Below are 217,917 nucleotides of genomic sequence, written 5' to 3' on the forward strand. Positions count from 1 at the left end.
GAATCGTCGATCACGAAGGGCCGCTTTTCGCCTGCGCCGATCGCCATGATCATGGCCTGTGGCGGGTTGATGACGGCTTCAAACTGCTTGATGCCGAACATGCCCATGTTGGACAGCGACGCCGTGCCGCCCTGATATTCGGACGGCTGGAGCTTGCCCGCCTTGGCGCGGTCGGCCAGATCCTTCATCGCGTTCGAAATGGCGGCAACGCCCTTCGCACCGGCGTCCGTGACGATCGGGGTGATGAGGCCGCCGGGGATGGACACCGCAACGCTGATGTCGGCGCGGGTGAATTGCAGCATCTGGTCGCCCGCAAACTGCACGTTACATTCCGGCACTTCCATCAGCGCGACGCCCAGCGCCTTGATGAGCAGATCGTTGACCGACAGCTTCACCTTGCGGCTGGCCAGACCCGCATTGAGTTCACCGCGCAGCTTGAGCAGCTTGTCGAGCTGAATATCCACCGTCAGGTAGATGTGCGGCACCTGCTGCTTGGATTCGGTCAGACGGCGCGCGATCGTCTTGCGCATACCGCTGAGCTTGACGACTTCGTGCGGGATGCCGAAATCCTGCGCAGCGGCGGCAACCGGCGCGGGCGCAGCGGCTGGGGCGGACGCAGCGACAGGTGCAGCAGCCTTGGCAACAGGCGCTGCCACGCCCTCCTTTGCGCCGTCCAGATCGCCCTTGACGATGCGACCATTGGGACCGGAGCCGGACAGGCTGGCCAGATCAATGCCCTTGGCCTCCGCCAGACGGCGGGCGAGCGGGCTGGCCTTGACGCGCGCATCGCTGGACGGGGTGGCGGGAACGGTGTCCGCCTTGGGCGCGGCGACCGGGGCTGCCTCTGCCTTGGCTGGAACCGGATCAGCCTTGGGTGCGGCTTCGGCCTTGGCGGTGCCACCAGATGCTGCGGCAGTCGCGACATCTTCGCCTTCTTCGGCGATGATGGCGATGACGGTGCCGACCTTCACGCCCTCGGACCCTTCCGACACCAATATCTTGGCGACGATGCCTTCATCGACGGCTTCGAATTCCATCGTCGCCTTGTCCGTCTCTATTTCCGCCAGCAGATCGCCGGACGATACCGTATCCCCTTCCTTCACCAGCCATTTGGCCAGAGTTCCCTCCTCCATAGTGGGGGACAAAGCGGGCATCTGGATCGTCTTGCTCATGCGTTCTGGGCCTCTTCTTTACTTGTGCGGCACGCGCCATTTGGTGTTCGTTTTCACCCATTCGCCGGATCGGTCAAGCGACGCCTTGCGGAAGGGGCGATTATGGCCCACATTTCACCGCACTGGTTCGTTGGACCGGAATTGACGGTCCGGCAAGGCCGTTGGCGCAACGCGGGGGCGATGGAAAGTGCGGACATATCTGGTTGTCGTGGACGAATCGGCGGAGGCGGAAACCGCGCTGCGCTTTGCCGCGCGCCGGGCGACTAAGACCGGCGGATCGGTCCGCATCCTCGCCCTTATCCCGCCCGCAGAGTTCGTCCAGTGGGGCGGCGTGCAGGCGACGATGGAGGATGAAGCGCTGCAACGCGCCGAGGCGCTGGTGACCAGCGCGGCAGGCACGCTGACCGATGAGTCCGGCATCCGTCCGAGCATTACCGTGCGGCAGGGCGACGCAGTGACGGTGGTGCGGCGCACGCTCGATGAAATGGACGATGTCGCCGCACTGGTGCTGGGCGCGGCGGCAAGCGGGCCGCCCGGTGCCTTGGTGTCGCACTTTGCGGGCGCGGACGCGGGCAAGATGCCCTGCCCCATCATGGTCATTCCCGGCGGGCTGGACGCAGAGGCGATTGATCGGTTGAGTTGAGAACCCAGCGTCATTGCGAGCGTAGCGAAGCAATCCATCGCGCCACCATGGATTGCTTCGCTACGCTCGCAATGACGAGATGCACTACCGCTTATGCTTACCCCTTTTGCCGCCGATATGACGGACATTGGCGGGGCGGCCGCGATGGGTGATGGAGCGGGAGTTGCCCGGACGGGTGCGGTCCTGCCTGCCCGGTCCACCGCGCGACGGGGGCGAGTCGGGCAGTTCGAAGCGTAGCACGCCGTTGATCGGGTCGGCTTCGGCCAGTCGCAGGTCGAGCCGCTGGCCGACGGTGTAGCGATCGCCGCTTTCCACGCCCTCCAAGGCCCGGCCCGCTTCGTCATGGAAGAAGCGTTCGCGGCCCAGCGTCGAGATATGGACGAGGCCATCGCCGCCCAACCCCTCCACCGTGGCGAAGAAGCCGAAATTCTGGACGCCGGTGATGCGCGCATGGACGATTTCGCCGACATGGGCAGCAAGATAGGCGGCGACATAGCGGTCCACCGTCTCACGCTCCGCTTCCATCGCGCGGCGCTCGAACTGGCTGATCATTTCGCCGACCTTGCCCATATTCTCATAATCAGCGACACTGAGCGAGGATTTGGCGGGGATGACATTTCCCTTGGGCGCGGGCAGTTCCAGCCCGTGCGCGCCGACGAGCGCGCGATGGACCAGAAGGTCGGCATAGCGGCGAATGGGCGAAGTGAAATGGCCGTAGGAGCCAAGCGCCAGGCCGAAATGGCCCATATTGACCGGGCTGTAATAAGCCTGCGTCTGGCTGCGCAGGATCTGCTCCATGATCTGGGGCTTTTCCTCCGCCTCCCCCACCCGCTTGATGAGGTGGTTGAAGGTCGCGGGGCGCACCACCTGACCCAGGGCGAAGTCGATGTCGAAGGTCGCCAGATATTCCTTGAGCGCGACCAGCTTGTCGCGGCTGGGCGGTTCATGGACGCGATACATGACCGGCGCTTTCTTCTGTTCCAGCGCCTTGGCAGCCGCGACGTTGGCGGCGATCATATAATCTTCGATCAGCATATGCGCGTCGAGCCGTTCGCGTATCGCGACGCTGACGATCTTGCCCCATTCGTCCAGCACCACGCGCCGTTCGGGCAGGTCGAGCGCCAGCGGCTCGCGCGCCAGCCGCGCCTTGTGCAGCAAGTCCCAACAGGCCCAGAGCGGCTTGAGCGCGGTTTCGAGCAGGGGATGATCGCGCGTGCCGTCGATCGCGGCCTGTGCGTCTTCATAAGCCAGCACGGCAGCGACGCGGATGATGGCGCGGGAAAAGCGCCATGATATGACCTTGCCCGCCGCGTTGAGGACGAGGTGGCAGGCCATAGCCGCACGATCCTGCCCCGCGCGCAGCGAACACATGTCGGACGACAATTGATGCGGCAGCATGGGGACGACGAGGTCGGGGAAATAGACGCTGTTGCCGCGCTTGCGCGCTTCGCGGTCCAGCGCGCTGCCGGGGCGGACATAATAGCTGACATCGGCGATGGCGACGATGGCGCGGAAGCCGCCGGGATTGGCTTCGTCCGCGTCGGGCGTAGCCCAGACCGCATCGTCATGGTCGCGCGCGTCGGACGGATCGATCGCCACGATGGGAAGGTGGCGCAGATCCTCGCGCTTTTCCTCATGCAGCGGCAGCGCGGACGCGGCGAGCGCTTCTTCCTCCACCGCTTCGGGGAAGACGTTGGGAATGCCATGTTTGTGGATGGCAATCAGGCTGAAACTGCGCGGGGCGAAGGGATCGCCCAAAATGTCGGTGACGCGCGCGGAAATGCGCGGCGGGCGGCCGGTGGGTTCGGCCAGCACCAGATCGCCCTTCTTGGCGTTGCCTGCGTCGCTGATCGGCGTATCCTTGCGGATGCGCTTGTCCACCGGGCGCAGCCACAGCTTGCCATCGGCCATTTCCTCGACCACGCCGAGCAGCATCTCGGTCGATTTTTCGAGCTTCTTCATCGGGTGCGCGACCCAGCCGTTGCCGGCCTCCTCCGTCCGGGCGAGGATGCGGTCGCCGACGGTGAGTGCGCCGCGTTTGCCGCGCTCCATGACGCGCAGGCGGGGCGCGGGCTGGCCTTCGGCTTCCCACCGTTCGGGGATGGCGATCAGGGTCGTGTCGTTGACATCGACGATGCGCAGCACAGTGACTTTGGGGACGCCGCCCAGCTTGTGGAAAGCACGGGCGGGGCCAAGGTCGATCATGCCTTCGTCGGCCATGTCCTTGAGCAAGGCTTTCAACGCGATCTTTTCCTGGCCCTTGAGGCCGAAAGCCTTGGCGATTTCGCGCTTGCCCGCTGGCTGGTCGGACGTGGTGATGAAGTCCATGATTTCGGTGCGGGTCGGGAAACCGGCGGGGCGCACGCGGTCGCGGGCGGGGCGCTTTGGCGTGGGCGCCTTTTTGTCGTTGGATGTCATGTCATGGCTATAGGGGGGCGGCGGGGCGCGCGCCAGTGGCATGGCGGGACGGCAGTTGCGGATCGTTCAAGGGGGCATGATGCTCCTGCTCCTCCTTGCCGCCGCCGCGCAACAGCCGGTTCCGATCGACCGGGCCACGGGCGAACATTATGTCTGGGGTGGGGTCAATGACGGCTGGCATCTTGTGAAGCGCGACGACATGTCGGTCATCGCCGAACGGATCGCGCCGGGGGCAAGCGAGGTGCGGCATGTTCATGCGCGGGCGCGGCAATTTTTCTATGTGCTGGCGGGCGAACTGACGATGGAGGTCGGCGGGACGACCCGTGTGCTGCACGCGGGTCAGGGGATCGAAATAGCGCCTGGCATCGCGCATCAGGCGCAGAATCGGAGTGCCGCGCCGGTAGACATCATCGTCAATTCGACACCCAAGAGCCATGGCGACCGGACAGAGGCGCCGCAGGCCGGAACGCCCTAACCCGCCAATTTGCGCGCGCGGTCGCGCCATGCTTCGGCCAGCAACGGCATGTCCGCCAGCGCGCGCACGGCGTGAGGATCGCGCTTGTGGCCACCGCCGATCAGCAGGCGGAAGATACGATCGATGTTCCAGTCGGGCAGCGGGCGATCGATCAGTTCCATGCGCGTACCCGCCGCCGCCTCCCCTTCGCGGATGACCCGGAAATAGATGCCGCAGCGGGCGGTCTTGACGATCGTCGCCATGACGTCGCGCGCGCCGAAGCGATGGTCGAGTTTCCAGCAGGGCTGGCGACCATGGCTGACCTCCACGATGGCGCTGCCCAGAGTGAAGCGGTCGCCCAGGCACAGGTCAGCCTCCGTCATGCCGCGCGAGGCGATATTTTCGCCGAATGCGCCGGGTGCGTCCAGTAACGGATGGCCCGACCTTGCCGCGCGCCACCAGTCATAATGATCTTGCGGGTAGAGGTGTATCGCCTTGTCCCAGCCGCCATGGTGGATCGGGTCAGCGACCTGATTGCCGACAAAGCCATCCCATGTGATTTGCACCGGGCCGTCCACCGGGCGTTTGGCGATGGCGCTATAATCGTCGCCGCGAAACGGAACGGGCGTGCCGACCAGCAGCGCGTCGATGGTCATGAAGGGCGTGTCCATGCCCGCCTTCATGCCATGGCGGCGCGGCGGAGGCGAGGGGTCGGTTGACGGTGGCTGGCTTTACCCGGCGTCGATTTCCGAACGCAGTTTCAGCACCTTTCCGCCATTGTCGGTTTCGATCAGAAAGGCCGGGTCATCGTGCGATCCGTTGCGGCGGATCAGCGCGCCTTCGATCGTGCGTTCGACAGGATGTTCGAATCGCTCCGTAATGCGTCCCCGGCCGACGCCCTGCCCCCAATTCCACCTGACCCGCGTTCCTGTACGGAATGTCTGAGCCATTGGGGCATCCTCTCCTATTTTGGGCGCAACTGCGCCAGCCGGTGCATCCTTGCCAACGAAAGGCATAAATCCCAACGGCTTGACTGGTTCCCTTGGGTTTTGGCAACTCTTGCGCTAAAGGGCGCGCATGGATGCTACCGGCCTTCGCGTTGCGCTGTTCAGCGGCAATTATAATTATGTGCGCGATGGGGCCAATCAGGCGCTCAACCGCTTCGTGGGCTATTTGCTGCGGCAGGGGGCAAGCGTGCGGGTCTATTCGCCGACCACCGACACGCCCGCCTTTGCCCCCGCAGGCGATCTGGTCAGCACGCCGTCGGTGCCGGTGCCAGGGCGCAAGGAATATCGCATACCCTATGCCATGTCGGCGCATGTTCGCCGCGATCTCAAGGCGTTCGCACCCAATCTGGTCCACCTGTCCAGCCCCGATCCGCTGGGCCATCGCGCGCTCAGCTGGGCGCGGGCGCATGGATTGCCGACGGTGGCATCGGTGCATACACGGTTCGAAACCTATCCCCGCTATTATGGTCTGGCCTTTCTGGAGCCAGTGATAGAGGGCATATTGCGGCGCTTCTATCGCCGCTGCGACGCCATTGTCGCGCCGTCCGAATCGATGGCGCAACTGCTGCGCGAACAGCGGATGAGCTATGATGTCGGTATCTGGACACGCGGCATCGACCGGGAGATTTTCAATCCGGGTCGTCGCGATCTGGACTGGCGGCGCTCGGTCGGCATCGCCGATGACATGCCGACGATTGGCTTCATCGGCCGGTTGGTGATGGAAAAGGGGCTGGACGTGTTTTCCGACACGATCGACCAGCTGACGAGCCGACAGGTGCCGCACAAGGTGCTGGTCGTGGGCGAAGGCCCGGCACGCGAATGGTTCCAGAACCGCTTGCCCGGCGCGGTCTTTACCGGGTTCCAGCAGGGGCAGGATCTGGGCCGGGCAGTCGCCAGCATGGACATGCTGTTCAACCCGTCCGTCACCGAGACGTTCGGCAATGTGACGCTGGAAGCGATGGCGTGCGCCCTGCCGACCGTGGCAGCGCGGGCAACGGGCAGCGAAAGCCTGTTGGTCGATCGCGTCACTGGCCGTCTGATCCGCCCCGGCGCGATCGGGTCTTTCGCTGATGCACTGGCCGATTATTGCACGGACGCCGACGCGCGCGGCCATGCTGGTGTCGCGGCACAGGCACGGGCCGAACGCAATGGGTGGGATCAGGTCAATCAGGCGCTGGTCGATACCTATCTGCGCATCATCCGCCAGCGCGAACAGGGCACGATGCCCCGTTCCAGCCCGGTTCCCTGAACGTCCTTTCATCCCTATATCGGGACCGATGGCTGATCTTTTCGCTCCCGATGATGCCGCTGGCGCCGATGCGCCAGCAGACAGCGCTCCGCTGGCCGACCGGCTGCGCCCGCGCACGCTGGCGCAGGTGGTGGGTCAGGAACATCTGACCGGACCGGAAGGCGCGATCGGGCGGATGGTGGCGGCGGGGCGGCTGTCGTCGATCATCCTGTGGGGACCGCCCGGCACCGGCAAGACAACCACCGCGCGGTTGCTGGCCGATGCGGTGGGGATGGAATTCATGGCGATTTCCGCCGTGTTTTCGGGCGTCGCCGACCTCAAGAAAGTCTTTGCCACAGCCAAGGATCATGCCCGGCGCGGTAACAAGACCTTGTTATTCGTGGATGAGATCCACCGCTTCAACCGGGCGCAGCAGGACAGTTTCCTGCCCTTTGTCGAAAATGGCACTGTCACTCTGGTCGGGGCGACGACCGAAAATCCCAGTTTCGAGTTGAACGCGGCTTTGCTGTCGCGGGCGCAGGTGTTGATCCTGCGACGGCTGGACGCGGCGGCGCTGGAGCAGTTGATCGACCGGGCGGAAGCGGAGACGGGACGCGCCCTGCCGCTCACTCCTGCGGCGCGCGAAGCGCTGGTGGCCAGTGCCGATGGCGACGGGCGTTTCCTGCTCAATCAGGTCGAGACGCTCTATTCGATTGCGATCCCGGTGCCGCTCGATCCGGCTGCGCTGTCCGCCCTGCTCCACCGCCGGGTCGCGGTGTATGACAAGGATCGGGAGGGGCATTATAACCTGATTTCCGCGCTGCATAAGTCGCTGCGCGGGTCCGATCCGCAGGCCGCGCTTTATTATATGGCGCGGATGCTGGTGGCGGGGGAACAGCCGCTTTATGTGCTGCGCCGGTTGGTGCGCTTTGCAGCGGAAGATATTGGCCTCGCCGATCCGCAGGCGCTGATCCAGTGTCTGGCCGCCAAAGATGCCTATGATTTTCTGGGTTCGCCCGAAGGCGAAGTCGCGATCGTGCAGGCCTGCCTATATTGCGCGACCGCGCCCAAATCCAACGCGGCCTATATGGCGATGAAAGCGTCGTTCAAATCGGCGCGCGACACCGGGTCGCTGATGCCGCCGCAAAACATCCTGAACGCGCCGACCAAGCTGATGAAGGATGTCGGTTACGGCAAAGGCTATCAATATGATCATGACGCGGTGGATGGCTTTTCCGGCGCGGATTACTGGCCGGAGGAGATGGAGGCGCAGACCTTCTATGCGCCGACCGACCGGGGATATGAGGCGCGGATTGCCGAGCGGATCGCCTATTGGAACCGGCTGCGCGCCGAACGTGGCGGGGCGTGAGGCCGTTCGACCAGTTTGCCGTCATCGACTGGTCGGGACAGGCCGTGGCGCGGCCCAAAGGGCTGGCGCTGGCATGGGCCGGGCGGGATGATGCGCCGCCGGTGATGGTCGCGCCGGAGGACGGGTGGAGCCGGGCGACGATAACGGAATGGATCGCCGATCAGGGACGCGCGAAACGCCGGATGCTGATTGGCATGGACCTGTCCCCTGCCCTGCCCTTTGTCGATGCGGGCGGCTATTTTCCCGGCTGGGCCGAATCGCCCGCCAATGCCAAAAAATTATGGGCGATGGTCGACGCGATGGCCGACGCGGATCTGCATCTGTCGGTCGGCACTATGCTGGGCCATGGCGAAGTGCGGCGGCATTTCCGGCAGATCGGCGATTGTGGCGATCGCTTTGCGGCAGGGCGCGGGCGGTTGCGGGTGTGCGAGTTGGGACAGGCGGCGATGGGCCTGTCGCCCTATAGCTGTTTCAATCTGGTCGGCGCGGCGCAGGTGGGCAAATCCAGCCTGACGGCGATGCGATCGCTCCATCGTCTGCGCGGAGTAGTGCCGGTGTGGCCGTTCGATCCGGTGCCAGATGACGGGCCGCTGATCGTGGAAATCTATACATCGCTGGCGGCGCGGGCAGCGGGGATGCCCAAGGGCCGGTCTAAGATGCGGGATGGCGCGGCGCTGGACATGGCGCTGGCGGCGTTGGGGGTTGCGCCGCACGCGCCCCTGCCCCGCTATAACGACCATGCCACCGATGCGATTTTGACATGCGCCTGGTTGCGAGGCGTTGCGCATGATGCCGCGTTGTGGAACCCGGTCGCGCTCGACGCCCATATTGGGCAAACTGAGGGCTGGACGTTCGGCGTCATCTGATAGTAAGGGCTTGGCCCAGCCGAAACGGCGCGCCGGATTAGCACAGTGGTAGTGCAGCGGTTTTGTAAACCGAAGGTCGCGGGTTCAAATCCTGCATCCGGCACCATTTTCAAACAACAGCGCCAGCGATCCCCAAGAGCGGGACAAACCCAAACGCAAAATGGGGACCAGCATTGCTGCCGGTCCCCACTTCCGTCGGGTCATGCGATCCGCTTCTCCGGTGGAGAGGCGATCATCGGCCCGGCGTTTGCTCCTGCACCAGCCACAAGGGCCGCCGCATCGGCGGAACCGGGGCGGGCCAAGGGCAGCCATCCCGGTGTTGATCCCTGCTTTCCGCAGCCCGACGTTCACTTTCGCGCGTACCCGGCAGCGGCCTTTGGGGACCGATCCGGCGGTTGACGCCATCCTTGCGAATGGCCCCTTCCATCGGATCAGCAGAACAGGTTCAAATCGTTGATTTCTCGCCGATTTTCCGAACCGGATTTCGCCGCTTCGTCTGTTCCGATGCCATCATGCTCTCACCGATTGCGAGTCGCGCAAAGCGGATTCTTGCACTTTGGCGACAGCGACATGGACATAGCTGTGGATAAGTGTGGATAAGTTTGTAACGGGCGTTACAGCCGACCGGCGCTGGCCAGTTGAACGCAGCGAATATTCCATCCGTCGCAAATTTTATTGCTTTAGAAACAATGGCTTAATTTGTTGCCTCAGGTTCATGCAACTTGAATCAAGATATAGGGGTTCTGCCATCAAATCATTGCAATCGGAGGAAAAATTCATGCGTAAAGCTCTTATGGCCCTGGCCGCCGTCTCGCTCGCCGTTCCGCTGTCCATGGCCGTGCCGACCGACGGTGCGCAGGCGCGCAAGGATTATCGTTACAAGGAATGGCGCGGTCGCGATGGCCGGACCTATTGCCGCAAGTCGAATGGCACGACCGGCATGATCGTGGGCGGCGTCGGCGGCGCGCTGGCGGGCCGGGCGATCGATACGCGCGGCGACCGGGCGACCGGCACGATCCTGGGTGCGGCCGGTGGCGCGTTGCTGGGCAAGGCGATCGACAGCAAGCGCACCTGCCGCTGAGGCATTTGAAGCAAAAAAGGGGCGGCATCCCGTCGGATGCCGCCCCTTTTTGCGTAACGGGTCTGACGATCAGTTCGTAGCAGCGCCGCGTGCTTCGTCAACATTGAACGACACTGGCTGGCCGCCCGATACGCCCGAAACCTTGCCGTTCTTGACCGACAGGTTGAACGCTACGGCGTCGGGGAAGCGACGGCCGGAAATGACCTTGCCAGTCTTGGAATCCTTGACTTCATACACATAGGTATAACCTTCGTGCGTGAAGCGCTGCTTGCCGGCTTCTTCAGCCTGGGCAGGGGCGGCGATGGCAATGATAGCGCTCAGGGCGCTGGCGGCAACAAACTTGGACAGCATTCGCATGGGTAAACTCCTTGTGAATGCCGATCAAACACCTCTGTATATTCTTGTTCTGTTGAGAGCGTCTCTATGTTGCAGTGCGGCATGGCGACAATCGCAAAAAGTGCGCGCACAGTTGCGCGGAACGCAACCGAAACGGATCATGCCACTCAAGCCTTTGATAGTGCAACGATATGATCGAACTCTGCGGCCGTCAGCGGCGCGACCGAAAGGCGCGATTGGCGCAGCATGAGCATGTTGGCCAGGGCCGAATCGGCTTTCATCACCTTGAGCGACACGGGTTTGGCCAGCTTTTCGCGCGGCGCGACATGCACCGCGATCCACTTGCCGCTGTCATCAGTGCTGTCTGGCGCGGCTTCCCCGACGATTTCTATGATGCCGACGGCTTCCACGCCGATGTTGCTGTGATAGAAGAAGGCCAGGTCGCCCAGGCGCATGGCGCGCATATGCCCCTGCGCCGCATGATTGCGCACGCCGTCCCACTCCGCTTTCCCCTTCGCGACCAGATCGTCATAGGAAAAGGCGTCCGGTTCCGATTTCATCAGCCAGTAGTTCATTTTGCCTCCTTGCATCACCGCCCCGCCGCGATCAAGGATGGGAACATCAGCGGGTGACCCCATATAGGATGGCGCGCCCCTTAGCTTGCTTGGAGAAGATCGACGTGTCGCAAACGGTTTTGGATCAGGTGCCTGTCCTGTCCATGGCAGAGTTGAGCAAGGCGGATTTTTCCCGCGCGTTCGGCCAATCCTTTCAGCGCTTCGGCTTTGCCATGGTGCGCGACCATGGCATGGATCAGGCGTTGTTGGACGAAGGATGGGCGCTGGCCCGCGCTTTCTTTGCCCTGCCGGAAGAAACGAAGCGCGCCTATGACGCCAAATTCAACGGCGGCCAGCGCGGCTATACTGCGTTCGGCACCGAAATAGCCAAAGGCGCGAGCGAGAATGACCTGAAGGAATTCTGGCATGTCGGGCGCGACCTGCCCGCAGGCGATCCGCTGGCCGAAACGATGCCGCCCAACATCTGGCCGGCCGAAATGCCGGAGTTCAAACCCGTGTTCGCCCGACTCTATGCCGAGTTCGACCGGGTCGGCGCGGAATTGCTGTCCGCCATCGCCCTCTATCTAGGGCTGGAGGAGCGCTGGTTCGACAAGCCGGTCGAAAATGGCAATTCGATCCTGCGGCTGCTGCATTATCCGCCGGTATCGCCGCAGGCGCCGGGCATCCGGGCGGGCGCGCATGAGGATATCAACCTCATCACCCTGTTGCTGGGGGCTGAAGAAGGCGGGCTGGAGTTGAAGGATCGCGATGGCAACTGGCTGCCCGTGGTGCCGCCGCCGGGTGCGCTGGCGATCAATGTCGGCGACATGCTCCAGCGGCTGAGCAACCATGTGCTGCCATCGACCAGCCACCGCGTGGTCAATCCGCCGCCGGAGCGGCGCGGTCATTCGCGCTATTCGATGCCGTTTTTCCTGCACCTGCGCCCCGATTTCATGATCGATGCGCTGCCCCAATGCGTGAGCGTAGATAATCCGCGTCGCAATCCGCCGATCAGCGCACATGATTATCTGACCGAGCGGCTGATCGAAATCGGGCTGATCAAGAAGTAAAATCACCTTCTCCCGCGCAGGCGGGAGTCCAGTTCCGGCGTATCGACTGGACTCCCGCCTGCGCGGGAGAACGTCGCCTTACCTTGTGCCGTTATTTGCGGACGCGCCCCAGGGTGATGCCGATTTCCTCGCCCCGTTCGGACAGGGCCAGCTTGACGATCTTCACTTCGACATGGCTGACATCGTCGCCCTGAAGGAAGATGGTGTCGATGACATGGTCGGCGACGGCTTCGATCAGCGTGAAATGCACCCCTTGCGGCAGCGCGGTCGATGCCGCGTGCTTGAGGTCCATATAATTTTTCGAGCGGGACAGCGGCGTCGCAGGATCATAATGGTCCGCGATTTTCAGTCGTGCGCGAATGGATATGCGCAGCGGCTGGGGGAGATGCGTCTCCTCCGAATAAATGCCGGTCAGCACGTCGACATGCAGGTCGTTGACCTCCAACGTCAGAAAATCGTCAAATCCAGTCTGCATAGTTCGCCATCTAAGGCCGGTTCCTGCTGTCAGGATGGGCCAGTTTAGTCTTTCATTTTGCAAAGCGCGCGCTAAAGCCCGCCGCTCCCGGCGCGGTCCATGCGCCATTGATGGCGGATCGGCAAGACGTGTCTATGATTGTGCCTCTCGAAAGCCAGCCTGCCGACGCGATCGAGCGGTTGCTGGATGCCGCTTTTGGACCTGCGCGGCATGGCCGCACCGCCTATCTGATCCGCGACGCCATGCCATGGCTGCCTGCCTTGTCCTTTGCCACGCTGGATGCAGACGGCGCGCTGATTGGCACGTTGCAAAGCTGGCCCGTGGCGCTGGTGCAAGCGGACGGGACGCAGATGCCGCTGACCATGGTCGGCCCGGTGGCGGTCGATCCTGCCCATCAGGGCGGCGGCCATGGCCGCGCGATGATGGACGCAGTGGTCGCTGCCGCCCGCGCGCAGGCCGATGTTCAGGGCAGCGCGCCGTTGATGATGATTGGTGATCCCGAATATTATGGCCGTTTCTGGGGCTTTTCCGCCGATGGCACGGGTGGATGGGATGCGCCGGGTCCGTTCGAAAAACACCGGCTGCTGGCACTGTCGGTCGATGGCCGCTCGGTTGATGGCACAGGAATGCTGGGTCCGCGAATCGCTGTTTCGGCCTGAACGCACGAAACCCCTTTGCCATCGGGGCGGGGCGATCCTATCTGCTATTCCATGCCCATGCCCCCCATCCCTCACCTGGCCGACCTGTCCCTTGCCGATATTGCGCGGTTGCTGGCTGAAAAGCGGTTGCCGCCGGTCGAGAAATGGAACCCGGACCATTGCGGCGACAGCGAGATGCGGATCGCGCGCGACGGCACATGGTTTCATCAGGGTTCGCCGATCGGGCGCGAAGCGATGGTGCGGCTGTTTTCCACCATATTGCGGCGCGAAGCCGATGGCAGCTATGTGCTGGTCACGCCGGTCGAAAAGCTGAGCATTGCCGTCGACGATGCGCCCTTCGTCGCGGTGGAACTCAAGAATGAGGGCGAAGGGCGCGACCGGGTGCTGGCGTTCCGGCTGAACACTGGCGATTTCGTCACCGCCGGGCCGGACAATGGGTTGATGATTCGCGAGACGGCGGACGGTCCGCATCCCTATCTGCACGTCCGGGGCGGGCTGGAGGCACTGGTAGCGCGCAGCGTCTATTATGAGTTGATGAACCTGGCGCTGGACGAAGCCGGCAATGCGCGCGTTGGCCTGTGGAGTGGCGGGGCGTTCTTCCCGCTGGACGGGGCGACATGACGCTGGTCGACCGGCTGCGCGCGGCATTGGCGGACGGCCATGCGCGGGCGGAGACTTTGGAGCCGTCCGAAACGCGCGACCCGCGCATCGACGGAGCCATCCCGCTTGCCCCGGCGGCGGTGCTGGTGGCAATTACCGACCGGCCCGAACCCGGCCTGATCCTGACCCGGCGGTCCGACCGATTGCGCAAACATGCCGGGCAGATCGCCTTTCCCGGCGGCCGGGTGGATGCCAGCGATGCGGACGAAATTGCCGGTGCGTTGCGGGAAGCGGAGGAGGAAATCGCCCTGCCCCCGCATGTCGCGCAAATCGTCGGCGTGACCGACCGCTATCATACCTTCACCGGGTTCGACATCGTGCCGGTGGTTGCCGTCATTCCGCCCGACCTGCCGCTGCGCGCGCAGGAAAGCGAAGTGGCCGACTGGTTCGAAGTGCCGTTGGCCTATGCGCTGGACCCCGCCAACCGGGTGCGGCAGGCAATGGAGTTTGAAGGTGCGACCCGGCACTTTTACGAAATCATGTGGCAGGACCGCCGTATCTGGGGGATTACCGCTGCCATTCTCACCAATCTTTCACGCAGGCTGGGCCATGACCGTCTTGTTGCCTGACGCCGACTGGCGGCATCGTCCCGGCCTCGACGCCCTGCTCGACGCGCTGGATGCGGCGGGCGGCAAGGCGCGTTTTGTCGGTGGCGCGGTGCGCGACGGATTGCTGGGCCTGCGCGTCAACGACCTGGACATTGCCACGACGATCGATCCGCATGAGGTGGTCGACCGGCTGAAAACGGCGGGGATAAAGGCGGTGCCGACCGGGATCGACCATGGCACGATCACTGCCGTCATTGGCGGATGGCCTGTGGAAATCACCACGTTGCGCCGCGATGTCAGCACCGACGGGCGGCGTGCGACCATTGCCTATACTGACGACTGGCGCGAGGATGCGGCGCGGCGCGACTTCACGATCAACGCGCTATATGCCGACCCGCTGACGCGCGAAGTGACCGATTATTTCGGTGGCGTGGCGGACCTGGAGGCGCGACGGTTGCGCTTCATTGGGGACGCGAGCGCGCGGATTGCCGAGGATCATCTGCGCATATTGCGCTATTTCCGGTTCCTGGCGCGCTATGGCGGGGATGTACTGGACGCGGATGCCTATGAAGCGTGCCGGGCGGCGGCCAACAGCCTGATGGCGTTGTCGCGGGAGCGGATTGCCGATGAATTGCTCAAGCTGATCGTCGTTGCCGCGCCGCTCCATGCGCTGCGACTGATGGTCGATGGCGGCATTTTGCGGGCAGTGCTGCCCGAAGTCGATGGCGCAGGTATCGCCCGGCTGGAGCAGCTGATCGCGCGGGAGGCGGCGGCGGGGGTGACGCCTGCGCCCGTGCGACGGCTGGCCTCGTTGCTGCCGCCGGACGCGGCCATCGCGGACGGGATCGCCGCGCGGTTGAAACTATCGAACAAGGCGCGCAAGCGATTGAGCATCGCGCTGGAGCCGGGCGGGCTGGACGAAAGCCCACGCGCGCTGGCTTACAGGATCGGGGTGGAGGGGGCGTTCGACCGGATGCTGTTGGAGCCACATGTGCCGCTGGAGGCGCTGGAGGCGATTCGCGGCTGGACCCCGCCTACCCTGCCGATCGGCGGCGGCGCGCTGATCCAGCGTGGGTTGCAGCCGGGACCGGACGTGGCGAAAGCGTTGCAGGCGGTGCAGCAGATGTGGGTGACGGAAGGCTTCCCCGACGCAGGCCGCGTCGCCGCCCTGGCGGATCAGATCGTTTCGAAATTCCAGCGCGCGCGCCAGTAATCGAACGCATCATTTTCGTTCATCGGCTTTGAGAAATGATAGCCCTGCCCCTGCCAGCAGCCCAGTTGCTGAAGCGCATGGGCCAGTTCCTGCGTCTCTATCCCTTCGGCCGTGACTTTCAGGTTGAGCGATTCGGCGAGCGACAGGATGGTGCGGACGATCACCTGCTTGTCGCGATCCTCCATCATGTTGGACACGAAGCTGCGGTCGATCTTCAATATGTCGATCGGCAGGCTGTGCAGGCTGGCCAGGTTGGAAAAGCCGGTGCCAAAATCGTCCATCGCGATCGACATCTTCAGATCTTTTAGAGCGAACAGCAATTTGCGCGCCTTGTCAGGATCGGCAATGATTGCGCTTTCGGTCAGTTCGGCGGTCATGCGGCTGCCCACGATGCCGGAATAGCGCAGCGCTTCCTCAAAGATCGAGGCGACGTCGTCGCGCGCCATCTGGATGGGCGACAGATTGACGTTCACGCTGACCGGCAGCGGTTGCCCGAATTTCATGTCCCAGCGCGACAGTGCCTGCGCCGCTTCATAAGCGGCCCAGCGCCCCAGCGGGGTAATGAGGCCGCTTTCCTCCGCGACCGCGATGAACTCGACCGGCGGCACCGAGCCAAGGTTCGGGTCGTCCCAGCGCGCCAATGCTTCAAACCCGGTAATTTCGCCGGTTTGCAGGTGGATCAGCGGTTGATAGGCCAGCGTCAGCCCACCCTGCGCCAGTGCGTCGCGCAGGCGGCTTTCGATCGAGAAGCGGCGCTGCGCTTCTTTCAACACGCCGTTGCGATAGATTTCCACTTTGCCGCTGCGCTTGGCGATCTTCACGGCGGCCTGCGCCTTGCGCACCACATCTTCCGGGTCATCATCCAGCGTCGTCGACAAGGCGCAACCGATCGCACAATCGACCCTGATCTGAAGGTCGGACAGGCGAATGGGCGAACTGAGCGCTTCCTTGATCCGCTGAACGATATGAAGGGCATCCGACAGGCCATTGTTAAGGCGTGCGAAAATGGCGAAGTCATTGCCGCCGATCCGGGCCAGCACATCGCCCTGACGCAGGCTGGATTTCAGCCGCTTGGCAACGGTGATCAACAATTCGTCGCCGGCCATCGGACCCAGCGATTCATTCACACGGCTGAACCGGCTAAGATCGATGGCGATGATGCCGAATTGGGCATTGTCGGGCCAAACCATATTGGCCAGCCGGTCTTCGATTTCTTCGCCAAAACCCGAACGGTTCGGCAGCGCGGTCAATCCGTCCGACAGCAGTTCCCGGCGCAGATTCTTTTCGATCGTCCGTTCGCTGGTGCGGTCGGCAGCGGTAAAGAGATAATGTTCGCCCTGCCCGTTTTCGGCGGTCAATCGTCCAAAAGCGCAGGAAAAATATTCCGGTCCCAATTTTCCGTCGCGGCGTAGTTCGAAATTGCGGTGGGGGCGATTCGACTGGACGAACGCCTCAAAATGCGTGCGCCAATCCATGCCGATGCCGGCATGGGCCGCACTGTTTTCCAGAAAATCCCGTTGCGCCTGACGAAAGCCATCATTGCCGCAAATCAGGACTGTTTCATTGTTATCATAGGAAAAAATCGCGGCTATATTCGCAAGCGCGTTCAGCCAGTCGCCATATTCATGCAATTTCGCAGGACGTGCGTCATCGCCCGCGATTTGCGGGGCGCGACTGGCCTTTTCGACCGACTGATTGCACGCCGGAACAGATTCCATACCCCCGCCATAAGGGGGAGCGGTAAATATTCAGGAAACGCTATTTGCCAAAAATCCACTCAGACCCGTCGTGACAAGCCTGTCAGTGGTGCCGTTCAGAAGCGATTGTCGCGCGGAAAGCCATTGGGTGGCATCCGTCCCGCCGCGCCGCGCGCGACGCGCCATGGCGTCATATCGCTTTCGGTGCGGGTGCGCCCACTGCCCCCGCCCATCGTCCAGCTAAGGCCATCGGCCAGCGTAAACGCGATGGCATCGGACATGCCGCCATCGCGATAGCGCTGCATCTGAACGCCCTGCCCGCGCGACATTTTGGGCATTTCGCTGAGCGCAAAGACCAGCAATTTGCGGTTTTCGCCAATCACGGCGATGCTGTCCGCCCCGGCCGGGACCGGGCGGATGATCGACAGCTTCGCTCCGGCGCGCACATTGACAACCTGCTTGCCCTTGCGCGTTTCGGCGATCAGGTCGCTGACGGCGGCCAGGAAACCGCGCCCGTCCGACGACGCCAGCAGCAAATCGGTGCCGATCCGCGCGGGCATCAACGACAGGATCGTCCCTTCATTATCCATGTCCAGCAACGACCGCACCGGATCGCCAAAGCCTCGCCCGCCCGGCAACTTGTCCGACCCCAGAGTGTAGATGCGCCCGGTGGCCGTCGCCAGCAGCAGCTTGTCGGTAGTATAGGCGTGGAAGGCGAATTGCGGGCCGTCGCCTTCCTTGAATTTCAGCGTGTCGGCAGCGGCAAGATCGCGATGGCCGCTCATGGCGCGGATCCAGCCGCGTTCGGACAGGATCACGGTAATCGGTTCGCGCTCGATCATCGCTTCCAGCGGGATTTCGCGCGCGATCGCAGCTTCCTCCACCAGCGTGCGGCGGCGGCCCATGTCGGTTTCGGGACCATAGCGTTTGCGCAACGCCGCGATGTCGCGCTTCAGGCGCTTGCGCTGAAGGCCGGGGTCGCCGACCAGCTTTTCCAGATCGGCCTTTTCCTTGACCAGATCGGCATGTTCGCCGCGCAGCTCCATTTCCTCCAGCTTGCGCAGGGAGCGCAGCCGCATGTTCAGGATCGCCTCGACCTGACGGTCGTTCAGGCCGAATTCCTCCATCATCACCGTTTTAGGCTCATCTTCGGTGCGGATGATTTCGATCACCCGGTCGAGGTTGAGATAGGCGATGATATAGCCGTCGAGCAGGTCCAGCCGTGACGCGATCTTTTCCAGCCGGTGCTGTGCGCGCCGGACCAGCACATCGATCTGATGCTTCAACCATTCGATGAGAACCGCTTTAAGCCCCATCACGCGCGGCGTGTGGCTGGCGTCCAGCACGTTGAGGTTCAGCGGAAAGCGATTTTCAAGGTCGGTCAGCCGGAACAGGCTGTCCATCAGCATCTGCGGATCGACCGTGCGGGCGCGCGGTTCGATGACGATGCGGATTTCGGTGTCGCTCTCATCGCGTACATCGGCCAGGATCGGCAGCTTGCGGTCGTTGATGATCCCGGCAATCTGTTCGATCAGCTTGGATTTCTGCACCTGATAGGGAATTTCGGTCACGATCGCGACCCAGGTGCCGCGCCCGCCCTCTTCCTTGTGCCAGCGCGCACGGGTGCGAAACGCGCCGCGCCCGGTCACATAGGCTTCGGCAATGATCGCCGGATTATCGACCAGCACGCCGCCGGTGGGAAAGTCCGGCCCGCCCACGACCTGCATCAGGGCGGCATGATCGGTATCGGGATCGTCGATCAGCAGGCTGGCGGCATCCAGCAATTCGGTGACATTGTGCGGCGGAATGCTGGTCGCCATGCCGACGGCGATGCCAGTCGCGCCATTGGCCAGCAGGTTGGGGAACAGGCCTGGAAAAACCTCCGGCTCCTCATCCTCGCCATTATAGGTCGGGCGATAATCGACCGTGCCTTCGTCCAGACCCTCCATCAGGTCGGCGGCGGCCTGTGTCAGACGCGCTTCGGTATAGCGCATGGCGGCTGCATTATCGCCGTCGATATTGCCGAAATTGCCCTGCCCATCGACCAGCGGGGTGCGGAGTGAAAATTCCTGCGCCAGCCGCACCATGGCGTCATAGACCGACTGGTCGCCATGGGGGTGATATTTGCCGATGACGTCGCCGACGACGCGGGCGCATTTCTTGTAACTGGTGGTGTTGCGCGCGGGATTGGCGACCAGCACATCGGGCGACGCGCCGCCCGGCTCCATCTTGAGCAGGCGCATCGCCCATAACAGGCGGCGATGCACGGGTTTCAATCCATCGCGCAGATCCGGCAGCGAGCGCGCGGTGATGGTGGACAGGGCATAGACCAGATAGCGTTGCGACAGCGCCGCGTCGAACGGATGGTCCTTGATATCGTCAAAGGGATCGCGAAAATCGGTCATCGCAGGCGGGATAGCAGGATGGATACGAAACGGAAACGGATTTGCTCAGAAGCCGATCAGAAGCATCTCCAATGCCGCAGCAATATTGTCCTGATGTTCCCGAACGGAGCCGACCGGCTTGCCCAGGAACCGGACGGGGACCGAAGCGATCTGGTGAGTGGCCATGACATAGGTTTGGCGATCAACTTGCAGCAATGGATGCAATCGCGCGATCGGCGCAGGCACTTCATCAGGGGCGACTAATGGCACGACGACGCGCCGCGACACATGATTGAGCACATCGGCCTGGCAATCAATGACCAGCACGTCACCCAGTCGATAGAGGTCGAACCGTGCCATTAAAAGGCCCGATATTGATCGAGCGGCGAACCATGTTCGCTATCATAGATATTCCATGCCGCTATCGCCTCTGCATTCTCTTCCTGCCACTGGCGACCGCGTTCCGCCGCTATTTCCTTGCGCAATCCTTCCTCGCAGGCGCGCGAAAGGTTTATGCCGAGTGCGCGGGCGTCCTCCACCAATGCGCTGTCCAGTGACAGGTTGGTCGCCTTGCGGGTTTTGAAGCCGGTACGATCATGGCGGGTCATGGGTGGCTCCTTTACCGGACATGCGCATCATCATACGCATGATCATGCGCACGGCAAGCGCTTTTCCCGTTCGGAAAGACACAGCAAGGGGTTGCACATTTCGCACGACGCGCCACTTTACCGCCGTGTTCGAACCCGCCCTTTCCCAATCCGCCCTGCCCTCCCCCCCGCTCGCGCTGCTGACCGGCGCGGCACTGTTCCTCGATTTCGACGGAACGCTGACGCCGATCGTCGATACGCCGGACGATGTCGATGTCGGGCCGGACCTGATCGCGATGCTCTTGGCGTTGCGGGCGAAGCTGGACGGGCGGCTGGCGATCGTCAGCGGCCGGTCGGTGGCGACGCTGCGCGATCTGGGCTTTGGCGATTTTCTGTTGGCAGGCACCCATGGGCTGGAGTTTGCGCGGCCCGGCGAGGCCGCGCAAGCACCGCCGCGCCTGCCCGCGATCGACGCAGTGGAGGCGGCCTTCCACGCCTTTATCGCCGACAAGCCGGGCCTGTTGGTCGAGCGCAAGACGATCAGCGTGGGCCTGCATTTCCGGCGCGCGCCGGAGTGGGGCGAGGCGGCGGGCGCGCTGGCCGCTACGCTGGCGGCGCAACATGGCCTGACGATCCAGCATGGCAAGATGCTGTATGAACTGCGCCCCGGCGGCGCGGACAAGGGCAGCGCGGTCACGGCGCTGATGAAGCAATCGCCCATGGCGGGCGGGGTGCCGGTGTTCATCGGCGACGATGTGACGGATGAGGAAGGCTTCGCGGTTGCGGCCGACCTTGGCGGGGCGGGCATATTGGTCGGGCCGCAACGATCGACGCTGGCGTCATTCTCTTTGGAACAGGTTGCCGCCGTCAGGCATTATCTGGCTGAGGGGGCTGCAAGTCCGCGCTGACGGAACGCTGCCCTCGTTGTTTCATCCAGACACGGGGGACAGACAGATCAGCGATCACCGCGATACTATTCCGGCCGGACATGAGCGTTCGCTCGACCTTTGGCCCATCGGCAATTGTCAGGCTTCGGCCCTGATCGACCGCGCAGGGCGGATGGTGTGGGGCTGCGTTCCGCGCGTCGATGGCGACCCGGTCTTTTCCGCCCTGCTGGACAACAAGCAGTGGGACGACCCACAGGCGCGCGGTTTCTGGGCCATCGAGCTGGAAAATGTCGTCGCGGTCGAACAATATTATCTGCGTAACACGCCGGTGCTGGTCACGCGGCAGAGCGATGCGCAGGGCAATGCGATCGAGACACTCGATTTCTGCCCGCGCCACCGGCACAAAGGGCGCATCTATCGCCCGGTCGCGTTCATCCGCATCGTCCGGCCGGTGTCGGGCAGCCCACGCATCCGCGTCCGTTTGCGTCCGACGACCAGCTGGAATGGCGATCATGTGCCGATCAGCTATGGCTCCAACCATATCCGTATGGTGCTGTCCTATATGGCGATGCGGGTGTCGACCAACGCGCCGATCGGCCTGATCGCACAGGAAAGCTGGTTCCGGCTGGAAAGTGACGTGCATTTCTTCATGGGACCGGACGAGGGTTTTTCCGACGCGCTGCGCCCGGCGATCGAACGGATGCTGGACGACACGGTGGAGGAGTGGCGGCTGTGGGTTCGTGGGCTGGCCATTCCCGCCGAGTGGCAGGAAGCAGTGATCCGTTCCGCCATTACGCTGAAACTATGCCAGCATGAGGAAACCGGCGCGATCGTCGCGGCGCTGACCACATCCATTCCCGAACATGCCGACAGCGGGCGGAACTGGGACTATCGTTATTGCTGGGTGCGGGACGCTTATTATACCGTCGAAGCGCTCAACCGGCTGGGCGCGCTCGATGTGCTGGAAAGCTATCTCGTCTATCTGCGCAACATCGTCGATGGCGCGAAGGGCGGGCATATTCAGCCGCTCTATGACGTGCGCGGCAATGCGACGCTGACCGAGTGGGAGGCCGATAGCCTGCCCGGCTATCGCGGCATGGGTCCGGTGCGGGTGGGTAATGCCGCCTATGAACAGATACAGCATGACGCCTATGGCCAGATCGTGCTGTCGTCGGTGCAGGGCTTTATCGACCAGCGGCTGTTGCGCATGGCGGGCCATGCCGATTTCGAGGCTTTGGAGGCTGTCGGCGAACGGGCCTGGGCAGTCTATGACCAGCCTGACGCTGGCCTGTGGGAATTGCGCACCCGCGCGCATGTTCACAGTTACAGCGCAGTGATGTGCTGGGCGGCGTGCGACCGGCTGGCTCATGCGGCCACCGCCCTCGCCCTGCCGCTGCGCGCGGCGCATTGGCAGAACCGCGCCGAAACGATGAAGGCGCGGATATTGGAGGCGGCATGGCGCGACGGCAGTCAGGCGATCTCCGCCAATTTCGAGGATGATTCGCGCGACGCTTCACTGCTCCAGTTGCTCGACCTGCGCTTTTTGACGGCGGACGATCCGATGTTCATCGGCACGCTCGCGGCGCTGGAAACCGACCTGCGGCGGGGCAACGACATGCTGCGGTATAGCGCGCCCGACGATTTCGGCGAGCCGGTGACCGCGTTCAACGTCTGCACCTTCTGGCTGATCGAGGCGCTGCATCGCACCGGGCGGACGGCCGAAGCGCGAGAATTGTTCGAGGAGATGCTGACTCGCCGCACCGCCGCCGGGCTGTTGTCGGAGGATATCGACCCTGCGACCGGGGAATTGTGGGGCAATTACCCCCAGACCTACTCATTGGTCGGCATCATCAATTGCGCCGTCCTGCTGAGCAAACCGTGGAGCGCGATGCGATGAGCCGCCTTATAGTCATTTCCAACCGGGTGTCCCGCCCCAACAAATCGGGCAATCAGGGCGGGCTGGCCGTGGCGCTGGCGCAGGCATTGCGCGAAAGCCGTGGCACCTGGATCGGCTGGTCGGGCGAAGTCACCGACAATTTTACCGGCCATATCGGCTTTTCGGAAGATGACGGCGTCAAGACGGCGACCATCGACCTGGAAGAACAGGATGTGGACGAATATTATAATGGCTACGCCAACAAGACGCTGTGGCCGCTGTTCCATTTCCGCATCGACCTGGCCGAATATGCGCGCGATTTCGAAGGTGGCTATAACCGCGTCAACCAGCGTTTTGCCGATACTGCCGCGCCGCTGATCGAGCCGGAGGATGTCATCTGGGTCCATGATTATCATATGATCCCGCTGGGCCAGATGCTGCGCGACCGGGGCCATCGCAACAAGATGGGCTTCTTCCTGCACATCCCCTGGCCACCCACGCGCCTGCTGGTGTCGCTGCCCCATCACAGCAAGCTGGTCAGCACGCTTTTCGCCTATGACGTGGTGGGTTTCCATACCGAGGAATGGCTCGAATCCTTCCGCCACTATGTCGAACGGGAAATGGGCGGCAGCGTGAACGGCGATTTCGTGACCGTGGGCGATCGCACGATTCAGGCCGTTGCCTGCCCGATCGGCATCAACGCCCGCGAATTTGCCGAGGCCGCCGAAAGCGAAGCGGCGCACGACATGCTCAACCTCGTCCGCGCATCCTTGCAGGACCGGGCAATGATCGTCGGCGTCGACCGGCTTGACTATAGCAAGGGGCTGGAAGAACGCTTCAACGGCTATGCCCGGTTCCTGAAGGACCATCCCGAACATCATCGCAAGGTGTTGCTGACCCAGATTGCGCCGCCATCGCGGGGCGAAGTGGAAAGCTATCAGCAGATCCGCGCGACGCTGGATGCGCTCGCGGGGCGGATCAACGGCGAATATAGCGATGTGGACTGGACCCCGATCCGCTACGTCAATCAGGGCTATCCGCGTGACAAGCTGGCGGGCATCTATCGCGGCGCGAAAATCGGCCTTGTGACGCCATTGCGCGACGGCATGAACCTGGTCGCGAAGGAATATGTCGCGGCCCAAGACCCGGACGATCCGGGCGTCCTTATATTGTCGCGCTTTGCCGGCGCGGCGATGCAGCTCAAGGACGCGCTGCTCATCAACCCCTACAGCCCGGAGGAAATGTCCGACGCGATCCTGCGCGCGCTGGCCATGCCGCTGGACGAACGCAAACGGCGCTGGCGCGCGATGATGGACAGTGTCGAGGGGCAGGATATCAGCTGGTGGCGGCAATGTTTCACCGGGCGCCTGATGGCGGTCGAGCGTGACACCGCGCGGGTTGAGCCGGAGCCTGCGGCAGGGTAAGCGACACGGCATGGACGATCAGCATGACGAACCGCACGGCATTGCCGCTGCCCTGCGCGCCCGGTCGGGCGTCGTCATCGCTTTGATTGGGTTGGTCGCGTGGATCGCTTTATTATGGGCGATGTTCGGCGACGTGCTGTGAAGCGCGGCTAATTGCACCCCTGCCGTTATTGCGTTATGGGCAGGGCGAAGCAGCCCCGGCACCCGCTGATCCTTTCCGATTCGCGTTTGCCGGGGCAAACTGTTTTCAGAAGATAAGTCAGGAACGCGCATGGCCCGTCGCCGCCAGATTTACGAAGGCAAGGCAAAGATCCTTTATGAAGGCCCGGAACCGGGCACGATCATCCAATATTTCAAGGATGACGCCACGGCTTTCAACGCGCAGAAGAAAGGCACGATTTCCGGCAAGGGCGTGCTGAACAACCGGATTTCCGAGCATATCTTCACCCTGCTCGGCCAGATCGGCATCCCCACCCACTTCATCCGCCGCCTCAATATGCGCGAACAGCTGGTCCGCCAGGTGGAAATCGTGCCGATCGAAGTCGTCGTGCGCAACGTCGCCGCCGGATCGCTCAGCAAGAAGCTGGGCATCGAGGAAGGCACGCAGCTGCCCCGCACGCTGATCGAATATTGCTACAAGGATGACGCGCTGGGCGACCCGCTGATTTCCGAAGAGCATATCGCCTGCTTTGGCTGGGCGACGCAGGAAGAAATGCACGACATCGCCGACATGGCGATCCGCGTGAACGATTTCATGTGCGGGCTTTTTGCGGGCATCGGCATCCGCCTGATCGACTTCAAGCTGGAGTTCGGGCGGCTTTATGACGGCGATTACAGCCGCATCATCCTGGCCGACGAAATCAGCCCCGATGGTTGCCGCCTGTGGGACATGGTGACCAACGAAAAGCTGGACAAGGACAGGTTCCGCCGCGACCTAGGCGGCGAAGTCGAAGCCTATCAGGAAGTGGCACGCCGCCTTGGCCTGCTGCCCGAAGGGCTGGACACCACGGTCCTTGACCTCGACACCCATCGCAAGAAGCGCGAGAAGGAAGAAGGCTGATCCTTTCGGCCTGAACGCAAAAAGCCCGGCGCAAGCATCCGCTTCCGCCGGGCTTTTCGTATCCGATCTGATTTCAGGCGATCAGCGCGTCGGCGACCAGCTTGATGCCCAACAATACCATCAGGCCATAGATCAGCGTGTAGAATCGCGCCGGATCGACCCGGCGCACCAGCGCGACGCCCGCCAGCGTCGAAACGATTGCCACAGGCACCAGCATCGTCGTCGCCATCAGGTTGGCGCGGGTAAATTGCCCCAGCGCGGCATAGGCAGGCAGCTTCATCCAGTTCATCGCGGCAAAGGCGAATGCCGTCGTCCCCACCAGCATGTCGCGCGGCAAACGCTTGGGCAGCACCCACATCTGGAACGGCGGGGAACCGGCATGGGCGATATGGCTGGTAAAGCCGCTGGCGATGCCGAACAGAATGCCGACCCAGCCGGGCGAATCCGATGGCAGCACCGCGCCTTTGCGCCGCTCGATCCATAGCCGGTGCAGGCCGAACAGAATGGAGATGCCGCCCAATACGCCCAGCACCGCCGTTTCCGACACTTGCGCTGCAAACAGATAGCCCGCGCCGATGCCGACCGCCGCGCCGGGCAATATGACCTTCAATATGCCCCCGTCCCAACTGTGGCGATATACCCAGACGCTCACCGCATCCTGAAGGATCAGTATGGGCAGCAGGATCGCGGCGCCGCGCACGGGATCGACGCCCAGCGCCATAATCGGCATCGCCAGCGCTCCTACGCCTGCAAAGCCGCCCTTGGCCAGGCCAGCGACGAATACAGCGACGATCGCGCAGGCATAATAGAGTGTGTCAGGGTTCATCGCCCGCGTTTAGGAAATATGCAGGCAGAAAGAAACGAGGATCAATTATTGGCGCGATAGCCGATCAGCAGGCCGAAGCAAAAGGTCGCCAGCAGCGCGAGCTGGACCCGGCCATGCGGGTCTTCATAGCCCATAATCTGCTGTCCCCATGCGAACAGCCCGACAAACATCGCCAACGCCAACCCGGACACGCCATTCATCCTCGATTACGATGCGGCACAATGAGGCGATAGTCGCTAACAAAGGCATAATGGCTTGCCTCCCCGCCGCACCGGGACTAGGGGGACGGCAAAGTCGATCCGCCCGCGCCACAAGGCTCGGTCCTGTCGTTGTCAAGGAGTTCGCCCCCTCATGAAAGCCCGCATTTTCGTCACTCTCAAGGGCGGTGTCCTCGATCCTCAGGGGCGGGCAATCCACCATGCGCTGGAAGGTCTGGGCTTTGACGGCGTCAATGACGTGCGCGCGGGCAAGCTGATCGAACTGGACCTGGCCGACGGCACCAGCGACGATGATATCGACGCGATGTGCCGCAAGCTGCTGGCCAATACCGTGATCGAAAACTACCGCATCGAAAAGGTCGCCTGAGCCATGAAAAGCGCGGTCATCGTCTTTCCGGGCAGCAATTGCGACCGCGACCTGGCGGTGGCGTTCGAAGCGGCGACTGGCGCAAAGCCGGTCATGGTGTGGCATCGCGATACGGAGTTGCCCGACGACATCGACCTGATCGGCGTACCGGGCGGCTTTTCCTATGGCGACTATCTGCGTTCCGGCGCGATGGCCGCGCGTTCGCCAGTGATGGCGTCCGTGGCGCAGGCGGCTGACCGTGGCGCATTCGTGCTGGGCATCTGCAACGGGTTTCAGGTGTTGACGGAAAGCGGCCTGCTGCCGGGCGCGCTGCTGCGCAATGCCGGCGGGCATTTCGTGTGTCGCGACGTCGCGCTGACGGTGGACAATGCGCAGAGCGCCTTCACCAGTCGCTATGCAGCGGGGGAAGCGATTTCCTATCCGGTCGCCCATCATGACGGCAATTATTTCGCCGACGATGCGACGCTCGACCGGCTGGAAGGCGAAGGCCGGGTCGCGCTGCGCTATGCCGAAAATGTCAACGGATCGGCCCGCAACATTGCGGGCATATTGAACGACAAGGGCAATGTGCTGGGCATGATGCCGCACCCCGAACGGGTCATAGAAGCCGCCCATGGCGCGACCGATGGCAAGCGCCTGTTCGACGGGCTGGTCGAAGGGTTGATGGCGCAGGCGTAACGCCTTCGTCCGACCTGGGATGTAAAAGGGAGCGCCTCCGCTGGGATGGCGCTCCCTTTTTTTGTCCCTACCCCTCACCCGCCCCGGTGGTAATCATAGTCGAACGCCCTGCCCTGCTGCTTGGTCAGGATAGCGCCGACGATCGCTGCGCCGGATCGGCGCAGCCGATCGACAGCGGTGCGCAACCCGCCATGATGGTTACGGCCCCATTCGACCACAAGCAGGCTGGCCTGCGCCTTGGCCGCCAGCAACGGCGTGTCGTCCAGCCCCAGGATCGGCGGCGCGTCGATCAGCAGCGTGTCATAATCGTCGCGCACCGACGCCAGTAACATGTCCAGCGCGCGCGTGGACAGCAGTTCGGCGGGATTGGGCGGCACCGCGCCACAGGGCAGCAGCGCTACGCCCGCAACGCCGCTGTCCATGATGACGTCGCGCACCTGCGCCTGCCCGGTCAGCACTTCGCTGATGCCATGCGTGGGCGTCAGGCGGAACAGACGGTGCTGCGCGGGTCGGCGCATGTCGGCGTCGATCACCAGCACGCGCTTGCCCAATCGCGCCAGCGCCAGCGCCAGCGCATGGACGGTGAGCGACTTGCCCTCCCCTTCCTGCGCGCTGGTGACGAGCAGGGAGCGAGGCAAGCCATCGACCGATGCGAGCAACAGAGACGAGGCTATCGGCGCGAAGATGTCGGGCGGTTGCACATTGTCGCCCGTCACCGGCACTGCGCCGATCAGCGGCAGGCCCACCCGTTCGGCCAGCGTATCAGCGGAGGTAACGGCATCATCGAATATATGGCGCGCCGCCACCAGCAGGATGCCCAGCGCCATGCCACCCAGCGCCGCGACCAGCAGGATCAGCCCGATGCGCGGGGAAAAGGGCCGGTCCGGCACTGCCGCGCGATCGAGTGGCTGGATGCGCCCGGCCTGAAACCCCGCCTGCGACGCCATGTCGCGATACCGCTGGAGCAGGCTGTCGTGCAGCATCCGGTACGTGTCGGCCTGCCGCGCCAATATGCCGCGCTGCACGTCATGGCCCTGCGCCGCCTGCGCCTGTCGTTCCAGCGCCGTGATTTCCGCCGCAATCTGTCGTTCGCCATGGACGGCGACATCATATTCTTCTTTCAGCGACGCGCGGATGCCATTGGCCATCGATTCCGCCTGATCGTCCAGCACCGCCAGCCGGGCGCGGGCCTCCCGCATTTCGGGGTGGCCATCCTTGCGAAACTGCCGTTCCTGCACCACCATCGCGCGGGCATTGGCGCGCTGTGTCATCAATGCCTGCATCGCGCCATTGCCCAGCACTTCGGGCAGCGTTTCCGCGCTGGCGCGGCGCGCGCTTTCCCAGCGTTTTTGCGCGGCGATGCGATCGGTCAGCGCCTGCGTGCGATAACCGTTAAGCTGTGCCAGCCGGGCCGGGACGCTGCCGTCGAGTGCCGGGGCAGCCCCGTCATGCGATGCGGTTTGGGTGGCATAGACCGCCAGATCGCGCTCCGCCCGCGCCAGATCGCGCCGTGCGCCGTCCAGTTCGCCCAGCAGGAAACGACGCGCCTGCACCCCGGATTCAAAGCCACGTTTCAGGTCGGTGCGAATCAGGCTGTCGGCATAGCTGTTGGCGACTCGCGCAGACAGGACGGGATCGGCACTGACGAAGCTGATGCGCAACACGCGCGACTTGCCGGGCAGTTCGACTTCCAGATTGTCGCGCAGCAACCGCGCGACCATATCCTGCTCCACCTGCCGCTGGCTTTGGCTGCCCTTGCCGCCGACCGGGCGGTCATGCCCCATGCCCTGAAAGAAAGTTGGCGTGCCGACCAGCGCCAGGTCGCGCGCGACTTCGTCTGCAAGGGCGCGGGTGCGCAACACTTCCAGTTCGGTCTGCATCAGCGTTTCGGTGCTTTCAGGCGTCGGGCGCCCGGTCGATCCGGCACCGGCTGCGCCCGCTGGCACATCCTGCACCTCGACCGATGCCGTCGCCCGGTAATCGGGCGTCGACATCAGGATGAAGATCAGCCCGGCAAGCAGGCACAGCGCCATGGTGACGAACAGGATGACGCGATGGCGGCGCAGGACCGCCCAGCTATGGCGCGCCGCCGCAACGAAGCGGCCAGCGCGCGGCACCTGCGTTTCGACGGGCAAAAGCATGTCCACGGACCCCATCACCGATTGCCGTCCAGCGCGACGAAGCCAGCGGCCAGCGCAGGCCCGGCCAATATCGCGCCGCCCAATATAGCCTTTGCGCGCGACAGGCCGACGATGATGCTGTCACCCGGCAGGATTTCAGGATCTGGCGCCCTGCCCCGGCGAATGGCGGACAGGTCGAACATTGCGGCCTGCCTTTGTCCTTCGACCTGCCGCACGACCAGGATCTGGCTCAGGCTGGCGATCCGGCTTGGTCCCTTGGCCATCGCCACCGCCTGGCTGAGCGTCATGCGGCCATCGACCGGGAACAGGCCCGGTTCGCGCACTTCGCCGTCCACGGTGATGCGGCGACCCACGGCCTTTTTGACGAAGATCGTGACCTGGGGCGACACCAATATGCGCTCGCCCAGTCGCCCGGCAATGGCGTCTGCCGCTTCATTGGCGGACATTCCAGCGACCGGCACGTCACCGATCAACGGCATACGCACCGTGCCAGCGGCGCTGACCTGCGCATCCTCCAGCGACAGGCCCGGCTCATGATAGATGGAAATGCGCAGCACATCGTCGGGGCCGATGCGATAATCCGCGCCGATCGCGGGCGCTGGCGGAATGAGCATATAGGCCGCCTGCCCGCGCGGCGCTTCGTCCACGCTGGCGCAGCCTGCCAGCATCGCCACTGTTGCAACCAGAGCGTAACGCCATCGTGCGCCGCACGTCATGCGCCAATATCCCCCATGATCGCCCAAACCGCGTGCGACGAAACGCCGCCCGCTTTGGCGGTTAACCGGGGGGCAGCGCCATGGCAACCATTTGCGCGGCAAAGCGCGGCGAAGCGTGGGCCAAAGGCCCGCGCATTACACCGCCAGTCGGCCGGGCGCTGTCTCAATGGCGCGGCGCGGCTGGTCGGGCCAGATGCCGCGCGTATCATAGACAGCCTTGTCGGCGCGTTCGTCGACGGGGACAGATTTGAACATGTCATGATCGACAAGAATGATGAACACGCCACATTGTTCCAGAGCCGTATCGAGATCGACCAGTTCCGCGCCGGTGCCGGCAAACTCCATCGGCACCGCATGGGCATAGGGTTCGACCAGCTTGATACGGCGACCATAGCGACGCGCGAGGCGCGCGGCGACCTTGACTGCCGGGCTTTCGCGGAAATCGTCGATATTCGCCTTGAACGCGAGGCCCAGGCAGGCGACGTCCTCACCAGCGAAAGCGTCGATCATGTCGGACGCCTTGGCCACAACATAGTCGGTCTTGCCGTCATTCACTTCGCGCGCGGTGCGGATGATGCGGGCATTTTCCGGGTCGCCATGGACGATGAACCACGGATCGACCGCGATACAATGGCCGCCGACGCCGGGACCGGGCGACAGGATGTTGACGCGCGGATGGCGGTTGGCCAGCCGGATCACTTCCCACACGTCGATGTCCATATTTTCCGCGATCACCGACAATTCATTGGCAAATGCGATGTTGACGTCGCGGAAGCTGTTTTCGACCAGCTTGACCATTTCCGCCGCGCGGGCGGTGGTGGTGATGCACGCGCCGCGCACGAATTGACGGTAGAATCCCAGCGCCTTGCGGGCGCAACGGGGGGTGATGCCACCAATGCAGCGATCATTGTCGATCAGCTCGACCAATATGCGACCGGGCAAAACCCGCTCAGGACAATAGGCGATGGCGATGTCGCCTGCCACGCCCTTGGCGGGCATTTTGAGGTCGGGGCGCATCCCGCCGATCACGTCGCGCATCGCTTCGGTCGTGCCGACCGGCGAGGTGGATTCAAGGATAACGGTGTCGCCCGCCTTCAATACCGGCGCGATGGTGCGGGCGGCTTTCAGGACATAGCTGATGTCAGGCGCGCGATCTTCCGATACCGGGGTCGGCACCGCAATGATGAACACGTCGCTATCCTCGACGGTCAGGCTGGCGCGCAAATTGCCGCGTGCGACAACGCCCTGCACCAGTCCGTCGAGATCGACTTCCTCGATATGGACCCGGCCCGAATTGACGGTTTCCACCACATGGGCGGACACATCGACCCCCACCACCTGCGCGCCGCCACGGGCGATCAACGCAGCGGTAGGCAGGCCGATATAGCCCAGGCCAATGACGGAAACCTTCTGCTTGGCATCGACGGGCATGGGTCGGGCAATCCTTCAAACGGTAAAGTCGACCGTTTTCTGCCCGGAAATGCTGAAGATTTCGGTAACGCTCCCCCACGCGACGGACAGATATCGTCCGAAGCGGGGGCGGAAGCTGCGCTTTTTAGCGGTAGCGCGGCGCGGGCTGGCGCGCCATGTGCAGGGGGGAACGCACGATGGCTTCGGTGATGATCTTCTTGCTCAGCAATTCGCGGATGCGATCGGCCCCGATGGGGTTGAGCAGGACGACACGGGTGCCGCCCGACGTCAGCGGCTCGATCGTCGAAATGGCGATGTCATGCTTGGCGCATAAGGCCTGCACGTCCTTGACTTCGGCGTTGACGTTGATGGCCCGGCTCATGCGCGCGACACCGAGATGGACAGTGATGAAAGGGTGATAAAGGACATAAAACGCGCCTTGCCTGGCAAGCGGGAGCGCGATCTGTCTCTCGGTCACGGCGAATGCTTGCGGGCAGGGTTCGCGGCGATGCCGTCCCCTAACAGGTCCGCCCCATGGCGTCGCCGCTTTTATTCCGCCCCCGTTGCGATGACCCGCGCGATCCGCTGCGCCGCCTTGCCATCGCCAAAGGGATTATGCGCGCGCGCCATGGCGTCATAGGCCGCATCGTCGTCGAGCAATGCCAGCACTTGCGCCACGATCCTGTCGCGATCCGCGCCGACCAGCCTGGCGGTCCCGGCCTCCACCCCTTCGGGTCGCTCGGTCGTTTCGCGCATCACCAGCACGGGTTTGCCCAGTGAAGGCGCTTCTTCCTGCACCCCGCCACTGTCGGTCAGAACCAGATGGCACATGTCGAGCAGGCGGACGAAATGGGGATAGTCGAGCGGTTCGATCATCGCGACATTGGGCAGGTCGCCCAGCACGGCATCCATAACCGGACGGACATTGGGGTTGGGGTGGACGGGGAAAATCACCGCCACGTCGGGCCGCGCCGCGATGTCCGCAATGGAACGGGCGATCGCTTCCATCCCCCCGCCGAAATTTTCGCGCCGGTGGCTGGTGACGGCAATGATCCGCTTGCCCGCGAAACGCATGGCCAGATCGTCGAGGCCGCTGGCCAGCGACGGATCGGCCAGCACCCGGTCGCGCGTCGCCAGCAGCGCGTCGATCACGGTATTGCCCGTGACATATATGCCCGCCGCGTCCCGGCTTTCACGCAGCAGCGCGTCGGCGGCGGCCTGCGTGGGCGCGAAATTCATGTCGGCGATGCAGGCAACGACGCGGCGGTTCACTTCCTCCGGCCAGGGGTGGTGAATGTCGCCGCTGCGTAGCCCCGCTTCGACATGGGCGACCGGGATCTTGCGATAATAGGCCGCCAGGCTGGCCACCATGGTCGTCAGCGTGTCGCCATGCACCACCACCCGGTCGGGCCGTTCCATGTCGAACGCCTTGCCCAGTTCCAAGATCAGCTTGGCAGTCAGCCCGTCCAGCGTCTGGTTCGGCACCATCACGTCCAGGTCGATGTCGGGCGTGATTCCGGCAATGTCCAGCACCTGATCCAGCAGCCCGCGATGCTGCGCCGTCACGATGACGCGCGTGTCCACGCCCGGCATCGCGCGCAGGGCGTGGATGACCGGAAACATCTTGATCGCTTCGGGCCGCGTACCGAACACGATGGCGATCTTCTGGTGCGCGATTTTCATTCGGGTCTTTCGATTATGCCGTTGCGCCGAACGCACTGGCAGAAAATCGTAACCATCGCCTGAACAAGCGCGCCGATTTGCAATGAAGTGTGGGCAGGGTTAGGAACCAATGCCATGCGCCGCGCCATGACAGAGCAGAACCGGGAAGCCCGATGAACTGGCCATGGCTCGATCAGGCGGACAACGCCCTGCCCCGCTGGTGGCACTGGCTGATCGCGCTGGTGACGCTGATCATCCTGCGGACATTCGTGCCGATATTCGCCGCCTTTATCTAAAGGCTTAGGCCTTGATCTTCCAGCCGCGTTTCAGGAGCATGTAGCAAGCGGTCCCCAGCAGGATGTTGAGCGCCAGCAGCACGCTGCTGCCCACCAGCACATTGATGTCCGCCGCCGCGACGAAGCCATAGCGGAAACCGGAAATCATGTAGAAGAAGGGATTGGCATGGCTGATCCCCTGAAAGAAAGGGGGCAGCCGGTCGATGGAATAAAAAGTGCCGGACAGCAGCGCCAGCGGCCCGATGACGAAATTCGTAACGGCTGCGTTATGATCGAACTTGTCCGACCAGATGGAGGTCAACACCCCCAGAAACGCAATGAAGCTGGTGCCGATCACGCCGAACCACAGCACTGCCCACAGATGCGCGGGCGTGACATGGACGCCCGGCCACAGTGCCATTGCCCCCCACAGCGCCCCGCCCACGAACAGCGCGCGCGTGACCGATGAAGCAATCAGCGCGCCCAGTAATTCGCCGACTGAAATCGGCGGCATCAGATAATCGACCAGCGTTCCCTGCAACTTGCCGACCATCAGCGGGAAGCTGGCATTGGCGAAGCAGGCGTTGATCATGCCCATGATGATAAGGCCGGGCGCAACGAAATCGGCGAATGGCACCGCCTGTCCACGCAACATCACCACGCGCCCGCTGCCCCCCAGCGCGACGATGAAGATGACCAGAAACAGCAAAGTGGTGATTGCCGGTCCCCACACGGTCTGTAACTGCACCTTCATGAAACGGCGCACTTCCTTGGTATAGAGCGCCCAGGTGCCTGCCCAGTTGATGTTGCGAATCTGTGGCACGCCCGGTTCGGCGAAGGGTGCGGGCGTCGAAGGCGCGGCGGTAATTTTGGGCTGGTCGTTCATGACTGGATCGACTATCGGCTGGGACGTTGTGCTGCAAGCGCGCAGTTCATTCCTGTGTCGTGACATTTGAACCTGCGCGCCCGCTTCTTATATAGGAAGCCATGCCTGTTTTTTGAGGAGTGTTTCATTGTCCTGGACCGACGAGCGTATCGACCAGCTCAAAGGGATGTGGGAGCGCGGCCTGACCGCCAGCCAGATCGCCGAAGAACTGGGCGGGGTCAGCCGCAATGCGGTGATCGGCAAGGCGCATCGCCTGGGCCTGCAATCCCGCCCTTCGCCAGTGAAGGCGAACGATAGCAGCAAAAAGCCCGCCGTCGCCGCGCCCGTGCGCAAGCCTGCGCCCGCCGCCGCTGCGCCGGAAGCAGAAGCGCCCCGCGCCGCCGCACCCGTGGTCGAAGCTCCCGCCGCGCCCGTGCGCGCGCCAGCACCTGCCGCTCCGGTGGCGGCTGCCCCTGCCGCAGCACCTGTCGGTGCCAGCGACGAACAGCCCGTGCGCCCACCCCAGCCGCGCATCGTGTCGGTCGGTCCGGGCGGCTTCCTGCGTCAGGGTCCGGGCGATCAGCAGGCGCCGATCCCGCCCGCCCCGCCCCGCCGCCTGGTCCCGGCCAAGCCTAGCGCGGACATTGCGGGCAAGACGTCGCTGCTCGACCTGACCGAACGGATCTGCAAATGGCCGATGGGCCATCCGGGCGAGCCGGACTTCCATTTCTGCGGTGAAACGGTGAACCCCGGCTTCCCCTATTGCGTCGAACATTGCGGTCGCGCCTATCAGGCGCAATTGCCGCGCGGCACCCGCCGCCCGCCCCCGCCGCTGCCCTTCGGCGGTCCGCGCGTGCGCTGATCGCGTTCGACCTGTTACGAAAAAAGGCCCGGTTCCTGCGCAGGAACCGGGCCTTTTTCATGTCTGGCGCAGCCGATGTCCGATCAGGCACTACCACCTGACCGGACATCATTCTGGATCAGAAGCGGAAGCTGGTCGTGACCATCACGCTCTGCGTGTCGAACTTGTCGCCACGGTTGATGCTCGCGCCGCCCGACGGGGTGATGCGGAACGGGTTGGTCGCAGGGGCGCTGCCCGCGCCGACATCGACGCGATAGTCGCCGACATTATAGCGGGTCCACAAATAGCGCGCACCGATGGAGAAATTGTCGGAAACCTTGGCTTCCACACCGCCGCCCATGGTGTAACCCCAGGCGTCTTCCTTATTGTCGAACTGCGTGAAGCTGTTTGCCGCATTGTTGGTGGCAAAGCTGTTCTCGACCTTCGCATAGGCCAGACCGCCGGTGATGTAGGGCATGATGCCGCCCGGCGTCGTGTAACCCAGACGGGCGCGCAGGTTACCGTTCCAGTCGATCCGGCGCGTCATTTCATAAAAGGCTGGCGTGGTCGAATATTCGCTCACGCTGTCGCTGATATATGCCTTACCCGCTTCGGCGACGACACCAGCAACGATGCTGCCGAACTGCATGTCGTAACCGACATGACCCATCCAGCCGATCGCGTCCTTGTCATCGTTACAGCCAGCAGCCGGAGTCGCGCCGCGTGCCGAACCGCCGCAGGTGCCGGGCGAAAAGGCATTTGCGCCGGTCGTCGTGCGGATCGTGTCATTATAGGTGCCATCGGCGTTGGTGTCGAAACGCAGATGTTCGCCCTGATCGCTTTTCTGCCAGTTATAGCCGAACGAGCCACCGACATAGGGGCCGGTCCAGTCGGTCGTGCCGCTGTCTTGCGCGAAGGCGGGGGTTGCCAGCGCGAACGCCAGAGCGGCGCCAATCGGCGCGATACGGTTGAATTGCATTGAATAAATCTCCTGGCCTGATCGGGTATCTAAACCCAACTGCGCTTCGCAAACGGCCCGGCGGACGCTTTTGTTTCACTGGCCGATGTAACATTTCATGTCTGTTGCATTTGCACCACAGTGCTTGCGCCCGCCGCCCGCCCGCCTATAGCTTGTCGCCATGCCTGATGACCTGTTTGCTGCCCAGCCCACATCCTCCCCCGGCTATGACGCCTCGGCCATCGAAGTGCTGGAGGGGCTGGAGCCGGTCCGGCGTCGGCCGGGCATGTATATCGGTGGCACGGACGAGCGTGCGCTGCACCATCTGGCGTCCGAAGTGCTGGACAACAGCATGGACGAGGCCGTGGCGGGTCATGCCACGCGCATCGAAATCACGCTGGAACCGGGCAATCGCCTGACCATCACGGATAATGGGCGCGGCATCCCGGTCGATCCGCACCCCAAATTCCCCGGCAAATCGGCGCTGGAAGTCATCATGACCACGCTCCATTCGGGCGGCAAATTCACGGGCAAGGCCTATGCCACGTCGGGCGGCCTGCATGGCGTGGGCATCAGCGTGGTCAACGCCCTGTCGATCACCACCATTGTAGAGGTTGCCCGTAACAAGGAATTGTTCCGGCAGAGCTTCTCGCAGGGCTTGCCGGTCACGCCGCTGGAAAAGGTCGGCGCGGCCCCCAACCGGCGCGGCACGTCCGTCACCTTCATTCCCGACACCGAAATCTTCGGCGAACAGAAGTTCAAGCCCGCGCGCCTCCACCGTCTTGCCCGGTCGAAGGCCTATTTGTTCGCGGGGGTGGAAATCCGCTGGAAATGCGCGGCGGAACTCATCAGCGACGATACGCCGGTCGAGGCCGTGTTCCAGTTTCCCGGCGGGCTGGCCGATCATCTCAAGGAACAGGTGAGCGACCGCGAATGTGCCACCAGCGTGTTCTTTTCCGGCAATCAGGATTTTCCGGCGGAAGCAGGGCGCGTCGAATGGGCCGTCGCCTGGCCGCTCTGGTCGGATGGCAGCTATAGCTGGTATTGCAACACCATCCCCACCCCCGACGGTGGCACCCATGAAGCGGGGATGCGCGCGGCGCTGGTGAAGGGCATCCGTGCCTTTGCCGATCTGATCGGGCAGAAGAAGGCGAAGGACATCACTGCCGACGACATCATGACGTCATCGGAAATCATGCTATCCGTGTTCATCCGCGAACCCCAGTTTCAAAGCCAGACCAAGGATCGGCTGACCAGCCCCGACGCTGCAAGGCTCGTGGAAAACGCCGTGCGCGACCATTTCGACCATTATCTGACCGACCATATGGACCGGGGCAAGGCGCTGCTCGCCTATGTTCTGGACCGGATGGACGAACGGCTCAAGCGCAAGCAGGAGAAGGAGGTCAAGCGCAAGACCGCAACCAACAGCCGCAAGCTGCGCCTGCCCGGCAAGCTGACGGATTGTTCCAACGACGACCCGGAAGGCGCTGAAATCTTTTTGGTCGAAGGCGATTCTGCCGGCGGTTCTGCCAAACAGGCGCGCGACCGCAAGACGCAGGCGATTCTGCCCCTGCGCGGCAAGATATTGAACGTCGCGTCCGCCAACAATGCCAAGATCCTGGCCAATCAGGAAATCGCCGACATGATCCTGGCGCTGGGTTGTGGCACGCGCAAGGACTGTAACCCCGACCATCTGCGCTACGAACGCATCGTCATCATGACCGATGCGGACGTGGACGGCGCGCATATCGCCACGCTGCTGATGACCTTCTTCTTTCAGGAAATGCCCGAACTGGTGCGGCGCGGGCATCTCTATCTGGCGCAGCCGCCGCTTTACCGCATCGTGGCAGGCGGCAAGAGCCTCTATGCCAAGGATGACGCCCATCGCGAGGCGCTGCTGAAAAAAGAATTCAAGGGCAAGAAGGTGGAGATCAGCCGCTTCAAGGGGCTGGGCGAAATGAACCCGATGCAATTGCGCGAAACCACCATGGACCCCAAGACCCGCAGCATGATCCGCATCACCCTGCCCGCCGATGTCGAGGAACGCGCCGGGGTGCGCGATCTGGTCGACCGGCTGATGGGGACAAACCCGGCCCACCGCTTCGCCTTCATTCAGGAAAATGCAGCGGCGGTGGACGAAGCAGCCATCGACGCATGAGGGTTCTGGCATCAGTGCTGGCCCTGTTGTGGCTGGTGCTGCTGCCCGCGCGCGCACTGGAAACACCGGCCTATGTAGCGCGTGCGGCGCAATTGCCCGCCCTGCTGCGCGAATCCGGCGGGGAGAATGCCTTTTTCTCCACCCTGTTCCTTGACGCCGTGCCGCCGGAACGGTGGCGTGCCATCGCCGCCGATCTGCGCGCCCGCCATGGCAAAGTGTTGGCGCTGGGCGCTGTGCGGCAGGAAAGCGCGACCACCGGGCAAGTCGAAATCCGTTATGAGAAGGCGACGGTCGGTTTCACCCTGGTCGTCGCGCCGCAACCGCCCAACCGGGTCGTGGGCCTGCACGTCGTGGGCGTAAGCCTGACCAGCGACAGCATGGACCGGATCGTGGCGGACATATCTGCCCTGCCCGGCAGCGCCAGCTTCGCCATCGCCCGCCTGACCGATGCCGGGCCGGTGTGGAGCCAGCAGCACCGCGCCGATGCACCGATGGCGACCGGATCGTCCTTCAAACTCTACATCCTGGCCGAACTGGCCCGTGCCGTCGCGGCAGGCGAGCGGCGCTGGAGCGATGCCGTCCCGCTTGGCCCCAAAAGCTTTTCGGGACGCTTGATGCACTGGCCCGACCGCGCACCCATGACCCTGCACAGCCTGGCCACCGCGATGATCGCCGAAAGCGACAATAGCGCCGCCGATACGCTGCTCCGCGCGCTGGGGCGGGAGAAGGTCGATATGATGGTCACGCGCGCCGGCCATGCGCAGCCCGACCAGACCTTGCCCCTGCTGACCACCGCAGAAGCCTTCGCCCTCAAAATGCCCGCGCAGTCGGACCTCGCCCGCCGCTATGCCGCCGCCACGCCCGACCAGAGACGCGCGCTATTGCGCGACCATGCCGCCACGCTGACCGCCGCCGCCGTCGATATTGGCAGCGTCGCCGAACGGCCAAGCGCGATCGACAGCATCGAATGGTTCGCCGCCCCGCGCGATCTGATCGTGCTGATGGACGTTCTGCGGCGGCAGGGTGGCGGCGCGCTGCCGATCATGGCGATCAACCCCGGCATCGCGCCTGCCGACGCGAAACGCTGGCGCTATCTGGGGTATAAGGGCGGGTCGGAACCGGGTGTCATCGCGATGACGTTTCTGGCGCAGGCGCACGACGGGCGCTGGTTCGCAATATCGGGCAGTTGGAACAACCCGGCCGCCCGCGTCGATGAACCCCGCTTCGTCGCGCTGATGACTCGCGCGCTCAACCTGATCGCGGCGGACTAACGCTCGCCGTCCTCGTCCCGATAGACTGGCAGGCCCAGCCCGCGCCGGATCGCCACCGCACGCAAGGCAAAGCCCAGCAGCGCGGCGATAACCCCTGCCACCGGCACGTCCAGCCCGACCCAGCGCAGCGCCACGAACAGGCCGGATGAAAAGGCCGCCGCCGTCACATATAATTCGGGCCGCAACAGGATGGACGGTTCCCCCGCCAGCAGATCCCGCATGATCCCGCCGACGCAGCCCGTCACGACCCCCATCATTGCCGCGACGAAGGGCGGCACGCCGAAGCTCATTGCCTTGGCCGCGCCAAACACGGCGAACGCCGCCAGCCCGATCGCATCCAGCCAGTCGAGCGCCCGCACGCTCCAGAAAGTGCGCGGCGTGAACCACACGACCACCGCGGCCACCATGCAGGCGATGGCCGGAACCGGATCGACCACCCAGAATACCGGCGCACCGATCAACAGGTCGCGCAAAGTTCCGCCGCCAACGCCTGTCACCAGCGCGAAGAAAGCGAAGGTCACCAGCGTCTGCCGCAACCGCGCCGCCGCCAGCGCACCGGACGCGGCAAAGACGAAAGTGCCGACGATGCTCAATGTTTCAAGCACGGGACCGATGGAATTGGCGAGCAGGGGCGTGGGTGGGAGCATGGCGTGGTCTAGCCCCTTTCCTGGCATGATTGAAGCAGGGTGTGTTCCCGCGCAGGCGGGAACCCAGTTCGAACGGCGGGCCTGGGTTCCCGCCTACGCGGGAACATGCTCCTCAATCAGACCATTCTAAACGGCGGCGCGCTCCCTATTTCCGCCCCTTTTCCCCCGCCAGCCGGCTCATCAATATCGCGGCGCGCTTGGCCTGGCGTTTCATCGTCGACAGGTCGGCCCTTTCCGCCGGGCTATGGTCGCCACTGGACGCCAGCCCCAGCCCGACCAGCCCGTCCGTGTCCGCCGCGACGAAAGCGATGTCGCCTGCCCCGCGCTTCAACGGATCGAGTTCGGGCATCGCCGCCAGTCCCAGATCGGCGTTGATCCCGTTCAATTTGGCCAGCAATGCGCGGTTGCCCGTCGTGGGTGCCATCGACGGATAGCCCATGTCGAACGCGATGCTGGCACCGGTGCCGGGCAGATGATCCGCGTCCACAATGGCCTGCATCTTCGCGCGCACCCTTTTGGTCTGATCCTCGCTGAGCGTGCGGAAATCGCCCTTCGCCACGGCGATCGGCGGGATGATGTTGGTCTTGCCGGTAACGGCGATGCGCACGCCATCCTTGTCCACGTCCGCACTTTGCCCGCCGCCGATCAGCCCGACGTTGAAGGTCAGGTTCGGTTCCGGCAATGCCTTGCGAAACGCCACGATGATCCGCGCCAGTTCATAGACCGCGCCATCGCCCGCACTGGCGGAAAAGATGCCGGAGCTATGCCCCGACTTGCCCGTCGCAGTCAGCGTCCAGCTGTTGGAGGATCGGCGCGCGATCGACCCCATATCCTTGCCATTGTCCTGCGCCAGCCCTTCGAAATCCAGTGCCACGTCGGCCCGCTTGCCCGCCGCGATCAGGTCCGCCCGCGCAATGGTGATCGGATCGCCCGAATCCTCCTCATCCCCGGTCAGCACGACTTCGATATTGGCGTTTTTCAGCGTGCCTGCCGCCTGCATCGCCTTCAATGCGAGCAGCATCGTCACGACCCCGCCCTTGTCGTCGGCAACGCCGGGACCAGCGGCCCAATCACCCCCAGAAGCGCCGCCTTTACGCTCGAACTTCTGGAACGGCGAATCCGGTTCGAACACCGTATCCAGATGCCCGATCAGCAGCATTTTCGTGCCACCCGCCTTGCCCCTATGCACCGCGATCAGATGCCCCGCCCGCTTGGCCGCATCCATTGGCTTCCACGTCACGGTAAAGCCCAGCGCCTCATATTCCGGGCGCAGCATGTCGGCGACGGCCCTCACCCCCGCCAGGTTCATGGACCCGCTATTCTGGTTCACCACTTTTTCGAGCAGGCCGATGGCGGGTTCATAACCCGCCTCGACCGTTGCGGCGATTTTCTGCTCTGCCGGGCTGAGGGCGGCATGTGCCAAAGGCGCGCTGCCCATCAGCAGCGCGCCCATCACCGATGCCCGGATCACTTGGCCAGTTCCGCCTCGATCGCCGCGACCAAGGCCGCATCGTCAGGGGCCGTGGTCGGCGCGAAACGGGCGGCAACGCTGCCATCCTTGGCGATCACGAATTTCTCGAAATTCCACAGCACTTCCGGCACCGGGTTGGGGGTCATGCCATAGCCTTTCAGCTTCTCGCGAAATGCATCGCCTTCACCCTGCGCGTCCGGCTGCGCGCTGGTCAGCGCCGCATAGAGCGGGTGCTTGTCCGGGCCAGTGACGACGATCTTTTCGAACATCGGAAATTCCACGCCGAAATTGGTGGTGCAGAACGTCGCGATCTCATCATTGTCGCCCGGTTCCTGCGCGCCGAAATCATTGGCGGGAAAGCCTGCTACCACCAGCCCCTTGTCCTTATATTCGGCATAGAGCTTTTCCAGCCCTTCATATTGCGGGGTCAGGCCGCATTTGGACGCCACATTGACGGCCAGCACGACCTTGCCCGCATAATCGGCCAGGCTGGCATCGGCGCCCTTGATGGTCTTGAGCGGAATCTGCTGAATGTCGGTCATATGATCGTCTCCTTTGAATATATTTGCGTCGAACCTGCCATTATATCGCCGCGCCGAACAGATGCCCCGCACCTGCCGTCACTGCCATCGCCAGCGCGCCCCAGAACAGGGTGCGCAAAATCGAGCGCAGCACCCTGGCCCCGCCCAGCCGCGCCCCGACATAACCCAGCAGGACAAGGCACAGCAGCGACAGTCCGACGATCGCGACAATCGCGCTACCAGCAGGCACGATCGCCGCGACCAGCACCGGCGGCGCGGCCCCCACGGCAAAGCTGGCGGCCGACGCCAGCGCCGCCTGCACCGGCCGCGCCGTCGCCGACTCGGAAATACCCAGTTCGTCGCGCGCGTGCGCGCCCAGCGCATCGGCGGCCATCAATTGCTGCGCCACTTGCCCCGCCAGATCACTCGTCAGTCCGCGTTCGACATAGATGTCGCGCAATTCGGCCCATTCCTCATGCGGTTGCGCCGCCAGTGCATGGCGTTCCTTGGCCAGGTCGGCGCGTTCGGTGTCCGACTGCGCACTGACGGAGACATATTCGCCCGCCGCCATCGACATGGCCCCCGCCACCAGCGCGGCAATGCCCGTCAGCAATATCGTGTGGCTTTGCGCGCCCGACGCAGCAATGCCGGTCATCAGGCTGGCAGTGGACACGATGCCGTCATTGGCCCCCAGCACCGTGGCGCGCAGCCACCCGACGCGGTTGACATAATGGACCGCATGGTGCGGCTGGTCGATTGCGGTATCCGTCTGCACGTCCATCGATCAGCCCCTTCATCCGGCCCCTATCCCGGCATCCATGCACGCCGAGCCTGTCGAAAGAAAGGCGGGCAACGCTACCCCGCCAATCCTTCCGCCTTTTCCGCGAGTTCCAGCCAGCGCATTTCCGCCGCTTCTTTCTCCGCCCGCGCCTTTTCGATCGCGCCGGTCAGCGCATCGAACCGCTTGCGATCGCGCGTATAAAGCGCCGGGTCGGCCAGCAACTCCTCATCGCGGGCAATCGCCCCCTCCAGTTCCTCGACTCGCTTGGGCAGCAGTTCCAGGTCGCGCTGGTCCTTGTAGGTCAGCTTGGCCGACACGGGTTTCGGCGGTGGCGGCGCGGCGACCGCTTTTCTTTCGGCCTTCGCCGCCTTGCGCGGGTCGCGCTTGGCGATCCAGTCGGCATAGCCACCCACGATCACGTCCACCACGCCCGTCCCGTCCAGCCCCAGCGTGACCGTCACCGTCCGGTCCAGAAAATCGCGATCATGGCTGACGATCAGCACCGTACCGTCATAATCGGCGATCACTTCCTGCAACAGGTCGAGCGTTTCCAGGTCAAGGTCGTTGGTCGGTTCGTCCAGCACCAGCAGGTTCGATTCGCGGGCAAATTCCCGCGCGAACAGCAGGCGCGACCGCTCGCCGCCCGACAATGTCATGACCTTTGCCTCGGCCAGCGACGGGTCGAACAGAAAGTCCTTGAGATAACCGTGGATATGCTTGCGCACCCCGCGCACGTCGATCCAGTCGCCCCCTTCGCACAACACGTCGCGCACCGTCTTGTCGCCCTGCATCAGGCTGCGCTGCTGGTCGATGAAGATCATGTCGAGCGTCTGGGCCAGCGTCACCCTGCCGCTGTCAGGCGCCAGTTCGCCAGTCATCAGCTTGAGCAGCGTGGATTTGCCAGCGCCATTGCCACCCACGATGCCGATCCGGTCGCCGCGCTGCACCCGCAACGTGAAATCATCGATGATCGTCCGGTCCCCGAACATCTTGGTGACATGCTCGGCCTTAATGACGCTCTTGGTCTTGCTGTCGTCGCTGGCCACCGCGATCTTCGCTATGCCCTGCGGCCCGTTCATCGCCGCGCGCGTTTCACGCATTTCCCATAGCTTGGCCAGCCGCCCCTGGTTGCGCTTGCGCCGCGCGGTAACGCCGCGTTCCAGCCAGTGCGCCTCGATCTTCAGCTTCGCGTCCAGCTTGTCGGCGGCCCGTGCCTCTTCGGCATAGACTGCTTCCATCCACTGTTCGAACCCGCCAAAGCCAATTTCGCTGCGCCGCATGATGCCCCGGTCCAGCCATAAGGTCTGCCGCGTCAGCCGGGTCAGGAACGCCCGGTCATGGCTGATCACCACGAACGCGCCATTATAGCGCGCCAGCCAGTTTTCCAGCCAGTCGATCGCGGCAATATCCAGATGGTTCGTCGGTTCGTCCAGCAACAGCAGGTCCGGCTCGCTCGCCAGCGCGCGGGCGATCGCGGCGCGCCGACGCTCGCCCCCGCTCGCGGTTTTCGCCTCGCGCGACAGGTCGATGCCCAACTGGTCGGCAATGGCTTCGACCTCATGAACCGGCGGCGCAAACTCGCCCGCCATCGCGAAATCATGCAGCGTGGCATAGGCGGTCACGTCGGGATCCTGCTCCAGCATGATGACCCGCGCGCCCGGCTGCACCGACCGCGTGCCTTTGTCAGGCTCGATGATCCCGGCGACCAGTTTCAGCAGCGTCGTCTTGCCCGCGCCGTTACGCCCGATCAGCGCCAGCCGGTCGCGCTGGCCGACATGAATTTCGATCCCCTCGAACAACCAGTGGGAGCCTTGCGAGAGGCCGAGATTTTCATAGGAGAGAAGAGGTGCTGCCATGGGCGTGCAGCTAGAGCATTTTTGAGGCAGGTGGAACCACCTGCCGGCTCGGAAAATGCGGAAATCAAAAATGGCGTTCGTGCGCGGCGGGGCAAGAGCGAGGGAACCGGAAAGCTGTCGGAAGGCTTTCAACGCATGTCAGCGTCCATTCATCGCAGCCGTCACAAAAGCACTGCATCCCAATTGGAGAGTTTCCCGCCATGAAATCCGCCTTCGCCCTGATGGCCCTCGCCACCGCATCGCTGCCCGTCGCGGCCCTTGCCCAGACCAGCGTGACCATCGCCGAAACCGCGCCGGTCGTGACGCTCAACGTCACGCAAAGCGTCGAAGGGGCGCCCGACATCGCGACCGTCGGCACCGGCGTCCAGAGCCGGGCCATGACCGCGCAGCAGGCCACGCGCGACAATGCCGCCAAGACCGAAAAGCTGGTCGCCGCACTGGCCAAGGCGGGCATTGCGAAGAAGGACATCCAGACCAGCGGCATCAATCTGTCGGCGCAATATGACTATAATCAGCGCGAGGGCGAACCGGCAGGGCCGCGCTTCACTGGCTATGAAGCGTCCAACCAGTTGACCGTCAAAGTCCGCGACGTGCGCAAGACCGGCGCGCTGCTCGACGCGATGGTGGCGGCCGGCGCAACCAGCATCAACGGTCCCAGCTTCGCCATAGACGATCCTGCTCCGCTGATCGCGCAGGCGCGCGGCGCAGCGTTGAAGGACGCAAAGGCGCAGGCGGATTTCTACGCCCAGGCATCGGGCTTCCGCTCCGCCCGCCTCCTGACCATCAGCGAAAGCAGCAGCGGCGGCAACCGCCCCATGCCGATGATGGAAAGCGCACGGTTCAAGGCAGATGCTGCGCCGACAACGCCGGTCGAACCCGGCCTGGTCAGCGCATCGGTATCGCTGACCGTCCAATATGCGCTGGAACGGTGATAGCTTAAGGGTCAAGCCGCCAGCGCAGGATCGCACGATCCGCGCTGGCACCCTTGACCAGCCGCGCGTCCACGCCCCGTTCGGCAAAGATCTTGAGCGCAGGAAAATCACCTTCGCGCCGCACCGCCATGTCCACTGCCATGCCCGTGCGTTGCGAAGCCCATAGCGCCAGTTCCAGTGCCTCCTTGCTGGTGGCGCGCCCTTCCTTGTCCAGATCAAGCGGCGGCAGGGCCAGCACAGGCGGTTCGACTTCGATGATCCAGCCCGGCGCCATGGCCGCTGCCCGAACCTCCAGCGCCTGATAGGCAGCCAGGCCCGCATCGGGCAGCGGCTTGGCCCGAACGACCGCCCGTTTGTGGACGGTATCGACCGTTACCGCATCAGGATTCACTCCGGCAATCAGGGCTAGGCGATCGGTCATGCGATCGACCAGCCCCTGCACTTCCCTGCGCGCGCTCTGCACCGCCAATAGCTGCGCGCTTTCCGCACCAACGCCCTCTCCAACCCGGATTTGTTCGATGTCCAGCGCGACCGGACGGCCCAGCATGGCGCTCAAGGCCCGGCTCGCTCTGGCATCCGCGCCTTTTTGATACACGCTGGTCAACACGCTTGCGGTGACGGCAATTGGCTCTGCCTCGAAATCCAGGTCGATCTGGCTGATCCGCGCGCCGCCGGCAAATTCCCGCTTGATGACATCGCGCGCATCGCGTGCGGCCCTGGCTTCCCACGCAATCTGTCCCAACGACAGACCCAGCGGCACCGCCAGGCCCAGGAAGATGGCAGCGATGAACGCCGTCTGCATCCAGCTTTGGCTGGGCGACAATTCCCGTCCGAAGCCATAAAGCCGCGCCATGATGCCGACCGCCAGCGCGATCGTCACGAAGTTGGTGAAGAATAGCAGAAACGCCCCGCCCGCGACCGTCGCGTTCAACGTCGCCAGACCAAAGCCGACCGTCGCAAGCGGGGGCATAAGCGCCGTGGCGATCGCCACCCCCACGATAGTCCCTTCCTTGCCCCGGATCATGGCATAGGCACCGGCCAGCGCCGAAAATAGCGCAACCATCAGGTCGAACAGATTGGGCCGGGTCCGCGCGGCAATTTCACTGGTGACTGTCTGCAACGGCGACATCAGCACGATCAGTGCGGTAAACAACACGGCCAGAACCGCGCCGCCTGCCAAAGCGGTCAGCGTCCGCCGGATTTCCCGCGAATCTGTGGTCGCCAACGCAAAGCCCAGCCCCACGATCGGTCCCATCAACGGCGAAATCAGCATCGCGCCGATCACCACGGCGGGCGACGACAGCAACAGGCCCAGCACCGCAATACCCGCAGACATCAGGATCATGAAGGCATAGCGCGGACTCCAGCCATCATCCTCCCGCACCCGGTCCACGACGCTCTGATGGTCGATTTCCCGAATGACATGGCCCCGCCACCAACGCGGCACGACTTTCCATGCGGAGGGATCGGCTATTGTTCTGGAATCTTCTGTCGTCATAGTCCAACGGCATAGGGGATGGCGGAACGGCTTTCCATCTTCAAACGCGCCCCATCATTCACCACCTGTTCAATGCCTTCCGCCTATGCCATGCCCATGACAATGAAATCGAACATGCTGTCCCGATTACTGACCATCCCGCTCGGCGCTGCCGTCGCACTGACCATGGCCATGCCCGCCGACGCGGCGGGTCGTCGCGACGAACAGGACGCCGCGCGCCGCGCCATGCTGGACGGGCAGGTCATGCCCTTTGCCATGATCAAGCGTCGCGTGGACGCACAGATGGGCGGCGCGACCTATGTCGGCAGCGAATTTGACCCTTCCTCCAACCGCTATCGCCTGAAATATGTGAAGGATGGCAAGGTGGTATGGGTTGATGCGGATGGCCGGACCGGCGATATCATCGGCTGGGCGCGCTGACCGCGCCTGCACTATAAGAAGAACGGAACCGCCATGCGCCTGCTGATCGTCGAGGATGAACCAAGTCTGGGCCAGCAGCTCAGGAACACGCTGGAGGGCGCGGGCTATGCCATCGACCTTGCTACCGATGGTGAGGACGGGCATTTCCTTGGCTCTACCGAAAGCTATGACGCGGTCGTGCTAGACCTGGGCCTGCCCACCATCGACGGGCTGACCGTGCTGGACCGCTGGCGCAAGGAAGGCCGCACCTTCCCCGTGCTGGTGCTGACTGCGCGCGACAGTTGGTCGGACAAGGTCGCCGGGCTGGACGCAGGCGCGGACGATTATCTCGCCAAACCGTTCCAGAGCGAGGAACTGATCGCCCGCCTGCGCGCGCTCATCCGCCGCGCGTCTGGCAATGCGTCGAGCGAACTGACGGCGGGCGACGTGCGGCTCGACACCCGTTCGGGCAAGGTCACGCTGGCAGGCGACCCAGTCAAACTTACGGCGCAGGAATATAAGCTGCTGTCCTACCTGCTCCACCACAAGGGCAAGGTGGTCAGCCGCACCGAATTGATCGAACATATTTACGATCAGGATTTCGACCGCGATTCCAACACGATCGAAGTGTTCGTCACCCGCATCCGCAAGAAATTGGGTGCCGACGTCATCACCACCATTCGCGGCCTTGGCTACAGCCTGGACGAGCCGGGGCGCTGATAGCGCCATCTATTCCGTTCGCCCTGAGCGAAGTCGAAGGGGCTACTCCGAACGCAGTGAGGAACCTTCGCTTCGCTCAGGAGAAGGCTTCGACAGGCTCAGCCCGAACGGATATGGGAACAGTCTGACCACTCATGACCGATCCCGCCAGCCCTCCCCCCGTCCGCTCCACCGGATCCATCAGCCGCCGGATGATCGGCATCGCCGCGCTGTGGATCAGCGTGCTGCTGGTCGGCGGGGGCGTAGCGCTGGACCGGGTGCTGGCCGACGCGATCACGCGCAATTTCGACGATGGCATGAATTATGTCCTGACCGCGATGATTGCCGCGTCAGAAATCGGCCCGGACGGCGAAGTCTTGTTCAACCGCGAACTGGCTGACCAGCGCTTCCTGGAACCCAATAGCGGCCTCTATTACCAGATCAGCGCGAAGGGGCGGGAGGACTGGCGTTCCCGCTCGTTATGGGACCGCGCGCTCAAAATGCCGGACGAACATCATGACCGGCACCTGCACGTCTATGACAGCAAGCAGTTTCCAGGCGAAGACCTGCGCATCATGGAACGCACCGTCGTCCTCCCCGGCTCCAACACCCGCTGGCTGTTCATGGTGGGGCAGGCGCGCGAGGGGTTGAACGCGCAGGTGCGGACATTGCGCTCCACCTTGTTCAAGAGTTTCGCGCTGCTCGCGCTGGGCCTGTTCGTGCTGGCCACGTTGCAAACCATCTATGGCCTGCGTCCCTTGCGCAAGGTGCGGCTGGAAATCATCCGTATGCGGGGCGGCGAAAAGAGCCGCGTCACCGAACCCATGCCCGCCGAAGTGCTGCCCATGGTCGAGGAATTGAACGCCCTGCTCGCCCATAATGAACGGCAGGCGGAGGAAGCGCGCACCCATGCGGGCAACCTGGCCCATGCGCTGAAAACCCCGCTGACCGTCATCATGAACGCCGCCACTGCGCAGGCGCCCGACCTTGGCGAAAGCGTGATCCGCGAAGCGACCACGATGCGGCGGCAGGTCGACCATCACCTCGCCCGCGCCCGTGCCGTGGGCCGTCGCGGCGCGGCGCAAAGCCGGGCGGAAGTCTGGGCCAGCCTGACCGCCGTCGAACGCGCGGTCCAGCGCCTCTACCCCCACACTCGCGTCGACATGGATGGCGAAAAATCCGCGTCCGTCCGGGTGGAGCGGCAGGATCTGGACGAAATGCTGGGCAACCTCATCGAAAACGCAGCCAAATATGGCGGTGGCAGCGTGTTCGCCACCGTCATGGCCGCCGCCAACGATATGGTGGAGATATTGGTCGAGGATGACGGCAGAGGCATACCGGAAGCCGACCGCGTCCGCATCTTCGATCGCGGCGTGCGGCTGGATTCAGGCAAACCCGGCACCGGATTGGGGCTGGCCATCGTGCGCGATGTCGCGGAAATCTATGGCGGATCGGTCGCACTGGAAGAAAGCGAGGATCTGGGCGGGCTGCTGGTGCGGCTCAGATTGCCGGCGGCCTAATGCGACGGCACCTTTATTTCATCGCGGGCTGGGCATCGCTGGGCCTTGGTGCGATCGGCGCGTTCCTGCCGCTGCTGCCCACCGTTCCCTTCATGATCCTGGCCGCCTTCTGTTTCGCCCGCTCCAGCCCGAAGCTGGAAGCCCGCCTGCTCGACCACAGGCATTTCGGCCCGCATATCCGCCGCTGGCGGGAACGCGGCGCAATCAGCCGCAAGGGCAAGAAAGCCGCCCTCGCCGCCTTCGCCTTCAGCGTAGCGTTGGCCCTCATCTTCTCCCCCTTCCCCTGGTTCCTCATCCCCATCACCGCCGCCCTGATCGGCGGCACATGGATCTGGACCCGGCCGGAGGGGTGATGGGGCAGCAGGCGGCCGAAATATGGCGTTCAACGTAGAGGATACTCAGCCCGAACCACAGGCTCATCAATATCGTCACCCCAGCGTAGGCTGGGGTCTCAGGCGATTGCGGGATGTTTTTTCCAAATAGGATTATGCTTTGCTTCAGGTCTGACTGTTGCGCGCCTCCGCCTGAGATACCAGCCTTCGCTGGCATGACGGATGAGCGGTGCGTGCGCTTGAGCCGAAGTAGGTGCAGTTGCCGACGTCTCGCAACTCTCCTAAACCACCTGCGCTCTACGGTCCGCGCCTACCCCTCCCCGTCCTGTCCTACACCCGCCCCTTCATGGCAAAAGCAGCCTTGCTCCTTCCCATCGTCAGCCCTCCCTTTCCCGATCGCGCCCATGCGGCCCGGTCGGCGCGGAAACTTACACGCACTTGTCATGCGCGACATGGACGAACTTAGCGAAGTTCCACGTCACGCCATAAGGCAAAGGGCGCGCCATCCGATCGGAAAACGCGCCACAAGGCACTGTATTATAAAGGAAAACGCAGGCCTGACCCCGCGCCGAACATCCCGGCGCAGGCAATAGCGGAACCCGTCAGTTCATCGCCAAAATCATGTTCCGCACCTGCGGATAGACCTGCTTTTCCCATTTGCTGCCGGAAAACACGCCATAATGGCCCACACCCGGTTGCAAATGGTGACGTTTCATGTGCGGGCGAAGGCCCGTGCAAAGGCCATGCGCCGCTGATGTCTGGCCCACGGCGCAGACATCGTCCTTCTCGCCTTCCACCGTCAGCAGCGCGGTGTTGCGGATCGCGCCCGGATCAACCCGGCGGTCACGGTGCATCAACTCGCCCTTGGACATCAAGGTGCGCTGGAACACCATGTCCACGGTTTCCAGGTAAAATTCCTTGGTCATGTCCAGAACCGCGAAATATTCCTCGTAGAATGTCTTGATCTTGTCGGCTTCCACCGTCTTGCCATCGGCCAGCAACTGATAAAGTTCGCGATGCTGCGATCCGTGCCGCTCCATGTTCATCGCCATGAAGGCGGACAGTTGGAGGAAGCCGGGATAGACTTCGCGCCCCCGCCCGGCATAGCGGAACGGGACGGTGGAAATCAGGTTCTTTTCGAACCATTCGATCGGCTTTTCATTGGCCAGTTCATTGACCACGGTGGGCGCGGCATTGGGGTCGATCGGCCCGCCCATCAACGTCATCGAACGCGGCGTGGCCTTGTCCTTGTCCTGCGACATCAACGCCACGGCGGCCAGCGCCGGCACGCATGGCTGGCACACCGACACCATATGCGCGCCTTCGCCCATTTCCTGAAAGAAGCGAATCACATAATCGACATATTCGTCAAAGCCAAAACGCCCAGCGGAAAGCGGCACGTCGCGCGCATTCTTCCAGTCGGTAATATAGACGTCATGGTCGCGCAGCAAAGTGACGACCGTGCTGCGCAACAAAGTGGAAAAATGACCCGACATCGGCGCTACGACCAATACGCGCGGCTGTGCCGCTTCCACGTCATCCTTGGCAAAATGCAGCAGGTCGCCAAATGGCAGGTCCAGAACGACCTCGTCACGCACGGCAACTTCCGCGTTACCGCTCACCACACTGTCGATATTATAGGCGGGGCGCTTGTGCGTTACCCTGGCACCCTGAAACACGTCCATCAGGGCGAACATGCGGCGCGGCATCGCCCAATCGGCCATCGGACCCATTTTGTCGCGCATCCCCAGCGCCACTTGCGCGCCAAAACGCGCAGGGGCCAGCATGTCGTTCCAGGCCTGGTAACCGCTATACAGCATCCGCATGTTCCCAAACGTACCTTTGTTGAACCCATCGACCGAATCGGTCTTACACTGAAACGCTATACATGCTTTTTATGTTGCGCTGCATCATGATAAATGTGAGTTAAGATCGAACCGGGAGGATTGCCATGGCCGTCGCGGAACTGACCCTTTCCAGCAAGAATTATTCGTCCTGGTCGCTACGGGGCTGGCTGCTCTGTCGCATTGCCGGGCTGGATGTCGTCGAAAAACTCATTGCGCTCGACGACCCGGAAAACCGGGCCGAACTGTTGCTGCTTTCGCCATCCGTGCTGGTCCCGCGCCTGACGCATGAGGGCGCGAGCGTATGGGACACGCTGGCCATTGCCGAATATCTCCATGAACTTTATCCCGACGCCGGCATGTATCCGGCCGATCGCATCGCCCGCGCCCATTGCCGGTCGGTGTCGGGGGAAATTCATTCCGGCTTCGCCAATCTGCGTTCCGCCCTGCCCATGAACCTGAAAGTGCGTCACGCCCGCTTCCCGATCTTTTCGGGGGCCAAGCCGGACATCGAGCGGATCGAGGCGATCTGGGCGGAATGCCTGACCAGCTATGGCGGCCCATGGCTGTTCGGGGACAAGCCCACCGTCGCCGACGCCATGTTCGCGCCGGTTGCCGAACGCTTCCTGACCTATGCCGTGCCGGTGTCCGTCGCTTCGGCGGCTTATTGCCAGACGATCAACGGCTGGCCGCTGATGCGCGAATGGATCGACGAAGCGCGGGTCGAACCGGACGAAGTTCTGGAACTCGATATCGAGTTTTAAGCGGGTAGTTTAGGCTGGCCTTTCCTCCAATGACAGGTGGGGGTATGGCTTTGCCCATGACCATACGCACGCTTGCTCTGGCCCTTGGCCTGAATGCCCTGACCGCCGCCCTGCCCCTTCACGCCCAGACGGCCATCGATCCGCAGCAACTGGCGCAATCGGTAACGGTACTGGCGTCTGACCTGTTCGAAGGACGCGCGCCCGGCACCGTCGGCGAAGAACGGACGATCGGATATCTGGTGGGGCGGTTTCAGGCGCTGGGGCTGGAGCCGGGCGGGCCGGATGGCCAGTGGGTGCAAAGCGTGCCGCTGCTCCACACCCGCCTTGGCAAGGCGGAAAAGCTGGCCGTGACACAGGGCGGCACCACGACGCCGTGGACAGTGGGTAGCCAGGTCTATCTGTCCACGCTTCAGCCTGCCGATCATGTCGCGGTAAACAACGCGCCGCTGGTGTTCGTCGGCCATGGCGTGTCCGCCCCCGAACGCGGCTGGGACGATTATAAGGGCGCGGACCTGAAGGGCAAGGTCGCCGTCTTTCTGATCAACGACCCGGATTTCGAAGCGGTCAAGGGGGACGACGCTTTGGGTGCATTTGGCGGCCGCACCATGACCTATTATGGCCGCTGGACCTATAAGTTCGAGGAAGCGGCCCGGCGCGGCGCAATCGGCGCGCTGATCGTCCATGACACGCCGGGCGCTGGCTATGGCTGGAACGTCGTGGTCAGCCCCGGCGGCGAAAATTACGATCTGGTCCGCGCACCCGACAAAGTCACCAGCTTTCAGGTGCAGGGCTGGATCGAAGGGGATGCCGCCAAAGCGCTGTTCGCCAGCGCAAAGCTAGATCTTGCGGCACTCCGCAAGCAAGCGCGCAGCAAGAATTTCCGCCCGATCGACCTGAAAGGCGCAACCTTCTCCGCTGCCTTCCCGGTCGCAGGCGAAGTCGTGAAAAGCGCCAACGTCCTTGCGCGCATTCCAGGTGCCAAACGGCCGGATGAAACCGTGATATATGGCGCGCACTGGGACGCCTATGGCAAGGGCGCACCAGATGCACAGGGGCGCCTCTATCGCGCCGGGGCCAATGACGACGCGCTGGGCATAGCGGGCCTGTTCGAAATCGCCCGCGCCTTCAAAGCTGCGCCAGCGCCCGACCGCTCCGTCATTTTTGCGGCGTGGACTGCCGAGGAACGCGGCTTGCTGGGGTCCGAACATTATGCCGTCAACCCGGTCTGGCCGCTCGACAGGACAGTCGCCAACCTGGCCATCGACATCCTCCAGACGGCGGGCAAAGCGAAGGACGTGATCCTGGTCGGCAAGGGTCAGGGGACGCTGGAGGATGATCTGGCGAAGGCCGCCGCCGGGCAAGGGCGCGTCGTGACACCCGAAAGCCTGCCCGAACGCGGACTATTCTACCGTGCCGATCATTTTTCCATGGCCAAACGGGGCGTCCCCGTCCTGCTGCTGATGGGCATAGCAGGCGCATCGGACTTGGTCGAAGGTGGCCGGGCAGCGGGTCAGGCATGGGTCGATGCCTATACCGGCCAATGCTATCATCAGGCGTGCGACGCGATCGGCCCAGACTGGAAGCTGGACGGCGCGGCTCAGGATATCGACCTGATGCTGACCATAGGCCGCAACTTGGCCACATCGAACCGCTGGCCGCAATGGAAAGCGGGATCGGAGTTCAAGGCGATCCGCGACCAGAGCGAGGCCGTGCGAAAATAAGCGCTATGGCTGGTCGGGCGCCTTGGCATCATCGGCAAAGAAATGCTGGATCACGTCCCGCGCCAGCCGGGCCGGGCGCAGCGTGGAAGCATCGATGCAGCACCAGCTGGACTTGACCTCCGCCAGCACATCTTCGCCGCGACGGATGATCGTTTCGTAAAAGGCGCGCGCGCCCTGAACCTTTTCCAGCAGGACGGTCGCAATGACGTCATCGTCGAGGAAAGTGGGCTTGCGGTAAGTGATTTCATGTTTGAGCGCGACCCACAGATGCTGCGCGACCGCTTCGGACGGGGCGAGCGCACGCCAATGGTCCAGCACGGCGGCCTGCACCCATTTAAGATAGCTGGCATTATTGACATGACCCATGAAGTCTATGTCGGCGGCCTCTATCCCGACAGGGTAGAAATGGGGAATCGCGTTACTCACACCGATGTCAATATCACCGCTGCATCGCGTTCGATAGGGGAAAGTCGGGGGCGGAATGCCCGCCCCCGCTCTTACAAGGTTTAGAAGCGATAGCCGACGCTGGCCACGACCTGATGGCGGTCGGTGTCGATGTCGAATTCGCTGCTGGTCGCGCCGTTCATATAGTCGATATGGGCGCTGTCATATTTGGAGTAGCGATATTCGACCTTGGCGAAGGTGTTGGCGTTGATCGCCCGTTCCACGCCGCCACCGATGCGCCAGCCGTCCAGCTTGAACGAGGTGTCGGTCGACTGGTTGGTGTCGGCCGCCAGCACATTGAGCTTGGCATTGGTGTAGCCGCCCTTGACGTAAACCAGCGTATTGGGGTTGGCGAGGATGCCCGCGCGCGCGCCGACATAGAGGTCACGACCCTGGCTGACACGGCCAAAGCCGAACTGGTCGGTCGGGTCGAAACGGTCGCTCTTAGCGGTGGAGTCGGTATATTCGCCCTCCACGCCGACGACCGCGCTGCCCAGATTGACGTCATAACCCGCGCCGACGCCGTAGAGCAGGCCGTCGATCGACTGGTCGTCATTGCCATTATTATTATCCACGTCGCTGCCTGCGCCGACATGGTCATAACCCAAAATGGCTTCGACGCGCGGGCCAGTGAAGGTCGGCGCAATGTCCTGCGCCAAGACGGGCGTGGCGACCGATGCGCCGGCGAGAAGGCTTGCGACCATAAACTTGTTCATATGTAACTCCATTGTCATGCACCCCCGCAGGAGTGAGACGAGGGAAGTCCCGGCGCGCCGGTTTGTTTCATGAACGGGAGATAAACACCTGATTATGTTGCATTAAGGTCACGCTATCGGGTCGGCTCATCGCGATTTCGTGGTATCGCGGCGATGAGTTGAGAAGGGCGGATCAACATTCCACGACATTGACGGCAAGGCCGCCGAGCGATGTTTCCTTATACCGGCTGGCCATGTCCTCGCCCGTCTGGCGCATGGTTTCGATGACTGCGTCGAGGCTGACGATATGGCGGCCATCACCCTGAAGCGCGAGATAGGCGGCATTGATCGCCTTGACCGCCCCCATCGTGTTGCGTTCGATGCAAGGAATCTGGACCAGCCCGCCGATCGGATCGCAGGTCAGGCCCAGATTATGTTCCATGCCGATTTCGGCGGCATTTTCGATCTGGCCATTGGTGCCGCCCAATACGGCGGCAAGGCCAGCCGCCGCCATGGAGCAGGCGACGCCAACTTCGCCCTGACACCCCATTTCGGCGGCAGAGATGGATGCGCGCTTCTTGTAGAGGAAGCCGATGGCAGCGGCAGTCAGCAGGAAGCGGCGTTCGCCATCGCGGTCCGCGCCGGGAACGAAGCGGCGATAATAATGCAGCACGGCGGGAATGACGCCCGCCGCGCCATTGGTGGGTGCCGTAACGACGCGGCCACCAGCGGCATTTTCCTCATTCACGGCCAGCGCGAACAGGCTGACCCATTCGAAAATCTGGGCCGGGCCAAGCGCGTCGCGTTGCAGGCGCAGCCGCTGGTGAATGGCCATGGCGCGGCGGCGGACTTTCAAGCCACCGGGCAGCATTCCCTCCTGCGCCATGCCCCGGTCGATGGAGGCGGACATCGCGTCGATCACGCTGTCGAGGAAGGCGTCGGTTTCGCCCTGTGTGCGCCAGGCGCCTTCGTTGCGCAGGACCAGCGTGGCGATGGACAAGCCAGTGCTTTCGCCCCGCTCAAGCATTTCCGCGCCGGAGGAGAAGGGATAGGGCTGGACCACATTATGGCCGAGCGGGGTGTCGGACGCCGGGGTTCCGGGCAGGACTGCGCCGCCGCCGATGGAATAATAGTCGCAGGTGAACGGGTCAGCCTGCCCCGCGAACCATGCGGAAAAGCGCATGGCGTTGCTGTGCGCTTCAAGAAATTCGCCCTTGTGGAACAGGAGGTCGCGGGCTTCCTCGAACGGCACCCACTGGTCATGGGCGCTGCCCGCGCGGATGCGCCCATCGTTGCGAATGGCGCGCAATATGGCAGGGATGGTGTCAGGATCGACGCTTTCGGGGCGCTCCCCCGACAGGCCGAGCAGGATCGCGCTATCCGTTGCATGGCCATGGCCGGTCAGCGCAAGCGAGCCGTACAGGTCGCACTGCACGCGGACCGGATGGGCGGGCAGCGAGTCCATGAACAGCAGCGCGGCGCGCATCGGGCCGACGGTGTGCGAGCTGGACGGGCCGATCCCAATGGTGAACAGGTCCATCACGCTGATCGCGGCGGCAGCATCCAGACGGGATTTGGTCATGGCTCAATAATCTTTCGACACGCGCACATTGGCGCTTTCGCGGCCCAGCGTGGAGATGGCGGCGAGCAGCGAAAGCCAGCGAGTGACCTGATATTCGATGCGGGTGGCGCTATATCCCTGCCCGTCGGTGATCAGTTCGACATAGGTTTTGCGGGTGAGATATTTGCCCGCCGCGATCGACGTCCCCTGCCCCTGTGTCGGGTCCGCCGCGATGATGCGCAGCCGGTCCAGCCCCGCCGCCTTGCGCACCGCATTGATCGGGTCGAGGCCGCCATTGCCCTGAAGCGAGCCGACTGCGGAGGCAAGTTGCAACGCTTCGGGCGCGGACAGGTTGGTGATGGAAGTGCCGAACAGGATGCGCGAGAGCAGTTCGTCCTGAGGCAAGGCTGGCACGCTGTTGAAGGTGATGTCGGGTTTGAGGCCCGTGCCGCCGACATGGATGGTCGCGGTCAGGTCATTGACGTCGGCCACCGCATCAATGTCCAGCGTGGGATTGACCGGGGTCTTGCCGTCGAACTGGATACGGCCTTCGCGCAATTCAAAGCGACGACCGGCAAATTCATAGCCGCCCCGCACCAGCTCCGCCCGGCCCGCAATCGCCGGGTTGGTGACGGTGCCGCCCAGGTCCAGGTCCGCGCGCCATTCGCTGTCGAGGCCAAGGCCAGTGACGGTCAGGCGATTGCGCGCGCGCGCCTTGATCGCCAGCGCCCATGGCACGTTGCTGCGCGGTTTTTCGATTTCGTCGCCGCGCCGGTTGATTTCGATCACGCGCAGTTCGGGAATGGCCGCCACGGCAGCGGCGCGGCCCAGTGTGAAGCGGCTTTTGTTCAGCACCAGATCGCCGCCAATCGTGCCGCCCACACCATCGGAGCGCAGGGTGATCGGTCCGGTGACGGTGGCGGCAATATCGTCACGCTCCAGCAGCGCGGCATTGTCCGCCTGAAGCGACAGGTCCATGCCGACGCCCGCAATACCGTTGAAGGTAAAGCGCCCGGTGCCGCCGACCGTGCCACCATTTTGCGCGGTGGCGGCGAAGCTGGAAATGACCAATTGCGCGCCGGAGAAGCGGCCCCGCGCCTTGACCTTGCCCAACCGCATCCCCGTGACGGGGCTGTTGATCGTGGCGTTTTCCGTCGCCAGCACGCCGGTGATGGCAGGATCGCCCAGCGTGCCGCGCATGTCGGCGGAGACGCCCACTACGCCGCCAATGTCGACAATTTCCACCCCGGTCAGCCGCCACAGCGTGTCCGCCGCGCCATTATAGCGTAACTGCGCGAAAAGCGGCGCGGCGTTGAGGCGCTGGACGAGACTGCCCTGCGCGCCGATCGGGCTGAGCAGCGCCTGCGCGCGGCCAATGGTCTTGCCTTCGGACACGAACAGCATCCGCGCGGCCAGCCGATCCGCACTGAGCGCTGCGTTAACGCCGACATCGACAGGCCGGCTACTGAGCGACAGGCCGGAGCGCGACAGGCCACGGATGCGAATGTCCGCCTTGCCCGTGGGCAGGCCGCCACGCGGCGCAGCAAAGCTGAGCGATCCGGTAGCAGCACCGCCAAGGCCCAGATTGTCATAGCCGATGTCGAGCAGCGAAAGCGGCATTTTCTGCATCCGCGCCTCGATATGGGTGGAGGCAATGCCCTGTTCGCCCGACAATTGCAGCGATCCGCCGGCATAGCTGATCGTCACCGGGGACAGGCGCCAGCCATCGTCGGTGCGCGTGAACAAAGCAGCGTGGGTCAGGCGGATGGGCCGTTTGTCGATCGTGCCGCTGGCCGACAGGCGGATGGCGTCGCCATCGACATGCGCTTCGCCCTGAATGTCGAACAGGCGGCCACGTTGCCCCGACAGGCTGCCGCGTATCTTGCCCATGCCATCGACCAGATCGGCATTGGCGGCAAAGCGCCCCAGCAACAGGCCGCCCACGCGCAACCCGCGCGCCTGCGCCGTGGCCGTGACGGTGGTGCCGTCGGGGTCCAGCAATATCGTCGCGTCGAGCGACCCGCGCCGCACGGCGATAACGGTCGGGCCGTCGAAGCTGGCGTCGTTGGCCGTGAGTTTGAGCTGCACCTGCTGGATGGCGTTGACGGGTTTGAAGGCGACATAGCCGGTGACCGGGCCGTTGACGACCAGTTGCCCGTCCAGCCCGCCGGTGACCGGGCGAATGTCGCCGGTCGCCGTCACGCCCGACACGTCCAGCCGGGCGACGCGCACGATCGCCTGCCCACCCTGCGGCAACAGGATGACGCCGCGCCCGGTGAAGGGACCAAGGGTCGAGCCACCAACTGCGGTGTAGCTGTAGCCATTGGCGTCCGGCACCAGCTTTGCGCGCACATCGCGCAGGCCCAGCGCGTTGAGCGGACGGGCGAGCAGCAGGTCGATGGCGGGGCGTTCTATCATACCATCGAGCGTCAGGCGCAGCGGGCCATATTGGCGATGCTGGCCGCTGCCTTCCAGGTGGAGCGATCCGTCACGATGGCGCACGCCGCTGCCCGATACCGTCAGCAGGGGCGATTCCAGCCGCAGGCCAGTGAGTGCCACTTCGCCCCCCGGCAGCAGCGCGAGGCCGGTGCGCAGCGTGGGCAGGCCACCGCCCAGCGAGCGCAGGAAATCATTGTCCAGCCGCCGCACGCGCGCGAAAGCATTGCCGCTCAGGCCAAAGCTGCCATTGGGACCGGGGACCGCGCGCAGGCGGGACGTTAGATCGACAATGCCAAGGCCACGGATGGCCAGGCCGTTGATCTGGCCATCCAGCCCGAAATCATAGCGGCCAGTCGCCAGGTCGGCGAGCATGACCAGCTTGCCGCGCAGCTTGTCGGAACGCAGCTGCATCGGGTTGCTGACGATCTGCTGCCCGTTAAGTTGCAGCACGCCGTCGAGCGCGAAATTGCGCACGATGCCCGCGACCAGATCCCCCTGCCCGTCGAGGCGGCTGGCGCGCAGGCGCAGGGGGATGAGGACCGGGCCATTGGCTGCACGCCGCCCCTTGCCGTCGATGCGCACGTCGCTGATCCGTGTCTTGTCGAAAGCCAGTTCGCGCGCGGTGAGCAGATATTCATAGCCCAGCGTTGCAAAGGGACCATCAAGCCGGATTTTCGCCACGACGTCGCGGCCGCGCATGGTTTTCAGCAAGGCTTCGGGCCGGGCCAGCTTGACGTTCACCAGCATATTGTCGAGCGCATTGTTGCGCAGGTCGATCGCGCCGTCAGCGTCAATGTCTATCGCTGTGGAGCGCAGCCAGAGGCGGCCGTCAATCAACCGGTCGACCATGGTGCCGCTGGCGCGGACGGACAGGCGGGGTGCGGCCATGCGGCGCAGCAGACCGTTGCCCGCAATCGCGCCACCCTCGACCGAACCGCGCGCCGAATAGGCACCGCTGCGCGCGGCCAGCACGAAATCGGCGACAGGCTTACTGTCCAGTGTGGCGGACAGGCGCCCGTCCCAGCGACGCCAGCCGCCACGCCCGCCGATGCGCAGATTGGCGTCCTGCTTCAGACCCGCCATCGCCGCCAGCACGCCGCCCTTTGGCGCATTGACGGTCACGTCCAGGCGGAAGCGGTCATCGTCCGGTCGACTGTCGAGCGCGATGGCCAGTGCATCCTGCCCGTCAATGACGCGCGCGGTCAGATCAATGATCGCGCGACCGCCGCGAATGTCTGCGTCGCCCGACAGCGTTGCGGTCTGCGCGCGCCCGGCGACGCCCGGCGCGATGGACAGGCGACCGACCGAAAACTGCATCAGCCGGATGTCGAAGCCGGGCAGGATCGGTCCCTGCGCCTTGCTGGGGTTGAGTTTGGGCAGTTTGTGCAACGTGGCGCGCGGAATGACCAGCCGGTCGATGTCCAGCCGCTTATAGGCCCAGGCAAAGGGCCACCAGTCCAGTTCCACGCGCGGCGCGTCCAGGAACAGCCCATTGGGATCGGACAGGGTCAGATTGTGCAGCACCGCCTTGCGATAGATGCTGCCGTCGATCCGCTCGACGCCAATGGTCAGGCCCGATGGCGGATGAATGGTGGCAATGCGCGAGACGAGGAAGCGATGGCCCGGCGCGGTATCGAGCCATACCAGCGCACCCACGACGACCAGCAGTACGCCCGTCAGCAGGCCCAGCAGCCAGCGTTGCCAGCGGCCATCCCATGCGCGGCGGGGTTTGGGGGCGGATGCTTCGTCCGCCATCAGAAGGCTTGCCCCAGCGAGACATAGACCGCGACTTTGGGATCGCCCGATTGCGGATTGATGGGCGTGCCGACGTCGATGCGGATCGGGCCGAAATTGCTGTAATAGCGCAGGCCAAGGCCAGTGCCGATGCGCAGGTCGCGAAAGCGCGGCAGGAAGCTGGTGGAGATATTGCCCGCATCCACGAACGGCACGACGCCGAAATTGCCGAAGCGCACCCGCGCCTCCAGCGAAAACTCCGCCAGGCTCTTGCCGCCGACCGGATCGTCATCCTCGCCGAAACGCGGGCCGATCGCCTGATAGCCATAGCCGCGTACCGATGCGCCGCCACCGGCGTAAAAGCGGCGCGACGGGGCGATCTGTTCGACGGTCGATCCCAATATGGTGCCAAAACGCGCACGGGCGGCAACGACGATCCGTTCACTGACTGGCTGGTAGATGCTGCCGTCCAGCTGAACGCGGGTGTAACCGAACGTCTTGTCCTGAAACGAGATTTCCGGGCTGATCCGGCCGCCCAGACGAAACCCCTTCGACGGGTTGAGCAGGTCGTCGCTGCCATCATAAGTCAGGCTGAGCGGGATGGCCGCGATCAAGAATGTGCGCCGCGCACCGCCGGAAAAGGCATCCGCTTCATCCGATGCGATCAGTTCCGCGCCGACGCGCCACACCCAATCCTTCTGGAACAGGATGTTGGTCTGCCGCTCCAACCCGCCCGACAAAGTGATGGTGCGCGCGTCATAAGCGTCGCGCCTGATGTTGCTGACCGACAGCAGGCCAGTCAGCACATTGTCGCGGCGATGGAAATTGTTGCGGCGGTAGGTGAAGGAAGCTGTCTGTTCCTGCGTTCCAACCACGCCGCGCACGGTCACGGCCCCTTCGGGCGGGAAAAGATTACGATGCTGCCAGCTGATTTCGGCGCGATAGCCTTCGCCCGTGCCATAGCCCAGTTCGCCCGCGACCGTGCGCAGCGGCGCCGGGCGCAGGTCGACGGCGAGGTCGACATGCTGGCCATCGCCCGCATCCTTTGGCGTCAGGCTGACCGAGGAAACAAGGCCGGTGGCGACGATGGCACGGCGCAGATCTTCTACGTCGGACGCCTTGTAGGGGTCATTCGGGTCGAAACGGGCAATGTCCTGCACATGGGCGGCATCGAATAACTGGTCGTCGCCCATCATGATTGCGCCGAAAGTGCGAAACCCGCCGGGTGTCACGATTATGTCGAGGTCGCCCTTGCGCTCCTCATGGTCGATGCGGACTTCGGCTTCGTCCACTTGCGCGAAGGGAAAGCCGCTTTCCGACAGAGCGGTAGCCAGCGAATCGCGGCCCGCCAGGATGATGTCGGCATCCACCGGGTCGCCGGGCTTTGGCGGGAAGGCATCGCGCAGCGTCGTTTCGCGATCGCCGGTTTCGGCCAGGCCAGTGACATCGACCGTATCGAGCAGATATTGGGTTCCCGGCGTCACGTCGAAGGTGACGGCCAATCGGTCGCTGCCCGCTGCGGGCGCACCGACTGCGCCCCTTATGCGCGCGGCATAATAGCCCTTCGCGCGCAGCAGCCGGTCGATGAGGTCGCTGTCCTCCTTGATCCGGCGATTGATCTGCGCAAGGTTGGCAGGCTTCCCCTGCCCCTGCCGCAGGACCGACAATTCATCGAAGCGCAGCGTGAATTGCGCGTCGGCAATATTGTCTATGCCGCCCAGCGTCACGGTATAGCGGCGTTCTTCCCCGGTATCGGCGAAAACAGGGGTGTCATCCACAGGGTCGCTGGACGTCGGCGTGTCGAAAGCCGGCGCGGTCGCAGCCGATTGCACATCGGCCGGATCATCGGGCAGCGGAGCGACGCTGTCAGGTTGCGCCATGTCGGGCCAATCCAGCCCTATGTCCGGCATAGCGTCGAGCGGCTGGTCAACGTCCGGCGCAGCGATATCGGGCAGGGATGGCGGGGCAGCATCCTGCGCCCGCGCCAGGCAGGGCGCAGCCAACAGCAACGGAGCCAGAAGAAGCCGTGCGGGATGCGGGCGGCCAGAAGCGCGGCAACGGTTCCGCAAACCATGGGTCATGCCGCTGGTCTAGCCCAAGTGCGGACGCAAAGGCCAGCCCCGAAACGCACGATCACGCGCCAATGCAATGATCAGAAGGCGGACTGCAAACGATCAAACAATGCACGCGCCGGATTGGCATCCGCCATGGTTGCCGGACGCATCATGATATCCATGCGATCCTGAAGTCGGCCGACACGATGATAGAGTTCCTGGCTGGCCTCTATCAACGAACGCGCCGCGAAGGGGAAATCGGCGGCCACGGCACCATCGGTTTCCGCCGCGCGGCCCAGCCGATATTTTTCGTCCATCAGGTCCATGTCGCCAATTTCACCGCGCTGCCAAGCGCGCTGGCTGAGCAGCCAGGCAATGACGTGCATCAGGCGGGTCGTGACCTTGAGCGATTCGCAGGCGAAGGCCACGCGACGCAGCGGGTCGGCAATACCATCGTCCAGCGCGCTACCGCCGTCGAAATAGGACCGTGCCTCGTCAGCCATCACCATGGCTTCGAGATAAAGACCATCGACAAGCCGCCGGTGAAGGCCGCGATCAAGAAAGGCTGCGCTCTGCATCCCCGATGCGTTGCACATTATCGTCATATTGTCAGGCCTAATGCAGCGGGCTGGCCAGCCAATGTCCCATTCAGGGCCGGTTAGCGCGCGGTTAACCATGAAAAGCCCTGACCGCTCGTATCAGGCGCAGATATTGCGCGATCAGGCGATGATGTCGGGGACCAGTGCATCTTCCAGCAGGACGATTTCATCGCGCAACCGCAATTTGCGCTTTTTGAAGCGGGCAATCTGCATCTGATCGCCACCGCCTGTATCGGCCAGCGCCGCGATGGCGCTGTCGAGATCGCGATGTTCGACCCGCAACGCTTCCAGCCGACGCATGATGTCTTCCCGGCTCATTGCGTCTCCGATTTACGACCCAGACTTCTCATTTCGCCTGAATAGCCCGGCCGTCCGATGCGGGCCATCGCAAAATTTCCTGCAACCCGGCGCAAAGCGCGAATCAGCGCGAGACAAGGCGAATATTTTTTGATCTACTTCGTCATCCATTACCCCTCATCTGGAGAATGTCATGGAAAACAGCCATATTTCAGCTCTTTCAGCCAAACATGCCGGCCTTGATGCGCGAATCAAGGCGGAGTCGAGTCGGCCCATGCCCGACGTCATTCTGGTGGCCTCGCTCAAGAAGCAGAAATTGCGGCTGAAAGAGGAGATGTCGGCGCAGCATTGATTGCTGGGTCGCTTCGACCTGGGAGGCGTTCAGGGTCCGGCGGCGACAGACCGCCGACCCGGCGCTTGCCGTCAAGAACGCCAAGATATTTTGCCCGGACAATCGGAAATCCGCCCGGCGGCAGGCCGCGCTGCGACCCGTAGGTCAGCGGGGTATAAGGAATAACGACGCCGAAACGTCCGCTGTCAGCGGCGCGACTGGCTCATGTTGGCCGGGCGCAGATAGTCGGGCAATTGCTGGGCTACGCCATTGGATACCGGCTTGCGGGCCAGTTGCGGGTCGATGGCTTCGTCGAACGCCAGGCCGACCTTGTCGCCCCGCGCCCATGCGACCGTGGCAGAAACCTTGCCGATGCCCCGCAGGTCAAATTCGACCTGCGTTCCGGCAGGAACGGCGCGCTCGCAATCCGCCATCAGGCCTGTTGCCGACAAGTTGCGAATACGCGCCTTGCCAAGCGGGACGCCTTCGGGCGTGCTGAAACTGGTCAGCAGGAACAAGCTGTCGCGCGGCGCAGAGCGTGCCGGGCCGCGATCGGCACTATCCTGTTCTTCGTTCATGTTCAGACCCGTGCCTAAAGTGCCAGTTTGATGCGGGCAGAATAGACGATGGGGAATGGAAGAAAGGTTAATCGTCGCGGGAGATTTTTTCCTGCCGCTCGTGCTTTTCCTGCGCTTCGACCGTCATGGTCGCGATCGGCCGGGCTTCCAGACGACCCAGCGAAATCGGTTCGCCGGTCACTTCGCAATAGCCATATTCGCCATCGTCGATGCGGCGCAGGGCGGATTCGATCTTGGAGATCAGCTTGCGCTGGCGGTCGCGGGTGCGCAATTCGATGGACCAGTCGGTTTCGCTGGACGCCCGGTCGTTGAGGTCAGGTTCGCGCAGCGGTTCATTCTGAAGCACGGCAAGCGTGCCTTCCGCTTCGCTCAATATCTGCTTCTTCCATCCCCACAGCCGCTGGCGGAAATATTCCAGCTGAAGCGGGTTCATGAATTCTTCGTCGGACGAAGGCCGGTAATCGGCAGGAAGCGTTACAGTCGACTTGGGCGGCTTATCACCGTCTTTATCGGAATTCAGGACCGATGCCATCTGGCTCTCCGACTCGCTTGCCCCCGCAGCATAAAGCTCCGGGCGCCCATGACTTTTTACTGAGGGCGCCTCATAGCCATGGGCGCAAGGCGACACAAGCGGGCAATCTTCCGCCTGCCGCATTCCATGCCTGTTCCTTTGCGAATCCCCCGGCGACCCCGACAGGGTGCGATGATGACCGCAAACAGAGAAGCGACGCGCCAGTCCTTTACCGGAAGCCCCATAGTCGTTCCATAGTGGGACGTTAACCATCCCCTTGAGAAGACGGCAGGATTTCCCTCGACTTGGCACCTACATTCAGGGTTAACGGCATTGCAGTTAACGCTTTCTTTTGCGTTCTTAGGCACAGGAAGTTCTCACCAGTCCGGCATTGGATAACGCCAGTGCCGGGTTCCGGGGGAAACAGAAAAAGAGTGGATCCTATGTCGGTACGGATGGCATTGGCTAAGTTATGCGCCTGCACTTGCGGCGGGGCGATCATTGGCGGGGGCGCCGTGCATGTTGCAGAAAGCGCCCGGCCTGCGGTTGTTCACAGCAACAAGAGCATGAAGGCCGCGCCCAAGAAGCGCTATGCCGTGCGGACAGTGAAGCGCAAGGTGGTGCGCACGGTCACGGCCTGCGCGCCGCAGACGGTGACGGTGACCAGCCAGCAGGGTCCAATCCCCCTGCCCGCGCCGATGCCGATGCCGATGGCGGAAATGCCGATGATGTCGGGTGGCGGCGGTTCTGTGCCAGTCGTCCTGGGCGGCGGCGGCGGATTTGGCGGCGGCGGCGGTTTCATGGGCGGCTTCTTTGGCGGCGGCGGTGGTGGCAGCGGTGGCGGATCGGTCGTGATCTCCTCCACCAGCAGCTCGACCGGCGGCATCAGCAGTTCGACCAGTTCCACCACCGGCGGCGTTTCGACGTCCACCGGCGGGGTTTCCACCTCGACCGGCGGCGTATCTACATCGACCGGCGGGGTATCGACGTCGACGGGTGGCGTGTCCACGTCGAGCGGCAATGTGTCGACATCGAGTGGTAATGTTTCCACGTCCAGCGGCGTGAGCAGTTCTTCTTCGTCCAGTTCGTCCTCATCCTCTTCCTCCTCGTCCAGTTCCTCGTCGAGCAGTTCGGGCGGGTCGAGTGGCGGAAAGCCGGGCAAGCCCGGTCATGGTTCGTCCGGTGGCGGATCGAACGGCGGGAGTGGCGGTTCCGGCGGCAGTTCGGGTTCGAGCGGCAGCAGCGGCGCATCGACGGGCAGCACGTCTTCGTCCACCAGCAGCAGTTCGTCGTCGAGCGGCAGTTCGGGCGGATCGGGCGGCAGCACCGGCGGCACGGACGTTCCTGCCCCGCCGATGGTGTTGCTGTTCGGCGCAGCGGCAGTCGCGCTGATCGCCCGTCGGCGCTTTGCCGAACGCAAAGCGCAAAAAGCGGCCTGATAGTCCGGTCCTTAAAAAAGGGCGGCCCCGCAACGCGGTGCCGCCCTTTTTGCGTCTGCTGACCCTCAGTTTTCGGCGATGATCTTTTCGATGTCCGCCACCGGGTGGTTGACCAGATCCTTGGCGATTTCACCGACCAGTCGGCTTTGCACTTCCTTGTGATAATGTTTGCGCATTTCGCCCAGCGCGGTAGGCGGGGCGACAATGATCAGCTTTTCATAATCCTGCGAAAAGGCGCGGCGTTTGAGGATGTCGGTCGCTTCGACCGCGAAGCGCGCTTCCTCCAGATCGTGGAAGCTGGTCTGTTCCATGGAGCTGCGGTGGCTGCCGACCGAATTGAAAGCGCGGCCCGGCGCATCGGACGCCTGATCGCGGTCGGCGGGATTATCCTGCGTCCGCACATCTTCGGCCTCCAGATTGGGATAGGTCGCGTCGCCCTTGTTGCGGAAGAACAGCATCTTTCGCCCGTCGGCCACCAATATCATCGCGTCATGGTCGATCTGCATCGCCGTCTCCTTTTTTCAGATTGTTGATGGGTGACCAACGGATGGCAGTGGCCAAGGGTTGCACGGCCGGTCGCGCGGCGGCATAGGACTGGCCCATGCATGACATCCGTTTCATCCGCGAAAATCCCGCCGCTTTCGATGCAGGGCTTGCCCGCCGTGGGCTGGCCCCGCTGTCCGCCGAGATATTGGCGCTCGATGCCCAGAGCCGGACGATCAAGACCCGGTTGCAGGAGGGGCAGGCCCGCCGCAACGAAGCGAGCAAGCTGATCGGCCAGGCCATGGCCGCTGGCGATCGGGACAAGGCAGAGGCGCTGAAGGCCGAGGTTGCGGCGTTGAAGGAAGATGCGCCTGCACTGGAAGCGCAGGACCGCGAGATTGGCGAGGCGCTGACGGGCAAGCTGGCGGCGATCCCCAACCTGCCCGCCGACGATGTGCCGCAGGGCGCGGATGAAGCCGACAATGTTGAGATGAGCCGTTGGGGCGTGCCGCGCAGCTTCGATTTCGCACCGCAGGACCATGCCGATTTCGGCCCGGCGCTGGGGCTGGATTTCGAGGGCGGGGCGAAACTGTCGGGCGCGCGCTTCACCGCGCTGCGCGGCCAGATGGCGCGGCTGCACCGGGCGCTGGCGCAATATATGCTGGATATACAGAGCGGCGCGAACGGTTATGAAGAGGTCAACCCGCCGCTGCTGGTGCGGGATGAGGCTTTGTTCGGCACCGGGCAGTTGCCCAAATTTGCCGACGATCTGTTCCGCACGACCGATGGCCGCTGGCTGATCCCGACCGCCGAAGTATCGCTGACCAATCTGGTTGCCGACCAGATCGTGCCGCTGGCCAGCCTGCCGGTGCGGCTGACGGCGCTGACCCCCTGCTTCCGGTCCGAAGCTGGGTCAGCCGGGCGCGATACGCGCGGCTTCATTCGCCAGCATCAGTTCGAGAAAGTCGAGCTGGTCGCGATCTGCGCGCCCGACGAGTCCGAGGCTGAACATGCGCGGATGTGCGCGGCGGCGGAGGGCATTTTGCAGGCGCTGAACCTGCCCTATCGCAAGATGCTGCTTTGCACCGGCGACATGGGTTTTGGCGCGCGCAAGACTTGGGATCTGGAAGTGTGGCTGCCCAGCCAGGACACCTATCGGGAGATCAGCTCCGTTTCCAACTGCGGCGATTTTCAGGCGCGGCGGATGAACGCCCGTTACAAGCCGGAGGGGGAGAAGCAGACGCGCTTCCTGCATACGCTGAACGGGTCGGGACTGGCGGTGGGGCGGACGCTGGTGGCGGTGCTGGAAAATTACCAGCAGGCCGATGGCAGCGTGATCGTGCCGGATGTGCTGATCCCCTATATGGGCGGCGTCACGAAGCTGGCATTGCCCGGTTGAAAGCGGTGCCAGCCATGGCGTTTGGCGTGTGAAATAGACAGCGAGATGGACAGTGTTGCGCATAGCGGCAATATTCATTAGCACGCTAATTAAATCTGAAATATATCCCTATAAATCAATATCTTAATCTTCAAACTTGCTGAAAAATAGTCCGTAGAAGTGAGGCTGAATGGCGTCATCAGGCGCGCAGGGGCAGTTTGATTTTTCCTTGTCCGTTTCACGCTGGAGCGGGATGACCTGAGATTGATGCACCCCGTCATTGCGAGCGCAGCGAAGCAATCTGGCGGCACCACGATGGATTGCTTCGCTGCGCTCGCAATGACGAGTGAAATTAACGTCATCACGCTCTAGTGACTGGAAAGCGCCGCCCGATAGGATAGACAAAGCGTGATGCGTTGCCCTTCCCCCAATCTGTTCCTGCCGCTGGCCTGTCTGACGCTGGGTGCGTGCATTCCCAACGAAGCCAGCCGGGCGACCGACACGCCGCCGCCGCGCCTGGACGCAGATGCGTCGGCCGTCGAACTGGTCGAGCCGGAGCCGGTATGGACCGCGCAGCAGGTGGTCGCCAATGCGCAGAACGTTGCGACATCCATCTATGTCGTCCAGCCGGGCGACACGTTGCGCGGCATCGGCAACCGCAGCGGCGCGGGGTCCGAAGCGGTCGCGCGTGCCAACGGGCTGACCCCGCCCTTTGCCATTCGCGCCGGGCAGAAGCTGACCATTCCGGGCGGGCGATATCATCTGGTCGCGGAAGGCGAGACGGGGATTGCCATTGCGGCGGCCTATGGCGTCGCGTGGAGCCGGATCGTGGCGGTCAATGCGCTGACCCAGCCCTATGTGCTGCGGCGGGGCCAGCGGCTGTTGCTGCCCGGCGATGCGCCGGTCGCGCCGCCCTCGATCGAGCAGCGCGCCGCCGCATTCCGTATCGACATTGACGATGTGCTGACCGGGGGACAGCCTGCCGCCGCCGACAATGCGCCGGTGGCGGTTGCTTCCGCCCAGCCGCGCCCCCTGCCCTCCAACGTGCCGATCGCGCAGCAGCCAGCCAGTTTTGCGGGCAGCTTCGCCTGGCCGGTCAGGGGAACGGTGCTGTCGCGCTTTGGCCCCGGTGCCAGTGGTGCGAAGAATAATGGCATCGACATCGGCGTGGCGGCCGGCACGCCGATCCGCGCGAGTGCGGACGGGATTGTCGCTTATGCAGGCGACAAGGTGGCGGTGTTCGGCGGGCTGGTGCTGGTCAATCATGGCAGCAACTGGGTCAGCGCCTATGGCCATGCCGCGCGCGTCGATGTGGTGCGCGGGCAGAAGGTGACGAAGGGCCAGGTCATCGGCCTGACCGGCGACACGGGCTATGCCAGCCAGCCCAAGCTGCATTTCGAATTGCGGCGCGACCGGGTGCCAGTGAACCCGATGCTGCATTTGCCCACCGCGCCATGAGAATCGACCGGCAGAACCACGCGACATCGACCGCCGGGTTCCTGCGGCGGCGATCGTCCATGCCAATGTGGGTGGATTTAAGCTGGCGCGTGGCGCTGGTGTTCGGGCTGATCGCGCTGGTGCTGCTGCTCCACTGGGTCGGGCGCGACGGGTTGAAGGATAATCTGGACAACCAGATCAGCTTCGTCGACGTGCTGTATTTCACGACCGTCACGGTGACGACCGTGGGCTATGGCGACATCGTGCCGGTGACGCCCGAAGCGCGCCTGTTCGAATCGCTGTTCGTCACGCCGATCCGGCTGTTCGTGTGGCTCATCTTTTTAGGCACAGCCTATTCGCTTTTCCTCCGCAACATCCTCTACAGGTGGCGCATGGCCCGTATTCAAGCCGATCTGCACAATCATATCGTCGTCACAGGCTTTGGCACCAGCGGGCAGGAAGCGGTGCATGAATTGCTGGCGCGTGGCACGGACCCGCGCGAAATCGTGGTGATCGACCCCAGCGAAGCCGCGCTGGAACTGGCCGAGGCGCAGGGGTGCAATATATTGTGCGGGGATTCGACCCGCGACCGGACGTTGAGCGACGTGGCGATCCACCGGGCGCGCAGCATGATCGTGTCGGCGGGGCGGGACGATACGTCGATCCTGATCACGCTGACCGCGCGGCATCTGGCCCCGCGCATGCCGATCAGCATCGTGGTGCGTAACGAGGATAATGAACTGCCCGCGCGGCAGGCGGGCGCAACGACCGTCATCAACCCGGTCAGCTTTGCCGGGCTGCTGCTCGCAGGCAGCACCAGCGGCAAGCATATCGCCGATTATATGGCAGACCTTGCCGCGTCGGGCGGGCGCGTGAAGCTGAACGAACGCTTCGTCAAGGCCGAAGAAATTGGCGGGCCTTTGTCGGCGATCGCCACGGGGCTGGGCGTGCGGATCTATCGCGAGGATCGGCCGATCGGCTTTTGGGAGGAAGGCGCGCGGCAGCTTCAGACCGGCGACCTGATCATCGAGATTGTCGAGGGTGCGGGCGTGGGCGAACGGCGTCAGCCGGGCTGAACCGGCGATGGTGATGGCCGCGCGTGACATTCCACGCGAAAATCCCTATGTGCGCGACCATCATGGCAACCAAATTTCCTGACGCGCCGAAAATCGGCATGGTTTCGCTCGGCTGTCCCAAGGCGCTGGTCGATAGCGAACGCATCCTGACCAAGCTGCGGTCCGACGGCTATCAGATGTCGCCCGACTATGCCGGGGCGGACGTAGTGCTGGTCAACACCTGCGGTTTTCTGGATTCGGCGAAGGAAGAATCGCTCGAAGCGATTGGCGAGGCGATTGCGGAGAATGGCCGGGTCATCGTGACCGGCTGTATGGGCAATGAGGCGGAGATGATCCGCGCCCGCTTCCCGCAGGTGCTGGCCGTGACCGGCGCGCATCAATATGAGCAGGTGGTCAATGCGGTGCATGAAGCATCGCCGCCGGTGCCGAACGCCTTTGTCGATCTGGTCCCCGAAGGCGGGCTGAAGCTGACGCCGCGCCATTACAGCTATCTCAAGATTTCCGAAGGCTGCAACCATCGCTGCTCCTTCTGCATCATCCCCTCGATCCGGGGCGACCTGGTATCGCGGCGGATCGACGCGGTGCTGCGCGAGGCGGAAAAGCTGGTGTCGGCGGGAACCAGGGAATTGCTGGTCATCAGCCAGGATACGTCGGCCTATGGCGTCGACACGCGCCACGAACCGCGCCTGTGGAAGGGCCGCGACGTGCGCGCGCATATGACCGACATGGCGCGCGAATTGGGGCAGTTGCGGACCGCCGATGGCGTCGCGCCATGGGTGCGGTTGCACTATGTCTATCCCTATCCCCATGTCGATCAGGTCATTCCATTGATGGCGGACGGGCTGTTGACGCCCTATCTGGACATTCCGTTCCAGCACGCCGCGCCCAGCGTGTTGAAGGCAATGAAGCGCCCCGCCAATGAAGCCAAGGTGCTGGACCGCATTCATAAGTGGCGCAGCATCTGCCCCGACATCACGATCCGTTCGACCTTCGTGGTCGGCTTCCCCGGCGAGACGGAGGCGGATTTCCAATATTTGCTCGACTGGCTGGACGAAGCGCAACTCGACCGCGTCGGTGCATTCCGGTTCGAGCCGGTCGAAGGCGCAGCGGCGAACCTGCTGCCCGGCGCGGTGCCGGAAGAGGTCAAGGAAGAACGCTACCAGCGGATCATGGAAAAGACCGCCGCGATCAGCGCCGCCAAATTGCAGGCCAAGGTCGGCCGGGTGCTGCCCGTCATCATCGACGAAGTGGGCGAACCGGACGAGGAAGATGGCAGCATCGGCGCGACCGCCCGGTCGCAGGCCGACGCGCCGGAAATCGACGGCAATGTGTTCCTGCGCGATGTCGGCGAAGGGCGGAAGGCTGGCGATATTTTCGACGTGGTGATCGAGGATGCCGACGATCATGATCTTTATGGCGTGCCGGCAAGCCAGTGATTCAACTGTCATCCCGGCGAAAGCCGGGATCTCCCTTCTTCCGTCTCGAGCGGATCAAGAAAGTGAGATCCCAGCCTTCGCTGGGATGACTGATGTTATTTTACTGCCACGAACGCATCCTGATATTCGGTCTTGATCGCGTTTCGCATCGCCGCATCCACGGGCAGCGGCACTTCATATGTCCCTTCGGCATAGGGTCCGGCGCTGTAGGGGCCGACGATGACGGTCACGCCGTCGATGCGCTTGCCGTCCCTTGATGTGAGCGTCAGCACCTGCTCCATCGGGTCGATGCACTGGGTGAACTCGTCGTCGCCGCGCACGACCGGCGCGCTGCGTTTTTCAGCGCGCTGCCGGTCCAGCATAGCACAGAAGCGGTCGCGGATCGCGGCGTTGAAGGCGGCTGGCGACGTCATCACCGCTTTCATGCTGGTTTCGCGCGATCGCCGCTTGTCCCACAGCACAACGTCATAGCCGGTCATACCATGCGCGCCGCCAGTGAACACATAGGTTTGCGACTGGAGCGCCAGGAAGCGGGGCGTGTCCGCCGACACATTCCATTGCGTTTCCAGACTGTGCGCGTGGAAGGGAAAGCCCGACCGTTTTGCAGCCTTGCTATCCTCCTGCGCCATTTTCAGCGCATCGGCCTTGCCCGCTGTCATGGCCTTGTCGAATTTTTCGGCCAGAAAGGGAATGGCAGCGGCCTGCGCCGGATAGGCGTAGGAAAATTCCAGAAAATCCGTCTTTTCCGCGATCTTGAAAGGCTTGGCCGGGGGTGTCGCGGGCGGGGTTCCCACCATCTTTTCGACAAAGCGGGTGGCGGCGGCATTGTGGCTCTGGTTGCCGATGTCGTCCGGAGTGCCACCCTTGCAGGCGGCGAGCGCCAAAGCCGTCACCAGTGCCGTCGCCAGCGCGGCAGCCCCCCGGCGCTGCATCAATGCGCCTGCGCTGCGCGGCATCGTTCGCCAATCGCCTTGCGCGCATAATCGCTTTCCAGCAGGCGGCCGGCATTGGACCAGCCTTCGCCGACCAGCGCCTGCTGCACGGCATGTAACGTATCGAACTTGCCGCTGTCGGCCAGCGCATAGGCACGGGCGCGCGCGGCCTGAAGGCTGCGGTCATCGAGATGAATCATCGTCTCTCTCCTTGCTTGTGGTTATGACGCCAACCTACGCCTGCGCCAGGGCGCAAGCAATTGCGTAACGGGCCGGACGTGTCGCACGCGCGATGAAAATATGCCCTTTCCTTCGCCTGCGCCTATCCCCTACACGATCCATATGACCGATTTTTCCGCGCTGCTGAAAGCCGACAATACACAACCCGCCCATGCGATCCATCTGCTGGAGGCGGCAGAATTCGATGGCTGGATGGCGGCGCAGCCGGAGCGCGTGCGGGCCATTGCGAGCGCGCAGAAATTTCGGGGAAAAGTGCTGGAACAGGCGATCCTGCCGGGGGAAGCCGCTGGCGACTGGTCGGTGGTCGCGGGCGTGGCGGACAAGGCAATGCTGGGTCCATGGTGCCTGGCGCGGCTGGCCGAAACATTGCCGGAGGGTGCCTATCGCCTGACGCAGGGCGGGCCGGGCGCGGCGGCGCTGGGGTGGATGCTGGCGCAGCATCGGTTCGACCGCTATCGCAAGGATGACGCGCCCACTGGCCCGCGCGTTTTGTTGAGCGGAGAAGTCGCCCGGATCGACCCGGCCGTGCAACTGGCGCAGGCGGTCGCGCTGGTCCGCGATCTGGTCAACACGCCTGCCGCCGACCTTGGCCCGGCCGAACTGGAAGGCGCGGCGCAGCATGTGGCCGACGCGCATGGCGCGACGTTGACAGTGACGCGCGGCGATGCGCTGGAGCAGGGCTATCCGATGATCCATGCGGTCGGCAAGGCGGCGGACAAGAGTTTCGCCCCGCGCCTCATTGAACTGACATGGGGCGATCCCACAACGCCGCGCATCGCCATCGTGGGCAAGGGGATTTGCTTCGACAGCGGCGGGCTGGACATCAAGCCTTCGTCGGGGATGCGCCTGATGAAGAAGGATATGGGCGGCGCGGCCCATGCGCTGGCACTGGCGCAATTGATCATGGGCGCGCGCTTGCCGGTGCGGCTGCACCTGCTGATCCCGGCGGCGGAAAATGCGATTGCGGGCAATGCCTTTCGCCCCGGCGACATTTTGCGATCGCGCAAAGGTCTGAGCGTGGAGATCGGCAATACCGACGCCGAAGGGCGGCTGGTGCTAGGCGACGCGCTGACCCGCGCGGGGGAGGAGAAGCCGGAACTGATCGTCGACTTTGCCACGCTGACCGGCGCGGCGCGGGTGGCGGTGGGACCGGACCTGCCCGCCCTGTTCGCCAATGACGATGCGCTGGCGGCGCAGGTCGCAGCGGCGGGCGCGCAGGTGGACGATCCGACCTGGCGATTGCCGCTGTGGGATGGCTATGCCGATATGCTGAAATCCGACATTGCCGACATCAACAATGCTGGCGAAGGCGGTTTTGCGGGTGCGATCACGGCGGCATTGTTCCTCAAGCGGTTCGTGCCGGACGATACGCCCTGGCTGCACCTGGACACTTTTGCCTGGCGTCCCGCGTCGAAACCGGGTCGGCCCAAAGGTGGCGAGGCACTGGGGCTGCGCGCGGTCTTTGCCCTGTTGCAACAACGTTATGGGCGAAACTGACGCGCCGGAAGATTGTCAGTGGCCGTTACGCAACCGGATTGGCCATGATGCGTTAAGCCCCCATGAACGCAATTGCCGCCCCCGAAAAAGCCCCCCAGATCGCACATTCGGGCATGGGACAACTCAGCCACTGGATGCGAACGCTGGTCGATTATGTGCGGTCGGGAAAACCGGACCTGACCAATCGCCAGATGGCCCTGATGATGACCGTCTATATCGGTTCGGGACCGCACACGGTGCGCGGACTCGCCGAAGCGCTGCATGTGTCGAAACCCGTCATTACCCGCGCCCTGAACAAGCTGTCGGCGCTCGGCTATCTGCGCCGGGAGCGCGATGCGACCGATCGACGGAATATTTTCATCACCCGGACCCCAAAAGGGGCGGAATTCCTTGACGCCTTTCATCATTTCATCGCAGGAACCGCGCGCGATGACAGGCACGAACACACAAGCGCGGAAAGCCCCGCCTGAAAGAACCCGGTTCAAGCTGGACGGTAGATCCGTCGCGCTTGATCGCCGCGTCCACGCGGCGCGTGGCGACCTGGCCGATCTGGCTTTGGCCGGAACATTGTTTTCCGCCCATTATGCGCGCGCCGTCCCGCTGACCTGCGTTGCGCCCGGCACGCCGATCCTGTCGGCGGCATCGCCCACGGCCGAAGCGGTGAGCGAATTGCTGCGCGGCGAAACCTTCCATGCGCTGGACGTGATGACCGACTGGGCATGGGGCTTTTGCGGGCATGACGGCTATGTCGGCTATATCCGCCGCGATGCGCTGGACCTGCTGGAAACTGCCAATCACCGCATTACGGCCAAGGCTGCGCCGCTGTTCAGCGCGCCCGACATCAAGGCACCGATCGCCGATTACAGGCCGGGCGGCGCGCTGTTTTCCGGCGATGTGGTGGACGGGTTCGTCGCCTGCGCCGAAGGCTATATCCACGTTCGCCATATATCCGCCATCGATGCGCCAGCCGCCGATTGGGTCGCGGTTGCCGAACGCTATCTGGGCCAGCCCTATGTGTGGGGCGGGCGCGGCCATCGCGGGATCGACTGTTCAGGGCTGGTGCAGGTGGCGCTGGGCCAGTGCGGCATCGCCGTGCCGCGCGACACCGACCTGCAATGCGAAGGCATCGGCAACCCGATAGCGGGCGACGCCATATTGCGGCGGGGCGACATCATTTTCTTCCCCGGCCATGTCGGCATCATGACCGATGGCAAGACATTGTTGCACGCCAACGCGCACTGGATGGCCGTGGTGGCAGAACCGCTGGCCGACGTCGTCGCGCGGCTGGCGGGCGACCATGCGCAACCCATCATCGCGCGGCGGAGGATCGGCGCATGACCACAAAGATTTTCATCGACGGCGGGCATGGCACCACCGGCATCGAAATAGCCGACCGGCTGGCCGGGCGTCCCGAACTTTCGCTCATCATTGTGCCGGAAGCGCAACGGCGCGATGCGGGCGCACGGCGCGACGCGCTGAACGCCGCCGACATCGTGATCCTGTGCCTGCCCGACGATGCCGCGCGTGAGGCCGTGGCGCTGATCGACAATGGCAAGACCCGCGTGATCGACGCATCGACCGCGCATCGCGTGGCGGATGGGTGGACCTATGGCTTTCCCGAACTGGAGCCGGGCCATCGCGAAAAGCTGGCGAACAGCCGCTTCGTCGCCAATCCGGGCTGCTGGCCGACGGGGTTTCTGGCGCTGGTGCGGCCGCTGACGCTGGCGGGACTGGTGCCTGCCGACTGGCCCGTCACGGTTTCGGGCGCGTCCGGCTATTCGGGCGGTGGCAAGGCGATGATCGCCGAATATGAAGGCACCGATGGCGCGCCGACCGCGTTTCGCGCCTATGGGCTGGGGCTGGGCCACAAGCATGTGCCGGAAATGACGCGCTATGCCGGGCTGTCCCATCCGCCGCTGTTTGCGCCCGCCGTCGCCAATGCCTATCGCGGTATGCTGGTCGAAGTGCCGCTGCAATTGCGTGCCATGCCCGGTGCGCCGACGCTGACCGATGTTCACGCGGCGCTGGCTGCCGCCTATGCCGGTTCGCCCATCGTCAGTGTCGCGGCGCTGGAGGACAGCGGCGCGACGGGCAATGTGGAGATAGAGCATGTCGGCGCGACCGACCGGCTCCAGCTGTTCGTGTTCGGCAGCGCGACAAGCGGTCAGGCGCGGCTGGTCGCAACGCTCGACAATCTGGGCAAGGGCGCGGCGGGTGCCGCCGTCCAGAACCTCAACATATTGGCGGGCCTGCCCGAAACCGCCGGGCTGCGGCTCTGATCCTGCCTCAGTGAATGGTGCCGAGCGGCTGGTCATAGGCCAGCAGGACGATCAGTCGCTCGATCTGCCGCCAATGGCAGAAATGGATATGGTTGCCCAGGTCCAGGCTGCGGTCGGCGCGGGCCGCCGCTTCATAGCCTGCATTGTCGCCGAACAGGGCCATCAGTTCCCTGGCATCCTCATAGCTCTTTCGATTCGAAAGATATGGCACCTGCATTGCGACCCCCGATTATTGACCCGGCGACACGGCCAGGTCCGCTATCTCTTTCAATCCCCGTGCCATTTCAGGGTTTTGAGGGTAGAGGCGGGTTAGCAAAGTGAACGGTCCGTTAGCTAAGTCCCATCACGGGACGATCATCCCGCAATGGCACGCATTGTCCCGCGCCGCCGTCCCGAAACGACCCGTCGCCAAAGCCGCTGGCCTTGCGCCGCGCGTCATGGCAAGGATCGCGCCATGACGAACGACAGGAAAAACCCGACCGGCGCGGGCGCCATCATCGCTTTCCTCATCATCGGCGGTGCAATCGTCGGTGGACTGATGGGGCAACCCAGCATCGGCCTGCTGACAGGCGTTGGCCTGGGCGTGCTGATCGCTGTGCTGCTGTGGTGGCGGGAACGCGACAAATAAGCGTCGCTGCGCGCGGCCATGCGCCTTGCCCGCCGCGCTCACCCGACTTAGATGTGAGCGCATGAACAAGCATTTGATCGCCCTCCCCCTCGTCGTGCTGGTCCTGGCCGGCGGCACCTTCCTTTATTTTGCGCAGGGGGATACGGCCCGGTTGCCGCCCAGCGCGGATGTCGGGCGTGAGCCGGTATTTACTGGTCCCCGCAACGAGATGATCCCCACCGTCAACATTGCCGAAGTCAAGCCATGGGCCGCCGGCGAAAAGCCGGTCGCGGCCAACGGGCTGACCGTCGCGCGCTTTGCCGAGGGGCTGGACCATCCCCGGTCGCTGCTGCGCCTGCCCAATGGCGACGTGCTGGTCGCCGAAACCAACAGTCCGACCCGACCCACCAGCGGTATCGTCAACCGGGTGATGAATTATCTGATGAACAAGGCGGGTGCGGGCGACCCGTCGCCCAACCGCATTTCCCTGCTGCGGGACGCCGATGGCGACGGGCGGGCGGAAACAAAGACGGCGTTCCTGACCGGGCTGAATTCGCCCTATGGCATGGCGATGATCGGGGACACGCTCTATGTCGCCAATACCGACGCGCTGATGGCCTTCCCCTACAAGCCGGGCGATAGCAGGATCAGTGCGGCGGGGCGCAAGATATTGAACCTGCCTGCGCAGGCACCCAATATGCACTGGACGCGCAGCCTGACCGCCAGCCCCGAAGGGCTGCTCTATGTCGGCGTGGGATCCAACAGCAATATCGGCGAAAACGGGCTGGAAAGCGAAGCCAATCGCGCGTCCGTGCTGGAAGTGAACCCCAAGACCGGCGAATATCGCATCTGGGCTTCGGGTATGCGCAATCCCGTCGGCCTTGCCTTCGAACCCAAGAGCGGTGCGTTGTGGGGCGTGGTGAATGAGCGCGATATGCTGGGCAGCGATCTGGTGCCGGACTATCTGGCGCGGGTCGAATTTGGCGGCTTTTATGGCTGGCCATGGAATTATTGGGGTGGGTATGAGGACCGTAGGGTCCAGCCGCAGCGCCCCGAACTGCGCGAATATACCAAGCGGCCAGACTATGCGCTGGGCAATCATGTCGCGCCGCTGGGCGTGACATTTGCTGACAAGGTGACGCTGGGTGCGCCCTATATCGACGGCGCGTTCGTCGGCCTGCATGGCAGCTGGAACCGCAAGCCTGCCGCCGGCTACAAGGTCGTGTTCGTCGGTTTTGCCGATGGCGAGGCGGGCAAGGCCAAGCCGGTCGACGTGCTGACCGGATTTCTGAATGCCGATGGCGCAGCGCGCGGTCGCCCGGTCGATGTGACGGGTGACGCGAAAGGCGCGCTGCTGGTCAGCGACGATGTGGGCGGCGTGGTGTGGCGCGTGACGAAGGCGAAATAAGCGCCCCTACACCGTCATCCCGTTGCGTCCGGCCAGCTCGACCACATATTGCCATGCCACCCGGCCTGACCGGCTGCCCCGCTGCGTCGACCACTGGATCGCGTCGAGCGGGTCGAATGTCAGGCCCAGCTTCGCCGCATAGCCACCGACGATGGCGACATAGGCGTCCTGGTCCAGCGCATGGAAGCCAAGGCTGAGGCCGAAACGGTCGGACAGCGCCATCCGGTCATCCACCACATCACGCGGGTTGATGGGGTCGTCCTGTTCGGACAAATGACGCGGCACGATATGGCGGCGGTTGGACGTGACATAGAGGCGGACATTGGCCGGCCGTGCCGCCGTGCCGCCTTGCAGCAGCGAACGCAGCGACCGGGCGTCCCCCACCCCTTCGTCAAAGCCCAGATCGTCGAGGAACAGGATGAAGGGCCGCGCCGTCCCGCGCAGCAGCGAAAAAAGCGTAGGGAGGCTGGCCAGTTCGTCGATCGCGCATTGCAACAGTGCAATGTCCTGCCCGTCACGCTGCAACTGGCCCACGACCGAAGCGACGACGGCGGATTTGCCGGTGCCGCGCGCCCCCCACAGCAGAGCATCATGCGCAGCATGGCCAGTCGCATGGCGGCGGCTGTTTTCCAGCAGCGCGCCTTTCTGTGCGTCGATGCCAGTGAGCAATTCATAGTCCACCGGATCGAATGCTTCGACCGCGCGGATCGCCTGCCCGTCCCAGACATAGGCGGGCGCGGTGGCAAGATCGGCGGACAAGGCAGGCGGCGGCGCGAGCCGTTCCAGCGCCTGCGCGATACGGGTAAGGAGAGCGTCGGTCATGGCGCGGGCTTATAGCGCACATCGCGCGTTCGCAAGCATGGGCGCAAGCATGAGCGACAAGCAGGGGCAGAGAGTCACGCTGCTGTCGCAATGGCCTTTTACTTGGGGCCGCATAAGCCTATAGCGCGAAGGCCGTGACGATCGCAAATCCAGCCTATTCCACCCGATCCTGCCGCTATGGCACCGAAGCGCTGCGCGAAGCCGCACTGCTGATCCGCGCGGGCGAACCTGTCGCCGTTCCCACCGAAACCGTCTATGGCCTGGCCGCCGATGCGACTGACAGCCATGCCGTGGCCACCATCTACACCGCCAAGGGGCGGCCCAGCTTCAATCCGCTGATCGTCCATGTCGCGGACCGGGATATGGCCGGGCGGTTTGCCGATTTTTCGCCCGTGGCTGAGATGTTGGCCGCGCGATTCTGGCCCGGCCCGCTGACGCTGGTGCTGCCGGTGCGCGCCGATAGCGGCCTGTCGCCGCTGGTGATGGCCGGGTTACCCACGGTAGCGCTGCGGGTGCCGGCCCACCCCGCGATGCGCGCGTTGATCCGTGAAAGCGGCCGTCCGCTCGCTGCGCCCTCCGCCAATCGCAGCGGGGCGATCAGCCCGACCCGCGCCGAACATGTGCTGGCCAGCCTGAATGGCCGGGTGCGACTGATACTGGATGAAGGGCCGACCAGCGAGGGGCTGGAATCGACCATCGCCGCGCCGGAGGATGATTGCGTGCGCCTGCTACGCCCCGGCCCGGTGACTGCCGCGATGCTGGAGGAAGCGACTGCCCTGCCCGTCCTCATCGGCGCGGGCGACAGGATCGAGGCACCGGGCCAGATGGAAAGCCATTATGCGCCGTCAAAGCCAGTGCGGCTCAATGCGTTGCGGGCGGAAAAGGACGAGTATCTGATCGGCTTTGGCCTGATGCCCTGCCACATCAACCTAAGCCCCGACGCCGATGTGCGCGAGGCAGCGGCCAGCCTGTTCGCGGCGCTGCACATTGCCGACGCCAGCGCGGAAAGTCGCATCGCCGTCGCGCCCATCCCCCATGAAGGGATAGGCGCGGCGATCAATGACCGGCTGCGCCGCGCGGCGGCCTGACGCCGGTCAGTCGCAATTGTCGTACCCCGCCTCACGGCATTGGCGGCGGCGTTCCTTGTCCGCTTTCTTGCGATCGGCCCCTTCGCGCGCTTCCTGCTTGCGCATCTTACGGCCATAGTTGCGATCGGATTCGTCCTGGCTGGTCGTCGCCCAGTCCGCCGCCTGCGCGCCCGCGCGCACCGGCATGGTGGCAATGTCCAGCGCCGTCTTGGCAATGCAGCCGGGCAAAGCCAGCATCAGCACCGGCGCGGCCAGCATCATGATATACTTCATATTCAGTCCCCCGACTTGGTTCGTCGCTGCCATGCCATGGCGTACATGACTCGTCGATGAAGGACGACGGAAAAGACGACGAACCGTGGGGGTGGCGTCAGTTTTCGATGCGCGCGGCAAAGCCCTTGCGCAGCTTCGCCAGCTTGGGCGGAATCACGGCCATGCAATAGGGGTTGCTGGCCCCGACCCGGTCCCAATATTTCTGGTGATAATCCTCCGCCGGATACCAGATGTCGTCCGCTTCGATAGTCGTGACGATCGGGTCGGCATAGTCCGCCTGCGCCCGCACGATCGCGGCTTTGGCTTCGGTTTCCTGCTTGGCCGAATGGGGAAAGATAGCGGACCGATATTGGGTGCCGACATCATTGCCCTGACGATTGAGCGTGGTGGGATTATGCGTGGCGAAAAATATGTCGAGCAGGTCGGCATAGGAAATCACCGCCGGGTCGAAGGCGATACGGATCGCTTCGGCATGGCCGGTGCGGCCCGAACAGACCTGTTCATAGGTCGGATCGGCCACCGCACCGCCAATATAGCCGCTCGTCACGGCCTCCACGCCCTTCAAATTCTGGTACACCGCTTCGGTACACCAGAAACATCCGCCAGCCAGCGTTGCGACTTCCTGTGCCATCATCTGTCCTTATGCCTGATCGGCACCCCAGATAGGGACGATCAGGCCGCCGTTCCAGCCTCGCTTGCGACAAGGGCCGCCTTTGCGCGCTCCTCCGCCACCAATTCCTTGCGCGACAGCTTGCCGACGAGCGTCTTGGGCAGGTTCAGCCGCACCTCCACCGCCGATACCCGTTCATGCTTGCCCAGTTGCGGATTGGCCCATGCTTTCAGCGCCTCGCCATCCTCGTCAAAGCCTTCGTTCAGGGTCACGAACGCCTTGGGCTGTTCGCCACGATAATGGTCGGGGATGCCGATCACCAGCGCTTCCTTGACGGCGGGATGGTGGTAGAGGACGGCTTCGACCTGGCTGGGGAAGACCTTGTACCCGCCAACGGAGATCATGTCCTTGAGGCGGTCGACGATGCGGACATAGCCATCCTCGTCGATTTCGCCGACGTCGCCGGTGCGGATATAGTCGCCGATGAACACTTCGGCGTCGGCATCGGGCCGGTTCCAGTAACCCTTCATGATTTGCGGCCCGGCAAACAGCAATTCGCCCGGTTCGCCCGGCGGCGGGGGCTTGGTCGGGTCTTCGCGATCGACCAGTTTCACGCGCGTTCCCGGCACCGGCTGCCCCACCGTGCCTGTCTTGTTCAACCCTTCATAGGGATTGACGCAGACGATCGGGCTGGTTTCAGTGAGGCCATAGCCCTCGATCAGCTTGGCCCCCGTCGCTGCCTCGAACCGCTGGCGCAGTTCCAGCGCGAGGGGCGCACCGCCCGATATGCAGGCGCGCAGCGAAGAAAAGTCGATGTTGCGGATGGCCGGATGGTCCAGCAACGCCTGGAACATCGTCGGCACGCCGGGCAGCGAGGTCGCCTTGACTCGCTGCACCGCCGCCAGCACCTGCGCCGCGTCGAAACGCGGCAGCATCACCATCTCGCCGCCGTTCAGCACCGTGCGGTTCAGTGTGCAGGTATTGGCGAACACATGGAAGAAAGGCAGCACCGCGATGATGCGGTCCTCCTCGTTCGCATGAGGGTCGATCGCCTGCGCCTGCCGCGCATTGGCGGTCAGATTCTGGTGAGTGAGCATCGCGCCCTTGGGCGTGCCGGTGGTCCCGCCGGTATATTGCAGCAGGGCGATGTCCTGTTCCGGGTTGATCGTCGCGACTGCGCAGTCGCCCGCATTGGCGACCAGCCGGTCGTAACGCAGCACGCGCGGATCATGCGGCAGGGGAACGGACTCGCTCGCCTTGAACCAGCGGAACAGGAGCGATTTCACGGCGGGCAGCATTTCGGCCACTGACCCAACGACCAGCTTTTCCAGACTGCTATGGTCCAGCACCTGCAAGGCAGTGGGCAACAATGCCTTGGCCGACAGCGTGAACAGGATCTTGGTCCCGCTATCCTCGACCTGATGTTCCAGTTCGGCGGCGGTATAAAGGGGGGAGAAATTGACGACGATGGCACCAGCCATCAGCGCGCCATAATAGGCCGCGACATAATGCGGCGTGTTGGGCAGATAGAGGCCGACCCGGTCGCCCTTCTTCACCCCCATCCCCTGCAATCCGCAGGCGACCCGCCGGATTTGCCCGAACATTTCGCCATAGCTGAACCGACGGCCCATGAAATCTATCATGGGAGCGTCGGGATGCGCCATGGCGCTGTTGGTAACCATCTCCCCCATCGACAGAGGGGGGAATGTGCGGTCCCACACCGTAGGGTGCTGGTACTGCTCTCTCCAGATTTTTTCTATCTTCTCCATGGCCAAAGTCTATGGCGATCGGCTGCTTTACGCAAGCGTCAAGCACAGCAAAAAGGGCCGCGCCATTTGCCCGGCGCGGCCCTTGAAAATGCTGCATTGCGGCGAGCGATATATGTCGCCGCATGACGCTACGGCATCACACCGCGCCCTTGTTGTTGCTGAACGGATCGAGGATGGTGGCAACGCCGGAAATCAGTTCCGCTTCGCTCTTGAGCGCCGCTTCGGCACGACGAACATTGTCGTCACGCTCACGCCGCAACTCTTCGATCAGCGCCGCACGGTCGCCATCCAGACGCGAATCGGTTGGTGCTTCGATGCCCAGCTTCTTCGCAGTCTTGGCGACCAGCGCGTCCAGTTCGCGCTGCGAACACAGGCCCAGCGTCACCGGATCCTTGGGCGTGATGTTGGAAATATTCCAGTGGGTGCGGTCGCGGATCGCCGCGATGGTTGTGCGGGTGGTGCCGATCAGCTTGCCGATCGCGCCGTCCGACACTTCGGCATGGTTGCGCAGGATCCACGCGATGCCATCGGGCTTGTCCTGCCGCTTGCTGACCGGGGTGTAGCGCGGCCCTTTGGTGCGGCGGACCGGCTCTGGGCCTTTCAGCATCTTCAACCGATAGTCGGGATTATTCTCACCCTTGTGGATTTCTTCCATGGTGATTTCATGCGCGCGCACAGGATCGCGGCCGGTATATTTGGTGCTGGCAGTATCATCGGCAATCGCCTGCACTTCAAGGATATGCAGCCCGCAAAATTCCGCGATCTGGTCAAAGCTCAGCGCGGTTTGATCGACCAGCCAGCTGGCAGTCGCATGGGGCATGAGAGGCTGGGACACGGGAACTTCTCCGGCACTAAAAACGATAAGGGCCGCCCAAGCAGGGCGGCCGCGACCGGATATGGATAGTCCATCAAAGCCCGTGGGGCAAGGAAAAGCGTTCAGGCCGCGCGCGGCATCAATGTGGGCGATATGGCGTGCAGCCCGGTCAGGAACTCGTGCGCGCTGCGTTCCCAGCTGAACTCCCGGCCATAGGCGGCGCAATCGGCCCGGTTGCACATCAACGCCTGCGTGATCGCTTCGCCCAGATCATCGGCCAGCGCGCCGGTCTGTGGCGTGAGGATGTCCACCGGCCCGGTGACGGGATAGGCCGCGACCGGCGTGCCGCACGCCAATGCTTCGATCATCACCAGCCCGAACGTATCGGTGCGACTGGGAAACACGAACACGTCCGCCCCGGCATAGGCTCCCGCCAGATCGGTCCCGAACAACGGTCCCATGAAATGCGCCTGGGGGTAGCGCCGCGCCAGCGCCGCGCGGGCCGGTCCGTCGCCCACGACCACCTTGGTGCCGGGATGATCGGTCGCCAGAAAGGCTTCCAGATTTTTCTCCACCGCGACCCGCCCGACATAGAGCATGATCGGCCGGGGCAGGTCGGCAAACAGCGCAGGCACAGGCGCATCGGGCGAAAAAGCAGTCAGGTCCACCCCCCTGCCCCATGGCCGGACATTGTCCAGCCCATGCGCCCGCAACTGCGCCCGCACCGACCGGGTGGACACCAATACCGCGCGCGCCGCGCCATGGAACCAGCGAATATAATGCCACACCCATGCCGATGGCAGGCCAGTGCGCTGCGACACATAGTCGGGAAAATGCGTGTGATAGGCCGTCGTGAACGGCACCCCGCCCCGCAGGCACCATCGCCGCGCGGCCAGGCATAACGGCCCTTCGGTCGCCAGATGCACTGCGTCGGGCCGAAACTGCGCAATCGCCTGCCCCACGACGCCCGGACGCACCAGCGCCAGCCGGATTTCGGGATAGGTTGGACAGGGAATGGAGCCATAGAGGTCAGGTGAAATCACCCGCACCACATGCCCCATCGCCTCCAGTTCCACCCGGATCGTCTGCAACGTGCGCACCACGCCATTGACCTGCGGCGTCCAGGCATCGGTGACGATCATAATGCGCATCGGGCTACTCCGTCATCTCGCCCCCAACTTGAGTGTTTCCGCGCAGGCGGGAACCCGGTTCGGACGTTGAGGCTGGACTCCCGCCTTCGCGGGAGCGCAACTGCTTATAATCTCAAGCGGCCATCAACGCCTGCGCGTTCGGCGCGTCCCGCCTGGCGATCTCGTCGGCCCAATGCAGCACTTCCATCCGCCCGTCGTCATGCTCGACCAGCGCGGTGCAGCCTTCCACCCAATCGCCGTCATTATAATATTCGATGCCCTCGATCTCGCGCATCTCGGCATTGTGGATATGGCCGCACACCACGCCATCGACGCCGCGCGATCCCGCCTCATGCGCCACCACTTCCTCGAAGCGGGAGATGAAGGATACCGCGTTCTTGACCTTATGCTTGGCCATCTTGCTGAGCGACCAGTAGGGCAGCCCCATCCGCCGCCGCACCGCGTTGACGACCACGTTCAGCCGCATCAGCGTCGTGTAGGCCGCGTCGCCCACGAACGCCAGCCAGCGATGCGCCAGCATGATCGTGTCGAACTCGTCGCCATGCAGCACCAGCAGCTTACGCCCGTCAGCGGTCGTATGCATCGCCTTGCGCCGGATTTCGACGCCGCCAAAGCTCATGCCGGTGAACTGGCGGAACATTTCGTCATGATTGCCGGGAATATAGACGACCCGCGTGCCGCGCTTGGCCCGCTTCATCAACCGCCACACCACATCATTATGGCTGGCCGGCCAGTAGAAGCGCCGCTTCAACCGCCATCCGTCGATGATGTCGCCCACCAGATAGATGGTGTCGCTGTCCACATTGTCCAGAAAATCGATCAGCATCGCCGCATTGCAACCGCGCGTGCCAAGATGGATGTCCGAAATCCAGATGGTGCGATAGCGCCGCCGTTGCCCCTCCCGTTCAGGGATATGGAAACGATCCTCGTCGCCCTGTTCCATCTCACCCAAAAAGGGCAGGCGCGTGATGGCGTTCATATTGCGATCCCCACAGACAGATGTCCTTCGGGAACGAATCCTTAGCGCCGCAATGTTACAAAATGGCAGAGAATATGACGGAAATGCTACGGTTTCGGGGGTTTGGAAAAACTCCTGGCCTGAAAAACGAGCAGCACCAGCCTCAAACCACCAGCACAATCTTCCCGAAATGCGCACCCGCATCCATCCGCGCATGAGCCTTCGCCGCGTCCGCCAGCGCAAACCGCTGGTCCATCGCGGGCCGCAGCTTGCCCTCGTCCACGAACGACCACACCGTCCGCATCAATTCGTCCGCGACCAGACTCTTGAACCCGACCGACCGGCCGCGCAGCGTCGACCCAGTGATCGTCAGCCGCTTTTGCATGATCGCGGGAATGAACAGGCCCGTCTTCGCCCCGCCCAGCACGGCGATCGACACATGCCGCCCGTCCTCGCCCAGACACTCCAGATTGCGCGGCAGATAATCGCCGCCCACCATGTCCAACACCGCCTGGCAACCCGCGCCGCCAGTGATGCGCTTTACCTCGGCGACATAATCCTGCGTATTGTAATTGATCGCCTCGTCCGCGCCCCACGCCTTGGCCTGCGCGCATTTCTCGTCTGATCCGCAAGTGACGATGATCTTCACGTCGAACAGGTTGCACAGCCGGATCGCCATCGTGCCGATCCCGCTCGTTCCGCCATGGACCAGCACCGTGTCGCCACCCACAGCATAGGCGCGCTCGAACAGGTTGGTCCACACGGTGAACAATGTTTCCGGCAACGCCGCCGCTTCGACCAGGTCATAGCCCTGCGGCACCGGCAGGCACTGGCCCGCAGGCGCCACCGCATATTCCGCATAGCCCCCGCCCGGCAGCAGCGCGCACACCTGCTGCCCGATCAGCATGTCGGCCCCGCGCCCGGCGGCCACGATGGTCCCCGACACCTCCAGTCCCGGAATGTCCGAAGCGCCCGGTGGTGGCGGATATTTCCCCTGCCGTTGCAGCACGTCGGGCCGGTTGACGCCAGCGGCGGCGACCTTGATCAGCACCTCGTCCGCGCCCGGCGCCGGCACCGCGCGCCGCTCCGGCACCAGCGCGTCGGGACCGCCCGGCACGGGGATGGCAATTGCCATCATCTCGCCCGGCACGCAGTTGCCATCGGCCATCGTTGCTTCCCCCAAAAACGCCCATGCTGCACCGCACCGAAAATCGACGGGCGGATCGTGCGCCCTTATTGACAGAGTGGCCCGCAGGGTCAACATTACCGTTTATGGACAAGGATGACGATCTCCCCCGCCGGGCTGACGATCCACTGGCCCGGCTGCTCAGGCAGGATCTGGACCCCTTGTCCGTGACCGAACTGGAAGCGCGCATCTCTGCCCTGAAAGCGGAAATCGCGCGGACAGAAGCGAAAATGCAATACGCCGTTAACCATAAGGCAACAGCCGAGGCGTTATTCAAGCGATGAACCCGCGCCTTGCCCCACGCACCCTGCAAATGGGTTTTACCGGGCATGGTCAGTCTGGCAATTCCGCAGGGCGAGACGCATGTCTTGATCCGGCGTCGAGCAATGCCGACATAAGGTTCGATACCGCCCTCTCATCGGGCCAGGAGTAGAACAGACATGCCATCTTTCGCACCCGCTCTGGAAACCACGCTACACAATGCGCTGACCCATGCGTCGGAACGCAAACATGAATATGCCACGCTGGAGCATCTGCTGCTCGCGTTGATCGATGACGAACATGCGTCCAAAGTCATGCAGGCGTGCGGCGTGGAAATTGGCGAGCTGGGCGATGCCGTCACCCAATATCTCGACACCGAACTCGACAGCCTGAAAGTGGAAGGGTCCAGCGATCCGTCCCCCACCAGCGGTTTTCAGCGCGTGGTCCAGCGCGCCATCCTGCATGTGCAATCCTCCGGCAAGGATGAAGTGACCGGGGCCAACGTCCTCGTCGCGCTCTTTTCCGAACGCGAAAGCTACGCCGTCTATTTCCTGCAACAACAGGATATGAGCCGTCTCGATGCCGTCAGCTTCATCAGCCACGGTGTCGGCAAGGGTACGCCCGCACCCGAACGTCAGGAGACAAAGGGCGCCGTCGAGGAGGAGAAGAAGGTGCAGGACGGCAAGGCCAAGAAGGACAGCGCCCTCGATCAGTTCACCGTCAACCTCAATGAAAAGGCGGAACGGGGCAAGGTCGATCCGTTGATCGGGCGCGGGCCGGAAGTCGACCGCACGATCCAGATCCTGTGCCGCCGGTCGAAGAACAACCCGCTTTATGTCGGCGATCCGGGCGTGGGCAAGACCGCCATTGCGGAGGGTCTGGCGCGCAAGATCATCGAAGGCGAAGTGCCTGACGTGCTGAAAGAAGCCGTCATCTACTCGCTCGACATGGGCGCGCTGCTGGCCGGCACCCGCTATCGCGGCGATTTCGAGGAACGATTGAAGGCTGTCGTCACCGAACTGGAAAAGCTTCCCCATGCGGTGCTGTTCATCGACGAAATCCACACCGTCATTGGCGCTGGCGCGACATCGGGCGGCGCGATGGATGCGTCCAACCTGCTGAAACCCGCGCTGTCGGGCGGCACTATCCGCTGCATCGGCTCGACCACCTACAAGGAATTTCGCAATCATTTCGAAAAGGACCGCGCCCTGCTGCGCCGGTTCCAGAAGATCGACGTGAACGAACCCACGATCGAGGATACGATCAAGATCCTCACCGGCCTGCGCACCGCGTTCGAGGATCATCATCACGTCAAATATACGCCCGACGCGATCAAGGCGGCGGTGGAACTCTCCGCCCGCTACATCAGCGACCGCAAACTGCCGGACAAGGCGATCGACGTGATCGACGAAGTCGGCGCAATGCAGATGCTGGTCGTCCCGTCCAAGCGCAAGAAGGTGATCACGCCCAAGGAGATTGAACTGGTCATCGCGACCATGGCCCGCATCCCGCCCAAGACGGTATCGTCCGACGACAAGAGCGTGCTGGAATCGCTGACCACGGACTTGAAGCGCGTGGTGTTCGGTCAGGACAAGGCGATCGAGGTACTGTCCAGCGCGATCAAGCTGTCGCGTGCGGGCCTGCGTGATCCCGACAAGCCGATCGGCAATTATCTCTTCTCCGGTCCCACCGGCGTCGGTAAGACGGAAGTCGCGCGTCAGCTCGCAACCCTGCTCGGCATCCCGCTCCAGCGCTTTGATATGTCGGAATATATGGAACGACACTCGGTCAGCCGCCTGATCGGTGCGCCTCCGGGTTATGTCGGCTATGATCAGGGCGGCCTGCTGACCGATGCCGTCGACCAGCAACCACACAGCGTGCTGCTGCTCGACGAAATCGAAAAGGCGCACCCGGACCTGTTCAACATCCTGTTGCAGGTGATGGATAATGGCCGCCTGACCGACCATCACGGCAAGACCGTCGATTTCCGCAACACCATCCTCATCATGACCACCAATGCCGGTGCGTCGGACATGGCGAAGGAAAGCATCGGCTTTGGCGAACTGACTCGCGAGGATGTGCAGGAAGACGCGGTGAAGAAACTCTTCACCCCCGAATTCCGCAACCGCCTCGATGCGATCGTCCCGTTCGGCTATCTGCCGCCCGAAGTCGTCGCCCGCGTCATCGACAAATTCGTGCTGCAACTCGAACTGCAACTGGCCGACCGCGACGTCCACATCACCCTGGACGAAGAAGCCAAGACATGGCTCACCAAAAAGGGCTATGACAAACTCTACGGCGCGCGCCCGATGGGCCGCCTGATGCAGGAAAAGATCAAGCAGCCGCTGGCCGAGGAACTTCTGTTCGGCAAGCTAGTCCATGGCGGCGAAGTCCATGTCCACATGAAGGACGAAGCCCTCGCCTTCGAAATCACCCCCGCAGCCCCCAAAAAGGGCAAGAAGGGCGGCAAAGCCAAGGCATCGGCAGGCACGAAATAAGCCGCGCAGACACGCAAACGAAAAGGGCGGCCCGCAAAGGCCGCCCTTTTTTGTTGCGCGCCTGCCAGCACACCAACTCCGTTATTTCCGCAGGCGGATTTGCAGGCTTTAAAGGGTGGGCAGGCGACGGTCGGCAACTGCGCCTAATTTTGCAAAAATGGGAAACCCCTCTTAGCCGTCATGCCAGCGAAGGCTGGCATCTCAGGCGGAGGCGCGCGACTGTCAGACCTGAAGTGCTATTGGGCAAATTTCATCCCGCTATCGCCTGAGACCCCAGCCTTCGCTGGGGTGACGATATTAGTGAACGTCTGGTTCGGATAGAGTGGCATATACGCTGAATTGGACATATTAGTCGTCATCAGTCATCCCACCCTTGCAGGGTAGGTGGCTGGCCGCAGGCCGGACGTAGGGGTGTCACTCTCTCGATAGCTGGACACACCTCTACCACTTCCTGCCCTCCTCTCCTTTAAGGGGAGGATTACAAGTGCAGGATAGCAACCAAGACAACGCCGAGTTTCACGCATCACGCCCTGCAAATCCCTCTGGCCCCGCCCCCATATTTCCGCCACCCTCTCCCAAACCGCCTGCCAAGGAGAGCCATCATGCCCGAAACCCTCACCCTCTACACCAACCCCATGTCGCGCGGGCAGATCGCCCGCTGGATGCTGGAGGAAGTCGGCGCGCCTTACGACACCGTCATCCTCGATTATGCCGCCGACATGAAGGCGCCCGACTATCTCGCCATCAACCCGATGGGCAAAGTCCCCGCGATCGTCCACAACGGCACCATCATCACCGAATGCGCCGCCATCTGCGCCTATCTCGCCGACGCTTTCCCGGCCGCAAACCTCGCCCCGCCCTTGGCTGCACGCGGCCCCTATTATCGCTGGCTATTCTTCGCGGCCGGGCCGGTCGAAGCCGCCATCACCAACGCATCGCTCGGCTTCACTCTGCCCGAAGGGCGCGAGCGGATGGCGGGCTATGGCACGCTGGACGATACGCTCAACGCGCTCGAACAGGCCGTGTCCGGTGACACATGGATTTGCGGCGATCAATTCACCGCGGCCGACGTCTATGTCGGCGCACAGATCGACTGGGGTCTGGCGTTCGGCACCATGCCCGCCCGCCCCGCCTTTACCAGCTATGCCGACCGCCTGCGCGCCCGCCCCGCCTATCTGCGGCAAAAGGAAATCGACAACGCCCTGATCGCCGCCGCCCAAACCCCGGCCTGATCCCCCGGCCTGATCCCCCGGCCTGACCCAACGAAAAGGCCCGGTGAATCGCTCCACCGGGCCTTTCATATTCTTGCGTTCCACAACCGGTCAGTCGCGATTGCCGCCCATGAAGCGCAGCAGGAACAGGAACATATTGATGAAGTCGAGATAGAGGTTCAACGCCCCCATCACTACCGACTTGCTCATCATGTCCGTGCCAGCGACATGCGCATAGATGCTCTTGATCTTCTGCGTATCATACGCCGTCAAGCCCGCGAACAGCAGCACACCAACGCCGCTGATCACCAGGTCCATCACGCTGGACTTGAGGAAGATGTTGATCAGGCTGGCCACCAGCAAACCGATCACGCCCATGATCAGGAAGGTGCCGAAACCCGACAGATCCTTCTTCGTGGTATAGCCAAACAGGCTCAACCCCACGAACGCGGCAGATGTCGCAAAGAAAGTCTGCGCGATCGATGTGCCGGTATAGACCAGGAAGATCGACGACAGCGACAGCCCCATCACCGCCGCATAGGCCCAGAACAGCCCCTGCGCGGCCGCCGTCGACAGCCGGTTGATGCCGAAACTCAGCACCATCACGAACACCAAAGGCGCGAACATGATGACATATTTCAGGATGCCGGGGCCGCCCAGCACCTGCGCGGCCATGCCACTCGACGCGAACAGCAGCGCGACGATACCCGTCAGCAGCACGCCACTCGCCATATAATTATAGACCGACAGCATATAGCGGCGCAGCCCGGCGTCGAACGCCTCGCCGCGCGCAGCGGTCGTGGCACCGCCAAAGCCCGCAATGTCGGAACGGGGGTCGGACCAGTTGGCCATCAGAAACGTCTCCTTCACCGGACATGATCGCCGGTAGCGCCAATATCGGCCTATCCGCGTTCAAATTCAAGCACTGGCTTCACATCATAGCGCATCTATAATCGCGGCCATGCACCGCCTGTTCGTCGCCATCCGTCCTCCCGCCATCCAGCGCGCCTGGCTCCGCACGCATATGACCGGCGTCACCGCCGCGCGCTGGCAGGATGACGATCAATTGCACATCACACTGCGCTTCATCGGCGAAGTCGATGGTCCGTGTGCGCAGGATATTGCCGACATGCTGCGCAATATTCGCTTCCCACCGCTGGAGCTGACGTTTCAGGGGGTCGGCCAGTTCGACCGGAAAGGCATAGTGGACACGCTATGGGCGGGCGTAACCCCGCGCGAACCGCTGACGCATCTGCATCGCAAGGTCGATCGCGCCTGCGTCACCCTTGGCCTGCCGCCGGAACGGCGCGCTTATGTTCCTCACATCACGCTGGCCCGCTTCGGTCGCCACGGCGGCCTGGTCGAACCCTTTCTCGCCCGGCACACCAGCCTGAACGGCGCGCCATTCCGCATCGACAGCCTCGGTCTGTTCGAAAGCGTGATCGGCCATGCAGGCGCGGCCTATCACCTGATCGAACGCTACACCGCCAACGCCTGATCCGCCGGGGGAGGGCGACCACCATAGTCGCCCTCCCCCGCATCGCCATTTATTTGGTGGCCAGCACCCCGCAGGCTACCCGTCCACCCGCGTTCCCGGCCGGATCGGTGCGATTATCATCGGCTTGCGCATGAATGACGACCGCAGCACCATCGGCGTCCAGCAAGGGCGTCGCCCCTTCGCTGATCATGCCCGCGGCGATATGATATTCGATTTCGCCCGACCCATCCGGTCCCGCCAGCATATTGGGCATATCCCCCATATGCTGGCCCGCCGGATTATCCTTGCCATGCTTGCGCGCGGTCGGGTTCCAATGACCGCCTGCGCTGGTGAAATCAGGTCCGGTGCAGACGCCCGTCATGTGGATATGGACTGCGTGCGTGCCGGGCGTCAGGCCCATCGCCTTGACCACGACATGCAGGCCGTCGCCGCTCTGCGTAACCACGGCTTCCCCGCGTGCAGCGTCATCGCCTGCCATCAATTTGGCCTTTGCGGTCGGGGCCGCGACGGCGCCGGTTCCGCTGCTGGTCGCGCAGCCCGTCAACAACATGGCAAGCGGCACGGCGGCAAAAAGGGGATAGAATTTCATGGAATGGCTCCCGCAGGATGATGATCTTGCGCGAACGCGCAGAAGCCCCTTTTGTTGCCGATCAGGAATGATTTGTCACGCCCCGGCAACGGGCAAACGCACAGAAAAAGACCGCCCGGCACGCGAGCGCCTACAGCCCGAAATTCAGCAGATGCCAGCGCCTTAGTGCGCCCGGCAAACCATATCCGACGACCGCAAATGCTCGCTCCATCGCCAGGACAGACGCAAAACCTTGCCTCAACGGAAAAAGGGGCCGGTCTTTCGACCAGCCCCTCTTCCATTCGCTTGTCCCAAAGGAAAGGCGAGTGACTTACATGCCCGAACCCGGACCGTAGGTGATTTCCACGCGACGGTTCTGCAGTTCGCGAACGCCGTCGGCGGTTTCGACGCGGGGGTTCGTTTCACCGAACGCCTGGGTCGTCATCACGCCGTCAGGGATACCCTTCGACGCCATATAGGCCTTCACGCCATCGGCGCGACGCTGCGACAGACCGACGTTGTACGAAGCCGAACCCGACTTGTCCGCATAACCTGCCAGCATGACCTGGGCGCTACCGCAGTTGCTGTAGGCCGAAACCGCGTTGTCCAGAATGGTGGCAGCGTCAGGCGTAACGTCCGACTTGTCCCATTCGAAGAACACGATGTACGGGCCAGGCGAACACTCTGCAACCGGCGGCGGAGGCGGCGGGGGCGGAGGCGGCGGAGGCGGCGGGGGTGGCGGCGGGGGCGGCGGAGGAGCCGCTGGTTCGCCGAAGTTGTACGTCAGGCCCAGCAGAACGCTGTGCGTGCGCAGCTTGGTTTCGGCAGTCGAACCGGCAACGCCATAAGGGCTGGTATAGGCCGGGATCAGCTTGATATCGTCCTGGTTAAAGAAGCGATATTTCAGCGACACATCGACATTGCTGGTCACGGGGTAACGCACGCCGGCCAGAGCCTGCCAAGCGAAGCCCGTGTCGCTGTCGTTCAGAATGTTCGAAGCAACCTTGGCGCGCGAGACGCCAACGCCGCCGCCAACGAAGCCCTGAAGGCCATCATCGGGACCGAAGTCAAGCAAGCCGTTCAACATGAACGACAGAGCCGAAGACGCACCACCGAGGCCGCCGCGGGTCGCGCCGGTCTTGGCAAGGTCGATTTCCGCGCGCTTGTATGCGGCTTCAGCTTCCAGACGGAAACCGCCGAAATCATAGCCGATATTCGCGTCGAAATCATAACCCTTATGGTAATCGAGCGTCGGAACGGCGGCACCGCCCGACGGACGAGCCGAGAAGGCAATGTTCTGGTCTTCGACCAGCAGCACGCCGGCGTCGACGCCAACATACCAGCTATCATCACGCGCAAAGGCCGGAGTGGCCAGGGCCGTGGTCGCAAGCGCAGCCGCGAGGGCAAGCTTCCGCATCTGAATTCCCCTTTCAAAAGTGTCACGAAGGACTGCTGAAACCCTGTATTCGCAAGAAGGTTTCATAGCAAGTCCACAATTAGTGAAACCGTTGCAAAAATAACGCAGTAGTCGAGTCAGCAACCACTACGAGGCTACAGGTGCAGCCATGCGTCGCACTAGCGCAGCCTCGTATTAAGAAAAAGGAAATTCAGCACTTCAAACCTCTATTAATCCGTGGCTGTGCAACGCGGCCACAATTGCGGCAATTGCCGTGCGCGATTCCGCATCGATGGTCGCCCCGCCTGCTGGCAAAGGCACCGCTCCCTGTCGCTCACGCACAACTCTTTTCCCGTCCACGAACAGCCCCTCTGCGCGCACCGCCTCGTCCTGCCACGCGCTGCCATCATGGCGCAGCGCATGGCCCCGGTCCGCCACCGCGATCGAAAGCCCGGCACGCGGCGCTATGAATCGCCACCCGCCTTCGGTCCAGCAGGCCAGCGCACCGGCCTGTCCCGCCCATGCCCCGCTCGCCCCGGTCGCCACGATCCAGCACTGACCGATCGCGGGCGACGCAGGCGGCATCGCCGCATCGGCGCTTTCAACCCGCCCGTGCAGCAGGGCGTCGATCCGCACCAGCGCCTCATTATGGAAATATTCTTTCTGCGCCTGCCCCGCGACCAGCAGCGGCAGGGTCCATCGCGGCGTTTGTTCCATCGTCATATCCCGTCTCTCCTTTTGACGCGGTGCGTCACATCCCCACGGCAATCACGCCGGCCCGGCCGACCGCAAAAGCCCCCACCTGCCGCACCTCGACAGCCAGCATCCGCCCGGCCACGCCATCGGCGGCGATCATCCCCGCGTCATAGGTCCAGCCAGGCGTCACGGCCTCTGCGCTGCGCACCACGACATCGCCGTCCAGCACCCGCAACACATAGCGCTCGCTTTCCTCGGCCAGCGGCACATCGCCGCCATTGCTCCATCGCCATCCGCTGCGGCTGCGGCGGGTCCAGCCGATCGCCCATCCCCCACTGCCATCACCCCGCGCGCTCAGATGCACCGGCGACGGCGGCACCAGCGCCTCACCGCGCACCGTCATCGCCACCTCGACCGGCTCGACATCGCCCAGCCCGATTGCGGCCAACCGCACGCTCGCGCCCACTTCCGCCACGCCGCCCATCGCCGCCACCGGCTCGACCAGCCGCGCTTCCTCGATCAGCAGGAACGGCGCGCCTGCCTCATGCCCGGCCATCGCCCATTCCGTCCCATACAGCCCCCGGCGCAACTGGGTCAGCCGATAGCTGGCGTCCCCCGTACGCACCGCCGCCCCGAACTGGATCAATTCGCCCCCCACCAGGGACAGGTTCCGCCCCTGACCCAGCGCCGCCTCATCCGCCCCGCTCAACGCCATGTCCGCCGCCAGCACCGTAACCAGCAACGCATTGCGCCCGTCGATCAGGGTCGCGCTGCCCGGCAATAGAGGCGCATCCACAACCCCCATCACCGCGCGCGGCGCACTCCGCCCGATCGGCGTCGCGTCGCCGCCCTCGCCCATGATGAACAGCGTCGCGCTGCGCCATCCTTCGCCCCCACTTGCTGCCGCCACGATCATCGGCGCGCTCGCCACGCCGTCCTTCAATCGCGGCAGGTCCGCCAGCATCAGGTGCGTGACGCCATGGGGCGCATCCACCTGCCGCACGATCACGCCGGACGACGCCCCACCCGGCATCGTCCCGCCCGCGCCTGGCACCCGGCGCAGCGACAGCCGCACCGCCATCGCTTCCCATTCCCGCTCCTCGATCCGCCACAGCCCCGGCGCATCATCGACCCGCACCACAGCGCCCGGCTCCAGCATCAGCGCGCTCCAGCCACAGCGCAGCGTCATCGTAGCCCGCCCGGTCCACGCCGCCGCCAGCCGATCGCGCGCCAATCCCCGCGCCGCATCCGCCCCAATCACGGCGGGCATCTCCAGCTCCTGTTCGGCCCGGCCCGGTCCCGGTCGGCTCACTCGCTGCACCCCTGCCTGATAATCGCGCGCCGCATCATAATGACGCACCGACAACGCCACCGGCACGCCATCGGCTGCCCCGCCCGACCGCTCGACCGGATCGACCACCCGCCCGTTCACCCGCGCCGCCAGCATCCCGACGCCAACCTCGCCCCCGGCGACACCCATGGCGCTCAGCCTCAACCCGTCCGCTCCATCGCTCAGCGCCAGCCCCTGCGCATCGACCAGTGGCCCAATTCCCTCACGCACATCCGCCCCGCTCGCGGCATAGCCATCGACCACGCCCAGATCCGCGCCGCCGATCCGCCCGCCGCTCAGGTCCGCTACAATGTCCGCTATGCCCACCGCCCCGTCATCGGCCACCACCTCGAACGTCAGCGACGGGATCCGGTTGCCATAATCGGCCAGCGCCAGATCCTCGAACACCACATAGGCCAAGCCCCGGTGCGCGGGCGTCTGCGCCTCTCCCTGCGCCGCCGCGATCAGCGGATCGACCGCCTGTCCCTCGCCACCGGAATAAACGCGAAACCCGCTCAGCTCGGTCTTGAAGTCCCCCGCCACCCCGCGCAGCAAATTGCCGTCCGCCCATATCCGCCCGATCGACCCAATCGCCCGCGCCGACAAAGCCACCGCGAAACTGGCCGAATAGCTGAAACTGGTCACGCTCCCGCGCCCCTTGCCCCCGCTGCTTTTCACGCTCGTCTCGCGCAGGTCGGTGGCCCAGATCACTGTTCCGGCCACCCGCATCGTCCCGAAAATCCTGGGCAATTGCGTGCCATAACTTGACGTCTGCACCTGCAATTCGGTCAGCCTCGGTCCCGTCCGCCCCTTGGGCCGGAACAGCACCTCCCGGTCGACCATATTGCCGATCGGCCCGCCAATCGCCGTCCCCACCGCCGTCAGCACCACCGTCGCCATGATAGTCTCCTCATATCTGCTGCCGCACCGGCCCTCACCCCCACCCGACCACCCACAGAGTGTATCCTGAATGGGAGGTCGGGTGGGGGTGAGGGCCGGTGCGGATGCGCCAGAGGCGCATTTCAAAACGCCCCCTTATAACCGCCAGCACCCAATCACCGGCCAGGGCGATGGTCCCGGCATGGCGACCACCCGCCGCAATCCGGCATGGGCATGGACGAACCCGCCCGGTACATGGATCATCAGATGCAACTGCATCGGCCCCGCCCGCACCAGAGCGACATCGCCCGGCTGCATGTCATCCACCTGCCGCAACCCCGCCGCCGCCAGCCAATGCGCTGCCCGCCCCGCATCCCCCATCCGCAAACCATAAGTGTCGGGCGCATCCCTCCGCCCCAGCGCCAGCATCGCCAGCCCCACACAATCCACGCCCAGCCTTGCGCACCGGCCATGCAGGCGGAACGGCACGCCGACCAAAGCCCGCGCCCGCTCCACCACCCCATCAACGCCACTCATGCCCCCGGATATCGCGTCAGCAGGTCCATCCCCGGCAGATAAGGCTCCCCCCGAAAATTCACCACATTGCCGAACCGCCCGGCGCAGGTCGCCACCTGCCGGTCGCACCCCTCCGTCAGCATCGCCAGCGTCCCCGCCCCAACCGCAAAGGCAGGCGGATCGGCCAGCGTCACGCTTGCCGCATCATTATCCACCACCGCCTGCATCAATCCCGCATTGGCCCCGCCCATCCAGCGCAACGTCCCGAACGCATAAGCCCCCGGCTCCAGCCCCGCGACGCCCACCGCCGCATCCTCCACCACGCCGACCGTCACCACCCGCCGCCGCCCCGCCATGTCCACCCGGCACGCCCGATCGCCCAGCGCCGCGCGGCAATCGGGCGACATTGCAGGCGCAACCGCCGCCCCCAGCACCGCCGCCGCGCCGATCAACTCCGCACTGAACGCCTGCCCCTTGCGCGCCACTGCCCCCATCTCGCCCCGTGCCAGCAGCAGCCACAGCGCGCCCGGTTCCTCCCATTGCGTCAGCCGCACCTCCAGCGCCGCTCCGTCCCAGCGCCCCGCCATCAGGTCCGCCTCGCTGATAGCCTCGCTGCTCAGCGCCCCCGCCAGGTCGCTATCCTCGCCATCCAGCCCCATCCCGCTGCGAATCGCAGACGGCACCATCCCCGCCGCAGCGCGATAACGCAGCCCGCCGATGGTCAGGTCGCGATCATGGCTCGTCAGGCCAATCGTCACTCCGTCCCGCCGCGCGATCCGCCAGCAAAAGGCCAGCGTGTTGACCGGCTCGCCCAGCCTCTCGACAACACTCATTCGCGTATCTCCACCAGCGGCACCGACGGCGCTTCCCCCGCCGCAAAAGTCGCCCGGTTGATGTCCAGCCGATCCTCGGCAAAGCGCACCGGCACGTCGAAACGGAACCCGGCAGTCAACACCACACCCACGCCCGGCGCGTCGTCAAAAGCAATCACGCCCAGCCCTTCATGGCTCCATCCCCCGGTCATCTCGACGCCATCGGCCGCGACCCGGATGCTGACGGCCACGGGCCGCGTGATGATCCGCCCCTGCGCCTCCTCACCCGCACCATAATGGCGCATCAACGCAAAGCGGGATCGCACCCCGTCCCCCACGCCCAGCCGCTGGTCCAGCGGACCCGGCGCATCGCCCGGCGCGCAACTGCGATCGTCATAGGGATCGGTAAAACGAAATCCCCGCGCCGCCCCCCGCCGCGCCCGGAAAAAGTCGATCAGCACCGCAATGTCCGCGTCCGACCGCACCCCCGGCCCGGCATCGAAAGACAGCCGCGCATCCGCCCAGTCGCTGCTGCGCTGCTCATGCCCAGACGGGCTTTCCACGATCTGCGTCGAAAAGGCCGGCGACAGGCTCGCCTCCCGCCCCACGCCCAAAGGAAAGATAACATCATCAAAGGCTTGCATCGCATCCTCTCCATCCATCCTGAACGCGACAAAGCCATCGCGGCACACTTGCGGCAACGCCCATACGAATGTCGCTGCCGTCCCCCGCGCGACCGAAGCCCGCGCCGCCGCTGCGATCTCGCACCATTGCGCCGACTGCTCCGGCAACAGCACGAACCCCGCCAGATAATGCTGCTCGTACACCGGATAGCCCAGCCGCGCCGTCGCCATCTCCACGCCCCGCGCGGTCAGCCCCGGTCGCCCCTCCGTCACCCAGTCATAATCTTCCAGTTGCAGCACATCGAACGCAGGCGCGGCCCAGCCCACCGGCATGTTCGCCCGCTTCGCGTCGGGCGCGCGCGGGTCCAGGATCGTGGGCAGATAGGCCAGCAAATGCGTCACTGCTTCGGGAGCCACCGCCTTGACCGCCGCACAAAGCCCCGCCGTGGACGCCGCCAGCATCGCCCCCGCCTGATCCAGCAGCGCACATTGCCCCGCGTCCAGCACGCCCCACACCGAAGGCACCGACACCGGACTTCCGCCAAAGGCCGCCCGCGCCGCATCGTCATACAGGCATATCCGCCCGTCGCCCGGCATCACCCACCACCATGGCTCACCGACCTGAAACAATATCGGCAAATCCGCCGCCAACCCAATGGAAACAAACGCCCCTGCCACCGCGTGCAGATATGCCATCGCCCCGCCATGCGCAGGCGACAGCAAAGTCGATGGCGGCACCCATCCGGTCAGCGCCGGGTCGCCATTTTCCGCCCGCTGCTTCCAGTCGTTCCAGCAATGCGCATCGAACAATTCATAGGATAGCGACCAGATCACCCCCAGCCCCATCGCCCCGGCCCGCCGCGCGAAATCGCCATGCCACGCCGCGCAAGGGACATTCAGCACCCCGCCCGCCAGGCTGACGAACAGCCCATCGCCGACCCGCTCCAGCCGGAAATAATGGCTCATCCCCACATAATGGTTGATCGCCCCGCGATAACCCAGCGCATGGATCGCGCCGACCACCCGCTCCGGCGTCTGGTTGAAACAATCGTCATAGCCCGTCGCCATCGACAGCCCATGTTCGGGCAACACGACATCGCCCACCGCCAGCACGGACCCCGCCCCGTCGCACCGCATGGCGCTCAGTTCCGCCCAGCCCTCCTGCGCTTCTGCAAAGGGCGTATCTCCCTCATCATAGCCAGGCGGCACCAGCGAAATGAACATCCGGTCAATGTCGCCCGCCCACACCGGATCGGCATCCTCCGGCAGATCATAGCCGCCCACCATAGCGGAAAAATCGAGCGTGATTTCCGCATCTTCCGGCACACCGCTCGCATAGTTCCACAACCGTACATACCAGGCGCGCGGCTCACCCTCCGCATCGCGCCCCTCGATCGTCAGCGTCGGCCCATGCGTCTCGTCCAGCCTCCGCACGCCCCCGCTGCGCCACCGGAACCGCAACACACAATCGCGAAAATCGCGCGCCGTCTCATAAGCCAACAGAGGGTGGCTCCATTTATCCTCCGCTTCCCAGATCAGCCCAGCCAGATCGCCAGACCCGTAAAACACCGCATCCATCCGCACAGCGTCGGGCGCGGTCGTGACGACGCTCGCCATCATCGGGCGCGGGAAATTCACGGTCCAGTGCGTCGGCGCAAAGCGCTTCATCCACCGCGCCTCCTGCCCCTGCCGCGCATCCGCCAGCCAATAATCGATGCCTCTCATCCGTTCAGCGCTCCCTGGACCGCCCGCGCCACCTGCCGCGCGCTGCGCGCCAGCAATCGCGGCTCGCTATCCTGTCCACGCCCGTTCACCGCGATGCTCACCCGCACGTCCCGCGCGCCGCCGCTGCCCCCGATGCCACCATTGGCCATCACCTGTCCGCTGCTGGTCGGGACGAACATTTCCGGTCCCCGCTCACCCACCATATAGGCGCGCCCCGGCGCCACCGGCCCGCCCGTCGCCCGCCCCGGCAGGCCCAGCGCAGACGTCAGCACCGACGCGCCCAGGCTCACCAGCCCGCCACTCCCGCCCGCACCCCCGATCGCCGACCGCAAAGCGCCCGCCGCAATCTCGTCTAGCGCGGACAGTGCAATCCGCCGCAAATCCTCGAACCCGAACTTGCCGGTCCGCACCGCGCGCAACAGCCCCTGCTCGATGCGCTGCCCGGCCCGCTCAGCCCCCGCCGCCAGCGGCCCCTCTATCCCCGCCCGCATCGTCTCCACCTCGCGCGCCAACCCCTGCGTATCGGCCCGCACCCGCACCACCAGCGTCTCGACTTCCTCGTCCATCCCACCCTCCGAGCTATAAAAGCCCCTCCCCTTCAGGGGAGGGGTTGGGGTGGGGGCTATCCCCACGCACGACGTCCGGCATCACCCCCATCAACCGCGCCAACTCACCCCCATCGACGCCCACGTCCGGCGCTTCCTCCCCCCGCGCCGCCCGCAGCACCGCCGCCAGCTCCACCGGCGTCGCGCGCCAGAACTCGTCGGGCCGCCACCCCAGCAGCCACCCGGCCATCCCCGCCAGCCGCGCCGCCACGTCCGCGAACCGCGTCATTTTCCCGCCAATATCTGGTGCAATATCGCGCGCAGCACCGGCGTCAGCTTCGCCAGCCCCAGCGCCAGCATCGCCTCGCCCAGCGCCTCGCGCGTCAACGCCTCCCGATCGACCAGGCAATGCCAGAACAGCGCCGCCAGATCGCCCAGCGACAGCTTTCCGTCCGCTGCCCGCTCGACCAGATCGAACAGCGGCCCGACCTCCTGCTCGGCCGCCACCAGCGCCGCGAAGCTCGGCCGCAGCGTCATGACGTCACCGCCAATCTCGATTCCCGTTTCCCCGCGCACCGGGTTAGCGACGCTGCTCATTCGCTCACCACCGCGCCGGAACTTTCCAGGCTCAGCGCATAATTGCGCTCGCCATTATAGTCCCCGGCATAGTCCAGTCGCGTCACCAGAAAGCGCCCGCGCATCCGCTCGCCGCTCTCGAAACTCAGCTCATAATCCTCGATCGTCCCGGCCAGCGCATGGTTGCGTATCCGCACCTCCGCCGCCGATCCGGTGAACAGCCCGGCCGCCGACACGCTGACCGACCGCACCCCCGCCCCCGACAGCAATTCGCGCCATCCGCCCGAATCCTTGGACGTGATGTTCACCGCCTCGCCATTCACGGACAATTGCGTGGTGCGCATCCCCGCGACCGTCGCATATGTTGCGGGCATGTTGCCATTTCCCACTTTCAACAGAAACGCACTTCCTTTTTCGACGCCCATGGCGCATCCTTTCATCAGCTAAAGCGTGCAAAACGCAGGTTAAGGAGAGTCCCGATGTTACTGACCGTTTCCCTCGCGATGATGCTGGCCGCATCGCCCGCCGCCGATCCTGTCGGCGCGGGGCGCAAGGCTTATTCCCAATGCCTCGCCAGCCAGATCCAGCCGTCGCTCGAAAAGAAGCTGACGCTGGGCGATTTCCAGTCATCCATGAAAAAAGCGTGCGCCGACAAGGAAGTCCCCTTCCACGCCGCCATCGTCGCCGCCGACAAGGCCGACGGCATGTCCGAAAAAGCCGCGCAGGCCGACGCCGACGATCAGATCAGCGAATATGTCGACAAGATCACCAGCGAATATGAGGATTACAACAAACCCGGTTGACCCACGGCCCTGCTCTCCCCCCTTTGGGGGGAGATACGAAGACTTGGCAGCGTGCTGCCTAGTCGCAGTTGAGAGGGGGCAGCGACCCATCGCAGTCGCTACCCCTCCCAAACCCCGCGCAACCGATAATCCGCCACAGCCTGCCACCCGCTGCCCGGCTGACGGCTCACCCGCGCCACCCGTGAGCGCACCAGCCGCGCGGTGACGATCCGCCACCCCGCGCGCACCGGCACGGCGCCCAGCACCGCGTCGACCCGCGCCATCATCTCGGCCAGCCGCTCCGGCGTCTCGCCGCTATCGATCAGCGCAATGTTCAGCCGCACTTCGCGCGCCGTCACATCCTTCCCGCCCCAGTCCGCGCCGATACATTCGCCGACCACCACATGGGGCGCACTCGCCCGCGCCGGCTCCCCGTCGAACAGCGCATTCACTTGCGCCATCAAAGCCGCATCGTCCCGCAAGGCGGCCAGCACCGCCGCGCGCATGATCACTTCCGCGCTCATCGCCGTCCCCTCCCTGCCTCGCGCAGCGCCAGATCACGCCACCACCGCGCCATGATCCCCCGGCCGGACGCTCGCACCGCATCCCCCTCGACCACGGCCTCGACGCCAAGCTCGGCGAACGCCGCCACCACCGCCGCCCGCCTGCGCGCCACCCGCCGCGCCAGCATCGCCTCCAGCGCCGCCCTCATGCCAGCCGCATCCGCCGCCAGGGCCGCCACAATGCACTCACCACAGCAGGCGGCGCGGCACTCTCATCGCCCCGCGCGACGAAATGCTCGGCGGCCAGCCGCACGATCCCCTGCCGCAACGCTGCGGGCAGCCCATCCATGTCCGCAGCCATCCCCGCCTGATATCGCACCGCCAGCACCCCCCGCTCATCCGCACGGGCCGACCGCACCCACCCGTCGCCATTGGCATCGATGTCGATCGCATACGCCCCGACAGGCAGCGCCACTGCGCTCCCGTCGGCCTCCACGGCCTCGACCGCTTCGATTCCCACGACAGGCCGCGCCGACAGCCTCTGCCACGCCCCACCTAACGCAACCGTCTCGCGCGCGTCCCGCACGATCAGCCATTGCCCGACAAAGCGCTCGCACAGCGCCGCCGCGCTGCGCAGCAACCCGGTCAGCACGCCATCCTCATCGGCCCGGTCGATCCGCAGATAGGCCTTCAACTCCTCCAGCGACGCGGCCATCGCCCCGCTTTGCGTCTCCGTCAGCATCGCTTACTCCTCCGCGCCCGCCGCCCAACAAAAGGGGGGACGCCCAGCGGACGCCCCCCTTCCCTCAATCCATCCACCGCGTCTTAGGAGGCAGCAAACTTCATCAGCTTAATGGCTTCGCTATTGGCTACCGCACCGCCAATCCGCTTGACCGCATAGAAATGCACGAACGGCTTGTTGCTGAACGGATCGCGCAGGATGCTGGTGTCGCTGCGCTCGGCAATGACATAGCCCGCCTGGAAATTGCCGAAGGCAATCGACAGGCTGCCCGCCGCGATGTCCGGCATATCCTCCGCCTCGACCACGGGATACCCCAGCAGCGTGGCGGGCTGCCCCGCCGCCAGCCCCGCCTGCCACAGAAACGCCCCGTCGCTGGTTTTCATCTTGCGGATGACCGACAGCGTGGCACTGTTCATCACGAACACTGCCCCCTGCCGGTATGGCGAACGCAGGCTCTGCACCAGGTCGATCAGCCGGTCCTGCGGGCTGGCCGCAAAGGCGCCCGCCGCCCCCGACGCCACATATTGCAGCGATCCGAACGCGCGCACGGCATCCGCCTCCGCCGTGGTCGTATAGGTCAGAAAGCCCTTGGGCTTGTTCACGCCATTGCCGGTGACGAAGGCCGCGCCCTCCGCCACGGCAAATTCCCGCGCAATCTCACTCGCCAGCCATCCTTCGACATCGAACTGCGCATCGTCCAGCATCGCCTGGCTCGCCGCCGGATTGGCATAAAGCTCACCCGAAGGCGGCGCGATCTCGTTAAAGCTCGGCGTCCCCGTCTCGCCCCGCGCGCCCACTTCGCTGGCCCAGCCCGACACGACACCGCCCGCACTCACCAGCTTGCGATAGCCCGCCGTCCCGGTCCGCACGACATTGGCGACACCACGGATCGGCGAAATCCCCTTCAGCGTTGCGCCGATCAACTGGTCGATCTCACGCGGCACCGCATAACCGCCCGTGCCACCGCTCGCCCCGGAAAAGCTCTTGAGTTCGACGCCGACCTCATGCCCCTGCCGCAAATAGCGATCGACGAAATTGGCCCGCGCCGGATCAACCGCCCCGCCCTTCACCCCGTCCAGCACCGGCCGCCGCTGCGCCAGCAACGCCCCTTTCAGCGCCGCCATCTCGCTCTCCATCGCCCCGATCCTCTCCCCCTGCACCACCGCATCCAAACGCGCATCCAGCGTGTCGATCACCCCGTCCGTCATATGCTTCTCCTGCGTGTAAAACGAAAAAAGGCGGCCCCGGATGGGACCGCCTGAATAAGCCCTCGCCCCGATGGGGAGAGGGATACGAAGCCTTGCCAGCCTGCTGGCTAGGCGAAGTTGGGAGAGGGGGCCGCGCCCTTGCCCCCAAAACCAACCTCGCGCTAAACTGTGTGAATGACCCTCACCCTGACGCGCGACGGCGCACAGCATCTCCTCGCCGCGCTCGACACCGCCTCCCTAGCGGTCATAGAGGCCACACTCTCCAAGCTGCCCACCGACCGCCCCGGCCAGCGCCTCGCCAACCTGGCCGGACTAGCCCCGCTGCTCGCTCAGGACGGCGCAGTCGGTCGCCACGCCACCGCTCATCTCGGCCATGCCGCGCGCGCCGTCCGCGCCATCCTGTTCGACAAGAGCGCCACCACCAACTGGTCGCTCGGCTGGCATCAGGACCGCACCATCGCCGTGCGCCAGCGGATCGACACGCCCGGCTTTGGCCCCTGGACGACAAAATCCGGCATCCAGCATGTCGCTCCGCCGCAATCGCTGCTCGATGCCATGCTGACCCTGCGCCTGCATCTCGACCCGGTCGATGCCGCCAATGCCCCGCTGCTGATCGCCCCCGGCTCTCACCGTCATGGCCGCATCGCCGAAGCCGACGTCGCCGCCCATGTCGCGCAATACGGCACCCATGCCTGCCTCGCCGATCGCGGCGACATCTGGCTCTACGCTACTCCGATCCTCCATGCCTCCGACGCAGCGACACAGCCAAGCCACCGCCGCGTCCTGCAACTCGACTACAGCGCCGACACCCTGCCGGGCGAACTGGAATGGCTGGGGGTCTAGCCCTCCACCGCCACCACCCGCGCCAGATCCTGCATAGGATGCGTCACCAGACTGACCTCCACCAGATCCAGCGCCAGCAACTCGCGCGGCCCCGCACCCCGCGCCTCCCGCACGCGATAGCCGAACGATAACCCGTCCAGCGATCCGCCACGCAAAGCCGCCGCCGCTTCCCGCCCCGCCGCCGTCCGCGCCGACACGCGCCCGATCACGCGCAGCCCCCGCGCATCCTCCCGCGCCGTTTCCACCACGCCAATGACGCTGCCCACCCCATGCTGCCACAGCAACGGCACCCCGCCCGCAGCCACGGCACCAAAAGCCCCCGCCCGCACCACATCGCCGCCCCGGTCCACCCGGTCGAACACCGCCGCATAACCGGCAAAGCGCACGTCGCTCCGTATATCTGGGCCGCTCACGCGCGCACCAACCCGACCAGCCCGGTCTTGACCGCAATACCCAGCAGGATGAGCGCCAGCCCGATCCGCACGACCCACCCGACCACAGCGCCCCGCGCCGCCTTCTTCGCGTCGCGCCAGGCGCGCAGCAATTCGCGCAACTCGCGCACATCCTCCTGCGCACGCCGATCGCTCAGCCCCAGCCGCTCCAGCGCCCGCCCCGCACCCAGTTCGCTCGCTTCCTCGATCAACGCCCGGATCATCACCATGTCCGCCGCGATCGCCCCCTGCCCCGGCACTCCCTGCGCCTGCGCCACCAACCGCGCCAGCATCTCACCATCCTGTGTCATAATATCCTCCAATCCCCTCGCCAGACAGGTTCACGCGAAAGCACGGCGCCTCCCGGCAATCCCTCGCCCCGGAGGGGAGAGGGCAGCGAGACTTGGTGACGCAGTCGCCTAGTCGCAGCGGGAGAGGGGGTTAGCCGCACCCTGTGTCACCAATCCAAAATGCTGCTAACCTTGCCCAATGCGCCGACTACTGCTCCTGATCGCCCTGATCATCGCCACCCTCGCCCTATGGCTCTGGCAATCCAATTTCATCGCTACCGACACCTGCCTCGACAGCGGCGGTCGCTGGAACACCGTCACCAGCGCCTGTCAGCCAAGCTAACGCACGCCAAGCAACGCCTTCTTCTCCTCACTCGTCAGAAAATCAGCCGCCGCCACCCGCTCCCACAAAGCCGCCCTCTCGTCCGACAGCGCAGGCACCGCGTCCAGGTCCGGCTCGATCCGCAGCCCCGGCCACCACCCGTCCAGCCCCTGCGCCAGCCCCGCGCCGATCTTGCCTACCAGCGGCAAGATCGTCTGCCGCCACAGCGCCTTGTTCGCTTCCCGATAATTGGCATAACTATTGTCGCCGGGCAGGCCCATCAGCATCGGCGGCACCCCGAACGCCAGCGCAATCTCCCGCGCCGCCGCGCTTTTCAGCCCAACAAAATCCATCTCGGCAGGTGTCAGGCTCATCGCCTTCCAGTCCAGCCCACCTTCCAGCAGCATCGGCCGCCCGGCATTGGCCGCACCTGCAAAGGCGACCTCCATCTCCCGCCGTATCCGCTCGAACTGTTCGGGCGACAGCACCGACCCGTCGCCCGGATCATAGATCATCGCCCCGCTCGGCCGCGCCGCATTGTCCAGCAAGGCCTTGTTCCACACACTCGCCGCATTGTGGATCGCCACCGCGCCGGCCGCCGCACCCACGCACCCCAAGCCATAATGATCGTCCAGCGGATGCAGCGCCTTGATATGCAGCACGCTCGTCCGCCCGCTCGCATCCTCCGGCGACAGCCGCGTCACGCTGTCCCCCACGCGATAGAGATAGGCCATCGGCCACCCCCGCGCGTCGGCCTCCACGCTGACCCGTTCGGGCCGCAGCGCGAACAATTCGGCAGGCGTCCCGTCCGCCCCAGCAATCACCTGGACATAGCCATTGCCGTGCAACAGCAAATGGCTCGCCAGCGTCTCCACCAGCCCCTGCCCCGCCGAAGCCCGCGCGATCAGCGCCGTCACTCGCGCCCCATCCTCCACACCTACGACCTTCAACGCCGCAGACCCCGCGCCTTCGGACACCAGCCGCATCGCCCGCTGCGCCACCGGATTGCCGACCACGCCCGCGCGCACCTGCGCCTCATAACTGCTCGGCCACTCCCCCAGCGCCACCGCGCCGCTACCCCATGCCCGCGCCAAAACCGGCCGCGCATCCCCCTGCGCCGCCTTCGTCCCAAACCATTTCATGCACAGTCTCCCAAACGCAAAAAACCCTCTCCCATAAGGGGAGAGGGCCAGAACATTTTCGAAGCAGGGGAGAATCCCCTGCTGACTCGGAAAATGTGACAATCAAAAAAGTGGAGGTTGGTGGCGTCAGCCGCCTACCGAAACTGGGAGAGGGGGGTTAACCCCTCACATCAGGGATTACGCCGCAACACCCGGTCGCAGGTCGAATTCGTCCCCTCGCTCTTGCCGATCAGCCGCCCGGCCAGCGCACCCGCGCCAGCACCCAGCAGCGTCTCGCCAACGCCACCACCCGCGACCAGCCCGACGCCCGCGCCACCGGCCGCACCAATGATCGTCCCCTTGTCGCGCCCCTTCTTGCCCTGCAACAGGCAGTAGCGCACATCGTCCCGATCACGCGGCGCCGCCCGCGACACCCGCGCCCGATCCTTGCTGTTGAGCGAAGCCGCCAGCACCGGCGACGCCACCAAAGTCACGCCTGCCAAGGCCGCCAGAATTTTTGCCGTCTTCATCGCACTTACTCCGCAATCCTATATGATGCTGCCGAAACGTTTGGCGGCACGCAGGGTTCCACTCACACCCCGCGCACTCGCGCCTCCCCTCGCCGCCCCAGCATCAACTCGCTCAGCGCCCACACCAGCGCATCGGCCCGGTCGGGCGATCGCCCCGGCCCCACATAAGCGCCCCCGGTCAGCAAGCCGCACATCTCATCCTCCAACGCTGGGAAAGCCCCGCGATGCGCCACCCGGCCCACTTCATACAGCGCCGCCACCGGCTCCGCCCGCGCCACCTTGCCCCGGCTCGCATGGACCAGCCGCACCGGCAGCGCTTCTTCCGCCGCGCGCAGCACGCTTTGCACCATCTCCCCGCCATTATTGGCTTCGGCCACCACTCGGTCCGCCCCATGCACCATCGCGGCCGCCGCCACTGCCCGCGCCCAGCCTTCGGGCGATTGCCCCGCGACGCTGGCGTCGGCAATCACATAAGCGCGCCCGTCGCTGCCCATGCCTGCCACCACGATCCCGCACGCATCGCCATGCGCGGACGCAGGCGGATCGACCGCCACGACCACCCGGCCCAGCAATGCACCCGGCCCGTCTCGCCCCGGCACATGCGCCACCCGGCACCGCTCGATCAGGTCGCGGCTCCACAAAGCGCCCTCCACTTCCTCGATCAGTTCCCCGTCCAGTTCCTGCCGCCCCAACCTTGTCCCGCCATAGCTTTCCATCATCGCCGCGACGAAACCGCCCGCCAGATTATCGGCATTGTCCGCCGTCCGCCCCCGCGTCACCACCACGTCGCTGCCATTGCGCGCCACCAGCCCCCGCACCAAAGCCACCGGGCGCGGCGTCGTCGTCGCCATCACGCGCGGCTCCCGTCCCAGCCGCACTGCCATCATCAGATTGTCCCAAGCCGCCTGCCCGAACGGCCATTTGGCGATTTCATCGGCCCAGCCATGGCTGAATTGCGGCCCGCGCAGCGATTCCGGTTCCGCCGCCCCGAACAGCATCGCCATCGCGCCATTGGGCCACATCAACCGCCGCAGCGCGGGCGCAAAGACCGGGCGGCACCAATCCGGCGTCACGGCCATCACCCCCGAAGCCCCCTCCACCATCACGCTGCGCGCCTCGCCCAGCGTCGCGCCGACGATGGCGATCCGCGCGGTGCAATCGCGCTCGGCAATGTCCCGCACCCATTCGGCCCCCGCGCGCGTCTTGCCAAAGCCACGCCCGGCCATCATCAACCAGATGCGCCAGTCGCCCGGCGGCGGCAATTGCGCCTCCCGCCCGACAAATTCCCAACTGCGCGCCAATGTCTCCGCCGCATGGGCGTCCAGCCAGGACAGCATCCGCCTGCGCTCCCGCGCGTCCCAATTGGCCAGCCAAATCTCGCCGTTGACCTTCATCGCCCTCCCCCTGTGTGTATGATACGCCTCACGGCGCATGACCGCACCGGCCCGCTCCCCCACCCGGCCACCCAACGGCAGTATATTGTGGGAGGCCGGGTGGGGGAGCGGGCCGGTGCGGAACCCGAAATGCGCTCTTCCGCGCATTTCGCACAAAGACTGACGCGCTTCCCCTATCTGCGCGGCGCCATGCCGCCAAACGTCACCAGGCTTTCCGCGCCATCCTGCGCCACTGCCGCCACGCCAATGAAATGATCGTCTACGACCACATCCTTCAGCACCGTCTCGGTCGCGCCCGTCACGACCGCGCTGTCCGCCCAATCCTGCGCATCGGCCCGCCGCCAATAGACGCGGTAAGCCCGCGCCCCCGGCACCGCGTCCCAAATCACCCGCGTATCCATCGACAATGCCCCGTCGAGCGACACGGTCGCAGGCGCAGCAGGCGCATCCGCCAGCACCCGCAACGTCGCCACATTCAACGCCGTAACCTTGGCCAGATAGGCAAAGTCCATGCCCTTGACCGTGTCGCCATAATCGCGCCCGGCCTCGACCCGCAAATCCTGATGCTGCCGGTCATAATTCTCGATCCCCACCGAAAAGCGCACGGCCGGATAGCCCGCTTCCAGCAGCGGCGTATGGTCCCCGCCCCGCCCGAAACGGTCGGGCCGCCGCACCGCAAACACGTCCAGCCCAATCTGCGGATTGGCTTCCGCAATCCCGTCGATCGCCTTGGCCAGCGCGCGCGAAGGCCCGTCATCCTCCGCACCGATGCCCCGCCGCGTCAGCCCGGCCTTCACATCCTCGGCCGACCTTATCCCTTCGGAAAACACCCGCACCCGGTCCGCGACGATGCGGCCATTCTGCCCGGTGGTATTGCCGACGATGTCGTTGTTCAACATCGCGCGCACCTGCCACCCGCGCGCCTTAGCCGTGCTGGCCAGCAACTTGCCGCCCAGCAATCCCTGCTCCTCGCCCGACAGCAGCGCATAGACGATCGTGCCATCGAACTTCTGCCCGGCCAGCACCCGCGCCGCCTCGATCACCAGCGCGCTGCCAGAGCCATTGTCATTCGCGCCGGGCGCATCGCTGGTCGCGTCCATGACGTCGCTCACCCGGCTGTCGATATGCGCCGCGACGATCACCACCTGATTGGCATCACCCGTCCCACGCTGGATCGCCAGCACATCGACCACATCTGCGCCATTTGGCACCCGCGCCCCGGTAAAGCGCTCCGACACGCTCTCGACCTTCAGGCACCCGCCGCACGTCCTGGAAATCGCCGCAAATTCCTTCGCCGCCCACCCCCGCGCCGCGCCAATCCCCCGCTTAGGATCGCTCGCCGACGACAGCGTATGCCGCGTCCCGAAACTCACCAGTTTTTCAACCGTAGCCTTCAACCGCCCCGGATCAGGCACCCGCTCCTGCGCGATCGCGGGTACAGAAAGGGCGGATGCAGCGGCCAGCAGAGCGAGTGTTTTCATGCGAAACAGGTCTATCGCCTGTTGCACAGGTGTAAAGCGGCAAGACACCTTCTAGCCCTCTCCCGCCTTCGCGGGAGAGGGTTGGGTGAGGGTCTTCTTCTTCAACAGCGCATCACAGATCATTTGTGCGACCCCGTCCAAATTGGCCGCCACATCATGGTTCCAGAACCGCACGACCTGAAAACCCTGCGCTTCCAACCACGCTGTGCGTTGGCGATCGGATTCTTCGCTATGCTGGCCGCCATCCAGTTCGATCACCAGCGCCACTTCTACACATAGAAAATCCACTATATATTGACCAAGCGTGGCCTGTCGGCGAAACTTGAAACCTTCGAGCTGACGATTGCGCAGGATCGCCCATAATGCACGCCCGACATCGGTCATGTCGCGTCGAAGGCGAATGGCATGAGGGCTGACTTGGCGACGAACCGGAAACATCAACTACCATTCTATCGCAAGAAAGACCCTCACCCAACCCTCTCCCGCGAAGGCGGGAGAGGGCTATAAGTGACGGGTCCAACGGCCAATATCTGTCGAATTACACCCAACGCACTATGTGCGTCAGGACGAGCCGACTCTCCAACCATTCCAGTCCAGCACCATAACCTCGACAATCCTTTGACGACTGGCATGTCATGCTGCCCGGCCTGTCGCTTTCCAAGCCCACCGGAAACAGCATCATTTTCCAGCTCGATAACGTCCAAAAACGAAAAGAGCCCCTGCAATAAACGGTGTTCCATACGCTATCGAGAACAGTAAAACCCAGTGGAGAAAGTCGGCATCTGTGCCAGAGACAACCGCTGGCCATACCGGCATTGATCCAGACCATAGCGCGCCAAGCATCATGCCCGGCAGAATGACTATCGCCCAAAATAGACCAAGTATCTTCGCAGCCATCGTCATGGACGCCAGTCTCACGCCTGCCTTGAAGAATTGCAAGCCGCCCCCCTTCAAGTCCCCGTCTCCGCCCGCCGCTTGCGTATCTCGTCCAGCACCCGTTTCATCCGCGCCAGCGCATCCTCGCTCCCCGGCCCTTCCCGGTCGGGCATCGTCGCGCGGTATCGCGCCACTTGCTCGCGGTGCCTGGTCAGCAGTTGCAGCGCCAGCTTCAGGTCGCGCCCGCGCTTGATCTTGCGGCTTTTCACTGCGCCTTCACCGTCTAGCACGATTTCCTCGCTCTCGCTGCCGAACAGCACTTCGCGCATCAGCATCGCCTCGATCTCGGCATAGCCGATGTCGCGCACCCGTTCCCACTCGGCGGCAAAGCGCCTGTCGGTCTGGCGGCGCTTATAGGCGCTGGCCCGGCACACCCCGGCCACGCGCGCCGCTTCGGTCGCGTTACAGGTTTCGGCCAGCGTCTGGAGGAAAATCTGCTCCTTCGCGCGGTTCCACCCGTCCTTGCGCGGCTTGCGCTTCTGCGCGCGGGCGCCCTGTGCCGACGCCTGACGCTTCACCACCAATGCTGCCGCCTCACCCCCGACCATCGCCCGCCCCCGCGCTGCGTCACCGCAGGCCAACGCAAAAAGGGCCAGCCCCTGTTTCAGGACCGGCCCTCGCCGCGTCGCCCCGCCTGGCGACTCACATTTTTCCACTATGCCTTTCTCTGCCAGATCATCGTGACGCTGTCAAGCATAATGTTCCATATGGGTTAATTACTTCGCCATCATCCCCGCAACGATCGGCGCTTCCAGCGCCATCGCGTCCGCCACGCTGGGCCGTGCCTTCACTTGCTCCAGCCAGGCCGATACCCTGGGCCAGCGCCCCGCATCCAGCCCGTCCGAACAATAAGCCACATTGATGATCGGGCAGGCCACGCCCAGATCGGCCAGCGTGAACCGATCCTCGACCAGCCAGCCGGAATCGGGCATAACCCCTTCCATATAATCATATATCTTTGGCATTTCGGTCGCTTCCGCCGCATCCGCCGCCGCCAGGTCGCTTTCCTGCTTCAACGCCTTGGCCACCACCCGGTTGAAAAAGATCTTCTGTCCCGCCGCCTGGACGATCGTGTCGCCAAATTCCTCATACCACACCGTCCGCGCCCGCGCCTTCGCCTGCGCCGGGATCAGGTTCGGCTCCGGATGCAGGGCATCCATATAGGTGATGATCGCGGTCGAATCGCACAGCAGGAAATCACCATCCTCCAGCGCGGGTATCTTGCCGAACGGCGACCCTTTGAAATAGCCTTCCGCCCCGCGCCCAAACCCGGCTGCCTGCACCTCGACCGTGATGCCCTTCTCGGCGGCAAAGGCCAAAACCTTGCGCACAAACGGCGATGGCCGCGCTCCATGAATGATCATGCGTCCTGCTCCCTCATCATATCAAGAGCCGCACCATGCCAATCCAGTTTTGAAATGCAACTAGAAAATCATCTGCACGCCATTGTCCATCTCGCTGTCGCAATGCCCTTGTCAGCCAGCCACCCGCGTGCGCGTATAGTCGATCCGTATCCGCACCCAGCTACCGACCTGCGGCTTGCCGTTGACGCGCGGCGGCATCACCAGAAACTGCCACGCCGCCAGCCGCACCGCGCGGGCATAGCCCGACCCCAGCGGCGATTCGCCCAGCGTCTGGCAATTATCGACATGATAATGGTCGACCGTCTTGCACGCGACCAGACCCCATCCTTCCGCCGGACCATTATTGGGCAGGAAGGGCGACAGTTCGGCATTGGTCGGCCGCCTGTACCATTCCGCCTCGAACAACTGCACCCCGCCCGGTCCCTCGCCCGGCCCGGCCACCGCCGCGCTGTCCCCTTGCCCGGAAGCGCCCACGCCCTGCGCCGCCTTGGGCAGCTTGCCGATGTCCGCCGACGCCATCTGCTCACGGTTCATGGTGATGAAGGGGAAGGGCGATGGCGGCAATTCGGCGGGCTTTTCCACTGGCACCGGCGGGCGCACCACCGGATCGGCGGTCTTTTGCGGCGCGGCCTTGTCCTTCTCGCGCCGCTCGGCCTTCTCCGCCCTGGCCTGCTCCTTTTCCGCCTTCGGCCCTGCCTCCACGTCGAAGGTCACGGGCATCCGGTCATCGACCTTGGGCGGATCGACCTTGGGCGACAGGGTGAACAGCGCCAGCAACAGGATAGCGTTCAGCACCAGCGCGAACGCCATGCCGCCCGCGCGCTGCCGCAATCTGGCCCAGGGAATATTGGAAAATGTCAAATGCGCCGACCGAACAGGACTTTATGGGATGGGTCATGCCCAGACGCCACCGCCGCGTCAACGCCGTCGCGGCGGAATCAACACACATCTTCCTCCTGGACCACGGGCCTGCTCTCCCGCGTCGCTCGCATCCGGCTATTCTTGTCATCGGCATCGCTGGTCAGCACGACATGATCCTCATGCACTTCCAACAGCACGCCGGCAAAGGGAAAGCCCTCCAAACTGCCAGTCACGCGATAGCTGACCTCGTCCCCGACCTTGAAAGTCGCAGGATCAGTGTTGAAGGTGAAGGGGCAGCTGCCCTCGCCCATATTCTGCATCTTCATCTCTCCTTTTGCCCGTGACCCTACCGCGCCCCGCCACCCGATCAACCCCCTGTCGCCGCGATGGCATCCTCGCTACAGGCTTTGGCCATGCTCATCCGTCTCGCCACCCCGGCCGATCTTCCCGCGCTCCACCCGGTCATCGAACGCGCCTATCGCGGCGACAGCGCGCGGGCGGGCTGGACCTTCGAATCGGACCTGCTCACTGGCCCGCGCACCGACATCGCGACCCTGTCCACCATCCTCGCCAGCCCCACCGACCGGCTGCTGGTCGCGCTGGATGCTGACGCCGCGCCCCTGGGCTGCGTCCAGATCACGGATCGGGGCGACGCCCTCGCCTATCTCGGCCTGCTCTGCATCGACCCGTTGCGCCAGTCGTCGGGCCTTGGCCGCCGCCTGATCGCCGCTGCCGAAGATCATGCCGCCCGCCTCTTTGCCGCGCAAATCATGGAAATGACCGTCATCGACAGCCGCGCCGAACTCATCGCCTGGTATGCGCGGCGCGGCTACGCCCTGACCCCCGAAAAACGCCCCTTCCCCATCCCGCTCGACCCGCCATTGCAAATGGTCGTGCTGGCAAAAAGGCTGGCGAGCGGTAGCGATCTCGGCTAGGTCGCGGCCCATGCTCAACAGGCTCTATCAATGGACGCTGGCCAAGGCCGCCCATGCCCACGCCGAACGCTGGCTGTTCGTCATCAGCTTCATGGAATCGAGCTTTTTCCCGATCCCGCCGCACCCCCTGCTCGGCCTCATGTGCCTGGCCCGGCCGGAACGTGCGCTGCGCTTCGGCTTCATCTGCACGCTGGCGTCGGTGCTGGGCGGGATGCTGGGCTATGGCATCGGCCACTTCCTCTACGAAACGGTCGGGCAGCAAATCCTGACCGCGCTGGGCCTTGCCGCCAAATTCCCGGTCGCGGCCTGCTACCTCCGCGATTACGGCGCGGAAATCATCCTGATCAAGGGCGCGACGCCGATCCCGTTCAAACTGATCACGATCACGGCGGGCTTCATCGGCCTGCCGCTGTTCACTTTCCTGTGGGCGTCAGTCCTGTCCCGCGCGTTCCAGTTCATGCTCGTCGGCTTCCTCTTCTGGAAATTCGGCCGGCCCATCAAAGCCTTCATCGAAAAATATCTCGCCTGGCTTTCCGCCCTGTTCCTCGTCCTCATCGTCGGGGGCTTCATTGCCGCATCCATGCTGACCGGCGGCGGGCAAAAGGACGATAAATGCAGCCACGCCACCATGGCGACCATAGGCTGATACCGGCCATGTATGCTGCCGCGCAGCAGGCTTTCGCCCGCCATCCCAAATGGGCGGCGCTGCTCGCCGGGGCGCTCTCGGCGACGGGCTTTGCCCCGCTCAACCTGTGGCCAGTCACGCTCGCCTGCCTTGCTGCGCTGATTCTGCTCATCGAACGCGCCCCCGACCGCCGCGCCGCCTTCCTGCGCGGCTGGCTGTTCGGCGTCGGCCACTTCACCCTGTCGCTCAACTGGATCGCCCACGCCTTCACCTTTCAGGACGCGATGCCCCACTGGCTGGGCTTCCCCGCCGTCGCGCTCCTCTCACTCTACCTCGCGCTTTTCCCGGCACTGGCGACGCTGGGGACATGGTGGCTATCCCATAACCATATGTTCCCGCGCAGGCGGGAACACGCAGTTCTTCCCTTCATCCCCCTCTTCGCCGCCCTCTGGCTCGCCAGCGAATATCTGCGCGCGTGCGCTTTCACCGGCTTTGCCTGGAACCCGATCGGCATCATCCTGCTGCCCACCGGCGCAGCGATCGGCGCGACCCTGATCGGCACCTATGGCCTTGGCGCGCTCACCATCCTCGCGGCCGGGGCGCTCCGCCTCGCTCTCGCCCGCGACTATCGCCCCGCCGCCGCCATCGCCGCGCCGCTCTGCGCCCTTGCCCTCTGGGGCATCCTGTCCCCCGCGCCCGCCACCCCGCCCGGCGCACCGCGCGTCCGCGTGGTCCAGCCCAATATCGGTCAGGACCAGAAATATTCGGTCGCCGCCGAAGTCGCCAATTTCCGCAAACTCGCCGCCCTTTCCGGCCAACCGCGCGCTGCCCCCCGCCTCATCTTCTGGCCCGAAGCGGCGATCCCCGCCTATCTCGACATGGAACCGGGCTGGCGCGCCCGCCTCGCCAGCCTGCTCGGCCCCGGCGACCTGCTGCTCACCGGCGCGGACAAGGTCTATTTCAAACCCGTCGAACAGGACGGCTTCGTCACCCAGAAACTGACCGGCGCCAACAACAGCGTCTGGATCGTCACGCCCGACGCCACGCTGCTTGACCGCTACGACAAATCGCACCTCGTCCCCTTTGGCGAATATCTGCCGATGCGGTCCGTCCTCACCCCGCTCGGCCTCTCCCGCCTGGTGCCGGGCGACGCTGATTTCTGGCCCGGCTCCGGCCCGCAAAGCCTGACCCTGCCCGCCACCACCGGCCGCCCGTCGCTCAAAATGGGCGTGCAGATCTGCTATGAAATCATCTTTTCCGGGCAAGTGGTAGACCGCGCCAACCGCCCCGCTTTCCTGTTCAACCCGTCCAACGACGCCTGGTTCGGCAGCTGGGGTCCGGTCCAGCATCTGGCGCAAGCCCGCCTGCGCGCGCTGGAGGAAGGGCTGCCCGTCATCCGCTCCACCCCTACCGGCATTTCCGCCGTCATCGACGCGCGCGGCCATGTGTTGCGCAGCCTGCCGCACAATCGCGCCGGTTTTCTCGACAGCGGCCTGCCTCCGCCCTTGCCGCCCACTCTGTTTGCCCGCGTCGGCAATGTCGCACCACTGGCCCTGATGCTCTTGCTGTTCGGGCTGGCCATTGCCTTGCGGCGCGGCAAAAGCTAATAGCGACATAAACAATTCTTTATATCGAACTTGCCCAAAGCGTCTTACGGGAGTCCCATGCGTAGCCATTATCTCTTCACCTCGGAATCCGTATCCGAAGGCCATCCCGACAAGGTCGCGGACCAGATTTCCGACGCCATCGTCGACCTGTTCCTGTCGAAAGACCCAGAAGCCCGTATCGCCTGCGAAACCCTGACCACGACCCAGTTGGTCGTGCTGGCGGGCGAAATCCGCTGCAAGGGCGTCTATGAAAATGGCGCATGGGCGCCGGGCGCACAGGAAGAAATCGAAGCGACCGTGCGCGAAACCGTGCGCCGCATCGGTTATGAGCAGGACGGCTTCCACTGGCAGACCTTCCGCTTCGAAAACAACCTCCACGGCCAGTCCGCCCACATCGCGCAGGGCGTCGATGAAAGCGGCAACAAGGATGAAGGCGCAGGCGATCAGGGGATCATGTTCGGCTATGCGTCGGACGAAACCCCCGACCTCATGCCCGCCACGCTCTATTACAGCCACAAGATCCTCGAACGCCTCGCCCATGACCGTCACAACAAGGTCGTGGACTTCCTCGAACCCGACGCCAAGAGCCAGGTCACGCTGGAATATGTCGATGAAAAGCCGGTCCGCGCCACCGCGCTGGTCGTCTCGACCCAGCACGCTGCGGGCATGGACAATGACGACAGCCGCGCCAAACTGCGCAGCTATGTCAAGGGCGTGATGGCCGACATCCTGCCCGAAGGCTGGCTGCCCGACGACGCACAGATTTACGTCAACCCCACCGGCCTGTTCGAAATCGGCGGGCCGGATGGCGATGCGGGCCTGACCGGGCGCAAGATCATCGTGGATACCTATGGCGGCGCATCGCCCCATGGCGGCGGCGCGTTCAGCGGCAAGGATCCGACCAAGGTGGACCGTTCGGCCGCCTATATCACCCGCTACATGGCCAAGAATATCGTCGCCGCCGGGCTTGCGCGCCGCTGCACGATCCAGCTCAGCTACGCCATCGGCGTCGCCGAACCGCTCTCGCTCTATGTCGACCTGCACGGCACCGGCACGGTCGAAGCCTCCGCGATCGAAGCCGTCCTGCCAACGCTCGTCCGCCTGACGCCCAAGGGTATCCGCACCCATCTGGGCCTCAACAAGCCGATCTATCAGAAAACCGCCGCCTACGGCCATTTCGGCCGCCAGCCCGACGGCGACTTCTTCCCCTGGGAAAAGACCGACCTGGTCGACGCGCTCAAGGCTGCGCTGTAAAAGCCGCCACGACACACACACCATCAAGCGCCGGGACCAAGGTTCCGGCGCTTTTTTCATATGTATCGGAAATGCGCGATCGGGAAGTTGGTGGGCCCGGCAGGACTTGAACCCGCAACCAATCCGTTATGAGCGGACTGCTCTAACCAGTTGAGCTACAGGCCCCACCTTGTCGACGCACGCCCGATTAGGCAGCATCACGCCGCTTGGCAAGCCTCGATCCGCATCGGCACGGCACACAATAGCTGGTCCAGGCTCGCCGCCCTCACGCCCCGCCGCGCCAGATGCGCCAGCACCGCGTCCCACCAGCCATAAAATGCCGTCCTGTCCGCCTCGTCCCGCACATAGGGCGTATGTCCCGGCTCCAGCGTGGGCGAATGAAAACTGAAATTCAGCACCCTGACTCCTTCGGCCATCAGCGCGTCGATCGCTGCGATCGCTTCGCTTGCCGATATGCCTTCGGGCGTCAGCGGCACCCGGCTCAACATCCGCGCCCGCGACAATGCCCCTGCCAGCGGTCCCATCGTCTGCGCCGCGCGATACAATCTTTCGCCGCCCCCGCGCAGCAATCCGACAAAGGCCGTCGACAGCGGCAATTCCATCAGCGTCCGCCCCGGCCCCGCCCAATAGGGGTCTTGCGGCAACCCGCAAAAATCCGGGCCATGCTGATGACTGTAATCGAACCGGCTGCGCACCGAACTGTCCAGCCGGAAACCGGCCTCCTCCAGCAACTGCGCACTATTGGGGCCAACCCCGTAACGCCCCGCACGATAGGCAATGGGCCGCGCCCCGAACCGTTCCTCGATCCGGCGGCACAGCGCTTCCAGCTTGGCCCGCTCGACCGCTTCGGGCAGGAAACCGACATAGCTGTTGGCTGCGCTCACATCCTCGACATGGGGCGGATTGACCCATGGATGCAGGTGCGCGCCAATGTCCGCCGTGCCGTCCGCCACCCACTGGCCCATCATATCGGCGGCGGCATCGCAATCCACCACCGGATAGTCCGTGACATAGACCGGCTTCACCCCGGCGGCCGCAAAATATGCCTGCCCCCGCGCCATCCCGGCCAGCGCGGTCACGCCATGCCCGGTCCGGCTGAACGGCGCATCCCAGTCAAACTCTTCTTCGGTATCGACAAACAGCATGAAGCGCGTGCCGAATGCCGGGTCGATGGCAATCATGTCCTGCGGCAATGGCGCCGTCAGCAGGTTGCCGTCATGGTCAGGGGGACAATTCATGATCCCTCGCCTAGCGCATAATGGTTGCGATAGGGTTTCCCCTCAACCGATGTCAGCCGCATCTTCCATCGCCGCCACGGCGGGTATCGACAGCAATAGCCGCTCGGCCTCCACGTCCAGACTACCGCCACATGCCCCCGCCAGACTGCGGATCAGCCGCAGCGAAAAGCCCAGCCCCAGCAATGGCCCGTCCGCCCAGTCGCCATCGGACGTATAGCCCGGATCGAGCAATTGCGCTTCTTCCATCCCGTCCAGACTGCTCGGCCGGTCGATCGCCAGGACCACGCGCCCCTCGCCACCATCGGGGTGGAACCAGCAGCTCCCGGTCACGGCCTCGCCCACCGGCGCGATCGAAATCACCGTGCGCAACAGATGCTGGACCATCCGCTCGCCCTGCACCGGGTCGATGCACAGCGGCGGCAGTTCCGATTCCATCGCAATATCGACCGGGCATCCCCCCGCCGAATCGCAGAAACGCGCCGCCACCTGCGCGATCATCAGCGCCGGGTCGATCCGTTGCGCCACGCCGCCCTGCTCCCCGCGTGATACCCGCGCCGCCAGGTCCAGATCATCGAACGCCACCAGCAAATGGCGCGCATCGACGGCGATCTTGCCCGCCATGTCGCGATAGACATCGCCTGCCGCACCGAATAATTCCTGCTCGATAATCTCGGCAAAGCCCAATATCGCATTTAGCGGCGTGCGCAGTTCATGCACCAGCTGGCGCAGGGAATCGGTCGGCAAACCGTGGATCGCCATGGGCGACGCGGCAGCGGGCCGGGCCGCGACTTCATGCAGATAGGGGCGGCGCGCCTGCCCGCGATACCCCTGAAACCGCCCCGATCGCGGATCGAAGAAAGGCGTAGCCGACAGCCGCCACTCCCCCGCCATTGCCCCCCCGACGATGGCGAAGCGCCCATTCTGAAACCCGCTGCGCCGGGCAAAAGCACCCGCGACATGGCCGTCCGGCCCGCTCTCGCCGTTCAGCGCAACATCGCCCAGCGACAGCCCGATCAGCGCCGCGCGCGGTCCCTGATCCACCCACATCATCATGCCGACCGCATCGGTTTCAAACGCAAAGGCGCCCGGCACCGCCTGCGCCGCATCCTCGGTCGCCACGCTCGATACCGGTGGCGATACCGGCGGCTGCCGCGTGCTGGTAAAGCGGGCGATCCGGTCCACCAGATTGCGGATCTGGTCCTCGTCGCGCCGGGGCGGGTGCAGCGCCGTCACCGTGGCGACCGGCGCTTCGACCGCCGCCGCCGGGGCCGGGGCCGCAGGTGCCGCCGCCGGGGCCACCATATCCTGCGTCAACCACATGTCGGCTTCGCCGACCATATCCTCGCGCACCGTCGTCAGCACCAGATCGGACGATCCGAACGCTTCCAGCGCCAGCCGCGTCTGCGGCCCGACATCGCGCCGTCCGCGCAGCACGCCGCGCGCCGTGGGGTTCAACGCGGGCAACATCCCGGCCCACACCGCATCGGGCAACTGCGCCCGCGCGATCGCCGCCGCTGCAATCGACGGCCGATCACCTGCGAAAAATTCGACCAGGCTGGCCGACCGCAATCGCTGCCCCAGTTCCACCACTGTCGCGATTCGCTGCGTTTCCGACAGCTTGGGCCGCAATTGCGCCATCCGTTCCAGCAATTGCCCCCGCTCATCGGCGGCCAGGCCCGGCCGATCCGCCCGGTCCTGCTGCGCCAGCAGGTCGACGCACTGACGCCACAACGTCACCGCGCCCAGACCGGCCCGGTCATCAGCCGCCAGCACTGTCTGCATCAGATCGTTGAAACGCACCGCAAATCCTTATATGCCGCCCGCGACAGGCCGATCATCCACCACGCATCGCGGCACTCTTGCCTCTACCGATAAGCGTTCGCATCCGAAAGGAAAAGGGGCGGGACACGCGAACGAAAGCGATCGTCGCATAGTGGGACAATTGCATTGCCCTGAAACATTATTATGATGGCGCGGGTAAACAGGACAGGAAATAATCGTAATAATGGCCGGCCCGAATATCGACGACATCGACCTGCAAATCCTGGGCGAATTGCAGCAGGATGGCAGAATGACCAATGTGGAACTGGCGCGTAAAGTCGGCCTGACCGCCCCCCCTTGCCTGCGCCGCGTCCGCGCGCTGGAGGAAGCAGGGGCAATCACCTCCTACCATGCCGTGGTGGATCCGGGGATGCTGGGTTACACCATCACCGTGTTCGCGATGGTCAGCCTGAAAAGCCAGGCGGAAGCAGACCTCAAGGCGTTTCAGGATCATGTCGCCACGCTTCCCGAAGTGCGCGAATGTCATATGCTGAACGGCGAAATCGACTTCATTCTCAAGGTGGTGGCAAAGGATCTGCAAAGTTTCCAGCAGTTCCTGACCTCCAAACTCACCCCCGCCCCCAACGTCGTCAGCGTCAAGACATCGCTGACGATCCGCACGTCCAAAAACCTGCCGGGCGTCCCGCTGCCGGTGTGATGCGCCGGGGAAGATTTACTAAGATTCTCCCCTGTGGGGGGAGGTCTATCGAATATGGGTTTGCACTCTTACCTCATACGTCATGCTGAACTTGTTTCAGCATCCATTTCTCGTTTCAAGCAATTGCTTTTTCTCGAAAAATGGATGCTGAAACAAGTTCAGGGTGACAAATGAAGGGGGCGCTATTCCATATGCGATAGCCCTGCCTCACAGGAGCCCCCCCTCAAGCCGCCTTGCGGCTCTGCTGATCCACCCATACCGACCAAAATCCCGCAACGCTGGCCCAAGCACCGTCCGCCTGCGCCAGTGCGGCCTGCGCGCCGGTCAGGTCGCCCGACCGCGCCAGTGCCACGCCCAGCCGGGCGTTGACCCGGCCTGCATCCACGCCACCCTTGGTCAGCGCGATCCGATATTGCTCGACCGCCTGAGGATATTGCGCCAGCGCGGCATAGCCATCGCCCGCCGCCAGCGCTTCCTTGCCGGTCGCCGCTGCCGCCGCTTTCTTGGCCATAGCGGGCATCCCGGCGATTTCCTTCGTCGCCTTGGGCGTCACGGCCTTCAACAGGGCGCTCGTGGTCGGCTGGGTCGCGGTCAGCTTGCCCGCTTTGCGTCCGGCTTCGATGATTGCCTTGCTCTCGGCATAATAGCCCGACTTGTCGGCCAGTTGCGCATAGGCCTGATAGTCGCGCTCGCTGGCCATTGCGCCATTGGCGGCCTGCAATCGGTACAGGTCCAGTTGCAACTGCGTGTCCACGGACGCTGCGGCCAGATAGTTGGTCAACGCCGAACGCCATTCCTCACGCCCGCCCGCCTGCGCCAGCCGCTCGCGATACAACTGCCCGACTTCGGGCCAGTCGCCCGCCTGATAGGCCATGGCAATCGCCCGGTCGATCCACGCGATCGGCACCGGCTGCCCCGACGCGCGCTGCTGGGCCAGCGCCTCGCGCACGAAAACCCGTGCGTCCTTGGGCTTGTTCCGGCGCAACGCAATGTCCGCGCGCAGCAACAGTGCATCGACACCGCCATAACCCAGTGTCTTGGCGTAATCGAGCTGCGCTGTCGCATCGTCATAATTGCCCACGACATAGGACAGATAGCCCGCGACATAGCGCAAACGCGGCGCGTCACTCTTTGGCACGGCGCTCGTCTTGAACAGGTCGGTCAGCGCAACCCGCTGCGCCTGCGCATCGCGCCGCTTGGTCGCCAGTTCCAGCCGCAGACCGGCCACGGCATAAGTCTCGAAATCATTGGTCGGCGACAATGTGCCGATCCGCGCCCCGGCCGTCGCCAGATCACCCGCTCGCAACGCGGCCTGCGCCTGCGTCACGCTGGCGCGGAACGTGTCGGACATGGCGATGACTGGCCCGGCCGGCACCTTCTTCTTGGCCATGGCAGGGGATGAAGCCAGCAACACGCCGACGATGGCAAGAGGCAGCCCAGTGGAAATAATCGCACGAAAACGCATGGCTGCCTGTGGCCTCCCCAAAATAAAATATTATGCAATGCGCGCCGTCGCCGCGTGGGCGGCGGCGCGCTTTACGGTCAGGCGCCCTTGGTGGCCAGATAGGCGATCCACAGGTCGGCTATCTGCTTGCGCGCGCCGCCCTGAACCGACTGGAACGCAGCCTTGGCCGCCGGCAGGTCGCCGCCCAGCGTCTTGGCAATGCCCATGCGGGTGCTGACTTCGTCGGCATCGACGCCGCCCTTCTGCTTGGCCAGGTCGAACATCGACGCCGCCTTGGCATAATCGCCATAGCCAAGATAAGCGTCGGCGGTCGCCGCTGCGATCTTGCCGTTGGCTGCCTTCTTCGCATCGGCTTCCGCCGCACCCAGCGTCGACTTGTCGCCCGAGATCTTGGCCACGGCCGCCTGATAGGTTTCACTACCCTGCGACGCGCTCACTGCACCCTTGGCCCGGCCCGCGTCGATCGCCGACTTGACCTCGCCATAAATGCCCAGCTTCGATGCGGTTTCGGCATATTCCACGAAATCGCCTGCAACCACCAGACCGCCCGATGCCGCCATCAGGCGCAGCACGTCCAGATTTTCGCGGTTGGAGATATTGGGGTTGGCCTGCTGGAACAGGCGAATAAGCGTGCGCAGATTTTCACCGCTCGGCTGCGCGGCATAGGCCGCCTTCGCCCATTCGGTCACTTCGGGCAGCTTGGCCGTCGCGGCGCGGCTGACGCCGATCTGATACCATTGGGCGGGCGGCTGCTGACCCGCCGCCTTCATCGCGTCGGCAGCCGCTTTCAGCGCGGCCAGACCCTGCTGGTTGAGCGAACGCTGCGGCTCGACCGATGGGTTGGCGGTCCCCGCCTTACCGAAATAGGCCTGCGCAATCGTCGGATTGACGGCTTCGGGCTTGTAGCCAGCCGCCAGCGCCGCCTGGCCACGCTTGATCGCCAGATCGTAATTCTTCGCGCCCATCGCCTGATCGGCGGCGATCGCATTGAACTGGCCGGCCTGCTCCGGCGGGGTCAGGCCGCTGTCCAGCATCTGGGTCAGCGCCTCGCTCTGAAGCGCGGCATCCTTCGCACCGATCGACGTGTTCAGCTTGATCGCGCCGATCTGATATTTGTCGTCATTGCTCACGGCCTTGGTGTCCGCATCGGCCAGCGCAGCCTTGGCACCGGCGAAATCCTGCGCTTCGGCGGCTTTCTGCGCGACCTGCAACGACTTGATGACTTCAGGCGAAACATTCAGCTTCGGCCCGGCCTTCTTCTCTTCCTTCTTCGCGGCAAAGGCTGGCGCACTGATCGCGCCGCCGGTCATCGCCAAAGCCAGCGCGAGCGCCACCGGGGTTACAAAACGCATGTTTCTCGTCTCCTCTACGCACCTGACGGGGGACATCAGGCGACCTTTGGGCTGTTATGCGCCGATTAGGGGTCGGCGCGTGAATGGGCATTGAACAAGCCTATATCGGCGGATCTTGCAACTGTCATGCGCGCGCTTCGTTCCCTTGCGACAAACACGGCGCGCCTCCCCCCTTTGTATCCCGCGCATAGGCGCGGGAGCGCGCGCGAGGGGTGACAGATTTGTTTCGCTGGGCTAGGGATCGGGCAACACTTCCATATCCGTTATAAAAGAGAATCGCCTTGACCGACGAGACTGTCCTCGCCGACCCTTCGGACATCAGCCCCATCTCCATCGTGGAGGAGATGAAGGCCAGCTATCTCGACTATGCCATGTCGGTCATCGTGTCCCGCGCCCTGCCCGACGTGCGCGACGGGTTGAAGCCGGTCCATCGCCGTATTCTGTTCTCGGCCCAGGAATCGGGCTTCGTCTACAACCGCCCCTATCGCAAATCCGCCCGTCTGGTCGGTGAAGTCATGGGTAAATATCACCCCCATGGCGACAGCTCGATCTACGACGCCTTGGCCCGCATGACGCAGGACTGGTCGATGCGCGTGCCGCTGATCGACGGTCAGGGCAATTTCGGTTCCATGGATCCCGATCCGCCAGCCGCGATGCGCTATACCGAAGCGCGCCTGGCCAAGGTCGCCAACGCCCTGCTGGAGGATCTCGACAAGGACACCGTCGATTTCACGCCCAACTATGACGCTTCGGAAAGCGAGCCGCAGGTTCTGCCCGCCCGCTTCCCCAACCTGCTCGTCAATGGTGCGGGCGGCATCGCGGTCGGCATGGCGACCAACATTCCGCCGCACAATCTGGGCGAAGTGCTGCGCGCCTGCCTTGCCTATATCGACAATCCCGGCATCACGACCGACGAACTGATCGCCATCGTCCCCGGTCCCGATTTCCCCACCGCGCCACTGATCCTGGGTCAGTCGGGCGCGCGCAACGCCTATCACACCGGGCGCGGCTCCATCATGATGCGCTCGCGCTATGTGATCGAAACCGGGCGCGGCGACCGTGAATCCATCGTCCTGACCGCAATCCCCTATCAGGTTGGCAAGAACGGCCTCGTTGAAAAGATCGCCGAAGCCGCCAAGGAAAAGCGGATCGAGGGGATCAGCGACATCCGCGACGAATCCAGCCGCGAAGGCGTGCGGATCGTCATGGATTTGAAGCGCGACGCCACCCCCGAAGTCGTCCTCAACCAATTGTGGCGCAACACCCCCGCGCAATGCAGCTTCCCCGCCAACATGCTGGCCATTCGCGGCGGCCGCCCCGAATTGCTGGGCCTGCGCGACATCATCTCGGCCTTCATCACCTTCCGTGAAGAAGTCATCACCCGCCGCACCAAGTTTGAACTGAACAAGGCGCGCGACCGGGCGCATATCTTGCTCGGCCTCGTCGTCGCGGTCAGCAATCTGGACGAAATGGTCCGCATCATTCGCGGCTCCTCCAGCCCCGCCGAAGCCCGCGAAAAGCTGCTGACGCGCGAATGGCCGATTGGGGAGATCGCCCAATATATCAAGCTGGTCGAAGCCATCGACACCGAAATTTCGGGCGACTTCTACAAGCTGTCGGACGTGCAGGTCCGCGCCATCCTCGACCTGCGCCTGCATCGCCTGACCGCGCTGGGCCGCGACGAAATCGGCAAGGAATTGTCCGAACTTGCCGCCGCCATCGCCGAATATCTCGCCATCCTGGGCGACCGGGTGAAACTCTACGCCGTCATGCGCGGCGAACTCGAAGCGATCGAGCGCGAATTTGCCACCCCGCGCCTGTCCGAAATCACCGCCGCTGCCGACGGGATAGAGGATGAGGATCTGATCGAGCGTGAGGAGATGGTCGTCACCGTCACCGTGCAGGGCTATATCAAGCGCACCCCGCTCGAAAGCTTCCGGGCGCAGGCGCGCGGGGGCAAGGGCCGCTCCGGCATGGCGACCAAGGATGAGGATGCGATCACCGAACTGTTCGTGACCTCCACCCACACCCCGGTCCTCTTCTTCTCGACCGCCGGCAAAGTCTATCGCATGAAAGTGTGGCGCCTGCCCGAAGGCGGCCCGGCCACGCGCGGTCGCCCGATGGTCAACCTGCTGCCGCTGGCGGCGGGCGAAACCATTCAGACCGTCCTCCCTCTGCCGGAGGATGAGGATAGCTGGAAGGATCTGCACGTCATGTTCGCCACCGCGAACGGCACCGTGCGCCGCAACAGCATGGACGCCTTCGCCAATGTGCCATCCAACGGCAAACTCGCCATGCGCTTCGACGAAGGCTCCGACGATCGCCTGATCGGCGTCGCCCTTCTGTCCGAAGACGACGACGTCTTGCTCGCCACGCGCCAGGGCAAGGCGATCCGCTTCGCCGCGACCGACGTGCGCGAATTTCAGAGCCGCACCTCGACCGGCGTGCGCGGCATGACGCTCAAGGCCGACGACGAAGTCATTTCGCTCTCCATCCTCCACCGTTCCGGCGCGGATCAGGAACAGCGCGAGGATTATCTGCGCTTCGCCCCGTGGAAGCCGGAAAAGGAAGGCGAAATGACCGATCAGGCCATGTTCGCCCATATGAAGGAACACGAACAGTTCATCCTGACGGTCTGCGCCAATGGCTATGGCAAGCTGTCGTCGGCCTATGACTATCGCCGCACCGGGCGCGGCGGTCAGGGCATCACCAACATCGACAATATCAACCGCAACGGTCCCGTCGTCGCCAGCTTCGCCGCGACTCAGGGCGACCAGTTGATGCTCGTCACCGATCAGGCCAAACTCATCCGCATGGGCCTTGAAAGCCTGCGCGTCATTGGCCGCAATTCGGCGGGCGTCCGCCTGTTCGACGTGGCGAAGGACGAACATGTCGTCAGCGCCGCCAAGATCGAGGAAAGCGATGACGCCGTTCCGGTCGAAGCCACGCCGGAAGCATGACTGACCTCTTCGCCTATAAAATCCTGACGGCGGAGCAATATGACCAGTTCAAGACCGAGGGCGTTTTCAAAGGCGCCCCGGTCGATCTGGCCGACGGCTATATCCACATGTCCACCCGCGATCAGGCCGCCGAAACCGTGGCCAAACATTTCGCCGGACAAGACCGCCTCGTCATGCTGATGATAGACCTCGCCGCCGTGCGCGACGCAATCCGGTGGGAAGAGTCACGCGGCGGCGCCCTCTTCCCCCACCTCTACGCCGACCTGCCGATCGCCGCCGTCGCAGGCAAAGTGATCCTGCGCATCGGCGACAACGGCGCGCACTCGTTCCCAGCGGGGTTCTAAAGACGCGGCAAGCAAGCCAACCCCAACCCAACTCCACCGCACCCCGGCGAAGGCCGGGGTCCAGTCCGGTGCGTGAGGCCCAAGTTGAACAGTGCCAGCGGAACACGCAGAGAACGTGAGCTAGTAAGTATCTGATATTGCTGGGCGTGGATTTGGTGGCAAAACCGGGTGTGCTAACAACATTTTGCCTGTGACTGGCGGCTTGGTTTATTTTTACGGGAGCAGGCAGTAACAACCTGCCTATGTATGTCGTCGAACGAGTCGCGCGCGGGCACCGCTATCTGTACCTGGTCGAGAGCGTGCGCGAGGGCAAAGCCGTCCGCCAGCGCACGATCAAGGCTCTGGGCCGTAAGGATGTGCTGGCCGCCAGTGGCGAACTCGACAGGCTGGCCGCCTCGATCGCACGTCACGCGGGACGCAGTGTCATTCTGTCTGACATTGATGCAGGCCGGATCGCAGCCCGCCGGATAGGCGGTCCGCTGCTGTTCGGGCGCCTGTGGCAGCGGCTTGGCATCGATGCTGTAATGGAAGAGGTGCTGGAAGGCCGCCAGTTCGGCTTTGCCGTGGAGCGCGCCGTGTTTGTCGCCACACTGCACCGCCTGTTTGTCTCCGGCTCGGACCGAGCCTGCCTGGACTGGATGGAGAGCTACGCCATCGACGGCAGCGAGGATCTTGCCCTTCATCACTTCTATCGCGCCATGGCCTGGCTCGGCGAGGAGATCGAGGAGAAGACAGAAGGCGCATTGGCACCTCGCTGTGTGAAGGACGTGATCGAGGAGAAGCTGTTCGATCGCCGGCGGGACCTGTTCACTGATCTCAGCCTGGTGTTCATGGATACGACGTCGCTCTCGTTCTACGGTGCAGGCGGCGACACGCTGGGTCGGCGTGGTCATTCCAAGGACCACCGGCCCGAGCTTGCCCAGATGATCCTGGCCGTGGTGATCGACGCCGAGGGGCGTCCGATCTGCACCGAGATGGTCCCGGGCAACACGGCCGACGTGAAGGTGCTCATGCCCATCGTCACGCGCCTGCGTACCCGCTTTGGGATAACCCGCTCGTGCGTCGTGGCCGACCGCGGCATGATCAGTGCCGGTACGATCGCCGCCCTTGAAGAGCTGGGGATGGAATACATCCTGGGTGCGCGAGAGCGCACCAGCAACGTCATCCGCGATGTCGTGCTTGCCGACACTGCTCCGATGGTGCCCCTGGTCCTCGAGCGACAGGCAGGAGACACCCAGCTGTGGGTCAAGGAAGTGCGCGTTGGCAAAGGCGCAGATGCCCAGCGCTACGTCGTCACGCTCAACGAAGCTGAGGCAAGGAAGGACAAGGCCGACCGGCAAGCGATCATCGATGGCCTCCAAACCCAGCTGAAGAAGGGCGACAAGGCCCTGGTCGGTAACTCAGCCTATCGCCGCTATCTCAAGGCCAGCGGCAAGACCTTCGAGATCGACATGGGAAAGCTTGCCGACGAGGCGCGCTACGACGGCATCAGCGTGCTGCGCACCAATGCCCGGATCACCCCGCTGCAGGCCGTCATCCGCTACCGTGACCTGCTTCAGGTCGAGGCCCTGTTCCGGGTTGCCAAGGCGAGCTTCGATACCCGTCCCATCTTCCATCAGTCCGATGCCGCTATCCGCGGCCATGTGTTTGTCTCGTTCCTGGCCCTGACGCTGGCCAAGGAACTGACCCGCTTGTGTCAGGAAAAGGGCTTGCAGCCCGAATGGCAGCCGCTCCTCAACGATCTCGATCGCCTTCAGGAAGCCACCATCGAAAAGGACGGCAAGGTCATTACCACCCGCACCCACGTTTCGGGCCAGGTGGGGAATGTCTTCAAGGCAACCGGCATCGCGCTGCCGGCCAATATCAGCGAACTGCCGCCGCGAACCTGAGCCTCTGCAAGCTCAACCAAACCCAAAAATGTAGTGGTAACACTCGCGCCGGTGCGTGCATGTCATTGAACAAAAATGCCTTTTCCAAAAGCACTGTTCAAGTTGGGTGAGGATGGGGGCGGGCTTGGCGAGTGTCGGCTTTGCGCCACTTCGAGACGTTCAGCGCGCCATCCATTATTCTCAGGAGCTGACACTCGCCGGGTCTGGTTATCATTATCCCTAGGGATCAGTATGGCCCTTGAGGATCAATCACCCCTTCGACCGTCAATTCACGCTGGTCGCAAACGATATGAAAGCCCGTTTTGAACTTCTTCATAATGGCAGATTGCGCTCGCCGCACATATGTATCGTGTCGCGGAAAACGACGACAGACAACTAGAAAGCCTACTTTGCTTTCAAGGAGCGGTATGATCGCTTCGTGCTTCACTGTCTCAAGGAGTTGATTACAGGCGTGTTCGACGCCCTTGCCCTTCAGTTCGACGATGACAGAGGCCACACCCTTCTTCGAAACGATGTAGTCCGATCTCAGGCCATCAGTGATAAGGCATCCATCAACCTCGTGGACATCAAAGGTCTGGTTGTCTGGATTGAGGAAAACAGCTTTGCGTCCCAGCTGCTCGACCTTCACTTTCGAATGCGTGACGGTATTAGTGCAAGAATGTTTAGACATTGCTGATTTCGTTCTCGATCATCAGAAGCTTTGTGAAATCCTTGGAGAGATCCTCCGAGATTGAATCGAGGTAGCAGCCATCTATCAACCCTTCGTCGTCTATAAGCGAAGTCAGCTGCCCATCTGAGATAGAAAGCGCAGTAAGCTGCGAAACATTCAGCCAGCAGTTTCTAGGAATTACTTCATTCACTTCCGAATTACGCTTCTTTCGTCGCGCAATCTGACCAGCTTTCAGGAAAAGATTGAGTTTGGACATAATATAGGGGCTGTGAGTAGTAATGATGAGACTGCGCCTACTTCGCTCGGAAACGATCGATCCAATTAGAAACTCCATAAGCAAACTTTGTGCGGAGGGGAACAAGTGCGCTTCTGGTTCTTCGATGTATACTAGCTCATGCCTCAATCTGCGTGATGTGCGGTCGCCAGCCATTGCATCTAGCTCGATAAAATAGTCCATCAAGGACCACATTGGCAGAAGTTCTTGCTGGCCGCTTGAAAGCGCAGTGAAAGGTATTTTACGCCCGTCGGGCGTCTCGACAAACTCGGTGTCGTTCTCAAATTTGATTTCCCCGCCGAAGAGCTTGTCCATGAAGGACGTCCGCCGAGCGGCCGCCTCCTCGCCGAGCCGCGAGGTTCTCAACGTGGAACGGTGAGCATTGCGATCTCGTAGATTCGCGAACAACCTAGCAAACTTGACTGTTACCGGATCGAGGCTTCCCGCCTGCTCAAAACCAGCTACTAGACGGCCAATGCTAGTGAAGAAAGCCCTGCCAGCAGGGATAAATGTTTGCTGGGTCAGATAGTCAGGCCCAAGGGCGCCCGTCAGGCGGCGGCTGATAATCTCTCTGGTGCGCCACTGGCGATCAATTGCTGCTGATACTTGCAGGTTGAGGTCAGCATCGTCCGGCTTCGATTGCTCGTAAGATTCCAGCATGTCCTCGTAGAAACCAGTGAACCAGTCCGAGAATTTTATCGTGACTTCATCGCTTACCTGCATAGCTTTCTTCTTGCGAAGAATCCGAACGCTGAAGAGGTTTGCGCTGTAGGTAATATTGAATCGACCCGGTCCCCAAGCTTGGGGAGGGAACCACAAAACGAACTGCTTCGACAGCTGGCGCTTGACCTCTTCCAGGCTCTGCCCACGCTCCGCATACTGCATACAGTTTGATAAGATATCAGTGAAAAAGTAAAAGAGTTTTGTGGTGACGCTCTTTCCACTGCCCTGAGGCCCAATGATGATATTCACGCGCGAGAGCGTGAAGGTGGCTTCTTTCAAACAGGAGAAATCAGAAACGTTTAATGTCGGCACGATTGGCCCTCCTGATGCGCTCTCTATAATCAAAATTGGGGAGTGTCACCAGAGCGCTGTGTGGTCTGAAAAGCTTACGCCGCTGCGACGGCAGCTATCTTTGTTTGTGCGTCCGTGACCGGACATTCCGCAATCGACCAGAAGGCGACACTACCCCTTCCCTACTAGCCTCCCATCTGATCCACCTATCCAATGGATCACCACATCCCTCCCGCGCGCCCACGCCAACGCCCGACCGCAACCGCGCGCCATATCTATCACTTTACCGTAACCCAGCCGTTACTTTTGCGTAGCTTCACCGGCGCTTTACCGTTGCATTTCGCCCAAATCGCCCCACGACAGTGTGAACTTCGGGCAGCCGCCGCGCTACCCCACCCGCACCATCCGCTCGACCTTCCCACGCCGCACCCAATAATCCCATCCGCCCCAGCATATCCGCCGCGACACCACCGCCGCGACCTGCACCACCAGATGCGCCCATGTCACCGCAAAGGGCGCAACCACATCCCACGCCAGCGACCGCCAGGCCGCCCGTCGCTGCCCGTCCTCCAGCACCGCCGCAACGATCCGCGCCCGCACCAGCGCCCGGCCCCATGCCATGCCATAGCCGACCGCGACCGCGCTCCATCCTCCCCAGCCGATCGCCCACAGCCACCCCGCCGCTTGGCAACCCACCACGCCGGTTGCGACGGCCCACATGCCAATGCTGTTGGTCGCGATATGCCGATATTGCCGCACGCCAAACCCCAGCAGATCGCCCACCCCGCCGCCAATGGGCGTCGCCACCAGCAGATCGCGCACCGGCCGCAAGCGCATCCCGGCGCGCCATCCCGCCTGCCCCATCGCCATATCGTCGGACAATCGCCCCGCCAGCACCGCGTCCAAATCCAGCCGGTCGGCCACCTCCCGCGTCATCGCCATCGCCCCGCCCCATGGCATGGTCGCACTGGCTGATCGCGGCAAAGTCGCCAGCTGCATTTCCACTGCCCCGACCAGCGCCGCCATGCCGCCATTTTCCGGCAGCAGCAGGCGATAGCCGGTCACGATGTCCGCCTTCCCCCGCACCAGCGGAAACAGCAACCGCCCCGCCATCCGCACCGGCGGCACTATGTCCACGTCGCTGAATATCAAAAAGCGATCCTCCGCCCGCAACGCCCGCAACGCCGCGCGCAATTTATGGACCTTCTGCCCCTCATCCTCCGCCACACCGGCATGGACGACCTGCACCCACTCGCCCTCCGCCGCCGCCAGAGCCTCCGCCGCCGGGCAGGCTCCCGATGTCGAAATCAGCAAGCGGAACCGCGCTGTCTGCGCCTTCAACCCCGCGATCAGTGCCGCGCCGCCATCCCAATCGTCCCGCACCGACACCAGCATGACGACGCCATCGGGCGCATCCTCCTGGGCGTCGGCGGGCAAATGCCGCCAATATAGCAGCACGCCGATCAGCGTCAGCGCCTGAAGCCCTATCCATAGCCACAGCATCGTGCCGCCCCTTTACCGTCTCACCGCCTGCTGTATGACTGCAACCCCATGCTCTCCAACCCCTTTCTCTTTTTCCTGATGCGGCACCTGCCGGTTTCGGTCGCGTCATGGATCGGCGGATGGCTCTCCGCCCATGTCGCCCGGCGGCAGATGCGGTTGCGGGACGCGCGCGCCCGCGCCAATCTGGCCCTGCTGCGCCCCGACCTGACGGACGATGCGCGCGAAAAGCTGCTGACCCGGCGCTGGACCAATATGGGGCGGACGCTGGCGGAACTGGCCAATGTCGACCGGCTGGTCACCCCGGCACATGTCGTGGTGGACGATGCGGCGGACTATCAGGCGGTGCTGGACGATGACCGCCCGCTGATCGGCCTGTCGCTCCATATCGGCAATTGGGATTTGCTGGGCGCCCATGGCAAGGCCGCGACTGATCGCCCCGGCCTCGGCGTCTACGCTCCCCCCGCCGACGACAGGACCGCCGCGCAACTGCAAAAGGCGCGGGAAAGCTACATGGGCCAGGTCGTCACTGGCGAAGGCGGCGCACGCATCCTGATGAAGCATCTGGCCAGCAACCCGCGTGCCTCCCTCTTCATCCTGCTGGATGAGCGCCGCGACCGGCAGGTGTGGTTCCCCCGCTTCGGCCGCGACCTGCCGCCATCGGGCAATCTGTCGATTGCGCTGCGGCTGGGGCGACGGGTCAACGCCCGTTTCCTGCCCTTCTACGTTGCCCGAACCGACGGCCCGCATTTCTGCCTGCACTGGCACCCCCCGCTCGACCCGCTGACCATGAGCGACGATGCGATCTTCATGGCGGTCGATAGCTATCTTGGTGCCGCCAGCATCGCCCATGCCGACCAGTGGCTGGCGCTGCATGACATGGACCTGACCGCAGCTACCCCTGCGGACATGTGACTTGCCCGCCCATCGCCGCTAAAGCCGCCTCATGTCCCGACTCGCAATCAAGATTTGTGGCCTGTCCACGCTCGAAACCGTTGGTGCCGCCGTGCGCGCGGGCGCGTCTCATGTGGGCTTCGTCCATTTCCCCAAAAGCCCCCGCCATATCGCCGCCGACCAGATGCGCGCCCTGTCCGCCGCCATCCCCGCCAGCATCGAGAAGGTCGGCGTGGTGGTCGATCCTGACGATGAACTGCTGGCCGATCTGCTGGCCAGCGGCGCGCTGACCGCGCTGCAACTCCATGGCAAGGAAAGCCCGCAACGCGCCGCCGCCATCCGCCAGCGTTTCGGCCTGCCGGTGTGGAAAGCCATTGCGGTCAAAACCCGCGCCGACATAGACGGAGCCAGCGCCTATACTGGCGCTGTCGACCGGCTGCTGTTCGACGCCAAGACGCCCGAAGGCGCGGCGCTGCCCGGCGGCATGGGCCTGCGTTTCGACTGGACGCTGCTGAACGGACTGGCAATCGGCGTGCCATGGGGGCTGTCGGGCGGACTGTCCGCCGACAATGCGGCGGAGGCTGTCCGCATCACCGGCGCACCGCTGATCGACATTTCATCGGGCGTCGAAAGCGCGCCGGGCATCAAGAGTGTGGACAAGATCATGGCCTTCTGCAAAGCGGTTGGCCCATGTTGACGTTGAACGCCCCTGCCGTGCGCATCGAAGGACGATGGCGCTGATCGCTTCCCCCTGACGCCAAGCGAACGCCCTTCATTGTCCCGGAAAGATTGTCATGACCGATACCATAGCCTTGCCCAACAGCCTGCGTAGCCAGCCCGACGCCAATGGCCATTTCGGCGCGTTCGGCGGACGTTATGTCGCCGAAACGCTGATGCCGCTGATCCTGGACCTGGAAAAAGTCTATAAGGCCGCCAAGGCCGATCCGGCGTTCGAGGAGGAATATGACTATCTCCTCAAACAATATGTCGGGCGGCCCAACCCGCTTTATTATGCCGGTCGCCTGACGCAAGCGCTGCGCGCGACCGCGCCCGCAGGCAAGGGCGCGAAAATCTACCTCAAGCGTGAGGAACTCAACCACACCGGCGCGCACAAGATCAACAACTGCATCGGCCAGGCGCTGCTCGCCCGCCGGATGGGCAAGAAGAAGGTGATCGCCGAAACCGGCGCGGGCCAGCATGGCGTGGCGACCGCCACCGTCGCTGCGCTGTTCGGCATGGAATGCAAGATCTTCATGGGCGCCAAGGATGTCGAGCGGCAAAAGCCCAACGTGTTCCGCATGAAGCTGCTGGGCGCGGAAGTCATCCCCGTCACCTCCGGCTCTGCAACGCTCAAGGATTCCATGAACGACGCGCTGCGCCACTGGGTGTCGAACGTGCATGACACATTCTACATCATCGGCACGGCGGCGGGTCCGCATCCTTACCCGGAACTGGTCCGCGACTTTCAGTCGATCATCGGCAAGGAAACCCGCGCGCAGATATTGGAGGCAGAAGGACGCCTGCCCGACATGCTGATCGCCCCGGTTGGCGGCGGTTCCAATGCCATCGGCATGTTCCACCCTTTCCTCGACGACCTCGACGTCGCGATGATCGGCGTGGAAGCGGCGGGCGAAGGACTGGACAAGAAGCACGCCGCATCGCTGGCGGGTGGCGCTTCGGGCATATTGCACGGCAATCGCACCTACCTGCTTCAGGATGAGGACGGCCAGATCACCGAAGCGCACAGCATTTCGGCGGGCCTCGACTATCCCGGCATCGGCCCTGAACATAGCTGGTTGCACGATATCGGCCGGGTGCAATATATGCCGATCAAGGACGACGAGGCACTGGCCAGTTTCCAGATGCTCAGCAAGCTGGAAGGCATCATTCCGGCGCTGGAGTCTGCCCACGCCATTGCTGCCGCCGAACAGATCGCGCCGACCATGGATGCGGACAAGATCATCGTCATCAATCTGTCCGGCCGGGGGGACAAGGATATCTTCACCGTCGCCGACGCATTGGGAGTGGAAATGTGACTGACCGCCTCTCCACCCGCTTTGCCAGTTGCAAGGCACAGGGCCGCGCCGCGCTCATCACCTTCGTGACGGCCGGTGATCCCGATGTTGCCGCAACCCCCGCCATCCTCGACGCCCTGGTCGCGGGCGGCGCGGACATCATCGAACTGGGGATGCCCTTTACCGATCCGATGGCCGATGGCCCGGCGATCGAACTGGCGAACCTGCGCAGCCTGGGGTCCGGCACGAAAACGAAGCATATCTTCGAAATCGCGGCCGCTTTCCGCGCGCGCCACCCCGAAACGCCGCTGATCCTGATGGGCTATGCCAACCCGATGCTGGTGCGCGGGTCAGACTGGTTCGCCGACCAGTGCAAGGCGGCGGGCGTCGATGGCGTCATCTGTGTCGATGTGCCGCCGGAGGAAGATAACGAGATCGGCCCGGCGTTGCGCGGCGCGGGCGTTCACCTCGTCCGCCTGGCCACGCCGACCACCGACGCGGCGCGCCTGCCCACCGTATTGGAAGGGGCCAGCGGCTTCGTCTATTATGTCTCGGTCGCCGGGATCACGGGCAAGCAGCAGGCAGCACAAGCCAATATCGAACTGGCGGTAGCAAAGCTGAAAGCCGCAACCGACCTGCCCGTCGCAGTCGGCTTTGGCGTGCGCACGCCCGAACAGGCAGCGGCGATTGGCCGCATTGCCGATGGGGTCGTCGTCGGCTCTGCCATCGTGGATATCGTGGGCAGCCATGGCGATGCCGCCGCGCCCTTCGTCGAACAATTCATCGCCACATTGCGCGATGCCCTTAAAGTCAAAACCCAAGAGACTGCCGCATGAGCTGGATAAACCGCGTCCGCAAGGCCATTCCCTTCATTGCCAAGAAGGAAGGCAGCGCAGAAACCCTGTGGCATAAATGTCCGTCCTGTTCGGAAATGATATTCATCAAGGAATGGGAAGAAAATCTGTCCGTCTGCCCGCGTTGCGACCATCATGGCCGCATCGGACCATCGGAGCGGTTCGCGCATATATTGGACGCCGGCTTCATCCTGCTGCCGACGCCGCACGTGCAGGAAGACCCGCTCAAATTCCGTGACAGCAAGCGCTATGTCGACCGGATCAAGGCCGCGCGGACCGCGACCGGCGACCATGACGCGCTGATCAACGCACGCGGCGCGATCGACGATGTGCCGCTGGTCATGGGTGTGCAGAATTTCGCCTTCATGGGCGGTTCCATGGGTATGGGCGTTGGTGCGGCCTTCATTCAGGGGATCAATGACGCGATCGCGCATAAATGCCCTTATGTGATCTTCACGGCTGCTGGCGGCGCGCGGATGCAGGAGGGTATCCTCTCGCTGATGCAGATGCCCCGTTCGACCGTGGCGATCCGCAAGCTGCACGCCGCTGGCCTGCCCTATATCGTCGTGCTGACCGATCCGACCACCGGCGGCGTGACGGCCAGCTATGCGATGCTGGGCGACATCCAGATTTCCGAACCCAATGCGTTGATCGGCTTTGCCGGGCAGCGGGTGATCGAAAGCACGATCCGCGAAAAACTGCCCGAAGGGTTCCAGCGCGCCGAATATCTGCTGGACCATGGCATGATCGACATGGTCGTCCACCGCAGCGCATTGCGCGATACGCTGGCGCGCGTGATCGGTTATCTCAGTCCGCGCGTGGCGGCCTGAGACACTCGTTCCGGGGGGAGCGCAGCATGGCTGACAATGCCGTTTCGGACGACCCGCAGGTGCAGGCGCAACTGGACCGGCTTTGGTCGCTGTCGCCGGGCGCGGACATATTGGGGCTGGACCGCATCGCCCGGCTTATGGAGCGGCTGGGCGATCCGCATCGGGCCATGCCGCCGATATTCCATGTCGCGGGAACCAACGGCAAGGGATCGACCTGTGCCTTCCTGCGCGCAGCGATGGAGGCGGACGGGAAAAGCGTCCATGTCTTCACCTCCCCTCACCTCGTCCGCTTCAACGAGCGTATCCGGGTGTCGGGGCAGCTGATTTCCGACGCGATGCTGGCCCGTTATCTTGAATGGGTGCTGGACATTGCCGAGGGGATCGGTGCCAGCTTCTTTGAAGTGACGACCGCTGCGGCGTTCCTCGCCTTTGCCGAACATCCTGCCGACGCCTGCATCATCGAAGTGGGTCTGGGCGGGCGGCTGGACGCGACCAACATCATCGCCGATCCGGTGGTATGCGGGATTGCGCAACTGGGCATCGACCATCAGGCCTTTCTGGGTGACACGCTGGCAGGCATCGCAGCGGAAAAGGCCGGGATCGCCAAGCCGGGCGCGGCGCTGGTTACCCAGCGCTACCCCGACGCCCTGTTCCCGGTGATGATGGACGCCGTTGCCAGAGCGCAGACGAGCTGGATCGGTCAGGGCGATGGCTGGGACGCGGCGGCCTATCGCGACCGGCTCCATTATCGCGACGAGCAGGGGCGGATCGACACGCCGCTGCCAAGGCTGGCGGGCGCGCATCAGGTGCAGAACGCCGCGCTGGCCTTTGCCATGCTGCGCCACCAGAGCGCAGTGTCGGTGTCCGAAGCCGCGCTCAAGGCCGCGCCGCTTTGGGCGCACTGGCCAGCGCGGCTCCAGCGGCTGGACAAGGGGCCGCTGCTGGCTCCCCTGCCCGACGCCGCGACCGTGTGGCTGGATGGCGGGCATAATGCAGGCGCGGGCGAGGCGATCAGCGCTTTCTTCACGCCAGAGCGGCTGGAAGGGCAGCAACTCGCGCTGGTCATCGGCATGTTGAGCAACAAGGACATGGACAGTTACCTCGCGCCTTTTGCCGGGCGTGTTGGCCACATCCACGCGCTGCCGGTGCCGGGGCATGAGCATCATGCGCCGGAGCGATTCGCAGGGGTCGCGGCGCAATGGGGCATTGGCTTTACGGCATATGAGGAACCGACAGCGGCGATCCGGGCCATTGCGGCGCAGGGCGATCCGGCACCCAAAATCCTGATTGCCGGGTCGTTATATCTGGCGGGCGAAGTTTTGCGGCTGAACGATCAACTGCCCGATTGATTATGCTTGCGATTGACTCGCAATAGCGTACCTTGGGGTGACTCGAACACCGCAGAAGGCGCTTCCTTATGGCTTATGGAGAGACATCCCCCATCGACCTGCCCCGGCCGATCCCCGGTGGTTATGGCAATCGCCTGTTCCTGTTCGTCCTGCGGCGGATGGCCAGCGCGGGCGTGAATGATGCCCATGCCGCCAATGCGATGCTGGGCGCGTTCGGGCGCAGCTATCGCCGTCCGCTGGTACTGATGCGGGCGATGATGCTGGAACTGGCGCGGGCATCGAGCCGCAAGATATTGGTCGCTCCTTGTTGCTGCGCCCGGATGACGGCGGACGAGGCGTTGATGATGGAAGCTACCGGGGAAGCGCTGCGCGACCCCGATAGCGCCTATGAACAGGTTAGTGCGCTGCTGGGCAATGATCATGCGCTGGGTGCGCTGACCTGTTTGCAGGCGGTGGCGCAGGCCCATGCCGATCTGGGGCGTCCGCTGGAACTCTATGCAGCGGGCTGATCCCCCGGATCGGTCGCGGCGGTGCCGACGCTGGCGTCGATCAACCCCGCGCGCATCATCAGCCAGAACAGCGCGATGCCTGGCACGGCCAGAACGGTGGTGAACAGGTAGAAATCGACATAGCCGAAACGTTCGATCAGGCTGCCCGCCGTCGTGCCGGTCAGGAACCGGCCGACTATGCTGGCGGCGGCGGAAATCAGCGCATATTGGGCAGCGGTGAAGCGCAGGTCGCACAGGGCGGAGAAATAGGCGACGACGGTGACGCCGCCGATGCCGCTGGCGATATTTTCAAAGCCGATCGCGCCAGCCATGCCCCAATTGCTTTTGCCGACGGCGGCCAGCGCGGCGAAGCTGAAATTGGACACGCCCATCAGGATGAGGCTCAAAAGCACCGAGCGCTTCATGCCGATGCGGGCGTAGAGGATGCCGCCGATGAATATGCCGATCAGATAGGCCCAAAAGCCAATGCCGATGTCGTAAATGGCAATTTCGTCATTGGTATAGCCCATATCGTCGAACAACAGGCGAAAGGTGAGGTTCGCCAGCGTGTCGCCAATCTTGTGCAGCAGGATGAACAGCAGCACCAGAAATGCGCCGCGCCGCCGGAAAAATTCGACCAGTGGCCCGGCGATCGATTGCCACACTTCGCCCATGCCGCGCCGCGCCAGCGGATCACGATGCCGTTCCGGTTCCCCCAGCAGCAGGCCGGTCAGCATGGCGGGCAAGGCGAACGCCGCGCAGGCGAGATAAGCACCCTGCCAACCGATCCGTGCCGCCAGTATCAGCGCGAGCGCGCCCGCAGCGACCGATCCGATGCGCCAGCCATATTGCGACATGCCCGATCCCACGCCCAATTGTTCGGGCTTGAGCATTTCGATGCGATAGGCGTCGATCACGATGTCGAAGGTCGCGCCCGCCGCGCCCACAAGAATCGCGGCATAGGCGGTCTGGATCAGGCTGCTCGTCGGATCGACGAAGGCGAGATTGGCGACCGCCGCCATTACCAGCACCCCTGCGACGATCAGCCAGGAAACGCGCTGCCCCAGTCGCCCGATCAGCGGCAAGCGCACGCCATCGACCACCCAGGCCCATAGCCATTTGAGGTTGTAGACGAGGAAAGCCAGGGTGAAGGCAGTCACCGCTTTCTTGTCGATGCCGTCCTGCGCCAACCGCGTGGTCAGCGTCGCGCCGATCATGGCATAGGGGAAACCGGAAGAAACACCGAGGAAGAAGGCCGCCAATGGTCCTTTTTGCGCATAGGGCTTCATGGCATCGAGCCAGCTATTCGTGCCTTTGATGGCGTCGGTCATATTGGCGCGCGTCCCCGGTAGCGTTTGTTGCAAGCCACCATATGGACTGACGCGATGTAGGCAAGCGCGGCGTGGTTCAGTTTGCGTCGAAGAGGCTGAGACCCGTCGGCAAACGGGGACGGCGGGCGTCGCGCAATACGGCATCGACGACGCCGATCGCCGCGATCAGATCGCGCGGAGCGTAGGGTTTGGCCAGACAGCCGACCGCCAGTTCGCGCGCGTCGATGGGGCAATGGCCCGTGACAAATAATACCGGCAGTCCTTTCGACCGGGCGTGGCGGGCAACGTCGATGCCGCTTTTGTCGCCGCGCAGGGAAACGTCGGCAATGACCAGGTCGACGCCGCCGCCGTCGATGACCGCGACGGCATGGTCATGATCGTCCACCGTAGCGGCGATCCGATAGCCAGCCTGTTCCAGCGCATGTTCGTTATCGAAGGCGACCAGAGGCTCATCCTCCACCACCAAAATGGTGCGAATTGCCTTGCGGCGCGCCTTTCCGGCGGTTTCCCCCTTCACCAGCCCGAAAAACATTTGCCAAGTCCGCCCTGTTTCCGCCATGCAGCCGGTTAAACGCCTGTCCCCGTGTCGGGTTGCCGGATCGCGAGAATCCGCACCATCGACCAAGCGCCCGGACGGCAATATTCAACCTGTTGCTGGCTTTGCATCCATATAGGAAGTGCCAGTGGCCGACAAAAGGAACTTTCCCCTTGGCACCGCCAAAAAAATCTGGACCGCCCCGCAGGGCTGGACCCGGCGGTCCCAAACGGCCCGGTGGTCCCACGCGCCCCGGTTCCGGCAGGGGTAATGAGGGCCAGGATCGCGACCGCAGCGCCCGCCCGCCCGAGGGGCGTGGCGGGTCGTCGCGCTTTGCCCCCGCAGATGGCATGAGCGGCGAACGGCGCAGCGGCGGCGGGCGTTCGGATCAGGGGCGGTCTGGTCAGGGGCAGTCTGGTCAGGGACGTTCGGATCAAGGTAGGGGCGATCAGGGGCGTTTTGGCCGCAACGCGCCCGCCGAACAGCGTGGGGCGCAGGACCGGACGGATCGTATTGGCGCAGGGCGGACCCGGCCCACGTCCGACCGCAGCCCCTATGCCAAGCCGGATGCGCCGCGCGGCGAACGTAGCAGGAGCGATGCCCCCCGGACGGAGCGCGTCCGCAGCGACGCACCGCGCACCGACCGCCCACGGCCCGATCCCACGCCTGTCGGATCGGCGCGACCGCCGGTGCCGCGCGCCATGTCCGAAAAAACGCAAGCCGCCAAGGCTGCACCGGCCCGGCCGGGCGGTGGCAAGTCGGGGATCGGCCAATTCGCGTCGCACGGTTCGGCCGCAGACAAGCCATGGTCGCGCAAGCCCCCGCGCCGGGGCAGCGGGGCGACGGCACCCACCGCCAATCCGCATCCGGCCCGTGCCGCTGCGACCGAGAGCGGCAGCAACGAGCCGCAGCGCATCGCCAAATTGCTGGCGCGGGCGGGCGTGGCGTCGCGCCGGGAAGTCGAACGGCTGATCGAGGAAGGCCGGGTGACGTTGGACGGCGTGGCGGTCGAAACGCCAGCGACGCTGCTGGCTTCGCTGCATGGCATAGCGGTCGATGGCGTGGCGATCATGGCACCGCCGCCGACCCAGCTGTTCATCTTTCACAAGCCGACCGGCTGCCTGACGACCGAGCGCGATCCGGCGGGGCGACCGACCATCTATGACCGGCTGCCCGCCGACCTGCCGCGTGTGATGCCGATCGGGCGGCTCGACATGGGGACCGAAGGGCTGCTGCTGCTGACCACCGATGGCGCGTTCAAGCGGCAGATGGAATTGCCGTCGACCGGCGTGCCGCGCACATACCGCGCCCGCGCCTTTGGCGAAGTGAGCCAGGCGCAGCTGGAGGATCTGTTCGACGGGATCGAGATAGAGGGCATCCGTTATGGCCCGATCGAGGCCAATCTGGAGCGGCGGACGGGTGCCAACCAGTGGATTGAAATGACGCTGACCGAAGGCAAGAACCGCGAAGTGCGGCGCGTTCTGGAACATCTGGGGTTGCAGGTGAACCGGCTGATCCGCACCAGTTATGGCCCGTTCGTGCTGGACGACCTGCCGATGGGCGCCGTGGTCGAGGTGCGCGAGCAGGATCTGGCGATATTCCGCAAGACGTTGAAAGAGGCGAAATGAGAATCATATCGGGCCAGTGGCGCGGCCGCCCGCTGACTGCGCCCAAGGGAGACGCGACTCGCCCTACCGGCGACCGGACGCGCGAGACGCTGTTTTCGATGCTGGTCAGCCGGATCGGATCGTTCGAGGGGCTGGCCGTGGGAGATTTCTTCGCCGGGTCGGGCGCGCTGGGGTTCGAGGCGCTGTCGCGCGGGGCGGCGACATGCCTGTTCGTGGAACAGGACAAGCCTGCGCTGGACGCGATCCGCGCCAATGGCGACCGGCTGGGCATCAAGGCTGATATTCGCGCGTCGAGTGTGCTGTCGCTGGGTTCTGCGCCCAAACCGCTGGACCTGATTTTCATGGACCCGCCCTATGGCACCGGCGCGGGGCAAGTCGCGCTGGACAAGCTGTCCCGGCTGGGGTGGACCAGCGGCGCGACCTGGATCAGCATAGAGACGGACCGGCGCGAAGATGTGCTGGTCAAGGGCTTTGCCGTGGACGCGGTGCGGGACGTGGGCAAGGCGCGGATCACGCTGCTGCGGGCCGAGGATCAGGCCGTAAAGTAGACGACGAAGTAGACATATACAGCGATATGCGCAAATTTAGTTAGCCTGCTAACTAAATTTGCGCATATATTTCAATAGCTTATTGAACCGTTTATCTACTCAGCGCTTACGCATTTTGCGCGCTTCACCCGGATTGACGCAACTGTCCTGCACAGTGCGCGAGCAGACGGGATAGTCTTTCGCTTCGGCAGGCGGCGGGGTCATGTTGCCGCCGACCGTGACTGGATTGGCCGACGAGCCGACCGGGGCCGCCGGGTCTTGCGGCACACCTGCGGGTGCGGGGGCCATGCCGGGGTCGGCAGGGACTGCGCCGGTGGGCTGGGCCGCATTAGGGTCTGCGGCCGTGGCAGCGGGGTCTACGGGTGGCGGAGGCGCGGCGGGATCGGCGGGCGGGGCCATGTCGCCAGCGGGCGGCGCCATTTGCCCGGCCGGGGGTGCCATTTCCCCTGCCGGGGGAGCCGTTTCCCCTGCCGGGGGCTGGGCCGCCGTCGTGGGCATATTCTGCGCGAGGGCGACGCCGGTAAAACTCAGCATCGCGGCGCTGGCCAGCATAAGGGATTTCATCGGGATGATCCTTTCCTTTGGTTCTTCTTGGCCCCGTTTCTGGCGCGTGGGCTGAAGGGAGAACCGGCGTCATGACGCACCCGTTCCGGCCATGCGCGATGAAGCGTGGCGGATGCGCCGTGAGGGGAAGGACGGGGTGTGCCAGCGATGGGGGGACGCCGCTCCGTCAGGGCTGCGCCCTGCCGCCTCCCCTGCCAAGGCAGAGCTATCGCATGTGACCTTTCGTTATCACTACAACGTCATCCTGAATTTATTTAGCTGCGCTGGCCTGCGGCTCAGGATCCATCGTACCCCAAAAGCCGCCGTTCGTGACGAGGAATGGATGCTGAAACAAGTTCAGGGTGACGACGAAAGAAGGGTGGACTCATATGCGGTAGCCCTGCCTTGCAGAGGACGGATTTTACGATGCTGTTATTCGCCGGGGAAGCGATCGAATTTGGGGAGGTCGTTCGCGGTGGCGGCCCATGGCGGGGCGTCTGCCATCTGGATATGGGCCTGTGGCGGGAAGGCGGCCTGATCGTCCAGAGTTGCGGTCTGAATGTCGATGCAGCCGGGGAAGATGGCCGGGTTGGTGTAGAACAGCCCGGTGCCGCAATTGCCGCAAAAATGGCGCGTGGCCTTTTCCGACGACTGATAGGCGACCGGCGTGCCGTGGATCGTCACTTCATCCTGCTGGAACAAGGCCCAGCCGACCATGGGTGCGCCCGAACTGGCGCGGCAGTCGGTGCAATGGCAGATCGCGCTATGGGCCGGATCGCCGCTGACTTCGTAGCGGATTGCCCCGCACTGGCATTTGCCGGTCGCAATTGTGTCGGCGGCCATGTTTCTTCCTCCCTTGCATGATTCGCCTTTTGTTCTCATAGAAGGCGCTTCGCCGCAAGGGTCATGCCTTGCCCCTGCCCCTGCCCTTCCCTAGTTGTCCCCCATGACCTTTCCTGCACCCTCCCCCAATGATCCGCCCTATATGAAGGGGCTGAACACGCCCCAGCGCGAAGCCGTGCTGACGACCGAGGGACCAGTGCTGGTGCTGGCGGGGGCCGGCACGGGCAAGACGGCGGCGTTGACGGCGCGGCTGGCGCATCTGGTCGGGACCGGGCGCGCCTATCCATCGCAGATTTTGTGCGTCACCTTCACCAACAAGGCCGCGCGGGAAATGCGCGAGCGGGTGGGCAAGATGATCGGCCCGGCGGTCGAGGGGATGCCGTGGCTCGGCACATTCCATGCGATCGCGGCCAAGATGTTGCGCCGTCATGCCGAACTGGTCGGGTTGCAATCCAATTTCACGATATTGGATACCGACGACCAGTTGCGGTTGATGAAGCAGTTGATCCAGGCGGAGGGGATCGACGACAAGCGCTGGCCCGCCAAGCAATTGGGCGGGCTGATCGACCAGTGGAAGAGTAAGGGATGGACCCCCGACGATGTGAGCGCGGGGGAAAGCGAGGGCTATGCCAATGGCAAGGGGCAGAAGCTCTATGCCGCCTATCAGGCCCGGTTACGCACAGTAAATGCGTGCGATTTCGGGGACTTGTTGCTGCATGTTCTGACGATATTGAAGAAACATCGCGATGTGCTGGAAAGCTATCAGGAGCGGTTCCGCTATATCATGGTGGACGAATATCAGGACACCAACAGCAGCCAGTATCTGTGGCTGCGGCTGTTGGCGCAGACGCGCAAAAATCTGTGCTGCGTGGGCGATGACGACCAGTCCATCTATTCATGGCGCGGCGCAGAAGTCGCCAATATCCTGCGGTTCGAAAAGGATTTTCCGGGCGCGACCATCGTGCGGCTGGAGCAGAATTACCGGTCGACCCCGCATATATTGGGCGCGGCGTCGGGGGTGATCGCCGAAAATGGCAATCGGTTGGGCAAGACATTGTGGACCGACATCGACGTGGGCGAGAAAGTGCGCGTCATCGGGGTGTGGGACGGGCCGGAGGAAGCGCGGCGGGTCGGCGAGGAAATCGAGCGGATCGAGCGGGATGGCGGATCGCTGGACCAGATCGCGATCCTCGTGCGGGCGCAGCATCAGACCCGCGAGTTCGAGGATCGCTTCATCCAGATTGGCCTGGCCTACCGCATCGTGGGAGGCTTTCGTTTTTATGAGCGGGCGGAAATCCGCGATGCGCTGGCCTATCTGCGGCTGGTGAACCAGCCTGCCGACGATCTGGCGTTCGAGCGGATCGTCAACATGCCCAAGCGGGGATTGGGCGACAAGGCGGTGGAGAAGCTGCACCGGCTGGCGCGGGCGGAGGGGATCCCACTGGCGCTGGCGGCGGCGCGGATCATCGACACCGACGAATTAACGCCGCAGGCGCGGCGGGCGCTGGGCAGCTTCGTGGGCGATGTGGCGCGCTGGCGCGACCGGGCGGCCACCCTGCCCCATGCCGAACTGGCGCGGCAGATATTGGACGAGAGCGGCTATACCGCGATGTTGCAGGCCGAGCGTTCGACGGAGAGCGCGGGGCGGCTGGAGAATCTGTCCGAACTGGCGCGGGCGATGGAAGAATATGAGACGCTGGGCGCGTTTCTGGAGCATGTGTCGCTCGTCATGGACAATGAGGCGCAGGCAGAGACAGTCAAAGTCACGATCATGACCATCCATGCCGCCAAAGGGCTGGAATATGACACGACGTTCCTGGTCGGGTGGGAGGAAGGGATTTTCCCGTCGCAGCGGGCGCTGGACGAAGGCGGCCTCAACAGCCTGGAGGAGGAACGGCGGCTGGCCTATGTCGCGATCACGCGGGCGAGAAAGCGCTGCACGATTTTGCACGCGGCCAACCGGCGCATCTATGGCCAGTGGACGAGCAGCATCCCGTCGCGCTTCGTCGGCGAATTGCCGCCCGAACATGTCGAGGAAGAAAGCAGCATGACTGGCGGCGCGTCGCTGTGGCGGGCCAACTGGTCGGAGCGGGACGACCCCTTCGCCCATGTCGGGCGCGGCACAGGGCGCGGGCCGGGATGGCAGCGGGCGCAGGCCGAGGGGCAGTATAGCCGCGAGCCGGTGCGGATCGTGGAAGCGCGCGCTTCGGCCGTGTCGATCGGCAATAAGGGGCGCAGCGACATGAATGTGGGGCTGCGCGTGTTCCACCAGAAATTCGGTTACGGCACGGTCGCCGAGATTGAGGGCAACAAGCTGGAAATCGAATTCGAGACGGCTGGGCGCAAGCGGGTGATGGATAGTTTCGTGTCAGTCGCCTGACGGGAGCGAGACGGCCATGTTGGCGGACAATATATCGGCGATCGAGCGGGCATAGCCCTGCATGGCGAGAATAGCCGCCGTGTTGCGCAACAGCCGAGGTTTCGGGTCGATGGCGCATAAGGTGCCATAAAAGCTGCCGTCCGCCAGCAGGATGGGGAAGGAGGCATAGCTTTGGAAGCCATAGAAGATCGGGACATGATGCGTGCGCCAGTCAGTGTCGGCAGCGACATGATCGATCACGATGGCTTCGCCGCTACGGCGAATATCGTCGCAGATCGTTTTCTGGATTTCCAGTTCTTCGCCGGGATCGAGGCCAAATTCGATGCGGTCGACAATCTGGCAGGCGATCCAGCGATCTTCGGTAACGCGCGCGACGGCGGCGAAGCCCATGCCGGTGAACTGGCACACATCGTTCAGGATCGCGCTGATCCTGTCGTCCTTGCCCTGCGCAGCCACGGCCGCTGCAAAATCATCCCGCATAAACGCATCTCCGGCTGACATTCAGGTCACGAAGCGGATCGTGGCGGGATGCCAGAGCGTAGCTGTAAGTGATGCGCCATTTTGCGCAAGCGTTGGTGGAGCCTAGCGGGATCGAACCGCTGACCTCCTGCATGCCATGCAGGCGCTCTCCCAGCTGAGCTAAGGCCCCATCCGTGCGGCATGGCCGCATAGTCGTGGATCAATGCCATGTCCGGTAAAAAACCGTCGGCAGAAAAGATGGTGGAGCCTAGCGGGATCGAACCGCTGACCTCCTGCATGCCATGCAGGCGCTCTCCCAGCTGAGCTAAGGCCCCGTCACCATCATGAAGCGCCGCTTGGGTCCGGCGCCTCGGAGGTCGCTGCCATTAAGTCGCAGCAACCTCCTTTGCAACAATAAAATTGTCTTGGGCAATTTTCGATCCGATCGTATCGGCCCAGTTGCTCAAGTCTTTTGATTTTACGCGTTTTCCAAGTCAGCGGGTGTTTCCACCCGCTTCGAAAACGCTCTAGTTGTCGTCGCTGTCGTCGTCGCCGGGCGCTTCCACGCCCAGATCGTCGTCACCGCCCAGATCGACGTCATTGTCCGGCGAATCATCGTCCTCGTCCACGTCGAGATCGAGGTCGAGATCGTTGTCGACAGCCTCGACTTCGCCATCGGCGGTTTCGATGACCTTCTTGGGCGCTTCCTCATAAGGAAGCGGCTGCTTCGACTTCAGGACCGGCTCAGGTTCCCAGGCAGCGTTGCAATTGATGCAGACTACCGGATCATCCTTGCCAAGGTCGTAGAAGCGCGTGGCGCATTTCGGGCAGGTCCGCTTCGTACCCCATTCAGCCTTCACCATGTCCGGCCTGTTCCTTCTTCGATGCTCAAATAGAATTTGACGCGGCACAACTGACGTTGCCCGCGAAACGTGGCGCGCCTTGCCATAGCGCAAGCGCGCTGTCAAAAGCCGGGCGCATTTTTTCCCGCCAGACCAGACTGGACGCATAGTGACCGCTTCTGCCCAACTGCCCCGCCCGATGACCTTTTCCGCCGCATCGCCCCTGTCGGGCCATGTCACCGTGCCGGGGGACAAGAGCATTTCGCACCGATCGCTGATGCTGTCGGCGCTGGCGGTGGGGGAAAGCCGGGTCGAGGGGCTGCTGGAGGGCGAGGATGTGCTGGCGACCGCTGCGGCGATGCGCGCCATGGGGGCGGACATCGTGCGCGATGACGAGGGCGTGTGGCACATATATGGCGTGGGCGTGGGCGGGCTGTTGCAGCCTGAGACGGCACTGGACATGGGCAATAGCGGCACGTCGACCCGGTTGCTGATGGGGCTGCTGGCCAGCCATGACCTGACGGCGACTTTTGTTGGCGACGCATCGCTCAGCAAGCGGCCGATGGCGCGGGTGACCGAACCGCTGGCGCGGATGGGGGCAAGCTTCACGAGCAGTCCGGGCGACCGCCTGCCGCTGACGATGAAGGGCGCCTGCCCTGCCGTACCGCTGGACTATCGCCTGCCGGTCGCGTCGGCGCAGGTGAAGTCGGCGATATTGCTGGCGGGGCTGAACACGCCGGGCATTACCCGCGTGGTCGAGCCGGTGCCGACCCGCGACCATAGCGAACGGATGCTGCGCGGGTTCGGCGCGGACCTGAATGTCGAGGTCGAGGCCGACGGGGCGCGGATCATCACGCTGGTGGGTGAGGCGGAATTGAAGCCGCAGAATATCGTCGTGCCGGGTGACCCCTCCTCCGCTGCGTTCCCGATGGTTGCCGCGTTGCTGGTGCCGGGATCGCAAGTGACGATCGCCAATGTCGGGCTGAATGCGACGCGCGCGGGGCTGATCGACCTGCTGCGCGAGATGGGCGGCGACATTGCTGTCATCAATGCGCGGGAAGTCGGTGGTGAGCCGGTGGGCGACCTGGTGGTGACGGCGTCGGCGCTGCACGGCGTGGAGCCGGACCCGGCGCGCGCACCGGCCATGATCGACGAATATCCCGTCGCCTTCATTGCCGCCGCCCTTGCGCAGGGGCGCAGCGTGTTTCGCGGGCTGGAGGAATTGCGGGTCAAGGAATCAGACCGGATCGCCACCATGGCGGCGGGGCTGCGCGCCATCGGCGTGATGGTCGAGGAGTTGGAGGATGGCATCATCATCGAGGGGAGCGGTGGCGCGCCGCTGGCCGGTGGCGGGCCAATCGCCACCAGGCTGGACCATCGCATCGCCATGAGCTTTGCCGTGGCGGGACTGGTATCGCGGGACGGGGTGACGATCGACGACATGGCACCGGTGGCGACCAGCTTTCCGACCTTCGTGCCGCTGCTCCAGACACTGGGAGCGATCGCATGACTTTTGATCTGGCCAATATCGTCGGGTTGGCGGGCAGCGCGATGATGGTCGTGGCCTATGCCTACAGCAATATAGCCAAGACGATGAATTTCGTCCTGTTCAACCTGCTCAATCTGGTGGGATCGCTGTTGCTGATCTGGTCGCTGACCGTGCATTTCAACCTGGCGTCGATGGCGCTGGAAATCGTGTGGACGCTGATCGCGCTGCTGGGGCTGGCCAAGGCCATTCGGAGCAAATCGGCATGATTATCGCCGTCGATGGTCCCGCTGCGTCGGGCAAAGGCACGATCGCCAAGGCGCTGGGGCGGCATTATGCCCTGCCCGTGCTGGACACTGGGTTGCTGTATCGCGCGGTCGGGCTGGCGGTGCTGAAAAGCGGTGGCGACCCGGATGTCGCGGCGGACGCGCTGGCAGCGTGCGGGTTCGACGACATGACGCTGGCCGACCCGGCGCTGCGCAGCGAAGCGGTGGGCAGTCTGGCGTCGCGCGTGTCGGTGCATCAGGGGGTGCGCGACGCGCTGGTCCAGCGGCAGCGCGATTTTGCGACGCAGCCGGGCGGCGCGATATTGGACGGGCGGGACATCGGCACCGTCATTGCGCCCGATGCCGACGCCAAGATATTCGTGACGGCCAGCGTCCATGTGCGCGCCGAGCGGCGGTACAAGGATGCGATAAGCCATGGCGGCCATGCCGATATGGACAGCCTGATCGCGGACATTCAGGCACGCGACACACGCGACATGAGCCGGGACCATGCACCGCTCAAGCAGGCCGACGGTGCGGACTTGCTAGATACCAGCGATTTGACTATAGACGCGGCCGTCCGGCAGGCTGTTGCGCTTGTGGACGCACAGCTTGAAGGTCGCGCCAGCCGCTGACCCGTCAAGGCGCGCGGTTATGCCACGCGCCCTTTTCGCTTTTCAACGCCGCGCGTTCCCAAGCCTTCTAACCTGCGGGATATGTTCAGGATATTCGGTCCTGAACATGGTTTGGCCAAAGACCATCGGATCCAACCGGTTGGCCAGCAATGACGAGTGAAGGACTAACCATGGCCTCTACGGCATTCCCCACGCGCGACGATTTCGCCGCGCTTCTCAATGATTCCCTCGGTGGCGAGGACGGCGGCTTTGAAGGTCGCGTCGTCAAGGGCACCGTTACCGCCATCGAAAACGACCTGGCCGTCATCGACGTAGGTCTGAAGTCCGAAGGCCGCGTGCCGCTGCGCGAATTCGCGATGCCGGGCCAGAAGGCCGACATCAAGGTCGGCGACGAAGTCGAAGTCTATGTCGACCGCGTCGAAAACGCCCATGGCGAAGCCATGCTGTCGCGTGACCGCGCCCGCCGCGAAGCCGCCTGGGACAAGCTGGAAGCCGAGTTCACCGAGAGCGCGCGCGTCGAAGGCGTCATCTTCGGTCGCGTCAAGGGCGGCTTCACCGTCGACCTGGACGGTGCCGTTGCGTTCCTGCCCGGCAGCCAGGTCGACATTCGCCCCGTGCGCGATGTCACCCCGCTGATGGATATTCCGCAGCCTTTCCAGATCCTCAAGATGGATCGTCGTCGCGGCAACATCGTCGTGTCGCGTCGCGCCATCCTCGAAGAAACCCGCGCCGAACAGCGCAGCGGCCTCATCCAGACGCTGGCCGAAGGTCAGATCATCGAGGGCGTCGTCAAGAACATCACCGATTATGGTGCGTTCGTTGACCTGGGCGGCATCGATGGCCTGCTGCACGTCACTGACCTGAGCTACAAGCGCATCAACCACCCCAATGAGATGATCAACATCGGCGATACCGTCCGTGTCCAGATCATCCGCATCAACCGCGACACCCAGCGCATCTCGCTCGGCATGAAGCAGTTGGAAAGCGATCCGTGGGAAGGCGCGAGCGCCAAGTATCCGATCGGTGCCAAGCTGTCGGGCCGCGTCACGAACATCACCGAATATGGTGCGTTCGTCGAGCTGGAGCCGGGCATCGAAGGTCTGGTCCACGTCAGCGAAATGTCCTGGACCAAGAAGAACGTCCACCCCGGCAAGATCGTTTCGACCAGCCAGGAAGTCGAAGTTCTGGTTCTGGAAGTCGATCCCGAAAAGCGCCGCATCTCGCTGGGCCTCAAGCAGGCACAGTCGAACCCGTGGGACAGCTTTGCCGAGCGTCACCCGATCGGTTCGACCGTCGAGGGCGAAGTCAAGAATGCGACCGAGTTCGGCCTGTTCATCGGCCTGGACGGCGACGTCGACGGCATGGTCCACATGTCCGACATCGCATGGGGCATTTCGGGCGAAGACGCGCTGGCGCTGCACCGCAAGGGCGAGGCCGTTTCGGCTGTCGTTCTCGACATCGACGTCGAGAAGGAGCGCATCAGCCTTGGCATGAAGCAGCTTGAGCGTGGCGGTCCGGCTGCGGGCGGCACCACTGCTGCTGCTGCTGGCCTGAACAAGAACGCGATCGTCACCGTGACCGTGCTTGAAGTTCGCGACGGCGGCCTGGAAGTCCAGGCTGGCGAAGATGGCGCCACTGGCTTCATCAAGCGCAGCGACCTGGGCCGTGACCGTGACGAACAGCGTTCGGAACGCTTCCAGACCGGCCAGAAGTTCGACGCCATGATCACCGGCTTCGACCGTGCCAAGAAGCCGACCTTCTCGATCAAGGCGATGCAGATCGCCGAAGAGAAGCAGGCTGTGGCGCAATATGGTTCGTCCGACAGCGGCGCGTCGCTGGGTGACATTCTGGGCGAAGCGCTCAAGGCCAAGACCGAAGGCTAAAAGCTTTCGTCTTTCGACTTGTCGTTTAGAAAAACCCGCCGGACCTTATGGTTCGGCGGGTTTTTTCTTGTCAGTGTCTGGAAACGAAACGATCTTTTTGTTGCCTGATTGTCAACGCCTCGCAGAACCTCTATGCAATGAAGGGGCACAGCATAGGGGGCTGGAGAACCAATGATCCGTTCGGAACTGATCCAGAAACTGGCTGACGAGAATCCGGGGCTTAACCTTGCGGAGGTAGAAAAGATCGTCGATCTTTTCTTCCGCGAGATTGTGGACCGGCTGGCGTCGGGGGGCCGGGTCGAATTGCGCGGCTTTGGCGCATTCACCACGCGGGCGCGCGACGCCCGGACCGGGCGCAACCCGCGCACGGGGGAGCAGGTGCCGGTATCGGCCAAGCGCGTCCCCTATTTCAAGCCGGGCAAGGAAATGCGCGAGCGGTTGAACGTCAAGGGCGACGACTGATCCTGCCACAGCGGGCTTGACCTGACCCGCGCCAGCGGTCAGGGGAGCGTGACCGGAACGGTTCGCGCGGACGTGGCGAAATCGGTAGACGCAGCGGACTTAAAATCCGCCTTCCCCTGGAAATGCGGGTTCAAGTCCCGCCGTCCGCACCATTCTGTAAACGTTGGATTTTCCGGCGCGCTTCGGCGTTGCCGGGTTTCGTCGTTCCGACTTTTTCCGACATGTCATTCCGACAAATCGCGATCCGATCTGGCGGCGTCGGTCATGGTCGATCCTTCTCTTTCCTCGCCCGCTCGACAATGTGCCGCTGCCGGGCAGTGCCCGCGCTGCGCGCCTTTTCCTGATTCGCCTTGTTGTAGGTCGCCGTTTGCTGAAGCGTCCGGTGGCCCGATATCGGCCGAATGTCATATATCCCGGCATCGCCCATCTCGGTTGCCCCTCCGTGGCGGAAGCCTGTCATGGTGAAATCCTTGGGCAGTCCAGCCGCCTCGCGAATCGACCGCAGCCGACGGCCGACCTCGCGCTCGGTGAACCGCTTGCCGGTGCGCTCGTTGATGACGATGTGCCCCTGCCCGCGCTTCATGCGGGCCAACTCCGCCTCCAGTTCAGGATAGAGCAGCGCACCGCGCGCGCGGACGTCGTCATCCTCGCTGTCAGGATCCGGCGCACCGCGCAGGGGGATGATCTGGGTGTCGCCCGTCTTGCCTTGGCGCATGGCGAACTGGACGCCCGGCTGGTAATCCTCCCAGAAGAAGCCCCGTTCCTCGTCGCCCGGCTCAAGGATGTAGCCGAACACGTCCGACACGCGGCGCAACAGCTCGAAGGAGATCGCTGCGGCGGTCGCCAAAGACTGATGCCCCATCTCCCGCGCCTTTGCCCGGAACAGGTCATATTCAGCGCGAGTGTTGGCCCGGTTTCCCTTCTTCGCGGTCATCTTGATGCCCATGCGCGCGAACGGGTTGGGATCTTTCACCTTCTTCGCGCGAATCGCCTCATTCCACACGCGCCGGCACACCTGCATGCAGTATGCGCCCTGCCGGTCACCCTTCTGTTTGATGAGCAGCCGATAGAGCGCGTCCGCGTGACTGGCGTTGACCTCGACGGCGCGGCGCTGGCCAAAGGTCGTTGTCTTGAGTTGGACCGCCTCCACGATCGCCATCATCTCGCGATAGTCCTGGCGGGTGCGGTGACTGGCCTCCTTGTAGCGGACGTGGCCACGATACCAGGCGAACAGCGCCTTGACGCTACCCTCGGCAGCCTTGCCCTCCACACCCAGCCGCCAGTCGTCCAGCGCGGCATTGAGAAGTTCGGCCTTGCCGATAGCGTGCGACAGGTCGCTGCCCAGCGCTTCAGAATCGACCATGCAGACGCGACCGAACTTCTCGGCTGGCGGCTTCGCCCAGCTGGGGCGTTCCCAGAAATATGCAGTCTCGCCCTTCGACGTCCGCTTGGCGCGCAGGTAGCGCGGCAGTCTGATCTTAGCCACCCAGTCCCTCGAATTCGCTATCAATGTCGGTGGAGGTGCCGCCGAACAGATTGGCCGTCACCTTGTCCAGATGCTCGCGCAGATAGACCAGTTCACCATTGCGCCCGATTCGCCGGCCGGTCAGCGAGCCGGATGTCTCGAGGTGCGTGAACAGCTTGGGCGCCAGCCCGGTATATTGCAGGGCGGCGTCTCGGTTGAACGTGAGCGGCGGCGTGTTGAACGTCACCTGGCGCGCAGCGGCTCCCATTATTTACCCTCCTCGATCGCCGATCGCACGGCGAGGCCGGTCGCGTTGTTCCAATACATTCCCGGCAGCGGTCCGCCCGGCCCTTGGCGATGCCCCAGCTTGCGGCGCTCCAGCGCCTTGGCGACCGCGTAATCGGCACCGCTGCGCAGTTCGATACCCACGCCCCGCGCGCCCGTGACATCGTCCGGTTCGCTGTCCATGAGCATACGGCGCTGCGGCGCCGTGAGGTTGGGCCAGGTCACGCCGTACTCCTTTCGATCAAGAGGGAATGACGGATGCGCAGCCCCAGCCGCGTCAGTCGGCAATAGCCGCGATTGCGGTTCTGGAATGAATACCCCTCCCCGCCCACCATGATCCCGCGCCGGGCGAGCGCCGCGCAGGTGTCAAGGCCCACGCCGCGCGTTTCCACGACATAGGTAAAGTCCTGCCCGTCATCGTCGGCTGGCCGGTGGGGCTGGAGGCGGCAGAGCAGGCGCTTCTGCGGGTCCGACAGTCCGGCGACGACGACGGCAATGGCCGCCTGCCCTTCGGCGAGCATGGCGCGCAGCTGCTCGACATGACGCTCTGCGGCCCCGGCGCGGCGATCGGCCTCGTCACGTTCGGCGCGCAGGGTTTCGAGGGTGTCGGTCATGCCGCCTGCCTTTCCACGCGCTGGAGGTAGTGGCGGATGACGTTGACGGGCATGGAATTGCCCAGCGCCTTGTAGCGCGGGCCGTCTGCCATGCAGTCGGTCACAAGCCGATCACCATCTTGCCAGACCGACCGCCCCTCGATCGCCGCCAGTTCAGCCTCATCGGCGTCGACGGTGCGCGTCCGGTAGGGAACGGCAGTGAAGTGGTCGGGAAAGCCCTGAAGCCGCTCGCACTCGACCGGCATGAGGCGGCGAACGCCGGTGCTGGCGACATAGCTACGGCTGGACCCGCCGGACGCGGCCCGGATGTTGGCGGTGTCGTGCGGCCCCTCAAGCTGCGCGCCACCTTCGCGGCCTCGCATATCAAACGCAACGGCGTGCGGCTGGCCCGATGTCAGGCTGAATGATGCATCCTCGCTGATGCCCATGCCAGCGTCGCGCAGGCGCATACGGCCCTCCGCATCTGGTGACATGCTTTTGGCCTCACCGGTACGGCCGACGGCGTCGGCATGAACCGCATAGGCGATCGCCTGCGCCTGCGGACTGGATGATCCGAGCGACCCGAAAACTTCCTCGCTCGAACAACAATCTTCCCGGCTGTTAAATGCCAATGGAACCGCAACCAGATTCTGGCATTCGTCGCCGCACGGCCCGCCGGACCCCTTGGCCCATTTGGACGACACGGTTGCGCTTACCAGCATCGTGGCCGCAGTCTCCGCCCCCATTCCCGGCTGGCGCGCGCCGCCCGTCTGGTTGCCGCCTGCGGGCAATGTGGCGGCTATCTCAGCGACGTGGCGGATCAACCCTCCATCGCAGTCGAAGTCGGTGCCGAGGCCCCCGCCTCCAGTGCTGCGGCTAGGGATGGTGGGAGCCGCTTGCCCCGGTTCGCGGCGCGGCGGATGATTCCCGTGCAGGCCAGTGCGCTCAAAAAGTACCGCAGCGGGATCAATCCCGTCCACAAAACTTGCGACAAGGATGACACGCGCGCGGCGCTGGGCCAGGCCGAAATATTGAGCGTCCGAAACGCGCCACGCGGCTTTTCCGAAGGGTCCATCAACCATGCCCGCACCAGGCCACCGTCCGCGTTTGAGTGGTGAAACGATGGGGGTATCGCTCCCGACAATTCCTGCCAGGAAACATCCGAAGGGGTTGTCGGCGTGGGAGAGGATGCCGGGGACGTTTTCCCAGAGGAATCCCCGGAGGCTTCCAGCGCGTCGAAGAGCGTGAACAAGGCGAAGGAACTCCATGGTGAGATTGCCGCGCGCATCGGCCATGCCGCCGCGCAGGCCTGCGACGGAAAAGGACTGGCACGGCGTCCCGGCGACCAGCCATTGCGGCAGGGTGACGCCCAGCCTGCGGAGGAACCGCACGCGGATCGCGGTGAAGTCGCCCCAGAGCGCGGGACCGCCGCCCTGGCGAGTGCGGCGCGCATCCTCCGCGCCATGGCGATAGGACATGATGGAGCGCGGTGCCGCCTCGATCTCCGAGGCGAGCGACCATCGCCAGTGCGGCATGGCGACTTCCGGCGCGCCGATGCCAGAGCAGACGGTGGCGGCGATCATCAGTCCGGCCTCCCGATCATCTCATTGTGGACAGCGACGATCGCGCACAGAGCGCCCATCGCCGCATGGTTGTCGCCGAAGCTGACAAGGATGGTGCGCGCCCGCGTGTCGTCATCGATCGCGGCGATGTGCAGGCCGTCGGCTGGCCATATCTCGTCGGTGCCCAAGTCGCCCGATACGCGGTCGCTTTCGAGCCACTTCTTGCCCCAGTTCGCGCGCAGCAGTTCGCAGGCGGCATCGAAAGGATCTGGCGGGTTCTGCGGCACGCCGTGTTCGTGGCAGAATTTGCATGACGCGGGGTTGCGGCGGCAGTGGGAGATCCGCCCCTCCGTGCCCGACCGCGTGATGTGGCAAGGCCCCCACCGGCTCATGCCGATAGTGAATTCATCCGTTTCGGCACCGAACTTGCTCATGCCGGCGGCACCTCTTCCGGGCCATTGATGAAGTCCAGCTGTGCGCCATGCAGGTCGCAACACTCTGCGAACCATCCGCGCAGCGTGGCCGCCAGGCGAGCCTCCAGTTCGATGGCGTGTGGACCGTCCATGTGGCCGCCCTCCCATCCGTCTTCACCCCAGACTTCATCCTCCAGAAGCTGCTCATTGATCTGGTCAGCGTCAAAAATATGAAAGTTAGGGATCTGGCGCTTGGCCTGTAGAATCCAGACCGGCTCACCTGGCATGTCCGCGCGAGCGGCTGCGATCGTGCTATCGCGGTCGATGCCTCCCATGGTCCACCATTCTGCGTCGTGATGGCCGGCATAGAACCATCCCGTCGGGTTTTTGATTGCAGGCTCAAGGCCAACCAGCGCATCAGATGCGAGATCGGCTAAGCGCTGGTTGGTAGCAGCCTTCTCTGCTTTCCCCGCCCCGCGATGCTCCCCAGCATAGAAGGCGAATTGATCCCGGCATTTGATGAGGGCGGCGCTTAGCCGCGCGATCGTGTCGTCGGCCATCACGCCATCTCCCCGCAGCCACGCCCAACCAGCTCACCGTTCGCGCCGCCGGTGAAGTCGCGCCAGTGGACCCAGCCATTGCGGCAGTCGAAGCCCCACTCACGCTCTTTCGTGCCGGTGAAGAACAGCGACACGGCTGGCATACCGTCGATCAGTTCAAGGCGGTGCATCGCGGTCGCGGGGCGCGTGACGACGTCGCCAGGCTGGCGGATGAAGATGCCGTCGGGCGTGATCTCGCGATAGCTGCCCGCGATGAGGTAGGACGTGTTCGCCCACGGGTGATCATGCAGCGCGCGATCGTCATCGTCGCGCAGGATCCGATGCAGGTAGACATTCTGCTGCTCATTGCGCGGGATGATCCACCAACGTTCCAGATAGACCGGATCGCCGATCGGGAAGTCGCATGGCCGCGCCATGACGGATGCGGCCCATGACTGCATGTCGGCGAGGGAGGCGTAGCCGACGTTCATGCGCGGCTCCCTTCGAGATATTCAATCTCCCAGGTCGGATGATAGAGGCCGACGTAATCCGACCCGTCGAGCTTGATCCGCAATCGGGCGCCTTCGACTGACACGATCGTGCCGTCCTGCGGCTGGTCGTCTCCGGAATAGCGGATGCGCCCGCCGATGGTGACGGGCACGCCATACTGGCGGCTGATGTAGTCGGCGCTGGCCTGCATAGGATCATCCTGGGGCATGGCAGATCGACCGGCCTCGACGGCCGACCTGCGGGTTCGCAATGACGACGGGGGAGAGGTCCGATCGTCCGAGGCTACCGTCCGATGCGCGCGGGTCGCGCTTGCGCACATTGAGGACAGTGGGGGAAGGTGGAGAATGGCGCGGAAGCGTTCGGCCTGCGCGGCGGCGGTGCGGGCGACGGCGATCATTGCCCTGCCCCCGCCACGACACGGCAGGCCATGGCCAGCAGCTTGAAACTGAAAAGCCACATGCCTGCGCCCAGGGCGCAAGCAATGCCGACGACGACCGGCGAGAGTGCGCAGCCGCGCGGATCAGCGTCGGGGCGCATGTACGGCCTCCTGCGGGATCGGTTCGAACAGCAGGGCGGCGGCCATTTTGTCGCGGTAGTGCCAGAGCATATGGACCGTCATGGCGAGCGAGCCGATGCCAGCGGCGGCGAACAGCGAGGCGGCGAAGATTGAGAAGGCGCTCATGCGGCGATGCTCGACTTGATCGCGACCAGGCCTTTCAGCGCTGCGTTGGCGTCGTCACCGTCAGCGGTTGCGATTTCAGCGTCGCCCCAAGTGCCTTCCGCCTGAAAGTGGCCGTCGCGATGGACGTGGATGCCCAGCCAAGTGAAGCCGTAGCTTGCCCGCATCGATGCCAGGATACTGCCCAGAGCGGCGAATGCCACCTCCGGGTCAAAGTCGGCAGGAATGTCGGGATTGACGCCTCTCAGGCGATCGATGCCAACCATGATCTTCTCCCCACCGTCTCTCGCGCTGGCTGGATGCCGAGCGGGTCAGGTGATGGAGAAACAATACATCACGTATCGTTCATGTCAATACGTTATGTATCGCTATTCGTCGGGCGGTATCCAGTCGGGATAAAACCCGTCTTCATCCTGCGCTGATTCGGCTGGCAACTCAGGCAGCGTCGGGATCTCACCATCCAGCCCAATCCGAATGACGGCGCCCCATGCCGCCCGATCCTGAAAGATGGCCGCCGTAATCCGCCCGCGCGCCAGGTAGGTGTGGATGAGCTGCGCCTGAAAGGATTTCACATAGCCGATCTGCACGCCGCGCGTGCTGAACGCCGCCACCGCCTGGGGATCGACCGGGTTTTTCGGCTCAGGTACGAGATGCACTTCCTCGCCCGGCGTGGACCACAGGATCTCCGACCGGCGGTTGGACTTGTCCTTGTTCGGGTGGTCAGCGCCGACGATGGCGAGGGAGAGTTGCGACAAACTACTACACAGTCAAAAAATTAATTGACCCTGTAAGGAGGTCGCCGTGCGACCCGCGCAATACAACCGAATAATGCCCCGGAACCGGGAAAACAAAAGGCTCTCCTATTACCCTCATGACGATCGATCCGGTCGGATCGCCATATTTGAGCATCGCCGACTGGCATTCGTCAATGACCGCCTGCTCCAGCTTGGATAAAAACATGGACTGCCCGTTCGGCGTGATCATTATCAGGTCGAAGAGTTCGAGCTTGGCGCCCGCCAGCAATGTAATCCTAGTGTAGATACAAAACTTAGTAACGGCTGCTGGAAAAGCTGGCATGCCGATGTTGCTAGGCAATGCGCCGACCAAGCTCTCCTTGTTGCCAAGCTCCGCGCGAAGATCTTCACAGAAAATCGACACCGCCTGAACGCCGGGAATCATGCTGGCACCTCGAATTTTTTGCTATTGGCACGCAAAGTGGCAACATCGTTGCCGAATGCTGAAGAGCTGGATCGCAAAGCGGGAGGCACAGCTGGTAGAATATTACCGCGACCACTTACTGGCTTTTCAACGAACTTCAGGTCGACATCGTAGCCCATCGCCCAGGCGAATTCAGCAACCCTACCAATGGACATGTCATCGTTGCCGTTGAGTTGGCGGTTAATCACGGACCGATGTACATCGAGCTGTTCAGCTATAGCGGCTTGTGTCAGTCCAGCCGCTTTGCGAACCTCGAAAGCCTTTTGCACCGTGCGGTGCGCCTTTGCGACAAATCGAGCAGCCGCACGACGATTGCCCTTAACTCCAGTTCGATATGACATTGTCAGGTTCCGTCCCGCTGATATATTCAGCTTCATCTCCGAAAAACTTAATTCTCAAGTCTGAGGCTTCGTTGATGTAACCGGTATATAAATTATGCTCTAGAATACGATGCTTGGTATCAACTGATGTCGCGATGAAAACGTCTTTCAGATAAAACCAGCCAAACATTCGAACATCTGGCGTCTTTATCTCCCAAACCCCTTTAGATTTTGGGTTCAAACACTTAAACTGTTCGCTCGTATATAGCTCAGTTCCATCGCAAAAATCCGTAAATACAGCGTCAAGCTGCTCCATCGGCGATGTTTCAAGCTGACGATCTGAGGCGGCGTGCTGAACGCGATCCGCAATCTGATCACGAACCTTCTTAAACATATAGATTGTACGCGCCTCTAGAACATGCGCCTCCAGTTCCGGATCATACCGCTCGATTACGCCCGATGCGATGAGCTGCTCAATCTCATTTGTTGACATGTAGGTCAACAACCCTTGATTATCAATGAACGAAAAATGCGTTCGGTTTTCAATGCCGCCGCCCCGACCAAACCACCCGCCCGATAATCCGCACATCCTCGACCGACACGACCTTGTTCGGCACGATCGGATTGTCGGAAATAATTTCCACCTTGCCGCTCTCGGCCAGGCCGATGCGCTTTACTGCTCCCGCGCCATGAAGGCTTATCGCCCAGATGCGGTCCCATTTGTTCAGCTGGTTCTGCATCGTGTCGATGACGATCATGTCGCTGTCCATGAGTGTGGGGAGCATACTGTCGCCCACACCGTCGGCCACCAGCAGGCGGTGCGCTGGTGACGGGCTGATAAGGCGCAGGATGTTCGGATCGAACAGGGCGACCGCTTCCTCGACATAGTCGTCCAGGTTGGTGCCATCTCCCATGGCAAAGCCCAAGTTAATGCGCTTCAGCGCGATCGCGCCGTCGCCGTCGGCAGCGCCGCGCACAAGAGGCAGATCCGGCGATGGAGCATCCCCACCTTCACCCATGAGCCACGGGGCTTGAACCTTGAAGGCCTTTGCGTAGCGCTGCGCTGTCGCAAAGTCGAAGCCACGGGTGCCGTTCTCATGGTGACGGTAGGCCGCCGACGACCATCCATAAGCATCGACAGCCGCCTGCGCGCTTTGATATCCTGCATCTATTCGGGCGCGCCGTAGCCGCGCGGCTGGTTCTGAAGACATATGACGATCAATACACAGCGTAGCGATACGTTGGGTATTGACTTGACCGATACGTATTGTATCAATGCGGCATGTCTCACCTGTCATCGATCTATGCCGTCTGGGATGGCAACGCGGAGGCGCTCGCAGCCGATATCGGCGAAAGCGGCGTCCTTGTTCGCCAGTGGAGGAACCGGGGAAGCATTCCCGCGCGATACTGGCAGCGGATCATCGATGCCGCTGGAAAGCGCGACCATGTCGTAGCGTGGACCAATTTCATTGCCCCGGAGGATATTTCGCCCGCCCTTTGCACCACATGCGCGGCGACAACTACGATGGCCGGTTGAGCGGCGACTATGATGGCCGGTAGGATCGGTTGTCTGGTCTGATCGTAGGGAGGGGCGCAGCCCCGACCGGAGAGCGGACCAGACAACCGGTGGCGATCTTTTTCCCCTTCTTTCGGGGGGCAGATCGGGGCTGTGGCGGGCGGTGGTATCGGAACACTCATCGAACAACGAGCGATGGGTTTGCGATGCCGGGCCACCACATTTCCGATCAGCAGGTATTTCTCTTCATGACCCATCGTCGCCAACACACCCAGGCCGTCGCGGCTGCCAAGGCCGGTATCAGCGAACGCAGCGCACGCCGGATCGAGAACGATCCGCAGCTTCCGTCCCAGAAGAAGAAGGAGCGCCACTGGCGCACCCGCGCCGATCCGCTCGAGCCATTCTGGCCACGTATAGAGGAGTTGCTCCAGATCGACGGTATCATTGCCGTCACGGTCTTCGAGACGCTCCAGGACGAGTTCGGCGAGGATGCTGTTCCCGATGCGATACGACGAACACTGGAACGCCGGATCGCCCGCTGGCGGGCACTGCACGGCGGCGAGAAGGAGATCTTCTTCCCGCAGCATCATGAGCCCGGTCGGCAGGGCCTGTCGGATTTCACGGTATGCGACAGTCTCAAGGTCACTGTTGCCGGCGAGACCCTGGCCTATCGCCTCTACCACTTCCGCTTGGCGGCGAGTGGCTGGGAGCATGCGGCTGTCGTGCTGGGCGGGGAGAGCTTTGCCGCCCTTTCGGAGCACCTGCAGGATGCGTTGTGGAAGCTGGGCGGTGCGCCGGCCGAACACCGCAGCGATTCCCTGTCAGCCGCCTACAAAAACCTCAACGCCGATGCGCAGCGGGATTTCACCCGAAGCTATGACGAGCTGTGTCGTCATTACGGCATGCTTGCTACCCGCAACAACCGCGGCGAGGCGCACGAGAACGGATCGATCGAAGGTCCCCATGCCCATCTCAAGCGACGGCTCGATCAGGCCTTACGCCGGCGGGGCAGCCGCGATTTCGTCAGCATCGAGGCCTGGCGCGAGTTCGTTGAGGCGCAGGTCGCCAGACAGAACCGGCGACATGCTGCGCGCATCGATGCAGAACGCAGGGTACTCAAGGCGCTGCCCGCAAGGCGAACCACCGATTTCGCCATGGTCACCGTCGATGTCACCCGCAACGGCACCGTCGCCATCGATCGGGTTACCTATTCGGTGCCTTCCCGCCTCGTCGGACGGCGCCTCAACGCGCATCTCTTTGACGATCGCATCGAGCTCTTCCTCGGTCCAGACAGGGTAATGTCCACGCCGCGTGTGCGGATCAGTCATCCCCACCGGGGGCATAGCATCGATTTCCGGCACATGATCGGTAACCTGCGCCGCAAGCCCGGTGCACTGCGCAACCTCGTCTACCGCGAAGCCCTCTTCCCCGATCACGCCTACCGGCGGGCCTGGCAAGCCTTCGATGCCCAACTCGATGGACGGCAGGCCTGCCGCGATGCCGTCGCGCTGCTCGATATCGCCGCCAGGGGCGACTGTGTCGACGTGCTGGCCCGGCGGATCGATGAGGCTCTCGACAGCGGGCGCTTGCCCGATGTCGATGCGCTCAGGGACGAGTTCCTGCCAACCGCAAGATCGCAGCGCGATGTCGCTATCCCGCCACCCGATCTGCACAGCTACAACAGCCTGATCGCCAGCGGGGAGGTGCACTGATGACCCGCACCAAGGATCAGGCCGCCGCCGTACTGCCTACCCTGCTGAAGGCCTTGCGCCTGCCGAGCATCAACCGCAACTGGAAGCGCCTCACCGACACCGCCGATCGCGATGGCTGGCCGGCCGCCAACCTGCTGGCCTCGCTTCTCGAGATCGAGATGGCTGATCGCTCCTCCCGGCGCATCCAGCGCCATCGCGACCAGTCCGGCTTGCCCGCAGGCAAGACCTTCGCCACCTTCGATTTCGACGCCGCCCCCGGCATCCGCAAACCGCACCTCTTGTCCCTCGCCGCCGGTGACGACTGGATCGAGAACGGCGGCAACCTGCTGCTGTTCGGCCAGAGCGGGACCGGCAAGACGCACGCAGTTGCCGCCATTGGCCATGCCCTCATCGACACGGGGCGGCGCGTCCTGTTCTGCTCCACCACCGACATGGTCCAGAAGCTCCAGTCCGCGCGCCGCGACCTCAGCCTGCCCGCCATGCTCGACAAGCTCGACAAGTTCGATCTCATCGTGCTCGACGATCTGTCCTACGTCCGCAAGGACCAGGTCGAGACCAGCGCCTTGTTCGAGCTCATCGCCCACCGCTACGAACGCCACTCGCTCGCCATTACCGCCAACCAGCCATTTTCGGCATGGGACAACGTCTTCCCTGATCCCGCCATGACTGTCGCCGCGATCGACCGCCTCGTGCACCACTCGACCATCATCGAGATGAACGGCGAAAGCTACCGCAAGCGTTCCGCCGTCGCCCGCATCAACGCCGGCGATTACGACACGCCCAATGGCGCCCCGGACCGGCCATCATAATTGCCGCTGGCTTCGCGCTCGGGAGCACCCTTGCTGAGGCAACGGGTAATTGTCGCCAGCGCCAATTACATGCCAACCATCCCATGCGCTTCAAACCCTCGCTTCCGGCCAGCGCCAGCGACAATTACCCAGCGTCGTAATTGTCGCTCGACGGTTGCTCCTCGCAACAGCAAATGGTAGCCAGAATTCACCAACCGGCGCGGCCACCTATCGGCCATCAAAATTGACGCCGACCGGACACCGTAATCGTCGCGCTACACCACATGCGACGCGCGGCTGGACGACATGTCGATCCGCGCTTGCGGCGTGCGTGACTGTCCCAATGCACAGAAGGACGCGGCGTGATGAGTGGATGCTGTGATCATGGGGCCGGTCTACGCGCAGGTGCGCCCAGCGTGTTGGGCAAGTTGCCCCGCCTCACCCAAAGTTCTTATCGCGAGGCTGTCAGCCAGACCGTCAGCGCGCTCGCCGCGCCGGAAGGCCTGACGGATCAGGACATGGCAGAACTGATCGGCGCGTCTGCTGCGACGGTCGGCAATGCACGCAACCGCAAGGGCGACCTGTCTCCGCTGCCACTTCTTGGCATCGGAAAGGCGTTCGGCCCTGACGCGCTCAATACCATCCTAGCCCTGATCGGCGCCAAGGCGGTGCCGACCGACGCGATCTGTTGCGGCAACGTCTCGCACATTCCCGTGGCGATCGCGCAGGCGCTTCCGCTGCTGATCACGCTGTTTGGCGATAATGTGTGCTGTGACGACGACGTGCGCACCCTCGACAAGGCGGGCGCCATCGACACGATCATCAAAGCGGCTGGCATGATGGAGCGCCGCCGCAACGAGGTTCGGCTGAAAGACGGCTGACGAGATTTTGAACTGAGCGGGCCGGTCGGCCCAGGAGTGACGATATGGAAAGCGCGAACAGCGCGGTCCCGGTCAATGCCGGTTCCGCGAAAGATATTATATTGCCCGGCCGGAACGGCAAGCGGACGCCGCAACAGGTGGTCCGCGACGACCGGCTGACCAAGATGCTGCGCGCGCTGGAACGTGCCGCAAACGCTGGCGTCCCCTGCCCCAGTAATGACGACCTGTCGCGGACGCTGGGTTATGCCAGCCCGTCGAAAGCCTCCGACCTGATCGCCATGCTGGAGACTATAGGCTTGATCACGGTCGAGCGCGGCCGCGACACACGGGTCGTGACGATCGTGAAGACCGGGAAGCGGACGGCTGGCAAGGTCGGCAGGCGCAGGCAGAAAAACGGCTGGACCGACGATCAGGAAGCAATCCTGATGGATGGCATGGCGGAAGGCCTGACCTTCGCGGCCATCGGCAAGATTCTGAAAAAGAGCAAGAACGCATGCGTCGGCCGGTTCCACGCACTTGCGGCGAGCATGGGGCATCAGGCGGCATGAGCGTTCATCTGTCATCCCTTCGCCAGCCCCCCAAGGTCGGACGTTTCTATCTTGTCCCGGTGATCAGGGACTTTCGGTATATGGGCCGTGTCGGTACCTCGCCGGTTATAGGCCCAGCACACACTGATAACGGCATCCTGAATTTCCCTCATCGTCATTACCACGTCGACGCCCGCTTCCTCACGGCTGCCCAAGTCAGGTTAATCGAGAACTGGACCGGCAACACGGTTGATGGCGCTGTCGGGCAATGGCCGCTTCACGACCGAACAGTAGAACTGCCCCGCGGTCGTCCGGCTGTTGCGCGCCGGAAATGCCGATCTGCGGATTCAAACTATGCCCACGGCGGCAAGCCAACTATTCAGCAGCTCCGCAAGTCATATGGCGATGAGGTGCAACCCGTTCGGTTGCCAGACGGTCGTGTGCTTTGCCCTCACCGTAAAGCGGATCTGACACAATACCCCGCCGATGGTGATGGCATTGTCACCTGCCCACTGCACGGCCTCCGTGTATGCGTCGGCAAGGCAGTCGCAGCATGACGCGCCGCTACCGCCGTCGCACCTTCGCCGAGGTGTCGGCCCAGGCGCGCAATGATGAACGCGGACAGGTCGCCGACTTCGGTCGCTGCCAGATCGCCGCGGTCACCAATCTGATCGCGGCTGGCAAAGTTGATGCAGAAGGCGGCACGTTGCTTTGCACCCGGCTGGGCACGTTCGTTGAGCAGATCGAACAGGGCCTGCATACTGCCCCGGAAGCGCGTGACCAATGACCGGAAAGAGAATCTGGCAGCGCCGCTGTAGCGATGCATCTTCCGGTGCCGAGCCTATTGGTAATGCCGAGATGGCTGTGCGCCGTGCCGATGGCAGCAATGGCAGTGAACGACTGCACGGCCGCGTCGAGTCGCTGATCGCCCGTACCGCTGACACGCTGGCGGTACCCGCTCAGTTCTCCGCCCGTCGGCCGGACTATGCCCGCGCGTATCTGGGTTTCGAGGTCGCCGACGCCGCTGAGGTGTCCAGTGAAGATTGAGCCACGCCCCGCAACTCCGGAGCAACAGCGCGAGCGGCTGGTGGCTGCAGTGACCTTTGGCGAGGCTCGTCGTGATCGGGCGGCTGCGAAACACGCGGCTGCCGTCACCGAACGAGATGCCTCCGTCGCCGATCTGGAAAGGGCAAAAGCCCACTTGGCTCACTGGGATGTCGCGCATCCCGACCCGCAGAGATCTATTTTTGAGGAGATACCGAATGTCTGAAGGCAATGTCGCCGCCGACCAATTGCGCTTGCTCATCGAGCGGATCGAAAGGCTCTCAGAAGAAGACAAGGGGATCAGGGACGACATTAAGGACGTCTATCTGGAGGCGAAGGCCACCGGCTACGACCCTAAGATCATGCGCCAGATCGTCCGCCTGCGGAAGATGCAGCCGCATGACCGGCAGGAGATGGAGGCCATCCTCCAGACCTATCTTGCCGCGCTAGGGATGGAGTAAGGGCGATTTCCAACTCGGTCCGCCTTCCCTGGCCATCGCGCCCGCTTTCGCCAAACTTCCATGGCAAGATGCGCGACAAGTTGCGGGCGAAGAAATCCTATCGCCAGGCGTGCTGGGCAGCCTCATTGGAGGCAAAGCTCCGCGCGCCTGACAGTGAGAGGATCGCGCTGCGCATTGAATTCTTCCCGCCAGACCGACGGTCGCGGGATGACGACAATCTTATTGCCAGCTTCAAGCATGGTCGGGACGGCGTCGCGCTGGCGGTGAAGGTGGACGATAAACGGTTCCGCACCGTTCCCATATTTCATGATGAGATCGTGCCTGGCGGCGAAATCATCGTCACGTTGGAGCCGCTATGAGCAAGCGTCCTGCATTTCAATTCTATCCCGGTGACTGGCGCACCGATCCGGGCCTGCGGCTTTGCACCATGCTCGCGCGTGGGCTTTGGATCGAGATGATGGCGATCATGCATGAGGGGGAGCCTTATGGACATCTGACCGCCCAGGGTCGCCCTATCTCCGATGACATGCTCGCTCGCCTCGTGGGCGAAAGCCCGGCGGCGGTGAAGCGCGCCATCAAGGATCTGGACGCGAACGGCGTGTTCTCGCGCACCGATGATGGCGTGATCTACAGCCGTCGCATGGTGCGTGATGAGGCGGTTCGTGATGCGCGCGCCGCCGGTGGATCGCTGGGCAAGGTCCATGGCCAAAAGGGGGCTTCCCATGGAACAAAGGGGGGGCGTCCTCGCAACGAGAAACCCCCCTTGGATGATGATATAAGGGGGGTTATTTTACCCCCCCCTTCTTCTTCATCTCCTTCTCCATCTTCAATTGTTGTTGGTGATGATGATGCAGGCGCGATCGATATCGCTGCCCTGACCGACGAACTGGCAAGGATGGCGAGAGTTCGCCACGTCGATCCCAGCCGCATCGGTCAACACATCGACCTGATCCGAGAATGGATCGGCCATGGCGCAACGCCCGACGACATGCGGGATGCGGTGCGCGAAGGCATCACATCAGCGTCAGCCGCCATCCACAGCCTCAAATATTTCAGCGGCGCAGTCCGCCTCAAGGTCGCCAAACGGGAGAATGAACATGGGTCATCTGGTGAAGGTTCAGCCGCAGCGCACAGCGGTGACGAATTACTGCGAGCCGCCGCTGCACGCCGCGCTCGCCGCCGCGCTGGACAGTCGGATTAGCGTGTTGGAGCTTAAGGTTCCAGGTCCCGTGGGCCGCGCTGCACTTCAGGCATATGTTGATGCGGCTCGACCACCTCTCGCCGATGAAGAGGAGATCGACACAATCATTTCGGGCCTGGCCGTGGCACTTCCGCGCGCAAAGGGCGACGGCGCTGTAGCCGAGGCAAAGCTGGACATTTACGCATCCGCCCTCGCCGACATCCCATTGGTCGACCTGCGCGCGGGTGCCGATCATCTGATCAATACGGCCCGGTTCTTTCCCACTGTATCCGAGATCCGCGCCGCCGCTGCGCGCACCAGGGGCAAGCGCACAGCGCGCATAGCGCGGGCGGAGATGATGATGCTGCGACATGACCGGGAATGGGTGCCGCCATACGACGCGGAGCATTCGGCGCAGGTTGAGGCGACGGTCAGCGATGCGCTGGCGTCCCATCCTTCGAAGCGGTAAAGAACAAGAGAAGAACGGAGCAAGCGGGCATGAGCGGGCATAGGGCAACAGATTGGTGTATCGTGCGCACGTCGAGCGCTGGGACACTTGCCGTCGCCAGCGCGCTGGCAGACGCTGGCATTGAAGCATGGACACCCATCGGGATCGCGGTCAAGCGCGTGGGCAAGATGCGCGAGCGGGTCGAGCAGACTGCGCCGCTGATGCCCACATTCGCCTTTGCCCGCTATGACCGGATCGCAGATGTGCTGGCCATGGCGCACTCGCCGACGCCTTCATATCAGGTATGGGACAAGGATCAGCGCAGAATGGTTATGCGCGGATGCCCGTTCTTCAGGGTGTTCCGCCATGGTTTGACCTATCCTGCGGTGAGTGATCGTGAGCTTGATCAGCTGCGCGTTGCTGAGCAACACGGCCGCCCAATTGAGCATGTGCGGATGTTCACGCCGGGCGAGGCGGTGCGGTGCGGTGACATGCCCAGCTTCGAAGGGCTGGTAGGCATTATCGAAGAGGTGCAGGGCAGCTATGCGCATGTGCGGTTTACTGGCTTTGGCGGACACGCCAGGGTGAAGGTCAATTCACGCCGCCTTCTATCGGCCGCTTGACGACTGCGGAACATATCATATACATCTGCGTCTTCGCCGCGCAGCGCGGCATAGGCATTTGCCGAAGTGTGGCCTAGCCACTGCGGTCGCCGATCCACCGATCATGCTTTCGGGGTTGTGCGACGCATTTCTGTGATCACTGATCGAGATGGAGCGAGCCATGCAGCATCGCTTATGCCCGGCTGACCACATGGAGCGCCTGGCCGGCGAACTGCACAGCGTGGCATTCGACATGCGCGAGCCGTCGCGGTCCATCGGGCGGGCGGAGCGGATCATCAGCGAGGTGGAGCGCATCGTGGCCGAGGCACGGGCCGTGGTGCGCGGGAGGGGGTGACGCCGCCCCTCCCCCCCCCTGCCCTTGGGTCCTTCCGGGCGGATCTCCCTATACGGGGGGCAAAGGCGCAGAAGCTCGCTAGCCACAGAAACTGCCTTAGTTCTTCCTCCCTAAAGTAATAGGCGACGGTTTTCTGCGGGTTTCACAGTAATCGAACAGGGAAGTGCATGGACATCGACCTGAGCGAGCCGACCCGGCCACACCTTGCCGCTCTGTTCGGATGCTCCAGCCGCTGGATTGGCGAACTGCGATCGAAGGGCGACCTGCCTGCGGATGGCGCTAGCTGGGCCGAAAACCTTGAGGCCTACGTCAGCATCAAGATCGGGCGGCATGATCCCGATGCCCTCGATCTGGAATCGGAGCGCGCGCGCCTTGCCAAGGAACAGGCCGACGGCAAGGCCATGGACAATGCCGAGCGCCGCAAGGAGTTGGCGAACCGCACCGACATGATCGCCGCAGGCGCGGGCGTCATCATCATGGCGGTTTCCCGGTTGCAGCAGGTCGGCGCGCAGGTGGCGCAGGGCGATGTGAAGCTGCGCAAGAGGATCGAAACCGCAATCAATGACGTGCTGACCGATCTTAGCATGACACGCATCGAGGAGGCGGTTGGCGGGGGCTTTGATGACGAAGACGCCCCCGGAGACGACGACGAAGATTGAGGCGCTGCGCATCACCAGCGTTGACGGCGCGGTCGTCGCTCAGCACTGGCTGGCGGCTTTCGCTCCAAAGATGCGGCCGAAGCTGTCGCAGTTCATGTGCGACCACGCCCGGTCCGATGATGGCGCGAAGATCCGGCCGTTCCCCTTCCAGTCCGACATGGCGGACGCCTTCACCGACCCGGAAACGTCCCAGGTCTCCGTCCGTAAGAGCAGCCGCATCGGCTACTCCACAATCCTGCAATCGTTCGTCGCATGGCGCATCGCTTATGATCCGGCGCGGAAACTGATTAATCCGCCAAAAAGAACCAATTACATCAATAATAACAGTACCTTAGGCTCGCTCCGGCGGGCCATTTTTTCATCCTTATAACCCCCAACCACCACAAGCCGAAAGGCTTAAGATTCAACTACTTACAATCAGGCGCGGCTGGCCCGTGTCGCAAGGAGTGTCGCATGAGCGTTGCAAGAGACGATAAGCAATCTGACCTTTTAACGGGTGTCGCGGCGATTGCCGAGCACCTAGATTGGCCTGAGCGCAGAGTGCTTTACCAGCATGAAAAGGGCCTAATCCCTACATTCCGCCAAGGGCGTTTGATTTGCGCGCTCCGCTCCGCCCTCGCCGAGCATTTCGCCGAACAGACGCGCGCGGCGCGGGCAGGCAGCGATGCCAAGCCTTGAGCTTACCGGCCGGGCCATCGTGCTTGACTGGCAAGGCCGAAGCATGATCCGCCTGCGCGTCCAGCCGCCCCGCATTGGCGGCTCTGACGATGCAGACCCAGCCGACGCGCTGTTCACCTCCGCCCTGACCGCCTCCCGCGCCGCTGGAGAGCTTTCCGTCGCCCACGGCTGGCCCATCGTCGCCGCCTTCGCCTGAGCGCGCCCCTGAGCGGCCTCCCTGCCGCCCTCCCGAGGAAATGCCCCATGAAGAAACGCCAATCCGGCGCGCATCGTCGCGGCCGGGCAGAAATCCATGCGCCCTATTGCCTCCTGATCCGCCGCACCCGGTACGACTTCCGCGTCGATGTCAGACCGGATCATATCGACAGCGCCGCCATGAACCTGGGGTTCGACGCTCTCGCCGACGCTCGCGACTATGCCGCCCGGCTGGCCGCCAGGCGCGGCTGGGAGGTGGACGATCGCACCACGCCGAGCGGTGCGGCCCAATGAGCGAGGCCGCCACCGCCGCCCTCACCCGCACCATGCCAGCCGCGACGGGGGCGCACCTTGCATGAGCTTTTCAGCCATCGCATGGGCGGCGACACAGGACACCGGAAACATGGCCGCCAAAATGGCTCTGCTCGCACTGGCCAACTGGGCAGACGATAGCGCCCGGGCTTTCCCATCGACCGCAGCCCTAGCCGCCTTCGGCAACATGGACGTTAAAACGGCGATCACTGCTATTGCCCGGCTCGAGGCCATGGGCTTTGTGTCAGACACGGGCGAACGTCGCGGCCGGACCCGTCAAATCAAGGTCTATGCCATCAACCTTGATCGACCGCCCGAAAAGGCAAAGGCCACCAAAAGCGGAACACTTCCGAAAACGGAAGACTTCCAAAAGCGGAACACTTCCGTTTTTCCCGGGGAAGACACCCGAAAACGGGTGACGGACACTATCAGGGACACGGTAGATATAGATGCTAACGCATCTATCCCCGAAGATGCCGAAATTGGGCATGAACCGGATGCCCTTAGACCAGAGCATTTCGTGGAAATATGGAACGCGCTTGCTGCCCGTCTGGGCAAGCCGTCAATCCGTAGCCTGACGCCCGAGCGCCGCCAGAAGCTCAAGGCGCGGATGGCTGAATATTCAATCGAAGACTTCAAGCAGGTGCTGGCCAGCATCGATCACTCCCCCTTCCTGCGCGACGGCCGGTTTCTCACCTTTGATTGGATCATCGGCAAGGCCAATTTCCTCAAGGTGCTGGAAGGGAATTACAACCGATGAAAGCAAACCCCCTTGGCAACGCACAAGCCATATCATCGGGCGGCTGGAGCGAGCAGCGCATGCTCGAATGGTGTCACGAGAACAACCGCTGGGCATACGACATCGGCATGCGCAGGTGGCATTACGTCCAATCGGGTCAAGACGGCAAGGCTGCGAATTTGCAGATGGTCGACGGCATCACCGCAGATGAAGTCTGGACGATCTCGCGCGGCAAGCATCTCGCTTATGCCAATTGGGCGCCGGAGCGCCTCGACAAGCTGGAGCGTCGCTGTCGCTGGCTGATCGAGCGCGGCATGCCGCCAGAAGCCTTCGCAACTCTCTGCGCCCGGCACGGCTGGGCTACACCCCGGAGTGCAGCAGCATGACGAACATCGTCCCCTTTCATTTCGAGGATCACGCGCTCCGCGCCATCACCGACCACGATGGACAGGCTTGGTTTGTCCTGGCCGACATTTGCGGGATGCTGGGCCTTCGCAATCCGACCACGGCCGCAAAGCCGCTCGACCAGACGGAGAAGGCTAAGATTTTCCTAGGGTCGGGATCCGATGCCACCATAGTCAGCCTCTCCGGCTTGCTCACGCTGATCGTGCGTTGCCGGGATGCCATGAAGCCCGGGACCCTGCCATACCGGGTGCGCAAATGGATTACGGCTGAAGTCGTCCCAAGCATCATGAGAACCGGGCAATACGGCACTCCAGCCCCCGCGCTGGACCTGTACGATCCAGCCGTACTTAAACGCCTAGTCCACGACCTATCGGGCATGGCCGTCAATGCAGGTGAGCGCATTGCCCAACTCGAACCCAAGGCTGCCGCCCTTGACCGGATCGCAGACGCCCAAGGCATGATGTGCCTGACCGACGCGGCAAAGGCGTTGGGCGTCCCGCCGCGCAAACTGTCAGCGTGGATGGAGGGCGCAGGCTGGATATTCCGCAGGTCCGATGGCGGCCCCTATGTCGCCCACGGGAAGGCGCTGGCGGCGCACCTACTGGAACATAAGGGCTACACAGTCCAGCGACCCGGCAAGCCTGACAAGTGGGTTGCCCAGGTGATGGTGACACCGAAAGGGATGGCGCGCCTGGCCGAACTACGAGCGGGCACGGGAGGATAGCCGCACACCTTTTCCCCGCCACTTGCGCCCCGAACATTCCACCTAAGGAGACGACGATGACCACGGACACCAGCACCCCAACGCCCGAGACGCCCGCATGGGATTACGCACAGTTCGCCGCCCGAGAGTTCTGGCTAGACCTAGGCCGCGAGATCAACGACCACACGATGGCGGCCACTGCCATGATCAACCTCGCCACGTCGATGTTGACGGAAACGCTGGGCTACACGGACGCGCCGGAAAGCCCTTGCGAGGCTACCCCCTAGCCTGCATCATCAGTGTGAGACGATGGTGCCAGCCGATCCGGCAACGATGGCCGCCTGCCCCCCCCTGCCCTTGGGTCCTTCCGGGCGGATCTCGCTATACGGGGGGCAAAGGCGCACAATCTCTCTAGGCACAGCCTCTCCTAAGGGGGGCATAATAATATTTGCCAAAACCACCGGATTTGCTGAACTTTGCACCACCCGGAGAATAAATTTTATGGCGACGCAATCGCAGGTCGCGGAACATCTCGACCTAAATCAGTCCACAGTCTCAAAATTGAAAGACAAGGGCGTTTTGCCCGATCGCGCCAAACCGGGGGGCTTCGATCTTGACGCCTGCCGCTTGGCCTACATTCGTCACCTGCGCACGGGTGCGGCCGGGCGCGACAGCACGAAGCCCGGAAGCCTTGAAGCCGAACGCGCACGGCTGGCGTCCGCGCAGGCCGAAGCGATCGAACGAAAGAACGCGATCGAGCGTGGCGACCTTGCATCCCGGCCCGATATGACGAACGCCTACGCTGGCGTCATCGAGATAGCCGTTTCACGCCTTCAGCGGGTAGGAGCCCAGGTCGCCAATCAGGACTGGAAGCTGCGCAAGCGCATCGAAGACGCGCTGAACGATGTGCTTTCTGATTTGGCTAAGACGCCGATCGATCTCGCCCTCGCTGACCAAGACGACGACCGCGAAGAAGGAGAATAGGTTATGGACGCCCCCAACAGCTCCAACCCGACAAACCGACATGAAGAGAGGCCCAGCGGCATAAAGGTCGCTAGCGCCGACGGGGCAGTCATCGCCCGCGCATGGCTTCGCGCATTCCGCCCCGTCCCTCAACCCCATCGGGAAGCCGATGAACGCCGGGATGGGCCGGAGGCCTAGCGCACGCGTGTGATTTGCGCCTTCGCCACAGATATGCGAGTTTCAGGGCAGAGGGGCGATTCATGCAGGTGCTGCCAGTGACGAAAGGCGTAGGGCGATCGACAACGGCCGGGACGCGCGGTCCTCGCTATGTCCCGCCAGCGGGCGCGGAAGCGGTGCCATTCTCGCGCTTGCTCGCCATGGGCGGGCGCGCCCAGATGGAGCCGCGCCAAATCGACTTTCTGCGATCCGTCACCAAATCGGACGAGACGGGTGCAGGCCGGGTGTATGTGGCGGGCGACGTCGATCTTCTGTCCAATCGCTGCATCGCTGTAATCGGCGCGCGCAAGGCGAGCGAGTTGGGCCGCAAGCGCGCCCGCCAGCTGGGGCGGCAACTCGCCGAGGCGGGGATAATCGTCACCTCCGGGCTTGCGGAGGGCATCGACACCGAAGCGCTTACAGGTGCGATCGAGGCGGGCGGGCGCGTCGTCGCTGTCATCGGAACTCCGCTGGACAAAGCCTATCCGGCTGGCAACCGGGAATTGCAGGAAGCGATTTACCGCGACCACCTGCTAATTTCCCAGTTCGCGACGGGGGAGAGGGTCTTTCCCTCAAACTTCCCGGCCCGCAACCGGACCATGGCCGCCCTGTCAGATGCAAGCGTGGTCATTGAGGCTTCCGATTCATCTGGCACTCTGCATCAGGCGGTAGAGTGCCAACGTCTGGGGCGCTGGTTGGTCATCGCTCGCAATGTGGTAGAAAACCCGGACCTGACGTGGCCCGCAAAGTTTCTGGCATCGCCGCGAACGACGATCCTAGATAGCACGGCTAAATTGATCGGGGATGTCTACCCGGCATGAGCCTGATGGTGCATTCGTACTGCGGATATCCCAGCTATGAGGGATTAACCGCATGGAACGGCAGCGACCATGACGCGCATATGTTCGTGCAAACGCTTAAGGGGCGTGCCATCAATGGCTATGTCACCCTTCGCAAACCGAGCGGTCCGTGGGTCAGATTCACGACCGAGACGCCGCAACCTGCCTTCGATATCTGGAGCGAATGGGCTGGCGCACTAGCGCTCCGATTGCTGCCAGGCGGAGGCCTCATAGTTCCTGTCCCGTCGTCCGATTGCCTCGCAATAGGTGCAGACGCCAAGGGCAAAAAGCTGGCCGATCATGTCGCGTTGCGAGCGCCAGGGTTCACGGTCGCAGAGGCGCTGCATTGGGAAGAGCAGTGGCAGAAGGCCAGCGAAGGCGGGCCGCGCGATCCCGGCATCCTGTTCGAAAATATCCGTGTGGAAGACGCCCTGCCCAAACATGAAGTTATCCTGATTGACGACGTAGCGACTACGGGTGGCCACCTAATTACCGCCGCCCGAGCGATGCGCTGGGCAGGCCATCGGGTGCGCTTCGCAATCTGCGCCGCGTCCACCGTTAAGACGCGGCCGGAGCGAGGGATTTTCACCATCGCCACGCGGGACCTCGAAGCGGACCCGTTGGAGCTTTAGCCGCGGTCAGCCGGCTGGTGCTGCGCCTTCCATTGCATCTGGCGCTTTCACAGAGCTGAATATTTCGACCCGGTCATCGCCGATGCCTGCAACCGTCAACGACCACTGCGGAAAGGCTGCGAAACGCTCAAAGTCTCGCGTCACTGGCTCGCCGGTCCGAAGCGAGATATAGATTTCTTCATAATTGTAGCGCGCCGATAGGCAGGTCTCACCGTTGACGATGCAGATCGATCCGGGTGGAATGTCGCCTTTGAAGGGGCTGGCAACAATCCCGGTGTCCACTGACACGGCTGCATCGTCCGCGACAAGCCAAGGGCCGTCGTTGGTGGCGCCCATTACCATGAACCGCCGGTGTCCCTCGCCGCCCAAGGTAATAACTGAGGGCTTGCCCTCAACCGCGCACCGAAACGTCGGAGCTTCCTTATAGCGCGTCGGACAAAGCAGCCAGGTGCCGGGCGCAGACTGCATGACATCGGTCATGGTCAAGTTCTTGATCGGGATCATGTCTTTCCTTTGGGCGAGGGTTAGGCTTTTGGACGATCGATGAAACCGTAGACTGATACCAGCGCCTCTTTCAGCGCCGCCCGGACGGCTGGCAGGTCGTGGCATCCTTCAGGCCGTGAAGCGAACACATCACCTTCATCCGGCATCATACCCACCGTGATCTCGTTTCCATCGTGCGTTATCGTGACGCACAGCCCTGCCACCCCATATGTCCCGCTGTTATCAGCGCGCGCCTTGTTCCCGAATATCTGAAAAGAGAGGATGGGCGGAATAAGCGGATACTCGGTCCAGCTTTCCTTAATCTCGACCCGCAAACCCCGCGCTTCATATGCGCGCCGAGCGTCATCTAGTATCGGCTGAACCTTCATCTCCAAAAACGACCGACCGATAACTGCCAAATGGTGTTGATCGAATAACTCGTCGAGATTCTCGACAACCCCCTGATTTAGCCGTTCCTGCCGCTGCCTCTCAAATTCGTCTGCGAAATCATCAAATTCACTCATCGACGCTGATCCCTCATCATGTAGCCCGCTCCATTGCGCAATCCTGCCTGGCCGCTACCGCACAGATCCGTGCAACCGGAGGAATGCCAGCAAGGCCTTGCCATCTTCCGTCGGCGCACGCTTCAATCCATGGCAGCGCGGGCACTGAACTGCCGTCTGCATGAATGTCGCCGTCTTGACGCCGCCCACCTTGCCCTCGCCGCCGCATTCCGGGCATTCCTCATCGAGGGGAGGCAGGGTCATGGCTGCGCCCTCCGCAGCGCATCATTGACCCGCGTCTGCCACCCCGCCCCGGTCGCCCGGAACTTCGCCAGCACGTCCACGTCCAGCCGCAGCGTCACCTGCTCCTTGCCCGGACCCGACGGGGGGCGGCCCATGCGCTTGCGGCGCTCCGCCAGCCCATGCTGCAATGCTTTCTCGGTAACGTCGAAATCGTCGGGATCGCTGGGATCAGCCGGGATCGCTATTGTAGTATTCGGCTTCCTTGCCATTGCTTTTCCTCACAGAAATGAAGCGGGCCACTGGCCCTCGCATGACGTAAACGGCCGTCCATAACCGGCCCTCAACATCGCCGATCACCTTTTGACGATCCTCGCCGTCAACCGCTCGGGCCGATGACAGGATCAGGTGAGCAGCATCCTCGAACACCTTGACCCCATGCGCCAATGAAACGCCATGTTTGGCGAGATTTGCAGCATTCTTCTCGGGGTCAAACTCGATGTCCATGGCCATTATGTAACTACACATGTCGGCGCGGTCAATCACATTCGTAACTACAAAATGCGATGAATTGAGCGCGCACGAAAAGAACCCCGCTTGCAAGGCAGGGTTTTTCCGTTCACTGTAGAAGGTGAGTGTAAGAGCTCGGACCAGTGATAGGCGATCCGACCCGTTGGAGCGGGAATGATCGCCGAAGACGAACAGCGGGGGTTGGCGCCCTTTGCTGACCGGACCATTATGTCCGGGAGTGGGGCGCTATACAATACCCTCTGGGGAAATCGTCCCACCTGTCTCACTGGCAGGCTCTTACCCTCCCGGCACCGTGGCGGAACCCACGGAACACCGGCTGTAAGAGGCCAAAACCAGTGAGCAAACCATGATCAACTTTAGGTATGATCGGGCGCGGCAAAGTGCTGCCCCCGCAATCCATTTCCTACACGGCCGCGACCTGGCCGCACGGATCGAACGATCCTGCGCCACGGCTGGCATCACACCATCGCGATTCGGGCGGGATGCCGTTGGCGACCCGGCGCTTGTCGCGGACCTGATGACCGGACGGCGCAACATGCGCGAGCAGACCCGCGTCCGTGTGCTGGCCGCCCTCACCCGCATGGAGAGCGGAAAGGCGGTGCGCCATGCTTGACCTCAAGATCAAAGCGGCTGGCCGCACCCTCGCCCCTGCTGACCTCCCCGGCGCGATCGGCGCAGCCCTCGCCTACCGCGAGCTTGGCGATCTGGTCGAAAGCCTCATCGGGCAAATGGTGGCCCTCGCTCCTTTCGTCGCCGAGGATACAGCCCTTGCAACGGATGGGCGCGCCCTCGCCGATGGCGATTACGCCCACCGGAGCCTTGCCCGCTTCCTCGACCGGAGGGCAGCGGCATGACCCAAACGATCGACCGCACCGGCCGCCCGCTGTTCTTCCCGCCTTCCATGGACATGGACGACGCGGGTATGATCATCCCCCGCCCCTTCGATGAACTGGCGCTGTTTGCCGCCAACATCGCGCCGCACGAACTGTTCCCGTTCATTCGGAGACTGATCAACGGCACCAGCCGACGGCGCAATCATGCCAAATGGGCAGCCGTCAACGAGCAGCGCCTGCTGCTGGCCCGCCTCTGCATAGAGCGCGCCATGACAGACGGGACACTGGCCCGCCCTCACTGACACAACCGCCCCGCCCGGATCGGCTGGGCGGGGCCTCCCATGGAGGATCACGATCATGACGACACCCACACTATTGCGGCCGCAATACAAGCCGTTCGACGTTGACGCATGGCGGCGAGAGAATGACGCCCCAGATCCGGCGATAAAACTCGCTCCAGCCCATGCATCAGCCAATTACAGCGACCTGATTTATGGCCTTGAAGCCATAGCCGATTTTGTCGGCCTGACGGTAGCCCAGGTGAAGCATCAGATATCAATTTCCGGCTGGCCGACCTTCAAACAGGGCCGCACCGTCTGCGCGCTCCGCTCCGCCCTCGCCGAGCATTTTGCCGAACAGACGCGGCTGGCGATGCAGAACCGGAAGGGCGGCTGATATGGCGACCCTCGCACCCTGGCACCTGCGCGACGACGATCGGGTCTATGGCCTCGATCGGTTGGCCGCGTGGTTGGCCTTCCCCTTCCTGCACACCCGCATGATGGTCCGGGAGGGGTATCTGCCCCACCGGCGTGAAGGCCGCTCCATCTACATCAGCAAGGCTGAAGCGATAGCGCACTTCGACGCGACGGAGGCGGCCAAGTGCCGCCCCGACGCGATCGCGGCGCGGCTGGCGGGGGAGCCTGATGTAATAGCGGGCACGGCTGACATCGCGGCGCATCTGGGCATGAGCCTGCCTCAGCTGCGCCACCATTATCTCCGCAACGGCGTCCCGCTGTTCCAGATCGGCCGGACGCCCTACGCGCGCCGGCCTTCCCTCAACCTATGGGCGACGGCGCTGGGCAGCATGTCCGGCTGGGACCGCCGCCGCGCACGCAAGGAAGGAGCCGACCATGGCCAACGTCTCTAAACGCCGCTGGACCTATAAGGGCGTCGACAAAGAGGCTTGGATTGTCCGCTACAGGGACATGAAGGGCACCTATCGGCAAAAGACCTTCGACAAAAAGAAGGATGCGGATCGCTTTCGTACGAAGGTGGAAACCGAGATCGAAAACGGCACCCATATTCCGGCCGCCGACAGCCGGACCGTGGATGCCGCGTCCAAGCTGTTCCTCGAAGAGATAGAGCATAAGGTGTCGATCGGCGCGCTACGCCCCAGCACCGGCAAGAACTACCAGCACGCATTTGCTAACGCCATCTTGCCGGGCCTTGGTGGCAAGCTGCTAATTGACGTTCAGCCCCTCGACGTTGAGCGGTGGTATCGCGATCTTATCAAGGCGAGCAACCTACATCCTCGTACCGCACATCGTCGCCTGTGGTTCCTCAAGGCCATGTTTCGTTTCGCGATCAGGCGTAAATGGATGCGCGAAAACCCGGTCCTCGATGCGATGGAGGCGATCGGGCGGCCGAAAGAGGCGAAGATCGAGATATTCGCCTTGGAGGATGTCCGGGCCGTCATTCAATGCGCCAACAATCGACCATACAGGGCGCATGACCGAGCGTTTCAGATGGCGCGGCTGGCCGTGAACCTCGCCGCCTTTTGCGGCTTGCGGTGGGGTGAGATATTCGGCCTCACCCTCGCCAACGTTGACCTTCAGCGGCAAACGATCCGGGTTGCGCATACCATTGATGGGCTAGGCAACCTACAAGAGCCGAAAACGGCGGCTGGCAACCGAACCGTGCCTCTGCCCGATCATATAGCCCTTCAACTCACCGAATGGCTGGCGACTTATCCCACGGCCAGTACACGCGGACTCGTTTTTGCCACGAAGAACGGCCAGAACATGTGGGCGGGCAACTTTCGGGATCAGCAATGGGTGCCGCTGTTGAAACGGGCGGGCATCGCGGATCGCAACGGCAGCAACCTGCATTTTCACGCGCTGCGCCATTTCGCGGTGAGCTGGATGATCGAAAATAGCTGGCCGATCACCGACGTTGCTGCGATCGTCGGACATGCAAATGTGTCCATCACGCTCAAAACATATGCGCACGTCGTGAAGGGCCGCCAGCAGTCGGCGGAGGCCATGCAGAGCCTCGCTCAAAAGCTCCTCATGGGCGCGCCGGTTGCGCAACAGCAGATCGCGCACGTTGCAAGAGCGTCGCATGAGACGCTAAACCACTGAAAAATATCCATACATAGCGTCCGGCGCGAACGCTCATCTACCAGCCGACAATCGATGACGCTGAGAAGTTCAGCCGAGACGATCTCGATCCGGTTTTGCAATGGTCGGTTGTTCGCAAGGTAGCCCAGTTCAAGCCGCGCCATTCGGATAACCAGATCCGGGCGAAGCGCTACAAGGGCGGCTGGATACAGATCAAGGGCGCGAACAGCCCCAAGGAATTCCGGCGCGTCACATCTGACGACGTGTTTCTGGAGGAATGCGACGGCTACCCATGGGCCACCAAGGAAGAAGGCGACCCGGCCCGCCTGGCATATAAGCGCAACCTGACATCGCCGCGCCGGTTCAGTGCGGCTGGCTCCACGCCCAAGGTCAAGGGCTTCAGCCGCATCGACATGATGTTCGAGCAGGGCAGCCAGGAATATCGCTACGTCCCTTGCCCTGATTGCGGTCATATGCAGACGCTTGTTTTTGGCGACGGCACGGGCACCGGAATCCGATGGGCACCGAAGGAAAACCCGACGCGCGCTTGGTATCAGTGCGAGAATGGATGCGAGATCGCCGAGGCTGAGAAGCCTTGGATGGACGAAAACGGCGAATGGCGGGCGCATAATCCCGGCGCGTTCCCCCGCCACCGCTCCTTTCACATCTGGGCGGCTTACAGTCAGCATCCCGGCGCGGCGTGGCTGGAAATAGCGCGCGAGTTCATGGAGGTTCGCAAGGACCCGAACCTGCTCCGCACCTTTGTAAATCAGGTGCTGGGCGAGGCATGGGCCGAACGCGGTGAAGCGCCGGAATGGCAGCGCCTCTATGACCGTCGGGAGAAGGGGATGCGGCTGGGAACGCCCCCGGACTGGGCCGGACTTTTGATCGGCGCGGCTGACGTCCAGCGGGGCGGCGGTGGCCGCATCGACATGGATATCTGGGCCTTCGGGCCTGGCAAGCGCCGGGCGTTTGTCGAACGTATCGAAGTGTTCGGGCCGATCGCGGACAAGCGCACCTGGGCTAAGCTCGATCAGGAAGTTTCGCGGACGTGGGAAACGGAAGATGGCCGCCGGATGCGACTTGCGCGCGTGGCAGTCGATTCCGGCGACGGCGAGAATACCATGGAGGTCTATCAGTGGGCGCGCCGCCACCCTGGATTTGCCATGGCGGTGAAGGGGCGTGAGAGCATCGCCGCCCAGCAGGCGATCGGCAGCCCCAGCTGGCAGGATGTGACGGTCAACGGACGCAAGCTCAAACGCGGCGTCCGGCTGTGGAACATCGGCACGTCGATGTTGAAAATGGAACTCTACGGCCAGCTTGGCCTGGATAAACCTGTCGACGGCGAAGATTACCCCGACGGCTATATCTATCTGCCCGACGGGCTTGGCGATGAGTGGATCAAGCAGCTGGTCGCCGAAGAGCTGCGGTTTGTGAAGCTGCGCAACGGCGGCATACGGCGCGAATGGCACAAGGTCAGAGATCGCAATGAAGCCCTTGATAATGCGATCTATGCCCGCGCGGTGTCCGTGAGCTTGGGCATAGATCAGTGGAAACCGAAACAGTGGGCGCGGGCCATGGGCGAGAACACCGTCCCGAAGGATGCTCCAGACATAGATCCAGAAGCGGCATCGCCCGCAGAATCTGCCGCGACACTGCCCAGCAAACCTAAAACCGAGCGCCGCGCCAAGCAGCGCCGGGAGAACCCTTACACGAGCAGGAGGCGGTAGCATGACGACCTGGACAACGTCCGATCTCGCAATCGTTCGCTCGGCCATCGCCTCTGGCATTCGCTCGGTCACCTTCGCGGATGGTCGCAAGACAGAATACCAGTCTCTCGATCAACTGCTCGCCGCAGAGCGCGTGATCGAAGCGGCCCTCAAAATGCAGGCGCAGACAGCAAGCGGCGTTTTGCGCCGTCGGACGCCTTACTATCGGAACGGGTTGTAATGCAGCGCTTCATCGACCGCCTACTGGGGCGCACGGGCAGGACAGGTGAGACTGCCGACGTCGCGAAGCCTGTCCGGCAACGCATTCGCACAGCCCAACGCGCACAATATGATGGTGCCACCGTCGGACGCCGCGCAGCCGGCTGGCGCCGCACACGGCTCGATGCCAACGGCGAACTAACGCCCGCCACCCAGATGGCACTGCGCGGCATCGCCCGTGATCTCGACCGCAATAATCCATGGGCGACGTCGGGCGCCAACAAGATAGCCGAACACATGGTCGGTACGGGCATCACGTTTCAGGTCTACCGCAATGGTAAGGTCGACGCTGCCCTGAACGACCTGGCCCGCAAGCACTTCGACACCACCAATTGCGACGCAGGCGGGCGCCACGACCTCTATGGAATTCAATTGCAGGCTGCCCGGGCCATCGTTGTCAGCGGCGGCGTCCTGTTGCGCCGCCGCTGGCGTCGGAAGAGCGACCGGCTGCCCTTGCCCATGCAGCTGCAATTACTTGAGCCAGACTATATCGACGGCTCGCGCATTGGCCCAATGGCAACGACGCCGGGGGTGGCGGCCGGTTACTTCGTTCACGGCATCCAGTTCAGCCCGGTCGGACGTCGCGAAGGTTATTGGCTGTATAACACGCATCCGGGCTCGACGCGGCCCAGCGACAGCGCGTCCACCTACGTCCTAGATCGGGATGTTGCCCACATATTCCGAGCCGATCGGCCCGAACAGGAGCATGGGGCAACATGGTTTGCCCCGGTCATCCTGCGGCTGAAGGATTTCGGAGATTATGAAGACGCGCAGCTGACGCGGCAGAAAATCGCATCCGCATTTGCCGGCTATGTTAAGGGCGACGACGACGGCCAGTTTCCGGGCATCGGGAACGACGCGGATGACGGCGATGATCCCGCCGATCGGGAACCGCTCGATTTCGTGGAGAGTGGCACGATCCAATATCTGCGGCCGGGCGAAGAGATTACATTCCCTTCCCCTCCGGGCGTCGATGGCTACATGGACTATTCCCGAGTGTCCCAGCGCGCGATCGCGGCGGGCCTGGGCGTGCCATATGAGCTGCTTACCGGCGACCTGTCCCAGGTCAGCTTTATCTCTGGCAGGTTCGGCCGCCTCACCTTCAATCGCGCTGTCTCTACTTGGCAGTGGCTCATGTTCATCCCGCAATTCTGCGCAAATGTCGAACGTTGGTTCCTTGAGGCAGCGGAGATGGAGGGGCACGATATCTCCGGCGTTTCAATGCGTTGGACGCCGCCAAAGCAGGAGATGCTGGATCCTGCCAGCGAGGTTCCCGCCAATCGCGACGCGGTTCGGTCGGGTCAGAAAACGCTGAGTCAAGTCATTCGTGAGAACGGCGACGATCCCGACACATTCTTCGCAGAAATGGCAGACGACGCGAAGCGGCTTGATGACCTCAAACTCATCCTCGACTGCGATCCCCGCCGCGTCACCGCCGTCGGCAACCCCACCGAACCCAAGCCCGCCACTGGCGAAGGAACACGTAAATGATCGAAATCCTGATCTATGGGATCGTCGGTGACGAATGGGATGGCCTCGACGCCAAAACCATCTTCGCCCTGATAGCTGGCGGCGACGGCGATATAGTCGTGCGGATCAACTCCCCCGGCGGCTATGTCATGGAGGGGCTTGCGATCTTTAACGCCATTGTCGGCGCGAAGGCGGCGGGCCGGAAGGTCACCGTTCACATCGACGGCCTCGCAGCTTCGATGGCTTCTGTGATCGCCATGGCCGGTGACGAAATCATCATGGCCGACAATGCGCTGATGATGATCCACAATCCCTGGGATGTCGCGATTGGCGACGCGCGGGAATTGCGGGCCGCCGCGGACAAGCTCGACATCATCCGTGATCAGCTGGTGCGCATCTACTCAGGTCAGACCGGCATTTCTGCCGACGACCTGATCGTGATGCTCGACGCCGAAACCTGGCTGACGTCCGAACAGGCCCTTGAACAGAACTTCATCACGTCGGTGTCGGAGGCGTCGAGCGCCTCGGCCTGCGACGTCAAAGCATTCGGGTTCAAGCATGTGCCCGATAGCCCGCTCATCTCCGCAATGGCGATGGCGGGCACCACCCCGACGGCGCCCGCGCCTAAGACCAAGGATAATCCCATGAACCTTTATCAGACCCGCGCGGCGCTGGTTGCCGCGATTGCCAAGTTCCAGAAGGATGGCGGCACCCAGGAAGAGATCGACAAGATCCGCAATTCCGCGATCGCTCTCGACGCGAAGGACGCCTTGCCCGCGACCGGCGCACTCGCCATGTTGCCAGCAACCACGCCGACCGATACTTCGGTCACCGCGCTCACCGCCGTCGATGTTCAGAATGCCGTCGCCACGGAGCGCTCGCGCGTCGCTGGCATTCGCGCCCTGGGTACAAAGCACGGCATGGAAGCGGCGTTCATCGACGAACTGATCAACTCCGACACGACGCTGGCCGTCGCGCGCGAAAAGATCCTCGACAAGCTCGCCGAACAGGGGGACGCTGCCAACATCGGCCACAATAGCCCGGCGCGCGTCACCACGGACCAGCGCGAAAAGTTCATCGAAGGCGCGACGAACTGGATCCTCGTAAAGGCGGGCGTCGCCCCCATGATCGAGCAGGCCGCCGCCGCGCGCGGCGAAACCCTGCGAATTGATCCCGGCGAGTTCCGCGGCGTCCGCAACGTCGATTTGGCCCGTGAAGCCCTGTCGAACATGGGCGTCAACATCGCATCGCGCGACCCTGACGCGATCGTGCGCGAAGCTATGACCACGCGCGGCGCGGTGATCACGCAAACGACCAGCGACTTCCCGACACTGTTCGAAAACGCGATCCATCGGACCCTTCAGGCAGCCTATGCGATTACGCCGGACACCTGGTCGCGTTTCTGCGGCACCGGCACGGTAACCGACTTCCGCGATCACAGCCGCTATCTACGAGGCAGCTTCGGCGCGCTGGACAATGTCAACGAGTCGGGTGAGTTCAAAAACAAGCCTATCCCCGATCTGGCGAAGGAAAAGATCCGCGCGACCACGAAGGGCAACATCATCAACCTGTCGCGTCAGGCGATCGTCAATGACGACATGGAGGTGTTTTCGGGCCTTGCCGTGGATCTCGGCCGCGCCGCCAAGCTGACGATCGAGATCGACGTTTATGCGCTGCTCAATTCTAATCCGCTCATGAACGACGGCGTGGCCCTGTTCCACGCCAACCACGGCAATCTTGCCGGTGCCGGCGCGGCTCCGACAATGGCGTCGTTCGATGCGATTGACGCGGCGATGGGTGCGCAGAAAGACATCAGCGGCAACGAATATCTCGAAATCACGCCGACCGTTCTTCTCGTGCCGCGCGGCCTGCGCGGCGCGGCGTTGACCGTCAACGGCAGCGAATATGATCCCGACGCGGTCAACAAGCTCCAGAAGCCCAACATCGTGAAAGGCATGTTCAGCGACATCGTCGCGACGCAGCGGATCAATGGTACGGCCTATTACGCCTTCGCCGATCCGAACGTCGCGCCGGCGATTGAGGTCGTGTTCCTTAATGGCGTCACCGAGCCGTTCACCGACAGCCAGGACGGCTGGCGTGTCGATGGCGTCGAGTGGAAGGTCCGGCACGATTACGGCGTCGGCGCCGTCAACTACCGGTCTGCCTATAAGCAGCCGGGGGCGTAACCGTCGGGGGACATTGAAGCGATGGCCGGTGCGGTTCCGATCGCACCGGCCATGCCAGGAGACGATACATGAAGTTCATCAAGCTCATCACCTCCGCTCACGTCAATGGCGTACTGCGTCACCCACATGAGGGTGTCCTGCATGTCACCAACGATGAGGCGGATCGCGTCATCGAAAATGACGGCGCCATCGACGTTTCGGACGATTTTTCCGACCAGCAGGATGCGGAAGCGCCTGCGGAATCCATCACCACCGATGCCGACAGGGCCGCGCCGACCAAGCGCGGCGACAAGCCTGCGGCTTATGCCTCGAAGGAGTAAGTCACGATGGCCCGTAATTATGTCCAGCCGGGGGAAACCCTTACGTTCACTGCGCCCTACGCTGTCGCGTCCGGCGCCGGCTTTCTGGTAGGCGTACAGTTTGCCGTTGCCCTTGCGGATGCCGCTAATGGCGCTTCCGTCGAGGGGCGTGTCAAAGACGTATGGGACCTCGCGAAAGCCCCTGGTGAAGCGTGGACAGCATTCGCGAAGGTTTATTGGGACAATACCAATAAACGGCTCACAACGACATCGGCTGGCAATACCTACGTCGGTGTATCGGTCCAAGCCGCCGCTTCGGCCGATACCGTTGGGCGCGTTAAGCTCAACGGCACCCCCGCCTAGCCCTTATAATGGCGGCGCAAAAGCGCCGCCATTTAGGAGATACCCATGCGCAAAATTCTTCTCCATTCAGCTACGATCGATCGTCATGGCAAGTGGCGCGATGCCGGATCCGAACTGACTGTCGGTGCCGAAGACATCACTGACACCGATCTGACCACTACGCGGGCTGACGAACTGATCAATAGCCAGCGGGCCGTCGCAGCAACCACTGCCCGTTCGGATGCGGCATTCGGAAAGGCGCCTGCAAAGCGGGCAAGCAGGTCGAAGGTCAAGGCCGCGAAACCGGCCGCTGAAAAGGCACCGGCACAGGAAGAATCGCCAGTGACGACAGCGCCTGTCGATGTGCCGATTTCTGTCGAAACGAGTAAATAATCATGCGCGCGGAAGAGGCGCTGGCGCTGGCCCAGATCCGTGCGCTCTATGAAGAGATAGTCACCTATACGGGCGCTGGCCTGAGCGGCGAAACCGTCGGCGCTATCCCCAGCGACACTTCCGCGCCCTCCTTTCAAGGCCCCGGATCTACACTGCGTAGCCTGACCTTCGAAATTGCATATTCCGCCCTGCCGGAGCGCCCTCGCAAGGGTAACGTGATCGGCGGCTATGCGGGCAAGGACTGGACGGTCGACGATATTACCGAACGCGACGATCTTGGCGCATGGGTGCTGGGGGTTCAGCTATGACGGTCAGGGGCGCGATCTTCGCTGAAATCGAGGCGCGGCTGAACGGCATCGACGGAATCGGAGAGGTTGAGCGCCTGCCAAGCGGCGATCCTGATCAATTCCCGGCGCTGTCGATCTATGACGGCGCGCAGGAAGTGGCGGAAGAAGGCTCGGACTTTACCCTGCATCGCCTGTCCCTCACCATCGAGGGCTATGTCGAGGGCAGCGCCGGTTCCGACGTCCATGACGAACTCAGCGCCCTCTATGCCGACACGGTCGTCGCGCTCTTGCCCGATCCACCACTGGGCGGCCTGGCGCAGACCATTTCCGAGGCTGGGATGCGTGTCGCTGTCGCTGAGTTGGCGAACAAGAGCCGCCTTGGCTTTGGCCTGGACTTCACGATCGAATTTTTCACCCAGCGCGGCAACCCGGCGCTGCCCGCCTGACACTCAAGGAGCATTATCATGACCGATCCGGTTATCCGGCCGCGCAATGGCGTCTTGCTGATTGCGCTCCAGTCGGCGGAGGGCGTCGCCGCATCTCCGTCGGCAGCGACCGACGCTATCCCCTTCGAGGATGGGAGCATCAGCTATAACAGCCCGTTCACGACCGAGGCTTCGAATGAAGCCAGCGGATCGCTTGTTGCCGCCGCGCCCATGGTAATCGGTCAGCCCGCCACGATCGGCTTCCGCAGCCGACTGAAAGGCGCTGGCGCTGGCGTCACCTATACATTGAGCGTCAAGCCACCGCTCCACGCGCCGTTGCAAGCCTGCGGGATGCGCGGTCTGTTCACCGCCGCCATCGCCGCAGCTGCACTGACCGCCGGCGCGATCGACAGCGGCACGCTCGGCACGGGATACAGCACAACTGCCCAGGCCTATCGCGGGATGCCACTCATTCTGTCGGGTGGGTCGGGCGCAGGGCGCGTGCCGCTGATCACTGATTATTCCGCGTCCAAGGTCGCAAAGCTTAGTGACAAATATGGAGCCGCCCTCGACACCAGCACATCCGCCGCAATGCCTGCCAACTGGTCCTACGCGGGCACGTCACCTGCCGATGGCGCAGCGCGCGCCGCCGACCATCCGCTTGCGACCATCTACTGGTATGAAGATGGGAACCTGCTGCAGTGGATCGACTGCCGGGGGACTGTCGATTTCGATGGCAACACCGCGCGTCCTGGCTTTGGCGCATTTTCCTTCACCGGCGTCTACATGGGCAAGACGGCTGCATCCGTGCCGTCCAACGCCGTCATCGCCAGCCATTCCGCTCCGCTTCTCGTGCAGGGCGCGGGTGTCGTGCCTGCATTTCAGGTCAACCGTCGCGGGCTGGCGATCAGCCGCTGGTCGTGGACGAATGGCGGCAATATCGAAAGCCCCGAAGATCCAAACACCCCCCAAGGCTATGCTTCGGGCCAGATCGGCGGGCGCGGCACCGTACTGGAGGCTGATCCATTGTCCACTCAGGTGGCCGTCCGCGATGCGTTGGCCGAAATCGCTGCCTTCGCCAACTATCCCGCTTCGCTGCAGTTCGGCACCGTTGCAGGCAATCGCGTGTCACTGCTGGGACCGGTGGTGCAGCCGATCGAGGCCAATCCAACCGACCGTGGCTCGTTCCGCGCGGAAACCACGCGCTGGCAGGCTCTGAACCCCGGCAAGGATGCCGTCGGCCGCGATGGCGACCGTATTCTGACTTTCTCCTGAGGTGACCATGATCCCCACCGACACAACCACCGGCCACGGTTATACGCCCAGCTGGCGCAAAGATGATCCCAAGGCACCGCGCTACTTTTTCCGCGCCGCGTCGGTTATCGAACGTGCCCAGATGGAGGCTGAACTGTCCGGCGAACATGCCGCCGGGCGCGTGTTTCCGTTCGAGATGGTCGCTGCCTTTCGCAGCGGCCTTCAGGTCCTTCTGGCGGATGATCCGGCGATCGATACATTGCTGGAACTGGTGGAGGCCGAAGCTGGCGGCAAGACGCTGGGCGAGGAAGATCGTCAGACTTTGATCCAGGCACGGGCCGTTCTGGCCCAGCACTGGCCCGCGTATCGCGAGCTTGTGGCGCAGCAGGAACGCCGGAAAGAAATCGCGCCCATCGTGGTATTCCGCCGCTTCTGCATCGGATGGCACAATGTCGATGCGACGTTCATCCTTGGCAAGGACAAGGCCATCCCTGAAGCCGTCCTCGCGCAGATCGACCCCATGGAAATGATCGGCGCGGGCAATTTCGGCTACGGCCTCCTCTATGGTTCCGCCGCTGACCGGGATTTTCAGCAGCCCTTGCCGTCCGACGCCGCCCCCTCGACTTCGCCGAGCGACAAATCGATGGAGGATGGATCATTGATGGCGAGCGATGGTCCGACAATCCCCGGCTCGAACTACCTGGATGGATCTGGGGCGTTGTCGACCTCTGGTTCATGACCCAGCGGTACGCCGGTCCATTCGGCGGCATCGCGCTTCCGTGTAGCGGCGCGGCCGGCGACCAACCCGCTGCATTGTTCGACGCCATGTTGATGCTGGACCGTCTGGGAAAGGTGAAGGATGGCTAGGCAAAGCGGCTTTGAAATCGACACTGCTTCGCTTCGCCGCGCGCGTGATGAGGGTGTGCGGCGGGTACTTACGGCCGGGGCGGACGCCATCCGATCAACCACCCGCAATCTGGAGCAGGATCTCGAAGCGCTGGTGCGCGGCGCTGTGCGGGGTAAGCTGTGGCGGGCGCTCAAGTCCGACGTGTTTCCCGATCGCGGCCCCGCGCGCAACCCTGCCGGGACGGTCTATATCAATGGCGGCGGTCGCACGAAGGGGGCCTTCGCGTTCTTCACGCAGCCAGGGCGGATCGTGGGAAAGGATGGCTTCTATCTCGCCATCCCCTTGCCCGCCGCCGGTTCGCGTGGCGGGAGCCGCAATTTGACGCCGGGGGAATGGGAGCGGCGCACCGGCATTCGGCTGCGCTTCGTTTACCGTCCAGGCCGCGCCTCGTTGCTGGTCGCTGATGAAGGCACGCTCAATGGCAGGACCGGCACCTTTCGTCCCATAACGCGCAAGCGGACACAGGCTGATGAGCGGCGCGGTTTTACGCGCGGTGCGACGACGACGCCGATCTTCGTCCTAATGCCCAGCGTCCAGTTCGCCAATAGGGTGGCGTTGCAGCCCACGATCAATGCTGCCGCAGGAAGGCTTGCGGCTGAGGTTTCCAAACGACTGCAATCAGGAGGGTAGAGGATGGCAAGCCGATCGTCAGACATCGTTGCCCGCCTGGCGCTTAACGCGGAGGCATTCTCGTCCGAAAATGCGCGCGCATTCGGCGAGATGGAAAAGCGGGCGTCGGATGCTGCTAGCAGGGTGAAGGCCAGCTTCGACAGCAGCTTTGCCGAAGTGCAGAACATGGCCAAGCGTGCGCTCGACATGCCGCGCACCAGCACGGGTGCGCTGAATCTCGATAGCGCATCTGTGAAGGCGGCGGCTGCTGCCGCCCAGAATGAAGCACAGGCGCTACGCGAAATCGCGACCGCTGCACGGCAGGCTGCTACCGCTACCGGTGATACGACGCAGGAAACGCGGATCTATGTGCAGGCGGCGTCGGCGGCAGCGATTGAGGCCGAGCAAAATGCGCGCAACCTCAACAATCAGGCTGTCGCACTCGACCGCCTGCAGGCAGAACTGAACCAAACCAGCACGTCCACGCGCCAGTTGGTGCAGAATCAGGGTCGCCTTGATAGCGCGTCCCGCAACAATCAGCTGGCGATGCGCAACCTGGGCTATCAGGTTTCGGACGTAGGCGCGTCCGTAGCGAGCGGCGGCAGCCTGTTTGTCATCTTCGGCCAGCAGATCGGGCAAGTTGGCGGCGCGCTGTCCGACATGACTGGCAAGGCTGGCGCACTGGGACGTTTTCTGACGAACCCATGGGTGGCCGCCTTTACCACGGCCGCGATCGTCGCGGGCGTGTTCTATGAGCGGATGGATGAAGGCAACAAGTCTCTGGAGCTTGCGCAGGCGGGGGCCGATGGCCTCAGTCAGGCGCAGGGCGTCCTTGGCCAGATGTTCGATCTCACGTCCGGCAAGTTGGAAAAGCAGAACGATCTGCTTATCGTCAATGCGCGCCTCTCTGCCATCAACCTCCGACGGGAGGCCTTACAGCAAGAGCAATCTTCGCGTGAGACGTTCGACAAGTCCGGATCGCAGTCGGCGTGGAGTAAGGCGCGGGGCAGCGTAACCGGTGCGTTGGGCCTGGACGGTGGCGTGGCGGGCGTCATGGGCGCATTCCGGGGTGCGCGCGATGGCAGCCCGCTGGGTCGGCGCAACGTGTCCAATCTGCAGAATATCGTTGGCAATGTCCGGTCGGGGAAAATGTCAGCGGAGGATGCGCTGCGCCTTTCGGAGACGCAGGATTTCACTGACACCAAGGTGACGGCTACCGAATTTCAACAGGCCATCGTTGATGCAACGGCAAAGGATGCCAAGCGTCAGATGGCGGACCTGATTGATAAAAGCCTGGATGACAAGTCGCTGGTAGCAGCGCTGCGCCGGGACGGTCCCAAGCGCAAGCCCAAGGATGGCAGCAAGGCAGCAGCTGCACTCGGCGAATATGGCCGCGACGCCGCAGACCGTATCACTGACATTACATCGCGGTTCGGGCTGGACCCGTCGCGAGTCCAGCAGGCCGAAAAGGCGATCCGCGATCTTGACGACATCATTGATGATCTGGGTCGCCGTAAACCGCCAAATTTTGCCGAAACGATCAAGTCCGCCGAGCAGGCCAAGATCGTCGTCCGCGAAAGCCTTGATCGTCCATGCCGCGACCTCGTCGATCGCGCCCGTGAGCGTGAGCAGATCGACGCGCTGATTATCCAGGGTCATTTTGCCGAGGCGGATGCCCTCCAACAGGTTCTGGCGCTGGAGCGCCAGATGGGTCCGCTCAATGAGCAGCAGCTCGCCAAGGTGCTGGAAATCACGAAGGCGGAAGAGGCCCGCGCGCGTGCGCTGGAGGATCAGCGCCGCCAGGTCGGCCTTTATGTGCAGGCAATCGGTGAAGTGCAATCCGCGACCGAGCAGTTGCTGAGTGGTGGATCCGTCAAGGATTTCGGCAAGAACCTGCTGGGCAGCTTCAAGTCGCTGCAGGCACGGATCATATCCGAAGGGATTTTCGGCGGTCTCGACCGTGAGATTGAAGATCGGATCACTGGTCGGGCTGCCGTGAAGGAAGGCAATATCTTCCTTGCAGAACAGGCGCGCACCGCTGGCGACGAGATCAAGTTGTTGGGGGATGCCGTCTCAAAGGCGCGCGGGGCTGTCGCTGGTGCGGGTGTGACAACAAACGGATCGTCATCTGCCCTTCATGGCGGTATGACGGAATTGTTCAAAAGCGAATACTTTCAGGCTGAGCTTCGCGCAGATGAAGATGAAGCATCGGGCGTAAAGATCGACCCAAACGCGCCTGTCGTCGTCACGGCGCGGGAGCAGGCCGCCGCTGCCAATGACAACACCAAAGCATTATTGAGCGCTACGGACGCCTTCAATATATTCGGCCAGTCGATCACCACACGTCTGAAATCCTTTGGGATCGACATCCCCGACGCCATTGGACGCAAATTCGGCGACATTCTGCAGGGCGCAGCACTGGGTGGAACGGGTTCGTCATTGGCAGGACTGACGGGTGCCAAAACCAGCAGCCTTGGTGGCAGCTTGGGTGGCATTGCAGGAAAGGAATTGCTGGGCGGCGTGGTTGGCAAAGGCCTCAGCGCCATTTCCAGCAGCCTTGGCTCACTGGGCGGTCCATTGGGCAGTATCATCGGCGGCGTGGCTGGCGGTTTGATCGGTGGGATGCTGAAAAAGGCAAAATACGGGACTGCCGCCATCAGCATGAACCAGTATGGCGAACTGTCGTCGAATGTCACCAGCGGCCGGGGGTCGCAGCAAAAGGCGGCGGCCGGCGGCGCGGCGGACAACGTCATTGGCGGGATCGAAAATATTGCCGAGGCGCTGGGTGCGGAAATCAGTGGCGCACGCAACGTCACGATCGGCACCTATAAGGATGCATGGCGCGTGTCGACAACCGGGCGCACGGGCAAGCTGAAAGGCAAATATTCAGACGTCACGGATTTTGGCAAAGAGGGCGCAGAAGAAGCTGTCGCCTTTGCCGTCCAGAAGTCGATCGAGGGTTCGGTGATTACCGGCATTAGCCAGGCCAGCGTCAATATCCTGAAATCCGGGCAGGACCTTGAAAAGGCAATCAGCAAGGCCGTGCTGATCGAGTCCATTCCCAAGGATCTGCAGCGGATGCTTGATCCGATTGGCTTTGCGGAGGCCGAGGTCAACAAGCGGTTCGAGAAGATCGTCGACGCCCTCAATGAGGGCGGTGCGTCTGCTGAGCAGATGGCCGAGGCGCAGCGCTTATATAATCTGGAGCTTGCCGATGCGCGGGAGAACACGCCCGCAGCCGCCCAGGCGCTCAAGGATTTCCTGTCGGGCATGAAGGCAGGAAGCTCGTCGCCGCTGTCCCTGCGCGATCAGGAGCGCGAAGCGCGCACCGTTCTCGACCCGTATCTGGGCCAGATCAATCGCGGCGAAACGGTCAATCAGGAAAAATATCTGGCGGCCGCGCAAACCTTCCTCGACATTGAGCGGCAGCTTTATGGGTCGACGGCCAAATATTTCGACGCTTTCTCGGAAATTCAGGACGCCACGGGTCGCGCGATCAGCACGATTGATAATGCCGCACCGATCCGCACCAGCGCCGATCCGTTTATCGAGGCGACGGCAAAGTCAGCAGCATCGACGGCGGCTGACACGTCGAACATGGTTGCCCTGCTTGCGCAGACAAATGCCTTGCTGGCGCAGCTGGCCGCGAATGATGCGGCAAGTGGCAGCGCCTTCATAGGCACGAGCCGAAACTTCGTCTGATGGCCGCCCTTCCCAGTGACATTGCCGCATCATTGCGGGCGCGCAGCATCGCGTCCGTCGAAGATGCGACGATCAAGGCCCGGTTCCCGTCCGCGCGCGACAATAGCAAGGATGCTGCTGAAGGGTTCTTCGATAGCCTGACCGATGCGCAGACCGCGCTGGCGCAGCGTGCCAGTTTGCTGGGCGCGGTTCGGCGGCGGTTCGAAGTGGTGGCCGGTGGCGTCATCGACATTACGGACGGCGCTGTCCCCACGCACCGCGTGATCGACACAGAGCAAGGGTTGGACGCTCTGATGATCGCTGCCCGCATTGAAATCGACATGGAGCAGGACGAAAGCAAAGTGGAGTATTTCGGGTGAGCAACGCGATCATCGTCAAGCCGATCGCGCTGACGGCTGTCACTGCCAGTTCCACTGCGGTCGGTCATGATCCGGCCTATGTCGGGAACGACCATATGGGGGTGACGTGGCAGAGCGCGGCTGGCGGCGGATCGCAGACGCTACTGATTGACTTGGGCAGCGATCAGGCCGCCGACGCTATGCTGCTGCTGGGCTGCACTGGTGCGCAGGCGGGTTGGACGTTGCGCGTGCAGGCGGCGACGGCAGCGCAAGGGCCGTCCTTCGCCGGTGCCTTCTGGGACAGCGGCGATGGTCCGTTCCTGGCTGGATCGGCGATGCCCGTCACGGGCCGGGGGCGGTCGCTATGGCTGGCCCCTGCCAGCGGCGGCCCACCCGCTGCGCGTTACTGGCGGGTGACGATCGGCGGGCTGAGTGGCGCAGCGGCAGTGGTAGCGCGGGTAGTGATCGGGCGGGCGATCCGGCTGCACCGCAATTTTCAGTTTGGTGCGGCCTTTGGCGTGCGCGACCTGGGCAGCGTGGATTTCTCAGTGCGCGGCGTCCTGTTGAGGCGGCGCGGGGTCAAGCTGCGCTCTGTCGGCATCGCGTTCGGCAGCGTGCATCGTGACGAAGTGGAGGCGATCGTCCATCCACTGATCGAGGAAGTCGGGATCAGTGAGCCTGTCGCGCTGATCATCGATCCCGATGCTCATGCAGAGCGGCAGAACCGCATCTGGTTCGGCCCCTTCGTGGGCGATGTCGGCACTGTCTGGGCCAAGCCCGGCGCGTTTGAATGGCGCGCCAATCTGGTGAGTCTGCACGCATGATCGCAACCTTGGTCCAGATTGATGCGTGGGCAGGCGCAAGGGCCACGCCGCTGCGCTTTGCCAGCCATGATGATGAAAGGCTCTGCCATGTGGACGGCGAAGTCTGGTGGCCTGCCATTGCCCAGCTGCCAACGCTTCGCCGCGACCTGTTTGACGGCAGTTTCGACGCGGGCAGCATATCGTCGCCATCGGGTGACCTGACCCTTTCCATCGACGCGCTGCCTGCGTTGCCGGCGCTGGCGCTCCATGACACGCGCGTGCGTATCTGGCGCGGCACGCTGGGCATGGGATTCGATGCCTTCGCTCTCGTATTCGACGGACGGGTAAAAGAGCAGCCTGCCATCAAGGACGGCCTTGCGCGCCTGTCCATCGCGGTCGATGACAGCTGGCTGGATCAGCCTTTGCTGGCGACCTACGCAGGCACGGGCGGTGCAGAAGGTCCGGCTGCGATGCAGGGGCAGGTCAAACCGCTTGCGCTGGGTGCGCCGCGCTTTGCCCCAGCCACACTGATCGACGCGATCGACAATATTTATCAGATTTCTGCCTATGGTCCCATGCAGGCGGTTGAAACTGCGTTTGAGCGGCTCAATCGGTTCGGCGCGGCCACTGGTGACGCCAGCAACTTCGCATCGCTGAAGGCGGCCGACATTGCCGCAGGCCGGTGGGCGACCTGTCTGGGAGGTGGCTATGTTCGCCTTGGTGCGCCGTCGGAAGGGCTGTTGTCGTTCCATGTTCGCGGCGACGCACAGGGCGGTTGGAGCCGCCTGCCCGGCGATATCATCGCGCGGATCGCCACGATCGCGGGCGGCGCGGGCCGGTTTGCTGCCGGGGATGTTGCGGCGCTGAACATCGCCCGTCCATGGCCGCTGTCGATCATGATTACGGATCAGACGACGGCCCGCGATCTGATCCAGCGCATCGCCGCCAGCGTGAATGCGGTTGCTTATGTCGATTGGTTGGGCGTTCTGCGGGTCGCCCCAGTCGGGATTGGCGCAGCCTCCCTGACTATGGCTGCCGATGGCAGCGCGCTGCCGCCTGTCGCCAGCATCGGCCAGATCGCCATTGCCGCGCCCTATTGGAAAATCGCCCAGGGTGCAGCCACGACATGGCAGGTCCATGCGCTATCCGACATTGCCTTCACCGCACCGCTGAACCCGCGCGGCCCCTATGACAATGCGGAAAGCTACCGCGAAGGTGACATCGTAACGTTGGCAAACGGGTCACAATGGTTGTTTGTCGGGGTGACGCCGCTGACCGGTTCGGCACCAGATGATGCGAACATCAACTGGTTTCGACTGTCAGGCGATATCACCGCCGGCAACATCACCTATGAAGATGGAACGCCCGTCGAAGCGCTCAAGCCCGCAGAACCGGGGGCGACGGTGGGCGGCACCATAGGCGTCGATATCCGCATCCCCGAGATACCCGGCATCCCGGCGCCGCCCGGTCTGCTGCGCAACGATATGCTGGCCCTTCGCACGGATGGCGGCCTCGTCTATCGGCCTTTTGGCGACCTTGCCCTCGAAGTTGAATTGGGCAAGATCGCCCTCGCCGATATCGGCGCGGCATCAGATGCCCAGCGTCGCCGCCTCGATAATGCCATCGATAGCCTCAGCGCGGCTGTCACGCAGGCGCTTTCCGAAGCGAGCAAGACCCGCGAGACGTTCCGGGATGCCGGGATCTACGTCGATCCAGCAACGGGCATCGTTAAAATCTCCGCAATCGATCAGACCGCGGAGCGGGTCAGCGAAGCAGAAATCCGCCTGGACGCAGTGCGCGGCGAGATCACGCAAAAAGCGAGCGTTAGCTATGTTGACGGCAAGATTGCAGAAGCGGTCCTCGATCCATCTCAGTATCCGGCCTATGAGGGGCTGGAGCTGCGCATCCATGGGGCTGAACAGCGGATAAGCGGTGCAGAAGCATCGATTACGCAGAGGGCCAGCGCGCTAACCGTCGATGAGCAGGGCGCGCGCCTGACCGAGGCCGAAATCGATATCGACGCGCTTGAAGGTCAGATTGTACTCAAAGTCGATAGCAGCGATTTTAGCGCGCTGGGCGAGCGCGTCTCCAGTTCCGAGCAGGTTCTGCAAGCGATCGGCGACACAGCCTCCCTTACTCAGGTTGTCAGCGTATCCCGCCGCTTGCCGACGGATATCGGCGATACGAATGAGCGGATATTGCGCACCCTTCTGGTCGGAGACGCAGCCCGCCGTGGCCAGTTAGACGCAATCGCGCAGGGTCGTAATGAGCTGACGGCCAAGATTAACGACGATCTGAGCGCAGAGACGCGCGCGCGTCAGCAGCTGGTTGTGAAGGTCGGCACCGTGGAAGCATCCGCGCTGACAGAAACACAAGCGCGCGTCGATGGCGATCGGGCTGTGTCGAAACAGGTTTTTGACCTGAGTGCAGCGATTGGCGGCGATCTGGCCAACTTCAACCAGAGCATCATCACTCTGGTCGACAGTGATGCGTTGATTTCTGCTGGCCTGAGCCAAACGATCAGCGCGGTGCGCGGTGTGGGGGAAAATGCAGCCGACGCAGCCGAAAGCGCGCTGCGCAGCCTGCTAAGCGGCGACAAGACCGGACGCGACCTGGCGAGCGCAATCGCCGCCGCGCGCGAAGAAGTGACGGTCAAAGTCAATGCAGATGTCGATGCGGTTGCGCAGCGCGTGTCAGCCGTGCTGGTCCGCATGGGCGCGGCCGAAGCGTCGATCCTGTCTATCGAGCTGCTGCGCGCCACGGCCGATTTGGCGATCGTATCGCGCATCAACCAGATGACCGCCTCGATCGGGCGGAACACTGCAGATATCCGCGACGAGGAAATCGCGCGCGCTGATGCGGTCAGCGCGCAGTCTGGCCGTATCGACACTATAGTTTCTCGGATCGGCGAAGAAGATGCGCCAGGGTCGATCGAGGCCAAGATCGAAGAAGCCGCCACGACCTACTTTGCCGACCTGCAGGCCCAGGCCGGTCGCATCGACACGATCAGCGCGCGCATCGGTGCGCCCGGCGCGGCGGACTCGATCGAAGCCAGGATCGAGGCGGCGGCAACCGTCTATGCTGACCCGCTCCTTGCCCAGGCTGAGCGCATCGACTCTGTCAACGCTCGCCTCGGCGTGCCGGGCGCTGCGGGCAGCATCGAGGCGCAAATTGCTTCCGCGTCGACGGCTTATGTGACGCCGCTGGGCGCGCAGGCGGAGAGAACCGACAACGTCATCGCCCGCATCGGTGAAGAGGGTGATCCAGATTCTATTGAGGCGAAGGTTGAAGATACCCGCGAAGTGCTTGCCGACGTGGAGGGCAAGCTCACTGCGCGGGTCAGAATCGCTGCGACCGCTGGCAATACTGTCTTTCTTGAGCTGGTCGCGGACGGCCATGAAGGCAGCATCATCAAGCTGGGTGGCAGCGTCCTGGCGCTGGGCGTCGTCACCGCTGAAAACTTCGTCGCCAACGCGTTGATTGTTCCTGCCTATGTTTACATGAATGGGCCACTCGCCGGGCCGGGCTGGGACAGTGGCGACACCGGCCCCGGTGGTGTCGGCGGAGGCACTGGCGGTGGCGGTGGGCCTGGCGGCGGGGAGATTCCCTGATGCCTTGGCAAACAATCCTTTCCAAGACCGTGGAGTTGCCGGTAGCCGGTGTAGTGCGCGCGGGCGGGGATGTCTTGCTCGGCTTCCCCAGCGGGCCTGCGCAATGGGGCGTGCGTCTCTACATCGACGGTGCGCTGTTGTGGTCGGCCCAGGGAAACAGCCTTCAAGTCAGTCAGCATGTGGGCGGACGAAAGGCCTGCGAGGCGGGGCCGTGCCTTGTCGAATTGCAATGGTCAGCCGCGCCCACTGTGACGCTCCATTCTGCCTATCTCGAAATCGATGGACTACCCAACACGGTCAGCGTGTGACGCTGCGAAAGGATGTAATCGATGACCTTAGAAACAACTACAAATAGCGAATATTTGGCGGCTAGGCAAAAGTTGGTCGATCATATTGTGGAGAGCGTCATAAGTGCGTCCGCTACGCGCGGAGCAACTTTTTCAATTTCAGCATCAAACGTGATTGCTCGAACACGTCCTGCAATTCTCGATCGCGTCCTTCAAAAACTTGCCGGTTCATCCCTTGTGATATTTTTGGGTCGGCAAGTGAAGCGATGGCGAGATCCTCGTCATCATTCTTCAGGCGCAAAAGAAATCCATCCGGGTCCGGCGTCAGCAGCGCCACCTCAGCAACAAGCGTCGCGAGGATGTGGCGATGCGCGAGCATCGCCTCCTGGAGCCTGACCATCAGCGCGCGCCCTTCCTCAGTCATAGACTTCTCCCAAAACGACTCAATTGAAGGACATGTATAATGTCATGGTATTCAGCAGGCACCGTTACCGTAACGAACGGCCAGAAGCTCGTTACGGGCAGCGGCACCGACTTTGTTAGCAACGTGCTGGCGGGCCAGGGCTTCATCGGCCCGGATAACCGCACATATGAAATTGAGCAGGTCGTCTCCGCAACGCAGTTGATGCTGCGCACCGTATTTTACGGCGGATCCGGCGCGGGCCAGATCTATTCGATCATCCCGACGCAATCGCTGATGAAGGATTTAGCCGAAGCAGCGGGCCAGTTGATCGCGTCCTTCGCTGGCGTGCGTGACGGAATCGGTGCGGGTTTGATCGGAGATGGCTTTCAGTCTGCGCCGGGCATCCGCTTCGCAACTGACCAGGACACCGGATTGCGGCGCTATTCTGATAACGCGATGGCGCTGGTCACGAGCGGCGTAGATCGCCTAGTGGTGAGCAATGCAGGTGTTGGCATCGGCGCAGTAAACGATGGCAATAGTGCTTTGATGATTCATGGAATGGACCAAGTCAGCGCTAACCTCACTGATGCAGGGGATCATAAAGCAAGCATATATCTTCGCGCAGTCGGAAACGGCACCGGCGCTGGCGGCGCGGTGCTTTTTGGCACGTCATTCGGGACAGCGAAACCGTTCGCCGCCATCAAGGGATTTGTCCGCGAAGGTGACAACAATACTGCCGGAGACCTCATTTTTGCACTGAGAGCTGCGACGATCGATGGCGCACTGACTGAGCGCGCTCGACTCACCAAAGAAGGTAATTTGGGAATCGGCGGAACCGCGTCCCACAACTTGACGATTACGGGAATTGGCGTCCCCGGCAACACTCTTCAGGATGGCCAGCGTGGGGCCGTCGTCTACATTCGCGATGCAGGCGGCCTGCCTGGATCTGGCGGGGCCATTGCATTCGGATCGAACGAGGCGCAGTCTTTTGCGGCGTTAAAGGGATCGCTGACCGACGCCACCGCGAACAGCACAGGTGACTTGATGCTGTGTACGCGCGGTTCGACAGGCTCCGGGCAGCTTGATCCGCGCTGGCTTTGGTCTTTTGACGGACACTACCGACCCTATCTGGATAACGTGACCGACATCGGCGCGGGATCGCTGCGGGTGCGCGTCGTCTATGCGGCCACCGGCGCTATCAATACGTCCGATGCGCGCACCAAGCAGCAGGTCGATGCGGTCCCGGATGACTGGCTGGATGCGTGGGGCGACGTTCGTCATGTCCGCTTCAGGTTCAATGCGGCAGTGGAAGAAAAAGGCGCGGCGGCCCGCTGGCATGTCGGATATGTCGCGCAGGAAATTCGCGACGCCTTTGCCGCACGCAACCTGGACGCCACGACCATCGGGCTACTCTGCCATGATAGTTGGGATGCGCGCACCGAGCCTGAATATGTGACCGAAACGCGCATCAAACACACCCCCCGCGCGACGGTCAGCGCGGGCGGGCTGCTCGACGGGAATGGCCATCCGATCGTCACCTGGACCTATGACGAAGAGCCGGAGGAGGTGCAGGTCGCCACCGGCGAGATGATCGTCACCCGCGAGGCTGGCGACCTTTGGAGCATCCGGCCCGACGAATGCGCGGCGATGGAGGCGGCCTGGCAGCGTCGGGAGATTGCGCGGCAGGACGCGCGGATTGCGGCCCTGGAAACGGCAGCCTGAAATATCTTCCAGTCAATCAACAAAGGACCATTTCTATGAACGAAACGACTTGTCCCAACATCTCCACCATCATCCGCCAGGCGACCGACCATTTCGACCGTGAAGTGACGCGGGTGCAGGCGATTGTTGACGCGCAGGCTGCTGCCTGACCCCATGCCGGACGCGGGATCGGCGGCCGGGGAGGCTGGAGGCATATTCGCCGGAATTGTCGCGTTGCTCTACGCGGTTGGAAAGGGCCTGGCATGGGTGGTCAACTGGCGCGATGCGCGCGCGCTGACTCGCTCTGCCAAGCTGGATAAATGGCATGATGAGCTGGAGGAAAAGGAAAAGCTGCTCGCGGCCAAGATAGAACAGCGCATGACCGCATTCGAAACTCAGGTCACTGAGATGGGCAAGGCGGTCAATAAATGGCGGATGGCCTTTCACATGGTCGCCGCCGAACTGCTTCAGCGCAACCCGCACTCAATGGCGTTGATGCAGGCGCAGAAGATCCTGGCGGAAGATTTTCCGCTGCTGATCGGGGACGCAGTTCTGCCACCGGATATGGCGGATAGTCTGCGGCGTCTGGATGAGGCGACCCGCGCGGCCGAGTGACGCGCACGACAACAGATTGATCGACCACAGGGCGCTTTCGAGCGCCCTTTTTCATAGGAGAATGACATGGGTTCGACCGACCCTGCGTGGCTGATGGCTGCGCGGGCGCTCATTGGCACGCACGAAGCGGCCGGCAGCGCTAACAATGCATCGATCCTTGGCTGGGCAAAGAAGCTGGGCACCAAGGCGCTGGGCATGATCTATAATGCCGACAGCATTCCATGGTGCGGCCTGTTCTGCGCCCACGCTATGCAGGCGTCGGGCATCACGCCCCCGCCCATAGCGGTGCGCGCAAAAGCCTGGGCCACCTGGGGTAGCGCACTCGCCGCCGATCGCCTCGCCTCCGGTGCGATCCTTGTGTTCGAACGGGCGGGCGGCGGTCATGTCGCCTTCTATGTCGGCGAGGATGCCACCCACTATCATGTGCTGGGCGGCAACCAGGGCGACGCGGTCAACATCATGCGCATCGCCAAGTCGCGGTGCGTGGCCCGGCGCTGGCCCAAGGGCTGGCCGGTAATTGGCGGACCGGTGAAGCTGGCCGTCAACGGCGCCCCGGTGTCGAGGAATGAGGCATGAGCCGCCCCGAATATTTAATGGGCGAGCGCGCCGCGCTGATGAAGTCGGCGCAGGATCGCTTGGCATTCCACTGCCCCGGCTGCGACAGCCATCATGTTTGCAGTGTGACCGGTCCGTCCCCTTGGCAGTGGAATGGCAGCCTTGACCGGCCAACTCTCTCCCCTTCCGTCCTGATCACATATAACGGCGCAGACGCTGGTCAGGATCGCGGCGACGGCAAGAATGCTCCGCCAGCTGTGTGTCACAGCTTCGTGGTCGATGGCCGGATTCAGTTTCTCTCCGATTGCACGCATGATCTGGCCGGTCAGACGGTCGAGCTGCCCGATTGGAACAGGAGGCCTGAAGCATGAGCAACAAGCACAACGTGATCGCCTATCTGGCGACCCTGTCCGCGATCGTCGTGATGTCGATCGTCGCGGCCGTCATCTGTGTCGCGATCGAACCGGACACCCATCTGGCGCAGATCGTCGCGGCGCTGGGCTTCATCGGCGCGGCGGTGACCGGCCTGATCGGCGTTATCGGCACCTTCAAGGCGCGCGATAACAGCGAGGCGGTCAACCAGCAGCTGATCGCCAAGCTGCCGCCCCAGACACCGTTGGAGGAAGAACCATGAAGGACATCCTTGTCAGCATCCCGATCTCGCTGGGGCTTTGGCTGATAATCATCTCGGTGGTGCTTCTGTCTGGTTGCAGCTCGGTGCCGGTTTCGTGCGCCAACGCCGACCAGGCGCGCGCCGCCGCAACGCTCGCCCTCCGCGCTCTGGATCGCATCTGCCCCATCAATCCGAAAGGTTTCTGACCATGCCTCTTGTCCATATCACCCTATCCAATGTGCAGGCGCGGGCCGACACCGGCGCGACCATGCCGATCCCCGACAGCGTCGAGGGCGCGGCGGACACGATGCAGAGCGGCGGTGCCAGCGCGCAGTCGTCGATCGTCGCCGACGGTCCGGTGCTGCTGAAGGCTCGGTTCTGGACGATTGCCGCCAAGGGCGATGTCTGGGTCAAGTTCGGCTCCGATCCTCTTGCCGCCGCTGACGCCGGCCATCTCGTTCTCGCCAACCAGCCCCGATCCTTTGCGGTGACGGCGGTGGGCGAGAAGGTCGCCATCAAGGATGCCGTCTGATGTTCGGGTGCCTTGGTGATCTTGGCGCCCTCTCTCTAGGCTCCCTGGGCGTGCTGAGTGCGGGCGGGGGCGGAATACCTGTGCCTCCGGTAGGCTCCGTCTGGGTCACTGGTTCTGATGGCGCGCGCCTGCGCGGCTCCGATGGCGTGTACCTGATAGCCCCTGACAGCAACACCTATTTCACGAACGAAACCGGCGCTATCTACACCGCCCAAAGCGGGTCGCCCTATACGGAGGCATTCTCATGACGACGCTTATTCCACTCGACAAAACCGAATTGGCCCGCATCGGGGCGGCCACCGTGGACATGCTGCAAGTAGCCGTTGGCGCGATCGCGACCGGCCCATCGCAACAGGAGATTGATGACGCGATCGCAGCGCGCCTGGCGAGTGTAACGCCGTTGACAGCCAACCCCACGGCGGCTGACTTCAACAGGTTTCTGGCGGCTATGGGCGGGCCTGTGGCCGTCATCCCGGAACCGTCCAATACCTCTCTGCCTACGATATCGGGAACGGCGCAGGAGGGCTTCACCCTTACCGCGACCCCCGGCGTTTGGGCCAATAGCCCGGCCAGCGTTTCCGGCGTCTGGTTTCGCGGCGGGACGGCAACGGCGCGGATTGGCCTGACTTATATCCAGGATAGTGCTGATATCGGTGCCACTATTTCCTATGTCGAAACAGCGATCAGCGCACAAACTGGCGCTGCCTTTGTAGCAAATTCTGCGCCTACTGCCGCTGTGATAGCCGCCACTGTCGCGCCTCCGGTTAGCACCGTCGCGCCAGTTGTCTCAGGCACCAACACGGTTGGCGCCACACTGACCACGACCACCGGCACTTTCAGCAATTCGCCGACGAGCTATGCTTACGAATGGCAGCGGGACGGCGCTCCCATCGCGGGCGCAACGGCTTCCACCTATGTGCAGGTCAGCGGTGACCTAGGTAAGTCCATCCGCTCGCGTGTCGTCGCCACCAATGCGGGCGGCGCGGTAGGCGTCGCATCCTCCAATGCAAAGATCGCAGTCAATGCGCTAGCGATTTCAGGCGCGTCCCCGGTTGCACAGATTAACGTGCCCTACAGCTTCACGCCAACCGTCACGGGCGGCAGTGGCACACGCACTTTCGCTCTGACCGGCACTGTCCCGACAGGCATGACGTTCAGCACCGCCACGGGAACGATCAGCGGCACGTCCGCCAGCGCAGGGACAACGACCGGGCTGACAATCACCGTGTCCGATCCCAGCGGCTCGCCATCCGCCGCGCTTGGCCCTTTCTCCATCGTCCGCAGCGCGGGCGGTTGGGATATCGGCCTTGCTCGCAAGCCCGCCTATGTCCCGGCATGGACGTGGCCCGCGAGCATCGCGGCGGGCAAGAGCAATGGCTCCATCCCGGCTGACGCTATCGAATATGAGACGGGCAATGCTGGCGGTGCCTTTGCATCGTTCGGCGCATGGATCGACGCCTGCAATGCTGCCGACAAGGCCGGGGCGATTCAGACCGATCTCACTTTCTCATCTTTCGGTGGAGCGCGCTACCTCAAGCGCGGGCTGTATGGCGCTGGCGCGTCCATGCCAAAGCTGAATTACACCGGTCGAACTACCGGCCATTCAAAGTCCTGCACTTTATTCGTCCATAGCGAGGATGTTGTCATCCGGGGCATCAACTTCGTCAACTGGCCGAACATTCTCGGCGTCACCTATCCCACCGTGGCTCTGGTTAAGAGCGGAGCGTTGGATAGCGCGCCCTACCACACGGGAACGGAGCCGACCTATGTCGCAGTAAACTCCGGAAGCACGCGCGGTATCACCGGCAACGGCCAGCTTTTCCCGGTTCGCCAGATCGGGACGATTGCGATAACGGGTTCGGTGTCGATTTCCGCGCTGAATGGCGTTCGCCAAATACCCGCGATCGACACGGCAGGCACCACGTCCGGCGAGAAGTTTCTTGACGCGGACTGGTATGCGACGTGCGAGACGGTCAATATATTCGCTGGCCAAGCCTGCACCACTCACAGTCAGGTTCGCGATGCGATCAATGCTGGAAGCGCGACCCACGGTTTCACCGCGTCGCTCAAGGCTGACGGCACTGTGCGCCTGTCCACCGTGGACAGCACGGTTCGCGTCTTTGACGAAATCAACGTAACGAAGACGGGTGCAGGGACCGTGGCGACCAACAACAGGACGCCAAAAGTTTCGATAGATCATTGCGCCTTCACCGACTGCGACCAGGGCTATTGCAGCGTCCTCGACGTTCTGGAACTCGGCATTGTCGATATCCACGCCAACGAATGCCCCGGCACATGGAACCTGTTGTCCGGCCTTGTCACGCGCTGGGAAGGGATACGGGCCGCAAATAACTACTGGCGCGACTGTATGCCATCGCGGGCGTTGGCCATCGGCCGCGCGACTAGCACGCTGCCATCAGGTTCGTCGCTCACCTGTCGCAATACGCTGCTTTATCTCGGCACCGATACGTCTGTGAAGATGCGCTATCACGGAGCCCAAGGCGGCAATATCATGCTGATCGAGAACAATGAGGTTCTCAATGTCGAAAGCACCAACAACAGCGACACTGTGAACTGCGCTGTTCTGGCCGACATTCGCAACAACTGGCAGGTGACGGCTAACGGGAAAATCGGTCGATTCGCCTATAACAAGGTTGTCCACCTGATCGGCACTGGCGGCGGCGATGACTGCAATGTCTTGTACGGCAAGCCGCGCGGGATAACCTGCATCGGTAACTATTTTAGCGACTTTGGTGCAGCCTATGTCGCCAATACTTCAACACAAAATGGCAGCGAAGCGGGGGCCATGTTGTGCAAGAACCCAGGCCCAACTTGAACAGTGCTTTTGGAAAAGGCATTTTTGTTCAATGACATGCACGCACCGGCGCGAGTGTTACCACTACATTTTTGGGTTTGGTTGAGCTTGCAGAGGCTCAGGTTCGCGGCGGCAGTTCGCTGATATTGGCCGGCAGCGCGATGCCGGTTGCCTTGAAGACATTCCCCACCTGGCCCGAAACGTGGGTGCGGGTGGTAATGACCTTGCCGTCCTTTTCGATGGTGGCTTCCTGAAGGCGATCGAGATCGTTGAGGAGCGGCTGCCATTCGGGCTGCAAGCCCTTTTCCTGACACAAGCGGGTCAGTTCCTTGGCCAGCGTCAGGGCCAGGAACGAGACAAACACATGGCCGCGGATAGCGGCATCGGACTGATGGAAGATGGGACGGGTATCGAAGCTCGCCTTGGCAACCCGGAACAGGGCCTCGACCTGAAGCAGGTCACGGTAGCGGATGACGGCCTGCAGCGGGGTGATCCGGGCATTGGTGCGCAGCACGCTGATGCCGTCGTAGCGCGCCTCGTCGGCAAGCTTTCCCATGTCGATCTCGAAGGTCTTGCCGCTGGCCTTGAGATAGCGGCGATAGGCTGAGTTACCGACCAGGGCCTTGTCGCCCTTCTTCAGCTGGGTTTGGAGGCCATCGATGATCGCTTGCCGGTCGGCCTTGTCCTTCCTTGCCTCAGCTTCGTTGAGCGTGACGACGTAGCGCTGGGCATCTGCGCCTTTGCCAACGCGCACTTCCTTGACCCACAGCTGGGTGTCTCCTGCCTGTCGCTCGAGGACCAGGGGCACCATCGGAGCAGTGTCGGCAAGCACGACATCGCGGATGACGTTGCTGGTGCGCTCTCGCGCACCCAGGATGTATTCCATCCCCAGCTCTTCAAGGGCGGCGATCGTACCGGCACTGATCATGCCGCGGTCGGCCACGACGCACGAGCGGGTTATCCCAAAGCGGGTACGCAGGCGCGTGACGATGGGCATGAGCACCTTCACGTCGGCCGTGTTGCCCGGGACCATCTCGGTGCAGATCGGACGCCCCTCGGCGTCGATCACCACGGCCAGGATCATCTGGGCAAGCTCGGGCCGGTGGTCCTTGGAATGACCACGCCGACCCAGCGTGTCGCCGCCTGCACCGTAGAACGAGAGCGACGTCGTATCCATGAACACCAGGCTGAGATCAGTGAACAGGTCCCGCCGGCGATCGAACAGCTTCTCCTCGATCACGTCCTTCACACAGCGAGGTGCCAATGCGCCTTCTGTCTTCTCCTCGATCTCCTCGCCGAGCCAGGCCATGGCGCGATAGAAGTGATGAAGGGCAAGATCCTCGCTGCCGTCGATGGCGTAGCTCTCCATCCAGTCCAGGCAGGCTCGGTCCGAGCCGGAGACAAACAGGCGGTGCAGTGTGGCGACAAACACGGCGCGCTCCACGGCAAAGCCGAACTGGCGGCCTTCCAGCACCTCTTCCATTACAGCATCGATGCCAAACCGCTGCCACAGGCGCCCGAACAGCAGCGGACCGCCTATCCGGCGGGCTGCGATCCGGCCTGCATCAATGTCAGACAGAATGACACTGCGTCCCGCGTGACGTGCGATCGAGGCGGCCAGCCTGTCGAGTTCGCCACTGGCGGCCAGCACATCCTTACGGCCCAGAGCCTTGATCGTGCGCTGGCGGACGGCTTTGCCCTCGCGCACGCTCTCGACCAGGTACAGATAGCGGTGCCCGCGCGCGACTCGTTCGACGACATACATAGGCAGGTTGTTACTGCCTGCACCCGTAAAAATAAACCAAGCCGCCAGTCACAGGCAAAATGTTGTTAGCACACCCGGTTTTGCCACCAAATCCACGCCCAGCAATATCAGATACTTACTAGCTCACGTTCTCTGCGTGTTCCGCTGGCACTGTTCAACTTGGGCCAGGAACATACAACGGCACCGTCGCGGGCATTGCGTCGGCTGGTGGCGTCGATTGCGAAGATCATATTTTCCGCGCGAACACGCTGATTGACGGCCCTGACGGCTGCTGCTGGATCAAGTCTGACGAAAACAAGCGCCCGGTCTATGTCGACCATAACCTGTTCGACGGCTGGGTGAACGCGAAGGGTGGCGTCGATCAGACGGCGGGCAATGAAAGCGGCCTGATCCGGGTCACGGCCAATCAATACGGTCCTGGGGTCAACAGCAACCGCTTCCGCCGTTGCGACCCGCGCACCTCGTCAAAGCGGGTCATCAACTTCTGGAACCTGTCAACGGTCGGCACCGTCGATGGCGCGCGCTGGTCAGTCGCCAACAACGAGTGGTGGAACGACATCACCGCCTATGCGGCAGACACCGATTTGGTGACTTACAACGGCTCGACGGCGAACAACTGGACCGCCAATCTTGTCACGGGCGGGGATAAGATACTGTCCAGCGAGGGGGTGGACACCGGCTATAAATGGCAGGTCCGCGTCGAAGGTGGCGCGGCGTTCCCCGGCAATCTTGCTGCTCCATCGGTGCCATATGGCTCGATCGACTTTCTGCAATCCTACGGCTTCATGGGGTAATTGGAATGGAAGATAGATTTTTAACAGTCGAAATGCTCTCCACCAATGACGCGGTCCCCGTTGATGGCGACAAATTTGCGTGGTTCGACATCAGCGCCGGAGCGTGGAAATATCTGACGAAGGCGGAATTTTTGGCGTTAATCGTCAGCGGTGTTGCGCCAAGCGTCCTTGAGCCACAAATCGTCCGAACGGCCGGCCATTACGTCCCGCCGCATCGAACCGGTTTCTCGAATGATGCGGCGGGAACAACTGACGTGGTCGATACCGCATATTTTCACTATTTCACCGCCGACTGCCCGCTCTCGGCGATCGCAGCGACTGTGAAAACGGCGGTTGCCGGGGTAACTGCAAAGATGGCGCTTTACCTCGCAGATGATGCCGGTCGCATGCCGAAAACACTGGTCGAGGGTTTTAACACGGGCGCAGATATGGGTGTGGCGGGGACAAAGGATTTTGCCCTGGCTACGCAGTTCGATCCCAAAGTCTCCGCGCGCCAGGGCTATTGGGTCGCGCTCGTGTCTAGCGGCGCATCGATCCGTAACGCCATGGCGCTCCACGCATCGGGCAACATCGTCGCCGATAGCAACGGGGTGGGCTCATCCAGTGCACTCGGTCGATTGATTGCGACGCTGTCTTACGCCACCGCATGGCCGGCAGACGCCTCGACGCTGACGTTTAGTGATACGGGCGCGGCTTTAACAGGTTCGCCTGGTACGGTGCTGGGCAAAGCGGTAAGGGTTTGATCAAGCCGTTATTAAAACACCAAGTAATCAGAAATGGTGGTGGCAAAATTTCCCTTCACGGAAAACAGATCCACATAACTATCGCCGCCACCATCGATGTCGATCAGACCATAGGTGTATCCGCCACGCTGTGTGACGTTTAGGAAGCCCTCGCTAAAGGCGTGCGCCGCGTCGGTTTCGAGAATGGCCGACAGGTCGATCTTGTCGCCTGCACCAAGGTCCGTAATCGTCGTCTTGGCTACCGCCTCAAAGACGAACTTATCCGCGCCTGACCCGCCCGTTGCTTCGGCGATCGTGCGCAACACCAGCGTGTCGTTGCCCTCGCCACCGCTTAAGGCCACCCGCTCGAATGAATCGGCAATCAGTGTGTCATTGCCCTTACCGCCTTCAGCTCGCTTGTAGGCCGTCAGGGTATCATTGCCAGCGCCTCCGACAAGGATGGAGTAGCCATAAACATTGTCGTCGCCGGACCCGAGATTTAGCTGCGGCGTCCATACCAACTCGTCATGACCGATCTCGGCAGAATAAAGACTACCAGCGCCGCCCGTGATACCCTGCTTAGCGTTCTCATAGGAAACGCGGCCATGGACCGTTGAGAACTCGAAATCGTCTTCACCGTCGAGCGTGGGCTTGATGATGCCATAAACTGAACTGATGACGTCCCGACCGGCACCATCGATCAGGGTCAGCGGAGCTTCGTTCTGGTCATCAAGTAGCAGCACGTCGTTACCGGAGCCGGCGTCGATCATGCCTAGCGCTGATCCACCCACAAAGTCATTGCCCGCTCCTAGCCGGGTGGTGACGCCGACTGCGCCCACGCCGAAAACAAAGCCGTCGTTAAACTCGGTCCCCGCACCTGATCCTGCATAGGTGAAGATGAAGGAGTAGGCATCCGACGCATCAGCAGATAGCAGATAGCCAGGGTCTCCATAGAACGGATTGCGTGCCGCATAGGGGCCATTTGCGGTTGGGTCAGGATCGCCGCCGCTCATTGCGAATTCCGGCTTGGCTATCGACGCGCCAGACCCGTTGACCCACCCATTGCTTGTGCGCTCGATCCCGGTCCAGAACGGGCCATAGGGGTTGAACTGGCTCGGGAATTCTTGGGCGAACGTATAGTCCGCGATGTCCTCGTTGACGATCACACCGCCAAAACGTGTCGTTAATGCCTTCGCTTGAGTGAAGGAAACCTCGTCCGAAATCCAGTTGAGCGCCATGCAAACATTCCCCGTACAAGTTGCCGCGACCAGCTGCTCGGTTTCCGAGTCGTGTTTTCTTGTAATTTAAGCGCGGAGATTCTCGAACAGCACGAATCAGAGGAGTGGTGATTTACCTTGTCAGGCGTCCTGTTTTAGGACAGCAGCGGCGCGCAGCGACGCTCAAATAGGTGACCCCGACGCCGCCAAGGGAACCTTCGCACACGAATACGCCGCCGGGATCGTAAATAATAAATCGTGGATGCGGTCGGCCGTCAAGTGCGCCAGACGGCAACCCCGGAGTCGCGCGGGGGGGGGGTGGCGACTCCGGGGCAGACCTGATTGTTGGATCAGGTTGTCCACCATATGCCGCGACATGGTTAACATTTGGTTGACGCCCCACCCCTAGCGACTCACCACCTGTTCGCGCTACGTTCCCCGCGTGGACAAGCATCAACGCATCATTATCGACCTGTCGCTCCAGATCCTGGAGGCGGCGGACAAGCGGTCATCTCGGGAGAAGGTCGGGACCACAGAGGTTCGTCTGGCCTTGCGCTGCCTGATGCCCCACTGCAAAGAACGCTGGCCGCTGGCTGCGTTCTGGAACGGGGCGATCGGTGAACAATCCGCTGGTAGGGCTGCGAGCACGACGGCAGCGCTCAACGGGATCAGGTTGCAGTTGAAGGCGGCGGTATAATTGACCGCGCCGCCCGCCGCAAATCATCCATCGCCCGGTCGAACACTTAGAGAGTAGGAAGACGACGGCCAAAGCTTAGCACCATGATGATCGAGTATTTCAACACGGCAATCGGGGCTGGAGGCTATCATACCCTCTGCCAATTCCTTGGCTTCGGATAATCTCCCGACAAATCTTTCACTCCCGATGAACTGATCGTTCTCGATGTGCACTATAGTCAAAAACATCGGATGCCCCCGCAATTGGGCGTAGGGTCGCGTCGGTAGATGATTCGGTCAAGTGGCGTTCGGGCTATCGGGCAGGAATGGGTGATCAGAAATCAATCCCCCGCCGCTCGCACTCACCAATGGCTATTTCTTCCCGTCGCGTAGGATGCTCATGGTCCGGCGCACTGAGCCAGATCGCCAGCACCTGCGCGTCTGATAGCATTGCCAGCTCTGCTTCAATATCCTCGTCCGTTGCCATGTCCGCTTCCCCTCAATGCTTGCTGAGCGGCCGCCCCACCCGATAGTCCATCAGCTGATCGACCCGCTCGCCAACGGCCTGCCATGTCCTTACCCCGTCCGCATCGCCATCTGTGGCAAGCTCGGCAATGCGAATGGCGACTTGCAGCGGGGCCTTCGCCTGATGCTGCTTGATCAGCTTCTGGGCGCAGGCCCACAGTTCCCAGTCAGTCGGCACGGCAGAGCCTCCGGTGTGGTTCCGCTGAAACTACCTGATTTTCGTGATTCTCTCACGGCTTTTCGGATCCACGGGCAGCGCGGAGACGGCGCACGCGATATTCGGTCGTTGCAACCGACCTGCCGTCCCCCTAAGTTCTATAAATGTTCTTCGAAGCCACATCTCTCGCTATTGTCGGCACAGACTTTCCGCAGCGAGGCGCCGCCCGCCAGGCGGAGATCACAGTGTGCCGACCAGGGGATAGGCTGAGCCTTCGCCGCGAGCGTGCGAACATAGGCGGCCAGCCTGCCGTTGGCGTCTATTCAGAGCGGGGCGTGCAGATCGGCTATGTGAGCCCGGTAGCGGCAGGCATGGTCGCGGGGCAGCTGGCAGTGACCCGCGCGATCTTCGTCAATGCCGACACCTTTGGTGCAGTAGCACGCTTCACATTTGACGGGTCGAAGCCCATCCTGCCCCAGCCGCATCAGAAGCCCAAACGGATGATCCCGGCTGGATATCCAGCCGATGAATATTGCGGCATCTTCCCGATTGTGAGGGGTGCAGCGGACGTGGCG

General features: G+C 63.3%; 251 protein-coding genes, 5 tRNA genes and 1 pseudogene (2 of these 257 only partly in view). 136 read left to right on the forward strand and 121 right to left on the reverse strand.

Annotated elements, in window-relative coordinates:
- Positions 1-1,172: the 5' portion of a pyruvate dehydrogenase complex dihydrolipoamide acetyltransferase gene (locus SPBM01_RS06455; RefSeq protein ID WP_188064526.1), read on the reverse strand. It extends 130 nt beyond the left edge of the window; only the first 1,172 of its 1,302 coding nucleotides appear in the window; its start codon is at positions 1,170-1,172; its stop codon lies off the left edge, out of view.
- Between the two features lie 187 nt (positions 1,173-1,359).
- On the opposite strand from SPBM01_RS06455, the gene SPBM01_RS06460 reads away from it, so the two are divergent.
- Positions 1,360-1,815 (forward strand): universal stress protein, encoded by a 456-nt coding sequence (locus SPBM01_RS06460; RefSeq protein WP_188064527.1) that lies wholly within the window; start codon positions 1,360-1,362, stop codon positions 1,813-1,815.
- Positions 1,816-1,899: 84 nt separating this feature from the next.
- Here SPBM01_RS06460 and rnr read toward each other — a convergent pair whose 3' ends face one another.
- A complete protein-coding gene (gene rnr, locus SPBM01_RS06465; RefSeq protein WP_262504345.1) occupies positions 1,900-4,233 on the reverse strand; it encodes a ribonuclease R in 2,334 nt (777 codons plus the stop codon).
- Between the two features lie 76 nt (positions 4,234-4,309).
- Here rnr and SPBM01_RS06470 point away from each other — a divergent pair, with 76 nt between their 5' ends.
- Entirely contained in the window at positions 4,310-4,708 is a 399-nt protein-coding gene (locus SPBM01_RS06470) for a cupin domain-containing protein (RefSeq protein WP_188064529.1), read from the forward strand.
- On the opposite strand, the gene SPBM01_RS06475 is transcribed toward SPBM01_RS06470, so the two are convergent.
- Positions 4,705-5,358 (reverse strand): MOSC domain-containing protein, encoded by a 654-nt coding sequence (locus SPBM01_RS06475; protein WP_188064530.1) that lies wholly within the window; start codon positions 5,356-5,358, stop codon positions 4,705-4,707. The two genes, SPBM01_RS06470 and SPBM01_RS06475, sit on opposite strands and share 4 nt — an antisense overlap.
- 60 nt (positions 5,359-5,418) lie before the next feature.
- The gene (locus SPBM01_RS06480; RefSeq protein ID WP_188064531.1) at positions 5,419-5,637 is read right to left on the reverse strand and encodes a DUF2945 domain-containing protein; all 219 of its coding nucleotides are present in this window, start codon (positions 5,635-5,637) and stop codon (positions 5,419-5,421) included.
- A gap of 127 nt (positions 5,638-5,764) precedes the next feature.
- Between SPBM01_RS06480 and SPBM01_RS06485 the strand changes: the two genes are divergently transcribed.
- From SPBM01_RS06485 to SPBM01_RS06505, 5 genes are all read left to right on the forward strand, one after another.
- Positions 5,765-6,943, forward strand: coding sequence for a glycosyltransferase family 4 protein (locus SPBM01_RS06485; RefSeq protein WP_188064532.1), 1,179 nt, complete (start codon positions 5,765-5,767; stop codon positions 6,941-6,943).
- Between the two features lie 28 nt (positions 6,944-6,971).
- The gene (locus SPBM01_RS06490; protein WP_188064533.1) at positions 6,972-8,291 is read left to right on the forward strand and encodes a replication-associated recombination protein A; all 1,320 of its coding nucleotides are present in this window, start codon (positions 6,972-6,974) and stop codon (positions 8,289-8,291) included.
- Positions 8,288-9,157 carry a hypothetical protein gene (locus SPBM01_RS06495; protein ID WP_188064534.1) on the forward strand — a complete coding sequence of 290 codons (870 nt, stop codon included), beginning with the start codon at positions 8,288-8,290 and terminating at the stop codon, positions 9,155-9,157. The genes SPBM01_RS06490 and SPBM01_RS06495 overlap by 4 nt, the downstream gene beginning before the upstream one ends.
- Before the next feature lie 31 nt (positions 9,158-9,188).
- Positions 9,189-9,263, forward strand: a tRNA-Thr gene (locus SPBM01_RS06500).
- A gap of 672 nt (positions 9,264-9,935) precedes the next feature.
- A complete protein-coding gene (locus SPBM01_RS06505; protein ID WP_188064535.1) occupies positions 9,936-10,238 on the forward strand; it encodes a glycine zipper 2TM domain-containing protein in 303 nt (100 codons plus the stop codon).
- 69 nt (positions 10,239-10,307) lie between these two features.
- Here SPBM01_RS06505 and SPBM01_RS06510 read toward each other — a convergent pair whose 3' ends face one another.
- Positions 10,308-10,589, reverse strand: a complete 282-nt coding sequence (locus tag SPBM01_RS06510; protein ID WP_188065586.1) for a hypothetical protein — start codon at positions 10,587-10,589, stop codon at positions 10,308-10,310.
- Positions 10,590-10,741: 152 nt separating this feature from the next.
- Positions 10,742-11,149, reverse strand: a complete 408-nt coding sequence (locus SPBM01_RS06515) for an EVE domain-containing protein (protein ID WP_188064536.1) — start codon at positions 11,147-11,149, stop codon at positions 10,742-10,744.
- A 104-nt stretch (positions 11,150-11,253) separates the two neighbouring features.
- Between SPBM01_RS06515 and SPBM01_RS06520 the strand changes: the two genes are divergently transcribed.
- Positions 11,254-12,198 (forward strand): isopenicillin N synthase family dioxygenase, encoded by a 945-nt coding sequence (locus tag SPBM01_RS06520; protein WP_188064537.1) that lies wholly within the window; start codon positions 11,254-11,256, stop codon positions 12,196-12,198.
- Positions 12,199-12,289: 91 nt separating this feature from the next.
- Here the strand turns inward: SPBM01_RS06520 and SPBM01_RS06525 are convergent, their stop codons facing one another.
- Entirely contained in the window at positions 12,290-12,673 is a 384-nt protein-coding gene (locus SPBM01_RS06525) for a dihydroneopterin aldolase (protein WP_188064538.1), read from the reverse strand.
- A 134-nt stretch (positions 12,674-12,807) separates the two neighbouring features.
- Here SPBM01_RS06525 and SPBM01_RS06530 point away from each other — a divergent pair, with 134 nt between their 5' ends.
- From SPBM01_RS06530 to SPBM01_RS06545, 4 genes are read left to right on the forward strand one after another with little or no spacing between them, the layout of a single operon-like run.
- Positions 12,808-13,332 (forward strand): GNAT family N-acetyltransferase, encoded by a 525-nt coding sequence (locus SPBM01_RS06530; protein ID WP_223177797.1) that lies wholly within the window; start codon positions 12,808-12,810, stop codon positions 13,330-13,332.
- A gap of 51 nt (positions 13,333-13,383) precedes the next feature.
- Positions 13,384-13,953, forward strand: coding sequence for a DUF1285 domain-containing protein (locus SPBM01_RS06535; protein ID WP_188064540.1), 570 nt, complete (start codon positions 13,384-13,386; stop codon positions 13,951-13,953).
- Positions 13,950-14,561: a CoA pyrophosphatase gene (locus tag SPBM01_RS06540; RefSeq protein ID WP_188064541.1), complete on the forward strand. Its 612-nt coding sequence runs from the start codon at positions 13,950-13,952 to the stop codon at positions 14,559-14,561. Before SPBM01_RS06535 ends, SPBM01_RS06540 begins: the two co-directional genes overlap by 4 nt.
- A complete protein-coding gene (locus tag SPBM01_RS06545) occupies positions 14,542-15,753 on the forward strand; it encodes a CCA tRNA nucleotidyltransferase (protein WP_188064542.1) in 1,212 nt (403 codons plus the stop codon). Before SPBM01_RS06540 ends, SPBM01_RS06545 begins: the two co-directional genes overlap by 20 nt.
- Here SPBM01_RS06545 and SPBM01_RS06550 read toward each other — a convergent pair.
- The 4 genes from SPBM01_RS06550 to SPBM01_RS06565 form a co-directional block, all read right to left on the reverse strand.
- The gene (locus SPBM01_RS06550; RefSeq protein ID WP_188064543.1) at positions 15,717-17,471 is read right to left on the reverse strand and encodes a putative bifunctional diguanylate cyclase/phosphodiesterase; all 1,755 of its coding nucleotides are present in this window, start codon (positions 17,469-17,471) and stop codon (positions 15,717-15,719) included. The two genes, SPBM01_RS06545 and SPBM01_RS06550, sit on opposite strands and share 37 nt — an antisense overlap.
- Positions 17,472-17,566: 95 nt before the next feature.
- The gene (parC, locus tag SPBM01_RS06555; RefSeq protein WP_188064544.1) at positions 17,567-19,855 is read right to left on the reverse strand and encodes a DNA topoisomerase IV subunit A; all 2,289 of its coding nucleotides are present in this window, start codon (positions 19,853-19,855) and stop codon (positions 17,567-17,569) included.
- A gap of 45 nt (positions 19,856-19,900) precedes the next feature.
- On the reverse strand, positions 19,901-20,194 hold the full coding sequence (locus SPBM01_RS06560) for a CcdB family protein (protein WP_188064545.1): 294 nt from the start codon (positions 20,192-20,194) through the stop codon (positions 19,901-19,903).
- Positions 20,194-20,442 carry a type II toxin-antitoxin system CcdA family antitoxin gene (locus SPBM01_RS06565; protein WP_188064546.1) on the reverse strand — a complete coding sequence of 83 codons (249 nt, stop codon included), beginning with the start codon at positions 20,440-20,442 and terminating at the stop codon, positions 20,194-20,196. The genes SPBM01_RS06560 and SPBM01_RS06565 overlap by 1 nt, the downstream gene beginning before the upstream one ends.
- A gap of 176 nt (positions 20,443-20,618) precedes the next feature.
- Here SPBM01_RS06565 and otsB point away from each other — a divergent pair, with 176 nt between their 5' ends.
- The 5 genes from otsB (at position 20,619) to purC (ending at position 25,668) form a co-directional block, all read left to right on the forward strand.
- Positions 20,619-21,329 carry a trehalose-phosphatase gene (otsB, locus tag SPBM01_RS06570; RefSeq protein ID WP_262504415.1) on the forward strand — a complete coding sequence of 237 codons (711 nt, stop codon included), beginning with the start codon at positions 20,619-20,621 and terminating at the stop codon, positions 21,327-21,329.
- 151 nt (positions 21,330-21,480) lie between these two features.
- On the forward strand, positions 21,481-23,205 hold the full coding sequence (locus SPBM01_RS06575) for a glycoside hydrolase family 15 protein (RefSeq protein WP_188065588.1): 1,725 nt from the start codon (positions 21,481-21,483) through the stop codon (positions 23,203-23,205).
- A complete protein-coding gene (gene otsA, locus SPBM01_RS06580) occupies positions 23,202-24,608 on the forward strand; it encodes an alpha,alpha-trehalose-phosphate synthase (UDP-forming) (RefSeq protein WP_188064547.1) in 1,407 nt (468 codons plus the stop codon). The genes SPBM01_RS06575 and otsA overlap by 4 nt, the downstream gene beginning before the upstream one ends.
- Positions 24,609-24,618: 10 nt before the next feature.
- Positions 24,619-24,750, forward strand: a complete 132-nt coding sequence (locus SPBM01_RS21860) for a hypothetical protein (protein WP_262504346.1) — start codon at positions 24,619-24,621, stop codon at positions 24,748-24,750.
- A gap of 129 nt (positions 24,751-24,879) precedes the next feature.
- Entirely contained in the window at positions 24,880-25,668 is a 789-nt protein-coding gene (gene purC / locus SPBM01_RS06585) for a phosphoribosylaminoimidazolesuccinocarboxamide synthase (protein ID WP_188064548.1), read from the forward strand.
- 73 nt (positions 25,669-25,741) lie between these two features.
- Here purC and SPBM01_RS06590 read toward each other — a convergent pair whose 3' ends face one another.
- On the reverse strand, positions 25,742-26,494 hold the full coding sequence (locus SPBM01_RS06590; RefSeq protein ID WP_188064549.1) for a sulfite exporter TauE/SafE family protein: 753 nt from the start codon (positions 26,492-26,494) through the stop codon (positions 25,742-25,744).
- 41 nt (positions 26,495-26,535) lie between these two features.
- Positions 26,536-26,685, reverse strand: a complete 150-nt coding sequence (locus SPBM01_RS06595; RefSeq protein WP_188064550.1) for a hypothetical protein — start codon at positions 26,683-26,685, stop codon at positions 26,536-26,538.
- Positions 26,686-26,845: 160 nt separating this feature from the next.
- On the opposite strand from SPBM01_RS06595, the gene purS reads away from it, so the two are divergent.
- Entirely contained in the window at positions 26,846-27,079 is a 234-nt protein-coding gene (gene purS, locus SPBM01_RS06600) for a phosphoribosylformylglycinamidine synthase subunit PurS (protein ID WP_188064551.1), read from the forward strand.
- A gap of 3 nt (positions 27,080-27,082) precedes the next feature.
- Positions 27,083-27,757, forward strand: a complete 675-nt coding sequence (gene purQ / locus SPBM01_RS06605) for a phosphoribosylformylglycinamidine synthase subunit PurQ (RefSeq protein ID WP_188064552.1) — start codon at positions 27,083-27,085, stop codon at positions 27,755-27,757.
- Between the two features lie 74 nt (positions 27,758-27,831).
- On the opposite strand, the gene SPBM01_RS06610 is transcribed toward purQ, so the two are convergent.
- From SPBM01_RS06610 to wecB, 5 genes are all read right to left on the reverse strand, one after another.
- On the reverse strand, positions 27,832-29,913 hold the full coding sequence (locus tag SPBM01_RS06610; protein ID WP_410483044.1) for a GumC family protein: 2,082 nt from the start codon (positions 29,911-29,913) through the stop codon (positions 27,832-27,834).
- The gene (locus SPBM01_RS06615; RefSeq protein ID WP_410483045.1) at positions 29,913-30,566 is read right to left on the reverse strand and encodes a polysaccharide biosynthesis/export family protein; all 654 of its coding nucleotides are present in this window, start codon (positions 30,564-30,566) and stop codon (positions 29,913-29,915) included. Before SPBM01_RS06615 ends, SPBM01_RS06610 begins: the two co-directional genes overlap by 1 nt.
- 183 nt (positions 30,567-30,749) lie before the next feature.
- On the reverse strand, positions 30,750-32,045 hold the full coding sequence (wecC, locus tag SPBM01_RS06620) for a UDP-N-acetyl-D-mannosamine dehydrogenase (RefSeq protein ID WP_188064554.1): 1,296 nt from the start codon (positions 32,043-32,045) through the stop codon (positions 30,750-30,752).
- Positions 32,046-32,169: 124 nt separating this feature from the next.
- Positions 32,170-32,406, reverse strand: coding sequence for a hypothetical protein (locus SPBM01_RS06625; protein WP_188064555.1), 237 nt, complete (start codon positions 32,404-32,406; stop codon positions 32,170-32,172).
- A gap of 167 nt (positions 32,407-32,573) precedes the next feature.
- Positions 32,574-33,707 (reverse strand): non-hydrolyzing UDP-N-acetylglucosamine 2-epimerase, encoded by a 1,134-nt coding sequence (gene wecB / locus SPBM01_RS06630; RefSeq protein ID WP_188064556.1) that lies wholly within the window; start codon positions 33,705-33,707, stop codon positions 32,574-32,576.
- Between the two features lie 152 nt (positions 33,708-33,859).
- On the opposite strand from wecB, the gene SPBM01_RS21865 reads away from it, so the two are divergent.
- On the forward strand, positions 33,860-33,982 hold the full coding sequence (locus SPBM01_RS21865) for a hypothetical protein (RefSeq protein ID WP_262504347.1): 123 nt from the start codon (positions 33,860-33,862) through the stop codon (positions 33,980-33,982).
- 4 nt (positions 33,983-33,986) lie between these two features.
- Here the strand turns inward: SPBM01_RS21865 and SPBM01_RS06635 are convergent, their stop codons facing one another.
- Positions 33,987-34,847 (reverse strand): ABC transporter permease, encoded by an 861-nt coding sequence (locus tag SPBM01_RS06635; RefSeq protein ID WP_188064557.1) that lies wholly within the window; start codon positions 34,845-34,847, stop codon positions 33,987-33,989.
- 127 nt (positions 34,848-34,974) lie between these two features.
- Between SPBM01_RS06635 and SPBM01_RS06640 the strand changes: the two genes are divergently transcribed.
- The gene (locus SPBM01_RS06640; RefSeq protein WP_188064558.1) at positions 34,975-35,688 is read left to right on the forward strand and encodes a GcrA family cell cycle regulator; all 714 of its coding nucleotides are present in this window, start codon (positions 34,975-34,977) and stop codon (positions 35,686-35,688) included.
- 118 nt (positions 35,689-35,806) lie between these two features.
- Here SPBM01_RS06640 and SPBM01_RS06645 read toward each other — a convergent pair whose 3' ends face one another.
- The gene (locus SPBM01_RS06645; RefSeq protein ID WP_188064559.1) at positions 35,807-36,646 is read right to left on the reverse strand and encodes an outer membrane protein; all 840 of its coding nucleotides are present in this window, start codon (positions 36,644-36,646) and stop codon (positions 35,807-35,809) included.
- 160 nt (positions 36,647-36,806) lie between these two features.
- Here SPBM01_RS06645 and parE point away from each other — a divergent pair, with 160 nt between their 5' ends.
- Together parE and SPBM01_RS06655 are read left to right on the forward strand one after the other, a co-directional pair.
- Complete coding sequence (parE, locus tag SPBM01_RS06650; RefSeq protein ID WP_188064560.1) at positions 36,807-38,783, forward strand: DNA topoisomerase IV subunit B; 1,977 nt, start codon at positions 36,807-36,809, stop codon at positions 38,781-38,783.
- The gene (locus SPBM01_RS06655) at positions 38,780-40,054 is read left to right on the forward strand and encodes a serine hydrolase (RefSeq protein WP_188064561.1); all 1,275 of its coding nucleotides are present in this window, start codon (positions 38,780-38,782) and stop codon (positions 40,052-40,054) included. Before parE ends, SPBM01_RS06655 begins: the two co-directional genes overlap by 4 nt.
- On the opposite strand, the gene SPBM01_RS06660 is transcribed toward SPBM01_RS06655, so the two are convergent.
- The 5 genes from SPBM01_RS06660 to SPBM01_RS06680 form a co-directional block, all read right to left on the reverse strand.
- Positions 40,051-40,701 carry a trimeric intracellular cation channel family protein gene (locus SPBM01_RS06660; RefSeq protein ID WP_188064562.1) on the reverse strand — a complete coding sequence of 217 codons (651 nt, stop codon included), beginning with the start codon at positions 40,699-40,701 and terminating at the stop codon, positions 40,051-40,053. The genes SPBM01_RS06655 and SPBM01_RS06660 overlap by 4 nt on opposite strands.
- A 145-nt stretch (positions 40,702-40,846) precedes the next feature.
- A complete protein-coding gene (locus tag SPBM01_RS06665) occupies positions 40,847-42,154 on the reverse strand; it encodes a M20/M25/M40 family metallo-hydrolase (protein WP_188065590.1) in 1,308 nt (435 codons plus the stop codon).
- A gap of 14 nt (positions 42,155-42,168) precedes the next feature.
- A complete protein-coding gene (locus SPBM01_RS06670) occupies positions 42,169-42,714 on the reverse strand; it encodes a glutathione peroxidase (protein WP_188064563.1) in 546 nt (181 codons plus the stop codon).
- Positions 42,715-42,754: 40 nt separating this feature from the next.
- On the reverse strand, positions 42,755-43,474 hold the full coding sequence (locus SPBM01_RS06675) for a VIT family protein (protein ID WP_188064564.1): 720 nt from the start codon (positions 43,472-43,474) through the stop codon (positions 42,755-42,757).
- A 74-nt stretch (positions 43,475-43,548) separates the two neighbouring features.
- Entirely contained in the window at positions 43,549-45,330 is a 1,782-nt protein-coding gene (locus SPBM01_RS06680) for an ABC-F family ATP-binding cassette domain-containing protein (RefSeq protein WP_188064565.1), read from the reverse strand.
- 200 nt (positions 45,331-45,530) lie between these two features.
- On the opposite strand from SPBM01_RS06680, the gene SPBM01_RS06685 reads away from it, so the two are divergent.
- On the forward strand, positions 45,531-46,262 hold the full coding sequence (locus SPBM01_RS06685; protein ID WP_188064566.1) for an SIMPL domain-containing protein: 732 nt from the start codon (positions 45,531-45,533) through the stop codon (positions 46,260-46,262).
- A gap of 4 nt (positions 46,263-46,266) precedes the next feature.
- On the opposite strand, the gene SPBM01_RS06690 is transcribed toward SPBM01_RS06685, so the two are convergent.
- A complete protein-coding gene (locus SPBM01_RS06690; RefSeq protein WP_410483028.1) occupies positions 46,267-47,709 on the reverse strand; it encodes a DUF389 domain-containing protein in 1,443 nt (480 codons plus the stop codon).
- Between the two features lie 123 nt (positions 47,710-47,832).
- On the opposite strand from SPBM01_RS06690, the gene SPBM01_RS06695 reads away from it, so the two are divergent.
- From SPBM01_RS06695 to SPBM01_RS06710, 4 genes are all read left to right on the forward strand, one after another.
- Complete coding sequence (locus SPBM01_RS06695; protein WP_188064568.1) at positions 47,833-48,180, forward strand: hypothetical protein; 348 nt, start codon at positions 47,833-47,835, stop codon at positions 48,178-48,180.
- 33 nt (positions 48,181-48,213) lie between these two features.
- Positions 48,214-48,879, forward strand: coding sequence for a response regulator transcription factor (locus SPBM01_RS06700; RefSeq protein ID WP_188064569.1), 666 nt, complete (start codon positions 48,214-48,216; stop codon positions 48,877-48,879).
- Positions 48,880-49,070: 191 nt separating this feature from the next.
- Complete coding sequence (locus SPBM01_RS06705) at positions 49,071-50,378, forward strand: sensor histidine kinase (RefSeq protein WP_188065591.1); 1,308 nt, start codon at positions 49,071-49,073, stop codon at positions 50,376-50,378.
- On the forward strand, positions 50,378-50,731 hold the full coding sequence (locus SPBM01_RS06710; protein WP_188064570.1) for a YbaN family protein: 354 nt from the start codon (positions 50,378-50,380) through the stop codon (positions 50,729-50,731). Before SPBM01_RS06705 ends, SPBM01_RS06710 begins: the two co-directional genes overlap by 1 nt.
- Positions 50,732-51,312: 581 nt before the next feature.
- On the opposite strand, the gene SPBM01_RS06715 is transcribed toward SPBM01_RS06710, so the two are convergent.
- Entirely contained in the window at positions 51,313-52,536 is a 1,224-nt protein-coding gene (locus tag SPBM01_RS06715; protein ID WP_188064571.1) for a polyhydroxyalkanoate depolymerase, read from the reverse strand.
- A 125-nt stretch (positions 52,537-52,661) separates the two neighbouring features.
- Between SPBM01_RS06715 and SPBM01_RS06720 the strand changes: the two genes are divergently transcribed.
- Positions 52,662-53,318 (forward strand): glutathione S-transferase, encoded by a 657-nt coding sequence (locus SPBM01_RS06720; protein WP_188064572.1) that lies wholly within the window; start codon positions 52,662-52,664, stop codon positions 53,316-53,318.
- Between the two features lie 56 nt (positions 53,319-53,374).
- Positions 53,375-55,039: a M28 family metallopeptidase gene (locus tag SPBM01_RS06725; RefSeq protein WP_188064573.1), complete on the forward strand. Its 1,665-nt coding sequence runs from the start codon at positions 53,375-53,377 to the stop codon at positions 55,037-55,039.
- Between the two features lie 3 nt (positions 55,040-55,042).
- Here SPBM01_RS06725 and SPBM01_RS06730 read toward each other — a convergent pair whose 3' ends face one another.
- The 7 genes from SPBM01_RS06730 to SPBM01_RS06760 all read right to left on the reverse strand — a co-directional run bounded on the left by SPBM01_RS06730 (position 55,043) and on the right by SPBM01_RS06760 (position 64,883).
- A complete protein-coding gene (locus tag SPBM01_RS06730) occupies positions 55,043-55,465 on the reverse strand; it encodes an acyl-CoA thioesterase (RefSeq protein WP_188064574.1) in 423 nt (140 codons plus the stop codon).
- A gap of 80 nt (positions 55,466-55,545) precedes the next feature.
- Positions 55,546-56,199 carry an outer membrane protein gene (locus tag SPBM01_RS06735; protein ID WP_188064575.1) on the reverse strand — a complete coding sequence of 218 codons (654 nt, stop codon included), beginning with the start codon at positions 56,197-56,199 and terminating at the stop codon, positions 55,546-55,548.
- A gap of 172 nt (positions 56,200-56,371) precedes the next feature.
- Complete coding sequence (locus tag SPBM01_RS06740; RefSeq protein ID WP_188064576.1) at positions 56,372-57,760, reverse strand: L-serine ammonia-lyase; 1,389 nt, start codon at positions 57,758-57,760, stop codon at positions 56,372-56,374.
- A 3-nt stretch (positions 57,761-57,763) separates the two neighbouring features.
- The gene (locus tag SPBM01_RS06745) at positions 57,764-61,933 is read right to left on the reverse strand and encodes a translocation/assembly module TamB domain-containing protein (protein ID WP_188064577.1); all 4,170 of its coding nucleotides are present in this window, start codon (positions 61,931-61,933) and stop codon (positions 57,764-57,766) included.
- Complete coding sequence (locus tag SPBM01_RS06750; RefSeq protein WP_188064578.1) at positions 61,933-63,993, reverse strand: autotransporter assembly complex protein TamA; 2,061 nt, start codon at positions 63,991-63,993, stop codon at positions 61,933-61,935. The genes SPBM01_RS06745 and SPBM01_RS06750 overlap by 1 nt, the downstream gene beginning before the upstream one ends.
- Before the next feature lie 71 nt (positions 63,994-64,064).
- Entirely contained in the window at positions 64,065-64,544 is a 480-nt protein-coding gene (locus SPBM01_RS06755; protein ID WP_188065592.1) for a DUF1465 family protein, read from the reverse strand.
- A gap of 141 nt (positions 64,545-64,685) precedes the next feature.
- Complete coding sequence (locus tag SPBM01_RS06760) at positions 64,686-64,883, reverse strand: YdcH family protein (RefSeq protein ID WP_188064579.1); 198 nt, start codon at positions 64,881-64,883, stop codon at positions 64,686-64,688.
- A gap of 172 nt (positions 64,884-65,055) precedes the next feature.
- Here SPBM01_RS06760 and SPBM01_RS06765 point away from each other — a divergent pair, with 172 nt between their 5' ends.
- Complete coding sequence (locus SPBM01_RS06765; protein WP_188064580.1) at positions 65,056-65,214, forward strand: YdcH family protein; 159 nt, start codon at positions 65,056-65,058, stop codon at positions 65,212-65,214.
- Positions 65,215-65,399: 185 nt separating this feature from the next.
- On the opposite strand, the gene SPBM01_RS06770 is transcribed toward SPBM01_RS06765, so the two are convergent.
- The 5 genes from SPBM01_RS06770 to SPBM01_RS06790 all read right to left on the reverse strand — a co-directional run bounded on the left by SPBM01_RS06770 (position 65,400) and on the right by SPBM01_RS06790 (position 68,227).
- On the reverse strand, positions 65,400-65,771 hold the full coding sequence (locus SPBM01_RS06770; protein ID WP_188064581.1) for a PilZ domain-containing protein: 372 nt from the start codon (positions 65,769-65,771) through the stop codon (positions 65,400-65,402).
- A 67-nt stretch (positions 65,772-65,838) separates the two neighbouring features.
- Positions 65,839-66,303: an RNA polymerase-binding protein DksA gene (gene dksA / locus SPBM01_RS06775; protein WP_188064582.1), complete on the reverse strand. Its 465-nt coding sequence runs from the start codon at positions 66,301-66,303 to the stop codon at positions 65,839-65,841.
- A 568-nt stretch (positions 66,304-66,871) separates the two neighbouring features.
- Positions 66,872-67,444, reverse strand: a complete 573-nt coding sequence (locus SPBM01_RS06780) for a hypothetical protein (RefSeq protein ID WP_188064583.1) — start codon at positions 67,442-67,444, stop codon at positions 66,872-66,874.
- A gap of 6 nt (positions 67,445-67,450) precedes the next feature.
- On the reverse strand, positions 67,451-67,702 hold the full coding sequence (locus SPBM01_RS06785) for a hypothetical protein (RefSeq protein WP_188064584.1): 252 nt from the start codon (positions 67,700-67,702) through the stop codon (positions 67,451-67,453).
- Between the two features lie 84 nt (positions 67,703-67,786).
- On the reverse strand, positions 67,787-68,227 hold the full coding sequence (locus tag SPBM01_RS06790) for a host attachment family protein (RefSeq protein WP_188064585.1): 441 nt from the start codon (positions 68,225-68,227) through the stop codon (positions 67,787-67,789).
- A gap of 95 nt (positions 68,228-68,322) precedes the next feature.
- On the opposite strand from SPBM01_RS06790, the gene serS reads away from it, so the two are divergent.
- The 4 genes from serS (at position 68,323) to rimO (ending at position 73,531) form a co-directional block, all read left to right on the forward strand.
- Positions 68,323-69,603 (forward strand): serine--tRNA ligase, encoded by a 1,281-nt coding sequence (serS, locus tag SPBM01_RS06795; protein ID WP_188064586.1) that lies wholly within the window; start codon positions 68,323-68,325, stop codon positions 69,601-69,603.
- 390 nt (positions 69,604-69,993) lie between these two features.
- Positions 69,994-71,040: a M23 family metallopeptidase gene (locus SPBM01_RS06800; protein WP_188064587.1), complete on the forward strand. Its 1,047-nt coding sequence runs from the start codon at positions 69,994-69,996 to the stop codon at positions 71,038-71,040.
- A 65-nt stretch (positions 71,041-71,105) separates the two neighbouring features.
- Positions 71,106-72,095 carry a potassium channel family protein gene (locus tag SPBM01_RS06805; RefSeq protein ID WP_262504418.1) on the forward strand — a complete coding sequence of 330 codons (990 nt, stop codon included), beginning with the start codon at positions 71,106-71,108 and terminating at the stop codon, positions 72,093-72,095.
- Between the two features lie 47 nt (positions 72,096-72,142).
- Positions 72,143-73,531: a 30S ribosomal protein S12 methylthiotransferase RimO gene (rimO, locus tag SPBM01_RS06810; protein WP_188065593.1), complete on the forward strand. Its 1,389-nt coding sequence runs from the start codon at positions 72,143-72,145 to the stop codon at positions 73,529-73,531.
- Positions 73,532-73,626: 95 nt separating this feature from the next.
- Here rimO and SPBM01_RS06815 read toward each other — a convergent pair whose 3' ends face one another.
- Positions 73,627-74,487 carry a DUF3298 and DUF4163 domain-containing protein gene (locus SPBM01_RS06815; protein ID WP_262504348.1) on the reverse strand — a complete coding sequence of 287 codons (861 nt, stop codon included), beginning with the start codon at positions 74,485-74,487 and terminating at the stop codon, positions 73,627-73,629.
- Positions 74,463-74,663, reverse strand: coding sequence for a hypothetical protein (locus SPBM01_RS06820; RefSeq protein ID WP_188064589.1), 201 nt, complete (start codon positions 74,661-74,663; stop codon positions 74,463-74,465). The genes SPBM01_RS06815 and SPBM01_RS06820 overlap by 25 nt, the downstream gene beginning before the upstream one ends.
- Before the next feature lie 142 nt (positions 74,664-74,805).
- Here SPBM01_RS06820 and SPBM01_RS06825 point away from each other — a divergent pair, with 142 nt between their 5' ends.
- From SPBM01_RS06825 to argC, 4 genes are all read left to right on the forward strand, one after another.
- On the forward strand, positions 74,806-76,200 hold the full coding sequence (locus SPBM01_RS06825) for a leucyl aminopeptidase family protein (RefSeq protein ID WP_188064590.1): 1,395 nt from the start codon (positions 74,806-74,808) through the stop codon (positions 76,198-76,200).
- Positions 76,201-76,262: 62 nt separating this feature from the next.
- Positions 76,263-76,670 (forward strand): MarR family winged helix-turn-helix transcriptional regulator, encoded by a 408-nt coding sequence (locus tag SPBM01_RS06830; protein ID WP_188064591.1) that lies wholly within the window; start codon positions 76,263-76,265, stop codon positions 76,668-76,670.
- Positions 76,630-77,538, forward strand: coding sequence for a C40 family peptidase (locus SPBM01_RS06835; protein ID WP_188064592.1), 909 nt, complete (start codon positions 76,630-76,632; stop codon positions 77,536-77,538). The genes SPBM01_RS06830 and SPBM01_RS06835 overlap by 41 nt, the downstream gene beginning before the upstream one ends.
- Positions 77,535-78,479, forward strand: a complete 945-nt coding sequence (argC, locus tag SPBM01_RS06840) for an N-acetyl-gamma-glutamyl-phosphate reductase (protein ID WP_188064593.1) — start codon at positions 77,535-77,537, stop codon at positions 78,477-78,479. The genes SPBM01_RS06835 and argC overlap by 4 nt, the downstream gene beginning before the upstream one ends.
- A gap of 7 nt (positions 78,480-78,486) precedes the next feature.
- Here argC and SPBM01_RS06845 read toward each other — a convergent pair whose 3' ends face one another.
- Positions 78,487-78,696 (reverse strand): hypothetical protein, encoded by a 210-nt coding sequence (locus tag SPBM01_RS06845; RefSeq protein WP_188064594.1) that lies wholly within the window; start codon positions 78,694-78,696, stop codon positions 78,487-78,489.
- A gap of 237 nt (positions 78,697-78,933) precedes the next feature.
- Between SPBM01_RS06845 and SPBM01_RS06850 the strand changes: the two genes are divergently transcribed.
- Positions 78,934-79,107 (forward strand): hypothetical protein, encoded by a 174-nt coding sequence (locus tag SPBM01_RS06850; protein WP_188064595.1) that lies wholly within the window; start codon positions 78,934-78,936, stop codon positions 79,105-79,107.
- A 61-nt stretch (positions 79,108-79,168) separates the two neighbouring features.
- Complete coding sequence (locus SPBM01_RS06855) at positions 79,169-80,494, forward strand: PQQ-dependent sugar dehydrogenase (protein ID WP_188064596.1); 1,326 nt, start codon at positions 79,169-79,171, stop codon at positions 80,492-80,494.
- A 6-nt stretch (positions 80,495-80,500) separates the two neighbouring features.
- On the opposite strand, the gene SPBM01_RS06860 is transcribed toward SPBM01_RS06855, so the two are convergent.
- A complete protein-coding gene (locus SPBM01_RS06860; RefSeq protein WP_188064597.1) occupies positions 80,501-81,316 on the reverse strand; it encodes an ATP-binding protein in 816 nt (271 codons plus the stop codon).
- 134 nt (positions 81,317-81,450) lie between these two features.
- Here SPBM01_RS06860 and SPBM01_RS06865 point away from each other — a divergent pair, with 134 nt between their 5' ends.
- Positions 81,451-82,404: an L-threonylcarbamoyladenylate synthase gene (locus tag SPBM01_RS06865; RefSeq protein ID WP_188064598.1), complete on the forward strand. Its 954-nt coding sequence runs from the start codon at positions 81,451-81,453 to the stop codon at positions 82,402-82,404.
- 6 nt (positions 82,405-82,410) lie between these two features.
- Here SPBM01_RS06865 and SPBM01_RS06870 read toward each other — a convergent pair whose 3' ends face one another.
- The 7 genes from SPBM01_RS06870 to SPBM01_RS06900 all read right to left on the reverse strand — a co-directional run bounded on the left by SPBM01_RS06870 (position 82,411) and on the right by SPBM01_RS06900 (position 89,147).
- Positions 82,411-82,677, reverse strand: coding sequence for a hypothetical protein (locus tag SPBM01_RS06870; RefSeq protein ID WP_188064599.1), 267 nt, complete (start codon positions 82,675-82,677; stop codon positions 82,411-82,413).
- 97 nt (positions 82,678-82,774) lie between these two features.
- A complete protein-coding gene (gene msrA / locus SPBM01_RS06875) occupies positions 82,775-83,308 on the reverse strand; it encodes a peptide-methionine (S)-S-oxide reductase MsrA (protein ID WP_188065595.1) in 534 nt (177 codons plus the stop codon).
- A gap of 41 nt (positions 83,309-83,349) precedes the next feature.
- Complete coding sequence (locus SPBM01_RS06880; RefSeq protein WP_188064600.1) at positions 83,350-85,056, reverse strand: long-chain-fatty-acid--CoA ligase; 1,707 nt, start codon at positions 85,054-85,056, stop codon at positions 83,350-83,352.
- 136 nt (positions 85,057-85,192) lie between these two features.
- Positions 85,193-85,876 (reverse strand): DUF1013 domain-containing protein, encoded by a 684-nt coding sequence (locus SPBM01_RS06885; protein ID WP_188065596.1) that lies wholly within the window; start codon positions 85,874-85,876, stop codon positions 85,193-85,195.
- Positions 85,877-85,992: 116 nt separating this feature from the next.
- Positions 85,993-87,021, reverse strand: a complete 1,029-nt coding sequence (locus SPBM01_RS06890) for a glycosyltransferase family 4 protein (protein ID WP_188064601.1) — start codon at positions 87,019-87,021, stop codon at positions 85,993-85,995.
- Positions 87,022-87,133: 112 nt separating this feature from the next.
- Complete coding sequence (locus SPBM01_RS06895; RefSeq protein ID WP_188064602.1) at positions 87,134-88,000, reverse strand: UDP-2,3-diacylglucosamine diphosphatase; 867 nt, start codon at positions 87,998-88,000, stop codon at positions 87,134-87,136.
- Between the two features lie 142 nt (positions 88,001-88,142).
- Positions 88,143-89,147 carry an NAD(P)H-quinone oxidoreductase gene (locus tag SPBM01_RS06900; RefSeq protein ID WP_188064603.1) on the reverse strand — a complete coding sequence of 335 codons (1,005 nt, stop codon included), beginning with the start codon at positions 89,145-89,147 and terminating at the stop codon, positions 88,143-88,145.
- 104 nt (positions 89,148-89,251) lie between these two features.
- Between SPBM01_RS06900 and SPBM01_RS06905 the strand changes: the two genes are divergently transcribed.
- The 3 genes from SPBM01_RS06905 to SPBM01_RS06915 all read left to right on the forward strand — a co-directional run bounded on the left by SPBM01_RS06905 (position 89,252) and on the right by SPBM01_RS06915 (position 93,156).
- Entirely contained in the window at positions 89,252-89,449 is a 198-nt protein-coding gene (locus tag SPBM01_RS06905; RefSeq protein WP_188065597.1) for a DUF1192 domain-containing protein, read from the forward strand.
- A 156-nt stretch (positions 89,450-89,605) separates the two neighbouring features.
- A complete protein-coding gene (clpA, locus tag SPBM01_RS06910) occupies positions 89,606-91,924 on the forward strand; it encodes an ATP-dependent Clp protease ATP-binding subunit ClpA (RefSeq protein WP_188064604.1) in 2,319 nt (772 codons plus the stop codon).
- A gap of 602 nt (positions 91,925-92,526) precedes the next feature.
- Positions 92,527-93,156, forward strand: coding sequence for a glutathione S-transferase family protein (locus SPBM01_RS06915; RefSeq protein ID WP_188064605.1), 630 nt, complete (start codon positions 92,527-92,529; stop codon positions 93,154-93,156).
- Positions 93,157-93,246: 90 nt separating this feature from the next.
- Here the strand turns inward: SPBM01_RS06915 and SPBM01_RS06920 are convergent, their stop codons facing one another.
- Positions 93,247-93,987 carry a Bax inhibitor-1 family protein gene (locus SPBM01_RS06920; protein WP_188064606.1) on the reverse strand — a complete coding sequence of 247 codons (741 nt, stop codon included), beginning with the start codon at positions 93,985-93,987 and terminating at the stop codon, positions 93,247-93,249.
- Positions 93,988-94,096: 109 nt separating this feature from the next.
- On the opposite strand from SPBM01_RS06920, the gene thpR reads away from it, so the two are divergent.
- On the forward strand, positions 94,097-94,633 hold the full coding sequence (gene thpR, locus SPBM01_RS06925) for an RNA 2',3'-cyclic phosphodiesterase (protein WP_188064607.1): 537 nt from the start codon (positions 94,097-94,099) through the stop codon (positions 94,631-94,633).
- Between the two features lie 49 nt (positions 94,634-94,682).
- Here the strand turns inward: thpR and SPBM01_RS06930 are convergent, their stop codons facing one another.
- The 11 genes from SPBM01_RS06930 to SPBM01_RS06980 all read right to left on the reverse strand — a co-directional run bounded on the left by SPBM01_RS06930 (position 94,683) and on the right by SPBM01_RS06980 (position 104,724).
- On the reverse strand, positions 94,683-95,222 hold the full coding sequence (locus SPBM01_RS06930; protein ID WP_188064608.1) for a superoxide dismutase family protein: 540 nt from the start codon (positions 95,220-95,222) through the stop codon (positions 94,683-94,685).
- Between the two features lie 310 nt (positions 95,223-95,532).
- Positions 95,533-96,618, reverse strand: a complete 1,086-nt coding sequence (locus SPBM01_RS06935) for an OmpA family protein (RefSeq protein ID WP_188065598.1) — start codon at positions 96,616-96,618, stop codon at positions 95,533-95,535.
- Positions 96,619-96,816: 198 nt separating this feature from the next.
- Positions 96,817-97,320: a DUF2793 domain-containing protein gene (locus SPBM01_RS06940; RefSeq protein WP_188064609.1), complete on the reverse strand. Its 504-nt coding sequence runs from the start codon at positions 97,318-97,320 to the stop codon at positions 96,817-96,819.
- 28 nt (positions 97,321-97,348) lie between these two features.
- On the reverse strand, positions 97,349-99,523 hold the full coding sequence (locus tag SPBM01_RS06945; RefSeq protein ID WP_188064610.1) for a phage tail protein: 2,175 nt from the start codon (positions 99,521-99,523) through the stop codon (positions 97,349-97,351).
- Between the two features lie 135 nt (positions 99,524-99,658).
- Positions 99,659-100,039, reverse strand: coding sequence for a C40 family peptidase (locus SPBM01_RS06950; protein WP_188064611.1), 381 nt, complete (start codon positions 100,037-100,039; stop codon positions 99,659-99,661).
- Positions 100,036-100,851: a DUF2163 domain-containing protein gene (locus SPBM01_RS06955; protein ID WP_188064612.1), complete on the reverse strand. Its 816-nt coding sequence runs from the start codon at positions 100,849-100,851 to the stop codon at positions 100,036-100,038. The genes SPBM01_RS06950 and SPBM01_RS06955 overlap by 4 nt, the downstream gene beginning before the upstream one ends.
- Positions 100,848-103,178, reverse strand: coding sequence for a DUF2460 domain-containing protein (locus tag SPBM01_RS06960; RefSeq protein WP_188064613.1), 2,331 nt, complete (start codon positions 103,176-103,178; stop codon positions 100,848-100,850). Before SPBM01_RS06960 ends, SPBM01_RS06955 begins: the two co-directional genes overlap by 4 nt.
- Positions 103,175-103,744, reverse strand: a complete 570-nt coding sequence (locus SPBM01_RS06965) for a tail tape measure protein (protein WP_188064614.1) — start codon at positions 103,742-103,744, stop codon at positions 103,175-103,177. Before SPBM01_RS06965 ends, SPBM01_RS06960 begins: the two co-directional genes overlap by 4 nt.
- A 13-nt stretch (positions 103,745-103,757) precedes the next feature.
- Positions 103,758-104,012: a phage tail assembly chaperone gene (locus tag SPBM01_RS06970; RefSeq protein ID WP_188064615.1), complete on the reverse strand. Its 255-nt coding sequence runs from the start codon at positions 104,010-104,012 to the stop codon at positions 103,758-103,760.
- Positions 104,009-104,320 (reverse strand): gene transfer agent family protein, encoded by a 312-nt coding sequence (locus tag SPBM01_RS06975; RefSeq protein WP_188064616.1) that lies wholly within the window; start codon positions 104,318-104,320, stop codon positions 104,009-104,011. Before SPBM01_RS06975 ends, SPBM01_RS06970 begins: the two co-directional genes overlap by 4 nt.
- Complete coding sequence (locus tag SPBM01_RS06980) at positions 104,317-104,724, reverse strand: phage major tail protein, TP901-1 family (RefSeq protein WP_188064617.1); 408 nt, start codon at positions 104,722-104,724, stop codon at positions 104,317-104,319. Before SPBM01_RS06980 ends, SPBM01_RS06975 begins: the two co-directional genes overlap by 4 nt.
- Positions 104,725-104,778: 54 nt before the next feature.
- On the opposite strand from SPBM01_RS06980, the gene SPBM01_RS06985 reads away from it, so the two are divergent.
- Complete coding sequence (locus tag SPBM01_RS06985) at positions 104,779-105,102, forward strand: hypothetical protein (RefSeq protein ID WP_188064618.1); 324 nt, start codon at positions 104,779-104,781, stop codon at positions 105,100-105,102.
- Positions 105,103-105,200: 98 nt separating this feature from the next.
- On the opposite strand, the gene SPBM01_RS06990 is transcribed toward SPBM01_RS06985, so the two are convergent.
- The 4 genes from SPBM01_RS06990 to SPBM01_RS07005 form a co-directional block, all read right to left on the reverse strand.
- Positions 105,201-105,605, reverse strand: coding sequence for a DUF3168 domain-containing protein (locus tag SPBM01_RS06990; protein WP_188064619.1), 405 nt, complete (start codon positions 105,603-105,605; stop codon positions 105,201-105,203).
- Positions 105,602-105,793, reverse strand: coding sequence for a hypothetical protein (locus SPBM01_RS06995; RefSeq protein ID WP_188064620.1), 192 nt, complete (start codon positions 105,791-105,793; stop codon positions 105,602-105,604). The genes SPBM01_RS06990 and SPBM01_RS06995 overlap by 4 nt, the downstream gene beginning before the upstream one ends.
- The gene (locus tag SPBM01_RS07000) at positions 105,790-106,326 is read right to left on the reverse strand and encodes a head-tail connector protein (protein ID WP_188064621.1); all 537 of its coding nucleotides are present in this window, start codon (positions 106,324-106,326) and stop codon (positions 105,790-105,792) included. Before SPBM01_RS07000 ends, SPBM01_RS06995 begins: the two co-directional genes overlap by 4 nt.
- A gap of 83 nt (positions 106,327-106,409) precedes the next feature.
- On the reverse strand, positions 106,410-107,534 hold the full coding sequence (locus SPBM01_RS07005; protein WP_188064622.1) for a phage major capsid protein: 1,125 nt from the start codon (positions 107,532-107,534) through the stop codon (positions 106,410-106,412).
- Between the two features lie 174 nt (positions 107,535-107,708).
- On the opposite strand from SPBM01_RS07005, the gene SPBM01_RS07010 reads away from it, so the two are divergent.
- On the forward strand, positions 107,709-108,377 hold the full coding sequence (locus tag SPBM01_RS07010; protein ID WP_188064623.1) for a phytanoyl-CoA dioxygenase family protein: 669 nt from the start codon (positions 107,709-107,711) through the stop codon (positions 108,375-108,377).
- On the opposite strand, the gene SPBM01_RS07015 is transcribed toward SPBM01_RS07010, so the two are convergent.
- On the reverse strand, positions 108,374-108,790 hold the full coding sequence (locus SPBM01_RS07015; protein ID WP_262504349.1) for an HK97 family phage prohead protease: 417 nt from the start codon (positions 108,788-108,790) through the stop codon (positions 108,374-108,376). The two genes, SPBM01_RS07010 and SPBM01_RS07015, sit on opposite strands and share 4 nt — an antisense overlap.
- A complete protein-coding gene (locus SPBM01_RS07020; RefSeq protein ID WP_188064624.1) occupies positions 108,787-109,119 on the reverse strand; it encodes a DUF6127 family protein in 333 nt (110 codons plus the stop codon). The genes SPBM01_RS07015 and SPBM01_RS07020 overlap by 4 nt, the downstream gene beginning before the upstream one ends.
- A 178-nt stretch (positions 109,120-109,297) precedes the next feature.
- On the opposite strand from SPBM01_RS07020, the gene SPBM01_RS07025 reads away from it, so the two are divergent.
- Positions 109,298-109,441, forward strand: a complete 144-nt coding sequence (locus tag SPBM01_RS07025) for a hypothetical protein (protein WP_188064625.1) — start codon at positions 109,298-109,300, stop codon at positions 109,439-109,441.
- Here SPBM01_RS07025 and SPBM01_RS07030 read toward each other — a convergent pair.
- The 10 genes from SPBM01_RS07030 to SPBM01_RS07075 form a co-directional block, all read right to left on the reverse strand.
- On the reverse strand, positions 109,438-110,562 hold the full coding sequence (locus SPBM01_RS07030; protein WP_188064626.1) for a phage portal protein: 1,125 nt from the start codon (positions 110,560-110,562) through the stop codon (positions 109,438-109,440). The genes SPBM01_RS07025 and SPBM01_RS07030 overlap by 4 nt on opposite strands.
- Before the next feature lie 170 nt (positions 110,563-110,732).
- A complete protein-coding gene (locus SPBM01_RS07035) occupies positions 110,733-111,071 on the reverse strand; it encodes a hypothetical protein (protein ID WP_188064627.1) in 339 nt (112 codons plus the stop codon).
- 62 nt (positions 111,072-111,133) lie between these two features.
- Complete coding sequence (locus SPBM01_RS07040; RefSeq protein WP_410483046.1) at positions 111,134-112,408, reverse strand: DNA-packaging protein; 1,275 nt, start codon at positions 112,406-112,408, stop codon at positions 111,134-111,136.
- A 230-nt stretch (positions 112,409-112,638) separates the two neighbouring features.
- Entirely contained in the window at positions 112,639-113,946 is a 1,308-nt protein-coding gene (locus tag SPBM01_RS07045; protein ID WP_188064629.1) for a M28 family peptidase, read from the reverse strand.
- Between the two features lie 51 nt (positions 113,947-113,997).
- A complete protein-coding gene (locus tag SPBM01_RS07050; RefSeq protein ID WP_188065600.1) occupies positions 113,998-114,384 on the reverse strand; it encodes an endonuclease domain-containing protein in 387 nt (128 codons plus the stop codon).
- 240 nt (positions 114,385-114,624) lie between these two features.
- Complete coding sequence (locus SPBM01_RS07055; RefSeq protein WP_188064630.1) at positions 114,625-114,885, reverse strand: hypothetical protein; 261 nt, start codon at positions 114,883-114,885, stop codon at positions 114,625-114,627.
- Positions 114,886-114,896: 11 nt separating this feature from the next.
- Positions 114,897-115,430: a hypothetical protein gene (locus tag SPBM01_RS07060; RefSeq protein ID WP_188064631.1), complete on the reverse strand. Its 534-nt coding sequence runs from the start codon at positions 115,428-115,430 to the stop codon at positions 114,897-114,899.
- Between the two features lie 168 nt (positions 115,431-115,598).
- Positions 115,599-116,246, reverse strand: coding sequence for a glutathione S-transferase family protein (locus SPBM01_RS07065; RefSeq protein ID WP_188064632.1), 648 nt, complete (start codon positions 116,244-116,246; stop codon positions 115,599-115,601).
- A 111-nt stretch (positions 116,247-116,357) separates the two neighbouring features.
- The gene (locus SPBM01_RS07070) at positions 116,358-117,056 is read right to left on the reverse strand and encodes a hypothetical protein (protein WP_188065601.1); all 699 of its coding nucleotides are present in this window, start codon (positions 117,054-117,056) and stop codon (positions 116,358-116,360) included.
- A gap of 128 nt (positions 117,057-117,184) precedes the next feature.
- A complete protein-coding gene (locus SPBM01_RS07075) occupies positions 117,185-117,427 on the reverse strand; it encodes a hypothetical protein (RefSeq protein WP_188065602.1) in 243 nt (80 codons plus the stop codon).
- Positions 117,428-117,520: 93 nt separating this feature from the next.
- On the opposite strand from SPBM01_RS07075, the gene SPBM01_RS07080 reads away from it, so the two are divergent.
- Genes SPBM01_RS07080 through metK form a run of 4 tightly spaced genes read left to right on the forward strand, consistent with a single transcriptional unit; the run spans position 117,521 to position 121,528 of the window.
- The gene (locus SPBM01_RS07080; RefSeq protein WP_188064633.1) at positions 117,521-118,042 is read left to right on the forward strand and encodes a GNAT family N-acetyltransferase; all 522 of its coding nucleotides are present in this window, start codon (positions 117,521-117,523) and stop codon (positions 118,040-118,042) included.
- Between the two features lie 10 nt (positions 118,043-118,052).
- Positions 118,053-118,688, forward strand: coding sequence for a YqaA family protein (locus SPBM01_RS07085; protein ID WP_188064634.1), 636 nt, complete (start codon positions 118,053-118,055; stop codon positions 118,686-118,688).
- Positions 118,689-118,696: 8 nt separating this feature from the next.
- Positions 118,697-120,274, forward strand: a complete 1,578-nt coding sequence (lnt, locus tag SPBM01_RS07090; RefSeq protein ID WP_188065603.1) for an apolipoprotein N-acyltransferase — start codon at positions 118,697-118,699, stop codon at positions 120,272-120,274.
- A 57-nt stretch (positions 120,275-120,331) separates the two neighbouring features.
- Positions 120,332-121,528 (forward strand): methionine adenosyltransferase, encoded by a 1,197-nt coding sequence (metK, locus tag SPBM01_RS07095; RefSeq protein ID WP_188064635.1) that lies wholly within the window; start codon positions 120,332-120,334, stop codon positions 121,526-121,528.
- 88 nt (positions 121,529-121,616) lie between these two features.
- On the opposite strand, the gene SPBM01_RS07100 is transcribed toward metK, so the two are convergent.
- The 3 genes from SPBM01_RS07100 to SPBM01_RS07110 all read right to left on the reverse strand — a co-directional run bounded on the left by SPBM01_RS07100 (position 121,617) and on the right by SPBM01_RS07110 (position 124,566).
- Positions 121,617-121,693, reverse strand: a tRNA-Ile gene (locus tag SPBM01_RS07100).
- Between the two features lie 32 nt (positions 121,694-121,725).
- On the reverse strand, positions 121,726-122,766 hold the full coding sequence (locus tag SPBM01_RS07105; protein WP_188064636.1) for a polysaccharide deacetylase family protein: 1,041 nt from the start codon (positions 122,764-122,766) through the stop codon (positions 121,726-121,728).
- Positions 122,767-122,808: 42 nt separating this feature from the next.
- Complete coding sequence (locus tag SPBM01_RS07110) at positions 122,809-124,566, reverse strand: sensor histidine kinase (protein WP_262504350.1); 1,758 nt, start codon at positions 124,564-124,566, stop codon at positions 122,809-122,811.
- A gap of 205 nt (positions 124,567-124,771) precedes the next feature.
- Here SPBM01_RS07110 and SPBM01_RS07115 point away from each other — a divergent pair, with 205 nt between their 5' ends.
- On the forward strand, positions 124,772-125,245 hold the full coding sequence (locus SPBM01_RS07115; RefSeq protein WP_188064637.1) for an Lrp/AsnC family transcriptional regulator: 474 nt from the start codon (positions 124,772-124,774) through the stop codon (positions 125,243-125,245).
- 223 nt (positions 125,246-125,468) lie between these two features.
- Here the strand turns inward: SPBM01_RS07115 and SPBM01_RS07120 are convergent, their stop codons facing one another.
- Both SPBM01_RS07120 and SPBM01_RS07125 read right to left on the reverse strand, forming a co-directional pair.
- Positions 125,469-126,710 (reverse strand): hypothetical protein, encoded by a 1,242-nt coding sequence (locus tag SPBM01_RS07120; RefSeq protein ID WP_188064638.1) that lies wholly within the window; start codon positions 126,708-126,710, stop codon positions 125,469-125,471.
- 77 nt (positions 126,711-126,787) lie between these two features.
- A complete protein-coding gene (locus tag SPBM01_RS07125) occupies positions 126,788-128,062 on the reverse strand; it encodes a hypothetical protein (protein WP_188064639.1) in 1,275 nt (424 codons plus the stop codon).
- A gap of 281 nt (positions 128,063-128,343) precedes the next feature.
- Between SPBM01_RS07125 and gyrA the strand changes: the two genes are divergently transcribed.
- From gyrA to SPBM01_RS07140, 3 genes are all read left to right on the forward strand, one after another.
- Positions 128,344-131,022: a DNA gyrase subunit A gene (gene gyrA / locus SPBM01_RS07130; protein WP_188064640.1), complete on the forward strand. Its 2,679-nt coding sequence runs from the start codon at positions 128,344-128,346 to the stop codon at positions 131,020-131,022.
- The gene (locus tag SPBM01_RS07135) at positions 131,019-131,366 is read left to right on the forward strand and encodes a DUF952 domain-containing protein (protein ID WP_188064641.1); all 348 of its coding nucleotides are present in this window, start codon (positions 131,019-131,021) and stop codon (positions 131,364-131,366) included. The genes gyrA and SPBM01_RS07135 overlap by 4 nt, the downstream gene beginning before the upstream one ends.
- A gap of 242 nt (positions 131,367-131,608) precedes the next feature.
- Complete coding sequence (locus tag SPBM01_RS07140) at positions 131,609-133,255, forward strand: IS1634 family transposase (RefSeq protein ID WP_188063842.1); 1,647 nt, start codon at positions 131,609-131,611, stop codon at positions 133,253-133,255.
- Between the two features lie 226 nt (positions 133,256-133,481).
- Here SPBM01_RS07140 and SPBM01_RS07145 read toward each other — a convergent pair whose 3' ends face one another.
- The 3 genes from SPBM01_RS07145 to SPBM01_RS07155 all read right to left on the reverse strand — a co-directional run bounded on the left by SPBM01_RS07145 (position 133,482) and on the right by SPBM01_RS07155 (position 136,716).
- Positions 133,482-133,925, reverse strand: coding sequence for a hypothetical protein (locus SPBM01_RS07145; protein WP_188064642.1), 444 nt, complete (start codon positions 133,923-133,925; stop codon positions 133,482-133,484).
- Positions 133,918-135,234: an AAA family ATPase gene (locus SPBM01_RS07150; RefSeq protein WP_188064643.1), complete on the reverse strand. Its 1,317-nt coding sequence runs from the start codon at positions 135,232-135,234 to the stop codon at positions 133,918-133,920. Before SPBM01_RS07150 ends, SPBM01_RS07145 begins: the two co-directional genes overlap by 8 nt.
- Before the next feature lie 366 nt (positions 135,235-135,600).
- Positions 135,601-136,716 (reverse strand): glycosyltransferase, encoded by a 1,116-nt coding sequence (locus tag SPBM01_RS07155; protein ID WP_188064644.1) that lies wholly within the window; start codon positions 136,714-136,716, stop codon positions 135,601-135,603.
- 48 nt (positions 136,717-136,764) lie between these two features.
- On the opposite strand from SPBM01_RS07155, the gene SPBM01_RS07160 reads away from it, so the two are divergent.
- From SPBM01_RS07160 to SPBM01_RS07190, 7 genes are all read left to right on the forward strand, one after another.
- Positions 136,765-137,628 carry a lysophospholipid acyltransferase family protein gene (locus SPBM01_RS07160; protein WP_188064645.1) on the forward strand — a complete coding sequence of 288 codons (864 nt, stop codon included), beginning with the start codon at positions 136,765-136,767 and terminating at the stop codon, positions 137,626-137,628.
- Between the two features lie 31 nt (positions 137,629-137,659).
- Complete coding sequence (locus SPBM01_RS07165) at positions 137,660-138,304, forward strand: phosphoribosylanthranilate isomerase (RefSeq protein ID WP_188064646.1); 645 nt, start codon at positions 137,660-137,662, stop codon at positions 138,302-138,304.
- Positions 138,305-138,401: 97 nt separating this feature from the next.
- A complete protein-coding gene (trpB, locus tag SPBM01_RS07170) occupies positions 138,402-139,643 on the forward strand; it encodes a tryptophan synthase subunit beta (RefSeq protein WP_188064647.1) in 1,242 nt (413 codons plus the stop codon).
- Positions 139,640-140,458, forward strand: a complete 819-nt coding sequence (gene trpA / locus SPBM01_RS07175; protein WP_188064648.1) for a tryptophan synthase subunit alpha — start codon at positions 139,640-139,642, stop codon at positions 140,456-140,458. Before trpB ends, trpA begins: the two co-directional genes overlap by 4 nt.
- Positions 140,455-141,306 carry an acetyl-CoA carboxylase, carboxyltransferase subunit beta gene (gene accD, locus SPBM01_RS07180; protein ID WP_188064649.1) on the forward strand — a complete coding sequence of 284 codons (852 nt, stop codon included), beginning with the start codon at positions 140,455-140,457 and terminating at the stop codon, positions 141,304-141,306. The genes trpA and accD overlap by 4 nt, the downstream gene beginning before the upstream one ends.
- Positions 141,307-141,332: 26 nt before the next feature.
- The gene (locus SPBM01_RS07185; protein WP_188064650.1) at positions 141,333-142,655 is read left to right on the forward strand and encodes a bifunctional folylpolyglutamate synthase/dihydrofolate synthase; all 1,323 of its coding nucleotides are present in this window, start codon (positions 141,333-141,335) and stop codon (positions 142,653-142,655) included.
- Between the two features lie 68 nt (positions 142,656-142,723).
- A complete protein-coding gene (locus SPBM01_RS07190) occupies positions 142,724-143,164 on the forward strand; it encodes a DUF6628 family protein (RefSeq protein WP_188064651.1) in 441 nt (146 codons plus the stop codon).
- Here SPBM01_RS07190 and SPBM01_RS07195 read toward each other — a convergent pair.
- Together SPBM01_RS07195 and SPBM01_RS07200 are read right to left on the reverse strand one after the other, a co-directional pair.
- Positions 143,149-144,474 (reverse strand): AmpG family muropeptide MFS transporter, encoded by a 1,326-nt coding sequence (locus tag SPBM01_RS07195; RefSeq protein ID WP_188064652.1) that lies wholly within the window; start codon positions 144,472-144,474, stop codon positions 143,149-143,151. The genes SPBM01_RS07190 and SPBM01_RS07195 overlap by 16 nt on opposite strands.
- 76 nt (positions 144,475-144,550) lie before the next feature.
- On the reverse strand, positions 144,551-145,006 hold the full coding sequence (locus SPBM01_RS07200; protein WP_188064653.1) for a response regulator: 456 nt from the start codon (positions 145,004-145,006) through the stop codon (positions 144,551-144,553).
- Between the two features lie 176 nt (positions 145,007-145,182).
- Here SPBM01_RS07200 and SPBM01_RS07205 point away from each other — a divergent pair, with 176 nt between their 5' ends.
- Together SPBM01_RS07205 and rsmD are read left to right on the forward strand one after the other, a co-directional pair.
- Positions 145,183-146,637, forward strand: coding sequence for a pseudouridine synthase (locus tag SPBM01_RS07205; RefSeq protein ID WP_188064654.1), 1,455 nt, complete (start codon positions 145,183-145,185; stop codon positions 146,635-146,637).
- The gene (gene rsmD / locus SPBM01_RS07210) at positions 146,634-147,185 is read left to right on the forward strand and encodes a 16S rRNA (guanine(966)-N(2))-methyltransferase RsmD (protein ID WP_188064655.1); all 552 of its coding nucleotides are present in this window, start codon (positions 146,634-146,636) and stop codon (positions 147,183-147,185) included. Before SPBM01_RS07205 ends, rsmD begins: the two co-directional genes overlap by 4 nt.
- A 99-nt stretch (positions 147,186-147,284) precedes the next feature.
- On the opposite strand, the gene SPBM01_RS07215 is transcribed toward rsmD, so the two are convergent.
- Both SPBM01_RS07215 and SPBM01_RS07220 read right to left on the reverse strand, forming a co-directional pair.
- On the reverse strand, positions 147,285-147,749 hold the full coding sequence (locus SPBM01_RS07215; RefSeq protein ID WP_188064656.1) for a Fe-S oxidoreductase: 465 nt from the start codon (positions 147,747-147,749) through the stop codon (positions 147,285-147,287).
- 411 nt (positions 147,750-148,160) lie between these two features.
- The gene (locus tag SPBM01_RS07220) at positions 148,161-148,556 is read right to left on the reverse strand and encodes a GFA family protein (protein ID WP_188065605.1); all 396 of its coding nucleotides are present in this window, start codon (positions 148,554-148,556) and stop codon (positions 148,161-148,163) included.
- A gap of 118 nt (positions 148,557-148,674) precedes the next feature.
- On the opposite strand from SPBM01_RS07220, the gene SPBM01_RS07225 reads away from it, so the two are divergent.
- On the forward strand, positions 148,675-150,951 hold the full coding sequence (locus SPBM01_RS07225) for an ATP-dependent helicase (RefSeq protein WP_188064657.1): 2,277 nt from the start codon (positions 148,675-148,677) through the stop codon (positions 150,949-150,951).
- Here the strand turns inward: SPBM01_RS07225 and SPBM01_RS07230 are convergent.
- The 4 genes from SPBM01_RS07230 to SPBM01_RS07245 form a co-directional block, all read right to left on the reverse strand.
- A complete protein-coding gene (locus SPBM01_RS07230) occupies positions 150,940-151,431 on the reverse strand; it encodes a GAF domain-containing protein (protein WP_188064658.1) in 492 nt (163 codons plus the stop codon). The two genes, SPBM01_RS07225 and SPBM01_RS07230, sit on opposite strands and share 12 nt — an antisense overlap.
- 93 nt (positions 151,432-151,524) lie before the next feature.
- Positions 151,525-151,600 (reverse strand) — tRNA-Ala (locus tag SPBM01_RS07235).
- Positions 151,601-151,669: 69 nt separating this feature from the next.
- Positions 151,670-151,745, reverse strand: a tRNA-Ala gene (locus SPBM01_RS07240).
- A 192-nt stretch (positions 151,746-151,937) separates the two neighbouring features.
- Positions 151,938-152,273: a TIGR02300 family protein gene (locus SPBM01_RS07245; RefSeq protein ID WP_188064659.1), complete on the reverse strand. Its 336-nt coding sequence runs from the start codon at positions 152,271-152,273 to the stop codon at positions 151,938-151,940.
- Between the two features lie 178 nt (positions 152,274-152,451).
- Between SPBM01_RS07245 and aroA the strand changes: the two genes are divergently transcribed.
- The 6 genes from aroA (at position 152,452) to SPBM01_RS07275 (ending at position 157,136) form a co-directional block, all read left to right on the forward strand.
- Positions 152,452-153,762, forward strand: a complete 1,311-nt coding sequence (gene aroA / locus SPBM01_RS07250) for a 3-phosphoshikimate 1-carboxyvinyltransferase (RefSeq protein ID WP_188065606.1) — start codon at positions 152,452-152,454, stop codon at positions 153,760-153,762.
- Positions 153,759-154,007, forward strand: coding sequence for a CBU_0592 family membrane protein (locus SPBM01_RS07255; RefSeq protein WP_188064660.1), 249 nt, complete (start codon positions 153,759-153,761; stop codon positions 154,005-154,007). The genes aroA and SPBM01_RS07255 overlap by 4 nt, the downstream gene beginning before the upstream one ends.
- The gene (gene cmk, locus SPBM01_RS07260) at positions 154,004-154,639 is read left to right on the forward strand and encodes a (d)CMP kinase (protein WP_188064661.1); all 636 of its coding nucleotides are present in this window, start codon (positions 154,004-154,006) and stop codon (positions 154,637-154,639) included. Before SPBM01_RS07255 ends, cmk begins: the two co-directional genes overlap by 4 nt.
- Before the next feature lie 170 nt (positions 154,640-154,809).
- A complete protein-coding gene (gene rpsA / locus SPBM01_RS07265; protein WP_188064662.1) occupies positions 154,810-156,522 on the forward strand; it encodes a 30S ribosomal protein S1 in 1,713 nt (570 codons plus the stop codon).
- A gap of 171 nt (positions 156,523-156,693) precedes the next feature.
- Positions 156,694-156,984 carry an integration host factor subunit beta gene (locus tag SPBM01_RS07270; RefSeq protein ID WP_188064663.1) on the forward strand — a complete coding sequence of 97 codons (291 nt, stop codon included), beginning with the start codon at positions 156,694-156,696 and terminating at the stop codon, positions 156,982-156,984.
- Positions 156,985-157,050: 66 nt separating this feature from the next.
- A tRNA-Leu gene (locus SPBM01_RS07275) sits at positions 157,051-157,136 on the forward strand.
- A 110-nt stretch (positions 157,137-157,246) separates the two neighbouring features.
- Here SPBM01_RS07275 and SPBM01_RS07280 read toward each other — a convergent pair.
- The 17 genes from SPBM01_RS07280 to SPBM01_RS07360 all read right to left on the reverse strand — a co-directional run bounded on the left by SPBM01_RS07280 (position 157,247) and on the right by SPBM01_RS07360 (position 165,866).
- Positions 157,247-158,470 (reverse strand): tyrosine-type recombinase/integrase, encoded by a 1,224-nt coding sequence (locus SPBM01_RS07280; RefSeq protein ID WP_188064664.1) that lies wholly within the window; start codon positions 158,468-158,470, stop codon positions 157,247-157,249.
- Positions 158,463-158,717 (reverse strand): hypothetical protein, encoded by a 255-nt coding sequence (locus SPBM01_RS07285; RefSeq protein WP_188064665.1) that lies wholly within the window; start codon positions 158,715-158,717, stop codon positions 158,463-158,465. Before SPBM01_RS07285 ends, SPBM01_RS07280 begins: the two co-directional genes overlap by 8 nt.
- A complete protein-coding gene (locus SPBM01_RS07290; protein WP_188064666.1) occupies positions 158,717-158,959 on the reverse strand; it encodes a hypothetical protein in 243 nt (80 codons plus the stop codon). Before SPBM01_RS07290 ends, SPBM01_RS07285 begins: the two co-directional genes overlap by 1 nt.
- Complete coding sequence (locus tag SPBM01_RS07295; protein WP_188064667.1) at positions 158,956-159,348, reverse strand: hypothetical protein; 393 nt, start codon at positions 159,346-159,348, stop codon at positions 158,956-158,958. The genes SPBM01_RS07290 and SPBM01_RS07295 overlap by 4 nt, the downstream gene beginning before the upstream one ends.
- Positions 159,345-160,910 (reverse strand): DNA cytosine methyltransferase, encoded by a 1,566-nt coding sequence (locus SPBM01_RS07300; RefSeq protein WP_188064668.1) that lies wholly within the window; start codon positions 160,908-160,910, stop codon positions 159,345-159,347. The genes SPBM01_RS07295 and SPBM01_RS07300 overlap by 4 nt, the downstream gene beginning before the upstream one ends.
- Positions 160,910-161,323, reverse strand: coding sequence for a hypothetical protein (locus SPBM01_RS07305; RefSeq protein ID WP_188064669.1), 414 nt, complete (start codon positions 161,321-161,323; stop codon positions 160,910-160,912). Before SPBM01_RS07305 ends, SPBM01_RS07300 begins: the two co-directional genes overlap by 1 nt.
- On the reverse strand, positions 161,320-161,862 hold the full coding sequence (locus SPBM01_RS07310) for a hypothetical protein (RefSeq protein WP_188064670.1): 543 nt from the start codon (positions 161,860-161,862) through the stop codon (positions 161,320-161,322). Before SPBM01_RS07310 ends, SPBM01_RS07305 begins: the two co-directional genes overlap by 4 nt.
- A complete protein-coding gene (locus tag SPBM01_RS07315; protein WP_188064671.1) occupies positions 161,862-162,332 on the reverse strand; it encodes a hypothetical protein in 471 nt (156 codons plus the stop codon). The genes SPBM01_RS07310 and SPBM01_RS07315 overlap by 1 nt, the downstream gene beginning before the upstream one ends.
- Positions 162,329-162,748: a hypothetical protein gene (locus SPBM01_RS07320; protein ID WP_188064672.1), complete on the reverse strand. Its 420-nt coding sequence runs from the start codon at positions 162,746-162,748 to the stop codon at positions 162,329-162,331. The genes SPBM01_RS07315 and SPBM01_RS07320 overlap by 4 nt, the downstream gene beginning before the upstream one ends.
- On the reverse strand, positions 162,745-162,888 hold the full coding sequence (locus SPBM01_RS07325; protein WP_188064673.1) for a hypothetical protein: 144 nt from the start codon (positions 162,886-162,888) through the stop codon (positions 162,745-162,747). The genes SPBM01_RS07320 and SPBM01_RS07325 overlap by 4 nt, the downstream gene beginning before the upstream one ends.
- A complete protein-coding gene (locus SPBM01_RS07330) occupies positions 162,872-163,033 on the reverse strand; it encodes a hypothetical protein (protein WP_188064674.1) in 162 nt (53 codons plus the stop codon). The genes SPBM01_RS07325 and SPBM01_RS07330 overlap by 17 nt, the downstream gene beginning before the upstream one ends.
- Positions 163,030-163,296: a hypothetical protein gene (locus SPBM01_RS07335; RefSeq protein WP_188064675.1), complete on the reverse strand. Its 267-nt coding sequence runs from the start codon at positions 163,294-163,296 to the stop codon at positions 163,030-163,032. Before SPBM01_RS07335 ends, SPBM01_RS07330 begins: the two co-directional genes overlap by 4 nt.
- Before the next feature lie 102 nt (positions 163,297-163,398).
- Positions 163,399-163,785, reverse strand: a complete 387-nt coding sequence (locus SPBM01_RS07340) for an HIRAN domain-containing protein (RefSeq protein ID WP_188064676.1) — start codon at positions 163,783-163,785, stop codon at positions 163,399-163,401.
- A gap of 4 nt (positions 163,786-163,789) precedes the next feature.
- Positions 163,790-164,209 carry a DUF6941 family protein gene (locus SPBM01_RS07345; protein WP_188064677.1) on the reverse strand — a complete coding sequence of 140 codons (420 nt, stop codon included), beginning with the start codon at positions 164,207-164,209 and terminating at the stop codon, positions 163,790-163,792.
- Positions 164,206-164,517 (reverse strand): helix-turn-helix domain-containing protein, encoded by a 312-nt coding sequence (locus tag SPBM01_RS07350; protein WP_188064678.1) that lies wholly within the window; start codon positions 164,515-164,517, stop codon positions 164,206-164,208. The genes SPBM01_RS07345 and SPBM01_RS07350 overlap by 4 nt, the downstream gene beginning before the upstream one ends.
- A gap of 49 nt (positions 164,518-164,566) precedes the next feature.
- Positions 164,567-165,061, reverse strand: a complete 495-nt coding sequence (locus SPBM01_RS07355; RefSeq protein WP_223177799.1) for a hypothetical protein — start codon at positions 165,059-165,061, stop codon at positions 164,567-164,569.
- A gap of 49 nt (positions 165,062-165,110) precedes the next feature.
- Positions 165,111-165,866 (reverse strand): helix-turn-helix transcriptional regulator, encoded by a 756-nt coding sequence (locus SPBM01_RS07360; RefSeq protein ID WP_188064680.1) that lies wholly within the window; start codon positions 165,864-165,866, stop codon positions 165,111-165,113.
- Between SPBM01_RS07360 and SPBM01_RS07365 the strand changes: the two genes are divergently transcribed.
- The 26 genes from SPBM01_RS07365 (at position 165,851) to SPBM01_RS07490 (ending at position 180,423) form a co-directional block, all read left to right on the forward strand.
- Positions 165,851-166,105 carry a hypothetical protein gene (locus SPBM01_RS07365; RefSeq protein ID WP_188064681.1) on the forward strand — a complete coding sequence of 85 codons (255 nt, stop codon included), beginning with the start codon at positions 165,851-165,853 and terminating at the stop codon, positions 166,103-166,105. The two genes, SPBM01_RS07360 and SPBM01_RS07365, sit on opposite strands and share 16 nt — an antisense overlap.
- A 227-nt stretch (positions 166,106-166,332) precedes the next feature.
- Positions 166,333-167,796: an IS21 family transposase gene (gene istA / locus SPBM01_RS07370; RefSeq protein ID WP_167331044.1), complete on the forward strand. Its 1,464-nt coding sequence runs from the start codon at positions 166,333-166,335 to the stop codon at positions 167,794-167,796.
- Positions 167,796-168,605 carry an IS21-like element helper ATPase IstB gene (gene istB, locus SPBM01_RS07375; protein ID WP_188064682.1) on the forward strand — a complete coding sequence of 270 codons (810 nt, stop codon included), beginning with the start codon at positions 167,796-167,798 and terminating at the stop codon, positions 168,603-168,605. The genes istA and istB overlap by 1 nt, the downstream gene beginning before the upstream one ends.
- Before the next feature lie 395 nt (positions 168,606-169,000).
- Entirely contained in the window at positions 169,001-169,465 is a 465-nt protein-coding gene (locus tag SPBM01_RS07380; RefSeq protein WP_188064683.1) for a hypothetical protein, read from the forward strand.
- Positions 169,466-169,509: 44 nt separating this feature from the next.
- Complete coding sequence (locus tag SPBM01_RS07385) at positions 169,510-170,013, forward strand: hypothetical protein (RefSeq protein WP_188064684.1); 504 nt, start codon at positions 169,510-169,512, stop codon at positions 170,011-170,013.
- Entirely contained in the window at positions 170,010-170,549 is a 540-nt protein-coding gene (locus SPBM01_RS21750) for a hypothetical protein (RefSeq protein WP_223177800.1), read from the forward strand. The genes SPBM01_RS07385 and SPBM01_RS21750 overlap by 4 nt, the downstream gene beginning before the upstream one ends.
- On the forward strand, positions 170,546-170,779 hold the full coding sequence (locus SPBM01_RS07390; RefSeq protein ID WP_188064685.1) for a hypothetical protein: 234 nt from the start codon (positions 170,546-170,548) through the stop codon (positions 170,777-170,779). Before SPBM01_RS21750 ends, SPBM01_RS07390 begins: the two co-directional genes overlap by 4 nt.
- The gene (locus SPBM01_RS07395; RefSeq protein WP_188064687.1) at positions 170,776-171,039 is read left to right on the forward strand and encodes a hypothetical protein; all 264 of its coding nucleotides are present in this window, start codon (positions 170,776-170,778) and stop codon (positions 171,037-171,039) included. Before SPBM01_RS07390 ends, SPBM01_RS07395 begins: the two co-directional genes overlap by 4 nt.
- 215 nt (positions 171,040-171,254) lie before the next feature.
- Positions 171,255-171,497: a DUF2312 domain-containing protein gene (locus SPBM01_RS07405; protein WP_188064690.1), complete on the forward strand. Its 243-nt coding sequence runs from the start codon at positions 171,255-171,257 to the stop codon at positions 171,495-171,497.
- Positions 171,498-171,565: 68 nt separating this feature from the next.
- Positions 171,566-171,856, forward strand: a complete 291-nt coding sequence (locus SPBM01_RS07410) for a hypothetical protein (RefSeq protein WP_188064692.1) — start codon at positions 171,566-171,568, stop codon at positions 171,854-171,856.
- Between the two features lie 95 nt (positions 171,857-171,951).
- A complete protein-coding gene (locus SPBM01_RS07415) occupies positions 171,952-172,698 on the forward strand; it encodes a hypothetical protein (protein WP_188064694.1) in 747 nt (248 codons plus the stop codon).
- Complete coding sequence (locus tag SPBM01_RS07420) at positions 172,595-173,146, forward strand: hypothetical protein (RefSeq protein WP_188064696.1); 552 nt, start codon at positions 172,595-172,597, stop codon at positions 173,144-173,146. The genes SPBM01_RS07415 and SPBM01_RS07420 overlap by 104 nt, the downstream gene beginning before the upstream one ends.
- Positions 173,147-173,175: 29 nt before the next feature.
- Positions 173,176-173,748, forward strand: a complete 573-nt coding sequence (locus SPBM01_RS07425; RefSeq protein ID WP_223177801.1) for a hypothetical protein — start codon at positions 173,176-173,178, stop codon at positions 173,746-173,748.
- Between the two features lie 160 nt (positions 173,749-173,908).
- Positions 173,909-174,082: a hypothetical protein gene (locus SPBM01_RS07430; protein WP_188065891.1), complete on the forward strand. Its 174-nt coding sequence runs from the start codon at positions 173,909-173,911 to the stop codon at positions 174,080-174,082.
- Positions 174,083-174,249: 167 nt separating this feature from the next.
- Positions 174,250-174,741, forward strand: a complete 492-nt coding sequence (locus SPBM01_RS07435; RefSeq protein WP_188064700.1) for a terminase — start codon at positions 174,250-174,252, stop codon at positions 174,739-174,741.
- The gene (locus SPBM01_RS07440; protein WP_262504351.1) at positions 174,704-175,111 is read left to right on the forward strand and encodes a phage terminase large subunit family protein; all 408 of its coding nucleotides are present in this window, start codon (positions 174,704-174,706) and stop codon (positions 175,109-175,111) included. The genes SPBM01_RS07435 and SPBM01_RS07440 overlap by 38 nt, the downstream gene beginning before the upstream one ends.
- A gap of 83 nt (positions 175,112-175,194) precedes the next feature.
- Positions 175,195-175,419, forward strand: a complete 225-nt coding sequence (locus SPBM01_RS07445) for a DNA-binding protein (protein ID WP_188064702.1) — start codon at positions 175,195-175,197, stop codon at positions 175,417-175,419.
- Positions 175,406-175,615 (forward strand): hypothetical protein, encoded by a 210-nt coding sequence (locus tag SPBM01_RS07450; protein ID WP_188064704.1) that lies wholly within the window; start codon positions 175,406-175,408, stop codon positions 175,613-175,615. Before SPBM01_RS07445 ends, SPBM01_RS07450 begins: the two co-directional genes overlap by 14 nt.
- A 47-nt stretch (positions 175,616-175,662) precedes the next feature.
- Positions 175,663-175,908 carry a hypothetical protein gene (locus SPBM01_RS07455; protein WP_188064706.1) on the forward strand — a complete coding sequence of 82 codons (246 nt, stop codon included), beginning with the start codon at positions 175,663-175,665 and terminating at the stop codon, positions 175,906-175,908.
- 61 nt (positions 175,909-175,969) lie between these two features.
- Positions 175,970-176,686, forward strand: a complete 717-nt coding sequence (locus tag SPBM01_RS07460) for a helix-turn-helix domain-containing protein (protein WP_188064708.1) — start codon at positions 175,970-175,972, stop codon at positions 176,684-176,686.
- On the forward strand, positions 176,683-177,051 hold the full coding sequence (locus tag SPBM01_RS07465) for a hypothetical protein (protein WP_188064710.1): 369 nt from the start codon (positions 176,683-176,685) through the stop codon (positions 177,049-177,051). Before SPBM01_RS07460 ends, SPBM01_RS07465 begins: the two co-directional genes overlap by 4 nt.
- Positions 177,048-177,794, forward strand: a complete 747-nt coding sequence (locus SPBM01_RS07470) for a phage antirepressor (protein WP_188064712.1) — start codon at positions 177,048-177,050, stop codon at positions 177,792-177,794. Before SPBM01_RS07465 ends, SPBM01_RS07470 begins: the two co-directional genes overlap by 4 nt.
- A gap of 56 nt (positions 177,795-177,850) precedes the next feature.
- Positions 177,851-178,060 carry a hypothetical protein gene (locus SPBM01_RS07475; RefSeq protein WP_188064714.1) on the forward strand — a complete coding sequence of 70 codons (210 nt, stop codon included), beginning with the start codon at positions 177,851-177,853 and terminating at the stop codon, positions 178,058-178,060.
- A 214-nt stretch (positions 178,061-178,274) separates the two neighbouring features.
- Complete coding sequence (locus tag SPBM01_RS07480; RefSeq protein WP_188064716.1) at positions 178,275-178,757, forward strand: hypothetical protein; 483 nt, start codon at positions 178,275-178,277, stop codon at positions 178,755-178,757.
- Positions 178,758-179,089: 332 nt separating this feature from the next.
- The gene (locus SPBM01_RS07485) at positions 179,090-179,773 is read left to right on the forward strand and encodes a DNA-processing protein DprA (RefSeq protein WP_223177802.1); all 684 of its coding nucleotides are present in this window, start codon (positions 179,090-179,092) and stop codon (positions 179,771-179,773) included.
- The gene (locus SPBM01_RS07490; RefSeq protein WP_188064718.1) at positions 179,770-180,423 is read left to right on the forward strand and encodes a phosphoribosyltransferase; all 654 of its coding nucleotides are present in this window, start codon (positions 179,770-179,772) and stop codon (positions 180,421-180,423) included. The genes SPBM01_RS07485 and SPBM01_RS07490 overlap by 4 nt, the downstream gene beginning before the upstream one ends.
- 6 nt (positions 180,424-180,429) lie before the next feature.
- Here the strand turns inward: SPBM01_RS07490 and SPBM01_RS07495 are convergent, their stop codons facing one another.
- From SPBM01_RS07495 to SPBM01_RS07515, 5 genes are read right to left on the reverse strand one after another with little or no spacing between them, the layout of a single operon-like run.
- Positions 180,430-180,927, reverse strand: a complete 498-nt coding sequence (locus SPBM01_RS07495; RefSeq protein WP_188064720.1) for a hypothetical protein — start codon at positions 180,925-180,927, stop codon at positions 180,430-180,432.
- A 20-nt stretch (positions 180,928-180,947) separates the two neighbouring features.
- Positions 180,948-181,430, reverse strand: a complete 483-nt coding sequence (locus SPBM01_RS07500; protein WP_188064722.1) for a hypothetical protein — start codon at positions 181,428-181,430, stop codon at positions 180,948-180,950.
- Between the two features lie 54 nt (positions 181,431-181,484).
- Positions 181,485-181,673: a hypothetical protein gene (locus SPBM01_RS07505; protein WP_188064724.1), complete on the reverse strand. Its 189-nt coding sequence runs from the start codon at positions 181,671-181,673 to the stop codon at positions 181,485-181,487.
- Positions 181,670-181,921 (reverse strand): BrnA antitoxin family protein, encoded by a 252-nt coding sequence (locus tag SPBM01_RS07510; protein ID WP_188064726.1) that lies wholly within the window; start codon positions 181,919-181,921, stop codon positions 181,670-181,672. The genes SPBM01_RS07505 and SPBM01_RS07510 overlap by 4 nt, the downstream gene beginning before the upstream one ends.
- Positions 181,881-182,162 (reverse strand): BrnT family toxin, encoded by a 282-nt coding sequence (locus SPBM01_RS07515; RefSeq protein ID WP_262504352.1) that lies wholly within the window; start codon positions 182,160-182,162, stop codon positions 181,881-181,883. The genes SPBM01_RS07510 and SPBM01_RS07515 overlap by 41 nt, the downstream gene beginning before the upstream one ends.
- A gap of 364 nt (positions 182,163-182,526) precedes the next feature.
- On the opposite strand from SPBM01_RS07515, the gene SPBM01_RS07520 reads away from it, so the two are divergent.
- From SPBM01_RS07520 to SPBM01_RS07630, 24 genes are all read left to right on the forward strand, one after another.
- Positions 182,527-182,793, forward strand: a complete 267-nt coding sequence (locus tag SPBM01_RS07520) for a hypothetical protein (protein ID WP_262504353.1) — start codon at positions 182,527-182,529, stop codon at positions 182,791-182,793.
- Positions 182,786-183,034 (forward strand): hypothetical protein, encoded by a 249-nt coding sequence (locus SPBM01_RS07525; protein ID WP_188064730.1) that lies wholly within the window; start codon positions 182,786-182,788, stop codon positions 183,032-183,034. The genes SPBM01_RS07520 and SPBM01_RS07525 overlap by 8 nt, the downstream gene beginning before the upstream one ends.
- Positions 183,031-183,315, forward strand: coding sequence for a hypothetical protein (locus SPBM01_RS07530; RefSeq protein ID WP_188064732.1), 285 nt, complete (start codon positions 183,031-183,033; stop codon positions 183,313-183,315). The genes SPBM01_RS07525 and SPBM01_RS07530 overlap by 4 nt, the downstream gene beginning before the upstream one ends.
- 55 nt (positions 183,316-183,370) lie before the next feature.
- Positions 183,371-183,688 carry a hypothetical protein gene (locus SPBM01_RS07535; RefSeq protein ID WP_188064734.1) on the forward strand — a complete coding sequence of 106 codons (318 nt, stop codon included), beginning with the start codon at positions 183,371-183,373 and terminating at the stop codon, positions 183,686-183,688.
- A 1-nt stretch (position 183,689) separates the two neighbouring features.
- Positions 183,690-184,160 carry a hypothetical protein gene (locus SPBM01_RS07540; RefSeq protein ID WP_188064736.1) on the forward strand — a complete coding sequence of 157 codons (471 nt, stop codon included), beginning with the start codon at positions 183,690-183,692 and terminating at the stop codon, positions 184,158-184,160.
- Positions 184,144-185,373 (forward strand): tyrosine-type recombinase/integrase, encoded by a 1,230-nt coding sequence (locus SPBM01_RS07545; protein ID WP_188064738.1) that lies wholly within the window; start codon positions 184,144-184,146, stop codon positions 185,371-185,373. The genes SPBM01_RS07540 and SPBM01_RS07545 overlap by 17 nt, the downstream gene beginning before the upstream one ends.
- Positions 185,374-185,423: 50 nt before the next feature.
- The gene (locus SPBM01_RS07550) at positions 185,424-187,082 is read left to right on the forward strand and encodes a terminase gpA endonuclease subunit (RefSeq protein ID WP_410483047.1); all 1,659 of its coding nucleotides are present in this window, start codon (positions 185,424-185,426) and stop codon (positions 187,080-187,082) included.
- 1 nt (position 187,083) lies between these two features.
- Positions 187,084-187,302, forward strand: coding sequence for a phage head-tail joining protein (locus SPBM01_RS07555; protein ID WP_188064740.1), 219 nt, complete (start codon positions 187,084-187,086; stop codon positions 187,300-187,302).
- The gene (locus SPBM01_RS07560) at positions 187,302-188,831 is read left to right on the forward strand and encodes a phage portal protein (RefSeq protein WP_188064742.1); all 1,530 of its coding nucleotides are present in this window, start codon (positions 187,302-187,304) and stop codon (positions 188,829-188,831) included. Before SPBM01_RS07555 ends, SPBM01_RS07560 begins: the two co-directional genes overlap by 1 nt.
- Entirely contained in the window at positions 188,828-190,996 is a 2,169-nt protein-coding gene (locus SPBM01_RS07565; protein ID WP_188064744.1) for a ClpP-like prohead protease/major capsid protein fusion protein, read from the forward strand. Before SPBM01_RS07560 ends, SPBM01_RS07565 begins: the two co-directional genes overlap by 4 nt.
- 68 nt (positions 190,997-191,064) lie before the next feature.
- Positions 191,065-191,316 carry a hypothetical protein gene (locus SPBM01_RS07570; RefSeq protein ID WP_188064746.1) on the forward strand — a complete coding sequence of 84 codons (252 nt, stop codon included), beginning with the start codon at positions 191,065-191,067 and terminating at the stop codon, positions 191,314-191,316.
- A 6-nt stretch (positions 191,317-191,322) separates the two neighbouring features.
- Complete coding sequence (locus SPBM01_RS07575) at positions 191,323-191,658, forward strand: DUF2190 family protein (protein ID WP_188064748.1); 336 nt, start codon at positions 191,323-191,325, stop codon at positions 191,656-191,658.
- 45 nt (positions 191,659-191,703) lie between these two features.
- Complete coding sequence (locus SPBM01_RS07580) at positions 191,704-192,030, forward strand: hypothetical protein (RefSeq protein WP_188064749.1); 327 nt, start codon at positions 191,704-191,706, stop codon at positions 192,028-192,030.
- Positions 192,031-192,032: 2 nt separating this feature from the next.
- Entirely contained in the window at positions 192,033-192,338 is a 306-nt protein-coding gene (locus SPBM01_RS07585; protein ID WP_188064751.1) for a hypothetical protein, read from the forward strand.
- Positions 192,335-192,763: a hypothetical protein gene (locus SPBM01_RS07590; RefSeq protein ID WP_188064754.1), complete on the forward strand. Its 429-nt coding sequence runs from the start codon at positions 192,335-192,337 to the stop codon at positions 192,761-192,763. Before SPBM01_RS07585 ends, SPBM01_RS07590 begins: the two co-directional genes overlap by 4 nt.
- Before the next feature lie 18 nt (positions 192,764-192,781).
- Positions 192,782-194,017 (forward strand): hypothetical protein, encoded by a 1,236-nt coding sequence (locus tag SPBM01_RS07595; protein WP_188064756.1) that lies wholly within the window; start codon positions 192,782-192,784, stop codon positions 194,015-194,017.
- 7 nt (positions 194,018-194,024) lie between these two features.
- Positions 194,025-194,735, forward strand: a complete 711-nt coding sequence (locus tag SPBM01_RS07600; RefSeq protein WP_188064758.1) for a hypothetical protein — start codon at positions 194,025-194,027, stop codon at positions 194,733-194,735.
- Positions 194,732-194,863: a hypothetical protein gene (locus tag SPBM01_RS21870; protein WP_262504355.1), complete on the forward strand. Its 132-nt coding sequence runs from the start codon at positions 194,732-194,734 to the stop codon at positions 194,861-194,863. The genes SPBM01_RS07600 and SPBM01_RS21870 overlap by 4 nt, the downstream gene beginning before the upstream one ends.
- Complete coding sequence (locus tag SPBM01_RS07605) at positions 194,856-195,533, forward strand: DUF6441 family protein (protein ID WP_188064760.1); 678 nt, start codon at positions 194,856-194,858, stop codon at positions 195,531-195,533. The genes SPBM01_RS21870 and SPBM01_RS07605 overlap by 8 nt, the downstream gene beginning before the upstream one ends.
- A 3-nt stretch (positions 195,534-195,536) precedes the next feature.
- Positions 195,537-199,214, forward strand: coding sequence for a phage tail length tape measure family protein (locus SPBM01_RS07610; RefSeq protein ID WP_188064762.1), 3,678 nt, complete (start codon positions 195,537-195,539; stop codon positions 199,212-199,214).
- A complete protein-coding gene (locus tag SPBM01_RS07615) occupies positions 199,214-199,573 on the forward strand; it encodes a hypothetical protein (RefSeq protein ID WP_188064764.1) in 360 nt (119 codons plus the stop codon). Before SPBM01_RS07610 ends, SPBM01_RS07615 begins: the two co-directional genes overlap by 1 nt.
- A complete protein-coding gene (locus SPBM01_RS07620; RefSeq protein ID WP_188064766.1) occupies positions 199,570-200,376 on the forward strand; it encodes a hypothetical protein in 807 nt (268 codons plus the stop codon). Before SPBM01_RS07615 ends, SPBM01_RS07620 begins: the two co-directional genes overlap by 4 nt.
- The gene (locus tag SPBM01_RS07625) at positions 200,373-203,966 is read left to right on the forward strand and encodes a hypothetical protein (protein WP_188064767.1); all 3,594 of its coding nucleotides are present in this window, start codon (positions 200,373-200,375) and stop codon (positions 203,964-203,966) included. The genes SPBM01_RS07620 and SPBM01_RS07625 overlap by 4 nt, the downstream gene beginning before the upstream one ends.
- Positions 203,966-204,274, forward strand: a complete 309-nt coding sequence (locus SPBM01_RS07630; protein ID WP_188064769.1) for a hypothetical protein — start codon at positions 203,966-203,968, stop codon at positions 204,272-204,274. The genes SPBM01_RS07625 and SPBM01_RS07630 overlap by 1 nt, the downstream gene beginning before the upstream one ends.
- A gap of 112 nt (positions 204,275-204,386) precedes the next feature.
- On the opposite strand, the gene SPBM01_RS07635 is transcribed toward SPBM01_RS07630, so the two are convergent.
- Entirely contained in the window at positions 204,387-204,677 is a 291-nt protein-coding gene (locus SPBM01_RS07635; protein WP_188064771.1) for a hypothetical protein, read from the reverse strand.
- A 39-nt stretch (positions 204,678-204,716) separates the two neighbouring features.
- Here SPBM01_RS07635 and SPBM01_RS07640 point away from each other — a divergent pair, with 39 nt between their 5' ends.
- The 8 genes from SPBM01_RS07640 to SPBM01_RS07675 all read left to right on the forward strand — a co-directional run bounded on the left by SPBM01_RS07640 (position 204,717) and on the right by SPBM01_RS07675 (position 211,508).
- Positions 204,717-206,378 carry a tail fiber domain-containing protein gene (locus tag SPBM01_RS07640; protein ID WP_188064773.1) on the forward strand — a complete coding sequence of 554 codons (1,662 nt, stop codon included), beginning with the start codon at positions 204,717-204,719 and terminating at the stop codon, positions 206,376-206,378.
- Between the two features lie 126 nt (positions 206,379-206,504).
- A complete protein-coding gene (locus SPBM01_RS07645; RefSeq protein ID WP_188064775.1) occupies positions 206,505-206,972 on the forward strand; it encodes a hypothetical protein in 468 nt (155 codons plus the stop codon).
- A 66-nt stretch (positions 206,973-207,038) separates the two neighbouring features.
- On the forward strand, positions 207,039-207,548 hold the full coding sequence (locus SPBM01_RS07650) for a TIGR02594 family protein (protein ID WP_188064776.1): 510 nt from the start codon (positions 207,039-207,041) through the stop codon (positions 207,546-207,548).
- Complete coding sequence (locus SPBM01_RS07655; RefSeq protein ID WP_262504356.1) at positions 207,545-207,898, forward strand: DUF6527 family protein; 354 nt, start codon at positions 207,545-207,547, stop codon at positions 207,896-207,898. Before SPBM01_RS07650 ends, SPBM01_RS07655 begins: the two co-directional genes overlap by 4 nt.
- The gene (locus SPBM01_RS07660) at positions 207,895-208,161 is read left to right on the forward strand and encodes a hypothetical protein (protein WP_188064778.1); all 267 of its coding nucleotides are present in this window, start codon (positions 207,895-207,897) and stop codon (positions 208,159-208,161) included. The genes SPBM01_RS07655 and SPBM01_RS07660 overlap by 4 nt, the downstream gene beginning before the upstream one ends.
- Complete coding sequence (locus tag SPBM01_RS07665) at positions 208,158-208,346, forward strand: hypothetical protein (RefSeq protein ID WP_188064780.1); 189 nt, start codon at positions 208,158-208,160, stop codon at positions 208,344-208,346. Before SPBM01_RS07660 ends, SPBM01_RS07665 begins: the two co-directional genes overlap by 4 nt.
- 2 nt (positions 208,347-208,348) lie before the next feature.
- Positions 208,349-208,672 carry a hypothetical protein gene (locus SPBM01_RS07670; protein ID WP_188064782.1) on the forward strand — a complete coding sequence of 108 codons (324 nt, stop codon included), beginning with the start codon at positions 208,349-208,351 and terminating at the stop codon, positions 208,670-208,672.
- Between the two features lie 244 nt (positions 208,673-208,916).
- On the forward strand, positions 208,917-211,508 hold the full coding sequence (locus SPBM01_RS07675; RefSeq protein WP_188064784.1) for a putative Ig domain-containing protein: 2,592 nt from the start codon (positions 208,917-208,919) through the stop codon (positions 211,506-211,508).
- Positions 211,509-211,605: 97 nt separating this feature from the next.
- Here the strand turns inward: SPBM01_RS07675 and SPBM01_RS07680 are convergent, their stop codons facing one another.
- Positions 211,606-213,252, reverse strand: a complete 1,647-nt coding sequence (locus SPBM01_RS07680) for an IS1634 family transposase (RefSeq protein WP_188062844.1) — start codon at positions 213,250-213,252, stop codon at positions 211,606-211,608.
- Positions 213,253-213,590: 338 nt separating this feature from the next.
- Between SPBM01_RS07680 and SPBM01_RS07685 the strand changes: the two genes are divergently transcribed.
- Positions 213,591-214,046, forward strand: a complete 456-nt coding sequence (locus tag SPBM01_RS07685; RefSeq protein WP_188064786.1) for a hypothetical protein — start codon at positions 213,591-213,593, stop codon at positions 214,044-214,046.
- A gap of 5 nt (positions 214,047-214,051) precedes the next feature.
- Positions 214,052-214,789, forward strand: coding sequence for a hypothetical protein (locus tag SPBM01_RS07690; RefSeq protein ID WP_188064788.1), 738 nt, complete (start codon positions 214,052-214,054; stop codon positions 214,787-214,789).
- An 11-nt stretch (positions 214,790-214,800) separates the two neighbouring features.
- Here the strand turns inward: SPBM01_RS07690 and SPBM01_RS07695 are convergent, their stop codons facing one another.
- Positions 214,801-216,006, reverse strand: a complete 1,206-nt coding sequence (locus SPBM01_RS07695) for a type I secretion C-terminal target domain-containing protein (protein WP_188064790.1) — start codon at positions 216,004-216,006, stop codon at positions 214,801-214,803.
- Positions 216,007-216,427: 421 nt separating this feature from the next.
- Between SPBM01_RS07695 and SPBM01_RS07700 the strand changes: the two genes are divergently transcribed.
- Positions 216,428-216,682, forward strand: a complete 255-nt coding sequence (locus SPBM01_RS07700; protein WP_188064792.1) for a hypothetical protein — start codon at positions 216,428-216,430, stop codon at positions 216,680-216,682.
- A 312-nt stretch (positions 216,683-216,994) separates the two neighbouring features.
- Here SPBM01_RS07700 and SPBM01_RS07705 read toward each other — a convergent pair whose 3' ends face one another.
- Together SPBM01_RS07705 and SPBM01_RS07710 are read right to left on the reverse strand one after the other, a co-directional pair.
- Complete coding sequence (locus SPBM01_RS07705) at positions 216,995-217,147, reverse strand: hypothetical protein (RefSeq protein WP_188064794.1); 153 nt, start codon at positions 217,145-217,147, stop codon at positions 216,995-216,997.
- A gap of 12 nt (positions 217,148-217,159) precedes the next feature.
- Positions 217,160-217,363 carry a DUF6961 family protein gene (locus tag SPBM01_RS07710; protein WP_188064796.1) on the reverse strand — a complete coding sequence of 68 codons (204 nt, stop codon included), beginning with the start codon at positions 217,361-217,363 and terminating at the stop codon, positions 217,160-217,162.
- A 143-nt stretch (positions 217,364-217,506) separates the two neighbouring features.
- Here SPBM01_RS07710 and SPBM01_RS22150 point away from each other — a divergent pair.
- Positions 217,507-217,650, forward strand: a pseudogene (locus SPBM01_RS22150) (hypothetical protein); the annotation flags it as partial.
- 27 nt (positions 217,651-217,677) lie between these two features.
- Positions 217,678-217,917: the 5' portion of a hypothetical protein gene (locus SPBM01_RS07715; protein ID WP_188064798.1), read on the forward strand. Its footprint extends 42 nt past the window's final position; 240 of the gene's 282 nt are visible here — the first part of the coding sequence; it begins with the start codon at positions 217,678-217,680; its stop codon lies beyond the right edge, outside the window.

Origin of the sequence: Sphingobium sp. KCTC 72723, from assembly GCF_014280435.1 — a bacterium.
Taxonomy (GTDB): Bacteria; Pseudomonadota; Alphaproteobacteria; order Sphingomonadales; family Sphingomonadaceae; genus Sphingobium.

What these genes read in the sequence shown, in the direction of transcription:
- SPBM01_RS07425 (WP_223177801.1), top strand. Translation starts at nt 173,176, where the DNA reads ATGAGCGGGCATAGGGCAACAGATTGGTGTATCGTGCGCACGTCGAGC.
- SPBM01_RS07510 (WP_188064726.1), bottom strand. Translation starts at nt 181,921, where the DNA reads ATGGCAAGGAAGCCGAATACTACAATAGCGATCCCGGCTGATCCCAGC.
- SPBM01_RS07070 (WP_188065601.1), bottom strand. Translation starts at nt 117,056, where the DNA reads ATGGCGTTCGCGCTGGTGCTGAACGCTATCCTGTTGCTGGCGCTGTTC.
- SPBM01_RS06610 (WP_410483044.1), bottom strand. Translation starts at nt 29,913, where the DNA reads ATGGGGTCCGTGGACATGCTTTTGCCCGTCGAAACGCAGGTGCCGCGC.
- SPBM01_RS06800 (WP_188064587.1), top strand. Translation starts at nt 69,994, where the DNA reads ATGCGTTGCCCTTCCCCCAATCTGTTCCTGCCGCTGGCCTGTCTGACG.
- accD (WP_188064649.1), top strand. Translation starts at nt 140,455, where the DNA reads ATGAGCTGGATAAACCGCGTCCGCAAGGCCATTCCCTTCATTGCCAAG.
- SPBM01_RS07390 (WP_188064685.1), top strand. Translation starts at nt 170,546, where the DNA reads ATGACGCGCCGCTACCGCCGTCGCACCTTCGCCGAGGTGTCGGCCCAG.
- SPBM01_RS07695 (WP_188064790.1), bottom strand. Translation starts at nt 216,006, where the DNA reads ATGGCGCTCAACTGGATTTCGGACGAGGTTTCCTTCACTCAAGCGAAG.
- SPBM01_RS06590 (WP_188064549.1), bottom strand. Translation starts at nt 26,494, where the DNA reads ATGAACCCTGACACACTCTATTATGCCTGCGCGATCGTCGCTGTATTC.
- SPBM01_RS06905 (WP_188065597.1), top strand. Translation starts at nt 89,252, where the DNA reads ATGGACAAGGATGACGATCTCCCCCGCCGGGCTGACGATCCACTGGCC.
- SPBM01_RS07560 (WP_188064742.1), top strand. Translation starts at nt 187,302, where the DNA reads ATGCAGCGCTTCATCGACCGCCTACTGGGGCGCACGGGCAGGACAGGT.
- SPBM01_RS07525 (WP_188064730.1), top strand. Translation starts at nt 182,786, where the DNA reads ATGCTTGACCTCAAGATCAAAGCGGCTGGCCGCACCCTCGCCCCTGCT.
- SPBM01_RS07540 (WP_188064736.1), top strand. Translation starts at nt 183,690, where the DNA reads ATGGCGACCCTCGCACCCTGGCACCTGCGCGACGACGATCGGGTCTAT.
- SPBM01_RS06655 (WP_188064561.1), top strand. Translation starts at nt 38,780, where the DNA reads ATGAGGGTTCTGGCATCAGTGCTGGCCCTGTTGTGGCTGGTGCTGCTG.
- rpsA (WP_188064662.1), top strand. Translation starts at nt 154,810, where the DNA reads ATGGCCTCTACGGCATTCCCCACGCGCGACGATTTCGCCGCGCTTCTC.
- SPBM01_RS07690 (WP_188064788.1), top strand. Translation starts at nt 214,052, where the DNA reads ATGGAAGATAGATTTTTAACAGTCGAAATGCTCTCCACCAATGACGCG.
- SPBM01_RS07010 (WP_188064623.1), top strand. Translation starts at nt 107,709, where the DNA reads ATGACCCTCACCCTGACGCGCGACGGCGCACAGCATCTCCTCGCCGCG.
- SPBM01_RS06965 (WP_188064614.1), bottom strand. Translation starts at nt 103,744, where the DNA reads ATGGACGAGGAAGTCGAGACGCTGGTGGTGCGGGTGCGGGCCGATACG.
- aroA (WP_188065606.1), top strand. Translation starts at nt 152,452, where the DNA reads ATGACCTTTTCCGCCGCATCGCCCCTGTCGGGCCATGTCACCGTGCCG.
- SPBM01_RS07305 (WP_188064669.1), bottom strand. Translation starts at nt 161,323, where the DNA reads ATGAGCAAGTTCGGTGCCGAAACGGATGAATTCACTATCGGCATGAGC.
- SPBM01_RS06675 (WP_188064564.1), bottom strand. Translation starts at nt 43,474, where the DNA reads ATGGACGTGCAGACGGATACCGCAATCGACCAGCCGCACCATGCGGTC.
- SPBM01_RS07680 (WP_188062844.1), bottom strand. Translation starts at nt 213,252, where the DNA reads ATGTATGTCGTCGAACGAGTCGCGCGCGGGCACCGCTATCTGTACCTG.
- SPBM01_RS07135 (WP_188064641.1), top strand. Translation starts at nt 131,019, where the DNA reads ATGACTGACCTCTTCGCCTATAAAATCCTGACGGCGGAGCAATATGAC.
- SPBM01_RS06765 (WP_188064580.1), top strand. Translation starts at nt 65,056, where the DNA reads ATGGAAAACAGCCATATTTCAGCTCTTTCAGCCAAACATGCCGGCCTT.
- SPBM01_RS06880 (WP_188064600.1), bottom strand. Translation starts at nt 85,056, where the DNA reads ATGGAGAAGATAGAAAAAATCTGGAGAGAGCAGTACCAGCACCCTACG.
- SPBM01_RS06945 (WP_188064610.1), bottom strand. Translation starts at nt 99,523, where the DNA reads ATGGCGACGGTGGTGCTGACGGCGGTGGGGACGGCGATTGGCGGGCCG.
- SPBM01_RS06705 (WP_188065591.1), top strand. Translation starts at nt 49,071, where the DNA reads ATGATCGGCATCGCCGCGCTGTGGATCAGCGTGCTGCTGGTCGGCGGG.
- SPBM01_RS06560 (WP_188064545.1), bottom strand. Translation starts at nt 20,194, where the DNA reads ATGGCACGGTTCGACCTCTATCGACTGGGTGACGTGCTGGTCATTGAT.
- SPBM01_RS07395 (WP_188064687.1), top strand. Translation starts at nt 170,776, where the DNA reads ATGACCGGAAAGAGAATCTGGCAGCGCCGCTGTAGCGATGCATCTTCC.
- SPBM01_RS07160 (WP_188064645.1), top strand. Translation starts at nt 136,765, where the DNA reads ATGCTCTCCAACCCCTTTCTCTTTTTCCTGATGCGGCACCTGCCGGTT.
- SPBM01_RS07085 (WP_188064634.1), top strand. Translation starts at nt 118,053, where the DNA reads ATGCTCAACAGGCTCTATCAATGGACGCTGGCCAAGGCCGCCCATGCC.
- SPBM01_RS07535 (WP_188064734.1), top strand. Translation starts at nt 183,371, where the DNA reads ATGACGACACCCACACTATTGCGGCCGCAATACAAGCCGTTCGACGTT.
- SPBM01_RS07200 (WP_188064653.1), bottom strand. Translation starts at nt 145,006, where the DNA reads ATGTTTTTCGGGCTGGTGAAGGGGGAAACCGCCGGAAAGGCGCGCCGC.
- SPBM01_RS06915 (WP_188064605.1), top strand. Translation starts at nt 92,527, where the DNA reads ATGCCCGAAACCCTCACCCTCTACACCAACCCCATGTCGCGCGGGCAG.
- SPBM01_RS07145 (WP_188064642.1), bottom strand. Translation starts at nt 133,925, where the DNA reads ATGTCTAAACATTCTTGCACTAATACCGTCACGCATTCGAAAGTGAAG.
- SPBM01_RS06735 (WP_188064575.1), bottom strand. Translation starts at nt 56,199, where the DNA reads ATGAACAAGTTTATGGTCGCAAGCCTTCTCGCCGGCGCATCGGTCGCC.
- SPBM01_RS06515 (WP_188064536.1), bottom strand. Translation starts at nt 11,149, where the DNA reads ATGAACTACTGGCTGATGAAATCGGAACCGGACGCCTTTTCCTATGAC.
- SPBM01_RS06930 (WP_188064608.1), bottom strand. Translation starts at nt 95,222, where the DNA reads ATGAAATTCTATCCCCTTTTTGCCGCCGTGCCGCTTGCCATGTTGTTG.
- otsA (WP_188064547.1), top strand. Translation starts at nt 23,202, where the DNA reads ATGAGCCGCCTTATAGTCATTTCCAACCGGGTGTCCCGCCCCAACAAA.
- SPBM01_RS06995 (WP_188064620.1), bottom strand. Translation starts at nt 105,793, where the DNA reads ATGAGGGCGGCGCTGGAGGCGATGCTGGCGCGGCGGGTGGCGCGCAGG.
- SPBM01_RS07595 (WP_188064756.1), top strand. Translation starts at nt 192,782, where the DNA reads ATGACCGATCCGGTTATCCGGCCGCGCAATGGCGTCTTGCTGATTGCG.
- SPBM01_RS06855 (WP_188064596.1), top strand. Translation starts at nt 79,169, where the DNA reads ATGAACAAGCATTTGATCGCCCTCCCCCTCGTCGTGCTGGTCCTGGCC.
- SPBM01_RS07300 (WP_188064668.1), bottom strand. Translation starts at nt 160,910, where the DNA reads ATGATCGCCGCCACCGTCTGCTCTGGCATCGGCGCGCCGGAAGTCGCC.
- SPBM01_RS06665 (WP_188065590.1), bottom strand. Translation starts at nt 42,154, where the DNA reads ATGGGCGCGCTGCTGATGGGCAGCGCGCCTTTGGCACATGCCGCCCTC.
- SPBM01_RS07185 (WP_188064650.1), top strand. Translation starts at nt 141,333, where the DNA reads ATGGCTGACAATGCCGTTTCGGACGACCCGCAGGTGCAGGCGCAACTG.
- istA (WP_167331044.1), top strand. Translation starts at nt 166,333, where the DNA reads ATGACCCATCGTCGCCAACACACCCAGGCCGTCGCGGCTGCCAAGGCC.
- SPBM01_RS07025 (WP_188064625.1), top strand. Translation starts at nt 109,298, where the DNA reads ATGCGCCGACTACTGCTCCTGATCGCCCTGATCATCGCCACCCTCGCC.
- SPBM01_RS07520 (WP_262504353.1), top strand. Translation starts at nt 182,527, where the DNA reads ATGATCAACTTTAGGTATGATCGGGCGCGGCAAAGTGCTGCCCCCGCA.
- SPBM01_RS21750 (WP_223177800.1), top strand. Translation starts at nt 170,010, where the DNA reads ATGAGCGTTCATCTGTCATCCCTTCGCCAGCCCCCCAAGGTCGGACGT.
- SPBM01_RS06490 (WP_188064533.1), top strand. Translation starts at nt 6,972, where the DNA reads ATGGCTGATCTTTTCGCTCCCGATGATGCCGCTGGCGCCGATGCGCCA.
- SPBM01_RS06710 (WP_188064570.1), top strand. Translation starts at nt 50,378, where the DNA reads ATGCGACGGCACCTTTATTTCATCGCGGGCTGGGCATCGCTGGGCCTT.
- SPBM01_RS21870 (WP_262504355.1), top strand. Translation starts at nt 194,732, where the DNA reads ATGACCCAGCGGTACGCCGGTCCATTCGGCGGCATCGCGCTTCCGTGT.
- SPBM01_RS07495 (WP_188064720.1), bottom strand. Translation starts at nt 180,927, where the DNA reads ATGATCCCGATCAAGAACTTGACCATGACCGATGTCATGCAGTCTGCG.
- SPBM01_RS07430 (WP_188065891.1), top strand. Translation starts at nt 173,909, where the DNA reads ATGCAGCATCGCTTATGCCCGGCTGACCACATGGAGCGCCTGGCCGGC.
- SPBM01_RS06940 (WP_188064609.1), bottom strand. Translation starts at nt 97,320, where the DNA reads ATGACGATGGAACAAACGCCGCGATGGACCCTGCCGCTGCTGGTCGCG.
- SPBM01_RS06990 (WP_188064619.1), bottom strand. Translation starts at nt 105,605, where the DNA reads ATGAGCGCGGAAGTGATCATGCGCGCGGCGGTGCTGGCCGCCTTGCGG.
- thpR (WP_188064607.1), top strand. Translation starts at nt 94,097, where the DNA reads ATGCACCGCCTGTTCGTCGCCATCCGTCCTCCCGCCATCCAGCGCGCC.
- SPBM01_RS06815 (WP_262504348.1), bottom strand. Translation starts at nt 74,487, where the DNA reads ATGCCGCGCAGCGCAGGCGCATTGATGCAGCGCCGGGGGGCTGCCGCG.
- SPBM01_RS06760 (WP_188064579.1), bottom strand. Translation starts at nt 64,883, where the DNA reads ATGAGCCGGGAAGACATCATGCGTCGGCTGGAAGCGTTGCGGGTCGAA.
- SPBM01_RS07245 (WP_188064659.1), bottom strand. Translation starts at nt 152,273, where the DNA reads ATGGTGAAGGCTGAATGGGGTACGAAGCGGACCTGCCCGAAATGCGCC.
- SPBM01_RS07325 (WP_188064673.1), bottom strand. Translation starts at nt 162,888, where the DNA reads ATGCGCCCCGACGCTGATCCGCGCGGCTGCGCACTCTCGCCGGTCGTC.
- SPBM01_RS07310 (WP_188064670.1), bottom strand. Translation starts at nt 161,862, where the DNA reads ATGGCCGACGACACGATCGCGCGGCTAAGCGCCGCCCTCATCAAATGC.
- clpA (WP_188064604.1), top strand. Translation starts at nt 89,606, where the DNA reads ATGCCATCTTTCGCACCCGCTCTGGAAACCACGCTACACAATGCGCTG.
- SPBM01_RS07625 (WP_188064767.1), top strand. Translation starts at nt 200,373, where the DNA reads ATGATCGCAACCTTGGTCCAGATTGATGCGTGGGCAGGCGCAAGGGCC.
- SPBM01_RS07675 (WP_188064784.1), top strand. Translation starts at nt 208,917, where the DNA reads ATGACGACGCTTATTCCACTCGACAAAACCGAATTGGCCCGCATCGGG.
- dksA (WP_188064582.1), bottom strand. Translation starts at nt 66,303, where the DNA reads ATGGCATCGGTCCTGAATTCCGATAAAGACGGTGATAAGCCGCCCAAG.
- SPBM01_RS07285 (WP_188064665.1), bottom strand. Translation starts at nt 158,717, where the DNA reads ATGGGAGCCGCTGCGCGCCAGGTGACGTTCAACACGCCGCCGCTCACG.
- SPBM01_RS06820 (WP_188064589.1), bottom strand. Translation starts at nt 74,663, where the DNA reads ATGATTCATCTCGATGACCGCAGCCTTCAGGCCGCGCGCGCCCGTGCC.
- SPBM01_RS06635 (WP_188064557.1), bottom strand. Translation starts at nt 34,847, where the DNA reads ATGAACGACCAGCCCAAAATTACCGCCGCGCCTTCGACGCCCGCACCC.
- SPBM01_RS06750 (WP_188064578.1), bottom strand. Translation starts at nt 63,993, where the DNA reads ATGACCCATGGTTTGCGGAACCGTTGCCGCGCTTCTGGCCGCCCGCAT.
- SPBM01_RS07125 (WP_188064639.1), bottom strand. Translation starts at nt 128,062, where the DNA reads ATGCGTTTTGTAACCCCGGTGGCGCTCGCGCTGGCTTTGGCGATGACC.
- SPBM01_RS06890 (WP_188064601.1), bottom strand. Translation starts at nt 87,021, where the DNA reads ATGCGCATTATGATCGTCACCGATGCCTGGACGCCGCAGGTCAATGGC.
- SPBM01_RS07330 (WP_188064674.1), bottom strand. Translation starts at nt 163,033, where the DNA reads ATGAGCGCCTTCTCAATCTTCGCCGCCTCGCTGTTCGCCGCCGCTGGC.
- SPBM01_RS06695 (WP_188064568.1), top strand. Translation starts at nt 47,833, where the DNA reads ATGCCTTCCGCCTATGCCATGCCCATGACAATGAAATCGAACATGCTG.
- SPBM01_RS07320 (WP_188064672.1), bottom strand. Translation starts at nt 162,748, where the DNA reads ATGATCGCCGTCGCCCGCACCGCCGCCGCGCAGGCCGAACGCTTCCGC.
- SPBM01_RS06545 (WP_188064542.1), top strand. Translation starts at nt 14,542, where the DNA reads ATGACCGTCTTGTTGCCTGACGCCGACTGGCGGCATCGTCCCGGCCTC.
- purC (WP_188064548.1), top strand. Translation starts at nt 24,880, where the DNA reads ATGGCCCGTCGCCGCCAGATTTACGAAGGCAAGGCAAAGATCCTTTAT.
- SPBM01_RS07505 (WP_188064724.1), bottom strand. Translation starts at nt 181,673, where the DNA reads ATGACCCTGCCTCCCCTCGATGAGGAATGCCCGGAATGCGGCGGCGAG.
- SPBM01_RS07045 (WP_188064629.1), bottom strand. Translation starts at nt 113,946, where the DNA reads ATGAAAACACTCGCTCTGCTGGCCGCTGCATCCGCCCTTTCTGTACCC.
- SPBM01_RS07655 (WP_262504356.1), top strand. Translation starts at nt 207,545, where the DNA reads ATGAGCCGCCCCGAATATTTAATGGGCGAGCGCGCCGCGCTGATGAAG.
- SPBM01_RS07435 (WP_188064700.1), top strand. Translation starts at nt 174,250, where the DNA reads ATGGACATCGACCTGAGCGAGCCGACCCGGCCACACCTTGCCGCTCTG.
- SPBM01_RS07500 (WP_188064722.1), bottom strand. Translation starts at nt 181,430, where the DNA reads ATGAGTGAATTTGATGATTTCGCAGACGAATTTGAGAGGCAGCGGCAG.
- SPBM01_RS07060 (WP_188064631.1), bottom strand. Translation starts at nt 115,430, where the DNA reads ATGGTCGGGGGTGAGGCGGCAGCATTGGTGGTGAAGCGTCAGGCGTCG.
- SPBM01_RS07165 (WP_188064646.1), top strand. Translation starts at nt 137,660, where the DNA reads ATGTCCCGACTCGCAATCAAGATTTGTGGCCTGTCCACGCTCGAAACC.
- SPBM01_RS06805 (WP_262504418.1), top strand. Translation starts at nt 71,106, where the DNA reads ATGTGGGTGGATTTAAGCTGGCGCGTGGCGCTGGTGTTCGGGCTGATC.
- SPBM01_RS21860 (WP_262504346.1), top strand. Translation starts at nt 24,619, where the DNA reads ATGGACGATCAGCATGACGAACCGCACGGCATTGCCGCTGCCCTGCGC.
- SPBM01_RS07445 (WP_188064702.1), top strand. Translation starts at nt 175,195, where the DNA reads ATGAGCGTTGCAAGAGACGATAAGCAATCTGACCTTTTAACGGGTGTC.
- SPBM01_RS07000 (WP_188064621.1), bottom strand. Translation starts at nt 106,326, where the DNA reads ATGCTGACGGAGACGCAAAGCGGGGCGATGGCCGCGTCGCTGGAGGAG.
- parE (WP_188064560.1), top strand. Translation starts at nt 36,807, where the DNA reads ATGCCTGATGACCTGTTTGCTGCCCAGCCCACATCCTCCCCCGGCTAT.
- SPBM01_RS06475 (WP_188064530.1), bottom strand. Translation starts at nt 5,358, where the DNA reads ATGGACACGCCCTTCATGACCATCGACGCGCTGCTGGTCGGCACGCCC.
- SPBM01_RS07215 (WP_188064656.1), bottom strand. Translation starts at nt 147,749, where the DNA reads ATGAAATCCCTTATGCTGGCCAGCGCCGCGATGCTGAGTTTTACCGGC.
- SPBM01_RS07050 (WP_188065600.1), bottom strand. Translation starts at nt 114,384, where the DNA reads ATGTTTCCGGTTCGTCGCCAAGTCAGCCCTCATGCCATTCGCCTTCGA.
- SPBM01_RS06950 (WP_188064611.1), bottom strand. Translation starts at nt 100,039, where the DNA reads ATGAGTGGCGTTGATGGGGTGGTGGAGCGGGCGCGGGCTTTGGTCGGC.
- SPBM01_RS07295 (WP_188064667.1), bottom strand. Translation starts at nt 159,348, where the DNA reads ATGACCGACACCCTCGAAACCCTGCGCGCCGAACGTGACGAGGCCGAT.
- SPBM01_RS06540 (WP_188064541.1), top strand. Translation starts at nt 13,950, where the DNA reads ATGACGCTGGTCGACCGGCTGCGCGCGGCATTGGCGGACGGCCATGCG.
- SPBM01_RS07555 (WP_188064740.1), top strand. Translation starts at nt 187,084, where the DNA reads ATGACGACCTGGACAACGTCCGATCTCGCAATCGTTCGCTCGGCCATC.
- SPBM01_RS07120 (WP_188064638.1), bottom strand. Translation starts at nt 126,710, where the DNA reads ATGCGTTTTCGTGCGATTATTTCCACTGGGCTGCCTCTTGCCATCGTC.
- SPBM01_RS07005 (WP_188064622.1), bottom strand. Translation starts at nt 107,534, where the DNA reads ATGACGGACGGGGTGATCGACACGCTGGATGCGCGTTTGGATGCGGTG.
- SPBM01_RS06670 (WP_188064563.1), bottom strand. Translation starts at nt 42,714, where the DNA reads ATGACCGACATTCAGCAGATTCCGCTCAAGACCATCAAGGGCGCCGAT.
- SPBM01_RS07420 (WP_188064696.1), top strand. Translation starts at nt 172,595, where the DNA reads ATGGGTCATCTGGTGAAGGTTCAGCCGCAGCGCACAGCGGTGACGAAT.
- SPBM01_RS07470 (WP_188064712.1), top strand. Translation starts at nt 177,048, where the DNA reads ATGACGAACATCGTCCCCTTTCATTTCGAGGATCACGCGCTCCGCGCC.
- trpB (WP_188064647.1), top strand. Translation starts at nt 138,402, where the DNA reads ATGACCGATACCATAGCCTTGCCCAACAGCCTGCGTAGCCAGCCCGAC.
- SPBM01_RS06870 (WP_188064599.1), bottom strand. Translation starts at nt 82,677, where the DNA reads ATGAAGTATATCATGATGCTGGCCGCGCCGGTGCTGATGCTGGCTTTG.
- SPBM01_RS07030 (WP_188064626.1), bottom strand. Translation starts at nt 110,562, where the DNA reads ATGAAATGGTTTGGGACGAAGGCGGCGCAGGGGGATGCGCGGCCGGTT.
- SPBM01_RS07335 (WP_188064675.1), bottom strand. Translation starts at nt 163,296, where the DNA reads ATGGTTGGCATCGATCGCCTGAGAGGCGTCAATCCCGACATTCCTGCC.
- SPBM01_RS07035 (WP_188064627.1), bottom strand. Translation starts at nt 111,071, where the DNA reads ATGAAGACGGCAAAAATTCTGGCGGCCTTGGCAGGCGTGACTTTGGTG.
- purS (WP_188064551.1), top strand. Translation starts at nt 26,846, where the DNA reads ATGAAAGCCCGCATTTTCGTCACTCTCAAGGGCGGTGTCCTCGATCCT.
- SPBM01_RS07105 (WP_188064636.1), bottom strand. Translation starts at nt 122,766, where the DNA reads ATGAATTGTCCCCCTGACCATGACGGCAACCTGCTGACGGCGCCATTG.
- SPBM01_RS07040 (WP_410483046.1), bottom strand. Translation starts at nt 112,408, where the DNA reads ATGCTGTCCTGGCTGGACGCCCATGCGGCGGAGACATTGGCGCGCAGT.
- SPBM01_RS07410 (WP_188064692.1), top strand. Translation starts at nt 171,566, where the DNA reads ATGCGCGACAAGTTGCGGGCGAAGAAATCCTATCGCCAGGCGTGCTGG.
- wecB (WP_188064556.1), bottom strand. Translation starts at nt 33,707, where the DNA reads ATGAAAATCGCGCACCAGAAGATCGCCATCGTGTTCGGTACGCGGCCC.
- SPBM01_RS06740 (WP_188064576.1), bottom strand. Translation starts at nt 57,760, where the DNA reads ATGACCAAATCCCGTCTGGATGCTGCCGCCGCGATCAGCGTGATGGAC.
- SPBM01_RS07660 (WP_188064778.1), top strand. Translation starts at nt 207,895, where the DNA reads ATGAGCAACAAGCACAACGTGATCGCCTATCTGGCGACCCTGTCCGCG.
- SPBM01_RS06770 (WP_188064581.1), bottom strand. Translation starts at nt 65,771, where the DNA reads ATGAACGAAGAACAGGATAGTGCCGATCGCGGCCCGGCACGCTCTGCG.
- SPBM01_RS06885 (WP_188065596.1), bottom strand. Translation starts at nt 85,876, where the DNA reads ATGCCCCATGCGACTGCCAGCTGGCTGGTCGATCAAACCGCGCTGAGC.
- SPBM01_RS06745 (WP_188064577.1), bottom strand. Translation starts at nt 61,933, where the DNA reads ATGGCGGACGAAGCATCCGCCCCCAAACCCCGCCGCGCATGGGATGGC.
- SPBM01_RS06480 (WP_188064531.1), bottom strand. Translation starts at nt 5,637, where the DNA reads ATGGCTCAGACATTCCGTACAGGAACGCGGGTCAGGTGGAATTGGGGG.
- SPBM01_RS07635 (WP_188064771.1), bottom strand. Translation starts at nt 204,677, where the DNA reads ATGACTGAGGAAGGGCGCGCGCTGATGGTCAGGCTCCAGGAGGCGATG.
- SPBM01_RS06530 (WP_223177797.1), top strand. Translation starts at nt 12,808, where the DNA reads ATGATTGTGCCTCTCGAAAGCCAGCCTGCCGACGCGATCGAGCGGTTG.
- SPBM01_RS06625 (WP_188064555.1), bottom strand. Translation starts at nt 32,406, where the DNA reads ATGAGCCGGGCCATCAACGTCAACGCCGAAGTCAAGGACGTGCAGGCC.
- SPBM01_RS07460 (WP_188064708.1), top strand. Translation starts at nt 175,970, where the DNA reads ATGAGCTTTTCAGCCATCGCATGGGCGGCGACACAGGACACCGGAAAC.
- SPBM01_RS07365 (WP_188064681.1), top strand. Translation starts at nt 165,851, where the DNA reads ATGTCTCACCTGTCATCGATCTATGCCGTCTGGGATGGCAACGCGGAG.
- SPBM01_RS07475 (WP_188064714.1), top strand. Translation starts at nt 177,851, where the DNA reads ATGACCACGGACACCAGCACCCCAACGCCCGAGACGCCCGCATGGGAT.
- SPBM01_RS07665 (WP_188064780.1), top strand. Translation starts at nt 208,158, where the DNA reads ATGAAGGACATCCTTGTCAGCATCCCGATCTCGCTGGGGCTTTGGCTG.
- SPBM01_RS06975 (WP_188064616.1), bottom strand. Translation starts at nt 104,320, where the DNA reads ATGAGCAGCGTCGCTAACCCGGTGCGCGGGGAAACGGGAATCGAGATT.
- rnr (WP_262504345.1), bottom strand. Translation starts at nt 4,233, where the DNA reads ATGACATCCAACGACAAAAAGGCGCCCACGCCAAAGCGCCCCGCCCGC.
- SPBM01_RS07405 (WP_188064690.1), top strand. Translation starts at nt 171,255, where the DNA reads ATGTCTGAAGGCAATGTCGCCGCCGACCAATTGCGCTTGCTCATCGAG.
- SPBM01_RS07565 (WP_188064744.1), top strand. Translation starts at nt 188,828, where the DNA reads ATGATCGAAATCCTGATCTATGGGATCGTCGGTGACGAATGGGATGGC.
- msrA (WP_188065595.1), bottom strand. Translation starts at nt 83,308, where the DNA reads ATGGCACAGGAAGTCGCAACGCTGGCTGGCGGATGTTTCTGGTGTACC.
- SPBM01_RS07630 (WP_188064769.1), top strand. Translation starts at nt 203,966, where the DNA reads ATGCCTTGGCAAACAATCCTTTCCAAGACCGTGGAGTTGCCGGTAGCC.
- argC (WP_188064593.1), top strand. Translation starts at nt 77,535, where the DNA reads ATGACCACAAAGATTTTCATCGACGGCGGGCATGGCACCACCGGCATC.
- SPBM01_RS07515 (WP_262504352.1), bottom strand. Translation starts at nt 182,162, where the DNA reads ATGGCCATGGACATCGAGTTTGACCCCGAGAAGAATGCTGCAAATCTC.
- lnt (WP_188065603.1), top strand. Translation starts at nt 118,697, where the DNA reads ATGTATGCTGCCGCGCAGCAGGCTTTCGCCCGCCATCCCAAATGGGCG.
- SPBM01_RS07600 (WP_188064758.1), top strand. Translation starts at nt 194,025, where the DNA reads ATGATCCCCACCGACACAACCACCGGCCACGGTTATACGCCCAGCTGG.
- SPBM01_RS06700 (WP_188064569.1), top strand. Translation starts at nt 48,214, where the DNA reads ATGCGCCTGCTGATCGTCGAGGATGAACCAAGTCTGGGCCAGCAGCTC.
- SPBM01_RS06550 (WP_188064543.1), bottom strand. Translation starts at nt 17,471, where the DNA reads ATGGAATCTGTTCCGGCGTGCAATCAGTCGGTCGAAAAGGCCAGTCGC.
- SPBM01_RS06900 (WP_188064603.1), bottom strand. Translation starts at nt 89,147, where the DNA reads ATGGCCGATGGCAACTGCGTGCCGGGCGAGATGATGGCAATTGCCATC.
- SPBM01_RS06985 (WP_188064618.1), top strand. Translation starts at nt 104,779, where the DNA reads ATGTTACTGACCGTTTCCCTCGCGATGATGCTGGCCGCATCGCCCGCC.
- SPBM01_RS06660 (WP_188064562.1), bottom strand. Translation starts at nt 40,701, where the DNA reads ATGCTCCCACCCACGCCCCTGCTCGCCAATTCCATCGGTCCCGTGCTT.
- SPBM01_RS06565 (WP_188064546.1), bottom strand. Translation starts at nt 20,442, where the DNA reads ATGACCCGCCATGATCGTACCGGCTTCAAAACCCGCAAGGCGACCAAC.
- SPBM01_RS06525 (WP_188064538.1), bottom strand. Translation starts at nt 12,673, where the DNA reads ATGCAGACTGGATTTGACGATTTTCTGACGTTGGAGGTCAACGACCTG.
- SPBM01_RS06790 (WP_188064585.1), bottom strand. Translation starts at nt 68,227, where the DNA reads ATGCAGATCGACCATGACGCGATGATATTGGTGGCCGACGGGCGAAAG.
- metK (WP_188064635.1), top strand. Translation starts at nt 120,332, where the DNA reads ATGCGTAGCCATTATCTCTTCACCTCGGAATCCGTATCCGAAGGCCAT.
- SPBM01_RS07140 (WP_188063842.1), top strand. Translation starts at nt 131,609, where the DNA reads ATGTATGTCGTCGAACGAGTCGCGCGCGGGCACCGCTATCTGTACCTG.
- SPBM01_RS06860 (WP_188064597.1), bottom strand. Translation starts at nt 81,316, where the DNA reads ATGACCGACGCTCTCCTTACCCGTATCGCGCAGGCGCTGGAACGGCTC.
- SPBM01_RS06935 (WP_188065598.1), bottom strand. Translation starts at nt 96,618, where the DNA reads ATGCGGAAGCTTGCCCTCGCGGCTGCGCTTGCGACCACGGCCCTGGCC.
- SPBM01_RS07570 (WP_188064746.1), top strand. Translation starts at nt 191,065, where the DNA reads ATGAAGTTCATCAAGCTCATCACCTCCGCTCACGTCAATGGCGTACTG.
- SPBM01_RS07385 (WP_188064684.1), top strand. Translation starts at nt 169,510, where the DNA reads ATGGAAAGCGCGAACAGCGCGGTCCCGGTCAATGCCGGTTCCGCGAAA.
- parC (WP_188064544.1), bottom strand. Translation starts at nt 19,855, where the DNA reads ATGACCGATTTTCGCGATCCCTTTGACGATATCAAGGACCATCCGTTC.
- SPBM01_RS07585 (WP_188064751.1), top strand. Translation starts at nt 192,033, where the DNA reads ATGCGCGCGGAAGAGGCGCTGGCGCTGGCCCAGATCCGTGCGCTCTAT.
- SPBM01_RS07605 (WP_188064760.1), top strand. Translation starts at nt 194,856, where the DNA reads ATGGCTAGGCAAAGCGGCTTTGAAATCGACACTGCTTCGCTTCGCCGC.
- SPBM01_RS06850 (WP_188064595.1), top strand. Translation starts at nt 78,934, where the DNA reads ATGACGAACGACAGGAAAAACCCGACCGGCGCGGGCGCCATCATCGCT.
- SPBM01_RS07545 (WP_188064738.1), top strand. Translation starts at nt 184,144, where the DNA reads ATGGCCAACGTCTCTAAACGCCGCTGGACCTATAAGGGCGTCGACAAA.
- SPBM01_RS07455 (WP_188064706.1), top strand. Translation starts at nt 175,663, where the DNA reads ATGAAGAAACGCCAATCCGGCGCGCATCGTCGCGGCCGGGCAGAAATC.
- SPBM01_RS06895 (WP_188064602.1), bottom strand. Translation starts at nt 88,000, where the DNA reads ATGAACGCCATCACGCGCCTGCCCTTTTTGGGTGAGATGGAACAGGGC.
- rimO (WP_188065593.1), top strand. Translation starts at nt 72,143, where the DNA reads ATGTGCGCGACCATCATGGCAACCAAATTTCCTGACGCGCCGAAAATC.
- SPBM01_RS06825 (WP_188064590.1), top strand. Translation starts at nt 74,806, where the DNA reads ATGACCGATTTTTCCGCGCTGCTGAAAGCCGACAATACACAACCCGCC.
- SPBM01_RS06715 (WP_188064571.1), bottom strand. Translation starts at nt 52,536, where the DNA reads ATGCGGATGCTGTATAGCGGTTACCAGGCCTGGAACGACATGCTGGCC.
- SPBM01_RS07065 (WP_188064632.1), bottom strand. Translation starts at nt 116,246, where the DNA reads ATGATCATTCATGGAGCGCGGCCATCGCCGTTTGTGCGCAAGGTTTTG.
- SPBM01_RS07315 (WP_188064671.1), bottom strand. Translation starts at nt 162,332, where the DNA reads ATGAACGTCGGCTACGCCTCCCTCGCCGACATGCAGTCATGGGCCGCA.
- SPBM01_RS06980 (WP_188064617.1), bottom strand. Translation starts at nt 104,724, where the DNA reads ATGGGCGTCGAAAAAGGAAGTGCGTTTCTGTTGAAAGTGGGAAATGGC.
- SPBM01_RS06485 (WP_188064532.1), top strand. Translation starts at nt 5,765, where the DNA reads ATGGATGCTACCGGCCTTCGCGTTGCGCTGTTCAGCGGCAATTATAAT.
- SPBM01_RS07345 (WP_188064677.1), bottom strand. Translation starts at nt 164,209, where the DNA reads ATGATTCCCGGCGTTCAGGCGGTGTCGATTTTCTGTGAAGATCTTCGC.
- SPBM01_RS07490 (WP_188064718.1), top strand. Translation starts at nt 179,770, where the DNA reads ATGAGCCTGATGGTGCATTCGTACTGCGGATATCCCAGCTATGAGGGA.
- SPBM01_RS06685 (WP_188064566.1), top strand. Translation starts at nt 45,531, where the DNA reads ATGAAATCCGCCTTCGCCCTGATGGCCCTCGCCACCGCATCGCTGCCC.
- SPBM01_RS21865 (WP_262504347.1), top strand. Translation starts at nt 33,860, where the DNA reads ATGAACTGGCCATGGCTCGATCAGGCGGACAACGCCCTGCCCCGCTGG.
- SPBM01_RS07465 (WP_188064710.1), top strand. Translation starts at nt 176,683, where the DNA reads ATGAAAGCAAACCCCCTTGGCAACGCACAAGCCATATCATCGGGCGGC.
- SPBM01_RS06645 (WP_188064559.1), bottom strand. Translation starts at nt 36,646, where the DNA reads ATGCAATTCAACCGTATCGCGCCGATTGGCGCCGCTCTGGCGTTCGCG.
- SPBM01_RS06960 (WP_188064613.1), bottom strand. Translation starts at nt 103,178, where the DNA reads ATGAGAGGCATCGATTATTGGCTGGCGGATGCGCGGCAGGGGCAGGAG.
- SPBM01_RS07075 (WP_188065602.1), bottom strand. Translation starts at nt 117,427, where the DNA reads ATGCAGAATATGGGCGAGGGCAGCTGCCCCTTCACCTTCAACACTGAT.
- SPBM01_RS06535 (WP_188064540.1), top strand. Translation starts at nt 13,384, where the DNA reads ATGCCCATGCCCCCCATCCCTCACCTGGCCGACCTGTCCCTTGCCGAT.
- SPBM01_RS06755 (WP_188065592.1), bottom strand. Translation starts at nt 64,544, where the DNA reads ATGCAGAGCGCAGCCTTTCTTGATCGCGGCCTTCACCGGCGGCTTGTC.
- SPBM01_RS07575 (WP_188064748.1), top strand. Translation starts at nt 191,323, where the DNA reads ATGGCCCGTAATTATGTCCAGCCGGGGGAAACCCTTACGTTCACTGCG.
- SPBM01_RS07195 (WP_188064652.1), bottom strand. Translation starts at nt 144,474, where the DNA reads ATGACCGACGCCATCAAAGGCACGAATAGCTGGCTCGATGCCATGAAG.
- SPBM01_RS07530 (WP_188064732.1), top strand. Translation starts at nt 183,031, where the DNA reads ATGACCCAAACGATCGACCGCACCGGCCGCCCGCTGTTCTTCCCGCCT.
- SPBM01_RS06720 (WP_188064572.1), top strand. Translation starts at nt 52,662, where the DNA reads ATGGCCGTCGCGGAACTGACCCTTTCCAGCAAGAATTATTCGTCCTGG.
- SPBM01_RS07450 (WP_188064704.1), top strand. Translation starts at nt 175,406, where the DNA reads ATGCCAAGCCTTGAGCTTACCGGCCGGGCCATCGTGCTTGACTGGCAA.
- SPBM01_RS06470 (WP_188064529.1), top strand. Translation starts at nt 4,310, where the DNA reads ATGATGCTCCTGCTCCTCCTTGCCGCCGCCGCGCAACAGCCGGTTCCG.
- SPBM01_RS07580 (WP_188064749.1), top strand. Translation starts at nt 191,704, where the DNA reads ATGCGCAAAATTCTTCTCCATTCAGCTACGATCGATCGTCATGGCAAG.
- SPBM01_RS06505 (WP_188064535.1), top strand. Translation starts at nt 9,936, where the DNA reads ATGCGTAAAGCTCTTATGGCCCTGGCCGCCGTCTCGCTCGCCGTTCCG.
- SPBM01_RS06725 (WP_188064573.1), top strand. Translation starts at nt 53,375, where the DNA reads ATGACCATACGCACGCTTGCTCTGGCCCTTGGCCTGAATGCCCTGACC.
- SPBM01_RS06680 (WP_188064565.1), bottom strand. Translation starts at nt 45,330, where the DNA reads ATGGCAGCACCTCTTCTCTCCTATGAAAATCTCGGCCTCTCGCAAGGC.
- SPBM01_RS06835 (WP_188064592.1), top strand. Translation starts at nt 76,630, where the DNA reads ATGACAGGCACGAACACACAAGCGCGGAAAGCCCCGCCTGAAAGAACC.
- wecC (WP_188064554.1), bottom strand. Translation starts at nt 32,045, where the DNA reads ATGCCCGTCGATGCCAAGCAGAAGGTTTCCGTCATTGGCCTGGGCTAT.
- SPBM01_RS07270 (WP_188064663.1), top strand. Translation starts at nt 156,694, where the DNA reads ATGATCCGTTCGGAACTGATCCAGAAACTGGCTGACGAGAATCCGGGG.
- SPBM01_RS07080 (WP_188064633.1), top strand. Translation starts at nt 117,521, where the DNA reads ATGCTCATCCGTCTCGCCACCCCGGCCGATCTTCCCGCGCTCCACCCG.
- SPBM01_RS07480 (WP_188064716.1), top strand. Translation starts at nt 178,275, where the DNA reads ATGGCGACGCAATCGCAGGTCGCGGAACATCTCGACCTAAATCAGTCC.
- SPBM01_RS06955 (WP_188064612.1), bottom strand. Translation starts at nt 100,851, where the DNA reads ATGAGTGTTGTCGAGAGGCTGGGCGAGCCGGTCAACACGCTGGCCTTT.
- SPBM01_RS07670 (WP_188064782.1), top strand. Translation starts at nt 208,349, where the DNA reads ATGCCTCTTGTCCATATCACCCTATCCAATGTGCAGGCGCGGGCCGAC.
- SPBM01_RS07415 (WP_188064694.1), top strand. Translation starts at nt 171,952, where the DNA reads ATGATGGCGATCATGCATGAGGGGGAGCCTTATGGACATCTGACCGCC.
- SPBM01_RS06830 (WP_188064591.1), top strand. Translation starts at nt 76,263, where the DNA reads ATGAACGCAATTGCCGCCCCCGAAAAAGCCCCCCAGATCGCACATTCG.
- SPBM01_RS07360 (WP_188064680.1), bottom strand. Translation starts at nt 165,866, where the DNA reads ATGACAGGTGAGACATGCCGCATTGATACAATACGTATCGGTCAAGTC.
- serS (WP_188064586.1), top strand. Translation starts at nt 68,323, where the DNA reads ATGCATGACATCCGTTTCATCCGCGAAAATCCCGCCGCTTTCGATGCA.
- SPBM01_RS06845 (WP_188064594.1), bottom strand. Translation starts at nt 78,696, where the DNA reads ATGCAGGTGCCATATCTTTCGAATCGAAAGAGCTATGAGGATGCCAGG.
- SPBM01_RS07155 (WP_188064644.1), bottom strand. Translation starts at nt 136,716, where the DNA reads ATGCTGTGGCTATGGATAGGGCTTCAGGCGCTGACGCTGATCGGCGTG.
- SPBM01_RS06615 (WP_410483045.1), bottom strand. Translation starts at nt 30,566, where the DNA reads ATGCTGGCAGGCTGCGCCAGCGTGGACGAAGCGCCGCGCGGGCAGGCG.
- SPBM01_RS07610 (WP_188064762.1), top strand. Translation starts at nt 195,537, where the DNA reads ATGGCAAGCCGATCGTCAGACATCGTTGCCCGCCTGGCGCTTAACGCG.
- SPBM01_RS07020 (WP_188064624.1), bottom strand. Translation starts at nt 109,119, where the DNA reads ATGACACAGGATGGTGAGATGCTGGCGCGGTTGGTGGCGCAGGCGCAG.
- SPBM01_RS06920 (WP_188064606.1), bottom strand. Translation starts at nt 93,987, where the DNA reads ATGGCCAACTGGTCCGACCCCCGTTCCGACATTGCGGGCTTTGGCGGT.
- SPBM01_RS06575 (WP_188065588.1), top strand. Translation starts at nt 21,481, where the DNA reads ATGGTGTGGGGCTGCGTTCCGCGCGTCGATGGCGACCCGGTCTTTTCC.
- SPBM01_RS07230 (WP_188064658.1), bottom strand. Translation starts at nt 151,431, where the DNA reads ATGCGGGATGATTTTGCAGCGGCCGTGGCTGCGCAGGGCAAGGACGAC.
- istB (WP_188064682.1), top strand. Translation starts at nt 167,796, where the DNA reads ATGACCCGCACCAAGGATCAGGCCGCCGCCGTACTGCCTACCCTGCTG.
- SPBM01_RS07640 (WP_188064773.1), top strand. Translation starts at nt 204,717, where the DNA reads ATGTCATGGTATTCAGCAGGCACCGTTACCGTAACGAACGGCCAGAAG.
- SPBM01_RS07615 (WP_188064764.1), top strand. Translation starts at nt 199,214, where the DNA reads ATGGCCGCCCTTCCCAGTGACATTGCCGCATCATTGCGGGCGCGCAGC.
- SPBM01_RS07355 (WP_223177799.1), bottom strand. Translation starts at nt 165,061, where the DNA reads ATGTCAACAAATGAGATTGAGCAGCTCATCGCATCGGGCGTAATCGAG.
- purQ (WP_188064552.1), top strand. Translation starts at nt 27,083, where the DNA reads ATGAAAAGCGCGGTCATCGTCTTTCCGGGCAGCAATTGCGACCGCGAC.
- cmk (WP_188064661.1), top strand. Translation starts at nt 154,004, where the DNA reads ATGATTATCGCCGTCGATGGTCCCGCTGCGTCGGGCAAAGGCACGATC.
- SPBM01_RS06510 (WP_188065586.1), bottom strand. Translation starts at nt 10,589, where the DNA reads ATGCTGTCCAAGTTTGTTGCCGCCAGCGCCCTGAGCGCTATCATTGCC.
- SPBM01_RS07440 (WP_262504351.1), top strand. Translation starts at nt 174,704, where the DNA reads ATGACGAAGACGCCCCCGGAGACGACGACGAAGATTGAGGCGCTGCGC.
- rsmD (WP_188064655.1), top strand. Translation starts at nt 146,634, where the DNA reads ATGAGAATCATATCGGGCCAGTGGCGCGGCCGCCCGCTGACTGCGCCC.
- SPBM01_RS07255 (WP_188064660.1), top strand. Translation starts at nt 153,759, where the DNA reads ATGACTTTTGATCTGGCCAATATCGTCGGGTTGGCGGGCAGCGCGATG.
- SPBM01_RS07590 (WP_188064754.1), top strand. Translation starts at nt 192,335, where the DNA reads ATGACGGTCAGGGGCGCGATCTTCGCTGAAATCGAGGCGCGGCTGAAC.
- SPBM01_RS06970 (WP_188064615.1), bottom strand. Translation starts at nt 104,012, where the DNA reads ATGACGCGGTTCGCGGACGTGGCGGCGCGGCTGGCGGGGATGGCCGGG.
- SPBM01_RS07705 (WP_188064794.1), bottom strand. Translation starts at nt 217,147, where the DNA reads ATGGCAACGGACGAGGATATTGAAGCAGAGCTGGCAATGCTATCAGAC.
- SPBM01_RS07225 (WP_188064657.1), top strand. Translation starts at nt 148,675, where the DNA reads ATGACCTTTCCTGCACCCTCCCCCAATGATCCGCCCTATATGAAGGGG.
- SPBM01_RS07650 (WP_188064776.1), top strand. Translation starts at nt 207,039, where the DNA reads ATGGGTTCGACCGACCCTGCGTGGCTGATGGCTGCGCGGGCGCTCATT.
- SPBM01_RS07115 (WP_188064637.1), top strand. Translation starts at nt 124,772, where the DNA reads ATGGCCGGCCCGAATATCGACGACATCGACCTGCAAATCCTGGGCGAA.
- SPBM01_RS07190 (WP_188064651.1), top strand. Translation starts at nt 142,724, where the DNA reads ATGGCTTATGGAGAGACATCCCCCATCGACCTGCCCCGGCCGATCCCC.